Genomic DNA, 228,252 nt, shown 5'->3' on the forward strand with positions numbered 1-228,252 from the left:
CCGACGGCGTAGGAGAGGCGGCGGTTGACGCGGTAGGACCCGGCCGCGACTTCGACCCAGGGGAGGAGTTTGAGGAGCCAGCGGGAGGAGATGCCTTGCATCTGCGGGACGGACTTGGTCGTGGTGGCCAGTGTCCGGGCCGCCGCCCGTCCCAGGCTCGACGGTGCCTGCTCGGATTCCACCGGGTCGGTGACAGTCACAACGAGGACCACCCAATCATTCGCGTTCGGCACGTACGGCGTCCCTGCCGGGCACGCCGGTCATGATCTTTTATTGCTGATATCCGCCTGGTTTTGCGGCTCCGCCGAATCAACATAGCAACGGCGCCCGGTCGCACAATGACACGATCGGGGTCACCGGCGAAAACCACCTGTTCGACCTGGGTGGGTTTCGGATGACGTCCCGCGGAGCGGCGGCCCGGAGGTGGTGACTGCCTGTTTCGGACCGTCACCCGGTCGGGAAGGTCCAGCTCCGCAACGGTCCGCCATGATCGCCGTGCGGAACGGGGAAAGGGGCCCCGGCGCCCGGTAACTGCGCCGAACCGGCGACGAGCGCGGATTTTTTCGGCCACTCGGATGAATTCCGCCGTTGCTGTTGTCGGCCCGTAAATGGGTGACTAACTTGAGCGGTCCCGGCCGTGGAATGCGCCGGGCAGTGCTTCCCGCGCTTCGCGGGCGAAAGGACCCGGATGAACATCTTCGTGGCCGGCAGTCTCTGGGTGGCCGGTGCGGCCTGCGCCGGCGGCCTGATCGCCTACCTGGTCCGCCGGTTCGGCCGGGACGACGAAGGGCGGCCCGGCAACAACGACGCGGCCGGTCAGGTGTTCACCATCGTCGGCGGGCTGCACGCGGTCCTGGTCGCTTTCGTCCTCATCTCGCTGTACGACTCGGTCGGCACCGTGGGCCAGAACGCGCAGACCGAAGCCGACAGCCTGGTCGCCGCCACCTGGGCGGCCGACGCGCTGCCCGAGGCGACGAAGGACCGGGTGCACCAGCTCGCCGCGGCCTACGCGCGCACGGTCGAAGAGCAGGAGTGGCCGCGGCTGGCCGACGGCGGCGAGATACCCGCCACGGGTGCTACACAACTCGACCAGATGCGCCAGGCGGTGGCGGAGGCCCCGGCCGACGACGACTGGCTGCTGGACCGCAAGACCGAGGCGAGCAACCAGCTCTGGTCGGTCTACCAGGCCCGCCAGCAGCGGCTGGCCCACTCCGGCGCGGGCGGGGTCGGTGCGGTCGTCTGGTTCGCGCTGGTCCTCGGCAGCCTGATCACGGCCATCCTGCTGCCCAACCTGTTCGGCGGCACGCGGCTGGCCGCGCACATCGTCATCGTGTCCACCCTGGCCGGTACGATCACGTTGCTGCTGTTCGCGATCTACCAGCTGCAGAACCCGTTCAGCGGCGGCGTCAGCGTGCCCCCCGAGGCGTTCACCTCGGCGCTGGCCAGGCTGGTTTGACCGGCACGCGGCTCCGCTGGGCGGCGGCACTCGGTGCGGCCGCGGCGGTTTCGGCACTGCTGGCGGCGTCGGGCTGGCTCGCGCCCCCGGCGGCCCACCTCGCGGTGGCGCGGGAGCCGGCCGGCTGCACGATCCTGCAGGCGGAGAACGAACGCAGTGGCGCGCCGACGACGCTGCGGCTGCTTTCGCTGCCCGGTGGCGGCACGCGGCGGGTGAGCCAGGCCGGGTACTGGATCAACGCGATGGGTTACTCCGCGACGCAAAAAGTGGTCTACGGCGTCGCCGACGGCACCCGTGCCGGCCGGTACCACGGCGCGCACGCGGTGCGGATCGACGCCGCCGGCGGGGTCACCGACCTGGGGGTGATCGGCCGGGCCGGCGCGCCGAAACCGGTGTGGAGCCCGGTCACCGGGGCCACCGCGGGCGCGATCGACGGCGACCGCTGGTACGTCCGGCAAGGCAGCGATCTGTACACAGTGGACATCAACCCGGCGGGCGCGGACTACGTGCGGGTGGTGCACCGGACGTCGCTGCGACCGGTGTCGCTCGCCGTCGGCGTCGACGACTTCGCCTTCGACCCGGCGGACGGGCTGCTCTACGGCGTCTCGGCGACTTCTCGCGGGGACAGCTCGGTGGTCACCCTCGACCCCTCGAGCGGGAAGGTCGCGGTGGTGCCCGGGCTCCGGTTCCCCGAGGGTGGCGCGTACGGGTCGGTGGTGCTCGCCCCCGGCGCGATCTACGCCACGGCCAACCAGGCCGGCCGGCGCAGCGTCACGTTCCGCCTGCCGCGTGACGGCTCGGGCCAGGCCACGGCGGTCGCGACCGGGCCACCCCTGGTGAGCGGAGACGCGGCCGGCTGCCTCGCCGAGCCGCCGGCACGCCCGCCGACGACGTCACCCCCGCCGACGACACCACCGGGGCAGTCGTCACCACCACCGACGACGCCTCCGGGGCAGTCGTCGGAGCCGCCGCCCCGGACCGAGACGCCGTCACCTGAGCCGTCGCCGGAGCCGCCCCCGCCACCACCACCGGTGGAACAGCCCGTCGTCCTGCCCCCGGCCCCGGTGCCGGCACCCACGCCCCCGGCGGTGGTGGTCACGCCCACGCCCTCCACCCCGGCCCCGCCACCCTCGCCGCCGCCGACGCCGCCTCACGCGCGCACGGAGGAGAAGGCCGCGCCGGTGGTCCAGGACACCGGACGGCGGACCGAGGAGAAACGCCGCTGGGGGCTGACGGCGCTGATCCTCGTGCTCGGCGGAGGCGCGGCGGCCGGGCACGTGCGCCGGCACCGGTGAGCCCGGTCAGTACTTGAACTGGTCGACGTTGTCGGCGGTGATGAGCAGCGGGTCGCCCAGCAGGACGGTCTTCGCCGCGGCGTCGTACTTCACCGCCGGCAGCTCCAGGCTGACCTTGTTCACCGGGCTCAGGGGCTTGCCGTCGGCGACCTGCTTCGCCGTCCACGCCGTCAGGTAGCCCAGCGACTCGACGTTCCACAGCACCGACTGCGAGCACGAGCCCTTGAGCAGGAACGGCTTGATGGCCTGCGGCGTCCCGACGCCGACGGTGAACACGCGGCCGATCTTCTGCTCGTCGTCGACGGCCTTCGCGACGCCGGGCGCGGACGTCGTGCACTCGCCGATCAGCCCGGTCAGGCCGGGGTGGCCGGCCATGAGCTGCTTGGCCATGGCCGTCGCGGCTTCTTCGTCTTCGCCCGCGTACACGGTGTCGACGAGCTCCGCCTTCGGGTAGTGCGTCGCCGCGTAGTCCTTCTGGACGGCGATCCACGAGTTGAGGTTCGCCGCGGCCGGGCCGCACGAGACGATCGCGTACTGGCCGGTGCCGCCGGTCTTCGCCATCAGCGCGTCGACGAGCGCGGTGCCGATGCCCTGCGCGCTGGCCTGGTTGACGAACACCTCACGCTGCGTGCCCGGCGCGTCGGTGTCCGAGGTGAGCACGTGGATGCCCTTCGCCCTGGCCTCGGCGATCACCCCCGCGAGCGCGGCCGGGTCGTTCGGGGCCACGACGATGACGTCGACCTTCTTCGCGATCAGGTCGCGCAGGATCGTCACCTGTGCGGCCGGGTCGACGGTCTCCGGCCCGGTCGAGTGCCACGCGACGCCCAGCTGTTTCGCCGCCTCCAAGCCGCCGTTGTTCATGGCGTCGAAGTACGGGATGCCGCGGACCTTGGGCACGAACTCGATCCGGGTCGGCGTCGGGGCGGGCGCGCTGCCCAGCTGGTCCGAGCAGCCTCCGAGCGCGAGCGCCGCGACCAGCGGCACCGTCGCGACCAGCCGGAAGGTCTTCGTCGGCCCTCGCATCTCCACCCGTTCCTCAGGAAATTCGATCAGTTCGATGGGTCTGCGCATGGTGGAGACCAAGGGCGAACGTAGGGCCCCGGGTAACTGTGGTCAACGGGATGTGCGCAAAGGGTTACGGAAGTGAGTTCTGCTCCGCCGGACATCCCCTGGTCGGCGCGAATCCGCTACGCTGGGCAACAATGGTTCGCCTGTCCGTGTCCGCGCGCTGGCTCCTGCTGGCCGCGCTGGCGTGCGCCGTGGTGGCGATGCACCACGCGCCCGCGGAGCCCGGCCCGGTCGCGATGACATCGATGACGTCGGACGTCCACGCCGGCGCGCCGGCACCCGGCCACGACGGCGGGCACACGCCGCTGCACCTCTGCCTCGCCGTGCTCACGGCGGCGGTGGTCCTCCTGCTCACGGCGGTGCTGCTGCGCCGTCGGGCCGGGGTGGTGGTGGTGCTCCGGCGGCTGCCGGTGCGGTGCCGCCCCGCGCGCCCGCCGCCGCGGCCGCGCTCCGGACGTCACCTGCTCGCCGCTCACTGCGTTCTGCGGATCTGATCGGCGCGGTTCAGCCGTGCCCATCCGCAGGACTCCAGTGAGGAAGAAGAATGACCAGGAAGTTCCTGGCGGGCCTCGTGCTGCCCGCCGTCACCGCGCTCGCGCTCGCCGGCTGCTCGACACCGGTTTCGCACACCGACGCCGACGTCACGTTCGCCCAGGGGATGATCCCGCACCACGAGCAGGCGGTCCGGATGGCGGCGCCGGTGCCCCGGCACACCGCCAACGCGCAGGTGATCGCCCTCGCCGACGGCATCGCCAAGGCCCAGCAGCCGGAGATCGACCAGCTCCGGGCGTGGCTGAAGGAGTGGGGCGCCTCGTCGATGCCGTCGTCGATGTCCGGCATGGACCACGGTGCGATGACGGACACCGGCGACATCGACACCCTGCGTGACGCGGCTTACGACCGGGAGTGGCTGCGGCTGATGGTGGAGCACCACCGCGGCGCGATCGACATGGCCCGCGTCGAGCTGGCGCAGGGCACGAACGCCGACGCCAAGGCGATGGCCCAGCGGATCGCCGACACCCAACAGGCCGAGGTCGACAAGATGACGTCCCTGCTCGGCTGAGCCCCGGCGCCCCGAGGTGGCCTTCGGTGCGTTGGACCGCCGAAGGCCACCTCGGTGTGTGACGCGCGGAACATGCGCTCGGTACCCCCCAGGGGTATAGTCCCGCGTTATGAGCGAACAGCACGGGGCTTCGTGGGCGACAGCGATCCAGGCGACTCTGCACTGCCTGACCGGCTGTGCCATCGGTGAGGTGCTCGGCATGGTGCTGGGCACGGCGTTCGGCCTGCACAACGCGGCGACCGTGGTCCTGTCGATCGTGCTGGCCTTCGTCTTCGGGTACGGCCTGACCATGCGGGGCGTCCTGAAGTCGGGGCTCGGCGCGGCGGCGGCGTTCAAGGTCGCGCTGGCCGCGGACACCGTGTCGATCGCCGTGATGGAGCTGATCGACAACACCGTGGTCGTGGCGATTCCGGGGGCGATGGACGCCGGGCTGGCCAGCTTCCTGTTCTGGCTGTCGCTGGCGCTCTCGCTGGCGATCGCGTTCGTCGTCACGGTGCCGGTCAACAAGTGGATGATCGGGCGCGGCCTCGGCCACGCCAAGGTGCACGCGCACCACCAGCACTGAACAGCGCGTCCGGGGAGGTGGCGGCCTCCCCGAACGCCGCTACACGCTCGAAAGGTCGATCGCGCGGTCCACCTTGCGCCGGTCGAGCACCCGCAGGATGCCTTCCAGCAGGTAGTAGTCGGCGTAGGGCAGCGACACCTCGACGCCGTCCTCGTTCGGCCGGTTGCGGGTGCAGCGCGCGACGCTCGCCTCGGCGCGGGTGGACTTCGTCGTCAGGCACGTCCGCGACACCGCCGTGAGGATCCGCAGCGCGCTTTCGCGGTAGTGCGGGCGGTGCGTGAGTTCCGCGAGGTCCAGCAGGCCGCAGGCCATGATCACGCCGGCGGACGCGTCCTTGACGTCGTCGGGTGCCTGCGGGGCCAGGTAGTCCCACACCGGCACGTGGTCGGGCGTCAGCCGGGACAGCGCGAAGTCCGCGAGCCGCCGGGCCGTGGCCAGGAACTCCGGGTCCCCGGTGCGCCGGTGGATGGTCGTGAACCCGTAGACGCCCCAGGCCTGCCCGCGCGACCAGCACGACGCAGGGCTGTAGCCCTGCACCGTGTTCGGCCCGATCGGCGCGCCGGTGACCGGGTCGAAGTCGAACACGTGCGGCGTCGACCCGTCGGGGCGCGGGAAGTGCCGCTGTGCCGTCTTCGCGTGCGCGGCGGCGATTTCGAGGTACTTCGGGTCCCCGGTCTGCGCGCTGGCGAACGCGAGCAGGTCCAGGTTCATCATCGTGTCCATGATGACCCGGCCGGCGTTGTTCGGATCGGACAGTGCGCCCCAGGCGCGGATGAACCGGCCCGCGGGGTTGTAGCGCTTGATCAGCGACGACGCGGCCTGCACCGCGCCGGCCTTCCACTTCTCGTCACCGGTGAGCCGCCAGGCGGTCACCCATGAGGGGGAGAAGAGGAAGCCCAGGTCGTGCGTGCCCGTGTCGTTCTGGCGCGGCGCGAGTTTCTCGGCGGCAGCCAGCGCGAGGGTTTGGAATTGTTCCTCGCCGCTGTGCAGCCACGCCAGCCACAACTGGCCGGGCCAGAATCCGCCGACCCAGTCGCCGTTCTGCGAATAGGTCCATTTCTCGAACTTCGTACCGACCGGAAACGCGGTGACGCCGGGGGCCACCGCGCGGAGCTTGGCCACCGCGTAATCGGCCGCCTGGCGGAGCGTCCGGGTGGCCGAGGCCAGGTCGGGGTGGTCGGGGGTGGCCGCAGAAGCGGCCGTCGAGGTGCTGGCGCCCACCGCCACCGCGGCGCCGGCCGCGGTGGTCAGCAGGGTTCTCCGGGAAACGCTCACAGGTGCCCGCCATTCCGTGATTCCGTGGGGAGGGGAGTGCCCGGAATTTTTGCACGCCCGGCGGGCGGTTGTACACCCGGCGGAAGTCTGTTCACGCTTGTGAATTGTGTGCCGGTGAGTGGAATAGCGCGGAAATGGGCGAAGGCCCGGTGGGGACACCGGGCCTTCGCCGTTATCGCGGGGTGAGGGCAGTCGACCACGCGATGATCGGGGGTTTCAGCAGTGCGGCGCGACGGGGCTGTCCGAGCCGGTCTGGACGTAGGTGTCCGAGACGTAGTTGTTCGGGCCGATCCGGTCCCAGATGTTGGTGGTGCCGAACTTGCCGGCCACCGTGTCACCCTCGACGTAGCACTCGATGTTCACCTTGGCGTAGTTCGCCGCGAGGCCCTTGACGGCGGCCGAAGTGCTGGCGCTCGCCCGGACGTTCATCGGGTCGCCGGCGGTGCTGACGACGCCGGTCTTGTCGGAGCCGGTCCACAGGTAGGTGACGTTGACGTTGCCGTTGTCCGACATGCCGAGCCCGTCGTAGAAGACGCCGTCGGCGAGGTCGATGCCGGCCGGGTTGCCGACCTTGTAGCCGAGGTCGTCCCGGCCGCCGTTGTAGCCGTTGTGGTAGGCGGCGTACGCCTCCGGCTGGCCCTGGGGGAGGTCCTTGTACTCGGCGCGCACCGAAGCCGGGTTCCAGTAGTCGTCCTTGGTGTTCCACGGGCCGACGTCCCACACGGGCGCGTATTCGCACCGGCTGCCGTCGGTCTTGCAGACGCGCACGGTGTAGGTCCCGCTGCCCTTGCCGGACAGGCCGCGCCCGGAGGGCAGGGCGACGAAGTGGTCGCGGCTGGTGATGACGTGGCCGTTGGCGGTCGTCTGCCCGGTCAGGCCTTCACGGGTGGCGTAGATCTTGTAGGTCAGCGCGGTCGAGGCGGCCAGCGCGCCGGCCTGCGGGACGCTGTCGGCGCTGAGCGCGACGCTCTTGACCGAGGGCCGCACGCCGTCGGTGGTGCTGTGCAGGCTGATCCGCACCTGCACCTCGCTCACGGTGCTCTTCAGCGTGGTGCCGGCGGGAGTCCACTCGGTCCAGTCGTTCACGCCCGTCCGGCCGCGGACGTCGACGTCGACCGAGGTGCCCTTCGGGGTGTCGGCGCTCAGTTCGGCGCTGACGCGGTTCGACGGCGAGCCGAGCTCGTGCTCGGCGGTGGTCAGGCTGCCCTCGCTGCCGGCGAACACCCGGGAGGTTCGGTGCCACGCGGCGTCGGAAAGCGTGAGCGCCCCACCCGCGCCGGTGACGTTGACGTCGTCGTTGTCCACAGTGGACAAGTCGGCGGTCCAGCCGGTGTTGCCCGACGGCGCCGTCGCGGCCTGCGCGGGGGCTCCGGCCAGCGCCGTCACCGCCCCGGCGGCCAGAACCGCCGCGGTCACGCGGCCGGCTTTGATGATCCGGATCATCCCCGGTTCTCCTCTCGCACCTGTTGTTTCGAAGGTGGCGAAAGACTGACGGGAGGACGTACATGATCCGTACAAGCAGATTGTGCACCGGGCGGGACGGCCTACGCGCCGGGCAGCAGCAGCCCCGGTGGCGGTGTCTCCCACTGATCGAACACGGGTGGCCTGGTGTAGCCGTCCGGGCCGGCCTGGGAAAGGTCGACCTCGCCGCCGGTGAACTTCGCGCCGCGGAAGCTCACTTCGCCGCCGGTGAAGGCGGCCCCCTCGAACCGGACGCGGCCGCCGCTGAGCTCGGCGTTGTCGAACGTCACCCGGCCGTCGATGAAATCCGCGCCGCCGAACCAGACTTCGCCGCCGCTGACGTGCATCCCGTCGAACGACGTCCAGCCGCCGGGGAACCGGGCGAGGCTGAACAGGAGCCGGCCGCCGGTCACCTGGATGTCCGCGAAGTCCGCCGAGCGGAGGATGACCCGCAGGAGGTTGAATTCGTGGCCCTGCCAGCTGACCGGCGCGCCCGGGCGGAGGCGATCGCTGATCATGCTCGTGATCGAGAAGCGCACTTCGGTTTCCTCGTCGTGGTACCACGGCGAATCCAGCGCGGGTTCGTACGGGATGCGCAGGTACGCGCACAGCACGTCGATGCACACCTGGCGTTGCTCGGCCCACTCGTCGGCGAGGCCGGCCATGGCGTACATCCCGGCGAGCCGGACGGTCGGCTTTTCGTGGCCGATCTGGGCGCACGCACTGGCGAAGCGCTCGTTCAGGACCTTCACGCGCTCGCGTGCTTCGGCCACCTCGCCGATCCGCTGCTTGCGGTAGGCGACGACCAGCGCCACCACCCCGCCGACGCCCGCCACCACCGACAACGCGATCTTGATGACGTCCAGCCTGGTGTCCGGGCCGGGTGCGGCCGGCGCTCCCAGCGCCACCCACAGGAGCACGGTCGCGACCGCGAACACGCCGAGGCCGATCAGGACCACCGCTACGAGGTGTCTCCGGATCGGCCAAAGCCCGGTGGTCCGGGAACGCGTCGAAGTCACGGCGGGATCCTAGGTCACCCGTGCCCTGCGGCAGGGCGGTTTCGCCGCGGTGGCTCAGGCGGACGCGATGTGCGGCCGCTCCTCGACCACGACCGAAGACTCCTTCGGCCGCGTGGACAACTCGCGCCAGATCGCCAGCGCCCGCTCCGAGTAGTCCCGCGACCGCTCCGGCTGGGAAAGCGCCCGGTGCAGTTCCCCGAGCAACTGCGAAACCTCCGCCTCCGACCGGCGGTCACCGTTGCGGCGGTGCACCGCCAGCGAGTTCACCAGCAGCAGCTGCGCGTGCGCGAAATCGCCGCTGTGCAGGCAGAGCTCCCCGAGGTTCTGGTTCGCGTACCCCACGCAGTGGTCGTCACCGAGGTCGGTGAAGATCGCGATCGCCCGGTCGACGTGCTCGCGGGCCGCCGCCAGGTTGCCCTGGTGCTGGAACAGCAGGCCCAGCCGCTTGAGCGCGTGGGCCTCCCGGTGGCGGTCGCCGATCGAGGCCGACAGCTCCAGAGCGTCGGTGATCCAGCGCTTCGCCGCCGCGTAACACCCCCGGGACATCCACACCGCGCCCGCGCCGAGGCGGGCCACCGCTTCGCCGTTCGGGTCGTCGGCCTCCGCGAACAGCTTCAGCGCCTCGTGGCAGTGGTCGAGGGCCAGATCGTCCTCGCCTTCGATGCGCAGGATGGTCGAAATCCCGGTCAGGGCGACGGCGAGGCCCTGGGCGTCACCGATCGCGTCGAACAGCTTCTTCGACTCCTCGAACGCCACCCGCGCCTCGGCGTACTCGTCCTGGTAGAGCAGGTACTGCCCGAGGTTGCGCTGGACGATCGCCTCGGCCCGCGCCGAGCCCGCCCGGCGGGCCGCCGCGAGGGCGATCAGATGCGTGCTGTGCCAGTCGTCCTGCGGGCCCCGCAGGTCGAAGTACGGCGTCAGCGCCGAGGCCAGCTGCCAGGCCAGGTCGTCGAACCCGTGCTGGACGGCCAGCGAAACCGCCGCGACGGTCGTGTGCCGCTCGGCCGCGAACCACGCGGCCGGGTCTTCGGGCAGCACGCCTTCGGGCACGCCGGGGCGCGGCAGTTCGTCGTCGCAGTACATGCCGAAGAAGTGCAGCGGCATCCGGCGCGCCGCCTCGAGCGCGAGGCCCAGGTACCCCTCCAGCACCCGCCGCAGGCCGGCCCGGGTCTTCGCCGCGTCACTGCGCTCGGCGAGCTCCACCGCGTACACGCGCAGCAGGTCGTGCAACCGGTAGCGCGGCTGCCCGGCCGAATCGGAGCCGACGAGCTCGACGAGGTGGCCGTCGACCAGCACGTCGAGGACTTCGTCGGCATCGCGGCGGCCCAGCACGGCCGCGACCGCCCACGCCGGGAACTGGACCGGCCCGAGCAGGCCCAGCCCGCGGAACGCCGTGGCGGCCGACATCGGCAGCAGGTCGTACGACAGCGTCACGCTCGCGCGGACGGCGAGGTCGCCGACGCGCAGCTCGTCGAGCCGGCGGCGCTCGTCGCCCAGCCGGTCGGCCAGCAGCCGCAGTGTCCAGCCCGGCCGGTGCGTGAGCTTCGCGCCGGCCACCCGGATCGCCAGCGGCAGGTGCCCGCACTGGCGCAGGATCGCCGCGGCGCTCTCCGGCTCGGCGGCCACCCGTTCGGCGCCGACGATGCCCTCCAGCAGCCGCGCGGCGTCGGCCTCGGGCAGCAGATCGACGTCCACCGGCTTCGCGCCGGCCAGCCCGGGCAGCCGGATCCGGCTGGTCACCAGCACCGCGCAGGCCCCGGCCCCGGGCAGCAGCGGCCGCACCTGAGCCTCGCTGCCGGCGTCGTCGAGCACGACGCACATCCGCCGCCCGGCCAGCCGCGACCGCAGCAGCGCCGACCGCTCGGCCAGCTCGCGCGGCAGGCCGGCGTCGGGGATGCCCAGCGTGCGCAGCAGCTCGGCGAGCACGCTCATCGGCGCCCGCGGCGACGACGACGTGCCGGCCAGGTCGACGTGCAGCTGGCCGTCGGGGAACTCGTCGCGGACCGCGTGCGCGACCCGGACGGCGACCGCCGACTTGCCGACACCGGGCGCGCCCGACAGCACGATCACGGCGGGCGTGCCGGAGTCGGCACGCTCCCGCAGCAGGGTGACGACGTCACGGATCAGCGTGTCGCGGCCGGTGAAGTCCGGCAGGTCCAGGGGCAGCTGGCAGACCGGGGCGACGTCGGCGGGACGCGGGGGGAGGACGGTTTCCGGCACCAGCGTCGCGCGCAGCTCGCGCAGCCGGGCGCCCGGTCCGGCGTCGAGCTCCTCGCGCAGGACCCGCTCGGCCGACTCGTACGCCTCGATCGCGTCCCCGGTCCGGCCCGCGGCGCGCAGGGCGACGATCAGCTGTGCCCAGAGCTCCTCGCGCAGCGGGTGCTCGGTGACCAGCCCGCGCAGCTCGGCGATGGCCTCGCCGGAGCGGCCGAGGCCGATCCGCGCCCGGAGCCGCTGTTCCTGCACCGACAGCCGCAGCTCGGCGAGCCGGGCGACGGTCGCGCCCCAGCTGTGGTCGTGCGGCAGGCCTTCGAGGACTTCGCCGCGCCACAGCGCGTCGGCCTTGTCGAGGAGTTTGAGCGCGCTTTCGGCTTCGCCGCCGTCGAGCGCTTCCTGCGCTTCGCCGGCCAGGGCGGCGAACGCGAGGTGGTCCAGTTCGTCCGGTGCGGCGGTCAGCAGGTAGCCGGAGGCCCGGCTGCTGATCCGCTCGCCGAGGGCGGGGTCGATCTCGGCGAACCGTCTTCGGAGTGAGTGCACGTACGTGCGGATGTTCGCCGCGGCCGACCGCGGTGCCGCCTGTGGCCACAGCACTTCCACCAGCACGTCGGTCGAGACGACGACGTTCGGCTGCAGGGCCAGCGCGGCCAGCAGCAGCCGGGGCTTCGGGCCGCCGAGGGCGATCACCCGCCCGGCGGCGGTGACCTCCAGCGGCCCGAGGACGCGGATGGTAAGCGAGGTGGTCTCAACCTGCCCGATGAGTTCCCCCATGGCCGGGACTCTAGGACCCGTCCGGCGCAGCGGCTAGATCCATTCGGAGTGTCTGTGCGCACACGTGCGCCTTTGTACGGATCGTGTACGGCGCGGCGACACGCTGCCGCCATGAAGCGTTCGAAACTCCGGCGTATCGCCGGTTCCGGCCTGGTCATGGCCGCGGTCGGCGCGCTCCTCGCCGGCGGCGCGGCCGAAGCGTCCGCCGCGGCGAGCGGGACCGTGAAGACCGCGGGCGATCCGCTCAACGTCCGCCGGGCACCCACCGCGGGTGCCACGGCCGTCAAGACCGTCGCGAACGGTGCCGTCGTCACCATCGACTGCCAGATCAACGGTTCCTCGGTGACCGGTACCTACGGCACGGGCACGTTGTGGGACTACGTGCCCGCGCTCGGCGGGTACATCTCGGACACCTACGTCTTCACGAACTCCGACACGCGGGTGGCGCCCGACTGCGGCGTCGGCTCGGGCAGCGGCCAGTGCGCCGACGCCTGCGCGGGCGAGGCGCAGTACCGCGCGTCCGACTCGCACTTCCTGGTCTACGACACCGATTCCGACGGCTACTCCGCCGTGGTCGCCTACTGGCTCAAGGGCGGTGCCGGGCCGTTCTACGTCTGGAACTCCGGCGGCGAGGGCACGAAGGTCGACAAGGCCGTCACCGTCCCGCACGGCAGCTGGGTCTTCTACAAGGTGTGCGTCGCGAACTACACGACCGCCAAGCCCGACCTGAAGTCCTGCAGCGACGGCCTCACCGACTTCGCGGCCTGACCGCGCGTCCACCACGAGAAAGGGCTTTCCCATGGGTCAGGTCAACCGGCGCAAGGTGCTCCTCGGCGGGCTCGCCGCGGTCACCGCCACCGCGGCTTCGGCGGCGCTCCCGTCGTGGGCGAACGCCCGCACCACGGCCGCCGCCCCCGCCGTCCACGATCCCTTCCAGCTCGGGGTCGCCTCCGGCGATCCGCTGCCCGACAGTGTCGTGCTGTGGACGCGGCTCGCGCCCGCCCCGCTCAACCCGGACGGCTTCGGCGGCATGCCGGACGCCACCTACGCGGTCGACTGGGAGATCGCGAACGACGAAGCGTTCAGTTCGATCGTGCAGCGCGGCTCGGTGAACGCCGTCAGCGCGTCCGGGCACAGCGTCCACATCGAACCGGCCGGGCTGCAGCCGGCGCGCGAGTACTTCTACCGGTTCAAGAGCTCCGGCTACCTTTCGCCGGTCGGGCGGACGCGCACCGCACCCGCCGCCGGCGCCGCGGTCAACCAGCTCAAGTACTGCTTCAGCTCCTGCCAGCACTGGGAGGAGGGCTACTACCACGCGTACAAGGGCATCGTGGCCGACGACCCGGACCTGGTGCTGTTCCTCGGCGACTACATCTACGAGAAGAAGTCGGGGCGGACCGCGCAGGAGCGCAACCCGCGCAGCCTGGCCTTCACCGAGGACGTCACCACGCTCGCGCAGTACCGCGCCCGCCACGCCCAGCACAAGACCGACGCCGACCTGCAGGCCGCGCACGCGATCGCGCCCTGGATCGTCGTGTTCGACGACCACGAGGTCATGAACAACTGGAACGGCACCACCTCGCCCGCCCCGGCCGCGCGCAAGGCCGCCGGGTTCCAGGCCTTCTACGAGAACACCCCGATCCGGTCGACGGCCAAGCCCAACGGCGCGTCGATCCAGCTGTACCGGCAGCTGATGTGGGGCAACCTGGCCCGGTTCCACATGCTCGACACGCGCCAGTACCGCAGCGCGCAGGTGCCCGACCCCGCCGGCGACGCCGGTCCGGCCTGCGCCGACATGCGCAGCACCTCGCGCAGCATCCTCGGCGCCACCGAGGAGGCGTGGCTGCTCAAGCAGTTCGAGTCGCACCCCGCCACCTGGGACTTCCTCGGCCAGCAGGTCTTCTTCGCCACGCGGGACGCCGACGGCGACAAGGCCACCTGCGAGAGCAACGACTCCTGGCAGGGCTACGAGGCCTCCCGCAACCGGATCCAGCAGGGCTGGGTCGACCGCAAGGTCGCCAACCCGGTCGTGCTCACCGGCGACGTCCACCGGCACTGGGCCGCCGACCTGCGGCTCGACTACTTCGACCACAGTGCCCCCGTCATCGGCTCGGAGCTGGTCACGACGTCGGTGACGAGCAACAGCGACACCGCCGGGGCGCCCAGCGCCGCCTGGTACGCGAACAACCCGCACGTCAAGTACTGCAAGGGCGAGCGCGGCTACGTCCGCGTCACGACCACGCCGTCGCAGATGCGGGCGGACTTCATGACCACCTCGGACACGAGCGTCTACGACCCGGCGTCGGTGGTGATCAAGAACGACGTCAGCTACGTGGTGCAAGCGGGGAAGGCCGGTCTGCAGAAGGCCTGAAGCCACGCTGCGTGACAGCCGATCATGGCGGATTCACGTTGTGGACCATGAAAAAAGCACGGGGCTACCGGGCCCGGTGAAGGTAGACTCCGAGAATCCTGAATGGACATCGGCCCCGCCGACCACGGGGACCCGCGCCCGACTGGGGGTGGCGCGGGTCTCCGGACCCGCGATCTTGACATTCCGTTCGCGCCACTCGTAGTCTGGGTGTTCCGCCGTCATGCCGAATTCTTCGATTCCATGACAAGGCGGTTCCACGGTGAAAAAACTCCTGCTGATCACCTTCGCGGTGGCCGGGCTGGCGGTGGCCGGCGCCGGCGTGTCCGCCGCCGCGCCCGGCGGCGTTTACGACGTGAAGGACTACGGCGCCAAGGGAAACGGGTCGGCCAACGATTCCGCCGCCATCGACAAGGCGATCACCGCGGCCGGCGCGGCGGGCGGCGGCACCGTCCGGTTCACCTCCGGCACCTACAAGTCGGCGAACACCGTCCACCTCAAGAGCAACGTGACGATCCAGCTCGACGCGGGCGCGACGATCACCGGGTCCGGCGCGGACACCTATGACAAGCCCGAATCGAACCAGTGGGACGAGTACCAGGACTACGGGCACAGCCACTTCCACAACGCGATGTTCTACGGCGACAAGCTGACGAACATCGGCTTCACCGGCGCGGGCACGATCGACGGCGGCGGCAACCTCATCACCGGCAACCCGAAGTCCGGCGAGGCCGACAAGATCCTGTCCCTCACCCGGTGTGACGGGCTGACGCTGTCCGGCGTCAAGCTGCGCCGCGGCGGGCACTTCGCGGCGCTGATCAACGGCTGCACGAACGTCGTTTCCGACCACCTGACCATCGACACGGCGAGCGACCGCGACGGCTGGAACATCATCAGCACGACCAACGTCACGATCACGAACGCGAACATCGCGGCGAACGACGACGCGCTGGTGTTCAAGAGCGACTACGCGCTCGGCGCGAAACTGCCGAACGGGAACGTCACGGTGAACAACGCGAAACTTTCGGCGCAGTGCTGCAACGCGCTGATGTTCGGGTCCGAGACGTGCGGTGACTTCACCGGCTACCAGTTCTCGGACATCACGATCACCAGCGCGCACAAATCCGGCATCGGCATCGTCTCCATGGACGGCGCCAAGATTTCCGATGTGCACTACCGCAACATCACGATGTCGGGCACGTATTCGCCGATCATGATGAAGATCGGCACGCGCAAGCGCTGCGGCAACAACCCCGGCGTCGGGTCGATCAGCGGCATCACGTTCGACAACGTCACCGGCACGCACACGGGCACGAACTTCAGCCCGACGATCTGGGGCGCGGACAGCGGCCACCACGTCTCCGACGTCACGTTCACCGGCGTGAAGCTGTCGGTGCCCGGCGGCAACGGCACCATGGGCACGGGCGTGCCGAGCAACAACGCGACGGACTACAACCCGAAGAGCATCGGCACCCGCCCGTCGTACGGCTGGTACCTGCACTACGCCGCCGGCATCCGGTTCGTGAACAGCTCGGTGGAGTTCGCCAAGGACGACGGCCGCCCGGCGAGCATCGTCAACAACAGCTCGGACATCACGTTCGACCACTTCACCGCGGAGAAGGGCTCGAAGAGCCCGTTCGACATCGGCTTCCAGTCGGTGACGGGCTACTGCGTCAAGGACTCGGCGACGACATCGGGCGCCACCCTCCGCATCAACACCACAAGCTCGACCTCGAACTGCTGACACGGTGAGGCCCCTTCCCGCTCACGCGGGAAGGGGCCTCACCGTGATCGAAGGGGCATCACGTGTGATTGGGGAGGCATCACTCGTGATTGGAGGGGCATCACTCGTGATTGGGGAGGCATCACGCTGATGCCCGCTCAATCACGAGTGATGCCCTCCTGATCACGAGTGATGCCTCTTTCCGCACGTGACGAAGGGGCCCCGGCCGGTGAGCCGGGGCCCCTTCTGCGGCGCGCCTCGAGGTCAGTGCGAGTACTGCTCGTTCATGATGAGGAACGCGCCGAGGCCGTGGAAGTCGTTGGTCTTGCGCGCGCGGGCGTAGTAGTAGGACAGGTCGCCGACGTTGGTGCCTTCGCAGATGTCGGTGATGTTCGTCAGGCCGTCCGACCCGAGTGACACCTTCTTCAGCACCCCGGCGTACCCGCGATCCGCCACCGCCTGGTAGGACGCCGGCAGGTAGCCGCGCTGGACGCCGCGGGCCATCGTGAACGTGTACATCGACGACGCCGACGTCTCCAGCCAGTTCTTCGCGTCGCCGCCGCGGTCGACCACCTGGTACCAGCGGCCGGTCGAGGCGTCCTGGTAGCGCTGGTAACCGGCCGCCAGGAACTTGACGACGTCGACCAGCGCGGCCCGCCGCGGGTGGTTCGCCGGCAGCACCTCGAGGATGTCGATGGTGGCCATGCCGAACCAGCCGATCGCACGCGCCCAGTGGTACTTCGAGTGGTGCCCGGACCCGGACGCCCACGACTCGGAGCCGTCCTCGTCGTAGGCGTGGTACAGCAGGCCCTTCGCCGGTTCGCGCAGGTGGCTGAAGTACACGACGATGTTCTTCGCCGCCTCTTCGAAGCAGTAGTCGCCGTCGCCGAAGGCCGCGCCGTACAGCGCGAGGAACGGCTGGGCCATGTAGACGCCGTCGCCCCACAGCTGGCCGACCTTGCCGGTGGCGTGGAACATGCCGCCGTCGGACGTCCGGGGGTAGGACGGGAACCGCTTGCGCAGCTGGTCGGCCGCCGTCTTGTACTTCTTGCGGCCCGTTTCCGCGTACAGCAGCGGCAGCATCTGGCACGAGCGCATCGAGTCGAGGTTGTTGAAGCTGTTCGAGATGCCGCTGTCGGTGATGAACCGGTCGTACCACGCGATGATGTAGTCGAGGTACTTCTTCTCGCCGGTGCGCTTGTAGAAGAGGTACTGGCCGTAGAGGTACAGGCCCAGCGTGTAGCCCCAGCCGCCGATCTTGTCCGGCGTGTAGCGCTTCATCGTCGAATCGATCACCGCGCGCGACCAGTCCGGCGGGGCTGCGCCGCCGATCGGGGGAAGCTGGTCCGCGGCCCGCGCGAGGGGGCCCGTCGCGGCGAGCGCGCCCAGGGCGCCGAGCGTGCCGGCCAGGACCGCGCGCCGGGTCGGGCGAAGGGGATGTTCGGACATCGTCGTCCCTTTCGTACGCTGAGCCCCGCGACGCGGTGGAAGGGTGGCCGGGATGCCGATCCGCCGTCCGTCGGCATCCCGACCAGCTCTGGGGGGCGCGGCGTGCTGCCCGTGTCGCCGGAGCGATGGTCTTGGAAGCGAAAGCGCTTCCGGGGGAAACATCTACTCGCCTCCGGGACGTCGAGTCAAGAGAGATCGGATCTCTTGCGTCATATATCAGATATTTAACCCGAACGGCCGAAGTGGGAATGTACCGGCCAGCGAGACTTCGGGAAAAGGTCGGATCTCAGCCTTGACCGCCCCACGTCGCCAGGAGTACACCACCGAGTGGACCAGACCACTGGAGGTCGCTCATGGCACACAGGTTCCTCCGCCGGGCGCTCGTCGCGTGCGCGTCGATGCTGGCGGTGTCCGGGCTCGTCGCCGCGCCCGCTTCGGCGGACCTGCAGAAGCCCTCGCAGCAGTGGCTGCGCGACAGCCAGGCCGGGCTGTTCCTGCACTGGGGCATGCGCACGTCACCCGGCTACACCAGTTGCAGCGCCTGGGAAAAGGCGATCACCGACGGCGGGTGGGATCCCGCCTACTGGGTCACCGAAGCCGAGAAGCTGCACGCGTCCTACCTCGTGCTCGCCTCGTTCCACAGCCGGCTCGGCTACTCGCGGGCCTGGCCGTCGAAGATCCCCGGCAGCTGTTCCACCAAGCGGGACTTCCTCGGCGAGCTGGTCGCCGCGGCGAAGACCCGGGGCCTCAAGGTCATCCTCTACATGACCAACGACGCCCAGTGGCACGACGAAGGCGGCCACGAGTGGCTCGACTCCGCCGGCTACTCGAAGTACAAGGGCAAGACGGTGAACCTCGACAGCCAGGACGGCTTCGGCCAGTTCAGCTACGACAACTTCTTCGAGGTCATGAAGAACTACCCGGACCTCGCAGGCTTCTGGATCGACAACGACAACGCCTACTGGGAGTCGCACGACCTGTACCAGCAGATCTACCAGCAGCGCCCGGACTACCTGCTCAGCAACAACAACGAAGACACGCCGATCATGGACACGATCAGCAACGAGCAGAAGACCGGCATGTCGCCGTCGTACGACTACCCGCAGGCGACGTACACGGCGATGCCGCGGCTCACCGAGGCGTGCTTCAAGCTCCCCGACACCGGTTCCTGGTGGTACGGCGGGTCGAACCCGCCGGTGAACAAGATGCTCAACCTCGGCCGGCTCATCACGAACTCGGGCTCGTCGATCAAGTCCCTGATGGCCGAGACGGCGATGGTGAACGGGAAGTTCCCCTCGAACCAGGAGGCGTTCAACAACTTCGCGAAGACCTACCTGGACGCGATCTGGGAGTCCCTCGGCGGCACCGAAGGCGCCGGGTACATGTACGGCGGCATGCAGCCGGGCTTCTGGAACGACGGCGCCCACGGCGTCATCACCATCAAGGGCGACAACCAGTACGTGCACGTCCTGACCAAGCCGTCGACGTCGACGCTGAAGGTCCGCGACAACGGCTACCGCGTCCGCCGCGTCACGAACCTCCGTACCGGCGCGGCGATCTCCTTCAGCCAGGGCGGCGGCAGTCTCACCCTGAGCGGCCTGTCCGGCTGGGACGGCTACGACACGGTGTTCAAGGTCGAGACGGCGGGCCGCACCGGGACCTACGACCCGAAGACCGTGACGCTCAAGGCGAGCGCGTCGGCGAGCGGCCACAGTGGACCGGCGGCGAGCGACGGCAGCTACCTGACCTACTTCGACAACAACAAGACGCTGCCGGTCAACCTCGACTACGACCTCGGGGCGGCGAAGAAGGTGCAGTACCTCGGGCTCAACCAGCGGGAGGACTCCGTCAGCTACGCCCGGTCGGACAGCGAGCAGTCGGCGCGGATCAAGGCGTACAAGGTGTTCGTGTCGAGTGACGGCAAGGACTGGGGCAGCGCGGTGAAGTCCGGGACGCTGCCGAGCCACCGCGGCGTCCAGTTCGTCGACGTCTCCGCGGTGACGGCCCGGTACGTGCGGCTCCAGGTGACGAGCACGTACGCGGCGTCGAGCGACAGCTCGCGCTACAAGCGGCTGCGGATCGACGAAACCTGGGTGGGCTCGGACTACGCGACCGCGGCGGGCTGAGCGGGCCGCCCGGCCGTCCCCGACGCGGCCGGGCGGCCCGTCATTTCCCCTCGGACAGCAAGTCCACGGTCAGGGCGGCGGTCCAGCTGAACGACCGGGTGCCGTGACCGGCGCCGGTCAGCGGGTCGACGTACTCGGCGAAGCCGGTCTGCGCGGCCGTCTCGACGAGGTCGTCGCGCAGGCGCGCGGCGAGGGCGTGCTCGCCGTGGCGGAGCAGGCCTTTCCGGACCAGCCAGCCGATGTTGAACCACGAGGGCCCGCGCCAGTAGCGGCCGGGGTCGAAGCCCGGTGCGGTCAGGTCGTAGCTGGGCACGCCGTGCACCCGGCCGAGCCGGAAGCGAGGGCCGGTCGCGGTCGCCAGCAGGGCGGGGGCGACCGCCAGGTCCGGCAGCACCAGCGGCAGCAGGCCCGCGCACGTGTGCTCGCGGATCAGTGCGCCGGTGTGGACGTCGCGGGCGAAGAAGAAGCCGGCGGCGCTGTCCCACAACGTCTCCTGCATCGCCTTCTCGACGCGGGCCGCGGCCTCTCGGTGGCTCGAGGACAGCAGGCCGAGTTCCTCCGCGATCTCGGCGAGTGCCAGCTCGGCGTCGGCCAGCAGGGCGTTGAAGCCGGGGTCTTCCACGGTGAAGTCGCCGATGTCCCGGTAACCGCTGTCCCGGTAGGCGGCGGCGAGCCGGACGTACCGGCCGTAGTCGTCGTCGCTCGGCCGGTCGCCGGCGTCGCCGTGCTGGAGGTCGCGGCGGACGAACCCGGTGGCGAGCGGGACGCGCGTGAGCGGCTCGTCCCAGGCCGGGCTGTTGTCCATGCCGGATTCCCAGGGGTGCACGATCGCCACCAGCCCGCGGCCGCCCGCGTCGCGGCGGGTGCGCAGGTAGTCGTGCCAGGCCACCAGCTTCGGGTACAGCCCGGCGAGGAACTCCCGATCCGGGTCGGCTTCGTGCACCGCCAGCGCGGCGCGGGCGTGTACCGGCGGCTGGACCAGGCCCGACGTCCGGCCGGCCTGCCAGAAGGACGGCCCGGGGAAGTACGCCTCGGGCGGCGTCTCCGGGTCGAACACGATGTGCGGGACGCGGCCGTCGGGCCACTGCGCTTCGAACAGCGTGCGCAGTTCGCGCCGGGCGTGCGCGGTGGACCGGTGGCGCAGGCCGAGCGCGATGAACGCGGAGTCCCAGCTCCACTGGTGCGGGTAGAGCGATCGCGAGGGCACGGTGGACGCGCCGAGCCAGTTGCCCGCCAGGACAGCCGAGGCCCGCTCCCGTGTTACGTTCATATGTCCAATCTATCTCCGACTTGTGTCTTGTCAATGGACAAAAGTAGGCAGGAGGCCGCAGATGACCACCCCGACCAGCGCGGGAGAGCTGCTGCAGCTGGTCCGGACGGGGCAGGCGAGCACGCGGAAGGCCCTCCTGGAGCGCAGCGGGCTGTCGCGCTCGACGCTGACAGCGCGCCTGGAGCAGCTCCAGACCGCGGGCCTGCTCGCCGAGGGTGGCCAGGAGGACTCCACCGGCGGCCGCCCGGCGCGGCAGCTGCGGTTCGACGACCGGCACGCCGTCGTCCTCGCCGCGAGCATCGACACGACGCACGCCGAGGCCGCCGTCACCGACCTGGCGGGACGGGTGCTGGCGCGCCGCGCGGGCGCGGTCCGCGTCGCGGACGGTCCCGAGCCCGTGCTCGACCGGATCGCGGGGTGGTTCGAGGCGCTGCGGGCTTCGGCGGGCCGGCCGGTGTGCGGGGTGGGCGTATCGGTGCCGGGCCCGGTCGAGCCCGGCCGCGCCCGGGTGCGGCAGCCGCCGATCATGCCGGGCTGGGACGGCTACCCCATCGACGCCCACCTCGGCGCGCGCTTCGGCGCCCCGGTGCTGGTCGACAACGACGCGAACCTGATGGCGCTGGGCGAGCACCGCGCCCGCCACCCGGAGTCGGCGGCGCTGGTCGTGGTGAAGGTGTCGACCGGGATCGGTGCCGGCCTGGTCCTCGGCGGGGAGGTGTACCGCGGGATCGACGGCGGCGCGGGCGACATCGGCCACATCCGGCTTCCGGACCACCCGGAGGCCCGCTGCCCGTGCGGCTCGCTCGGCTGCCTCGCGGCCGTCGCCGGCGGCGGTGCGCTGGCGGCGAGGCTGACCGAGCTGGGGCTGCCGACGGAGTCGGGCTCGGGCGTCCGCGACCGGATCACGGCGGGCGACCCGGCCGCGGTGCGGCTCGCCGAAGTGGCCGGCCGCCAGGTGGGGGAGGTGCTGGCGACGCTGGTGTGCGTGGTCAACCCCGGCGTCGTGGTGATCGCCGGTGACCTCGCCGAGCCGCACTTCGTGGCGGGGGTCCGGGAGGTGCTGTACCGCCGGGCGCTGCCGCGGGCGACGCAGAACCTGCGGGTGGAAATCGGCGGCCGCGGCGAGGGAATGGCGGTGGCCGGAGCGGTGGCGATGGTCGTCGACGCGGTGTTCGCGCCCACCGAGGTGGACCGGCGCCTGACCGTCCGCGCGTGACGGCCGAACTGCCGTCACCGCCCCCTGTCTTTCGGGGGTTCGGGTGGCGGAGCCCCCGACCCGGGGCGAAGCCCCGGATGTCACAGACTGTCCGGAGTGGACGGAGCGACCGACTTTAGTAGGTGGCGCAAGCCCCTGCCGCGTGGTCCACCATACCGTCGCAAACCGGACCAATCGTGCAGCAGACCTCATTCCTCGCGTTTTCTCCGCGACAAATCGGATTTCAGTACCACGGTTCACGGCTGGCGAATTCCCGGCCAGATAACGGTTCCGCAAGCACTTCCCCACGAGCGGAACACCGATCTAGTCTCAGCCGGTGTTCCAAGGCCCGTTTTCTGGGGGCCGCTTTCCAAGAGGGAGATTTCTGTGCGAAGAAGCTCCACCCTGCTCCTTTCGCTCGCGGTGGTGGGTGGCCTGACCGGCGCCCTGCCGGCGACGGCGTCCGCGCAGGGGCGTCAGGACATTCCGCAGTCACACCCGTTGTGGGCGAACGCGCAGGCGAAGGTCGCCGACACGGCGCCCGCCGCGAAGCTGAGCTTCCGGGTTTACCTGAACCAGCGCGACAACGCCGGTGCCGAAGCGCTGGCCCAGGCCGTGTCCGACCCGGACAGCAAGACCTACCGCCAGTACCTCAGCCCCGACCAGGTGCGCGACCGCTTCGCGGCCAGTGACGCGACCGTCAGCGCCGTCAAGGCGTGGCTGACCGGCAACGGTTTCAGCATCGGCGAGGTCCCGTCGAACCGCGCGTACGTCGAAGCCACCGGCACCGCGGACCAGACGGAAAAGGCGTTCGCCGTCGACCTCGGCAAGTACCGGGTCAAGGGCCAGACGCTGCGCGCCGCCGACAAGAACCTGTCGGTGCCGGCGAACCTGGCCGGTGACGTGCTCGGCGTCGTCGGCGTCGACCAGGCGACCAACCTGTTCAAGCCGGACCACGCGACCGGCTCCGGCACGCCGTCGGACGTCGCGCCCGGGCCCGGCTTCCGCAACGCGCCGCCGTGCAGCGCCTACTACGGCGAGAAGATCGACACCACCGATCCCGCCTACAACGGCAAGCAGCTGCCGTACGCCCCCTGCGGCTACACCCCGGCGCAGCTGCGCTCGGCCTACGGCATCGACAAGCTCGGCGCCGACGGCAAGGGCACCACGATCGCCATCGTGGACGCCTTCGCCTCGCCGACGATCTATTCGGACGCGAGCACGTACGCGAAGAAGAACGACCCGCAGCACCCGCTGAAGCAGAGCCAGTTCAAGCAGCACGTCTTCCCGGCGAACCCGGTCCTCGAGCCGCCGGACCAGTGCGACGCGGCCGGTTGGTACGGCGAGGAGACCCTCGACGTCGAGGCCGCCCACGGTCTCGCGCCGGGCGCCGACATCCTGTACGTCGGCGGGGAGTCCTGCGAGGACAACGCCCTCGACGTGGCGCTGAACTACGTGATCGCCGGCCACAAGGCCGACATCGTGTCGAACTCCTACGGCGACACCGGCGAGGACATCCCGGCCGACGAGGTCAAGGTGTTCAACCAGATCTCGCTGCAGGCGGTCCTCGAGGGCATCGGCGTGTACTTCTCCTCGGGCGACAACGGTGACGAGGTCGCGCGCCTCGGCACGCCGTCGCCGGACTTCTCCGCCTCGGCGCCGTGGATCACCGCGGTCGGCGGCACGTCCATCGCCATCGGCAAGGACGGCAAGAAGATCTTCGAGACCGGCTGGGAGACCAGCAAGTCGGTCCTGACCAACGGCGTCTACGGCCCGGCCAACTACACCAGCGGTTCCGGTGGCGGCACGAGCCGGCTGTTCGAGCAGCCCTTCTACCAGAAGGGTGTCGTCCCGGACGCGCTGGCGAAGAAGAACCAGACCGGCAACAAGAAGGGCCGCGTCGTCCCGGACATCTCCGCGGTCGGCGACCCGAACACCGGCTTCCTGGTCGGCCAGACGCAGACCTTCCCGGAGGGTGCGCACTACGACCAGTACCGGATCGGCGGCACGAGCCTCGCGTCGCCGGTGTTCGCCGGCATCATGGCGGTGGCCGACAGCTTCGACCACTTCCACCACGGCTTCATCAACCCGGTGATCTACAAGCTGACGTCCCGCACGCCGGCGATCACCGATGTGAAGCACGTGGACGCCGCGGTGGCCCGCGTCGACTACGCGAACTCGGTCGACGCCACGGACGGCCTGCTCCGCTCGGTCCGCACGCTGGACTACCAGGGCCTGACGATCCACACCACCCCCGGCTACGACGACGTGACCGGCCTCGGTGTGCCCAACGGGCTGCTGTTCCTGCTGCTCGTCTAGTCGGCTGCTGCTCGATGAGGGCCCCCTCGCCGGTCTCGGCGAGGGGGCCCTTTTCGGATGGCTGGTTTCTCGCCGTGGGCCACTCGGGCGTGCCGCCGGCACCGCGGTAGATCCGCCGGCCCGGACGCTCGCTTCCGTGCCGGCCGCCGCTGCTTGGCCGCCGCCCCCACCGACCCGCCGTTGGGCAGCCGCTGCCCGCCCACCGGCCGCCGCCGGGCGGGATGCCCGCGCCGCCGAACCATCCAACCGGCCCGAGCGCACCGCAGTGGCCACGGCCGCAGCTGCTCACTCCGCCAGCGGGATGACCGCGGTCACCGCGGTGCCTCCAGAGCCGCTCGCGACCTCGAGCTCCCCGCCCAGTGCCTGCACCCGGTCCCGCAGCCCGGCCAGTCCCGAACCACCCTCCGGATCCGCGCCGCCGACACCCGCGTCCGTCACCTCGACCCGCAGCTCCGCGCCCGCCACCTCGATCCGCACGTCGGCGCGGTCGGTCCGGGCGTGCTTCAGCGCGTTCGTCAGCGCCTCCGACGTCACGAAGTACGCCGTCGCCTCCACCGCCGCGTCCAGGCGCGGCACCGTGCCGACCGTCATGGCCACCGCCATCGGGCTGCGGTCGGCCAGCGAGCGGACCGCCGCCACCAGGCCCGCCTCGGTGAGGATCGCCGGGCGGATGCCGCGGGCCAGCTCGCGCAGCTCGGTGATCGCCGTCTGCAGCTCGTCCACCGCGCCGGTGAGCAGGGCGCGGATCTCCGGCGGCAGCTCCGCGCCGGAGCGGCGGCCGGCCATCCGCAGCAGCAGCACGACGCTGACCAGCCGCTGCTGGGCGCCGTCGTGCAGGTCGCGCTCGACCCGGCGGCGCTCCTCGTCCCCGGCCGCGACCAGGCGGGCCCGCGACGCGCGCACCTCGGCCAGTCGCTGCTCCAGCTCGGCGGTGAGCCGCTGGTTGTCCAGCACCAGCCCGGCGGCCGCGTTGAGCGCGTCGATCGACCGGCTGTCCTTCCACACCTCGTCGTCCTGCACCAGCGCGGCCAGCCCGGTGCCGTCGCGCTCCAGCAGCAGCCGGATCATCTCGGCGTTGCCGACCCGGGCCCGCATCACCCCGGCCAGGAACGCCAGCGGCCACAGGCAGAACAGGATCCGGTACGCCTGCAGCAGCGGGCCGGACAGCGGGTGCGCGTCGCCGAGCGCCGTGCCCGCCCCCGACGTCAGCGCGCCGGCCAGCGCGATGACCACGACCGGTGACAGCAGCCGCCGCTGCGGCAGCCGCCCGGTCAGCCACCGGTAGAGCAGCACGACGACCACGCCCGCGCTGATCGCCGTCGCGGCCAGCTCCAGGGCGCGGTCGGCGAAGGCGCCGCTGCCCGGCCAGAGCGCCAGCAGGTCGCGCGGGTCGTCGTCGACCAGCAACCCGAGCACGCCCGAACCGAGCACCACCAGGTAGGCCGCGGCCACCAGCAGCCGTTCCCACCGCGAGCGGAGCCGGCCGTGCGGGAAGGCGAGCACCAGGTGCGCGATGACCGGGCTGGACGCGGCGCGCAGCGGCACGGCGATCGTGTACAGCACCGGGTCGCGCGTGAACTGCAGGTCCTCGAGGAACAGGGCGACCCCGGCGAGCGCGATGAGCACCCCGATCGGGTTGGCCGGGCGCCGCACGTGCGCGACCGCGCCCGCGAGGAGGAAGAGGAACCCGGTCGTGGTGCTGAGCGCGGTGTCGAGCGCGGAGTGGGAGCCTTCGCCGGCTTTGAGCGCCAGCGCGACCACGCCGAGCACGCACCCGGCGGCGAGCAGCCCGGTCATCACCGACGTCCGCGGGTGCTGCACTTCGCGACCCTCCCGGTGGGTCTTGGCGGTGGTGGGGAGCAGTCCGGCAACGGCTAACCGTGATTCGTCCGTTCGGGCCGTCGCGTTACACCACGCGGCTGCGCTTTAGGGTGATCGGCGACGAGAGGCGGAACATGAGCGGACACGGTCTGGACGCCGAAGTCTTCGGCGGGCGGATGCCCACCGGCGGGCGGGATCTGGCGATCGAAACCCACGGCATCGCCCCGGTGCCGGCGGACAACCGGTTCGGGCGCCCGTGGCGGCTGTTCAGCGTGTGGTTCGCGCCGAACCTGACGATGACGGCGGTGTTCACCGGCACCCTCGCGGCGTCGCTCGGCCTCGGGTTCTGGACCGGCTTGGCCGCGATGCTCGCCGGCACCGTGCTGGGGTCGCTGCCGGTGGCGTACCTGTCGACGTGGGGCCCGCGCACCGGTACCGGCCAGCTGCCGCTCGCCCGGCTGCCGTTCGGCGGCGGTGTCGTGCTGCCCGGCCTGGTGCAGTGGCTCGGCTCGATCGCCTGGGACGCGCTGGTCGGCCTGTTCGGCGGCGAGGCGCTGGCCGAGCTGACCGGGCTGCCGTTCTGGGCGGCGGTGCTGATCGTGCTGGTGCTGCAGTGCGCGCTCGGCGTGTTCGGGTACGCGCTGATCCACCGCGTGCAGGCGGTGATGAGCGTGCTGCTGGTGCTCGCGTTCGCCGCGCTCGCCGTGAAGGTCCTTTCCGGACACCCGATCGCCGGCGCCGACACCGCGTCCGGCGCCGATTTGGTGGGCGGCGTCGTCCTGTTCACGACGATCACGTTGTCGCTGGCGATCTCCTGGGCGCCCTACGCGTCGGACTTCAGCCGCTACCTGCCCGTCTCCAGTTCGTCACGGGCGGTCTTCTGGGCGACGCTGCTCGGCCTCGTCGTCTCGTACGCGATCGGCGAAGGCCTCGGGCTCGCGCTGGGGTCCTCGCTGGGCGACCAGACGGCGGCGGGCGTCGCCCACCTGCTCGGCGGCGGGTTCCTGGGCGCGCTGGCGCTGGCCGTGATCGCACTGGCGGCGGTGTCGTCGAACGCGATGAACGACTACAGCGGCTCGCTCGCGCTGCAGACGGTCGGCGTCCGGCTGCGGCGCCCGGTGTCGGCGGTCGTCGTCACCGTGCTCGCGTTCGCGCTGATCCTCTGGATGCACAGCGGCGACCTCTCGGCGAAGTTCGAAAACGTGCTGCTGTTCGTCAGCTATTGGATCCCGCCCTTCCTCGGCGTGGTCGTCCCGGACTGGCTCGCGCGCACCCGCGGCGGCCGGCGCGTGGACGTCCTGGCGTCGGTTTCCGTGCGTCCCTGGGCGGCGGTGGTGGCGTTCCTGGTGGGGTTCGGCGCCGCGGTGCCGTTCATGAACACGTCCCTCTACACCGGACCGGTCGCCGCGGCGCTGCACGGCGCGGATCTCGCGTACTACGTCGGCCTCGTCGTTTCGCTGACAGCGTATTTCCTGCTGCGCGGCCGGTCTCCGGTTGACCTCAAGTAATGTAGAGGTTTCAGGATGGGGTGGTAGCCCTCGAAGGAGGAACCATGCCCACCGCACTCGTCACCGGCGCTTCCGCCGGGCTGGGCCGCGCGCTCGCGGCCGCCCTGGTCCGTCGCAAGTGGACGGTCATCGGCGACGGCCGCGACGCGGCCGCGCTCGCTTCGGCGGCCGGTGAGGCCGGCTTCACGGCCGTCCCCGGCGACGTCACCGACCCGGCCCACCGCGCCGCGCTCGCCGACGCCTGTCCCGAACTCGACCTGCTCGTCAACAACGCCAGCGCGCTCGGCGTCAGCCCGCTGCCGCCCCTGGCGCGCTACCCGGTGGCGGACCTGGAGGACGCCTACCGCGTCAACGTCTTCGCGCCTCTTGCGCTGACCCAGCTCCTGTTGCCCGCCTTGACCGCGGCGCGCGGCGTCGTGATCGACGTCAGTTCCGATGCCGCCGTCGAGGCTTACGAGGGCTGGGGCGGCTACGGCTCCGCGAAGGCGGCGCTCGATCAGATGACCGCTGTCCTGGGGGTGGAACACCCGGACCTGTCCGTGTACGCCATCGACCCGGGCGACCTGCGCACGGCGATGCACCAGCGCGCGTTCCCCGGCGAGGACATCTCCGACCGGCCGCTGCCGGAGACGGCCGTCCCGGCGTTCCTGAGGGTGCTCGACGAGCGTCCGCCGAGCGGCCGCTACCGCGCGGCCGACCTCCTGGTGACGGCATGAACATCCGGTTCGACCTGCCCGCGGAGCTGTCGGCATCGGCCCCGCCGGAAGCCCGCGGCCTGTCCCGCGACGAGGTCCGCCTGCTGGTCGCGTCCCCGGCGGGCGTCCACCACACGGCGTTCACCGGCTTGGGCGAGCACCTTCGCCCGGGCGACCTGCTGGTGGTCAACACTTCGGGCACCCTCCCGGCAGCGGTCGACGCACGGCGCAACGGCCGCCCGATCACGGTCCACTTCGCCACACCGCTGGACGACGGTTCGTGGGTCGTCGAGCTGCGCGCACCGGCCGGCCCGCTGCTCGACGGCCGCCCGGGCGAGCGCCTTTCCCTGGCCGGCGACGCGTCGCTGACGTTGCTGGCCCCGATGGTCCCGGGCGCAGCGCGGCTGTGGCGGGCGGCGGTGTCGGTGGAGGTGCGGGCGCTGCTCGCGGCGGCGGGCCGGCCGATCCGCTACGGGTACGTCCCGCGTGCGTGGCCGCTGTCGGACTACCAGACGGTGTTCGCCCGCGAACCGGGCAGCGCGGAGATGCCCTCGGCGGCGCGGCCGTTCACGCCGGAGCTGGTGACCCGCTTGGTGACGGACGGGGTGTTGTTCGCCCCGCTGCTGCTGCACACGGGAGTGTCGTCCCCGGAGGCGGCGGAGCCACCCCAGGCGGAGCGGTACCGCGTCCCCCCGACGACGGCGGCGTTGGCCTCGTGGGTCCGGGCGCGCGGAGGCCGGGTGATAGCGGTGGGCACGACGGCGGCCCGGGCGCTGGAATCGGCCTCTTCGGGAGGCGAAATCCGCGCGGCCGAGGGCTGGACGGAGCTGGTACTGGGCCCGGACCGCCCGGCGCGGGTGGTGGACGGGATCGTCACGGGCCTGCACGCGCCGGAGGCATCGCACTTGTCACTGCTGGAGGCGGTGGCGGGCGCGGAGGTGGTCCAGCGCGCGTATGAGGCGGCGGTGGCGGAGCGGTACTTGTGGCACGAGTTCGGCGACGTGTCGCTTCTGCTGCGCCGTTCGAAGGAGTGACCGGCGGGATCGAAACAGCCCCGCGCGGTGGACGACTCCCCGGTGTCGCCGGGCTCGGGTACCTGCGGCAGACCGCGGGAAACGCCGCGGTCGTGCAGCGGCAGCAGGCGTCGTGGCAGGCCCGGGTCGAGGCCGCGACGGACCACGACGACCGCGCCGCACTGTTCCGGGTTGTCCACAGCCCCATCAACCTGTGGACAACCACCTCAAAACCCCTACTGACCAGCCTCAACCCGCCGCCGCGACCGGATCAGACCGGCAACGACCACCACCGCCACCCCCAGCCCCACGCCGCTGACGATCGACGCCACCAAACTCGCCGTCGCCGTCGCCAAGCCGAACGCTCCGCCGAGGTACACCGGGATCGAAATCGCCACCGGCAGCCAGTTGCGCAGCGTGAAGGCCCGGTCCGACGCCACCCACAACACCAGCGTCACCGCCGCGGCCGTGACGACCGGGATCGCCCACACCACCAAGCTGGTCAGCGCGTCCATGCCCAGTGACCTGAGCCACTCGAACGACGCCTGGCCCAGCCCGATGAACAACACGACCAGCGCCACGCGGACGCCGGCGGCTCCCTGGCCCCTGCTCGTCATGTCTTCCTCCCGAATCCGTGGTCCACCCTGTACCACGTCCGGGTGACGCGAGCGGTTGCCCGGTTTGGCGACTTTCTCCGGAGCTGTAAGCGCCGCGGCCGCCGATGTCAAGAAATCTCACCAGGATTCCCGGGATGCGGATGGCTATGCGCCTGAGTGGGTGACCGTGCGAACCTCGCCCCGACACCGACGAAAGGCGATGCTGACGTGCGCACCCCTCGGAGAACCCTGGCCTCGGCGCTGGCCGCCCTGACCGTTGTGGGCGTGCTGGCCGGCTGTTCGCGCGCCGACAGCAGCGCCGCCCCGGCCGCGAACCAGGGAACCGCCGGCGAGGTCCGGGTCGGGTTCTTCCCGAACGTCACGCACGCTCCCGCGCTGATCGGCGTCAAAAAGGACTTCTTCAAGACCGAGCTCGGCTCCACCAAGCTCACCACCCAGACCTTCAACGCCGGCCCCGAAGAGGTCAACGCCCTGCTCGGCGGCTCCCTCGACGTCGCCTTCATCGGCTCCGGCCCGGCGATCAACGCCTTCACGAAGTCCAAGGGCGCCATCCAGCTGGTCTCCGGCGCCGTCTCGGGGGGCGCGCAGCTGGTCGTCAAGCCCGACATCACCAGCGTGGACCAGCTCAAGGGCAAGAACATCGCCACGCCGCAGCTGGCCAACACCCAGGACGTCGCGCTCAAGAAGTTCCTCGCCGGCAAGCAGCTGACCGACCAGGTCAAGATCACCAACCTCGACAACCCGAAGACGCTCGACGCCTTCAAGAAGGGCGAGGTCGACGGCGGCTGGCTGCCCGAGCCGTGGGCGTCCCGGCTGGTCCTCGACGCCGGCGCGAAGGTCCTGGTCGACGAGAAGACGCTGTGGCCGGGTGGCCGCTTCCCGACCACCGTCGTCATCGTGCGCAGCGAGTTCCTGCAGCAGCACCCGGACACCGTCCGCGCACTGCTCAAGGGTGAGCTCGCCGCCATCGACTGGGCCAAAGGCAACCCGGCGGACGCGAAGACGGTGGTCAACGGCGCGCTCAAGGAGCTGGCCGGCAGTACCCTGAGCGCAGCGGTCCTGGACCGCGCCTTCTCCGGCATCGAGCTGACCACCGACCCCGTCGCCGCCGAATTCCCGCAGCTCGCGCAGGACTCGGTGACGGCCGGCGTGGTGAAGTCGGCGGTGGCGCTGAAGGGCTTCGCGGACTTCGGTCCGCTGAACGAGGTGCTGAAGGCCAAGAACCTGCCCGCCGTCGACGCTCCCGAACTGACCAAGTGAAACCGGGGCTTCGCCCCGGGCCGGGGGCTCCGCCACCCGGAACCCCCGAAAAAGAGAGTGATCCGGAGAGGCAGCCAGCGATGACCACCACCCTCCCGACCGGCCGCGGCAGTTTCACCGGCGCGACCGCGGTGCGTCTCGACGGCGTGCGCAAGACGTTCGGCACCGCCGGCCGCGCGGTCGTCGCGCTCGACGGCGTGGACCTGACGGTCGCGCCCGGCGAGTTCGTCTGCCTGCTCGGCGCGTCCGGCTGCGGCAAGAGCACGCTGCTGAACCTGGTCGCCGGGCTGGACGCGCCGTCGGCGGGCGAGATCACGCTGAACACCTCCCGGCCGGCGGTGATGTTCCAGGAAGCCGCGCTGATGCCGTGGCTGACCGCGGCCCGCAACGTCGAGCTGCCACTGCGGCTGGCCGGGTTCGGCCGCGCCGAACGCCGCGAAAAGGCCGCCGAGCTGCTGGACCTGGTGCGGCTGAACGGCGCGGGCGGCAAGCGGCCGCACGAGCTGTCCGGCGGGATGCGGCAGCGCGTCGCGCTGGCCCGCGCGCTGGCCGCGACCCTGCGCGTCGGCGGCGACCCGGAGCAGTCGCTCCTGCTGATGGACGAGCCGTTCGCCGCGCTCGACGCCATCACCCGCGACGTCCTGCAGGGCGAGCTGCTGCGCGTCTACCGCAGCACCGGCACGTCCGTGCTGTTCGTGACGCACGACGTGCGCGAGGCCGTCCGGCTCGGCCAGCGCGTGGTGCTGCTGTCGTCGCGGCCCGGCCGGGTCGTGCGCGAGTGGGCGGACGTGCCGCTGGCCGACGCCGAGGAGCTGACCGAGGAAATCACGGGCCACCTGCGCGAGGTGATCAGCACCCATGCCGCAGCTTGACCGGTCCGCCGAAGCCGACCTGGACGCGGTCGGCGCGGGACTGGATTCGCTCGACGCCCCCGTCGGCGACCGCCGCCCGGGCTTCTGGAAGCGGTTCGCCTGGGGTTTCCTGCCGCCGCTGGGCGCGCTCGTCGTGCTGGTCGTCGTCTGGCAGATCCTGTGGGCAGCGGCCTTCTGGCCGGAGTCGCAGCTGCCGTCTCCGGCCGCGGTGTGGGGCGAGTTCTGGAGCATCGTCGTCGACGGCAAGGTGTTCGGCTTCGTCTGGACGTCGGTGCACCGCGCGGCGCTCGGCTTCCTCGCCGGCGTCCTCATCGGAACGCCGCTCGGCCTGGTGGTGGCGAAGGTCCGCGTGGTGCGCGCGGCGATCGGCCCGCTGCTGACGGGGCTGCAGAGCCTCCCGTCGGTGGCGTGGGTCCCGGCGGCGATCCTGTGGTTCGGGATCAACGACGCGGCGATCTACTTCGTGGTGCTGCTCGGCTCGGTGCCGTCGATCGCGAACGGCCTGGTGTCCGGCATCGACCAGATCCCGCCGATCCTCCCGCGAGTGGGTCAGGTGATGGGCGCGAACCGGCTGTCGTCGGCCCGGTACATCCTGCTGCCCGCCGCGCTCCCGGGCTTTCTCGCCGGGCTCAAGCAGGGCTGGGCGTTCTCGTGGCGCTCGCTGATGGCGGCGGAGCTGATCGCGCTGTCCCCCCAGCTCGGCATCGGCCTCGGCGCGTACCTGAACCAGGGCTCGTCGTTCAACAGCATGGAGACGGTGATCGCGGCGATCTTCCTGATCCTGCTGGTCGGCGTGGGGATCGAGCTGCTGGTGTTCCGCCCGCTGGAGCGCGCGGTGCTGCGGGCCCGCGGGCTCACCTCGTCGCTCTAGAGAGTTTTCCGCTCGGATGTCGAAGCCGGTTCGGTGGTCTCGACGTCCCCTTCGCAAGCGGTTGTGACGAGCGGAGGAGCGGACAATGGTGATCGCCGTGGTGGTGGCGTCGGTGGCGGCGTTCGTGGTGAGTTCGGCCTGGTACATCGGCTTCGGACGGGTCTGGGCCCGCCTCAGCCCGGCGGGCGCCACGGCGCGGCCGTCACCGTGGCGGATGAGCGCGGAGTTCGTCCGGACACTGGTGCTGGTGGCGGCGTTCGCGCTGCTGGCCGGTGCGGCCGGCGTCGAGGGCGTGCCCGGCGCACTCGGCTTGGCGCTGGTGGTCTGGGCGGGGTTCCCGGTGGTGATCTTGGCGGGATCGGTGCTCCACGAGCGCGTCCCGGCCGGCCTGGCGGCGCTGCACGCGGGCGACTGGCTGGTGAAGATCGCGGTGGTGGCGGTTCTGGTGGGGGTGTGGCGATGACGGCGACGTTGCTCGACGGAGTCGCGTTCGGCGAGTCCCCGCGCTGGCACGACGGGCGGCTCTGGTTCGCCGACTGGCTGGCCCACGAGATCGTGGCGGTCTCTCCGGCGGGGGAACGCGAGGTCGTCTTCCGCGCGGACTTCCCGACGATGCCGATGTGTTTCGACTTCCTCGGCGGGCAGCCGGTGATCGTGTCTTCGTCGGACGGACTCCTGCTGCGCCTCTCGGAGTCCGGCCTGACCACACACGCCGACCTGGGCGGCACCGGGTTCAACGAGATAGTGGTGACCGGTGCCGGAGGCTGCTACGTCAACGGGGGCGGCTTCGACCTGATGGCCGGTGAGCCCTACCGGCCGGGGGCGATCCTGTTCGTCTCCCCCGAAGGCGCGGTCCGCGCGGTGGCGGAGGACATCGCGTTCGGCAACGGCATGGCGCTCACCCCGGACGGCTCGACGCTGATCGTGGCGGAGTCGTACGCCAACCGGCTGACGGCGTTCTCGGTCCTCCCGGACGGCGACTTGACTGACCGGCGGGTGTGGGCGGACCTCGGCGACGGCGTCCCGGACGGCATCGCCCTCGACGCCTCAGACGCGGTTTGGGTCTCGGACGTGCCGCACCGGTCGTGCACCCGGGTCCGCGAGGGCGGCGAGGTCCTGGACAAGCTGACGTTCGACCGAGGGTGCTTCGCCTGCGCGCTGAGCGAGGACACGTTGTACGTGGTCGTCCAGGAGTGGCGCGGTCTCGACGGGGTGGGGGAGACCGAGGACCGGACGGGGCGGATCCTGACCCATCCGGTCTCCGTGGGCCGCGCTTAGCCGTTCACCCGGTCAGCGCGGCCGGACGGACGACGCGGCCGGTCGCCGGCCGCGTCCTCCATCCTGAAATCGCTCAGCGAGGGCGGCGGCCGCCGGCCCGGGTGCCGGACGAAAACGCCGCCGCGCCACCACTCCGGCGACCACCGGTCGCCGGGGCTGCCGATCGGCCGGTGCCCGCGGCCTTGGCCGCGCCGCCGGCCCTGCGGTTGCCGCCCGAGCCGCCCCGGCCCGAGGCGGCCGAACGCGGCTGCTGCTCGTCCCGCCGCGGCTGGCCGTTCGTCCGGGACCGCTGTCCGCCGCGGTTCTCCTTCGGCGTGGCAGGGGCGCCCCGGCGTCCGCGGCCACCACCCGGTGCCGCGCCCGTGGCGGACACCTTCTTCGGCCGGTTGTCCACCGCCGGGGCCTGCGAGAACGTGCGCTCGCCCGGGGCCAGCTCCGCCAGCAGCGGGTGACCCGGGCCGAGCTGGGTCGTCGTCGGCTTGATGCCCGCCTTGCGGGTCAGGTCGCGCACGTCGCGGACCTGCGCGTCGGTCATCAGCGTCACCACCGTGCCCGACGCCCCGGCGCGCGCCGTGCGGCCGGACCGGTGCAGGTACGCCTTGTGCTCCACCGGCGGGTCCGCGTGGATGACCAGCCGGACGTCGTCGACGTGGATGCCCCGCGCCGCGATGTCGGTCGCGACCAGCGTCTTCGCCGTGCCCGACGAGAACGCTTCGAGGTTGCGCGTCCGCGCGTTCTGCCCCAGGTTGCCGTGCAGTTCCACGGCCGGGACGCCCGACGCCACCAGCTTGCGGGTCAGTGCCTTCGCGCGGCTCTTCGTCCGGGTGAACACCAGCGTGCGGCCCGGCGCCGCGGTCAGGTCGACCAGCACCGGCAGCCGGTGGGTCTCCTCGAGGTGCAGGACGTGGTGCTCCATCGTTGACACCGGCGACTGCGCCGAGTCGACGCTGTGCGTGATCGGGTCGGTCATGAAGCGCTTGACCAGCACGTCGACGCCGTTGTCGAGGGTCGCGGAGAACAGCATGCGCTGGCCGCGCGAGGGCGTCTGGTCCATGATCCGGCGGACCTCGGGCAGGAAGCCCAGGTCGGCCATGTGGTCGGCCTCGTCGAGGACGGTGATCTCGATGGCGTCGAGCTTCACGTGCCCGGAGCGCATGTGGTCGGCGAGCCGGCCGGGGCAGGCGACGACGATGTCGACACCGTCGCGCAGCCGCGTGATCTGCGGGTTCGCGCTGACGCCGCCGAAGATGGTGGTCGTCTTCAGGCCCAGCGGCTTCGCCAGCGGCAGGATCGACGCCTCGATCTGCGTCGCGAGCTCGCGCGTCGGCGCCAGGATCAGCGCGCGCGGACGGCCCGGCTTGCGCCGCGTCGGGCCCGCGGCGAGGCGGGCCAGCAGGGGCAGGACGAAGCCGTAGGTCTTGCCGGAGCCGGTCCGGCCGCGGCCGAGCACGTCACGCCCGGCGAGGGTGTGCGGCAGGGTCGCCGCCTGGATGGGGAAGGGCTCGGTGACGCCCTGCGTGGCCAGCGCGGCCACGAGCGGGGTGGGCAGGCCGAGTTCAGCGAAAGTGCTCATAGGTGCGTGCGGGCGTACGAGCGCCCTGGTCTCCGTAATCTGAGAAGGGTTGTCCTGCCCGGCGCAGACCGGTCAACGGCCGCGGCGCGTGGTAGTCGACAACAGCAGCGGGCCGAGGCAGAACTGAGCGGCCCGCATGATCAGTATAGCGGGCGAGGGTGACGTAGCCCCAGTGAGATTGCCCGCACCCGCGCGACCTTGCTAAGTTACCGGTCGGTAATCGAGGAGGACCACCATGCTGCTGAACCCGCGCGAGTACGACCCGGCGCACTTCGACGCCGAGACGCGGCGCCTGCTGCGCGCCACCATCGACTGGTTCGAACAGCGCGGCAAGGCGAAGCTGACCGAGGACTACCACAACCGCACCTTCTACGCGGACTTCATCGAGTTCGCGGGTAAGGAAGGCCTGTTCTCGACCTTCCTGACGCCGGCCGCGAACGCCGGCGGCCACCCGGACAAGCGCTGGGACACCAGCCGCGTCGCCGCGCTGTCGGAAATCCTCGGCTTCTACGGCCTCAACTACTGGTACCCGTGGCAGGTCACCATCCTCGGCCTCGGCCCGGTGTGGCAGAGCGGCAACGACGTCGCCCGCCGGCGCGCGGCCGAGGCGCTGGACGCCGGTGGTGTCGGCGCCTTCGGACTGTCCGAAAAGGACCACGGCGCCGACATCTACTCCTCGGACATGGTCCTGACGAAGGACGGCGACGGCTACCGCGCGACCGGCTCGAAGTACTACATCGGCAACGGCAACTGCGCGCGCACCGTGTCGGTGTTCGGCCGTATCGACGGTGTCGAAGGCCCCGACCAGTACGTCTTCTTCTACGCCGACTCAGAGCACCCGAACTACCACGTCGTGAAGAACGTCGTGCCGTCGCAGATGTACGTCGCCGAGTTCCGGCTCGAGGACTACCCGGTGCACGCCGAGGACATCCTGCACGTCGGCGCCGAGGCGTTCAGCGCCGCGCTGAACACCGTCAACATCGGCAAGTTCAACCTCTGCTTCGGCGGCATCGGCATGGCGACGCACTCGCTGTACGAAGCCATCACGCACGCGCACAACCGCGTGCTCTACGGCAAGCCCGTGACGGACTTCCCGCACGTCCGCCGCGAGTTCGTCGAGGCCTACACGCGGCTGACCGCGATGAAGCTGTTCTCCGACCGTGCGGTCGACTACTTCCGCAGCGCGAACCCCGACGACCGCCGCTACCTGCTCTTCAACCCGATCACCAAGATGAAGGTGACCACCGAGGCGCAGAAGGTGATCGGCCTGGTCGCCGACGTCGTGGCGGCCAAGGGCTTCGAGGCCGACACCTACCTGGCGATGTCCAAGAACGACATCGACGGCCTGCCCAAGCTCGAGGGCACGGTGGCCGTGAACCTGGCGCTGATCGCGAAGTTCATGCCGAACTACCTGTTCGCGCCGCAGGAGTACGCGCCGGTGCCGACCCGCACCGACGCCGTGGACGACGAGTTCCTCTTCCGCCAGGGCCCGGCGCGCGGCCTGTCGAAGGTCCGGTTCCACGACTGGAAGACCGCCTACGCCGAGGCCGCGCACATCCCGAACGTCGCGCTGTTCACCGAGCAGGCCGGTTCCCTGGTCAAGCTGCTCACCGAGGCGGCGCCGGACGAGGCGCAGCAGGCCGACCTCGACTTCGGGCTCGCGCTGGCCGAGCTGTTCACGCTGATCGTGTACGGGCAGCTCGTCCTGGAACAGGCCCGCATCACCGGCCTGGACGACGAGGTCACCGACCAGATCTTCGCGGTGCTGGTGCAGGACTTCAGCGTCGCGGCGGTGGACCTCAACGGCAAGGCGAGCTCGACCGGGGCCCAGCAGGCGATCGCCCTCGCCGCGCTGCGCAAGCCGGTGGTCGACGCCGCGCGGTTCGAGAACGTCTGGGCGCGGGTGCGGGAGCTTTCCGGGGTCTACGCTATGCAGCCGTGATGGCGCGGAAGTACCGGCTGGGTGTCATGCGGAAAGCGGCGAACGTCCTGGTGACGGCGAGCCTGGAACGCGGCATCCTGATCGCGGGGAGCACCGGGTGGCTGTTGACGACGCGCGGGCGGCGCTCCGGCGCCGACCGCACCACTCCGGTCAACGTCGTCGAAGTCGGTGGCGACCGCTGGCTGGTGTCGCCGTACGGGCAGGTCGGCTGGGTGCACAACCTCCGCGCCGACGCCACCGCCCGGCTGTGGCGCGGCCGCACCCGTGAGACGTGGGAGGTCGAGGAAGCCGACGCCGCGACCGCCGGCCCGGTGCTGCGCGCGTACGTCCGCAAGCTCCCGGTGACGGCGCCGTTCTTCGACGCCAAGCCGGGCGACCCGGCCGAGACCTTCGCCGCGGAAGCCGATCGACACCCGGTGTTCCGGTTGGCAAGATCGCGGGCGTGAAGCGAGAGCGGGCGGCGGAGCTGATCTGGGACGCGTGGCTGACCGGCAAGCGGCTGGAGGGCCTCCCGGACGACGCCCGCCCGGGCGACCTCGCCGAAGGCATGGCGGCGCAGGCGGCGCTCGCCGAGCTGGCCGGGCCGGTGTCCGGCTGGAAGATCGCCGCGACCACGGTGTACGCCCGGCAGTACCTCGACGTTCCCGGCCCGCTGCCGGGCGCGATGTTCGAGCGGTTCCACCACGTCGAGGGTGCCCCGGTCCCGGCGGACACCATGACCATGGGCGTCGCCGAACCCGAGTTCGCTTTCCGGCTCAAAGCCGATCCGGGATTGTCACCGTCGCTGGCGGCGGTGCTCGACGCGGTGGACACGATGTTCCTGGCGATCGAGCTGCCGGACAGCCGCTACACCGACCACCGCCACGCGGGCGGCCCGCAGCTGCTGGCCGACGCGGCGTGCTCGGGCCGCTTCGTCGAGGGCGGCCCGGTGCCGGGGTGGCGTGACCTCGACCTGCCCCGCCGCCCGGTGGTCCTCCACGCCGACGGCGAGGAGTTCTCCCGGGGCAGCGGCAGCCTGGTCCTGGGCGACCCGCGCCTGGCGCTGCACTGGCTGGCGATGGAGCTGCCCCGCCACGGCCGTGCGCTGCGCCCGGGCGACATCGTGACGACGGGAACGGCGACCCCGCCGTGCCCGATCCGGGCGGGCGGCCACGTGGTGGCGGACTTCGGCGAGCTGGGAAGTGTGGAGGTGCGGTTCACGCCGCTAGAGTGACCGGGTGCTGACGTTCCGTGCCGGTTTCGTCGTGCTGGCGATCGTCGTGGCGGGGCTCGACGCGGGCTTCTGGCTGTTCGCCCGCGGCCCCCACCCGATGCCCCCGCGCATCGGCTTCCTGCTGGCGTTCGTGCTGCTGCTGGCCCTGCTCGCGGCGGCCGCGGGGGTGGTGCGCTGGGAGGTCGCGGTGCCCCTGGCCGCGGCGTCGACGTCGGGCCTGTTCGTCGTCGGCGCGGCTGCGATCTTCAGCGTCGGATTCGGGTTCCTGCTGGCGGCGGTCGTGGAGGCGGCGCTGGTCCGCCACCTGGTCCTGGCCGCGTCACCGACCGGCTGGCGCGGCGGACCGGGCATCATCAGCTCGGCCGCGGCGGTGGTGCCGGCGGTCTTCTTCACGGCCGGCCTGCTCCTCCTTCGCTGACGCGGCGTCCGGTCACTGCTTCCGGGCCGCGCCCGCCAGGACGATGGATTGCCTGGCGTTCGGCCCTGTCGCGCAACAAAGGCGGGCCACCCGACCCGCCGGGTGGCCCGCCTTCACTGGAGGTCTACTTGCCGAACCCGGCCCGCCGGAGCGCGTCGGCCATCGAGCCGCCGGCGTTCCCGCCACTGCTGCTGCCCCCGCCAGTGCCGCGGCCACCGCCACGGCGATCGCCGCCGCCGGTGCCGCCGCGGCGCTGACCGCCGCCACCTTGACCGCCGCCGCCCTGGCCGCGGTCGCGGCGCTCGCCGCCGCGGTTGCCCGAGGCCGCTCCCGGCTCGTCGTCCAGGCGCAGCGTCAGGGAGATCCGCTTGCGCGGCACGTCCACGTCCAGCACCTTCACCTTCACGATGTCCCCGGGCTTGACGACCTCACGCGGGTCCTTCACGAAGTTCTTCGACAGCGCCGAAACGTGGGCCAGGCCGTCCTGGTGCACGCCCACGTCGATGAACGCGCCGAACGCCGCCACGTTCGTCACGACGCCCTCCAGCCGCATGCCCGGCTTGAGGTCGCCGATCTTGTCCACGCCCTCGGCGAACGTCGCCGTCTTGAAGGCCGGGCGGGGGTCGCGGCCCGGCTTGTCCAGCTCCGACAGGATGTCCGTCACCGTCGGGAGACCGAACGTCTCGTCCACGAACTCCGCCGGGCGGAGGGAAGACAGCGTCCGCGTGTTGCCGATCAGCGCGCGGATGTCCGTGCCCGTCTTCGACAGGATCCGCCGGACCACCGGGTACGCCTCCGGGTGCACCGCCGACGAGTCGAGCGGGTCGTCGCCGTCCGGGATGCGGAGGAAGCCCGCGCACTGCTCGAACGCCTTCGGGCCCAGCCGCGCGACCTCCTTCAGCGCCGTCCGGGAGCGGAACGGCCCGTTCGTGTCGCGGTGGGCCACGATGTTCTCCGCCAGGCCCGTCGTGATGCCCGAAACCCGGGTCAGCAGCGGCGCCGACGCGGTGTTGACGTCCACGCCCACCGCGTTCACGCAGTCCTCGACCACCGCGTCCAGCGAGCGCGACAGCGAAACCTCGGACAGGTCGTGCTGGTACTGCCCGACGCCGATCGACTTCGGGTCGATCTTCACCAGCTCGGCCAGCGGGTCCTGCAGCCGGCGGGCGATCGAGACCGCGCCGCGCAGCGAGACGTCCATGTTCGGCAGTTCCGCCGAAGCGAACGCCGACGCCGAGTACACCGACGCGCCCGCCTCGGACACGATCGCCTTGGTCAGCTTCAGCTCCGGGTGCTTCTTGATCAGCTCGATCGCGAGCTTGTCCGTCTCGCGTGACGCCGTGCCGTTGCCGATGGAGATCAGGTCGACCTTGTGCCGCGCGCACAGCGCCGCGAGCTCCGCGATCGACTGGTCCCACTTGTTCGCCGGCTGGTGCGGGTAGATGACGTGGGTGTCGACGACCTTGCCGGTCGCGTCCACGACCGCCACCTTGACCCCGGTCCGGAAGCCCGGGTCGAGGCCCATGGTGGCGCGGGTGCCGGCCGGCGCGGCCAGCAGCAGGTCGCGCAGGTTGGCCGCGAACACGCGGACGGCGTCGTCCTCGGCCGCCTGGCGCAGCCGCATCCGCAGGTCGATGCCCAGGTGGAGGAGGATCTTGGTGCGCCACGCCCAGCGCACGGTGTCGCCGAGCCACTTGTCGCCCGGGCGGCCCTGCTGGGCGATGCCGAACTTCGCGGCGATGCGCTGCTCGTAGTCGGTCGGGCCCACCTGCGGCTCGTCACTCGGCTCGTCCGGCGACATGGTGAGGTCGAGGACCTCTTCCTTCTCGCCGCGCAGCATCGCCAGGATCCGGTGCGACGGGAGCTTGGTGTAGGGCTCGGAGAAGTCGAAGTAGTCGGAGAACTTCGCGCCTTCCTCCTCCTTCCCGGACCGGACCTTGGCGACCAGGTGGCCCTGACCCCACATCTTCTCCCGCAGGTCACCGATGAGGTCGGCGTCCTCGGCGAAGCGCTCGACGAGAATCGCGCGGGCGCCGTCGAGGGCGGCCTGTGCGTCCGCGACGCCCTTGTCCGCGTCGACGAACACCGCGGCCGCGGCCTGCGGGTCCGTCGAGGGGTCGTTCAGCAGGCCGTCGGCCAGCGGCTCGAGCCCCGCTTCACGCGCGATCATGGCCTTCGTGCGGCGCTTCGGCTTGTACGGGAGGTAGATGTCCTCGAGCCGCGACTTCGTGTCCGCGGCGAGGATCGACGCCTCGAGGGCCTCGTCGAGCTTGCCCTGGCTGCGGATGGATTCGAGCACGGCGAGCCGGCGCTCGTCGAGTTCCCGCAGGTAGCGCAGCCGCTCTTCGAGCGTGCGCAGCTGCGCGTCGTCGAGCATGCCGGTGACTTCCTTGCGGTAACGGGCGATGAACGGCACGGTCGAACCGCCGTCGAGCAGCTCGACGGCGGCCTTGACCTGTCCTTCGCGCACGCCCAGTTCTTCGGCGATCTTCTGCTCGACCGACACGCTCACTGCAACACGCTCCTGCTTCGCCTGGTTCCGATCGTCTCATTCTGCCGTTTCCGCCGCCCCGACTTTCGGATGGGGCTGACATCGAGCACCTTGACAACGAGATTGGTCTAGTCCACTTTGTGGTGACCTGCCTCACTCGTGTTCGTGGAGGTCCCCGTGGTCCCCAAGGTCCGCTTCGCTCTGCTTTCCTTACTTTCGGTGGTCGCGCTGTGTCTGGGCGTGACGTTCGTGCTCGCCGGCAGCGCCTCGGCGGCCAACATCCTGGCCAACCCCGGCTTCGAAGCCGGCACCACGGGCTGGGCGTGCACCGGCGCGGCGGCCGCGGTGAGTTCGCCGGTGCACGGCGGCAGCCGTGCCCTGAACGCGACGCCGTCGTCGTCGGACAACGCCCAGTGCTCCCAGACGCTCACCGTCTCGGCGAACACGGCGTACAAGCTGTCCGCCTGGGTCCAGGGCAGCTACGTCTACCTGGGCGTCTCCGGCTCGGCGACGACCAGCACGTGGACGCCCGGCACCAGCGGCTACCAGCAGCTGTCGCTGAGCTTCACGACCGGCTCGAGCACGTCGCTGACGGTGTACCTGCACGGCTGGTACGGCCAGCCGGCGTACTTCGCCGACGACGTCAGCCTCGACGGGCCCGGCACCCCGCCGACGACGACGCCGACCACGCCCACCACCCCGACCACGCCTCCGACGACGACCACCCCGCCGACGACGACCACGACGCCGCCCACGCAGGGTGACCTGCCGAAGCACGTCCTGACGGGCTACTGGCAGAACTTCTACAACGGCGCCAAGGCGCTGAAGCTCGCCGACGTGCCGACGAAGTACACCATCATCGCGGTGTCGTTCGCGGACGCCACCGGCACGCCGGGCGCGGTGAGCTTCACGCTCGACTCCGGCCTGTCCTCGCAGCTCGGCGGCTACACGGACGCCCAGTTCAAGGCCGACATCAGGACGGTGCAGGCGCGCGGCCAGAAGGTGATCATCTCGGTCGGCGGCCAGAACGGCACGATCAGCGTCAGCGACTCTTCGTCGGCGAACAACTTCGCGAACAGCATCAAGTCACTGATCGCCAACTACGGCTTCGACGGCGTCGACATCGACCTCGAGAACGGCATCAACGCCATGTACATGGGCCAGGCGCTGCGGAGCATCTACAACGGCGGCGGCAGGGTCATCACGATGGCGCCGCAGACGATCGACATGCAGTCCACTGGCGCAGGTTATTTTCAGCTGGCGCTGAACATCAAGGACATCCTGACGATCGTCAACATGCAGTACTACAACTCCGGTTCGATGAACGGCTGCAACGGCAACGTCTACTCCCAGGGCACGGTCGACTTCCTGACGGCGCTGGCCTGCATCCAGCTGCAGGGCGGCCTGCGCGCGGACCAGGTCGGCCTCGGCCTCCCGGCCTCCCCACAGGCCGCGGGCGGCGGCTACCAGGCCCCGGCCAACACGGTCTCGGCGCTGAACTGCCTGGCCCGCGGAACGTCCTGCGGCTCGTTCAAGCCGTCGGCGACGTACCCGTCGATCAGGGGCGCGATGACGTGGTCGATCAACTGGGACGCGTCGCAGGGGTACGCGTTCGCCAACACGGTGTCGGCCGGGCTCGCGGGCCTGCCGTGACCGCGCGCTGAGCAGGCCCTCCCGGCGGCGCGGTCCGGGAGGGCCCTCAGCGGGGTGTCAGCGGCAGCCGCAGGGCTCCCGGTGCCTCCGGCGGCACCACCGGACGTCGAGGGGCCACCGCCGCCACCCGCTGATACGGCGCACCCAGCGGCGGCCGCGGGTCGGCTTCCCCGCGGTTCGGCCAGAACGCCATCGCCCGCTCCGCCTGGGCCGTGATCGTCAGCGACGGGTTCACGCCCAGGTTGGCCGAGATCGCCGAGCCGTCCACCACGTGCAGGCCCGGATAGCCGTACAGCCGCTGGTACGGGTCGACCACGCCGGTTTCGGGAGAATCACCGATCGTGCAGCCGCCGATGAAGTGGCCCGTGATCGGGATGTTCGCCAGGTCCGTCCAGGCCCCCTGGGGCAGGCCGCCGATCTTCGCCGCCACCCGGCGCGTCACCTCGTGGCCCGCCGGAATCCACGATGGCGACGGTGCTCCCGAACCCTGCCGAGTCGTCATGCGCCGGCCGAACAGCCCGCGTTTCGTGTACGTCGTCACCGAGTTGTCCAGCGTCTGCATCACCAGCAGCCCGATCATCCGCTCCGACCAGTGCCGCGGGTTGTGGATCCGCAGCAGGTCACGGCGGGACCGCCACAGCTCGCGCAGCCCCAGCACCCAGCGCCGCCGCCCGGGCGAGGCGTCGACCAGCACCGTCGCCAGCAGGCCCATCAGGTTGCTGCCACGCCCGTACCGCACCGGCTCCACGTGCGTCACCGCGTCGGGGTGGATCGACGACGTGATCGCGACGCCTCGCGAGTAGTCCGTGTCCTCGCGCAGTGACCGCGCCGCCAGTACCGCTTCGGAGTTCGTGCGGGCCAGGAGACCGAGCCGAGGGGACACGAGAGGCAGCGTTCCGGTGTCCCGCATCCGGTGCAGCAGGCGCTGGGTTCCCAGGGCGGCCGCGGAGAACACCACCTGCGACGCCGTGAACGTCCGGTGGGAAAGACCGCCGGTGCGCCGGGTGTCCACCGCGTAGCCGCCGGAGATCGGCCGCACCGAAACCGCCGTCGTCAGTGCGTGCACCACGGCACCCGCCCGCTCGGCCAGGTACAGGTAGTTCTTCACGGTCGTGTTCTTCGCCCCGACCCGGCACCCGGTCATGCATTCGCCGCACAGCGTGCAGGACGAACGCCGGGGTCCGGCGCCGCCGAAGAATGGGTCCACCCCGGACTGTCCGAAGTAGACGCCGACCGGCGTGCGGCGGTACGTGTGCCCGATGCCCATGTCGTCGGCCACCGAACGCAGCACCCGGTCCGCGGCCGTCGTCGCCGGGTTCTCGACCACGCCGAGCATCCGCTTCGCCTGGTCGTAGTACGGCGCCAGCTCGGCCTTCCAGTCCGTGATGTGCGCCCACTGCGGGTCGGCGTAGAAGCCGTCCGGTGGCTCGTACAACGTGTTCGCGTACACCAGCGAACCGCCGCCGACGCCGGAGCCGCTCATCACGAACGTGTTCTTCAGCAGCGTGAGCCGCTGGATGCCGAAGCAGCCCAGTGCCGGCGCCCACAGGTACTTCCGCACCCGCCACGACGTCTTCGCGAACTCGTCGTCGGCGAACCGGCGGCCGGTTTCCAGCACGCCGACGCGGTAGCCCTTCTCGGTCAGCCGCAATGCCGTGACGCTGCCGCCGAACCCCGAACCGATCACCAGGACGTCGTAGTCCATCAGCCCGCCACCCGGTAGTCCGCGACGTCGAAGCGCCGGGTCCGGCGGTCGTACTCGGTGACCAGGCCGGGCCAGTTGGTCGTCACCCGGCCGTCGGCCTGCCGGTACCAGCTCGTGCAGGCGGTCCACACGCTGCGGCCCAGCCGCTGCTGCACCTCCCGGTCGTACCGCTCCTCGACCTCCGGTCGCACGTCCAAATAGGACACACCGGGCCGGGCGAGCCGCTCCACCGCCTGGCGGATGTAGCGCGCCTGGCGCTCGATCATGTAGATGATGGACCCGGCGCCGAGGTTCGTATTGGGGCCGTAGACGCAGAACAGGTTGGGGAAGCCGGGCACGGTCATGCCCAGGTACGCCCGCGCGCCGCCGGACCACTCGTCGTCCAGGGACCGCCCGCCGAGGCCGCGCACCGCCATCCGGCCGAGGAACTCCGTCGCGGCGAAGCCGGTGCCGTAGACCAGGACGTCCGCCTCGATCTCCGTCCCGTCCTCGACCCGCACGCCTTTCTCGGTGATTTCGCGGATCCGCCGCGTCTCGACGTCGACGTCCGGCTGGGCGAGGGCGGGCAGGTAGTCGTTGGTGAAGAGGATCCGCTTGCAGCCCAGCGGGTACGCCGGCTTGAGCTTCGCCCGCAGCTCCGGGTCCGTGATGTGGCGGCGCCGTAGCTGCGCGGTCCGCAGCTCGAACATCTTCGCCAGCACCGGGTGGCGCGTCATCGCGTAGGTGGCGTACTCGGCGAGCAGGAAGATCCGCAGCCGGCCGAGCAGCTGGGTCGGCGGCAGGTGTTCGAACAGCCAGTGCTGCCACCGCCGGTAGCGCGGATCGGACTTCGCCATGACGTACGGCGGCGTGCGCTGGAAGACCGTGACGTGCTGCGCGCGTTTCCGCAGCTCGGGCACGAACTGCACGGCGCTGGCGCCGGTCCCGATGACGGCGACGCGCTTGCCGGTCAGGTCGACGTCGTGGTCCCACCGCGCGGAGTGGAAGGCGTCGCCGGCGAAGCTCTCCCGGTTGGGGATGTCCGGCAGCGTCGGGCGCGACAGCTGTCCGACGGCCGGGACGAAGACGTTCGCCTCGAAGGTCTCCCCGCTCCGCGTCTCGACGCGCCAGGTGCCCCGCGCTTCGTCGAACGCGGCTCCGGTGACCTCGGCCCGGTACCGGATGTGCGGCTCGAGCCCGTACTTCGCGATGACGCGCCGCAGGTAGGCGAGGATGTCGGGCTGGTGCGAGAACCGCTTCGGCCACCGCGGGTTGGGCTCGAAGGAGAAGGAGTACAGCGGCGAGGGGATGTCGCACGCGGCGCCGGGGTAGGTGTTGTCCCGCCAGACGCCGCCGGGTTCGGCGGCGCTCTCCAGGATCGTGAACTCGGTGAACCCCGCGCGCTTGAGCTCGATCGCCGTCCCGATGCCGCCGAACCCGGCGCCCACGATCAGCACCGACGGCCCCTTCGCCGAACCAGTCATGCCCGAAAAGCTACGGACTTCGGGCCTGTGACAACAGGCCACGAACGGTCACTCAATCGAGATTTCCGGCCAGCGTAGGCTCCCGATGTACCGCGATACGTGCTGGTCGAAGACAACGGGGAGCGGCGTATCCCGTGCGCGGACGCCGAGGGCGTGTTCACCGGGCCGGACGGGGAGCCGCTCCGGCTGCGACGCTGCACCCTGCCGGCGGAGCTGTCCGAACGGCTGCGGACCGGGCGGAAGATCCAGCCGGCGCTCTTCTTCTTCGAAACCGTCGACCGCTTCGGGATCGAGACCGAACTGAGCGTGGTGCAGCTCGACATCGCCGGCTGGTCGCTGCACGGTGGCAACCAGGCCGACCTCGCGTTGCGGGAGCCCTTGCACGACCCACCGTCGCCGGCCGCGCGACCGATCTGGCAGCTGTGGTCGGCCGGGCGGCCACCGGTGGCGAACCTCTGGGCCGGCCACGACCGCGTCGAATGGCTGCGGGCCGCGCTGGCACACCGGCGCGCCGAGGGGCCCGACCGGCCGCCGGGCCGGGTTTACCGGGTCGACGGTGCGCACGTCACCGACGTCACGAGCTGCTACTGCGCGCTCGGCGAAGCGGTCAACGGCCCGGGTGGGTACTTCGGGTGGAACCTCGACGCGCTCGCCGATTGCCTGCGCGGTGGCTTCGGCGCGACTCCGCCGTTCACCGTCGTGGGACCCGAAGTGCCGCACGTCCGCGAAGTCTTCGAACGGGCCGGCGTCACGCTACGGGCAACACCCTGACTTCGTGCGTCTCCGCGGCCGCCTCGGCCCACTTCACCAGCTCGGCCGCCGACTTCTCCAACGCCGCCACGTCCCGCTTCGCCAGCTTCTCGAACGGCGACAGCTCGATCACCGCCGCCTTGCGCGGCGCCTTGATCTCCCAGAAGCCGCGCACCTCACCGTCGACCAGCAGCGTGCCCTTGACCAGGCCGTTGTGCGAGATCACGCGCTTGCGACAGGCGTCCGAGATCACCCGGGTCCGGTCGGCGTACGACAGGATCATCTGGTCGAACGGTCCGAGCAGCCGCGGCGGGGCCGGGACGTCCTCGCCGGGCAGCGTCAGCTCCGGCAGGTCCAGCAGCTCGCGGCCGTCCGCGTCACGGTACCGGCGCAAGTCCATCGAAGCGGCCACCTCACCGAGGCGCGTGATGCCCGCCCACGTCTGCACGTCCGCCACCGTGGCCGGGCCGAACGCGCGCAAGTACCGCGAAATCAGCGAAGCGGGCGAAGGCGGCGACAGGGGAGCGCCCACCCACTCGTCCAGGCACGCGTACGTCGTCTGCCCGGCTTTGCCCCAGATCGCGCGGGGTGGCGTCTGCACCAGCGGCAGCCGGCCCCGGGCCAGGTGGGTCAGGGAGGCCGCCGGGACGTCCCAGGTTCGCGCCAGCGCGGCGCCCAGTGCGGTGCCCGGCATCGGCCCTGCGAGGAGCAGCTTCCGCGCGGCCTCGCTGACGAGATCGTGGTCGAGCCCGGCCAGTGCGCGGGCGTGCAGGGCGTTCTGCTTCAGATCGCGGTCGTAGATCCCCTGCACCACCGGCCGCCACGCGAGCGCGTCCGCCGCCGTCACCAGGTGGACCGTGCCGCGCATCAGCGCGATCCGCACCACGCGCCGGCTCTCGAGCAGCTCCGCCAGTTCCTCGGGCCGGAACCCGTCCAGCCGCGACCACAGCCCGAAGTACGGCGGGAACGGCGCCTGCGCCTGGAGCCCGGCCAGGTGCGCCACCGCGTCGTAAGCGGACATCTTCGCCCGGCGCAGCAGCAGCTGGCGTTCCAGCGTGGCGCGGTTCACGGCTCGTCGGCTCAAGGTCTCCACGTCGTCACCCTAACGATCATCCAGGACAGTTCCGGTCCTCGATTGGACACCTTCTCCGGTCGTGATCCAGAATTCCGGCCATGGCCGAGCTCGCCGCGCCCGCCGTCGTGGACTGGGACTTCCCGCGCGGCACCGCGAGCATCGAGCTGATGACCCGGTTCGCCGCGGAACGGGGCGTGCCGGCCGAAAAGCTTCTGGCCGCGACGACGCTGACGCCGGAGCTGCTCGCCGATCCGGCCGTCCAGGTCGACGCCCGCCAGGAGCTGGCCGTCGTCCGGGTGCTGGCCGGCCTGGACGGTTCGGACGCGACGGCGCTGGAGCTGGGCCGCCGCTACCGCGTCACCACCTTCGGCATCTTCGGCTTCGCCTGCATCAGCAGCCCGACGTTGCGCGACGCGATGCTCTTCGCCCTCCGCTACTTCGACCTGAGCTTCGCTTTCTGCATCCCGCACGTCGTGCTCGGTGCCGACCGGCTGACGCTGGAACTCGACGACAGCCGCGTGCCCGCCGACGTCGCCCGCTTCCTCGTCCTGCGCGACCTGGCCGCGATCTTCGCCGTCATGCGCGATCTGCTGCCCGAGATCGCGCTGGACGAGCTGACCTTCCGGCACGGAACGTCCACGCCGGAGGGATACCTGGCCGCGTTCGGCGTGCTGCCGCGCTTCGGCGCCGACGGCTGCCGCGCGACCCTCGATCCGGCGCTGCTGGGCCGGCCGCTGCCGCAGGCCAACGACCAGACCGTCGCCCTGTGCGCCGCGCAGTGCGAAGCGCTCGTCGCGCGGCGACGGCAGCGTTCGGGCATTTCCCAGCAGGTGCGGGAACGCCTGGTCCGGCTCGGCGGCGTCGACGCCGGAATGGACGAAATCGCCCGCCAGCTGACGCTCAGCACGCGCACCCTGCGCCGGCGCCTGACCGAAGCCGGCACGAGCTACCGGACGCTGGTCGACGAGGTCCGCCAGACGCTCGCCGAAGAGCTCCTGGACACCGGCGTGCTGTCGGTCGAGGACGTCGCCTACCGGCTCGGGTACGCCGAAGCGTCGAGCTTCATCCACGCGTTCAAGCGCTGGACCGGGATGACACCGGCGGCGTTCGCCCGTCGCTTCCGCGCCGCTCGGCGAGGACCGCCGGGTAGGTGACCTTCAGCAGGTTGAGCAGCGAATCGGTGAGGAAGGTGCGCAGCGCCGCGCGGTCCAGCGTGCCGCGGATCAGCCACTCCCGCGACGCCGCGCGCAGCATCCCGCCGAACGACCGGATCATCGCCCGCAGCTCTTCGCGGCCTTCGGTCACGCCGGTCATCAGCGCGGCCTCCAGCACCCGGTCGGCGGCGATCTCGTCGGCCTCCAGCATGATCCGCTCGATCTCGGGGTCGCGCCCGGCCGCCTCCGGCCCGATCACGGTCAGCCACGCGTCGCGGTTGCGGTCCACGACCTCGATCCACCGTTCGACGCCGATCGCCAGCCGCTGCTCCATCGTGGTGTCCGGCAGCGCTTCGGTGACCGGCGCGGGCACGATCATCAGCTGCCGCACCACTTCCAGGTACAGCTCGCGCTTCCCGCCGAAGTAGTGGTTGATCAGCGGGCGCGCCACCCCGGCGGCCTCGGCGATGTCCGAAGTGGACACCGAGGCGTAGCTGCCCGCGCCGAACAGGTGCCGGGCGGCGGCGAGGATCTCCGCACGCCGTTCGGCCGGTTCGAGCCGGCGGCGCCGGGGCCGGGTCCCACTGGTCATCCGCTCAGCCTCGCGGGGGATCGGCATGCTGTCAACAAGTAGTTGACCCATTGTCAAAAGAGTGACTCCGGTGGCGGGCACGGGGTGTTTCGCGCCAACCTTTGTCGTTACGCAACCGGAACAACCCGCCGGTAACTCCGCGGCGTCCGGATGCGACGAGACGGCTGGGGCCCGCGACCGGGGGTAGGAGCAGATGAACGACGAAGGCGCGCCGATCCGGCCGGCCGGGCGCTGGGTGAGCGTCCGCCTGCAGCATCGCCACGTCAGCTTCGAGGACGGCTTCGAAGCCGACGAGCCGCTGCCGGACGGCGACTGCGCGGACGAAGCGTCCCTGTCGTACTCGGGCATCGTGATCTGTAGCTACGACCAGGGCGAGAAGGTGTCCGAGCGCTGGATCCCGCTGGGCATCGACCCGTCCGAAGCGGACGACGAGCAGCTCATCGGCCAGCTGCGGGAGGCGCTGCTGTGGCAGGCGGGGCGGCCGCCCCAGGCCGCGGAGGAGTGAGCACTGGCCAGGGTGGGGCCATGCTGCCGGGGCGCATCGTCGTGGTCGTGGCGCTGCTGGCTTCGGCCGCCTGCTCGACCGGCAAGGACGCGGTGGGGTCGCCGGACACGTTCGAGTTCGTCTCGCCGGGTGGGCGGACGCAGCTGTTCTACGAGCCCGATCAGCGCAAGCGCGTGGCCGAGCTGGCCGGTCCCGACGTCGCCGACCCGGCCCGGCGGATCGCCCTGAGCGACTACGCCGGGAAGGTCGTCCTGCTCAACCTGTGGGGCGCGTGGTGCCCGCCCTGCCGTTCGGAGGCGCGCCGCCGACTTCGCCCGCGACTTCGAGCTCGGCTACCCGTCGATCCACGACGACTCCGGGCGGATCGCGCTGCGGCTGCGCGGGATCCCGCTCGCCGCGGTGCCGATCTCGCTGATCGTCGACAAGCGGCAGCGGGTCGCCGCCGTCTACATCGGAGAGGTCCTCGAACAGGACCTCCGCCCGGCCTTGGACCGCGTGCGGGCCGAGTAGCGGCTCAGGTGCGCAGGCCCTCGAAAGCCACCTTGCACACCGCGTCCGCGACCTCGGCCGCCGCCGATCCGCGCCGCGGCTTGTACCACTCGATCAGCGAGTTCACCATGCCGAACACCAGCCGCGCGGTCACCGCCGGGTCGACGTCCGGGCGGACGTCGCCCTCCGCTTCGGCCTGCTTCACCAGGTCCGTCACCAACCGGTCGAATTCGCGACGCCGCGCCAGCGCCGCCCGCTCCACCTTCGTGTTGCCGCGCACGCGCAGCAGCAACGTCACGAACGGCAGCCGGTCCGCCAGCACCAGCACGCTGCCGCGCACCAGGTGCTCCAGCCGGTCGATCGCGCGCCCGTCGAGCTGGGCCGTCTCCGACGCGACCTCGAACAGCCCGTCCAGTGCCCGGTCGACCGCCAGCCGCAGCAGCTCCTCCTTGCTGGGCACGTGGTGGTAGATCGCCGACTTCGTGATGCCGAGCTTGCGGGAGAGGTCCTCCATGCTGGTGCCGTCGTAGCCGCGCTCGTTGAACAGCTTCACCGCCACCTGCAGCAGTGATTCGAGGTCGTAGCCGGGCCGTCCGCGCCGTGGGGCCGTCACGGCTTGTCCCGCTGGTCCACGATCCGCCGCATCTTGCCCATGGACCGCTCCAGGGTGTCCGGGTCGACGACGTCCACCGACACCGTCACGCCGACGCCGTCCTTCACGCCGGTGACCAGCTCCGAGGCCGCCCGCGTCCGGTCGTCGCCGGAAGCGTCGTGACGGGCCTCGACCCGCACGGTCAGGTGGTCGAGCCGGCCGCGCGTGGACCGGACGAGCTGGAAGTGCGGGCTCAGCCCGGCCGTCCGCAGCACGATCTCCTCGATCTGCGTCGGGAAGACGTTGACCCCGCGCAGGATGATCAGGTCGTCGGTGCGCCCGGTGACCTTGGCCATCCGCCGGAAGGCCGGCCGCGCGGTGCCCGGGTTCAGCTCGGTCAGGTCGCGGGTGCGGTAGCGGATGATCGGCAGCGCCTGCTTGGTCAGCGACGTGAACACCAGCTCGCCGGTCTCGCCGCCGCCCAGGACGTCCTCGGAGTACGGGTCGATCACCTCGGGGTAGAAGTGGTCCTCCCAGATGTGCAGGCCGTCCTTCGTCTCGACGCACTCCTGCGCGACACCCGGGCCCATCACCTCCGACAGCCCGTAGATGTCGACGGCGTCGAGCGCGAACCGGTCCTCGATCTCGGCTCGCATCTGCTCGGTCCACGGCTCGGCGCCGAAGATGCCCACCTTGAGCGAGCTCGCCCGCGGGTCGACGCCCTGGCGTTCGAACTCGTCGAGCAGCGTCAGCATGTACGACGGCGTGACCATGATGATCTCGGGGCGGAAGTCGGTGATCAGCTGCACCTGCCGCGCGGTCATCCCGCCGGAGGCCGGGATCACCGTGCAGCCCAGCTTCTCCGCGCCGTAGTGCGCCCCGAGGCCGCCGGTGAACAGGCCGTAGCCGTAGGCGACGTGCACCTTGTGCCCGGGCCGGCCACCCGCGGCGTGGATCGAGCGGGCCATCACCGTCGCCCAGGTGTCGATGTCCTGCTCGGTGTACCCGACGACGGTGGCCTTGCCGGTGGTGCCGCTGGAGGCGTGGATGCGCCGCACCTGCTCCTGCGGCACCGCGAACATCCCGAACGGGTAGTTCTCGCGCAGGTCCTGCTTGGTGGTGAACGGGAACTTCGCCAGATCGGCCAGTTCCTTGCAGTCGTCCGGGTGGACGCCGGCTTCGTCGAACTTCCGCGTGTAGGCGGGCACGTTCGCGTAGGCGTGCCGGAGTGTCCACTGCAGACGTTCCAGCTGGAGGGCGGCCAGCTCGTCCGCGCCGATGTCCGTCTCGATCATGGTCGGTCCCGTTTCGCGGAGAGGACGCGGCTGCGGCCGCGGAATTCGGCGACGACCTCGGGCCCCGCGGGGGTCTCCCGGTGCACGGTGACGTCGTAGATGCCGTTGCGGCCGTAGCGGGTGCGCTCGGTGGCCGTGGCGACGAGGTGGTCACCCAGCCGGCCGGCCGCGACGAAGGAGATCTCCGCGCCCGCGGCGACCGTGACCGGGCCGTGGGTGTTGCCGGCGCAGGCGAACGCCGTGTCGGCGAGCAGGAAGACGTACCCGCCGTGGGCGATGTCGTGCCCGTTGACCATCGCGCGCGTGATCGTCATGGTCGCGACGGCCCGGCCTTCGCTCGCTTCGACAAGTTCGATGCCCAGTGCGCGGGACGCCTCGTCGGCGGCGAACATGGTGTGCGCGGCGTTGGTCATGTGCTCTCCGTCCCCACTGACCGAATGGACGGTCACCTCGCGGTGCCGCTCAGTAAAGGCAGTGGTCGGGGCCGTGTCAAGCGTCGAGGTCTTCCGATCTTCGGGTGCGGCGGCTACCATGCGATTAACTGAACGTCCGGTAGGTAATTCGGCGAGAGGGACCTGATGGCACTGCTGCGCAGCTACGTCTCCGGGAGCTGGCACACGGCGGCGGACGAGGGCGTCCCGCTGCACGACGCGGCCACCGGCGAGGAGGTCGCCCGGATCTCGTCGGCGGGGGTCGACTTCGCGGCCGCGCTGGCGTACGGGCGCACTGTCGGCGGCCCGGCGCTGCGCGAGCTGACGTTCCACCAGCGTGCGGCCCTGCTCAAGGCCCTGGCTTCGCACCTGCGCGAGCACCGCGAAGAGCTGTACGCGATCTCGGCGAAGACCGGCGCCACGCTCGGTGACTCGAAGTTCGACATCGACGGCGGCATCGGCGTCCTCTTCAGCTACGGCTCGAAGGGCAAGCGCGAGCTGCCGAACGACACCGTCTACGTCGAGGGCGCGGTGGAGCCGCTCTCGCGCGGGGGCACGTTCGTCGCCCAGCACATCGCGACCCCGCTGCGGGGCGTCGCCGTCCAGATCAACGCGTTCAACTTCCCGGTCTGGGGGCCGCTGGAGAAGCTCGCGCCGGCGTTCCTGGCCGGGGTCCCGAGCCTGGTCAAGCCGGCCAGTTCGACGGCGTACCTGACCGCGCGGCTGGTCGAGCTGATCATCGGATCCGGGATCCTGCCGGAGGGGACGCTGCAGTTCGTCGCCGGCAGTGTCGGCGACCTCCTGGACCACGTCACCGCGCAGGACCTGGTGTCCTTCACCGGCTCGGCGTCGACCGCCCAGAAGCTGCGCGCGCACCCGGCGATCATCCGCAACGCCGTCCGGTTCAACGCCGAGGCCGACTCGCTGAACTGCTCGATCCTCGGCCCGGACGCCGTGAAGGGCACCACCGAGTTCGACCTGTTCGTCAAGCAGCTGACCACCGAGATGACGGTCAAGGCGGGCCAGAAGTGCACCGCGATCCGCCGCGCGTTCGTCCCGGCGGAGCTGCTCGACGACGTCGCCACCGCCGCGTCCGAGCGGCTCGCGAAGGTGACCGTCGGCCACCCCACGGCCGAAGGCGTCCGGATGGGGGCGCTGGCCAGCCTGGAACAGCGCGAGGAGGTCCGGCGGTCGCTGAAGGCGCTGCTGGACGCCGGGAGCGTCGTGTTCGGCGACCCCGAGCGCGTCGACGTCGTCGACGCCGATGCCGAGCGCGGCGCGTTCATCTCGCCGGTGCTGCTCAAAGCCGACCCGGAGCGAACCGAGCCGCACGAGGTCGAGGCGTTCGGCCCGGTCTCGACGCTGATGCCGTACACGTCCACCGAGCAGGTCGTCGACTTCGCCGCGCGCGGTGGCGGCAGCCTCGCCGGCTCGATCGTCTCGGCGGACAAGGAGTTCGTGCGCGAGGTCGTCCTGGGCGCTGCGCCGTTCCACGGCCGGCTGCTGGTGCTCGACGCAGAGGACGCGAAGGAGTCCACCGGGCACGGCTCGCCGATGCCGCAGCTGGTCCACGGCGGCCCGGGCCGGGCGGGCGGCGGCGAGGAGATGGGCGGGATCCGCGGGGTCCTGCACCACATGCAGCGCACCGCCGTGCAGGGATCGCCGGCCGTGCTCAGCGCCGTCACCGGCCGCTGGGTCACCGGCGCGCCGCGCACCGAAGGTGACGTCCACCCGTTCCGGAAGTCCCTGGCGGAGCTGAAGATCGGTGACTCCGTCGTCGCCGGGCCGCGCACGGTCACCCAGGAAGACGTCGACCACTTCGCCGAGTTCACCGGCGACACGTTCTACGCCCACACCGACCCCGAAGCGGCGGCCGCGAACCCGCTGTTCGGCGGGATCGTCGCGCACGGGTACCTGGTCGTTTCGTTTGCGGCCGGGTTGTTCGTCTCGCCCGAGCCGGGCCCGGTGCTGGCCAACTACGGCCTGGAGAACCTCCGCTTCCTCACCCCGGTCAAGGTCGGCGACTCGCTGACGGTGACGCTGACCGCGAAGCAGATCACCCCGCGGATCGACCAGGACTACGGCGAGGTCCGCTGGGACGCCGACGTCACCAACGCCGACGACGAGTCCGTGGCCAAGTACGACGTCCTGACGCTCGTTTCGAAGGAGCAGCCGTGACCGCCACCGTCTCGCTCGAAGAGCACTTCGAGCACACGATCGAACGCGACCAGCGGATCGAGCCGCGCGACTGGGTGCCCGAGGGCTACCGCAAGACGATGATCCGGCAGATCGCGCAGCACGCGCACTCGGAGATCATCGGCATGCAGCCCGAAGGCAACTGGATCACCCGGGCGCCGTCGCTGCGGCGCAAGGCGATCCTGCTGGCCAAGGTGCAGGACGAGGCCGGCCACGGGCTCTACCTGTACTCGGCGGCGGCGACGCTGGGCGCGGACCGGGCCGACCTGACCGACAAGCTGATCACCGGGCGGCAGAAGTACTCGTCGATCTTCAACTACCCGACGCTGACCTTCGCCGACGTCGGCGTGATCGGGTGGCTGGTCGACGGCGCGGCGATCTGCAACCAGGTGCCGCTGTGCCGGTCGTCGTACGGGCCGTACGCGCGGGCGATGATCCGGATCTGCAAGGAGGAGTCCTTCCACCAGCGGCAGGGCTACGAGCTGCTGATGACGATGATGCGCGGGACTTCGCAACAGCGCGAGATGGTCCAGGAGGCCGTCAACCGCTGGTGGTGGCCGTCGCTGATGATGTTCGGCCCGCCGGACGCCGATTCGCCGAACACCGCGCAGTCGATGGCGTGGAAGGTCAAGCGCCACACCAACGACGAGCTGCGGCAGCGGTTCGTGGACATGTCGGTGCCGCAGGCCGAAGCCCTCGGCGTCACCTTCCCGGACCCGGACCTTCGCTGGAATTCCGAGCGCGGGCACTACGACTTCGGCGCGGTGGACTGGGACGAGTTCAAGAACGTGCTGAAGGGCAACGGGCCCTGCAACGCTTCGCGGATCGCGCACCGGCGTCGCGCCCACGAGGACGGCGCGTGGGTGCGGGAAGCCGCCGTCGCCCACGCCTCGAAGAAGAACGAGGAGCGCAAGTGACCGACCTGACGGCCGAAGGCGGCCACGGCGCCGTCCCCCTGGAAGGCGTCCCCGCGGCCCCGGGCCCGATCAGGCACGACTGGCCGCTGTACGAGGTGTTCGTCCGCGGCAAGCGCGGCCTGAACCACGTGCACGTCGGGTCGCTGCACGCGGCCGACGACCAGATGGCGCTGCACCACGCCCGCGACCTCTACACGCGCCGCAACGAAGGCGTGTCGATCTGGGTCGTGCGCGCGGCGGACATCACGGCCTCGTCGCCGGACGAGAAGGACCCCTTCTTCGCGCCCAGCGGCGACAAGGTCTACCGGCACCCGACGTTCTACGACATCCCCGAGGATGTGCCGCACATATGAGTTTCGACAACGTGTACGAGGCCATCACCGAGGAGAACGACGCCCGCTGGGCGTTCGGCACCGGCTTCGAGGACCCGCTGTCCGGAGTGGACACTTCGGTGCCGTCCGGGGTGGACGCCGCGCAACTGGCCGCGTACTGCCTGATGCTGGGCGACGACGCGCTGATCTTCTCCCACCGGCTCCAGGAGTGGTGCACCAACGCACCCGAACTGGAGGACGAGGTCGCGATCGCCAACATCGCCCTGGACCTGCTGGGGCAGGCGCGGCTGCTGCTCGCCCGCGCCGGCAAGGCCGAGGGCTCCGCGCGCACCGAGGACTCGTTCGCGTTCCTCCGTGCGGAGAACGAGTTCCGCAACGTCCGGCTCGCCGAGCTGGGCGGCGGGCACTTCGGGCACCTGATCGCGCGCCTGTTCGTGTTCTCGACGTGGCGGCTGGCGCTGTTCCAGCGGCTCGAGACGTCCGTGGACCCGGTCCTGGCGGCGATCGCGGACAAGGGCGTCAAGGAGCTGGCCTACCACCGCGACTACGCGGCGCAGTGGCTGGTCCGCCTCGGCGACGGGACGCCGTTGTCGCACTCGCGGATGCAGGAGGGACTGGACGAGGTCTGGCCGTACGTGGGCGAGTTGTTCCGCACGCACCAGACGGAGTTCGTGGACGCGGCTTCGCTGCGGCCGGAGTTCGACGCGGTGCTGGACCAGGTTCTCGCGGCTTCGACGCTGTCCCGGCCTTCGTCCGGCGAGCTCGCCGGCGTTTCGGGCCGGACGGGCCGCGACGGCGTCCACACCGAGCAGATGGGGTTCCTGCTGGCGGAGCTGCAGAGCGTGGCCCGGGCGATGCCGGACGCTCGATGGTGACCGCCGCGGCCGTGGCCGCCACGGTCACCGACCCCGAGCTGCCGATGCTGACCCTGGCGGACCTGGGCGTGCTGCGTTCGGTGTCCGAGGCCGAGGGACGCGTGGTCGTCGCGATCACGCCGACGTACACGGGCTGCCCGGCGATGGACACCATGCGCGACGACCTGGAGCACGCGCTGGTTTCGGCGGGCTTCGCGGACGTCGAGATCCGGACGCAGCTGTCGCCGGCCTGGACCTCGGATTGGATTTCGCCGTCGGGGCGGGAGAAGCTGGCCGCGGCCGGGATCGCCCCGCCGGGCGCGGCCCCGCGGCGATCGGGCCCGATCCCGCTGACGCTGTCGGCGCCGGTGTCACGGGTCCACTGCCCGCACTGCGGTTCCCCGGACACCGAAGAGCAGTCCCGGTTCGGCGCGACGGCCTGCAAGGCGCTGCGGCGCTGCCGTGCGTGTCTGGAGCCGTTCGAGCACGTCAAGGAGATCTGAAGTGGCGCGGTTCCACGAGCTGACGGTGGCCGGGGTCGAGCGGCTGTGCGACGACGCGGTCGCGGTGACGTTCGACGTGCCTTCGTCGCTGGCGTCCGAGTACGCCTTCAAGCCGGGCCAGTCGCTGACGTTGCGGCGCTCGATCGACGGGCGCGACGAGCGCCGGTCGTACTCGATCTGCGCCCCGGCGGGCGCGGCACCGCGGGTGGGCGTCCGCCTGGTCCCGGACGGCTGTTTCTCGTCGTGGCTGGTGAACGAAGTCCGCCCGGGCGACACGATCGAGGTGGCCCCGCCTTCCGGTTCGTTCACGCCGGACCTGTCCGCGGGCGGCCACCACGTCCTGATCGCGGCGGGCTCGGGCATCACGCCGGTGCTGTCGATCGTCTCGTCGTTGCTGGCCACCCCGGACGCCACGGTGACGGTCCTGTACGGCAACCGCCGCACGGACACGGTGATGTTCGCGGACGAACTGGCGGACCTGAAGGACCGTGCGCCGTCGCGGCTGGAGCTGATCCACGTGCTGTCGCGCGAACCGCGCGAGGCAGAGCTGTTCACCGGCCGCCTGGACGTCCCGAAGTTGCGCACGCTGTTCTCCACGTTGGTGCCGGTGGCTTCGGTGGACCACTGGTGGCTGTGCGGCCCGTTCGAGATGGTGTCGGGGGCGCAGGAGCTGCTGGCGTCGCAGGGCGTGCCGCGGGAGCGCATCCACCAGGAGCTGTTCTACGTGGACACCCCGCCGGCCCCGGTGGAGCACCTCGACCCGGCGGTGGCGGGGGAGTCGTCCGAGGTGTCCGTGGTCCTGGACGGCCGGGCGACACCGATGACGTTGCCGCGTTCGTCGTCGGTGCTCGACGGGGCGCAGAAGTTCCGCCCGGACCTGCCGTTCGCCTGCAAGGGCGGGGTGTGCGGGACGTGCCGCGCGCGCGTGACGGAGGGAAAGGTGGACCTGCGGCGGAACTTCGCACTGGAGGAAGCCGAGGTGGCGGCGGGGTTCGTGCTGACGTGCCAGTCGTACCCGGTCTCGGAGACACTCACCGTCGACTTCGACGCCTGAGGTCGGACTCGTCGGCTTCCACGAAACCCCAGGCGCGGGCCAGGCGGGCCAGGGCTTTCGCGGACCAGGCCTGCCGCTCGTCGCGGCCGGAACCCGATCGGGGCGACCACAGTCACCGCGCCCTCGGGGCCCGCCTGCCCTTCCGAAGTCCCGAACACCGACAGATCGAGCACGTCGAGCAGGGTGCCGTTCGTCTTGACGTGCAGTTCCACCGTCGGAGGGGCCAGGAGCGGGGCCTTTTCGGGATTGGGGACGAGCGCACCGGGCACCGTGACGGTCGCGGTGCCCCACGCCGCCGTCCACAGGTCCACGATTTCGTTCGCGGTGATCCCCCGGTGCGCTTGGATCTCGACGGAAACCGTGATCGCCGGCGTCAAGACGCTCGGAAGCATGAGGCGTACGGACGCTGGGCCCCCGTCGATCTGGTCGTACCGGGCGTCACGGCCGGTCGGGTGGAAGTCCGGCCGGCTCGCCCGCTCCCACCAGCCCGGTAGCCGCATGCTGATCTCGGCCTGCGGTAGCGCTGCTTCGATCCACTGGCGGGTCCGCCCGGTGATCTCGAGGTCGTCGTCCAGCTGCCACGGCAGGGTCGCGATGGCGCGAACGATCAGGGCAGCGGGTCTGGCCACCGGCAACCGGAAAGCCTCCCGGGCGTCCATGCTCGACCGCGGCCAGGGCTGCCATCGCGCCGAAGGCGTTTCGGTGTCGCGGAACAGGGTGCCCTTGCCCCACGTTCCGCCGTCGAGATCGACCACGCGGGCGGCGGCATCGGGACAGTCCGAGGCCGGCAACCCCGGTCCGTCCGGGAAGCCTGGCAAGACCGCAAGGTCGTCCCACACGGGGCCGGCGACCACCACGGCCGGCTTGCCGGTGACAGCACAGATCACGGGTTCGTCCTCGCCGGTGAAGTGCTGGACGAAGCCCGGTCCCTCCGGAAAGGCCGGCTCGGCCGGCTTGCCCAAGCTGCCCAGGGCTCGCCGGAAGGCGACTTTGAACGCTCTCGCCGTCCGCGGATCGGCGCCCTCGCCGACCTGGGGACCGGGCGGATGAGTCGTCACAGATCCGGCGTTCCCGACCTGGAGCACGAACCCGTGGACGTCCCCGGTGATCTCGTTCCGGATGCCGGCGACCGGCGGTCGTCCCGGCGTCGACGGCGGAGCCGGCCGTGGCGCCAGAGCCGGCTCCGCACCCAGCCGCGGCCGGACGAACTCGGGCTGGTTCGTCAGCATGCGCAGGAGCTTTTCGGCGCCTTCGACGGTGAAGCCCGAGACCGGGTACACCGTCGAAGTGGCCGGGGCCAGGAAGTCCGGCACATCGTCTGCGCTCCGGCCGGGCAGCAGGACGGGAACAAACCGCTTCACCGCGTGCCGGTCGGCGTAGAAGGCGTCGCGGATCAGCCGGGCCTCCCACTGGACGCCGCGTTCCTCGTGCGCACCGCTGCGGCCCTCGGCACCGCGGCGATACGCCGGGGAAGCGATCACAAGGACGTAGGCGGCTTCCCGGATCTGCGCGGCCATCCACAACGCCCAGTCCCGGCGCTCGTGGGTTTCGCCCAGATCGAGCTGGGCGTCGATCCCGCAGGATCGCAGGAACTCCCAGAGCAGGATCACGGACTCCTGGTGGGACGGGTCATCCGGTTCTTTGGCGTACGAGAGGAACACCTGGGTCACGCCGCGCCACCCGTGCCGCTTTCCCGGCGAAGCGCATCGGCTCCGGCCACGCGCACCTCCCACCTCGTCCACGCGAGGGAAGGAGTCTACCGATCCAGGGATCGCCGGTCAGAGTTTGCGACGTCGCCGGCGGCGGGGCCTCGGCTCCGGGATCTCCGTCACCTGGTCCTCCGGCGGCGTGCCGCGTTCCTCCGGCGTCGCCAGCCCCAGCATCTCCGCCGCCAGTTGCTGCGAACTCGCGAACATCCCCGTCGGGGTCTCCTTCGCCCGGCGCAGCGCGGCCGGGCGGAGGCGGTTGTAGCCCCGGACCGTCACCGGCCTGCGGGCGCGCAGCTCGTACGCCTTCTCGTCCGCCAGTTCGGCCGCCAGTTCGCGGTCGACCAGGATCGTGCCCGGGCGGGCCACCGAGGTCAGGCGGGCCGCCAGGTTGACCACCGAGCCGTACACGTCGCCGAACCGCGACAAGATCCGGCCCGAGGCCATGCCCGCGCGGACCGCCGGCAACGTCTCGTCCGCCGAAGTGCGCTCGGTCAGCGTCAAGGCGATCTCCGCCGCGTCGACCGGGGCGTCCGCCACGAACAGGACCTCGTCGCCGATCATCTTCACCACGCGGCCGTGGTGCTCGGCGATCACCTCGGTCGCCAGCGTCTCGAACGCGTCGAGGACGCGGCTGAGCTCGTCCTCGCCGATCTGGCGCGTCAGCCGCGTGTAACCCACCATGTCGACGAACCCGACCACCTCGGTGCGCGTCTCCACGTTGTCGCCCGCGGCCGCGAACGCCCGGCCCGCGTACGCCGCCAGGTGGCGGCGCCAGACGAAGTTCTGCACCCGCTCCAGCTCCGGCAGCAACCGGTCGACCAGGCGGGTCACCTGGCGTTCGCCGCGGCCCGGTTCCGGCTGCTGCCGGATCAGCTCCCAGAGCATGTCGACCTGCCACTCGGCCAGCCGCGACAGGTGCTGGCCGAGCGCGCGCGTCACCGAGACCTCGATGCTCGGGTCGATCAACCCCGACTGGACCAGCTGATCGGCGGTGCGCATCGCCTCGACGTCCGCGTCGGTGAAGACGACCTCGTCGTCGCGCACGGTCGCGAACCCCAGCGCGCGCCAGAGCCGGCGTGACCGCTCGTCGGGCACGCCGGCCTTCTCCGCCACTTCGAGCCGGGTGTACTTCCGCCTGCCGCCGAGCAGGACGCGTTCGAGCCGCTGCTGGAGTTCCTCGCTCGGATCGGTCACGTCAGGTCGTGTGGACGATGAGCACGTCCACGCCGGACTTGCGGGCCACCTCGGACGGCACCGAGCCCAGGATCCGGCCGGCGATCGTGTTCAGCCCGCGGTTGCCGACCACCAGCAGGTCGGCCTCGCGCTCGTGCACGACCTTGCGCAGCGAATCGACCGGGTCGCCCTTCACGGCGATCGTGTCGATCTTCTCCGCACCCGCGCGCGTCGCCCGGTCCCGCGCCGACTGCAGGGTGTCCTCGGCCGGCGCCGAGCCGACGACCTGGTACGCCTCCTCGCCGAGGACGTCCTGGGCCTTGTCGACGTCGGACTTGCTGGCCGGGTAGTACGCACACGCGATGACGAGCGTGGCGCCCGCGTCGCCGGCCACCGCCGCCGCGCGGTCCACCGCCGCGAACGAGGACTCCGAGCCGTCCGTGCCCACCACCACGGTCCGATATGCCGCACCCATGCGCAAAACCTCCAGGTGATCCCGCGTGAGCAGGGACGATAGCCGGTCGGTACCGGCCGTGCAGGGTCGTCCGCGCCCGTGTCGGGTGGAAGGTTACTCGCCAGTCGCTTTCTGCGCTCCGCTTGCCCGCGGAGCCGGCTTCGCCGCCGGTTTGGGGGTGGGTTTCGGGGCCGGTTTGGCCGCGGGCTTGGCCCCGGGCTTCGGCTTCGGCACGTCGGAGACGCGGATGCGGATCGTCTCCTCGGCGTCGGTGACCCGGACCGTCTTCTCGGTCTCGTCCACGGCGTCCGGCTTTTCGTCCGGCACCAGGTCGGCCTTGACGTCGGCGGGCACCTTCACGTCGTCGCCGAGGACGGTGTGCGCCTCGGCCAGCACGGCCCGCGCCGCGCGCACCTGCTCGGCCAGCCCGCCGCGCACCTTCCGCAGCGCGTCGACCCGCTCGTTCGCCTGGGTGATCCGCCGGTTCGATTCCTCCGTGGCCGACGTCACGCGGCGCCGCGCCTCGTCGGCGGCCTCCGCGAGCCGGGCGTTGGCCTCGGTGATCGAGTCCTGGCGGCGCTTGTTCGCCTCCGCGACCGACTCCCGCTGGCGGCGGTCGATGTCCGCCTTCGCGGCCTTCTCCTCTTCGAGGACCTTCGCGCGGATGTCGGCGGCGTCCTGCGTGGCCTCCTGGACGCGCCGCGCGGCCTCGGCCTTGCTCGCCGCCTCCTGCTCGGCCAGCACCCGCATCGCCTCGGTGCGGCGCGAGGCCATCGCGATCTCGAAGTCCTCTTCGACCTTCGTGCGTCGGTCCGAGGACTCGGTGTCGAGCCGCTTGCGCTCCGCCTCGGCCTCGTCGGTGATCTTCTTGGCCTCGGCGCGGGCGTCCTCGAGCACCTTGCGGTGCTCCGCCTCCATCTCCTTGCGCCGCAGGTCGAGCTCGGTGAGGAGCTGCTCGTAGCGGGCCCGCATGGCGCTCGCGTCCGTCTCGGCCTTCGCCCGGATGTGCCCGGCCTCGGCTTCGGCGCGGGCGCGGGTGTCGGCGGATTCGTCCTGCGCCAGGCGCAACATGCGCTGCAGCCGTTCGGACAGGCCTTCGACGCTGGTCGGCGGCTGGGCGAGCCGGTCGACCTGCCCGCGCAGGTCCGCGATCTCGCCGCGCGCGATCTCCAGCTGGCGGGCGAGGTCGCCCGCCTGCGCGATGGCGGCGTCCCGATCCGCGGTGAGCATCTTCAGGTCGGCGTCCAGCCGTTCGAGGTGCTCGTCGACCTGTGCTCGGCTGTACCCGCGCTTCGCCACGTCGAAGCCGGCTCCCAGCGGCACAAGCTCCCGTTCATCGCCAAGGCTCATGGGGCCTACCGTAGCCGCAGCCGGGTCACGGAAGGGTGAGCACCCGGGCGGTGCGCCGAACGCGTCGTCTGCCGCGCCGAAAGGAACCGCCGGAATCGGGCGGTTTTCCGGGGGTTCCCGACGCCGGGAGCGGGACCGCTCCCGGCGTGGCCGTGGCTCAGGCGCCGCGGAACGCGTTGATGCCCTCGAGGTGCTTCGCGCGCTTCTCTTCGTCGCGGACGCCGAGGCCTTCCTGCGGGGCGAGTGCGAGCACGCCGACCTTGCCCTGGTGGGCATTGCGGTGCACGTCCAGCGCGGCCTGCCCGGTTTCCTCGAGCGAGTAGGTCTTCGACAGCGTCGGGTGGATCAGGCCCTTCGCGATCAGCCGGTTCGCTTCCCACGACTCGCGGTAGTTCGCGAAGTGGGAACCGATGATCCGCTTCAGGTTCATCCACAGGTAGCGGTTGTCGTACTGGTGCATGTACCCCGACGTCGAAGCGCACGTGACGATCGTGCCGCCCTTGCGCGCGGCGTAGACGGACGCGCCGAAGGTCTCCCGGCCCGGGTGCTCGAAGACGATGTCCGGGTCCTCGCCGCCGGTCAGCTCGCGGATCCTGGCCCCGAAGCGCTGCCACTCCTTCGGGTCCTGCTCGGTGTCGTTCTTCCAGAACTTGTAGCCCTCGGCGCTGCGGTCGATGATCAGCTCGGCGCCGAGCTTCCGGCAGATCGCCGCCTTCTCGGGGCTGGACACGACGCACACGGGGATGGCGCCGCCGTTCAGCGCGTACTGCGTCGCGTAGGAGCCGAGGCCGCCCGAAGCGCCCCAGATCAGGACGACGTCACCCTGCTTCATGTCCGCGCCGTTGCGCGAGACGAGCTGGCGGTAGGCGGTCGAGTTGACCAGGCCGGGGGAGGCGGCCTCTTCCCAGGTCAGGTGGTCCGGCTTCGGCATCAGCTGGTTGGCCTTGACCAGCGCGATCTCGGCGAGGCCGCCGAAGTTGGTCTCGAAGCCCCAGATCCGCTGCTCGGTGTCGAGCATGGTGTCGTTGTGCCCATCCGGGCTCTCCAGTTCGACGTTCAGGCAGTGCGCGACGACCTGGTCGCCCGGCTTCCAGTTGTGCACGCCGACGCCGGTCCGCAGCACGACGCCGGACAGGTCCGAGCCGACGACGTGGTACGGCAGGTCGTGCCGCTTGGCCAGCGGCGAGAGCTTCCCGTACTTCTTCAGGAACTTGAACGTCGGGATCGGTTCGAAGATCGACGTCCACACGGTGTTGTAGTTGATGGCGCTCGCCATCACCGCGACCAGCGCTTCACCGGGGCCGAGTTCCGGCACCGGGACGTCGTCGACGTGCAGGGACTTGCGGGGGTCCTTGTCCCGGCTCTCGAGGCCCTCGAACATGTCGACCTCGTCGGCGTGCACGGTCACCCCGCGGTAGCTCTCGGGGACGGGCAACGAGCCGACCGCGCCGAACTCGCCGGTCAGGATGGCCTGCTGGATCTCGCCGAGCTGCGTCATCGGTTCCTCCGCGGAGATGGGGGGCGTTGGCGGCAGAAATTACTCGCCGGTAACACGCGACCACAACTGTACGAGACGGACAGCACGATTACACGCCGAACCGTGACGGCCCGGTCTTGACCGGCCGACCAGTCAAGCGGATCATCGACGTGGGGTACACCCACCCACCAGCAGTTTCACCGACGGAGGTGAGCACGAATGAGTGAAGTCTCTACGCGCGCGTGGACCCGGCCCCATGACTGGGCCGAGGTCGTCATCGGGGTGGTCGCCGCTCTTTCACCCCTTTGGCTGAGCACGGACACGACCGCGATGTGGACGATGGTCGTCCTGGGCGCGCTGATCGCACTCGACGGCCTGGTTTCGCTGGCGATGCCGGGCATGGTCTACGGCGAAGGCATCCAGATCGCGCTCGGCGTGCTGCTCTTCATCGCGCCGTGGGTGATGGGGTACACGGAGTTCAACGGCGCGTCCTGGACGTCCTGGATCGCCGGGGTGCTGACGGTCATCGCCGGCGCGGCGGCGATGCCGGTCGCGAACGCCGCACACCGCACGGCCGGGCAGCACTGACAACCCAGGAGGCACGGGAATGACCGAGGATTCGGCGAAGGAGCGCATCCTCTGCGCCGCCGAGGCGCTCTTCGCCGAGTCCGGCTTCGACGCCACCCCGACCTCGCGCATAGCGGAGCAGGCCGGGGTCCCGAAGGGCCTGGTGCACTACTACTTCCGCCACAAGGCCGACCTGCTCACGGCGCTCGTCGCCCGGCTGCCCGACGAGCGCATCGAGCCGGCGGTGGTGGTGGTCCCGGGCGACCTGGCGGGCAGCCTGCGGCGCCTGGTCCGCGAACTGGACCACCGGTTCAGCAGGTCCCTGGGGTTGTCGCACCTGCTGTGGCGCGAGGCCGACACCCACCACGTGGTCCGCGACGCGCTCCACGAGCGCTTCCAGGTCCTGGTCCGCCAGGTCCGAGCGGTGATCGTGGCGGCAACGGGCGGCGGGTTGCCCTCGGCCGACGTGGATCGGGCCTCGGGGCTGCTGGCTCGCGCGGTCAGCCACCGCCACGCCACGGCCCGCCATTCGGAAGACGACCTCCCGGCGGAGTTCGACGGCGAGCTGACCTTCATCGCCGACGCCCTGTCGTCCAAGGCCGCGCCTGCATAGCCGGGTTGGCGTGCTCGGCTGCCTGCCCGGCGCCTCACCGGCGTTTGGCCGCACGCCCGTTTCTTGTCACGGGCGTGCGGTTTTCGTGCCGATCCGTTGCGCGGGAACGAGTCAGTGCGCCGTGGCGTCCTTCGCCGGCTCCACCAGCTCCACCAGCACTCCGCCCGCGTCCTTCGGGTGGACGAAGTTCACCCGGCTGTCGGACGTGCCCCTCTTCGCCTCTTCGTACAGCATGCGCAGGCCCTTTTCGCGCAGGGCCGCGGCCGCGGCGTCCACATCGGACACGCGGTAGGCCAGCTGCTGCAGCCCCGGGCCGCTCTTCGCCAGGAACTTGCCGATCGCCGAGTCCTCGCGGAGCGGGGCCAGCAGCTGGATCTGCGTCTCGGTGCCGGCCGTGCCCGGAGCGCGGAGCATCGCCTCGCGGACCCCCTGCTCCTCGTTCACCTCCTCGTGCGCGACCTCCAAGCCGAAGTGCGCGCGGTGGAACTCGATGGCCGCGTCCAGGTCCGGGACCGCGATGCCGACGTGGTCGATGGCCGTCACGAACGGCCGCAGGGCGTCATTCATGGGGGCAGGATAGGGGGCCCGCGCGCCGCGGCGAGGCGGAATCGTCGCGTGCCCCGCCTCACACTGGCTCCATCAAGAAGCCCTGCTCCCGGGTATGGTCGGCAAAACTGCCCATGCGCCGATGCTTGGAGGACGCCGTGTCCGGTTCCGTGATCCTGGGTGCCGCCCGTACGCCGATCGGGCGCCTGCTGGGCTCCCTCAAGGACTTCACGGGCGCCCAGCTGGGCGGGGTGGCGATCAAGGCGGCCCTCGAACGCGCCGGGGTCTCCCCGGACGCGGTGCAGTACACGATCATGGGCCAGGTGCTGACCGCCGGCGCCGGCCAGATCCCGGCCCGCCAGGCCGCGGTCGCCGCGGGCATCCCGATGAGCGTGCCCGCGCTGACGATCAACAAGGTGTGCCTCTCCGGCCTCGACGCCATCGCGCTCGCCGACCAGCTGATCCGCGCGGGCGAGTTCGACCTCGTCGTCGCCGGCGGCCAGGAGTCGATGACCCAGGCGCCGCACCTGCTGCCCAAGTCGCGCTCCGGCTTCAAGTACGGCGACACCACCCTCGTCGACCACATGGCTTACGACGGGCTCTTCTGCGCCTTCGACCAGGTCGCCATGGGCGCCTCGACGGAGAAGTACAACTCCCGCTACGGCCTCACCCGCGAGCAGCAGGACGAGTTCTCCGCCCGCTCCCACCAGCGCGCCGCCGAGGCGATCAAGAACGGCTACTTCGCCGACGAGATCGCGCCGGTCTCCATCCCGCAGCGCAAGGGCGACCCGGTCGTCTTCGACACCGACGAGGGCGTCCGCGCCGACACCACCGCCGAAGGCCTCGCCAAGCTGCGCCCCGCCTTCGCCTCCGACGGCACCATCACCGCGGGCTCGGCCTCGCAGATCTCCGACGGCGCCGCCGCGGTCATCGTGGCCAGCAAGGCGAAGGCCGAGGAGCTCGGCATCACGCCGCTCGCCGAGATCGGCGCGCACGGTGTCGTCGCCGGGCCCGACGCGAGCCTGCACGAGCAGCCGTCGAACGCCATCCTCGCCGCGCTGGCGAAGGCGAACCTGACCGCCGACGCGCTCGACCTCGTCGAGATCAACGAAGCCTTCGCCGCGGTCGGGCTCGTCTCCACCGAGAAGCTCGGCCTCGACCCGGAGAAGGTCAACGTCAACGGCGGCGCGATCGCCCTCGGCCACCCGATCGGCGCCTCCGGTGCCCGGCTCGCCGTGCACCTGATCCACGAGCTGCGCCGCCGCGGCGGCGGGCTCGGCGCGGCCGCGCTGTGCGGTGGCGGCGGCCAGGGCGACGCCCTGCTGCTGCGGGTGCCGTCCGCGTAAGTGGCCGGCCCACTCGACCTCGACGACCTCGTCGGCCGCGCGCGGGACGGACAGCCCCGTGCCGTCGCGCGGCTGCTGTCGCTCGTCGAGGACGCCCACCCGCGCGTCGCGGAGATCGCGCGGGCCCTGACCCCGCACACCGGGCGGGCCCGGGTCGTCGGGCTCACCGGACCACCCGGCGTCGGCAAGTCGACTTCGACCTCGGCGCTGCTCACCGCGTTGCGCGCGGAGGGCAAGCGGGTCGGCGTCCTCGCCATCGACCCGTCTTCGCCGTTTTCGGGCGGCGCGCTGCTCGGCGACCGGATCCGGATGACCGAACACGCCACCGACCCCGGCGTGTTCATCCGCTCGATGGCCACGCGCGGGCACCTCGGCGGGCTCTCGTGGGCGACCCCGCAGGCGGTGCGCGTGCTGGACGCGGCCGGCTTCGACGTCGTGCTGATCGAGACCGTCGGCGTCGGACAGTCCGAAGTGGACGTCGTGAAGCTGGCCGACACCACGGTGGTGCTGCTCGCCCCGGGCATGGGCGACGGCATCCAGGCCGCGAAGGCCGGCGTGCTCGAGATCGCCGACGTCTTCGTCGTCAACAAGGCGGACCGCGAAGGCGCCGACGCCACGGTGCACGACCTCAAGCAGATGATTTCGCTGGCACGGCGGGAGATCCGGGGAGCGAGCTGGCGTCAGCCGATCGTGCGGACCGTCGCGGCGAAGGGCGAGGGTGTGGACGAGGTCGTGCAAGCACTGGCCGCACACCACGACTGGCTCGTCGAGCACGACGAGCTGGCCCGGCGCCGGGTGGCCAGGGCGCGCGACGAGGTCGAGGCCATCGCGCTCCGGCGGTTGCGGGCCGAGCTCGTGGACCTGCGCGGCGGGGGACGGCTCGCCGGCGTCGCGGAGCGGGTCGTGGCGCGCGAGCTTGATCCGTTCGCCGCCGCCGACGAGCTGATCACGGACTTGCGGAGCTAGTGCCGCCGCCCGGCGGCGCGCTTCGTTCGCCGGCCGAGTAGTAGACGAGGAACATGTCCACGCCACGGCTGATGAGGTCGTGGGTGCGCTCCTCTCCGATCTGTTCGCCGTAGGCGGCGTGGGTGAAGTGGGGGTAGAGGACAAGGGCGTAGAGCTGGATCAACGCCAGCTCGATGTCGGGGATGGCGAGCTCGCCGGCCTCGATGCGCTTGCGGAACTCCGTGGTCAGGATGGCGGACGTCAGGTCGGGGCCGTTGGCTTTCCACGCCTGGCCGAGCTCGGGGAACCGCTGCGCTTCACTCGCGACGAGCGCGCGCAGCGCGAGCACCTGGGGCTGCGCCATCCCGGCCACCCACCCTCGCGCCGTCCGCACGAGGATCTCCCGGATGTCCTCGGATTCGGCCAGGCTCTTTTCGAGAGCCGACGTCGACTGCTGGAGTGCCTCCTTGAGGGCATCGTGGATGACCGCGTGGAACAACTCGTTCTTGCTGCCGAAGTGGTTGTAGATCGTCACCTTCGACACGTCGGCCCGCTGTGCGATGACGTCGATCCCGGCTTCGAAGCCGCGAGCGAGGAAGACCTCGCGGGCAGCCTCCACGATCGCCCGGCGCTTGAGGTCGGCGCGCTCGCCGGTGGGCGGGCGCCGTCGCGTGTCCGTCATGCACGCAGCATACCGACCGCCTGAACTGGGCAGTCCAGTTCACCTGAACTGAACTGTTGAGTTCATATGAACTGAAGCGTACAGTTCAGTGGTGACCGGCCGTGACGATCGGGAGGCGCTCATGCTGTTCGAACCGGAGCTGACCTCCGTGAAACCCGCGGTGGTGCACCACGACCGCCGCGGCGCGCTGCTGGCGTTGCTGGCGTTCGCGATGCTGATCGTTTCCCTCGACCAGTACATCGTCGTGGTCGCGTTGCCCGAGATCGGCCGGGACCTGCGGTACTCCGCCCAGACCCTTCAGACGGTGATCAGCACGTACGCGATCGCCTCCAGCGGGTTCCTGCTGTTCGGCGGGCGGGCCGCGGACCTGCTCGGCCGCCGCCGGATGTTGGTGGCCGGCTTGGCGCTCTACGCGGTCGCTTCGGTGATCGGGGGACTGGCCACTGCGCCGCTGTGGCAGCTCGCCGGCCGCGCGCTTCAAGGCCTGGGCGGCGCGTTGGTCTTTCCCAGCACCCTGGCCATCCTCAACACGACCTTCGCCGAGGGGCGCGACCGCAATCGCGCGCTGAGCGTGTGGGGTGGAGCCGGGGCCGCCGGCCTGGTCATCGGGGTGCTGCTCGGTGGCGTGCTCACGCAGGGTTTCGGGTGGCGGGCGGTGTTCTTCGTCAACGTTCCGCTGGCCGGTTTGGCCATTGTGCCGGCGTTCGCGCTCATCGTCGCCGACCGGCGGCGGGCGGTGAGCCGGCGATTCGACCTGGCCGGCACGCTCAGCGTCACCGGCGCGGTGACCTTGCTGGCGTTCGCGCTGGTCCGTGGGCCGGATGCGGGATGGGGCTCGCCCGGGATCGTGGCCGCCCTGGCCGTGGGAACCTTGCTGCTCGGGGCCTTCGCGGTGATCGAGCGGCGCAGCGCGGACCCCCTGCTGCCCCGTGGCCTGCTGCGCAACCCGAGCCTCGTCCTGGCCTTGGCGGTCGCGTTCATGTTCACGGCCACCTTCGGATCGCTGCTGTACTTCCTGTCCATCTACCTCCAGGACGTGTGGGGGTACGGCGCCCTGACCACCGGGCTCGGGTTCCTGCTGCCGACCGCGGTGGTGGTCACCGGCTCGGTGCTGGCCGGCTCCGTCGTGACCCGGATCGGGGTGCGGCGCACCCTGCTCGGCGCGCTCGCCACCGGCGCCGTGGGCACGTGCTTGCTCGGGCTCGCGCTCACGCCGGACGGCTCGTACGCCTGGCTGGTGCCCGGCCTGATCGCGGTCGGCATCGGCGACGGCATGGTCTTCACGGCCATGTACATCGCCGCGGCGACGGGGGTGCCCGGCCACCGGCAGGGTGTCGCCTCGGGGATCGTCACCACCGGTTCCGGTGTGGGCGCGGCGGCCGGGCTCGCGGTGCTCGTCCTCATCGCCAACACCACCGCCGGCGCTCGCGGGCTGGACGACGAGGCGCTGCGGATCGCGACCGGCGGCGGGATCCGGGTGGCGGTGTTCGCCATCGCCGCGGGAATCGTGCTCACCTTCCTGATCGCGCTGACGTCTTTCCGGCGCGGCTCTTGACCGGCCGCGGCCGGGGCGCTCGCTCGCCGCTTTCCGTTGCCGCGGCTCGATGAACGCGCCGCCCGGCGTCTTCCGGCCGGGCCCCGGTGCGGCGCGCAAGAACCCGAGCAGTGCCTGCACTAGCTGTCGGATGCCTGCTGTGCCAACGATTCTTCTCACGTCTGACCCCTTCGCCGGGCGGCGCTTTGCCGCGTGCTGACCATCGTGCGCCGGGGGCCCGACAATTTCCGGGGTGCGGGCCCCGAGGTTCACCCGATGGGCTGACAGGGGCGACTTTCGCGGGTTCTGGCTGTCGGTGCCGGGCCCTAGACTGCGGGGCGCTCCGGAACCGGGCGATCACTGGGAGGGCGTGCAGGATGAAGAAGACACTTCTCACCGCGCTGGCGGCGGGTGCGTTGTTCGTGGCCGGGAACGGCGTCGCCGCGGCGGCCGACGCGCCACCGCCCAAGACGACCCACGGGCCCTGCCAGTACACCGAAACCCCGGACGAACCGCCCGCGCGGCCGGTGCCGCTGCCGCCCGACCCGCGGCACACGCCGAGCCACGGCAAGGTCGACGTCGCCATCCCGACCAGCCAGGGCGCGTTGCCGCTGCGGCTGGACCGCGCGAAGGCGCCGTGCACGGTGCAGAGCTTCCTGCACCTGGCGCGGCACCGCTTCTACGACTACACGGTGTGCCACCGGCTCACCGCGTACCCGACGTTGAAGGTGCTGCAGTGCGGCGACCCGACCGCGACCGGCGAAGGCGGGCCGGGCTACAGGTACAAGGACGAGCTGCCGGTGGACCTGCCGCCGGCGCCGACCGACCCGACCGGCGCCCGGCGCGTCTACGCGCGCGGCCTGCTCGCGATGGCCAACGCGGGGCCGGACACGAATGGTTCGCAGTTCTTCGTCGTGTACGGGGATTCCGCGCTGCGGCCGAACTACACGGTGTTCGGCACGGTCGGTGCGGAGGGGCTGAGGACGCTCGACAAGGTGGCGGCGGGCGGGATCCAGCCGACCGCGGAGGAGCCGGCGCCGGTCGACGGCACGCCGGTGCTGCGCACGGAACTGCTGCGGGTCCGGCCGGACTGCTGGTTCTGACGGTGGTCGCGGGCCGCTCCGGGTGGGGCGGCCCGTGGGTATCACGTGTGCTTGGCGAGGCATCTCGTGTGAACGGGCGGGCTTCATGCGTGATTACGGGGGCATCTCGTGTGATTGGAGGGGCATCACCCGTGATTGAGAGGTCGACTCGCGTGATTGAAGGGTCGACTCGCGTACTTGGGCGGTCGGTTCGCGTGCCTGGAGGGTCGACTCGTGTACCTGGATGGACGACTCGCGTGCCTGGATGGACGACTCGCGTGATGTAGGCGGGCTGGCGTGATTGAGGGCGGGGGGAGAGGGTGGGTCAGGGGGTGATTTCGGCCAGGGCCTCTACCAGGTTTTGGGTTGCGCCGGTGAAGGCGTGCTTCGGGGCGGCCGCGTAGCCGACGATCAGGCCGCCGGGGGCGTTGGGGGTCATCCAGTGGCCGGCCAGGCCCTCGATGCCGATCGCGCGGCGGCGGCAGGCCGCCAGGGCCGTGGCCTCCGAGGGGCCGTCCGGGGGGAGCATCAGCAGCAGGTGCAGGCCCGCCGCGATGCCGTGTGGGCGCACGGAATCCGGCAGTGCGGCCAACAGGCGGGTGCGGCGGGAGCGGTACTCGGCGCGGCTGCGGCGGATGTGCCGGTCGTAGGCCCCCGAGTCGATCAGCTCGGCCAGCACCAGCTGGTTCAGCACCGCCGGGCGCGAGCCGCTGTCGGCCATCGCCGCGCGGACCGGCTCCACCAGCGAGCGCGGGAGCACCAGCCACGCGAGCCGCAGCGCCGGGGCGAGCGTCTTGCTGGCCGTTCCCGCGTACACGACCCGCTCCGGCGCGAGCGCCTGCAACGCCCCGACCTGCTGGCGGTCGAAGCGGAACTCGCCGTCGTAGTCGTCCTCGAGCACGAACGCCCCCGATTCGCTCGCCCAGCGGGCCAGCGCCGCCCGGCGTGGCGGGGCCAGCGTGACGCCGGTGGGGTACTGGTGCGCCGGGGTCACGACCACCGCCGGACTGTCCAAAGCGGACACGTCGATGCCGTGCCCGTCGACGTCCACGCCGACGATCCGCGGGCCCTGCGCCGCCGCGATCGACCGGTACATCTCCAGCGAAGGGTTCTCGAACGCCATTTCGCCGACACCCAGGCCGGACAGCGCCCGGGACACCACCGCGATGGCGTGCGAAAACCCGTGGCACACCACGATCCGCGCCGGGTCGGCGACCACCCCGCGGGCCCGGGCCAGGTAGCCGGCCAGGGTGTCGCGCAGCTCGGGTGCGCCCAGCTCAGACTCGTAACCGAACGCCGACGCCGGAGTCCGCAGCAGGGCCCGGCGGGTCGCGGTGAGCCACGCCTGCCGCGGGAACGCCGTCAGATCCGGCCGGCCCGGCCGCAGGTCCCAGCGCGGCGCCGGGTCGCGCGGGACCGGCCGCGGCGCGGACTGGGGCAGCGAACCCGCCGTCGCCACCCGGGTCGGCGCGCCTTGAGCCGTGCGCAGGTACCCCTCCGCGGCGAGATCGGCGTACACGCGCGTGACCGTCCCGCGGGCGACGCCGAGGTCGTGGGCCAGCGCGCGGGTCGAGGGCACCGCGGCGCCCGCCTGCCACCGGCCGTCCCGGATGGCCGCGCGGATCGCCGCCGCGAGCCCGCTGCGGCCCGTCGAAGGCTGCCAGCCGAGGTGGACGTCGAGCCCGGAACTGGACCACGATTCCGTCATGTGACTGGACCATACCCGTGGACCAGTTCGCACTAGCGTGGACGGCATGACCAAGCGAATCGGGCTCGGGGGCGCTCCCGAGCTGTACCAGGCGATGGCGAACCTGCAGGCCGAGGTGAACAAGGCCGGCGCCAACGCGGGGCTCGACCCCAAGCTGCTGGAACTGGTGAAGACCCGCGCGTCGCAGATCAACGGCTGCGCGTACTGCCTCGACATGCACTCCCGCGACGCGCTCGAGCTGGGCGAGTCGCCGCGGCGGCTGTTCGTGCTCGACGGCTGGCGCGAGACCGACCTGTTCACCGAGCAGGAGCAGGCCGCCCTCGCCCTCACCGAGGCGATGACCAAGCTGTCCGCGACGCAGGCCGTGCCCGACGACGTCTACGAGCAGGCCGCGAAGGTGTTCACCGAGGACCAGTACAAAGCGGTCGCGTGGGAGATCATCGCCATCAACAGCTGGAACCGGATGACCATCACCAGCCACACGCCGTTGCCGAAGCGGGACGCGTGACCGCCGCCGCGCTCAGGGCGCTGCACGTCCCCGGCAAGCCGCTGGTGCTGCCGAACGCCTGGGACGCCGACACCGCGAAGCTCGTCGAGGCCGCCGGGTTCCCCGCCATCGCGACCAGCTCGGTCGCCGTGGCGGCCGCGCTGGGGTTCGCCGACGGCGAGCAGGCGCCCGCGGCCGAGATGTTCGCCGCCGCCGCGCGGATCGCGAAGGCGGTCGGCGTCCCGGTCACCGTCGACGCCGAGTCGGGCTACGGCCTGTCCGGCGCCGAACTGGCGGGCCGGCTGCTCGACGCCGGGGCCGTCGGCTGCAACTTCGAGGACACCGACCACGCGACCGGCGACGTCCGGCCGGTCGGCGAGCAGGCGGCCCGGATCGCCGCCCTGCGCGAGGCGGCGGGCGACGGCCTGGTGATCAACGCCCGGGTCGACTCCTTCCGCGGCGTGGACCCGGAAGAAGCGCTCGAAGCAGGCGTCGCCCGGGCGAAGGCCTACCTCGAAGCGGGCGCCGACTGCGTCTATCCGATCCACCTCCGGACTCCGGAGCTGATCGCGGAGTTCGTGCGGGAGACCGGCGGGGCGGTCAACGTGCCCGCGTGGCCGGGCAGTCCGGGCCTCGAAGGCCTCGCCGAACTGGGGGTGGCGAGGATTTCGCTGGGCGGCGGGCTGTGGCAGTACCTGCGGAAGCAGTTCGAGACGGTCGTCGCGGGCGTCGCTCAGGGCAAGCTGCCGTACTGAGAATGGCCGAAGGCCGCCGCGAGGGGATCGGGAACACCCTCGCGACGGCCTTCGGGGTCGGTGAAGCTAGTGGGACACGGCCTTCTCGGCGCCCGCACCGGTCAGGGAGCGGACCTCCATTTCGGCGTACTTCTTCGCGTCGTGCTCCTTGGACAGGACCGTGCCCAGCCAGCCCAGGATGAACGCGGCCGGAATCGAGACGAGCCCGGGGTTGCTCAGCGGGAACCAGGCGAAGTCGACGCTCTTGATCATCGACGTGCTCTTGCCGGACACGGCCGGCGAGAAGACGATCAGCACGATCGTGATGGCCAGGCCGCCGTAGATCGACCACAGCGCGCCCTGGGTGTTGAACCGCTTCCAGAACAGCGAGTAGAGGATCGTCGGCAGGTTCGCCGACGCCGCGACCGCGAAGGCCAGCGCCACCAGGAAGGCGACGTTCTGCCCGTTGGCCAGGATGCCGCCGCCGATGGCGAGGGCGCCGATCACCACCGCGGTGATCCGGGCGACCTTGACCTCCGAGTCCGGTGACGTCTTGCCGCGCTTGACGACGTTCGCGTAGACGTCGTGGGCGAAGGACGCCGACGCCGTGATCGTCAGGCCCGCGACCACCGCGAGAATCGTCGCGAAGGCGACCGCGGAGATCAGGCCCAGCAGTACCGGCCCGCCCAGTTCGAGCGCGAGCAGCGGCGCCGCGGAGTTGACCCCGCCCGGCGCCTTCTTGATCGTGTCCGGCCCGACCAGCGCACCGGCGCCGTAGCCCAGGACCAGCGTGAACAGGTAGAACACGCCGATCAGGACGATCGCCCAGACCACCGAACGGCGCGCGTCGCGCGCGGTCGGCACGGTGTAGAAGCGCATCAGGACGTGCGGCAGGCCCGCCGTGCCCAGCACCAGGGCGATGCCGAGGGAGAGGAAGTCCAGCTTCGAGGTCCCGTTGGTGCCGTACTGCTTGCCCGGGCCGAGCAACGTCTGCCCGGCCTTGCCGGCCTTGTCGACCGCGGCCTGCAGCAGCTGGGAGAAGTTGAAGCCGTACTTGCCGAGCACCCAGAGCGTGATCACGAGCGCGCCGACGATCAGCAGCGCGGCCTTGATGATCTGCACCCAGGTGGTGCCCTTCATGCCGCCGATCAGCACGTAGGCGATCATGATCACGCCGACCACGGCGATCACCAGTGCCTGCGCGCCCTTGCCTTCGACGCCGAGCAGCAGCGCGACGAGACCGCCCGCGCCCGCCATCTGCGCCAGCAGGTAGAAGAACGACACGATCAGCGTCGACGTCGCGGCCGCGGCCCGCACCGGGCGCTGCTTCATCCGGAACGCGAGGACGTCGCCCATCGTGAACTTGCCGGTGTTGCGCAGCAGCTCCGCGACCAGCAGCAGCGCGACGAGCCACGCGACCAGGAAGCCGATGGAGTAGAGGAACCCGTCGTAGCCGTTGATGGCGATCGCGCCGGCGATGCCGAGGAACGACGCCGCCGACAGGTAGTCACCCGAAATGGCGATGCCGTTCTGCGGGCCGGTGAACGCGCGGCCGGCGGCGTAGTAGTCCGACGCCGTCTTCGTGTTGCGGCTGGCCCGGAACACGATCACCAGGGTGATGAGCACGAAGGCGGCGAAGATGAGGATGTTGAGGAGCGGGTTGCTGCCTTCCACACCCGCGGCGATGTTCGTCATGCCTGCTCCTTCGCGGATTCGCCTTCGATGTCCTCACGGATCTTCTCGGCGACCGGGTCCAGCTTCCGGTTCGCGTACCGGACGTAGAGCCCGGTGATCACGAACGTCGAGACGAACTGCAGCAGGCCGAAGATCAGGCCGACGTTGATGTTGCCGAACACCTTCGTGCTCATGAAGCCGTGCGCGTAGTCCGCGAGGAGCACGTAGAGCAGGTACCAGAGGAGGAACACCGCCGTCATCGGGAAGACGAACCGGCGCAGGCGGCTGCGCAGCTCGCGGAACTCGGTGCTCTCGTGCGCTCGTTCCCAGATGGTCTCGGACGTGTCCGGGGGCCCGCCGGTGTTCGTCGTGCTCATCGCTGCTGCTCCCTGCGACGCTGCGGAAAGTGACGTGCGACACCGTAGGGACGTGTGAGTCTCGTGTGAAGATTCAGCGGTTCAACAGCCGGGCCAGACGACGAACGGTTGACGAACGGTCGCGCGGTCCCGTCGAACGGGGTTCGTCCAGGTGCAGGCGCAACATGGCCGCCGTCGACCAGCCGGGGGGTCTGCCCCGCAGCGAGACCAGCGCCATTGCGCCGAACGCCAACGGTACCGACCAGGGTGCCGGTTGCTGGACCAGGATCGCCACCCAGCCGTGCAACGGCGGCCCGGCGAGGGCGAACAGGATCGAGCCGGACGACGCCACCAGCCCGGTCAGCACGCCGGCGATCCCGCCGGTCGCGGTCAGCCGCGGCCACCAGATACCGAGCACCAGCAGCGGGCAGAAGGTCGACGCGGCCACCGTGAAGCCCCAGGTGACCAGGACGCCGGCGTCGAGCTCGGCCGAGCGCAGCGCCAGCAGCACCATCACCCCGGCGACGCCGAACACGGCGATCCGCAGCCGCCGCAGCCCGCCGGGGACGAGGTCGTGGGCGAGCGCGCCGGACATCACCAGCAGCAGGCCGAGCGACGTCGCCAGGAACGCGGCGAACGCGCCCGCGGTCAGCAGCGCCGTGAACAGCCCGCCCGCCCAGCCGCTGTCCACTTGGGACGGCAGGGCGACGACCACGGTGTCGGTCGCGCCCGAGAGGTACAGCCCGGGCACGAGCACCCGGCCGAGCACGCCGTAAACGCCGGGGAAGAGGTAGAAGACGCCGAGCAGCGCGACGGTGATCGCGGCGGTGCGGCGCGCGGCGCGGCCGTCCGGGCTGGTGTGGAAGCGCATCAGGACGTGGGGGAGGCCCATCGTGCCCAGCATGGTCGCGATGAGCACGGCCCAGGTGCCGAGCAGCGGGTAGCCCTGGTCGCCGAGGTCGAGCAGCGGGCGCCGCCAGTCGGGACCGCCCAGCTCGGCGCCGCCGCGGACCGCCGGGACGGCCGCGCCCGTGCCGAACACGACCTCGTCCTGGCTGTGCGCGGTGAACTCGCCCGGTGGCAGGACTTCGACGACGCCGTTGCGGCGGACCGGGGTCGGTTCGCGGATTTCCATGGTGACGTCGACTTCGAAGCGCACCGGCGTCTCGCGGGCGAAGTGGGTGAACTCGACGGGGTTGAGCGCGTCGGTCCGGTTGACCGCGCCGGCCTGCAGCACCAGCCAGATGGCCGGGACGAGGAACAGCAACAGCTTCAGGACGAACTGGAACGCCTGCACGTACGTCGCCGCGCGCATGCCGCCCAGCGCCAGGGTGACGCTGACCGCGGCGCCGGCCAGCACCACGCCGACCCAGTACGGGGTGCCGCCGACCGCGGCGAGCACCAGGCCGGCGGTGCGGAACTGCGGGACGACGTAGATCGTGCCGATCACCAGGACGACCACGGCGGCCAGGCGGCGCAGCGCGGGGGAGTTGAGCCGGGCTTCGGCGAAGTCGGGGACGGTCAGCGCCCCCGAGCGCCGCATCGGGGCGGCGACGAGCACGAGCATCGCGATGTAGCCGGCGGTGAAACCGACCGGGTACCAGAGGGCGCCGATGCCGTCCTTGACGACCAGCCCGGCGATGCCGAGGAAGGAGGCCGCGCTCAGGTACTCGCCCGAAACCGCGGCCGAGTTCACCAGCGGCGAGATCCGGCGGGACGCGACGAGGAAGTCCGACGTCGTGCGCATGGCGGCGACCCCGCGGACGCCGATCAGCAGCGTCACGAGCACGACCGGTGCGACGGCGAGCGCGACGCCCACTACTCGTCCTCGAGGCGCTCGGCGCGGCGCAGCTGCCAGCGGGCCAGCAGCGCCATCGCCGGGTAGGGGAAGACCGCGAGCAGCAGCCAGGACAGCGGAATTCCCAGCAGCCGCACGGTGTCCAGGGCCGGGAAGATCGCGAAGACGCCGGGGAGGCCGAGCAGCAGCGCGAACATGAGGACCAGCGCGGGGATGCCGCGACGGCGCTGGGCGGTGTAGAGGGCGGTGGCGCGCTGGGTGTCGCCCGCGGGGAGCCGGGGCTGGCGCCAGCGGCCGCGCGACCGGCGGCGCGCGTGGGCGAGGCGGGTCTGCGGGCTGGTGACGGCGACCCGGCGGATCTTGCTCATCGCGGGCCCGGCCGGAGGCGGTCTCTCATCGCGAATCCGATCCCAGCTGACCGCGCTGCGCCGCTTCCAGCAGCCGGTCGCGCAGGTCTCGCGCGTGGCGGCGGCTGACCGGGACGTCGCCGGCCTCCGTGTGGGCCAGCAACCCGCCCGCCGAGTCGCTGCGCAGCTCCAGCACCGCCCCCACCGCCAGGAGGAAACCCCGGTGGACCCGGCTGAACCCCGTTCCCTCCCAGTACTCCTCCAGCCGCGAGATCGGCATCCGCACCAGGTGGACCCCGCCGCGGGTGTGCAGGCGGACGTAGTCGCCGTGGGCCTCGACGAACAGGACGTCGTCCCGGCGGACGTAGCGCGTCCGCCCGCCCGACTCGACCGGGAGCGCCGCCATCGCGTCCGGGGTCGGCCGGGACGACGGGGTCGCCATGCGCAGCACCTTCGCCAGCGCCGCGGAGAGCCGTTCGGTGCGGACCGGCTTGAGCAGGTAGTCGACCGCGCCGATGCCGTACGCCGCGACCGCGTGCCCGTCGTGCGCGGTGACGAACACGATCACCGGTGGCTCGCTCAGCTTCGCCAGCAGCGACGCCAGCTCCAAGCCGTCGAGGCCCGGCATCGAGATGTCGAGGAACACCGCGTCGAAGCGATCCGCCTGAAGCAGCCTCAACGCCTTCAGCGCGTCAGCCGCGCCGACGACTTCGCCGACTTCGGGCGCTTCGCCCAGCATGCGGCAGAGTTCGTCCAGCGCGGGCGGCAGATCGTCGACGGCCAGCACCCGGAGCCCGCTCACGGCAGCACCCCCGGCTGGAACCGCGGCACCCGCACGATCACCCGGGTGCCCGCGCCGACCTCGGTTTCGACGGTCAGGCCGTACCAGGGGCCGTAGACGTCCCGCAGCCGTCTGTCCACATTGGCCAGTCCCATCCCTGCCGCATCGTCCTCGCCGGTGCGCCCGGCCAGGATGTCCGCCGCCCGTTCCGGGTCCATGCCGACCCCGTCGTCCTCGACGAAGATCACGCAGTCGTTCCCTTCCGCCTGGCCGTGCACCTGGACCTGCCCGGTACCCGACCGCGGCTCGATGCCGTGCCGGATCGCGTTCTCCACCAGCGGCTCCAGCACGAGGTACGGCACGGCGACGGCGAGGATCTCCGGCGCGACCCGCACCTGGACGCGCAGCCGTTCGCCGAGCACCGCCTTCTGCAGCGCGAGGTACGTCTCGATCGCGCGGAACTCCTCGGCGACGACGGTGTACTCGCCGTGGCGAGCCAGGCTGTAGCGCGTGTAGTCGGCGAAGTCGAGCATGAGGTCGCGGGCGCGGTCGGGGTCCGAACGCACCAGCGACGCGATCACCGTCAGGGCGTTGTAGACGAAGTGCGGGGACATCTCCGCCCGCAGCGCCCGCAGTTCGGCCTGCGCCGCCTGTTCCGCCGAGGCCTCGAGCCGCCCGCGTTCCAGTGCCTGCACGACGAGGTCGGCGGCCTGGGCCGCGACCGCGTCCCGGACGTCCCCGACGACCAGCAGCGCCCCGGCCAGCTCGTCGCGGACGTGCAGCGGCAGCACCAGGACCTCCGGTGCCGAGCCGGGTTCTTCGCTGTGGAGGACGCCGTCGAGCACCGTCGCGACGACCGCGTCCGGCCCGGGCCGTCCCGACCACATCAGGGAACCGGACAGGTCGGCGAGGCCGAGCCCCGGGAAGCCGAAGAGCCGGCGCAGGCGGTGCGCGGCGCGGCGGGCTGGCATCCCGGTCAGGCCGTCGCGCAGGTCGTCGGTGACGCGGCGGGCGGCGGCGAGCACCGGCAGCGGGTCGGCGCGGGACGCCGGGCGCAGGTGCACGGTCGGGCCTCCCCTCGGCGGCGGTGTCCAGGGCAAAGATCCTACGGCTAGGGGGGCCCGTCGCGGTCGGCCAGCACCTGGGCGTGGCGGCGGAAGCGGCGCCAGGTCCGGTAGTGGTCGATCGACGTCACGTTGCCCAGCAGGCTCGAGTTCGCCGGGTACGGCCGGTCCGGCAGCGAGATCCACCCGGTCGTGCGGGTTTCCTTGACCGCCACCGGCACCGGCCGGAACGTCGTCGGGTCGAGATCGTCGCTGTGCCGGACGACCTCGTCGAAGAACCATGCCGACGTGATCAGCGCCAGCACGCCGCGGGACGCCTTGAGCGCCTCCTTCAGCGGCCTGGCTTCCAGCAGCCGGAACGTCTGGTTGATCGCCGGCGCGGTGACGCCGTGGTCGTCGTAGGCGACCTCGCCCGCGTGCAGCGCCATCCGGAGCCGGATCCGCGCGCCGGGGTCGTGGGTCCGGTTGTGCCGGTGCAGCGCGACGGCGAGCGCGGCGGGCAGGAACTCGACGAAGGGCCCCTTCGGGATCTCCGGTGGGACGAGGACGAAGACGCCGTCGCCGCAGTCCTCGCGACGGCAGGCCGCCCACGGGACGCCGGCGTCGTCGAACGCGCGGCAGAGCGCGCGGTACAGCCCGTTGCGCAACGCCAGCCGGTGTGGCGTGGTCCGGCGCTGGTCGCCGTAACCCTCGACGTCCACGGCGAAGATCGTCCGGTGCAAAGCCGGCCGCTCGTACTTCATCGCACCCTCCCTGCGAACATGCATCCGGTAGTGCAGATGCATGTGCAGATGAGTGTGACGCGCGACACCCCTTCGGGGAAACGGGTGGTGCGGTGAGCGGTTCTCCCACCGCGATGACCGGCAGGCGGTGTTCACCGCCGGTGAAAACGCTGGTCAGGGCCCTGTGAGCAGTGCGCGCACCACCCACAGGGCTCTGACGGACGGATCAGCAGCTCTGCTTGTAGAAGTACTGCGAGTTGGCGTCCATGTCGTCCTTGGTGATCGAGTGCAGCTGCGCGGTGAGGTTCCGCGTCGCCGGCTTGCCCTCGACGGCCGCGACCGCCTGCTGGACGCCCTGGGTGCCGATCGAGGCCGGGTCCTGGGCGATCAGGGCCTGGTACTGGCCGTTCTTGAGGCCTTCGACCTCGGACGGGCTCGCGTCGAAGCCGATCAGGTTGACCGCGCCGACCTTGCCCGCGTTGCGCAGGCCGGTCGCCGCGCCCTCGCCGGTGTTCAGGTTGGTCGCGAAGACGCCGATGAGGTCCGGGGTCGACGAAAGCGCCGCCGTCACCTTGGCCGCGGCCTGCTCCGGCTCGTTCTGGGTGAACTGGACGCCGATCGACTTCAGGTTCGGCGTGTTCTTCAGCTCGTCCTCGAAGCCCTTGGCGCGCGCGGCGGTCGTGGACGTGCCCGCGATCGTGTCGAGCACCAGGACCGAGCCGCTCTTGCCGGCCGCGAGCTTCGCCATCGTCTGGGCGGCGAGCTTGCCGCCCGCGGAGTTGTCGGAGGAAACGGACGACACGGCGACGCCGGTGTCCTTCAGCGCGGTGTCGACCTCGACGATCTTCGTGCCGCGCGCCTTGACCTGCTGGATCGGCGCCAGCATCGCGGTGTCGTCGGTCGGGGCGATCAGCAGCGCCGCCGGCGGGTTCGCGCCGAGCGCGTTGACCAGCTGGGTCTGGAGGGGAGCGTCGAACTTCTGCGGCGCCTGGGTGGTCAGCTCGTAGCCGAGCTTCTCCGCCTCGGCCTGCGCGCCGCACTGCAGCGAGATGTAGAACGGCTCGGCCTGCACGCCCGGGATCAGCGCCAGCTTCTTGCCGCCGACCGGCTTGGCGGAGTCACCGGACCCGCTCTGCCCGACCGTGCCGGATCCGCACGCGGTGAGCAGGGCGGCGGCGGAGACCACGGCACCCATGGCGGTGAGAGTCTTGGTCAGTTTCATAAGCACCTCTTTGTACTTGGGGGACTCAGCGGGAGTTGCGGCGACGGCGGCGGCGCTGGTCGAACCAGACCGCGGCGACCAGGACCCAGCTGACGATGAACATCTGCCAGAAGTCCTGGACGTGGATGATGTTGAAGCCCTTGCGCAGCACCGCGGGGATGAAGACCCCGATCACCGTGCCGAGGATCGTGCCGACGCCGCCGAACAGGCTCGTCCCGCCCATCACGACCGCGGCGATGGCGTTGAGGTTGTCGGTGGTGTGCCCGGAGATGGTGGTCGAGTTGTAGTAGGCCAGCGAAAGGAACCCGGCGATCCCGGCCAGGAAACCGGTCAGCGTGTACACCTTCAGCAGGTGCGCGGTGACGCCGATGCCCGCGCGCCGCGCGCCCTCGGCGTTGGAGCCGACCGCGAACGTGTACCGCCCGAACTTCGTCGTCCGCAGCAGCCACGCGCCGATCACGGTGATCACGATGGCCACGATCACCAGGTTGGGCACGATGCCGAAGGACGTGCCGTAGCCCAGCGTCTTGGTGAGCTCCGCCGGCACGGTGCGCAGGTCCGAGCCGCCGTTCAGCAGGTACGCGGTGGCGAGTGCGGCACCCATCGTGCCGAGCGTGACGATCAGCGCCGGGATCTTGGCCACGGCGACGAGGACGCCGTTGATCACGCCCCAGATCGTGCCGGTGACCACGGCGACGACCAGCCCGACGAGGATCACGCCCCAGCCGGCCTTCGACGCGTCGCCGCCGGACATCGCCTCCATCACCTTGCCCGCGACCATGCCCGCGAGGATCAGCACCGAACCGACCGAGAGGTCGATGCCCGACGTGATGATCACGAACGTCATGCCGACCGACAGGATCAGCAGGACCGAGGACTCGATGAACAGCGTCTGGAAGGTGAACAGCGTCGGGAAGCTGTCCGGCGCGAGCACGCTGAACAGGATGACCAGCACCAGCAGGACGAGCCCGATCCAGAACGTGTTGGCCTCGATCAGCCGCTTGCCCAGCGGCCGCTTGCCGAAGCCCGCCTCGGGTGACTCCTGGATGTCCTTCGGGGGACTGGACACGCTCACGCGGCCTCCTCTTGGACGAGCGCGCCGGTCATCGCGGCGACGAGGTCTTCGAGCTTCGTGTCCGAGCCGGTGAACCGGGCGACGCGCTTGCCGAGCCGCAGCACCTCGACGCGGTCGGCCACCGACAGCACCTCGGGCATGTTGTGGCTGATCAGCACGACGGCGATGCCCTTGTCGCGCACCTTCTTGATGACGTCGAGGACCCGCTCGCGCTGCACGACCCCCAGCGCGGCCGTCGGCTCGTCCATGAACACGACCTTCGACGCCCACACGACCGAACGCGCCACGGCGACGCTTTGCCGCTGGCCGCCGGACAGCGAACCGATCGGGACGTCGGTGCTCTGCAGCGTCACGCCGAGGCGCTGGAACTCCTCGATCGCTTGGCGCCGCATCTCGTTCTTGTCCAGCATCCCGAGCTTGCCGAGGATGCCCTTGCGGTGGAGCTCGCGGCCGAGGAACAGGTTCGCCGCCGGGTCGAGCTCCGGCGCGACGGCGAGGTCCTGGTAGACGGTCTCGATGCCCATCCGTCGCGCGGTGGTCGGTGAGTCGAAGTGCACCTCGACCCCGTCCAGGACGATCTTCCCCGACGTCGGCTGTTCCGCGCCGGAGAGGCACTTGACCAGCGTCGACTTGCCGGCGCCGTTGTCGCCGATCAGCGCCGTCACCTCGCCCGCGCGGGCCTGGAACGACGCGCCGCGCAGGGCTTCGACCGACCCGTAGTGCTTGGTGAGGTCGATCGCGTCCAGCAGGATTTCGCTCATCCGTGCCTCTCTTCCGGCGCCGGCGGCCGGCAGCGGATCACCGTCGCCGTGCCGGACAGCTCGGTCTGGCCGGCGTCGAACGGGACGACGTAGGTGTCGCCCTTGGCCAGCGGGTGCTCGCCGCCGTGCTCGGTCCGCAGGGTGCCTTCGCCGTCGAGGACGACGAGGACCGCGAACGACGGATCGAGTGACAACGTTGTCAGCTTGTCCGTGCGCAGCTGTTCGGCTCGGAAGAACCGTTCCGAGCCGCCGGCCAGCAGGTCCACGCTGGACGAGCGGTCGCCCGCGGTGCGCTTGATGATCGTGGCCAGCCGTTCGGCGTCCCAGCCCGAGGTGTCCAGTGCCTCGATGGCGGTGTCGAAGCCGAGGCCGAGGTGGCCCTTTTCCGGCGACGCGAGGAAGTCGCGCCACTCGATGGTGAGCGAGAAATCCGTCGGCTGCTGCAGTTCGACGACGAACACGCCCTCGCCGATCGCGTGCGGCAGCCCGGCCGGGATGTAGACCGTGTCGCCGGCGGACACCGGGATGCTGTTCAGCGCGCCCAGCATGGAAGGCACGTCCTGCTCGCGCGTCCACTCGGACACCGTCGCCTTCGGCAGCGTCTCCTTGAAGCCCGGGTAGACGCGCGGGTCGTCGCCGTAGGTGCCGACGACGATCCACGCCTCGGTCTTGCCGAAGTGGGAATCGAAGTGGCGCTTCGCGAAGGTGTCGTCCGGGTGGAAGTGCACGGGCAGCCGCTGGCCCGCGTCGAGCAGCTTGACCAGCAGCCCGGTCGACGTCCCGAGGGCCTCGACGTGCTTCGCGCCGAGCCAGCCGTTCGGGTTCGCCACGACGGCGTCGCGCAGCCAGGCGCCGTCCGGGAGCCGGGTGAGGCCGTTGGCCTCCTGGCCGAACATCGTGGTCGCCGAGGCGACCCAGTCCTCCGGGCCGAACTTCTTGTCCGGCGACGCGCCGCGCAGCGCCGCGATGGCGTCGCCGCCGCGGTAGAACTGCGGCGGCTGGTTGGCGGGGAGCCGGATCGGTTCGAGGGTCACGGGGCGACCTCACCGGAACCACGGGCGACGAGATGCACGGGCAGGACTACCTTTCTCGGCGGGGACTGATCTCCCTGTACTCGGGCGAAAAGCAGTTCGGCCGCGGCGTGGCCCAGTGCGCTGACGTCGTGCGCGACGACGGTCACCGGCGGGTTCAGCAGGTCCGCCAGCTCGAAGTCGTCGAACCCGACCATCGCCGGGCGGTGCTCGGCGTGCGCGAGGGCGCGCAGGACGTGCACGGCGATCCGGTTGTTGCCCGCGATCACCGCCGTGGCCGCGTCCGGGCCGTCGAGCAGCCGCTTGACGGCGTTGCCGACGGCGTCCGGGGTCGGGGTCCCCATCGAAACCAGCGACTCGTCGTAGGAGATCCCGTTGCGCACGCAGCCCTCGCGGAACCCGCGCAGGCGCTCGGCCGCGGTGAAGATGTCCGGGCTGTCGCCGAGGAACGCGATCCGCCGGTGCCCGTGCTGCGCCAGGTGGGTGACGGCTTCGATGGTGCCGCCGAGGTTGTCCACCAGCACGGTGTCGGCCACGATGTCGCCGGCCGGCCGGTCGATGAACACCACCGGCGTGCCCGCCCGCATCTCCGGCACCAGGTAGCCGTGCTGCAGGCCGGCCGGGACGACGAGGATGCCGTCGACCCGCCGCGCGCAGAACTCCAGGACGAGCTCGCGCTCGCGGTCGGAGTTCTCCTCGGACGAGCCGGTGAGCACCTGGCGCCCGAACGACGTCGCGATGCGCTCGACCGCGCGGTTGAGCTCGGAGTAGAAGGGGTTGCCGACGTCCTCGACGATCAGCCCGATGGTGCCGGTCGTCGACCCGCGGCGCAGGTTCCGCGCGCCCAGGTTGCGCCGGAACCCCAGCTGCTCGATGGCCGCCATGACCCGCTCGGCGGTGTCGGGGTGCACCGCCGGTTCGTCGTTGACCACGCGCGAGACGGTCTTGATGCTCACGCCCGCCAGCCGGGCCACGTCGCTCATCGTGGCTCGCCTGCTCGCGGTGCGCGTGCTGCCGTCCCGGTCCCGGCCGAGAGGAGACAACGTTGTCATAGTGACGGGGATTGAACGCCACGCCCCCGGTGCTTGTCAACGCCTGTCGCGTGGATTGTGCCGATTCGGCTACCGACGGCGTAGGACAGACGGCTGATGACGCTGTCCGGAAGCGGACAGGTCTTGACGTGTCCCTTGACTGTCTCGTGAGCCACTGCCCAAGGTGGCCGGGTTCGACCGACTGCGCGACAAGGTTGTCATGGCACCGTTTCTGGGTCGCGCTGATGAGGTGGAGAGGCGATGGCCATGGCGCGAGCGCGCTTAAGAGCCGGTTTAACCTTCCTGACGCTGGCGGTGACGGCGGCGGTAGCTCCCGCTGTGCCCGCCGCGGCGGCTACCAGCACGGATTACGCGAAGTGGGTCAACCCCTTCGTGGGCACCCGGCCCGGCGGGGCCGACCACGGCACCGGGGGCGGTGCCGGCAACACGTTCCCGGGCGCGGTCGCACCGTTCGGGATGGTCCAGTGGAGCCCGGACACGGTGAAATCCCAGCCCGGCGGCTACTTCTACGACGACAACGCCCTGACCGGGTTCAGCCTCACGCACCTTTCCGGGGCGGGCTGTTCGACCTATCAGGACATCCCGTTCATCCCGTATGTCGGTGAAGTGACGACTTCCCCGGCGACCGACCCGGCCCACTACACGTCGAAGTTCTCGCACGCCAACGAACACGCGACCGCGGGCGCCTACGACGTCACCCTGGACAGCGGCGCGAAGGTCGAGCTGGCCGCGACCCAGCGCACCGGCTCGGCGCGGCTGACCTACCCGGCCGGCGCGTCCTCGACGCTGCTGGTGAACACCTCCGGCTCGGTCAACGGCACCGACGACGCGTCCATCACCATCGGCAAGGACACCATCAGCGGCTGGGCCACCAGCGGCCGCTTCTGCGGTGCGCGCAACAGCTACCGCGTCTACTTCTCGGCCAAGTTCGACACGCCGTTCGCCTCGATCGGCACGTGGAAGAACGGCGCCGTGACGCCGAACAAGGCCGCCGAAACCGGCGGGGCCAAGGCGAAGGTCGCGCAGCCCAACGGCGTCGACGCCTCGATCGCGCGCCCGGCCAAGGCCAAGACGCAGGACACGACCGTGTCCGGCCCGGGCAGCGGCGGGTACGTCACCTTCGCCAACCTCAACGGCGCGCAGGTGAACGTCCAGGTCGGACTGTCCTTCGTGTCCGTCGACGGCGCGAAGGCCAACCTCAAGGCGGAGAACACCAAGAAGTCGTTCGACACGGTGGCCGCGAGCGCGCGCAAGGCGTGGAACGACCAGCTCGGCAAGATCGCCGTCACCGGGGGCTCCGACGCCGACCTGACGACGTTCTACACCTCGCTGTACCACTCGCTGATCCAGCCGAACGTGTTCTCCGACGTGGACGGCCAGTACCCCGGCTTCGACGGGCGGATCCACACGGCCGACAAGAGCCACGCGATGTACACCAACTTCTCCGGCTGGGACATCTACCGCTCGGAGGCCCCGCTCCTGGCGACGATCGACCCGAAGGAGACCTCGGACATCGTCCGGTCGATGATGGCCTACGCCGAGCAGGGCGGCTCGTGGGACCGCTGGACGGTCGCCAACGACTACACCGGCGTCATGAACGGCGACCCGTACCACATCATCGTCTCGAGCGCGTATGCGTTCGGCGCCCGGGACTTCGACGCCCAGAAGGCGTTGCTGCTCATGATCAAGGGCGCGACGCAGCCGACCCAGGGCTACACCGAGCGGCCGGGCCTGGACGACTACCAGAAGCTGGGTTACGTGCCGGGCGCCGGCGCGGACACCCTGGAATACACCAGCGCCGACTTCTCCATCGCCCAGTTCGCGAAGCGACTCGGCGACAGCGCGACCTACACGACGTTCATGAAGCGCGCGCAGAACTGGCAAAACCTCTACAACCCCGGCACCGGGCACCTGCAGCCGCGCAACGCGGACGGCTCGTTCGCCGGCACCTACGACCCGGCGAGCTCGCAGGGCTGGGTCGAGGGCAACGGCGCGCAGTACGAGTGGATGGTGCCCTACGACCTGGGCGGCGTCGTGACGGCGTTCGGCGGGAACACCGCGACCCAGTCCCGGCTGGACACCTTCTTCACCCAGCTGAACGCGGGCACGCAGGAGCCGTACGCCTTCATGGGCAACGAGCCGAACTCCAACGCGCCGTACGTCTACTCGTACGCGGGCGCCCCCGCCAAGACCCAGGCGATCGTGCACCGCTCGATGGACGAGCTGTACAACCCGCGTCCCGAAGGCCTGATCGGCAACGACGACCTCGGCCAGATGTCGGCCTGGTACGTCTGGTCGGCGCTCGGCATCTACCCGGAAATCCCGGGCCGCGCCGAGACACTGCTGGTCACCCCGCGCTTCGAGCACGCGGTGCTCACCACCGGCTCGGGCAAGAAGGTCACCATCAACGCGCCGGGCACCGGCGACTACGTGGGCAGCCTGAAGGTCAACGGCGGTGCCGCCGCGAAGGCGTGGCTGCCGGAGGCGCTGATCTCCGGCGGCGGCACGCTCGACTACACCCGCTCCGCCACGGCGACCGCGTGGGGCAGCGCGGCGGCCGACGCCCCGCCGTCGTTCCGCGAGCAGGAGAAGCCGAGCCTGTCCTTCGTGGACCCGGCGCGCGCGGTGACGCCCGCGGGGTCGACGTCGAAGGCGTCCGTGGGTGTCCAGGACCTCTCCGGCACCGCCCGGACCTGGACCTACAGTGCGGGCAGCGTCGACGGGATCACGCTGACCCCGGCGACGGGCAGCATCGCGGTGCCCGCGGCGGGCAAAGCGAGCGCGGAGCTGACGGTTTCGGTCCCGGCGGGGCTGGCCGACGGCGCCCGCCGCATCCCGGTGACGTTCTCCGCGCCCGGCGTGGCTTCCTCGCAGGCCGTCCTGACGGTGCTGGTGGCCCAGCCGAACAGCTGGCTGGCCACGGTGAACAACGCCGGTATCTCGCCGGACGCGAACTCCGGCGCGGCCAACTTCGACGGCGGCGGCTGGAGCTACTCAGCCGACGCCCTCGCCGCGGCCGGGGCGACGCCGGGCGGCACCGTGACCAGTGACGGCATCAAGTTCACCTGGCCGTCGTTCCCGGCGGGCGACCCGGACAACGTCGTCGCCGGCGGCCAGACGGTGAACGTCACGGGCTCCGGGCGGCTCGCGCTGCTCGGCTCGGCGTCCAACGGCAACGCCTCGGGCACGCTGACGATCACCTACACCGACGGCAGCACGTCCACCGCGACCATCGGGTTCTCCGACTGGACCCTCGGCGGTGGCGGCGCGCAGCCGGCGTTCGGCAACCGCATCGTGCTGTCCACGCCGTACCGCAACGCTTCGGGCAGCGACCCGCAGCAGATCCGCACGATGGTGTTCGGCACCAACCCGATCACCTTGGCCGCCGGCAAAACGGTGGCGAGCGTGACGCTGCCGGACAACGTCAGCGGCGGCGCGCTCCACGTGTTCGCCATCGGCATCGGCGCGTGACGATCCATCCGTGAAAGGCCGCCCGCGTTCCGCACGGGCGGCCTTTCCTGTTCTCCGGAGGGCAGTTTTGAAGAACAAGGTCCTGGTGGGCGCACTGGCGCTCGCCGTGGTGGCGACGGGGGTGAGTCCCGCTGTCGCCTCTGCTTCGGGTGGCGACGCTCTCGACGCCGTCAACACGTTCATCGGCACGCAGGACGAGGGCAACACGTTCCCGGGCGCGTCGGCGCCGTTCGGGATGACGCAGGTCAGCCCGATCACCTCGCACTACGCGGGCTACCGCTACACCGACACGGCCATCCGCGGCTTCGGGCACTTCTTCCTGTCCGGCGCGGGCTGCTGGGAGCAGGGCGGCCTCGTCTCGACGCTGCCGACCACCGGCGAAGTGGGTCCGGGCAAGGCGTTCGACACGACCAAGCCGGCCACCTTCGACCAGGCGAAGTACGCGGCGCCGTTCACCCACGACGGCGAGGTGGGCAAGCCGGGCTACTACAAGGTCCACCTGACCGGCTACGGCGGTGTCGACGTCGAGACGACCGCGGCGACCCGGGCCGGTGCGGAGCGGTACACCTTCACGAAACCGGGTGACGCCAACGTCTTCGTCAACGTCGGGCAGGCCAACGACAAGGAACCGGTGACGGGCAGCAGCATCCGGGTCGTCGACGACCGGACCGTCGAGGGCACCGTGGAGTCGCAGGCGTTCTGCGGCGGCAAGGCCTACACGACGTACTTCACGACCAGGTTCGACAGGCCCTTCAAGTCCTCGGGCACGTGGTCGCCGGCCGGTGGCACGCCCGGGTCCCGCGAGTCGAGCGGCGGCGCGGGCCTGCGTGGCGCGTGGCTGACCTTCGGCGGCGGCGGTCAGGTCACCGCGACGACCGCGATCTCCCAGGTGGACGCGCAGGGCGCCCGGATCAACCTGGCCGCGGAGCACATCCGGTCGTTCGACGCGGCCAAGGCCGGCGTCCAGCGCACCTGGCGCCGTGAGTTGTCCACTGTGGACATCAAGGGCGGCACGCCGGACGACCGCACGGTCTTCTACACCTCGCTGTACCACGCGCTGCTGCAGCCGCTGACGGCGAACGACGCCGACGGCCGCTACTACGGCTTCGACAAGAAGGTCCACCGCGCGGCCGGCTGGACGTACTACGACTTCTTCTCGCTGTGGGACACCTACCGCTCCCAGAACCAGCTCCTGGCACTGCTGCGGCCGGACCGGGCGCGCGACATCGCGAAGAGCATCCTGGCCATCCACGACCAGGGCGGCTGGCTGCCGAGGTGGGCGTACGCGAGCCAGGAGACGAACACGATGACCGGCGACCCGGTCACGCCGTTCCTGGTCGACCTCTGGCGCTTCGGCGCGCTATCGGGCGAAGAGCTGCACGCCTACCAGGCCCTGCTGCAGAACTCGCGCGAGATCCCGCCCGCCGCGTCGCCGTTCCAGGGCCGCTCGGGCAAGGCGAGCTACCAGAAGGACGGGTTCGTCCAGTACGACCCGGACTTCCCGAAGAAGGGCCAGGACACCGACCCGAACCACGGCGCTTCGGCCACCCTGGAGTACGCGCTCGGTGACTGTTCGCTCTCGGTCATGGCGGCCGCGCTCGGCAAGAAGGACGACGCGGCGGCGCTGGCCGCGAAGGGCCGGACCTACCGGACGCTGTGGGATGCCAGCCAGTCCGACCGGGGCTTCACCGGCTTCTTCCGGCCGAAGGTCCTCGGCGGCGCGTGGTTTTCGCCCGCCGACAAGCCGTACAGCCCGCAGAGCCAGGACGGCTTCCACGAGGGCACGGCGTGGCAGTACCAGTGGCTCGTGCAGCAGGACGTACCGGGCCTGATGCAGCGGATGGGCGGCCCGGCGGCGACCGGGAAGCGCCTCGACGACTTCTTCGCCTACGACGAACTGGTGAAGAACCCGGCGACGGCGGTGCGCGAGAACTGGGTCGTCGGCCCGTACGACTACTACGACCAGTTCCGCTACAACCCGAACAACGAGCCGGACCTGCACTCGCCGTGGATGTACGCGCTCACGGGGCAGCCGGCGAAGACGTCGACGGTCGTGCGGGCGGCGCACACGTTGTTCACGAACGCGCCCAACGGCGTCACCGGGAACGACGACCTGGGCACCATGTCGGCCTGGTACGTCTTCAGCGCGCTCGGGCTCTATCCCGCCGTCCCAGGTACTGGGAACTTCGTGCTGAACACGCCGCGGTTCGAGAAGTCCGTGCTGCACCTGGAGAACGGGCGTGACGTCACGATCAAGGCGCCCGGTGCGGACGGCTCGAAGCTGCAGTACGTCTCGGGGCTGAAGGTCGGTTCGCAGCCGAGTGACCACGTGTACGTCAACGTGGACCAGCTGAAGCGCGGGACGACGCTCGACTTCGGCCTCACCGGCGACGCGACGGCGAAGTGGGGGACGTCACCTTCGGCCGCCCCGGCTTCGCCCTGCGCGGGGTAATCGCCACCGGCTCGCGGCCGTGGTTCAGACCACAGTGGACCACGGCCGTGAGCACCGTCACGGGCCCCGGTGTTCCGGTGAGCGCCGTCACGCCTCACACTGGGTATCAGCACGTCCGACAGCGCCGTTGACGTCCACAGGCAGTCCGCCTTGGACGGTGTGTCGGGCGTTTTCTCGTGTCATGAACCAACGTGGTGAGACCCCACAGGAGGAAGAAGTGTCCAGCAAGGCCGCTCTAGTTTTCCGCGTGGCCGCAGTCGCCGAAGCCCTCTCCTGGGCGGCGCTGCTTGTCGGGATGTTCCTCAAGTACGTCGTCCACTCCTCTCACGAGGGCGGCGTGCCCGTCCTCGGCATGGTGCACGGCGTGATCTTCGTTCTCTACGTGGTCGTCTCCCTGTCCGTGGCGAAGCCGCTCGGCTGGCGCCCGAAGACGCTGGTCCTGGCGCTGCTCGCGAGCATCCCGCCGCTGTTCACCTGGCTGTTCGAGAAGTGGGCGCTGCGCAACGGCAAGCTCGACGGCCCGCAGCGGCTGTCCCACGGCGGTGTCGGCCTGTTCCAGGTCAAGGAACCCGTCGCCGTCTGATTCCCAAGACGTGAGAAAGGCCCGCACTCTTCCGAGCGCGGGCCTTTCCGCTGTCGAGCGCTTACTCGCTGAAGTCCCCGGCGGCGCGGCGCACCTTGGTCAGCAGGTCCGTCAGCTGCTCGGTCTGCCGCTCGGTCAGCCCGCTCAGCCCGAAGTCGATGGCGGTGACGGCTTCGGTCGCGGCCTCGCGGCGCCGGCGGCCCTCGTCGGTGATCTCCACCAGCGTCGTGCGGCGGTCGGTCGGGTGCGGGACCCGCTTGACGAGCCCGTCGCGCTCCAGGCGGTCCACTATGTTGGTGACACTGGTGGGGTGCAGCTGGAGCCGCTCGCCCATCACCCGCATCGGCAGGCTGGCGCTGCGGGCGAAGGTGAGCAGCACCAGTGCTTCGTACCGGGCGAAGGTCAAGCCGTGCGGCTTGAGCGCGCCGTCCACCGCGGACTGGATGATCTGCTGGACCCGCATCACCCCGGTCACCGCGGCCATGGTCCCGGAGGGCCCGATGCGGTCCTCCCAGATCCGGGCCGCGCGGGCGATCGGGTCGAACGGCAGCGGACGGTTCATGACACGCGAAGTTACCAGCGGGTACCGGCGGGTGTCGCACGACTGGCGGAAATGGCCACCGAAGAAGGGACTTCCGAGCATGATCGTCGCGTTCAGCGTGAGCCCGTCCGGCGGGGACCCCGACGGCGGGGTGAGCGAGGCCGTGGCCCGCGCGGTGAAGGTCGTCCGCGAGTCCGGCCTGCCCAACTCGACCAACGCGATGTTCACGAACATCGAGGGGGAGTGGGACGAGGTGATGGACGTCGTCAAGCGCGCGGTCGAGGCCGCGGGCGAAGGCTCGGCCCGGGTCGGCCTGGTCCTGAAGGCGGACATCCGGCCGGGCTTCGAGGGCCAGCTCGAAGCCAAGGTGGACCGGGTGGAAGCCCACCTCCGCGAGTCCTGACGTACCGGAACGGCCGGCTCGCCGTCCGACCGTCCGGGTACGCGGGCCGGCTGTTCAGGGGAGGGGCGGGGTGAAGGCGACCGTCCAGCGGCCGTCTTCGCTCGTCACGGTCAGCGGGTAGCTGAACGGCTGGCCGTCGCCGAGGGCGCCGGAGACCGTCGCGCGGGTCGGGGCGGCCACGTCCGGGCCCAGGTCCACGCGCACGGCGTGGACCCCGCGGTCGGCCAGCACCGAGACGTAGTCCTTCGCGAAGTCGCCGCCGCCCGAACCGGGGTAGTCGAGGAGGTCGGCGAAGGCGTCGGCGTCGTGGCCGGAGAGCGCCGAGGCGAGCCGGTCGCGCAGCTCGGCCGGGGTGGCCGCACCCGGGTCAGGTTCGTGCACGATGAGCAACGTCACGGCGCCGATCCAGACGAGGGCGGCCGCGACCGAGAGACCCACCTTCACGTCACGCCGGATGTGCACCCGGCCGAGCCTGCCCCAGCGGTGCCGTCCCTGCCAAGCGGACGGCCCGGGCGGGTGCCGAAGCCCACTGGGTGTGGCCCGGGCGTCCGCCGGAGGTCGCCTGCCGAGCCCGCCGAGCTGGAACCCGCCCGCCGAGCGCGGCCGCCGGAGCCGGAACCCGGGCGTGCGCCGAAACCTCCGATGCGGCCGGTTCCCGGCCGCCCACCGCCGGTGACCGGCACCACCGGCCCCCTGCCCGGACCGCCCGCCCCGTGAACACCCAGGCCGCCGCCGGGAACCCCGGGCGCCGCCGCCCGGGACGGGTCGTGGGCACCCGTGAAACTTCTCCGGTGCGCGTGCCAGGATGGAACCGTGACACAACCACGCGGATCTGCAGCGAAGTCAGCGGCCCTGTCCGCCGCCCTCTCCGGCGCGGTCGACCTGTCCGCGCTCAAGGCCCGCGCCGAAGCGGCGCAACGGCAGCCGGCCACGCCCGCCGGCCCGGCCGGTGGCGATGGGCCGCCGCGGCCCGCCTCGGGCGATGCCGTGATCGATGTCACCGAGGCCACCTTCCAGGCCGAGGTCGTGGAGCGGTCCCTGCACCAGCTCGTGGTCGTCGACCTGTGGGCCGAGTGGTGCGGCCCGTGCAAGCAGCTGTCCCCGGTCCTGGAGCGGATGGCCGCCGAGTCCGGTGGCGCGTGGGTCGTGGCGAAGGTCGACGTCGACGCCAACCCGCGGATCGCGCAGCTGTTCGGCGCGCAGTCGATCCCGACGATCGTCGCGATCGCCGGCGGCCAGCCGGTCGACGCCTTCTCCGGCGCGCTGCCCGAGCCCGAGATCCGCAAGTGGATCAACGCGCTCCTGGACGCCCTGCGCGACAAGCTGCCCGGCATCCGTGACGCGGAGGCGGCCGGCGGCGGCCCGGCCGAGGAGCCGGAGGACCCGCGCTTCACCGAGGCGGAAGAGGCCTTCGAGCGGGGCGATTTCGCCGCCGCGCAGGCCGCGTACGAGCGCATCCTCGACGTCGAACCGGCGAACGAGCTGGCGAAGAACGCCCTGGCCCAGGTCAAGTTCACCGCTCGTGCCGAAAGCGCCGACCCGGACGCGCGCGCCAAGGCGGACGCGGACCCGTCCGACCTGGCGGCCCAGCTCGACGCGGCCGACCTGGACATCGCGGAGAACGACGTCGAGGCGGGCTTCAAGCGCCTGATCGACGCGGTCCGCCGCACCGCGGGCGAGGACCGCAACAAGGTCCGCGAGCACCTGGTGGCCCTGTTCGACCTGTTCGACCCGGCCGACGACCGCGTGATGAAGGCCCGCCGCGACCTGGCGAGCGCCCTCTTCTGAGAGAAAAGGGCCCCCACCGCGGTGGGGGCCCTTTTCACGCGGAAATCAGGCGTACTGCTTCGAGCAGACCGACGAGCCTTCGAGGTACCCGCGACGCAGCGCCTCGACCCGGTCGAAACCGCTGTCCGGGCGCTTCCCGTTGACGTCCGCGGACACCAGGCTCTCCGGCTGCAGCAGGTCGGCGATGGCCTCGTCGAGGTCGCCCGCCGAAAGCCGCAGGTCGCCCGGCCGGTTGGTGAACGCCGCCCAGGCACCCACCAGGCAGGCCGTGCGCAGGCCCGCGTTCGCGTTGTCGATCGACGCGCCGACGCCCTTCTGGATGCCCAGCGCGTAGCGGGCCGCGACCTCCGAGAAGGCCGCGAAGTCACCCATGCCGCCCGGGTCCTCGCCCTTCATCTCGGCGTCGCGGTCGATCGGCTGGGCGAGCTGGGCCAGCTTGGCCAGGTCGATGCTGACGGTGTTGTCGCCCGGGCAGTACGACGCCGGCGGCGTGGTCTGGCAGCTGCCGCCGTCGGTGATCTCGGGCGCGGCCACCCCGGCGCCCTTGAAGGCCTCGTCGAGGCTCTTCTTCAGCAGCGCGACGGTCTGCGCGGTGAACTTCGCGTCGCCCTTGCCCTGGTCGCCCTTGTCGAACGGGCGCTCGGTGAGCCGGGGCTTGATGTTCTCGGCCGTCATCCCCGCGCACTCCTTGGGGCCCTTCTCGAACCCGGCCTGGAAGGCGTAGGTGCGGTCGAACGCCGTGCCGTGCGCGCCCTTGTCGGCGGCGCTGGTGCCGGCCTGGTCGCGGATCAGGAACATCGACGCCATCACCTGGTTCAGGCCTTCGGACGTCGAGACGCGGTAGTACTTGCTCTTGTCCTCGGCGACCCAGCGGAAGTAGCCGCCGGCGAAGCAGTCGGCCTGCTGCTCCTTGACCACGGTCGGGGTGTTCTTGGTGACCCCCGCCTTGTCGCCGAGCCGGTACTGGACGGCGTGGCCGAACTCGTGCGCGAGCACCACGACCACCGACATCGGGCCGAACCGCTGGCGCAGCATCGGCAGCAGCACGCCGCGGTCCCACGCCACCGAGTCGTCGACCGGGCAGTAGAACGCGTTCACGAGCTTCTTCACGCTGCCGCAGCCGGTCTTCTCGGTGTCGGTCTGCGCGTCGTAGGACAGCAGGGACTTGACCGGCTCGAACTGCTGTCCGAAGTTGCCCGGCAGCATCTCGCCCCAGTAGGTCTGGACGTCGTCGATCGCGGCGGTGGCGAGCTTGTCGTCCTCGCCGCCTTGGGCGTTGCGGACGTTCAGGCTCGGTGTCGGCGCGTCCGGCTTGAGGCCGCTCTCGAAGTGCGTCACCGGCAGCCCGGAGACCGAGCCCGCACCGGTGTCCTTGGCCGGATCCCCGCTCGCACCGCCCTTGCCGTTGCACCCGCTCACGGCGACCGCCGCGACGGCCAGCAGCGCGACCAGCGCCCGCCGTCCTCCCCCTGGGATCATCTGTCCAACTCGCTCTCGTGCCCACCCGGTACCCGACGCGCAGGACCCTACCCAGGGCATTCGCCGGGTGTGCACGTAATCCCCGAACTCCTCCCTGCGCAGGGGAGCCCGCGGCCCGATATCGTCGCTTCCCATGCGTGCAGTCCGCCGGTTCACCGTCCGCGCCAGCCTCCCGGATTCGCTGTCCGGCCTGGGCGCGCTGGCCACCAACCTGCGCTGGACGTGGCACCCGCCGACGCGCGACCTGTTCGCGTCGATGGACGCCGAGCTCTTCAACGCCGTGCGCGACCCGCTGCGGATGCTCACCGCGCTGCCGCCGGCCCGCCTCGACGAGCTCGCCGTCGACGACGGCTTCCTCGCGCGCGCCCGCGCCGCGGCCGAGGACCTGGAGAAGTACCTCTCGGAGCCGCGCTGGTACCAGCGCCGCGAAGACGACGGCCTGCCGTCCGCGGTCGCCTACTTCTCGATGGAGTTCGGCGTCACCGAAGCGCTGCCGAACTACTCCGGCGGCCTCGGCGTGCTGGCCGGTGACCACCTCAAGGCCGCGTCCGACCTGGGCGTGCCGATGGTCGGCGTCGGGCTGCTCTACCGCAACGGCTACTTCCGGCAGTCGCTGTCGCTGGACGGCTGGCAGGTCGAGCACTACCCGGTGATCGACCCGAACGCCTTCCCGCTGGAACTGCTGACCGTGGGCGGGCGGCCGGTGCTGATCGGTGTCGCGATGCCGGGCGGGCGCGAGCTGTGCGCGCAGATCTGGCAGGCCCGCGTCGGCCGGGTGCCGCTGCTGCTGCTCGACACCGACACCGAGGCCAACGACGAAGACCTGCGCGGCGTCACCGACCGGCTCTACGGCGGCGACGCCGACCACCGGCTGCGGCAGGAGATCCTGGCCGGCATCGGCGGGTTCCGCGCGGTGCGGAAGTACTGCGAGCTGACCGGGCACCCGCAGCCGATGGTGTTTCACACGAACGAGGGACACGCGGGCTTCCTGGGGCTGGAGCGCGCGCGAGAGATCGTGCAGGCCGACGGGCTCGCGTTCGACGAGGCCATGCCCGCCGTCCGCGCCGGGACGCTGTTCACCACGCACACCCCGGTCAGCGCCGGGATCGACCGGTTCCCGGTGGACCTGGTGCAGCGCTACTTCAACGACGGCAGGCTGGTGCCCGACATCGACCCGCGGCGCGTGCTCGCGCTCGGCGCCGAGGACAACCCCGGCCTGTTCAACATGGCGCACATGGGCCTGCGGCTGGCGCAGCGCGCGAACGGCGTCTCGCAGCTGCACGGACGCGTGACGCGCAAGATGTTCTCCCGGCTGTGGCCCGGGTTCGACCACGACGAGGTGCCGATCTCGTCGGTGACGAACGGCGTCCACGGCCCGACGTGGGTGGCGCGTGAGCTGAGCACGCTGCTCGGCCGTGAGTGGGGCCTCGACGTCGGCGAAGGGCCGCTGCGCGACGGCGTCTCCGACGCCCAGCTGTGGGAGCTGCGGCGCGAGCTGCGCGAGAAACTGGTGCACGAGGTGCGGCGCCGGGTGCGCGCCGCGTGGCTGCAGCGTGGCGCTTCCCCGCTGGAACTGGGCTGGGTGGACTCGGTCTTCGACCCGGACGTGCTGACCGTCGGGTTCGCCCGCCGCGTCCCGACGTACAAGCGGCTGACGCTGATGCTGCGCGACCCCGACCGGCTGCGGACGCTGCTGCTGCACGAACAGCGGCCGATCCAGGTCGTCGTCGCGGGCAAGTCCCACCCGGCCGACGAGAACGGCAAGCAGCTGATCCAGCAGATCGTCCGGTTCGTCGACGGCGCGGACGTGCGGCACCGCATCGTCTTCCTGCCCGACTACGACATGTCGATGGCGCGGTACCTCTACCGCGGCTGCGACGTCTGGCTGAACAACCCCGTGCGGCCGCTGGAGGCGTGCGGGACGTCGGGGATGAAGTCGGCGCTGAACGGCGGCTTGAACCTGTCCATCCGCGACGGCTGGTGGGACGAGTGCTACGACGGCAGCAACGGCTGGGCGATCCCGACCGCCGACGGCGTCGCCGACCCGCTGCGCCGCGACGACCTCGAGGCCGCGGCGCTGTACGAGCTGCTCGGCCAGCAGATCGCGCCGCTGTTCTACGACCGCTCGTCCGACGGCGTGCCCACGGGCTGGCTGTCGATGGTCTGGCACACGCTGGAGACGCTCGGCCCGCGGGTGCAGGCGTCCCGGATGGTCCGCGAGTACGTGGACAACGGCTACCTGCCGGCCTCCCGCACGGTCGCGGCGGCCACCGGCGACGGGTACCGCGGCGCGCTGTCGCTGGCGGACTACCGCACGAAGCTCGAGGTGTCGTGGCCGCGGCTGCGGATCTTCGACTCGGAGCTGCTGGTGGAGGCGACCGAGCCCCTGGTGGTGGGCACCGAGGTGACGATCAGGGCCCGCATCGACCTGGCCGGCCTCGACCCGTCCGAAGTGGACATCCAGGCGGTGGTCGGCCGCGTGGCCGACGACGACGAGCTCCGCGACCCGGTCACGGTCCCGATGTCCGGCGACGGGGTGGGGGCGTTCGCGGCCCGCGTGAAGCTGCCGCGGCCGGGCGCGATCGGGTACACGGTCCGGGTGCTGCCGAAGCACGGGCTGCTGGCGACGCCGGCGGAGCTGGCGCGGGTCGTGCTGGCCTGAGTCACCAGTAGGGCGGCGGTACCACCGGGCCTGGGAAGGGCGGCGGGATCCGGTGCGGCGCCGTCGGGGGAAGCACGCCCAGTTCCTGAAGCCGGATCTGGTCCCGCAGGACCGCGACCAGGAAGTCGTGCTGCCGTTGCCGGCGCCGGAGCCAGCAGGTCGTGACCAAGCTGGTCGAGGTCACGCCGAACAGGTACGCGAAGACGAGCGCGGCCAGTTGCATCGGGTTCTCCGGGGTCCGAGGGGCCGCTTGGTTCGCGGCCGACGAATCCACGGTAAACGTGGTGATCCTTTCCCGGCCACTGATCAGCGCTTTCGGACAGAAACACGTCATCGAACGGACGTACGGTTTGTCGTGACCGGAAACCGGCCGGTGTCGGAAACCTGTCCGTTCCCTTGTCCGGCATTTGTCCGAAATCGAGAAAGTGCAGGTCAGGCGGCTTTGTCGGGGCGTTGTCCGGCGAGACAATACGTGGTGTTCTCGGGGCGAAACGGTCGTTTATGATGCTCCCTCCATAGGGTGAGAGGGAGGGCAATGGAGCGGGAAAACCGTCCCGGACGCGAGGTCGATCCCGCGCTCGAGCGCGCGGCGAAGGCCGCGGTCAAGCTGCGGACCAGGAAGGGGGTGCGGCGTACGGCGCTACACCGCGACCTCGGCCCGGACCTGCGCCGCGTATGGCACATCGCCGACGACGCACCGCCGCACCGGGTCCGGGCGATCGTCTTCCTGCGTCTGTCGGACGTGCTTGCCACCCTCGGTGACCCCGAGCTCGAAGCGATCGTCTCAACTGCCTACAACATCCGCCGGGAACCCTGGCGGGGCAGAAGGGCGACCGGCTGGCCGGCCTGTCCGGCTTCTCGGAGAAGACCTACAACCGTCGGCTGGAATCGTTCGACGAACAGCTCGCCGTGAGTCTTCGAGGGCGCCCGCGACTGCTCGAAGAGGACGAGATCCGGCGCGCGGAACGCTGGTTCAGCCGCCCCCCGCTCTCGGCGGACAACGCGGCGACCGCTCTGATCAGAGACTTCCACCGCGAAGCCGACGAGATCGTCCGCGTGTTCCTCGAAGATCCGTGGTGGGCGCCCGCCGACGAAAGAGCGGTCCCGGAAGTCGTTCCGCTCGGATCGCTCGGCTCCTGGCTCTGCGTGTTCCCCGACCAAGCCGCCTTGAACGGCTACCGCACGGTCACCGGTGCGCCGTGGCGGTTCTCGGTACAGCTGTCGGGCCGAGAGTTCGCGAAGTGCGCTTGTGCTCAGCCGGAACCCACCGGAGTGGTCGTCAACCCGAGCCGCACCCGGGGGCGCGGTGCCGAAGCCGCCTTTTCCCTCCCGCACTCCGTCCTCAACGGACTGATCCTCGACCCACCGGGCACGGAGGGCGCGGCCTGGTGAACGGTTTCGAGGTCGACCCCGAAGTTCTGCGCGCCGCCGGCGCCCGGCTCGGTGAAGGGGCCACTACGCCGCCGGCACCGGACTCGGCCGATCCGGCGTCGACCGGCGACGTCCTCCTGGGTCTCGCCCTCCGGAAGCTGCGGAAGGCTTCGGCGGACGCCGTCGGAATCCTCTTCGCCGACGCCGGGGAGCTCGGTGAACGACTGGGGAAGGCCGGGGATCTCTACACGCAGAGCCAAGACGATGCAGTAGACCGGATTCGCCGCATCGCGGAGGCGGTCGAGCGGCCCGGCGCCGGGGACTGAGCGGCGGGACGACGATGACGAACACGGATCCGGCGTGGTCGCCGGGGACGGTCGAGCAGTTGCGGGAAGAAGCGGCCCGGCTGCGTGAACTGTCCGAGTCGCTCGACGAGCTGGCGCTGGAACTGCGGTTGTCGCGCCACTGGGCTGGGAAGGCCGGGCGTGCGAAGCCTACGTCGAGACGCGCGACGCGTTGGCCAAGCAGTGCCGGTTCGCGGCCTGGACGCACGAGCTGGCTGCCCGGGCGCTGGATGACTATGTCGAGGTCGTCCTCGAGCTGGCCGAACGCCGTCGGTATGAGCAGGCCGGCGATGGTCTCGCCCGCCTCGAGCAGCAGCGCGTCGAAGCGGCCCTTCAGCTGGAGAGGGCATGGGAGCACTCGTCCGACGAGCTCGCGACCGTCAAGCCGACGCTGCCGGAGCTCGCGGCCCCGGCTCCGCGCCGGCCCGCGTCCGAGCCGGAACCGCCGAAGACCCGGAAGCCCCGCGGGGCCGGCTCCCTGGACCCGCGGCTCGGCGATCGGGCGGTGTACCGCAGGAACCTGCAGGAGCTGAGCGACGCGCTGCTCGACCACTTCGCCGCGCTTTGACCTGGAGCCGCTCCAGCCGGAAAACGCTGCGCGGCCCGGCTTGGGCGGCGTTAGGTTGGACGCATGCGCTTCGGAATGTTCGTCCCGCAGGGCTGGCGGCTCGACCTGGCCGGCATCGACCCCGCGGACCACTGGAAGACCATGCTCGGCCTCGCGAAACACGCGGAGGCCGGGCCCTTCGAATCGATCTGGGTCTACGACCACTTCCACACCGTGCCCGTCCCCACCGAAGAGGCCACGCACGAGGCGTGGTCGCTGATCTCGGCGTTCGCCGCCGCGACGGAGACCGTCCGGCTCGGGCAGATGTGCACCTGCATGGGCTACCGCAACCCCGCCTACCTGGCGAAGGTCGCCGCCACCGCCGACCTCATCTCCGGCGGCCGGGTCGAGATGGGCATCGGCGCCGGCTGGTACGAGCACGAGTGGCGGGCCTACGGCTACGGCTTCCCGTCCGCCGGCGAGCGGCTCGGCCAGCTCGACGAGGGCGTGCAGATCATGCGTGACCTCTGGACGACCGGAAAGTCCACGCTGGACGGCAAGCATTATCAGACGGACGGCGCGATCCTGCGTCCGCTGCCGGCCCAGGAAGGCGGGCTCCCGCTGTGGATCGCCGGCGGCGGCGAGAAGAAGACGCTCAAGATCGCCGCGAAGTACGCGAAGTACACGAACTTCGCCGCCGACCCGGAAACGTTCACCCGCAAGTCGGAGATCCTCGCGCAGCACTGCAAGGACGTCGGCACCGACTTCGACGCGATCGTGCGCTCGGCCAACCACAACATCGTCCTCGGCGAGACCGAAAAGGACGTCCAGGACAAGCTGGCCTGGCTGAGGTCCCACCTCGGCAAGTACATCGAGGCCGACGCCGTCGAGCGCTGGGCGGGCAACTTCGAGAACAGCCCGGCCACCGGCACGCCGGAGCAGGTCACCGAGAAGCTCGCCGCGATGGGGGAGCGGGGCATGTCGTACGCGATCTTCAACTTCCCGGAAGCCGCGTACGACCGCTCCGGCATCGACCTGTTCACCAAGCACATCGCCCCGGCGCTGGCCGGCTGAAACCGCCGGTCCCCTTCGGTAGCGTGGAAAACGGGGGCTGCTAAGGCACCGCGGGGCTCCCGCCGGCCTGCACGGGCAGGCCGGCGGCGGCCCACGCGCGGAACCCGCCGTCGAGGTCGGTCGCGCCGGGCAGGCCGAGCCGCTGCAGGTCGGCCGCCGCCAGGCTCGACGAATAGCCCTCGTTGCACACCACGACCACCGTCGCCTCGGGAGTCACCGCGGGCAGCCGCCACTCGCTGTCCGGCGCCAGCCGCCACTCCAGGTGGATCCGCTCGACGATCACCGCGCCGGGGATCTCGCCCTCCGCCTCGCGGTTCGCCAGCGGCCGGATGTCGACCAGCAGCGCCCCCGCCTCCTGCAGCTCGCGGGCCCGGGCGGGGGTCACCCGGTCCAAACCGGACCGTGCGGAAGCCAGCAGCGAATCGACAGCGCTCATGACCGGACGATAGCGGGCAGTGGCGGGATTTCCGCCGGAACGTCGGCGAGCGTGGCGTACTCCCGCGTCGCCACCAGCGGCGGCGAATACGCGTGGACGCTCGCCGCGGGCCGGTCGCCGAGGCCGGTGACCTGGTGGGCGCGGCCCGCGCCGAAGCCGAGGCCTTCGCCGGCGACGTGCGTCCGGCGCCGGACCGGGCCGCCCGGGTAGCGGTACTCCTCGCCGAGTTCACCCTGCAGAACGGTGAACGAGCCGGACGCGCCGCCGTGGTCGTGCGGCTTCGTGGACTGGCCGGGCAGCCACGACAGCAGCCACAGCTCGACGCCGTCGGTCAGCGCCAGCCGGGCCCACCAGCGGCGGTCCTCGTCGAACCGCAGGATGCCCCGCAGGCCCGCGGTCAGTTCGGTGGTGACGGTGGCGGTCAGCTCGGCCAGTTCGCGCGGCGTCCAGAGCAGCCGCGCGGGGTGCAGCAGCTCGGGCAGCAGCGGGTCGGTCAGCTGCGGGTGGATTTCGACGGGCGGACGAACCAGGGACGTGGTCAACGCGGGTGCTCCTCGCAACGTGGGGTGATCGGGACGCCGGGGCAGCGCGGCACCGCACGCGTCAGCGGACGCGAGGGATCAGTGGAGCCGCGCCCGCGTACACCCGGCCGAAGCGACGAGGAGCAGGTCGATCGCGCGACGGCGCCAGAACGAGCCCCGGGAGACCGGGGGCACGGGCGCGTCGGCGGACATGGTCCGGATGGTGCCACAACCGGCGTTCCCGCTCGCGGTGTTCCACCTCGTGGAACGGCTCCGACCTGCCCGTTCGCCGTCTCACCCGGGCGGGTGCGCACGCGCGCGCGACGGCAGACAGAATGGGCCTCGTGAGCGAGCCGATCCAGCCCAGCGAACTTGACGACCTCGTGGTCCGGATGGCCGGTGTCGGCGTCCGCCGGGGGACCAACGACCTCCTCGCCGGCCTCGACTGGACCGTGGAACTGGACGAGCGCTGGGTGGTGCTCGGGCCGAACGGCGCGGGCAAGACCACCCTGCTGCGCCTCGCCGCGGCCGAACTGCACCCGACCACCGGCGAGGTCGACCTGCTCGGCGAGCGGATCGGCCGGGTCAACATCTTCGACCTGCGCCCGCGCATCGGCTTCACCTCGGCGGCCATCGCCCAGCGCGTGCCGGGCGACGAGCTGGTCAAGGACGTCGTGGTCAGCGCCGGCTACGCGGTGCTCGGCCGCTGGCGTGAGGAATACGACACCCTCGACACCGCCCGCGCGACCGAGCTGCTGGACGCGATGGGCATCGGGCACCTGGCGGACCGCACCTTCGGCACGCTGTCCGAAGGGGAGCGCAAGCGCGCGCTGATCGCCCGGTCGCTGATGACCGACCCGGAGATGCTGCTGCTCGACGAGCCCGCCGCCGGCCTCGACCTCGGTGGCCGCGAGGACCTGGTCGCCCGGCTGTCCGAGCTGGCGCTGGACCCGGACGCCCCGGCCCTGGTGCTGGTCACCCACCACGTCGAGGAGATCCCGCCGGGGTTCACCCACGCGCTGCTCCTGCGCGACGGCCACGCGGTGGTGTCCGGGCTGGTCGACGACGTCATCACCAGCGAAAACCTCTCCAAGACGTTCGACCAGGACCTCGTGCTGGAGCGTTCCGGCGATCGCTTCTTCGCCCGCCGTCGCTAGGCTGTCCCTACCGACCGGTAGCGTGCTGGCAGATCGTCAACGAGGAGTGATGGGCGTGGGAGAGTTCGTAACCCTGGAGGTCAAGGACGCGGTCGGGACCATCCGGCTCGACCGGCCGCCGGTCAACGCCCTGAACGCCCAGGTCACCGCCGAGCTCGCCGAGCTGGCGAAGGAGGTCTCCGAGCGTGACGACGTCCGCGCGGTCATCCTCTACGGCGGCGAGAAGACCTTCGCCGGCGGCGCGGACATCAAGGAAATGGCCGCCCGCACCTACCCGGGGATCGCGAAGTTCGGCGCCATCCTCACCGGCACCCTCGCGGCCATCGCGAACATCCCGAAGCCGGTCGTCGCGGCCATCACCGGGTATGCCCTCGGCGGCGGCCTGGAGCTGGCGCTGACCGCCGACTGGCGGGTCGCCGGCGACAACGTCAAGGTCGGCCAGCCGGAGATCCAGCTCGGCGTCATCCCCGGCGCGGGCGGCACCCAGCGCCTGGCCCGGCTGATCGGGCCGAGCAAGACCAAGGACATCGTCTACACCGGACGCTTCGTCAAGGCCGAAGAGGCCCTGCGGCTGGGGATCGTGGACCAGGTGGTGGCCCCGGACGACGTCTACGCGGCCGCGCACAAGTGGGCGGCCCAGTTCGCGAGCGGCCCCGCCGTGGCGCTGCGCGCGGCGAAGGCGGCCATCGACGGCGGCCTCGACACCGACCTGGCGAACGGGCTCAAGCTCGAATCGCACCTGTTCGCCGCCCTCTGGGCGACCGAAGACCAGCAGAACGGCATGAAGTCGTTCATCGAAAACGGGCCCGGCAAGGCCACGTTCGAAGGGAAATGACGCCTTGACCGACGTGAACGACCCGGCGCCGAACCCGCACGCCACCGCCGAAGAGGTCCAGGCGGCCTACGCCGACCCCAAGCTGGCGAACGTGCTCTACCACGACTGGGAAGCCGGCACCTACGACGAGAAGTGGTCGATCTCGTACGACGAGCGCTGCATCTCCTACGCCACCGACGTGTTCAACGCCGTCGCGGGCGAGGACGGCCAGCCCTACCAGCACGCGATGGAGCTGGGCAGCGGCACCGGCTTCTTCCTGCTGAACCTGATGCAGGGCGGCGTCGCCAAGAAGGGCTCGGTCACCGACCTCTCGCCCGGCATGGTCCAGGTCGCGCTGCGCAACGCCGAGAAGCTCGGCCTCGACGTCGACGGCCGGGTCGCCGACGCCGAGCGCATCCCCTACGACGACAACACCTTCGACCTGGTGGTCGGGCACGCGGTGCTGCACCACATCCCGGACGTCCAGGCGGCGTTCCGCGAGGTGCTGCGCGTGCTCAAGCCGGGCGGCCGGTTCGTCTTCGCCGGCGAACCTACCAAGATCGGCGACTTCTACGCCCGCAAGCTCGGCCAGTTCACCTGGTTCCTGACGACCCGGGTGACGAAGCTGCCGGTGCTGAGCGGCTGGCGGCGCCCGCAGTCCGAACTGGACGAGTCCTCGCGCGCCGCGGCGCTCGAAGCCGTGGTCGACATCCACACCTTCGACCCCTCGGAGCTGGAGACGTGGGCTCGCGGAGCCGGCGCCCAGGACGTCCGCGCCGTCACCGAGGAGTTCGCCGCCGCGCTGGCCGGGTGGCCGATCCGGACGTTCGAGGCCGCGGTGCCGGCCGAGAAGCTCACCGTGCGCTGGCGGCTGTTCGCCTACCACCTGTGGCTGCGGCTGTCCGCCGTGGACAAGAAGGTCCTGGCCAAGATCCTGCCGCGCGAGCTGTTCTACAACGTCATGATCACCGGGACCAAGCGGCCGTCCTGAATTGGGATATTCGTTCAGCCTCGGCGACGTCGCCTACCTGCGTTCCGGCGCGGGGGTGGCGGCGCTCGCCGAGGTCTCGGCGCTGCCGCTGACCGACCGGATCGCGTCCGTCGCCGCCGTTCGCCGCCTGGTCGGCGAGGAACACGCGAGCGCCGTACTGGAAACCGTGCTGCTGCGTCGCAAAGCCGCGTCCAAAGTGGATTCGGACGGCTGGCTGTTCACCTCGGACGCGCTCCAGCAGGCGAGTGCCACACCGGTCGCGCGGCACCGGGCGGCGCGCGTGGCCGGGCTCGACGTCCACGACGTCACGTGCTCGGTGGGAGCCGACCTCGTCGAGATCGCCCGGGTGGCGCGGCGCGCGCTGGGGTCCGATCTGGACCCGGTACGGCTGGAGATGGCCCGGCACAACGGAACCACCGCGGGGGTCGCGTTCGGGCTCGCGCGGGCCGACGCCCTGCGTCCGGCCAGCCGGTCCGCGGTCGTCGTCGCCGATCCGGCCCGCCGGGATGCGGCCGGGCGCCGGGCGTGGAAACCCGCCGACTTCGCCCCGCCGCTGGACGGGCTGGTCGAGGCCTACCCGGGGCGTCCACTGGCGGTCAAGTGCGCTCCCGGCCTCGACTTCGCGCTCACGCCGTGGGCGGACGAGGTCGAACTCGTCTCCCTGGACGGCCAGGTCCGCGAATCCTGCCTCTGGCGGGGCCTGGGCACCGGCGTCACCCGCCGGGCGACCGTGCTGCGCTCGGACGGAACACAGTGGACGGTCACCGACGCCGAACCGGACGAGCTGCCCGCCCGCGAGCCGGGGGAGTGGATCGTCGACCCCGACGGCGCCGTCGTCCGGGCCGGGCTGGTCCGCCACTACGCGGCGCGCCACGGGTTGTGGCAGCTGGACGAACGCATCGCGTACCTGACCGGCGACACCCCGCCACCGGGGGTGCGGGCGTTCCGCGTCCTGGAGCACGGGCCGTACACCGAGAAGGCGCTGAAGGCCGTCCTCAAGCGACACGACGTCGGACGGCTGGAAATCCTGGTGCGGGGCCTGGACGTCGACCCGGACGCGCTGCGGCGGCGCCTGAAACCCCGTGGCGGCGCGGAGGCGTCGGTGGTGCTCACGCGGATCGGGCGATCACCCGTCGCGTTCCTGTGCCGCGCCGAACGAATCACGTGAACAAAAACTTTCGAGGGGTGGAACTCCCGGTGAACGTGACGTAGGTTCCCCGAGTTGCCGAGTTTCACCGGAGGGTCGCCGTGTCGAAGAAATGGTCAGGTCTCGTCAAGCTCGCCGCCGCCGCGGCGATCGGCGCCACCGTCGCCTCGGGGGCCACCGCGCTCGCCGGCTCGGACGAATCGACGGCCGCGCGGTCGAAGGAGCCGGCCAACATCGGCCAGGTCAAGCTCGACGTCAAGGCGTACTACGGCGACTACGTCGACGCCGTGGGCAAGCACCACTACTCCGACACGAGCCGGTTCGTGAAGGACACCGGCCGGGTCGTCTCCGACGCGAAGCGCTTCCTGCAGCAGCAGCTGGGCCGAGTGAAGAACCCGGCGATCGTGCTGGACGTCGACGACACCTCCGAGGTCACCTACGGCTGGGAGGCCGACAACGACTTCGGCTTCGACCCGGTCAAGCAGCAGCAGGCGATCGACAACGGCACGTTCGTCGCGAACAAGCCGGTGCTGGAGCTGGCCAACTGGGCGGCGCAGCACGGCGTCAAGGTCTACTTCCTGACCGGCCGCAACGAGTTCCAGGGGCCGCAGTCGCTGAAGAACCTGGCCGGCGAGGGCTTCCCGGCCCCGGCCGGCGCGTTCTTCAAGCCGAAGACGACCGCGCCGGACTACCTGCCGTGCGGGCTGACCTGCACCACCGTCCAGTACAAGTCCGGCACGCGGGCGCACATCGAGGCGACGGGCGCGAAGATCGTGCTCAACCTCGGCGACCAGTTCAGCGACCTCGAAGGCGGGCACGCACTGCGCCCGGTCAAGCTGCCGAACCCGATGTACTACCTGCCCTGATCCCACCGGCGTGGAATATCCACCGGGCCCGGCGTGCTGCTCCCTGTACACAGGACTCTTAGGGAGCTGACATGGCGAAGCAGGTTCTGCAGCCGGGCCCGGATCACCCGATCACCGTCGTGCCGACGAAGGCGCGGGTGGTGGTCAAGGCGGGCGGCCGCGTGATCGCGGACAGCCGCAACGCACTCACCCTGCAGGAATCCACGTACCCGGCGGTCCAGTACATCCCGCTGGCGGACGTCGACTCCGGGGTGCTGGAGCGGACCGACCACGAGACGTACTGCCCGTACAAGGGCGAGGCCGGCTACTACTCGCTCAACGCGGGTGACGTGAAGGGCGAGAACGCCGTCTGGACGTACGAGAAGCCGTACGACGCGGTCGCGCCGATCAAGGACCACGTCGCGTTCTACCCGAACGTCGTGGACTCGATCGAGCTGATCGAGGACTGAGCTGGACCTCGACCTGCTGCGCACGTTCCTGGCCGTCCACCGGGCCGGCTCGCTGACCGGCGCGGCACCGTCGCTGGGCCTGTCCCAGCCGACGGTGACCGCGCAGGTCAGGGCCCTGGAGGACCAGCTCGGCCAGCAACTGTTCGTCCGGCGCGCCCGCGGCGTGACCCCGACGTCGGTGGCCGACGAGCTGGCCGCCCGGATCGCCCCGCACATCGACGCGCTCACCGGCGTCGTCGCGGGGCAGCCCGACCCGTTCGCGGCGCCCGTGCACCTGGCCGGGCCCGCCGAGCTGACCACGGCCCGGGTCCTGCCCGCGCTGGCCGGCCTGGTCGCGTGCGGGCTCGAGCTGCGGGTGACGTTCGGCCTGGCCGACGACCTGCTGGCGGGGCTCGCGCAGCGGCGTTTCGACCTGGTCGTCTCGACGATCCGCCCCCGTGGCCGCGCCTTCACGGCCACTCCGCTGACCGACGAGGAGTTCGTCCTGGTCGGCCCCCGCGGCTTCACCGGCGACCCCCGGACGGCGCCGCTGGTGGCCTACGCCGAGGACCTGCCGATCATCCGCCGCTACTGGCGTTCGGTCCTGGGCACGCGCCCGTCCGCGGGGCCGGCGGTCGTGGTCCCGGACCTGCGCGGAGTCCTGGCCGGCGTGCTGGCGGGCTTCGGCGTCAGCGTGCTGCCGCGGTACCTCTGCGCGGCGGAGCTGGCGTCGGGGGAGCTGGTCGCGCTCCTGGAGCCGGAGGAACCACCGATCAACACGCTCTTCGCGGTCACCCGGACCGAGCCGTGCCGGCCGGGGCCCGCGGCGGTGCGGGACGCACTGCTCGCGGACGCCGCCCGGTGGTGACTCAGCCGGTGTAGCCGGCGAAGATCTTCGCGAACTCGTACTTGGACTGCGGCACGTTGGTGCACTTGTAGAGCGCGCCGGTGCACGCGTTGGCGTCGCGGCCGGCCTCCCAGAACGACAGTATGCCCAGGTGGACGGTCTTGGCGAAGGCCACCAGCGCCCGGGCGTCCTTCTGGTAGAAGATCTCGTTCTGCGAGTCGTTGACGCCGATCATCGGGGTGACGCCGACCTTCTTCCACGCCGCCGCGTCGCTCAGCCCGTAGAGCGACTTGAGCTGCGCCTGGGTCGCCTTGGCCGCCGAGATCGCCTTCGCGCCCTGGTCGCCGGCGCCCTGGTAGTAGTCCATCGCCATGATGTTGACCAGATCCAGGTTCACCCCGGCGTCCTTGGCGGCCTTGACGACGTTGAGCCCGTTGGCGTCGAGGCCGGAGGGCAGCACCGGCAGGGTCAGCGAAATCTTCAGCCCCGGGTTGGCGTTCTGCAGCGTCTTCAGGGCCTGGGAGCGGCGCGCGATCGACGCCGGGTCCGCGACCGCCGCGCCTTCGATGTCGAAGTCGGCGTACTTCAGGCCGTAGGCCTTGACGACGGCGTCGTACTCGGCCGCGACCTGCGCGGACGTGCTGCACGCCTGCGCCAGTTCGATGCCGGACGCGCCGCCGAAGGAGATCTTGACGTCGCCGCCCGCGGTGCGGATCTTGGCGATCTCCTCCTTCTGCCAAGCCGTGCGCGGGTCGTAGGCGCCGAACCAGCTGGCCTTGCAGCCGTAGGAGTTGACGAACGCGAGCGTGAAGCCCTTGACGCCGCTCGCGGCCGACATCGCCGACAGGCTGGGCGTCGGCCAGGCACCCATGTCGACATAGGGACCGACCGGGATCGGCGAGCCGGCCGCGGCGCCGGCGACTCCGGTGCTCAGCAGGGTGGCGCCGGCCAGGGCGGCCAGCAGGGAACGGAGACGCATGGGAACCTCCACGACTCGAAGCGCGGCGGCGGAACTGTCCCCATTGGTATAGACCACTTACCGTGGTGTGGACCATCGGCCGAACGGGCTACCCTGGTCACCGTGCGTGGCTCAGGCCGTCGTGCGGCGACGGCTCCGTCCTCGGCCGAGCCAGAATTCGGCGGCCAGCAGCGGGAGCACCCAGCCGGTCCACGTGGTGATCCCGGCGATCGCCTGACCCAGTGCGAGTTCGCTGCCGCCGAACGTCGTGTCCAGCTGCGGCGTCAGCACCATCGCCCACACCACGCCCCAGATCCGGTTGCTGATGATCGACATGCACAGCGCGAAGCTGCGGACCATCCACCGGCGGTGCTCGCCGAACCGGCGCGCCCGCGCCATCCGGTAGCCCTGCACGGTGCAGCCGAACCAGAGCGTCGCGAGCAGGACGTTCGACACGGCCCCGACCGGGCCGAACGGCGCCGCGAGCGCGATGGCGAAACCGGCGACCGACGCCGGGATCGCACCGGCGAAGACGTACACGCGCCCGGTGCGGCGGTGCACCGCCGGGTGCTGCTGCCGCAGCCACGGCCAGATCTGCAGTGCGCAGGTCACCATGGCGAGGGTCGCGAAGCCGATGTGCGTGACGAGCACCGGGTAGTACCAGCCGGCCGGGGCGGGGATCCGCGACCGCGCGGGATCGAGCCCGAGGTAGGGCGGCAGCGAAAAGACCAGGAAGGCGGTGACGAGCAGGCCCAGCGGGAACACCCACGGGCGGCGCACCCACGGCTTCGGGCGGCGGACTTCGGTCGTCGTCATGGTTCCCCCTGTTTCGTACGGTGTATCCGGACCGTATTTACTCGGGGCGTTGACCGGCAATCAATGTTGTCGATGTTGGGGGAGTACCCTGAAACCGTTCTAGGTCTGATCGGTAAGTGTTCTAGTACGGAGTTTCCCCGGTGGCCGAGGCGCCCTACCTGCGGATCGCGGCGGACCTGCGCCGCCGGATCAGCGCGGGCGAGCTGCGGCCGGGCGACCGCGTCCCGTCGACCCGGGCGCTGGTCCGCGAGTGGGGTGTCGCGATGGCGACCGCGGCGAAGGCCCTCTCGGCGCTGGGCGAGCAGGGCTGGGTGCGCGCGGTCCCGGGCAGCGGCACGGTGGTCGCCGACCGGACGCCGGCCAAACCGCCGCTGGGCCGCGCCGCGCTGGTGCGCGCGGCCATCGCGCTGGCCGACGCCGAAGGTATCGCCGCGTTGTCGATGCGGCGGCTGGCGGCCGAGCTCGGCGTCGGTCCGATGGCGCTGTACCGGCACGTGCCGGACAAGGACGAGCTGCTCCGGTTGATGGCCGACGTCGCGCTCGGGGAGGCGGACCTGCCGGAGCCGGGCCCGGCGCGGTGGCGGCCACGCCTCGAACTAGCGGCGCGCGCGCAGTGGCGGGCGTACCGCCGTCACCCGTGGCTGGCGCCGATCCTGCTCAATTCCCTGGTCCGGCCCCCGGTGCTGGCGGCGGGTCTCCGGCTGGTCGACTGGTCGCTGCGAGCGCTGGCCGGCACCGGCTTGAAGCGCCGGGTGAAGCTGCAGGTGATCATGACGCTCAACGGCTGGGTCGGCGGCCTGGCGGTGAGCAACGCGTTCGAGGTCCAGGCGGAGCAGGACACGGGCATCACGGGCGACCAGCGCCTGGAGGCCGACATGGCGCTGCTGACGCATTTTCTCGAATCGGGCCGCTTCCCCGAGCTGACCGAAGTGATGACCGGTATCGAGGACGTCGGCCTCGACGAAGCGTTCGAATTCGGGTTGCGGCGCCAGCTCGACGGGATAGCCGTGCTGCTGGGCGAACACTAGACTGGCAGCGGTGCTGATCACCACGGAAAGGCTCACGCTGCACGCGTGGTCCGAAGCCTGTTTCGACGGCTTGTTCGCGTTGGCCCAGCTGCCCGAGACGGTCCGCTACGTGGGAACGGGCGAGCGGTGGAGCCACGAGTACACGCTGGCCAAGCACCGCGCGACGCTCGCCCACTGGACCGAACACGGCTTCGGCTGGTTCGCGGTATCGGCGGCGCCGGGTTCGTTCGACGGAGTGGTGTCCTTGGTGCGCCGCAATGCCACGGAGTCGGGCCTCGGCCGGCCGGCGGTGGAGATGGGCTGGTGGATAGCCCCCTCGGGCTGGGGCCGCGGCTACGCAACGGAAGCGACGACGGCGGTGCGCGACCGCGCGTTCGCCTCGGGCTGGGCGGATCGGCTGCTGGCGGTGTACGAGCCGGTGAACAAGCCGTCGGCTCGGGTGGTGGAGAAGCTCGGGTTCACCGTGCACAGCAAGTTCGTGCTGGACGGGCGGGTGGAGCAACGGGCGGTCCTGGAACGCCCGCGCGGCTGAGCGCGAAGTCTCTCGTTGTCCACAGCGTGGCCGTGTTGTGGAGAACCCCGGCTGCTCGTCGGCCATTTCGCGGGGTTTGTCGCACCTCGCCGATAGACTGGACCCGGGGGGCGCCCCCGCGGCCTGCTGTGTCGAGTCAAGCCCCGCCGAGGCCGGCCCGGGTGTCGCTGACGGGACCGCGGGAGCATGAAGATCGTGCGGGACGACGGCGGTTTGACCTGGCCTCACCAGTGTCCACTCCGGACTCGAGCGGACTGTCGGGCCGCGGGGTCAGCCAACCCGCGGTGCTGAAGATCCTCTCGCGCTGCGGCGGCCCGGCCGGCATCGCCAAGGCCGGCCGGGCCGTGGTCCCCCACTCCCGGTCAGGCGGACGCCGGGACCGGAACATCGCCGACCCACCGCTGCATCGCCTCCGCCAGCCCGGCCTCACCCGAGTCCGGCGTGCCCACCCAGGCGACGTGCCCGTCCGGCCGCAGCAGCACCGCAGCAAAGTCCGAAGTGGACGAACTCGAAGCGGTCACCACCATCGGCCACGCAGCGAACGACCCCGTCAGGTCCAGCAGCACCGGCCGCCCGGCGTGCAGCAGCGCCGCCAGGTGCGTGTCCGCCCCCGACACTCGCAGCGGCACGTCCGGCGCCAACCGCCCCAGCCACGGGTGTCCGCCCGGCTCGTAACACGCGTCCAGCCCGGTGATGATCTCCGCCAGCGCGCGGTTCCCCGCCGGGTGCGCCGCCACGCGCCGCATCAAGTCGGCCCACGGCTCCGCGCCGGCTTCCTCCAATGCCACCTGTGCCCGCGTGTTCGCCAGGATGCGCGCACCCGCCGCGTGCCGCTCGTCGTGGTAGGTGTCCAGGAGGCCTTCCGGTGCTGTTCCCCGCACCGTCGCCGCCAGTTTCCAGCCCAGGTTGAACGCGTCGTCGAGCGCGACGTTCACGCCGATCGCGCCCGCCGGCGGGTGGATGTGGGCCGCGTCGCCCGCCAGTAGCACCCGGCCTTCGCGGTAGCTCGAGGCCAGGCGGGCCGCGTCGCCGAAGCGGCTCAGCCAGCGGGGCGCGCGCAACTCGACGTGGCGGCCGAGGACCGCGTCCACCTGCGCCTGCAACCGCTCCAGCGTGACCGGCGTGTCCTTGTCCGACGGCGGGTCGTCCTCCCGGACCACGATCCGGACGTACCCGGGCCGCGGGATGACGAACACGCTCCGCCCGTCCGGCCCCGCCGAAGGCCCGTACGGCAGGTCGCATTCGACGTCGCCGAGCAGCGCGTACCAGCGCGCGTCGACGCCGGGGAAGCCGATTCCGGCTTGTTTGCGGACGGTGCTGCGGCCGCCGTCGCAGCCGGCGAGGAAGCGTGCCCGGATCGTCCGGCCGAAACGTCCATTGTGGACCACCGTGGTGACCTCGTCCGCGGACTGGGTGAACGAGCGCAGGTCGTGGCCGCGCAGGATTTCGACGCCGAGTTCGAGCGCCCGCGCCTCCAGGACCTCTTCGACGCGCGTCTGCGGGATCCCCAGCGAGAACGGGTGATCCGTCGCCGTGCCGTCCAGCAGGAGCGGGCCGGGCAGGCCGGTCGCCGGTGCGTGCGGCACGCGGTGCCCCTCGGCCACCAGTCCCTCGGCCAGCCCGCGGCGGGCCAGCAGGTCCAGCGCCCGCGCGTTCAGGTTGAAGCCGCGGCAATACGGCGGACGCTCCGGCAGGCGTTCGACGATCGTGGTGCGGACGCCGGCCAAGGCGAGCTCCGCGGCGAGCAGCAGGCCGGCCGGGCCGGCGCCGGCGACGAGGACGTCGGTTTCGAAGTCGGACATGGTTCCCCTCAGATGTTTTCGGGCCAGTTTTCGGGCCATGGCAGGGACCCGGACCGGATTTCGGCGGCCGTGCGGCGCGCCCAGTCGAGCTCCGCGCGCCACGCGTCCCGGACGAACTCGACCTCGATCATGAACAGCCGCGGCGCCCCCTTGCCGACGGTCTCGGCCAGCGCCTTGTCGGCGCCGTCGATGCGTTCGGCGAGGTGCCGGGCGCGTTCCTCCAGCGCGTCGGCGGCGCGGTCCGGGCCGAGCGCGCCGAGGTAGCTGACCGCGGCGACGAACTTCGGGTACTCGGCGATCGGCTCGCGGACCAGTTCGTCGAGCCAGGCGACGAACTCCTGGCGGCCGAGCTCGGTGTGCGCGTAGACCGTCCGCTCCGGCCGGTTGCCTTCCCGGACCGTCTCGACGGGCTCGATCCAGCGGTGCTTCGCCAGGGACTCCACGGTGTCGTAGAGCGACCCCGGGTTGATCTTGAACGTCGAGCCCTTGTGGCGCTCGCGCAGCGTGGACGCCATTTCGTACGGGTGCATCGGGCGTTCCAGCAGCAGGCCGAGCAAGGCCAGCGCGAGCGTGTTGCGGATCTTGCGTGACGGCACTAGTCGCTCCCTGTTAGTCGGAACCGACTATACGACCGCCGTCAAGCCAGGTTGCCGACGCAGGTGCGCAGGAGATCCGCCAGGTCGCGCCGCTGGCCGGCCGACAACGTGTCGAGCATCTGCACTTCGACCTGCGTGATCAGGTCTTCGGCGGCGGCCAGCCGGGCGCGGCCCGACGGGGTCAGCGTCACCGGGCGCGCCCGGCCGGTGCTCGCCTGCTCGGCGACGGTGACCAGCCCGGCCGACCGCAGGCCGCCCAGGACGTCCCGCAGCGACTGCCGCGTGACGAACGTGATCCGCGCGAGTTCTGCCGACGACGCGCCGGGGTGGTCGTCGAGCGCGCGCAGCACGGCGTACTGCGACATCGACAGCTCCAGGGGGCGCAGCCGGTCGGTGCAGGCCTGGTTCAGTGCCTGCTGGGCACGTTTGATCAGGTAGCCGGGCCGGTCGCCGGTCGGGGCTGGACTCATGACAGGGACCTTACACAGGCTCGCTGCGTTCGGAACCTGACACCGTGAACGGCTAAAAGCGCGTGTTCTCCCGCCAGTGGCGGAACAGGGCCGCGTCGCCGGACACGGTGAGCCGGTGGTCGTCCGCGGCGAGGCGCCCGGTCAGCGCGAGGAGCAGGTCGGCGGCCCGGCCCTCGACGACGACGTCGGCCTCGGCGGATTCTTGGGCCACCTCGACCCCGGCCGGGGTCCGCCGGACGAGCCAGTGGACCTCGGGTTCGGTGGCGTGGAACAGCAGTGTCTCGCCGGTGCCCCGCAACGACGTCCGGTCCAGCGCCGGGTGCTGCCGGCGCGAGAAGGTGACCGCCAGCCCCAGGCCCTCCGAGATCCCGTCCGCGGCGAGGTCGGCGTCGACGTCGTACGGCGTGCCCGTCGCGAAGGCGGCGTCCGCGCGGTGGACGACCGTTTCGTGGGTCAGCCGCCGCGTCCAGAACCCGGCGCGCCGATCGGGGGTCCACGTCGACGTCGGGGTCTCGGGGCCGACCTCGGCCACCGCGGCGACGAGCCGCCGCGCGCCCTCGCGCAGCCAGCCGCCGAGGGCCTCGAACGCGGGCGGGTCGTCGATCGTGACGGCCTCGAACGGCACGTAACCCGCGGGCCGGCTCGCGATGATGACGGCGGACTTGTGGTAGGCGATCCCGACGTGGCAGGTCAGGTCCCGCAGTGTCCACTCCGGACACGTCGGGACCCGCAAGTCCGGGGCGGCGCCCGCGATCGCGGTCCCGAACCGGTCCGCTTCGGTGCCGAGCGCGGCGGCCAGCCGGTCATGGCTCAACGACTTCACCCCACCACCGTAGGCCGTGCGGCGGTGGCCGTGGGGTCGTGATCGGCTGCCCCGAAGCCGGCCTCCGGGGACCTGGACAGGGGCTTCGCGCCGGTCCAAGATCCGTAGGGTGGCGGGGTGACTGGGGAGCTGGAACGCGCTCGGCTCGGGGTTTCCGTCGTGTTCGCGGTGTGCGGCGCCGCGTTCGCGACCTGGCTGGCCCGGGTGCCCGCAGTGCAGGGGCGGCTCGGGCTGAGCACGGGCGAGCTGGCGACCGGGCTGTTCGGCCTCGCCGCCGGATCGGTGTTCGCCCTGCTGGGCGCGGGTGCGCTGCTCACCCGGATCGGCAGCCGGGCGGCCGTCGGGCTCGGCGCGGCCGTGCTGTGCGCGGGACTTCCACTGGTCGCGTTCGCGTGGTCGGCGCCGGTGTTCTTCGCCGCGCTCGTCGTGCTGGGGGTGGGCAACAGCCTGCTCGACGTCGCCATGAACGCCCACGCGGCCCGCGTCGAGGACGGCTACGGGCGCCCGATCTTCGCCGGCTTCCACGCCTTCTGGAACATCGGCGGCCTCGCGGGCTCGGGCGTCGACGCGCTGATGGAAGCCTCGCACGTCCCGGTGACCGTGCACTTCCCGGTCGCCGGCGCGGTGCTGCTCGCACTCGCGTTGTGGGCGGCCCGCACCCGCTTCCTCGGCGGCGCCGACCGCGGTCAGGGCGAAGCGGCCTTCGCGTGGCCGAGCCGGGCGCTGGTGCCGCTGGGCGTGATCGCCTTCTGCGGGTTCGTCGCCGAGGGGGCGGTCAACAGCTGGAGCGCGGTCTACCTTGCGGACGTCACCAGCGCGACACCCGCGCTCGCCTCACTCGGCTACTTCGCCTTCTCGGGAACGATGATCGCGGTCCGGCTGGTCGCCGACCGCGTGGTGGCGCGGACGGGCGCGGTCCGGTTCGTCCGCGTGGCGGCCACGGTCGCGGTGCTGGGCTTCGCCGTGGTCCTCGCCGCGCCGTGGCCGGTCGTGGTGGTGTCCGGCTTCGCGGTCGTCGGGCTCGGCGTGGCCGGGATCGTGCCGATCGCGTGGAGCGTGGCGAGCCGGAAGCAGGCGGACGCGCCGGGCCGGGCGGTCGCCGCCGTCGCGGCCTGCGGGTACCTGGGGTTCCTGGTGGAACCGGTCCTGGTCGGCGCGCTCGCGACCCGCGTCGGGCTGCACTGGGCGCTCTTGTCGGCGGTCGCGGCCACCCTCGGGATCGTCTTCTTGGCGCCGTCGCTGCGGGAATCCGCCCGCACGCGGGCCGGCTCGGCCTGAACTTTCGTGGTGGAAGGCCATTCGGAGCGCCCGGATCCGCAGGCTCGGCGGCTGATGCTCAGCGCGTGCCCTGGACGTCGACGCGGCACGCCTCCAGGAACCGGTCCCCGGCGTCGCTGATCCCGGTCAGCACCTGGTCGAGACTCTCCCGGCGCACCTCCTCGGCCCCGGCGTCGAGCTCGGCGAAGACGGCATTCACCCCGTTGCGGGCCGCCTTCCACAGCTCCTTGCCGCGCTTCCGCGGTTCCTCGGTGCCGAACAGGGCGACTTGGTTGTGCGCCTTGCGCAGCTCGGTGCGCCGTTCGCGCCACCGGGTTTCGATCTGCTCCCGCTCCGCCGGCAGCTTGACGAATTCCGACCGGACCAGCTGGAACGCCTCTTCGCTCGCCGTCGACAGGCCCGCGTAGGCCTTGACGCGCTCGTCACGCAGCCAGTTCGCGTGGTCCGCCGCCCGCTTCTGCGCTTCCGCGCGCTGGGTCGCCTTGAGCTTGCGGCCCTCGACGAACGTGTTGGTCAGCAATGTGAGTACGACCCCGCCGAGCGTGGCGCACACGGTGATCAGCTGCGTGGTGGTCCCCGAGTCCATCACAGGATTATCCCTGCGGCCTTGACCTCCACCTTGGTCGAGTTCCAAGACTGGCGTCATGACGATCTGGATCTGCGGAACCTGCGGGGTCGAACACCCCGACACCGACCGGCCCCCGGCCGGCGACTGCGCGATCTGCGCCGACGACCGGCAGTGGGTGCCCGCCTCGGGGCAGGTGTGGACGACCCTCGACGCGCTCGCGGCCGACAGCCGCGAAGTGGCGCACCGGGAACTCGAACCGGGCCTGCACGCGTTCAACCGCGAACCGCAGTTCGGAATCGGCCAGTGGACGCACCTGGTCCGGACGTCCGGCGGCAACCTGCTGTGGGACCCGCCGAACCACCTCGACCCGGCGCTGGCCGCGAAGATCGAGGAACTCGGCGGGGCCGCGGTGATCGTGGCCAGCCACCCGCACATGTACGGCTCTCAGGTCAGCTGGAGCCGGCGGCTCGGGAACGTTCCGGTCCTCGTCAACTCCGCCGATCGGCGCTGGGTGCGGCGCGAGGACGCCGTGATCCGGGAGTGGTCCGGCACCGAGCGGGTCCTGCCCGGGGTGACCCTCGTCGAAGCTGGCGGGCACTTCCCCGGCGCCGCGGTCGCCCACGTCGAGAACGACACCGGCGGCACCCTGCTGGTCGGCGACACCGTGCTCCCGGTGGCGGCGGACGGGTGGGTGACCTTCATGCGCAGCTACCCCAACCGCATCCCGCTCTCCGCGGGCCTGGTGCAGCGGATCGTGGACCGCCTCGAGCCCTATGAGTTCGACCGCCTGTACAGCCTCCTCGGCGGCAAGGTCCTCGGGGACGCCAAGGGCGCGGTGCGCCGGTCCGCGGAGCGCTACATCGCCTGGGTGAGCGGGGCCAACGACCACCTCGGCTGAGCCGGTGCCCTCATCCGCCGATGATCACGGACCCACCCGGCAACTGGACGCTCGGCGACCGCTCGGTCAACCGCATCGGCTTCGGCGCGATGCGGTTGCCGCAAAACGACCAGGCGTTCGCCGCCGACGCCGTCCCGCGCGATCGCGACCTCGGCCGCGACCACCTGGACCTGGTGAACCTGCGCGTCCAGGGGCCGGCCTCGACCAGCGAGCACTTCGGCGTGCTGGCCGGGTTGCACGAGGCCGGAGCGGGCGGCGACGAGCACGACGAGGTGCTCGCCACCGCCCGGGCGCACGGGGCGAGCCCGCCGCAGGTGCGGCTCGCCTGGGCTCTGCGGCGGGGACCGCACGTGCTGGTCATCCCCACCACCGGCACTCCTGGTCGTTTGGAGGACAACGTCGCGGCCGGAGCCCTCCGGCTCACCCCGGACGAGCCGGCCCGCCTCGACGCCGTCCACCTGGCCTCACCGGAGAGGTGAGCCGAACCAGCGGGCCAGGTGGTCGTCCAGATCCCGTTGGTCATCGCCGATCCAGGCGACGTGACCGTCGGGGCGCAGCAGGACGCCCGGGACGTCGAGGTCCGCGGTGGGGTCCGCGAGGTGGTCGACCCGGTCCGACCAGCCGCCGGTGGTCAGGCGTTCGGTGCGGTCCAGAAGCAAGCCGCGGCCTCGGTGCAGCCGGTCGTAGAGGCGGCCCTGTTTGACGTCGAGGTCGCGCAGGCGGCGGCCGAGGAGATCGGGGCCCGCACCGAAGTCGTAGCGGATGTCGATCGCGGCGATCTTCGCGATCAGGTAGCGGTTCACCTCGTCGAGGTCCATCAGTTCGGTGAGCAGCCGCCGCACGGCTTGCGGTCCCGGTTTCGGGGACATGAGTTCCATCTGGGCGCGGGTGTTGTCCAGCACGGCCTCGGCGACCGGGCGACGTTCGGCCTGGTAGGTGTCCAGCAGCGGTTCCGGCGCCCAGCCGCGGATCCGGGCAGCCAGTTTCCAGCCGAGGTTGAACGCGTCCTGGATGCCCAGGTTCAGCCCCTGGCCGCCGGTGGGTGGGTGGATGTGCGCCGCGTCGCCGGCCAGCAGCACCCGCCCGGTCCGGTACCGCTCGGCCAGCCGGGTCGCGTCACCGAACCGCGACAGCCAGCGCGGGGAGTGCACGCCGAAGTCGGTTCCGGCGATGGCCCGCAGCTGTTGCCGGAAATCGTCCAGGGTGGGTGGCGCCGCGCGATCGGCGACGCCCGCGGCCGGGACGACGACGCTGTAGACGCCTTCACCGAAGGGCCGGAGCCAGAACGGCCGGTGGGTCTCGCTGACCTCGGTCACCTTGGCGGCGATCTCCGTGGGCGGCGCAGTCGCCGCCATTTCGCCCATCAGCGTTTCGGTCCGCGAAGGCTCGCCGGGGAAGCCGATACCGCTCAGCTTGCGCACCGTGCTGCGTCCGCCGTCACAGCCGACGAGGTAGCGCGCACGCAGCCGTTCGCCGCCGGCCAGCTCGACGGTCACGCCCTCGTCGTCCTGCTCGAAACCGGCCACGGCGCCACCGTGCCGGACCTCGGCGCTCAGGTGGACCGCGTGGTCTTCGAGGAGACGAACGATGACCGGCTGCGGAATGCCCAGCAGGTAGGCGTGCGCGGAGTCGAGGTCCCGGGGCGCGGGTTTGGGGATGGCGGCGAAGAACCCGCCGGCGGGACGCTGCCGTCCGTGGGCGAGGAGGCGGTCCAGCAGCCCGCGCATGGCCATCAGTTCGAGGCTGCGGATGTGCAGCCCGACGATGCGGACGAACGACGCGGGTTCGGTGTCCTGTTCCAGGACGAGGACCCGCACGTCGTGCAGCCGCAGTTCGGCGGCCAGCGTGGCGCCGGTCGGCCCGCAGCCGACGATGATCACGTCGAACGGCGACGGTTCCGGAGTGGATGGCGAAGAGTCCATGGTGGTGCCTTTCGGGAGTGCCTTGGGTCGAGGCGCTCCCGGCGACACCTACGTCAATCGCCCGGCCGTGACTGGCGGGGGAGCACCCACGTCGATCCTGCGTTCATGGGGCTCACCTCCTCGGGCGGTGTCACGGTTCCCGGCAAGTTACAAGCCCGGGCCGCACCCCGTCCAGTCCTTTTGTCGCCCGCGCGACTACGGCCGGGCTCAGGCCGTGGGGCGGCCCGCTCCGGCGTAGTCGTCGCCGTCCCTGCGGTACGAATGGACCTGGACCGCCTGTCCGGTCTGCGGCGCGTCGATCATCTGCTGGTTGCCGATGTAGAGGCCGACGTGGTGGATCTTCGTCGCCGGCTCGCCGTAGAAGATCAGGTCGCCCAGCTGCGGATCGGTCACGTGCGGGACGCTGCGGAACTGCGTGTCGGCCGTGCGCATCAGCTTGACCCCCGCGCTGCCGTACGCCGCCGTCGTCAGGCCCGAGCAGTCGAAGCCCGGGTCGCTGCCGCCGGTGCCGTTACCGCCCCAGATGTAGGGGAGGCCGATCTTGTCGATCGCGAAGTTCACCGCGCTCAGCACCGCCGCGTTCGGCGCCGCCGAGCCCTGGCCGACCGTGCCGTAGACGTTGACCGTGGCCAGCGTCCGGTGCAGGAACAGCGGCGCCGGCTGCAGCGTGCCGACCGAGTCCCACCACACCTGGCCCTGGGACAGGTCGTGGCCGTCGGCGCACAGCGCGCGGCCCGTGGTCAGCGCGGCGTCGTCGATGTTTTGGACATCGGGCTTCCCGCCGGACGCGCTGGCCTGGTACTTGCCCCAGACCGCCGGGGACAACTGCATCGGCCCGGCGGCGTTCGCCGTCGAGACGACCTTGTTGTAGAAGTCGCGCACCTCGATCGCGCCGAGCGGCTTGTCCAGGACACCGGTGGTGCCGAACTGCCCGCCCCGCGCGCGGCCGTGGTCCGTGGTCACTTTTCCGACCGCGGCCAGCGTGACCCACGAAAGGTGGCACCCGGGGACGTCCTTGCCCAGCTTGGTCGTCGCTTTCGCGTAGCCGACCATCGCGCGCAGCGGGACATCGAGCCACTGGCTGGTCTTGGACGCCCAGGCGTCGAACTCGCTCGCTTCGGGCACCTTCGGCGGCGTCGAGGTCTGCGGGGGCGTGGTCGCCGGCGGCTTCGGAGGCTTCGGCGACGTCGACGACGCCGGTGTGCCCGTCGCGGCGGCGTTCGTGGTCTCCTGCTGCTTCGGCGCGAGCAGGATGCCGGCCACCAGGGCGCCCGCGACGACGATGACCGCCGCGATCACGACCACGGGCTTCCGGCGGCGGGGTGCGGGCGGTTCGGGCTGCTCGGCCTGTTCAGTCTGTTCAGTCTGTTCAGTCGGGACGACCTCGGGCTCCTCGCTCACCGGGCCGCTCCGGTGAGCCGGTCGAGGACGAAGCCGCGCAGGCCGTCGAGGTCGGTGTCCAGCGCGACCTCGATCGGGCGGCCGGGGCTGAACTGCGGATCGTCCTCGCCGAGCCGCCGCCGGTCGACCAGGGTCTGGCCGCGCGCCGGGCCGAGGCCGCAGTCGACGTCGACCCGGTAGGTCTCGGTGTGCAGGATGCCGGGCGAGATCGCTTCGGCGACCGCCACGGCGTCGTGCATGACCATCCGGTCCTCGCCGAACACGCGCGTGTAGTGCTGCCGGTAGGTCGAGGTCAGTCCTTCGAGGACGGCGCCCACGGGCCCCGACGACGCGAGCTTGGCCAGCCACTCGCCGTCGACGGCGCAGCGGTGCGTGAGGTCCAGCGGCACCAGCACCACCGGAACGTCCTCCTCGACCAGCACCCGCCGGGCCGCCTCGGGGTCGCTCCAGATGTTGAATTCGGCGGCGGTCGTGCTGTTGCCGAACGTCACGCCGCCGCCCATGATCACCAGCCGCGCGATCTTCGCCGCCGCGCCCGGGTGGGCGGCGAGCAGCGCGGCGATGTTCGTCAACGGCCCGATCGGGACGATGGTCACCGGTTCGTCGGACGTCTCGAGCAGGTCGAGCATCAGCCGGACGGCGTCCCGTTCCTCCAGCGGACGGGTCGCCTCGGGCAGGGTGTAGGAGTGGCCCGACAGGCCGTCGCCGCCGTGGACCTCTTTCGCGTCACGCGGCTTGGAGTAGACGAGCGGCCGCGCGGCCCCCGCGGCCACGGGGACGTCGGTGCGGCCGACGAGCTCCAGCAGCCGCCGCGCGTTCGACGTCGTGCGCTCCAGCGGGACGTTGCCGAAAACCGACGTCACCCCGAGGAGGTCGACGTCCGGCGACAGCGCCGCCAGCGCGATCGCCAGCGCGTCGTCGACGCCCGGGTCGGTGTCGATGATCAGCTTCGTGCCCATCCCGCTCCCCTTGCCTGCGAACCCGTCCCGCACACAGGTTACGGTCACGGGCATGACGTCGATGTGGGGTGCGCCCGCGCTGTCGCGGGTGCGGGCCTGGCGCCGTGCCCGGCAGGACCCGCGGCAGGCGAAGTTCCTGACCGCCGACTCGCTGCGCTGGGTGCTACGCAACCGCGCGTACACGCCCTGGTACCTGGTCCGGTACTACCGGCTGCTCAAGTTCCGGCTCGCCAATCCGCACATCATCCTGCGGGGCATGCTCTTCCTCGGGAAGGACGTCGAGATCCACTGCCGCCCCGGCTACGGGCGGCTGGAGATCGGCCGCTGGGTCCACATCGGCGACGGCAACGCGATCCGCTGCCACGAGGGCTCGCTGCGGATCGGCGACAAGTCCGTGTTCGGCCGCCAGAACGTGATCAACTGCTACCTCGACATCGAGCTCGGCGCGGCCACGCTGGTCGCCGACTGGGTGTACATCTGTGACTTCGATCACGTCATTTCGGACATCCACGTGCCGATCAAGGACCAGGGCATCGTGAAGTCCCCGGTCCGGATCGGCCCGGACACCTGGCTCGGCACCAAGGTCAGCGTCCTGAAGGGCACCCGCATCGGCCGCGGCAGCGTGCTCGGCGCGCACGCGGTCGTCCGTGGTGACATTCCGGACTACTCGATCGCGGTCGGCGCGCCGGCGCGAGTGGTCCGCAACCGCAAGGACGACTACGCGGCCGACGCCGCGCGTCGCGAGGCTGTCGCGGACATGGCCCGGAAGGCGAACAAGGCCCTGCAAAAAACCCTCGGCGAGCAGTAGGACTACTCAGGCCGCGTGGTCGTTTTTCGGTGATGGTGGTCGCATGGGGGAGTACCGCGAGGTCGTCGTGTCCACCTTGCTCGCGCTGGTGGCGGTGGGGTGGCTGGTCGTCGTCCCGTTCCTGGTGCTGCAGGGCGCGCTGGGGAACATGCCGGTGTTCGGCACGAGCACGCACGGGGGCGACGGCTACCTGACCTGGGCGGCCTGGCTCGGCGCCTGCCTGCCGCTGGTGGGCGTGGTCGTTTCGGCGACCACGCGGCGGCGAGGGTGGACGTGGTTCTTCGGGATCTGCCTGACGCTGGCCGCGGTCGTCGCGGCCTTGAAGTGGGCGGACGACCTCCGGCACCGGCCGCCGCCCCCGCCGGGACCGCGGCACTGCGTCGAGCGCAGCGGCGGCGGCAACGACTGTCCGGGCGGCTGACCCCGACACCGGTCAGCCGACGTCGTGCGCGGGGCTCCTCGAGTCAGACACGCGCCCGCAGCTGCTCGCGGACCTCCATCAGCGCGAAGCCGAGCAGGTTCAGCCCACGCCAGTAGTCGGGTTTGGTCGCGTACTTCTCCTCGCGCGCGAGGCCGGTGCCCCAGACGAGGTCCTTCTTGGACGCCTCGACGAGCACCGCGTCCCCGGTCCCGAGCAGGAACCGGCGCAGGTCGCGGTGGGCGCGGAACTTGGCCAGGTTGCCGTCGACGACGATGTCGAACCGGTGCCGCTCCCAGGTGGCGGCGTCGAACCCGGCGACCTCGCGGCCGAGCACCTTCGCCGCCTTCGGGTCGGGCGTGGTCCGGATCAGCTCGGCCTTCTCGTGGTCGCCGAACAGCTCGGCCTTGCCGGCCATCATGTAGTGCTCGGCGGTCGGGTAGACGACGCCGTCGGCTTCGAAGGGGTCGACCCACCACTGGCTCAGGCAGCTCGCCGTCACCCGCCCGGACTTCGAGGGCGTGTGCCCGTAGAACAGCAGGTACTCGGGCTCCGCACCCTCGTGGACTTTTTCGCGCAACGCCTCGACACTGCGGACACCGTCGACCTTCACCATCCGCCTAGTGGACCACGCGCTCAGAGCAGGAAGTGGAACAGGGGGCTGCCCGGCTCGATCCGCTCCACCTGCAGGGGGCTCGCGTCCATCCGGGCCAGCAGCCCGGGCAGGTCGGCTGACCGGGCGATTTCGATGCCGACCAGCGCCGGCCCCATCTCGCGGTTGGTGCGCTTGACGTACTCGAAGCGGGTGATGTCGTCCTCGGGCCCGAGCACCTGCTCGAGGAACCGCCGCAGCGCGCCGGGCTCCTGCGGGAAGCCGACCAGGAAGTAGTGCTTCAGCCCTTCGTGCATCAGCGAGCGTTCGAGGATCTCGCTGTAGCGGCTGACGTCGTTGTTGCCGCCGGAGACCAGGCAGACGACGGTCTGGCCGGGCTCGACCCCGACGACCGTGCCGAGCGACGCCGCGGCGAGCGCGCCCGCGGGTTCGGCGATGATCCCGTCGGACTGGTACATCGCGAGCATCTCGGTGCACACCGCGCCCTCGGCGACCGCGGTCAGCTCGGCGCCGCTCTCGCGGATCAGGGGATAGGTGACCGCGCCGGCTTCGCGCACGGCGGCGCCGTCGACGAACGAGTCGAGCTCCGGCAGCCGCACCGGGTGCCCGGCCTCGAGGGCCGCCGCCATGCAGGCCGCGCCCGCGGGCTCGACACCGACGATCCGGACGTCCGGGTGCCGCTCCCGCAGCCAGCTGCCGACCCCGGCGAGCAGCCCGCCGCCGCCGACGGGCACGACCACGACGTCGGGCACGAAGCCGAGCTGCTCGATCACCTCGAGGGCGACCGTGCCTTGGCCGGCGACGGTGCGGACGTCGTCGAACGCGGGCACCAGGGTCGCGCCGGTGCGCTGGGCGTCCTCGTTGGCCGCGGCGAAGGCGTCTTCGTACGTTTCTCCGACAACGACGACCTCGATGTGCGCGCCGCCGAGCGTCGCGATGCGCTCGCGCTTCTGCCGCGGCGTGGTCCCGGGGACGTACACGCGGCCGTTGGCGCCGAGCCGCCGGCACGCGTACGCGACGCCCTGGGCGTGGTTGCCGGCGCTGGCGCAGACGACGCCCCGGGCGCGGACGTCCTCGTCGAGCTGGACGATGAAGTTGTAGGCGCCGCGGATCTTGTACGACCGGACGGTCTGCAGGTCCTCGCGCTTCACCCAGACCTGCGCGTCCACCCGGGACGACAACCGGGCGCTCGGCTCGAGCGGCGTCCGGGTCACCACCCCGGCCAGCCGCTCGGCGGCCTTCTCGATGGTCGCCGCGGTCACCGTGTCGATGTCGTGCACCCCGGTGAATCTACGACTCGCGCGTCCCGGGCAACCGGCCGGGCCTCCGGGCGCATCAAAGGGGTGACGAACGAGATGGGGGGCGCCGATGAACGCCGGATTCACCGAGTACGTGACCACGCGGGCGGCTTGGCTGCGCAAGGTCGCGTACTTGCTCTGCGGCGACTGGCACCGGGCCGACGACCTGGTCCAGTCGGCGATCACCCGGCTTTACGCGAACTGGCCGCGCGCCTCCCGTGCCGACAACCTGGACGGCTACGCGCGCCGCACGCTGGTCAACACGTTCCTGGCTGAACAGCGGACGTCGTGGTGGCGGCGGGTGGATTTGCGCCAAAACGACCAGGACCCGCCGGCACCGGGCACGGACGTCGAACAGGCGCTGGACCTGCGGGCCGCGCTGGAACGGCTGCCGGCCCGGCAGCGCGCGACCGTCGTCCTGCGCTACTTCGGCGATCTGCCGGTCGCCGAGACCGCGCGAGCGCTGGGCTGTTCCGAAGGCACCGTCAAGAGCCAGACCGCGAAGGCCGTGGACGCGCTTCGCGAGCTGCTGCGCGAACCGATCCGGGAGGGACGAGCATGATCGACCACGAGCTGGCCACCAAGCTGAAGGAACTGGCCGAGACGCCTGCCCCGCCGCCCCGGATCGACCTCGACCGCGCGCGCCGGCTCGGGGGACGCCGTCGTCGTGTGCGGACCGCGGCGCTGGTCGTGGGCTGTGCCGCGGTGGTGACGGCCGGGGGGCTGACGGCCGTGTCGGCGATGCGGCCCACGCCGCCCCCGATCGCGCCGGCGGCCGTCCTGCCCAAGCCACCGCCCGTCGCGCCGGCGCCCACCGACAACCCGCTGGTGGCGAAGGCGAGCTTCGGCTGGCTGCCGGAGTCCATCAAGGGCGTCGAGTACGGCGCCGGCGGCCACGGCGACTCCGCGCTGGCCATCGGCCGCGGCGACCTGGCGCCGATGATCTGGCTCGCCGTGTACGACCGGGAACCGCCGTTGGACCGCAAGCACGACATGGGCGGGCGGGCGGTGCGCGTCCCGGTCCGGGTCGGCGACCGCGACGGCTACTGGGTCACGACCGATGCCCGCGACCCGCTGAACCAGGGCAACAGCTACCTGCGTTGGCCGACCGCGGACGGCCGGTGGGCCGAGCTGAACGCGTACTACCTCACCCTGCCCGATCTGCAGCAGGTCCTGCTGCGCGTCGCCGGGGAGGTGACGTTCGCGAACCGCGCGGTGCCGTTGCCGCTGCACATCACCGGTCTGCCGGAGACGTTCCGCGTCGCCGACATCGGCCTGTGGCGTCGCCCCGACCAGGACGGCGTCCCGTGGCGGGCGGTGCTCCAGTACTCGTCGAACGGCGCACTCGTGACGATCACGGTCTCCCCGCCGGGTGGCCACGCGGACGGCCCCGGCAAGCCCGTCTGCACGATGAAGAACGGGCTGCGGGCGTGCGTCGCGATCGACAAGCCCCAGGCCGCGGGCATCACCTCGCAGGAGCTGCTGAGCCGGATCACGCTGCTCGGCCCGGACGAGTCGAAGTGGACGCCGCACGTGATCGGCTGATCAGCCCTTGGGCACCGCCGGGTAGGGGACGAAGGTGCTGGTGTTCTCGTCCACGGTGAGCTGCTTGCCGATCGTCGGGAACGCGCGCTGGGAGCACGCCGGCCGTTCGCAGACTTTGCAGCCCATTCCGATGGGCGTCGCGGCGGCCGGCTCGTCCAGGTCCAGGCCGGTCGAATAGACGAGGCGCCCGGCGTGGCGCAGTTCGCAGCCCAGCCCGACCGTGAACGTCTTGCCCGGGCTGCCGTAGCCGCCGATGTTGCGCGACACCGTGCGCGCGACCCAGAAGTAGCTCTTGCCGTCGGGCAGGGTGGCGATCTGGGTGAGGATCTTGCCCGGCTGGGTGAACGCCTCGTAGATGTTCCACAGCGGACACGCCCCGCCGACGCGGGAGAAGTGGAACCCGGCCGCCGACTGCCGCTTCGACATGTTCCCGGCCCGGTCCACCCGCACGAACGAGAACGGCACGCCGCGCTGCTTCGGCCGTTGCAGCGTGGACAGCCGGTGGCAGACGGTCTCGAAGCCGACGCCGTAGTGGTCGCACAGCCGCTCGATGTCGTACCGGAACCGCTCGGCCGCGGCCAGGAACGGCCCGTAGGGGAGGATAAGCGCCCCGGCGAAGTAGTTCGCCAGGCCGACGCGGGCGAGCGACCGGGCGGCCGGCCCGGAGAACGCCCACGAGTCCGCGAGCTCGGTGATGAGGTCGTCGTACTCGAGCAGCGCGATCTGCGAAGCCATCCGGAACGCCTGCTGCCCGACCCGCAGGCTCGGTGCCAGCCGCAGCACCCGCGTCACCGGCTCGTAGCGGTGCTGCTGGCCGGTGGCCTCGTCGATGCCCTCGCTGGTCACCTCGACGCCGTAGCGCTGGGAAAGGCGTTCCTTCAGCGCGCTCAGCACCTGCCCGCGCTGCAGCGGGATGTCCGCCGCCATCTTCTCGGCGCGTTCGTCCAGTTCCGCGACATAGTTCTCTCGCTCGTAGAAGAAGTCGCGCACCTCCTCGTGCGGCAGCGCCCCGGCGGCGCTGCCGTGCAGGCCCAGGCCGTTTTCCGTGGTCAGCGCGGCGGTGTTCTCGACGGCGTTGCGGTAACTGCGGTGCAGCTTGACCAGCGCCTGCGCGATCGCCGGCAGGTTCGTGGCCAGCTCGTTGAGCTCACCGGTGGTGACGTCGATGCCGAGGGCTTCGTCGAGCAGGGCTTCCTTGACGTCGGCGACCAGCCGGGACGTGTCGTTGTTGGCGAAGAACTCGGTGTCGACGCCGAACGCCTGCGTGATCCGCAGCAGCACGGGCACGGTCAGCGGACGCGAGTTGTGCTCGATCTGGTTGAGGTAGCTGGGTGAGATCTCCAGCACACGAGCGAGGTCGGCCTGGCTCATCGAGCGGCTTTCGCGGAGGTGCCGCAACCGCGCGCCGGCGAAAGTCTTCTCCATTCGTGCCCTCCTTCCCGGAAGGTTTCCGGTCCTGAACGGTTACGTGAACGGTCAAGAACGCGGATTTTCGATCAGTTGCGAATCGGCTGATTCGCAACCTTTGCAAAGAGCGTACGGACCCTTCGCACAAATTGGCAAATTGGACACCTGGACCTCGTTTTCGCTGGCGTGTCAGGGTCAGGCCAAGCAAGGCGAGCAATCGCAAACTTCGCAACACCGGGAGATTCGATGACGGAACAGGCCAAGCAGGCGGCCGCGGAGCTGGCGGCGCAGTGGGCGAACGACCCCCGCTGGGCGGGCGTGCAGCGCTCCTACTCGGCCGAAGACGTGATCAAGCTGCGCGGCAGCGTCGTCGAGGAGCACACCCTGGCCCGCCGCGGCGCGGAGAAGCTGTGGGACCTGCTGCACACCGAGGACTACATTCACGCGCTCGGCGCGCTCACCGGCAACCAGGCCGTCCAGCAGGTCCGCGCGGGCCTGCAGGCGATCTACCTGTCCGGCTGGCAGGTCGCGGCCGACGCCAACCTGTCCGGCCAGACCTACCCGGACCAGAGCCTCTACCCGGCCAACTCGGTGCCGGCCGTGGTCCGCCGCATCAACAACGCGCTGGGCCGCGCCGACCAGATCAACTGGGCCGAGGGCAACACCGACATCGACTGGTTCGCGCCGATCGTGGCCGACGCCGAGGCCGGCTTCGGTGGCCCGCTCAACGCGTTCGAGCTGATGAAGGGCATGATCGCCGCCGGCGCCGCGGGTGTGCACTGGGAAGACCAGCTCGCCTCCGAGAAGAAGTGTGGTCACCTCGGCGGCAAGGTCCTGATCCCGACCAAGCAGCACGAGCGCACGCTGAACGCCGCGCGGCTCGCATCCGACGTGCTGAACGTGCCGACCCTGGTCGTCGCCCGCACCGACGCGCAGGCCGCGACGCTGTTGACCAGCGACGTCGACGAGCGCGACCAGCAGTTCCTCACCGGCGGCCGCACCGCCGAGGGCTTCTACGAGGTTCGCAACGGCATCGAGCCGTGCATCGAGCGCGGCCTGGCCTACGCCCAGTACGCCGACCTGCTCTGGATGGAGACCTCCGAGCCGGACCTCGAGGTGGCGCGCAAGTACGCCGAGGCGATCAAGGCGAAGTTCCCGGACCAGATGCTGGCCTACAACTGCTCGCCGTCGTTCAACTGGAAGAAGCACCTGGACGACGCGACGATCGCGAAGTTCCAGCGCGAGCTCGGCCACATGGGCTACAAGTTCCAGTTCATCACGCTGGCCGGCTTCCACGCGCTGAACTACTCGATGTTCGACCTGGCCCACGGCTACGCCCGCGAGGGCATGACCGCCTACGTCGACCTGCAGGAGCGCGAGTTCGCTTCGGAGAGCCGCGGCTACACCGCGACCAAGCACCAGCGCGAGGTCGGCACCGGTTACTTCGACAACGTCGCGACGGCGCTGAACCCGGAGAGCTCGACCACCGCGCTCAAGGGCTCCACCGAAGAAGCCCAGTTCCACTGATCCCGGCCGCGGCCTGACGACGAAAACCCCCATCGTCGTCAGGCCGCGACCTTCCCTCTTTCCTTCCCTGCCCACAGCTCGCGGAGGCACCCCATGGTTGATCGGCTGAACTACCGCATCGAGGTCACCGGACCGGTCGAGGGCCGGTTCGCGGAGATCCTGACCCCGGCGGCACTCGACTTCCTGGCCAAGCTGGACAACACGTTCGCCGGACGCCGGCGCGAGCTGCTCGACGCCCGCCGCGTGCGGCGCGAAGAACTGCAGTCCGGGGAGAAGCCGCTCGGCTTCCTGCCCGAGACCCGCCGGATCCGCGACGACGAGTCGTGGCACGTCGCCCCGACCGCGCCGGGCCTGGAAGACCGCCGCGTCGAGATCACCGGCCCGACCGACCGCAAGATGACGGTCAACGCGCTGAACTCCGGCGCCAAGGTCTGGCTGGCGGACTTCGAAGACGCGACGTCGCCGACGTGGCACAACGTCATCGACGGCCAGATCAACCTGTACGACGCCATCCGCCGCAACATCGACTTCACCACGGAAGCCGGCAAGCGCTACACGATCGGCGACGACCCGGCGACGATCGTGGCGCGCCCGCGTGGCTGGCACCTGGTGGAGAAGCACATCCGCATCGACGGCCGTCCGGTGTCGGCGAGCCTGGTCGACTTCGGCCTGTTCTTCTTCCACAACGCGCGCCAGCTGCTCGCCCGCGGCGTCGGCCCGTACTTCTACCTGCCGAAGCTGGAGAACCACCTCGAAGCACGCCTGTGGAACGACGTCTTCCTGCTGGCGCAGCGCGAGCTGGGCATCCCGCGCGGCACGATCCGCGCGACCGTGCTGATCGAGACGATCACCGCGGCGTTCGAGATGGACGAAATCCTCTACGAGCTGCGTGAGCACGCGGCCGGCCTCAACGCCGGTCGCTGGGACTACATCTTCAGCATGATCAAGAATTTCGCCGCGCACGGCGCCGACTTCGTCCTCCCGGACCGCGCGCAGGTGACCATGACCGTGCCGTTCATGCGGGCCTACACCGAACTGCTCGTGCGCACCTGCCACCAGCGGCGCGCGCACGCCATCGGCGGCATGGCCGCGTTCATCCCGAGCAAGGACCCGGAGATCAACGCGACCGCGATCGAGAAGGTCTGCGCGGACAAGGAACGCGAGGCCGGCGACGGTTTCGACGGCTCGTGGGTCGCGCACCCCGGCCTGGTCCCGGTCTGCCGCGAGGTCTTCGACGGCGTGCTCGGCGGCTGGCCGAACCAACTCGGCAAGCTGCGCGACGACGTCCACGTCACCGCCGAGGACCTGCTCGACGTGGCCAGCGCCGGCGGCGAGGTCACCGAGGCGGGCGTGCGCGCGAACATCAACGTCGCGCTGCGCTACGTCGACGCGTGGCTGCGCGGCACCGGCGCGGCGGCGATCCACAACCTCATGGAGGACGCGGCCACCGCGGAGATCGCGCGCTGCCAGATCTGGCAGTGGATCCGCAACGGCACGAAACTCGAGGACGGCACGGCGCTGACCCGCGAACTGGCGGTCGAATTCCTGGACGACGAATTCGCGTCGGTGCGCGCCGAACTCGGTACGGGCAACCGCCTCGACGACGCGTACGAGATCTTCACCGAGACCGCGCTGGGCGAGAAGCTGCCGAGCTTCCTCACCACGGGTGCCTACGCGCGGTACCTCACAGACGCCCGGTAGCAGGGCTCTGTTCGTTGCGCTCTCAGCGGTAAAGAGTGCTTCGAGCATCCGGTCGCCCCTACCTGACGAGGGGCGACCGGATTCCACACTGTTGGGATGGTGTGGGTCCGGACCGGTCCCGGTGGCGGCGGCTCCCCGCCCCCGGGACCGGTTCATTTCGTTTCGGGATCAGCGGCTGCCGCGGGTCCCGGGTCCGCAGGACCGGCCGGCCCGCGTCGCGCGGATTTCGATCTCCAGGCAACCCCCGCGCCCGCCCACACCTCGCCGACGACCTGGTGTCGATCACGATCGGCAAGCTGTACCGGCACTGGCCACGGGCCCGGCAGGTGCAGCACCCTCGGCGCCTACGTCCGCCGGATCCTCGTGCGGACGTGGCTGGACGAGAAGGCCAGGGCCTGGCGGCGGGAGGGGGCTCGACTCGCTGCGCGCGCTCGTCGCCGCGAGCCAGAGCTGATGGAGGGAAAATGAGCAGGGAGCAGTTCGACGCGGCAATCGGCGTCGTCCCGCCGTCCACTGTCGACGTCGAGGCGGTGCTGGACCGCGAACGCCGCCGGGCGCGGGTGCGCCGCATGGCGAACCCGTGGACCGCCGCCGGCGCAGGTGTCGCGGCGGTGGCTGCCGGCGCGGTGTTCGTCCTCGCGCCGGGTGATCCCGCGCCGAGCTTCGTGCAACCGGGAGCGGCCGCGCCGCCCCGTCGTCCGACGCGTGCAAGCTCGCCCCGCGGACGACCGGCTGACGACGGTGCTCACCGACGCCGTAAAGCAGCGGGTCGCCCCGGGTACGACGCTCGGCGTCCACCCGCTGGGGCAGTACCCGAAGGGCACCCAGCACGGGCCGCTGGCTTCTGCCACGTCTTTTCCGCGCTGGTGTCGAAGGACAGCACGTGCAGCGGCGGCGAGGACTACTTCATGGCCGCGGCCTCGACGTCGGAAAAGACGCACAAGGGCAACGTCTGGGCCATCGTCACCCGGCCCGGCGGCAATGCCACCCCGCAAACCGAGTGCACCCCGCCGCCGGACCGCACGGCGAGACGATCGTCGAAGTGACCCTCACCATCGAGGACGGCCCGACGGTCAACCGGGTGAACGTCACCAAGCCCGACGGCGCCGGCGTGATCGTCGAGGCACAGAACACCGCCCGGGAAGCGAAGCTGAGTGACGCGCCGGACATGCCGTCACCGCCCCTGAGCCTCGGCCCGCTGGCGGAGGTGGTGCTCGATCCCGGGCTGACGCTCTACCCCTGAACGGCCAGCAGGACCTTCGCGGCTTCGCCGGCCGTGTCCGCTTCGCCCGCGTCTCCGGTGATCGCGGCGAGCACGGTCGCGCCCTCCATGAGCGCGAACAGCTGGTCGGCGAGGCTCGGGTTCGCGACGAGGCCGCGCAAGTAGGCCCGGACCTCGGCTTTGTGCTTGCGGATCGCGGCGGCGATACCGGGGGTGGGCTCGCCGAACTCGCCGAAGGAGTTGACGAACGCGCAGCCGCGGAAGCCCGGCTCGGCGAACCAGTTCTTCAGCCAGGCGAACACCGCCAGGGGGTCGTCGCCGCGGGCGTGGACGAAATCGCGCAACGAGCCGCGCCAGCGTTCGTCGCGGCGGAGCAGGTACGCCTCCACGAGGTCGCTCTTCGCCGGGAAGCACTGGTAGAGCCGCTTAAGCGAGACGCCGGAGCGTTCGCGGACGGCGTCCATCCCGACCGCTTGCACGCCGTGGGCGTAGAAGAGGTCCTCGGCGGCCTCCAACAGCCGGTCGGTCGCCTCCGTGGAATCCATGTCACCTGCCCCTGGCGCTGAGAATGATCGTTCTCTAGTCTAGCGGGAGTAGTGGAGAACGCACGTTCTCCTCGTTCGGAAGGAGCCGTCATGACCCCGCGCCCGCCGTTCCCGCCCTTCGACGAAGAGACCGCCCGCCAGAAGGTCCAGGCCGCCGAAGACGCGTGGAACACCCGCGACCCCGAGCGCGTCTCGCTCGCGTACACGGAGGACTCGGTCTGGCGCAATCGCGACCGGCACGTCGTCGGACGCGCGCGGATCGTCGAGTTCCTCACCGAGAAATGGGCGCGCGAGCTGGACTACGCCCTGCGCAAGGAGCTGTGGGGTTTTCGCGGCAACCGCATCGGCGTCCGGTTCCAGTACGAGTCCCGGACCGCCGAGGGGCAGTGGTTCCGCAGTTACGGCAACGAGCTGTGGGAGTTCAGCGACGAAGGCTTGATGCGCCGCCGCGAAGCGAGCATCAACGACGTCCCGATCGCCGAAGCCGACCGCCGCATCTTCGGTCCGCGACCGGAATCGGAGCACGGCGTCCTGTTGCCGGTCTTCTAGGAGGCCGAGCCGTCCCCGGTCCGGGGAGCGCCGTGGGGGAGGACCTTCACCTGGCCGGGCCGGGGCTTCGCCGCCAGCACCGTGAAGTGCACGGTCAGGGGCTTCCCGGCGCAGTGGACGGAGACCGGATACGTGCCGGGCGCGACGGCGGCGACGACGCTTTCGCCGAAAAGTGCCCACGGCTGGTGTCCCTCGGCGTTGCGGTCCAACGGCGCGGTGATGCGCAGGGCCTTGGTCCTGACCGGGCTCGCTTCGCCTTCGCAGGCGACAGTGAGGGACACCTTCTCGCCGGGATGTCCACTGTAGACGGACAGGTTCAGCCAGGTGGGCAGCGGTGGCGGTGTGGTGGTCTGCGCGGCGGCCGCGGGGGTGAGTACGAGCAGGCCGGCCGTGGTGAGGGAGAGGATCTTCATGGTGACCTCGCGGAGTTCGGTTCGTGTCGTAAGGGCGTTTGTGCAGGCCAGCGGGTTGTCGCTCGAGATCCGACTGTGACGCTCGAGTCCGCCCCCGAACGGAACGGGGCCGCTCGTCGGTGAGGCGGGGCCATCGAGGCCGCTGGGTACGCCGTGAGCTCGACGGTCGTCGAGTACTCAGCGCCGCTGAACGCCGACAAATTGGCCCGTGGCGTTTTTTCGGCCATAGCTGCCCGTCCTGGCCGCGAGGCCGGCGTTCACCGAACGCATCCGGGCGGCGGTCGCCCCGCGCGGCCCGCTGGGGGAACGTGTCCGGGTCCGGCTGCTGACCGGAACCCGGTGAACCGGACGAACCGATCACGGAAGGCGAATACGTACCAGCCCGTGCTGTTCCGCTTATTGTTTCCCCGGGAGGCGGCGCGGATGCTCGCTGCGAGGCGCCGATCGCGCCACCGTTTCCCGAGGAGTCCCCATGACCAGCAGGTTCAGAGCTGCCGCCGCCACCCTCATCGTCCTGTTTTCGCTCGCGTTCGCCGTGGACGGAATCACGACCACGACCGTTTCGGCCGGTCCGGCCTGCGTCCGGCCCTGCCGGTTCTGAGCGGGCGGCTACCTAGACTTCCGGGATCTCGGCCGGCACCGGTTCGAAGGCGTTGCCGGTCGCGATCTTGGGCCGGGGCAGTTCGACCGGTTCACCCGGCTTCGCTCGCCGATAGACGTCGGCGGTCGCTTCGGCGATCCGGCGCCAGTCGAAGTCCGCGGCCAGGCGGGACTGCGCGGCCCGGGCCCGCTCGGCCGCGGCCTCGGCGTCGGAGAGCACCGTTGTCACCGCGGCGGCCAGCGCGGCGACGTCTCCGGGGCTGAACGCCAGCCCGGTCTCCCCGTGGACGACGACTTCGCCGAGCCCGCCGGCCGTCGATGCCACCAGCGGTGCCTTCGCGGCCGCGGCCTCCAGCGCGACGATGCCGAACGGCTCGTACCGGCTCGGCAGCACGACGGCGTCCGCCGCGGCCAGCGCCGCGCGGAGATCGCGGTCGGAGAGGTGCCCGACGAAGTCGACCGCACGCCGCACCCGCAGCTTCCGCGACTGCTCGACCAGCTCGTCGAAGTGTCGTCCTTTTCCGGCCACGACCACGCGGGTGCCCGGGTGGCGGCGCCGGATGCGGGGAAGGGCGGCCAGGAGGTCCTGCACGCCCTTCTCCCACTCGAGTCGTCCGAAATAGAGCAACAGCGGCGCCCCGGCCGGGCTGTAGACCTCGCGGGCGCGCGCGATCTCGTCCGCGGGCACCTGCCAGCCGCGTTCCTCGATGCCGTTGTGGATCACCGTGACGTCGGCCGCCTCGACCTCGAAGAGGTACGCGACCTCGCGACGCATCGCCTGCGAGCAGGTGATCAGCGCGTCGGCGCGGTTCGCGAGCCACCATTCGACCGAGTGGACCTGCTGGTTCAGCGGGTGCGACAGCCAGCCGGAGTGCCGCCCCGCCTCGGTCGCGTGGATCGTGCCGACCAGCGGCACCCGCGCCGCCTCGGCGATCGCGATGGCCGGGTGGGCGACCAGCCAGTCGTGCGCGTGGACGACGTCGGGCTGCCAGGTGCGCAGCAGGTCCTGCGCGGCGCGGATCATGGCGTGTCCCATGGCCAGCGTCCAGGCGACGAGGTCCCGTTCGAACGTCACGTGCATCGGGTCTTCGGCGACCCGGATGACCCGCACGCCCTCGACGACGCGATCGGTGCGCGGGTGCGTCCCGGCGTCGGTGCCCGCGGCGTGCCGGCAGAGCACGACGACCTCGTGGCCTTGGCGGGCGAGGTGGGTAGCGAGCGCGTGGACGTGCCGGGCCAGGCCCCCGATGGCCACGGGCGGGTACTCCCAGGACAGCATCAGCACTCGCATGCGCAGAGGTTACTCGCGAGTCAGTAGGCCTCGACGCGCCCGTGCTGGCGAAGTGTTCACATGTGATCTCGATCACTGGCCAGTGTGTCGATCTCTGCCACCATCGACCGGGATGACTCCCGACAAGGACCCCGGCTGGCGCCGGCTCGACCCGCCCCTGCCGACACCGTGGAGCGCCGACGTCGCTCCGGACAACGCCCTTCCCGAGTACCCGCGGCCCCAGCTGACGCGGCCTCGCTGGCTGAACCTCAACGGCGTCTGGGAGTACGCGGGCTGGCCGTCGTCGCCGGATGAACCACGGCCGTCCGGGTACGCCGAGCGCATCCTGGTCCCGTTCCCGCCGGAATCGGCGTTGTCCGGAATTCGACGACGCGACGAAGTCCTCTGGTACCGGCGTCTTTTCGAAGTCCCCGCCGACTGGCGCGGCTCACGGGTCCTCCTGCACTTCGGCGCGGTCGACCAGACGGCGAAGGTCTGGGTCAACAACCAGCTCGTCGCGACCCACGAAGGCGGGTACACGGCGTTCAGTGCGGACATCACCGACGTCCTGCGTGCCTCGGGACCGCAGGAGCTGACCGTCCGCGCCGAGGACCGCACCGACATCGAGCCCTTCCCGGTCGGCAAGCAGCGCAACGCGCCCGGCGGGATCTGCTACACCCCGTCGTCCGGAATCTGGCAAACGGTGTGGCTGGAGCCGGTCCCCGAGACCAGGATCGAGCGCCTGGACCTGACTCCGGACTTGACCGGAGTGACGGTGTTCCCGCAGGTCACCGGCGGCACTGAGGTCGTTGTCGTTCTTTCGGCAAACGGCGCCGAGGTGGCGAGGGCCTCGGGTGCGGCCGGGACGTCGGTGCGCGTGGACGTTCCTTCGCCGCACCTCTGGACGCCCGACGACCCGCACCTCTACTCGCTGCGCGTCCAGCTGCTCGACGAGCATGGTTCGGTTTCGGACGAGATCGGCAGCTACGCCGGTCTCCGGACGATCGGCCTGGTCCAGGACGCGCAGGGCCGCCCGCGGATCGCGCTCAACGGCCGGGTCACTTTTCTGCACGGACCGCTCGACCAGGGCTACTGGCCGGATGGCATCTCCACCGCGCCCACCGACGACGCCCTGCGGTTCGACCTCGAGAAGACGAAGGAGCTGGGCTTCAACTTCGTCCGCAAACACGTCAAGGTCGAGCCGGCCCGCTGGTACTACTGGGCCGACACGCTGGGCTTGCTCGTCTGGCAGGACATGCCGTCGCTGACCGTTTCGTTCGACGGCCCGCCGGGGATCGCGCCGGACCCGATCCCGCGGGCGCGCGAGCGGTTCGAAGCGGAGCTGGCCGAGATGGTGACGCAGCTGCAAGCCGTCCCGTCGATCGTCGGCTGGGTCCCGTTCAACGAGGGCTGGGGCGAGTTCGACACGGCCCGTGTCACGGAATCGGTCAAAACCCTCGACCCGACGCGGCTGGTGATCGCGAACAGCGGTGTCAACTGCTGTTTTTCGCGGCCGGACAGCGGCGCGGGCGACGTCTACGACGATCACACGTACGTGGGCCCGGGTTCGCCGTCGGTGCGCGACGGCCGCGCGATCGTCGACGGCGAGTACGGCGGCCTTGGTCTGGTTCTGGACGACCACTGCTGGCCCGGCCCGCCGAACGCGTACGAGATGACGCCGACGCGGGAACGGCTGACCGAGCGCTACGCCGAGGTGAGCGCCGCCCTCGAGCGAGTGGTGGCGGAACGCGGCTTGTCCGGGGCCGTCTACACCCAGACGACGGATGTCGAAAACGAGGTCAACGGCCTGCTCACCTACGACCGTCGCGTGGTGAAGGTGGATCCGGCCGTGGTCGCGAAGTGCGTGCGAGCCGTGATCGAAGCGGGCTCGTCCTGATTTCGACCACAGCCGGTCTTCCCCGTGGCATCAAGCCGGCAGCGCCGCCTCGATCGCCTTGACGACCGTCTCGTCCTCGGGCTCGGTGCGCGGCCGGAACCGGGCCAGGACCTCGCCGTCCGCGCCGACGAGGAACTTCTCGAAGTTCCACTGGACGTCGCCCGCCGCGCCCTCGGCGTCGGTGGTCTCGGTCAGCTCGGCGTAAAGCGGGTGGCGGCCTTCGCCGTTGACGTCGATCTTCTCGAACAGCGGGAACGTGACGCCGTAGGTCGTCGAGCAGAACGTCTGGATCTCGTCCGCGCTGCCCGGTTCCTGCCCGGCGAACTGGTTGCACGGGAACCCGACGACGGAGAAGCCCTGCTCGCCGAAGCGTTCCTGCAGCCGCTCGAGACCGGAGTACTGCGGGGTCAGGCCGCACTTGGACGCGACGTTGACCACGAGCAGCGCCTTGCCCGCGAACTCGCCCAGCGAGCTGTCGTGCCCGTCGAGGGTCTTGAGCGGAATTTCGTGGATTCCCATCCGGTGCGTCCCTTTCAGTCGTGCTTCAGCGCCCGGGCGTCGAGGTGCCCGAACGGTCCGTCGTCAGCGCGGTAAGCGGCGGCGAGCTCGACGGCGCGCGCGCGATCGCCGCGGCGCAGCAGCCCGGCCAGCGCGTCGAAGCGCTCGGTGTGGACCGCCGCGCGACGACGTGCGTAGTCCGCGGCCGAGTCCTTGGTAACCATGAACGCCCAGTCGCTTTCCAGCGCCAGCATCGCCTCGGCGACGGCCTGGTCGGCGACGGTGTCCCGGGCCGTCCGGTCCAGCCCGGCAACCAGTTCGAGCAGCCGGTCCTGCAACGCCGCGTTGGCGGCGACCATGTCCTTGACCTGCTCGCCGTCCCAGACCCGCCAGTCCTTGCCCGACCCCCACGACGACGAAGGCAGGTCGATCGGCTCACCGACGTGGCCGGCTTCCATCGCGCCCTTCAGCGTCGTCACCCGCACGCCGGCCTCGGGCAGCGCGCGCAGCACGCCTTCCAGCCACGCCGGTCCTTCGTACCACCAGTGCCCGAACAGCTCCGTGTCGTAAGCGGCGACCACGAGCGCCTCACGCCCGTGTTGCCGCTTCAGCGACCGCAGGCGCGTCACGACGGTCTCGACGAAGTCCTTGACGTGCGTCCGCAGCACGTCGGCGGCGAGCGCCGGGTCGTAGGGCGCCTTGTCCTGCGGCTCGACCGTCTTACCGGTGACCCGCGCCGCCTTGAGGCCGACTTCGTGCTGCCAGGTGTGGAAGTCGCGGTACGCGGCGTGGCCGGGATAGCCGGCCTTCGGCGACCAGACGCGGTAGGTGACCTCGAGGTCGCGGCCGAACGCGAGGACGTCGGTGTCGCCGACCGGCCGGGCGGCCCAGGACTCGCCGCGCAGCGACGGGCCGTCGACCAGGAACCGCCGGACGCCGGCCGCCGCGTAGTCGTTTTCCATACCAGGCGCGTAGCCGCACTCCGGGGCCCAGATCCCCTCCGGCCGCGTCCCGATCCGCAGGGCCGTGTCGGCGAGACCGGCGTTCAGCGCGAACTCGCGCACCCGCGGGTCCAGCAACGGCTGGAACGGGTGGGCGAGCGGGCCGCCGAGCAGCTCGATGGTCGAATTGTCGACCAAGGACCGCAGGACCGGGGAGAACCCGTGCCGCCACCGCGTCCCGAGCTCCTCGGCCGCGCGGACGGCGGTCCGGTGCTCGGCCGCGGCGAGCTCGCGCAGCAGCGGGTCGCCGCGCCACAGCGTCGCCGCGTGCTGGGCGCGCAGCTGCCAGTGGCCGAGCCAGTCGTGAAACGCGCGGATGCTGTACGGGTCGTCGAGCTGCGCGGCGAGCACCGGCGTCACGCCCAGCGTCAGCACGTCGCGGCGGCCTTCGTCGGCGAAGCGCTCCAGGAGCTCGACCAACGGCAGGTAGGAGTGCGCCCACGCCTGGTAGAGCCATTCTTCGCCGACCGGCCAGCTCCCGTGGTGCGGTAGCCACGGCAGGTGGCTGTGCACGACGAGGCAGAAGGTTCCTTCGCTCATCGGCGCACCGCCACGGCGATCAGGTCGAGGCTGGCGTCCAGGTCGTCGCCGTGGATGTCGAACCCGGTGGCCTCGATCGCGGCGACGTCGGCGAGCAGGCCTTCCGGCCACTCGGCCTGGCCCGGCAGCTTGCCCATGACCACGTCGAGCTGGGCGTCGATGATCGAACCGCCGTACCGCTCGTCGAGGGCGCGCACGGCCCGGCCGTGGTGCAGCCCGTGCAGCGATTCGACGGCGAAGCCGGCGTCGGTGAGCAGCCCGGCCAGCTCGGACGGCGCCAGCTCGCGCGTGTGGAACGGGTTCAGCGGCGTGTCGCTGTCCGGGGTGAAGGTCAGCCGGTTCGGCGTCGTGACCAGCAGTTTGCCGTTTTCCGACAACACCCGCCGGCACTCGGCGAGGAACCCGGCCTGGTCCCACAGGTGCTCGATGACCTGGAAGTTGGCGACGACGTCGACCGCGCCGTCCCGGACCGGGAGGAAGGCCAGGTTCGCCCGCGCGACGGCGAGCTCGGGGTAGCGGCGGGCGACGTGCTCGGTGGTCGGGACGTCGTAGTCCAGCGCGAGCACCCGGCGGGCCGTCGTGGCGAGGAGGCTCGCGCCGTAACCCTCGCCGCAGCCGGCTTCGAGGACCATCGCGTCCGCGCAGTGGGGGAGCAGGGCGGCGTACGCGGCTTCGTGGCGCCTGAACCAGTAATTCTCCTCGGCGATGCCGGGGACGGTCCGCTCGCCGGTCAGGTGCAGCGCCTCGGCCCGGGTGGCTGGGGTGGTCACCTCCGCGACCCTAGCGGGTGTCACGTCCGGCGCCGCCGTCTCGTTCCGTGGTCATGCAACGGACCATCACCCGCGTACTGCTCGTCGTCTTCGGCTTGGTCGAGGCCGCGGTCGGAATCTGGCCACTCGGGTCGCCGACCGGCTTCTACCAGGACTTTCCCGGCTTCCGTGCCGGCTGGGTTTCGATGGACGGGCCGTTCAACGAGCACCTCCTGCGCGACTTCGGCGGGCTCAACCTGGCGCTCGCGGCGCTGCTGATCGGGGCCGCCGTGATCGGCACCACAGCGGTGGCGCGGCTCGCGGCCGTCTCGGCGCTGCTGTTCGGCGTCCCGCACTTCCTCTACCACCTCGGCCACCTCGGGCACTTCGAGCGGATCGACCAGGTCCTCATCGTGGGGACGACCGGGCTGGGAGTGCTGCTGCCGCTCGTGATCCTGCTGGTCCCGGCGCGGCGGGTCAGCCCACCGGTGACACCGTGATGCCGAGCGCGCCGGGGCCGAGGTGCGCGCCGATGACCGTGCTCGCTTCGACGACCATGCTCTCGACCATCGCCGGCACCCGGCGTTCGATCTGCCTGCCGATCTCCAGTTCGTGATCGCTGGCACCGAACCGGGTCACGGCGATGTCGGCGCGGAACCCGCCGGACTTCTTCACCGCGAGGTCGACCATCTTCGCCAGGGCGCGCTTCGTGCCGGGGACCCGGGCGAGCGGCGCGACCTCGCCGTCCTTGACCGTAAGCAGCGGTTTGATCGAAAACGCGCTACCGAGCATGGCCTGGGCGGCGCCGATCCGGCCGCCGCGGCGGAGGTACTCGAGGGTGTCGACGTAGATGAACTCGGTGCTCGTGGTGCACCGGCGTTCGGCGGCCTCGATGACCCGGTCGGCGTCCGCGCCGGCCGCGGCGGCCCGCGCGGCCGACACGGCGGCGAAGCCGAGGCTCATGCCGGTGGTCCGGCTGTCGAGGACGTGCACCGGGATGCGGACCTGCTGGGCGGCCTCCCGGGCCGCGCGGACGGTGTCGGACATGCGGCCGGAGATGTGGATGCTGACGATGGCGGTCGCGCCGGCGGTGGCTGCTTCCTGGTAGGCCCAGAAGAACGCCCCCGGGTCCGGGGGCGCCGTGGCGATCACCTGCCCGGCTCTCATGGCGTCGATCACTTCGCCGCGGTCGAAGCGGTTTTCGTCGTCGTAGTGGCTTCCCAGGCTCAGCTGGATCTGGACGACGCCGATGGCCCAGCGAGAAGCGACGAGGTCGGGCAGGCAGGAGCTCGAGTCGGTGATGACGGCGATGCGCGCGGGCATGGTGGAGAAGGTTAATGCCGGACAGCCACCGCGAGTAGGCCGTGGTTGGTCCGATCGGACGAACGGCAGTGCGGGTGGGGTAACCGGTCAACTACCGGGACGATGGTCCCACTAAATTGCCCATCCAGGTGAATGACGTCACCTCGACGGGTCCCGCGCGCCGATTGGTCCTAATCTACCGGCCAGTAGAGCACTGTCCCGTGGTCGTCCGCGGGCCACGAACCGGGAGGTCGAAGCAGACCCATGACCAACATCGTCGTCCTGGTCAAGCAGGTACCGGACACCTACTCGGAGCGGAAGCTCAACGGGTCCGACCACACCCTTGACCGCGAATCCGCCGACGCCGTGCTCGACGAGATCAACGAGAAGGCCGTCGAAGAAGCCCTGAAGATCAAGGAAGCCGGCGAGGGCGAGGTCACCGTGATCTCGGTGGGCCCCGACCGCGCGACCGACGCCATCCGCAAGGCGCTGTCCATGGGCGCCGACAAGGCCATCCACGTCTCCGACGAGGCGCTGCACGGCTCCGACGCGATCGCCACCGCCAAGGTGCTCGCCGCCGCGATCGGCAAGGTCGAGGGCTTCGACCTGGTCATCGCCGGCAACGAGTCGTCCGACGGCCGCGGTGGCGCCATCCCGGCGATCCTCGCCGAGCTGCTGGGCCTGCCGCAGGTCACCTACGTGCGTGAGCTGACCGTCGACGGCTCGGCGATCAAGGCCACCCGCGAGACCGAGGACGGCCTCACCCACCTCGAGGCGAGCCTGCCCGCGATCGTGAGCGTCGGCGAGAAGATCAACGAGCCGCGCTACCCGTCGTTCAAGGGCATCATGGCCGCCAAGAAGAAGCCGGTCGAGACGTTCACCATCGCCGACCTGGGCATCGACGCGGGCGAGGTCGGTCTCGCCAACGCGTGGTCCACGGTGACCGAATCCTCGCCGAAGCCGCCGCGCACCGCCGGCGAGAAGGCCGAGGACGAGGGCGACGGCGGCACCAAGGTCGCCGAGTACCTGGTCGGCCAGAAGCTCATCTGACAACGGCTCTTCGAGGAGGAAGTAGAACCATGGCTGAAGTACTCGTCCTCGTCGACCACGTCGACGGTGAGGTCAAGAAGGTCACGCTCGAGCTGCTGACCGCCGCCCGCGCGCTCGGTGAGCCGTCGGCCGTCGTCGTCGGCCCGACCGGGACCGCCGCCAAGGCGAAGCAGGCGCTGGCGTCGCACGGCGCCGCCAAGGTGTATGTCGCGGAAGGCGACGACGCCGCGAACTATCTGGTCACGCCCAAGGTCGACGTGCTCGCGGCGCTCGCGCAGCAGGCCTCCCCTGCCGCCGTGCTCGTCACCGCCAGCGGTGAGGGCAAGGAGGTCGCCGCCCGCCTGGCCGTGCGCCTGGGCTCCGGGCTGATCTACGACGCCGTGGGCGTCAACGGCGACGGCGTCATCGACCAGTCCATCTTCGGTGGCGCGTTCTCGGTCAAGTCCAAGTCCGCGAAGGGCGCGCCGGTGGTCTCGATCCGCCCGGGCGCGGTCGAGGCCGAGCCCGCCGAGGGCGCGGCGGCCGAGGAGACCGTCGAGCTCCCCGCGGTCGACGCGGCGAAGGCCACCAAGATCACCGGTGTCGAGCCGGTGACCGGTGGTGACCGGCCCGAGCTGACCGAGGCCTCCATCGTGGTGTCCGGTGGCCGTGGTGTCGGCTCGGCGGAGAAGTTCGACGTCGTCGAGAAGCTGGCCGACTCGCTCGGCGCGGCTGTCGGCGCCTCGCGTGCCGCTGTCGACTCGGGCTACTACCCGGCGCAGTTCCAGGTCGGCCAGACCGGCAAGACGGTCTCGCCGCAGCTGTACATCGCGCTCGGCATCTCCGGCGCGATCCAGCACCGAGCGGGCATGCAGACGTCGAAGACGATCATCGCCGTCAACAAGGACCCGGAGGCGCCGATCTTCGAGATCGCCGACTTCGGCATCGTCGGCGACCTGTTCAACGTCGCGCCGCAGCTGACCGAGGCGGTCGAGAAGCGCAAGGGCTGATTTCCAGCTTCGTCGAAGGGCCTCCCGGGGACGTCCCGGGAGGCCCTTCGCGCATTCAGGCACCTGAGAAGAGGCTGAGAACCCGCCATTAACTGAACGTGCACTAATCGGTCATCGGATGGCACTCTCCGCGGCTTCCTCCGCGCGGGTAAACCTTGAGCATGACGACGTCACAGCTCCTCGTCAGCACTGATCAGGCGGGTAACGAGCTCCCCGCCGACGCCCCTCGGTACTCACTTCTCGTCGCGCACGCGAACGACGAAGTGGTTGCGGCGCAGAAACTGCGCCACCTGGTTTTCGCCGAGGAAATGGGCGCGCGCCTCCACTCCCCGCGGCCCGGTCTCGACATCGACGAGTTCGACGAGTTCTGCGACCACCTCGTGGTCCGCGACGACAACACGGGCGAGATCGTCGGCTGCTACCGGATGCTCCCGCCGGACCGCGCCGCCCAGGCCGGAAAGCTCTACGCGGACAGCGAATTCGACCTGACCGCGATCGAGGGCCTGCGACCGTCGCTGGTCGAAACCGGCCGGTCGTGCGTGCACCCGGACCACCGCAGCGGCGCCGTCGTCAGCCTGGTCTGGGCGGGGATCGCCCGCTACATGCTGCTTTCCGGCCACCGTTACCTCGCCGGCTGCGCTTCGGTCCCGCTGGTGGACGATGGCTCCTTCGCCGCCGGGGTGTGGGACGTCCTGCGCGCCAAGCACTACTCCGACGAGGCCACGCGCGTCACACCGTTGATCCCGTGGGACACCTCGGGCATCGAGCTCCCGGCGCGGCCCACGCTGCCGCCGCTGATCAAGGGCTACGTCCGGCTCGGCGCCAAGGTCTGCGGGCCACCGGCGCTCGACGTCGACTTCGGCGTCGCGGATTTCTTCGTCCTCCTGGACCTGCACAACGTCGACGAGCGGTACCTCAAGTTTTTCCTCGGGGTCCAGGGATGAGCCACGCCTGGATGCCGTCGTCGCCGTGTGGCGACGGCTGCCTCACCGCCGACGACCCGGTGGTCGGTCTTCCACGACGGGGCCTGCGCTTCGCGGCGGCGATCTCGGTCGTGCTCGCGGCGCTGGTGTCCGCACCCTTGCTGCTGGTCATCCCGGGCCGGGAGCGTCTGCTCCGGCTGATCTTCCTCGGCGTGCTGCGGGCGTTCGGCGTCCGGTTGGACATCCGGGGCGGCGCCGACTTCCTGACCGCGCCCGCCGGCCGTGGCGCACTGGTGGTCAACAACCACATCTCGTGGCTGGACGTCGTCGCGATCAACGCGCTGCGGCCGATGCGCGCGCTGGCCAAGAAGGAGATCGCGGGCTGGCCGGTGCTCGGCGGCCTCGTCCGCCGCGGCGGCAGCATCTTCCTCGACCGCGAGCGGCTGACGACGTTGCCCGCCACGATGGCATCGCTGGCCGACGCGCTGAGGACGGGCTCGCTGGTAAGCGTCACCCCGGAGGGCACCACGTGGTGCGGCCTGGCGTCGGGCCGCTTCACGACGGCGACGTTCCAGGCGGCCATCGACGGTGGTGTCCCGGTGCGCCCGATCGCGTTGCGGTACCGCGTCGCCGACGGCCGCGAGACCAGCCGCCCGGCGTTCATCGGACCGGAGTCGCTGATCGCGTCGCTGCGCCGGGTCGCGGCCTTGCGCGGCCTGGTGCTCGAGATCCACGTCTGCCCGGAGATCGCTCCGGGCCGCGCGGAAACCCGCCGCGAACTGGCCGCCCTCGCCGAGGCGGCGGTCCATTCCGCGCTGGGAACGGTGCAGATCCCGGCCCAGCAGCGGCGGCGGACCCCGCGCCGCCAGGCGGCCCCACTGGCTTCGCCTCCCGCGAAGTGATCCGGGCCTGTCGCCGCGATCCGGCGACAGGCCCGGATTGGGTCCCTCTTCGTTCAGCCGACGGCGATGGTCAACTTTCCGCCAGGGTGCCCATCTTCGCTTTCGGCCTGCGCCGCGGCCGCCTCGGCCAGCGGATAGCTATTGCCCTGTGCGATGCCGACCCCGCGATCGGTCACCCAGCCGGCGATCCCGGTGAGGACCTCACGGGTCTGCTCGCCCCCGCTGGAGAACGGGATCCCCAGCTCGAACGCGGCCGCATCGGCGATGGTGACGATCCGGTCCTTGGTACCCCGCAGCTCGACGGACCCCGGCAGCACGCCGTGCCCGGCGGCGTCGAAGACGGCGTCCACCGGCCCGGACGTGGCCTCGCGGACCCGCTCCACCCAGCCGTCGCCGTAGCGGACCGGAACGACGCCCAGCGACTTGAGGTCGTCGAGGCTGCGGCTTCCCCCGGTCCCGACGACCGTCACCCCCTGCGCGACGGCCACCTGAGCGGCGAACCGCCCGACCGTGCCGCTGGCGCCGAGGAGCAGTAGCGTCTCACCCTCGCGAACCCCGAGCAGCCCGAGCACGCGAAGCGCGGTTTCGCCGGCGACCGGCAACGCGGCGGCGTCCGCCCACGAAAGGCTCGCGGGCTTCGGCGCGATCGCCTTCGCGAGCGCGTACTCGGCGTAGGCACCGGTCTCCGACCAGCCGAACACCTCGTCGCCGACGGCGAATTCCGCGCCCTCCCCGACGGCGTCGACGACCCCGGCGACCTCGAGACCGGGGATGTGCGGGAACGAGACCTGGAAGTTCTGCTGCATGGCGCCGTTGCGGATCTTCCAGTCGATCGGGTTGACCCCGGCGGCCCGCACGGCCAGCCGCACCTGCCCCGGGCCCGGCTCCGGCGCCGGGACGTCGGACAGCTGCAGGACTTCCGGTCCGCCGTATGCGGAGAAGGCGATCGCTCGCATGGTGTTTTCGCTCCTTGGTTCGTGACCTTCGGTTCGAATGTCCTCCTCCGGAAGTCAACTCGCCCGGCGGAGCCGCCGAACCGCCCGGACGAGCAGTGTTCACTAGCCGGACGAGCAGGTCGCCGGACCCCGGACGCGCCTACCTTGGAGGCCATGGACGCTTCCTGGTCGGATCCACGGCACGTGCTGGACGTCGTCGAGCGGCTCCTGTCGGCACCGCGGCCTCAGTTGCTCAGCCGGTTCACCGCCGAGCTGGCCAAGCTGATCCCGCATCGCGCGGCCGCGATGCAGACGGGCGACTGTCCTCGCAGCCCGCTCAAAGTCATCGGAGACGAAGCGATCACGCACGCCGTGACGAGCGTCGAGCTGCAACGGCTGGTCGACCGCAGCGAGTCAGGTAAGGCCCTGGTGACCGACGGCGTGCTCGGGGGCGTCGAGCGTCGTCTGGTCTTGCTCGCTTCGACACCGGCCGTCGGCCAGGGCGCGGTGATCGCCGTGGTGCCCGAGGCCGCGGAGCCGCCGCCCGCGGAGCTGGAATTGGCGGTCCGGCTGTGGCACATCGTCAGCACCGACGCGGGCCAGCGAGCGACGGACCCGGGCCCGGACGTCCTGGCCGGCAGCCTCGCCGCGGCCTCCGCCCGCGCCCAGGCGATCACCGACCTCGGCCAGACGCACGCGGCAAGCCTGGTCACGCTCCTGTCGGTCCTCCGCTCGAGCCGGCTCCCCGACGCCGTCGCCCGCCGCACCGCGGTCGGCCTCGCCGCCGACGCGCTGCTGGAGCTCAGGGGCGTCGTCGACCGCGACCAGGTCCTGTCCGCGGAGCAGACGGACGCAGCATTCGGGGTCCTCAAGACCCAGCTGGCAGACCTGGTCCGGCACACGGACGTCGACGTGAACCTCGTCGAGCCCGTCGGCGACGCGTCTCTCCCGCAGGACATCGCCCACACCGCACGGACGCTGACCCGCGGCTTGGTACTCGCGGCATTGGATCGTGCTGCGACCACGCGCGTGAGGGCGTCCTGGCGCGTGGACGGCTCGGTGCTGCGGATCGCGGTCCGCGACGATTGCCCCGAAGTCGCCGACGCGGTCCCGGCCCGAGGACTGACCGAGCGCCTCACTGCCCTCGGCGGCCACTGGGAGGTCGACGCCGTGCCGAGCTGGGGCACGACGGTCACGGCGGCGCTCCCACTCGGCGTGGCAGAGCCGCCGGAGCTGCGTCCCCTCGATCGGCTCAACCCACGTGAGCTGGAAGTCCTGTCGGGCATCTCCCAGGGGCTGCGCAACCGGCAGATCGCCGAACAACTGCAGCTCAGCGAGCACACGGTGAAGTTTCACGTCCGGAACATCCTCGACAAGCTCGACGTCAGTTCCCGAGGCGAAGCGGCCGCGCTGGCCCGCGGCCTTCCGCTGGAACCGGTGGCGCACCGCTCCGCCTGAACCACCTTGACCTCCAGCGCGCTGGAGATTGCAAGCTGGTGATCATGGCCTCGACGATCGACTCCGCACCCCGTCGCCGAAGCGTGCTTTGGAGCGCGGAACACCGGCTGACCACGATCGCGCTGCTGCTCGTGGTCACGTTGGTCGCGTTCGAGAGCATGGGCGTAGCGACGGCGATGCCCACGCTGGTCGCCGACCTCCACGGGTTGTCGCTCTACTCGTGGCCTTTCACGATCTTCCTGATCTCCAGCGTGGTCGCGACGGTGCTTTCGGGCCGGATCGGCGACCGCCGCGGCCCGGCGCCGGCACTGCTCGCCGGGCCCATGTTGTTCGCGGCCGGTCTGGTGGTCGCGGGAACGGCGAGCGGGATGCCAACGCTCCTTCTCGGCCGCGCGTTGCAGGGCTTCGGCGCGGGATTACTCCTCGTCTCGGTCTCGCTCCTGATCGCGCTGACGTTCACCGACCACGAACGTCCGGTCATCTACGCCGCGAACGCTGCCGCTTGGGTCCTACCCGCGGTCATCGGGCCTTCGGTGGCCGGGGTCGTGACGGCCAGCGTCGGCTGGCGCTGGGTGTTCCTCGGCTTGGTTCCGCTCGTGGCTGTCGGCGTGCTCATGCTGGTCGTGGTCGTCCGGCGCTTGCCCGCCCACGAGCCCGCCACGGGCGGGCGACGGGCGAGCGTGCCGCAGGCGATCATCGCCGCGCTCGGCGTCGCAGCGTTGACGTGGGCGGCTCAGCACCAGTCACTCGTCGCGCTCGGCTACGGCACGGTCGGACTGATCGCGCTGGGCTACGCGCTCCGGACGCTGCTGCCGTCCGGGACGTTGACTTCCCGCCCCGGCCTACCGACCGTCATCGCCTCCCGCGCCCTGATCGCCGGAGCGTACGCCGGGATGGAGGCATACCTCCCGCTGACGATGAGCGCGGTCCACGGTTACAGCCCCGCCCTCGCCGGCCTGCCACTGACGATCACGGCTTTGGGCTGGTCGGCGGCATCGGCAGCGCAAGGCCGGTACCTCGACTGGTCGCGAGAGGCATCGCTGCGCACCGGCTTCTGGCTGGTCGCGGCCGGACTGGTCGGCTTCGGCCTGGTTTCGCAGCCGTGGTTCCCCGGCTGGGTCGCCTTCGTGGCCTGCGCGGTCGGCGGCGCAGGCATGGGCATCGCGATGCCCGCGATCTCTGTCCTGCTGCTCCGCTACTCGCCCGAAGGTGAGCGCGGATTCAACACCTCGGCGATGCAGCTCGCGGACTGGGTCGGCTCTGCGCTGCTCATCGGCCTGGGTGGTGTCCTGCTCGGCGCGGTCGGCTCGGTTTTCAACCCGTCGCCGGCGATGACCCTGCTCACGGTGGCCTTGGTGGCGCTCGCGGTGGTGGGCATCCGGCTGAGCGGACGGTGGCCGTCAAAGGTGTGACAGCCCACTTCGAGAGCCAGGGTGGGCTTCGTCACGCGCTGGAGCGGACTACCCTGGAACAGCGATGACTTATCTCGACCACGCGGCGACCACTCCGATGTTGCCCGAAGCCATAGCGGCGATGACCGAGGCGCTGCCCACCGTGGGCAACGCCTCGGCGCTGCACTCTTCGGGCCGCCGGGCTCGCCGGATGGTCGAAGAAGCCCGCGAAACCATCGCCGAGGCACTGGGCGCTCGTCCCTCCGAGGTGATCTTCACCGGCGGAGGCACCGAGAGCGACAACCTCGCGATCAAGGGCATCTACTGGGCTCGTCGCGGCGAGCAGAAGCAGCGTCGCCGCATCCTGTGCGGTGCTGCGGAACACCACGCTGTGCTGGATACCGTCGAATGGCTCGAAGCCCACAGCGGCGCCGAGGTCACGCTACTCGACGTGGACAGCCAGGGCCGCGTATCGCCTGACGTCCTCCGGGCAGCCATCGCCGCGGATCCCGAGATCGTGGCGTTGGCCACCGTGATGTGGGCGAACAACGAGGTCGGCACGATCAACCCGATCGCCGAGCTGGCGGCGGTGTGCGCCGAGTTCGACATCCCGTTGCACACCGACGCGGTTCAGGCCGTCGGAGCCGCACCGGTCGACTTCGCCGCCAGCGGCGCCGCAGCGCTCACGCTGACCGGGCACAAACTCGGTGGGCCATTCGGAGTGGGAGCGCTGCTGCTCGGACGTGACGTGCCTTGTGCGCCTCTGCTGCACGGCGGAGGCCAGGAACGCAACGTCCGCTCCGGCACTCTGGATGTCCCGGCGATCGTGGGTTTCGCAACTGCGGTCCGAATCAGTGTCGCGTCCCGAGCCGACTACGCGAAGCGCGTCGAGGAACTTCGGGACGAGCTCGTCGAGGCCGTTCAACGTGAGGTACCCGACGCCGTTCTCAACGGTGGAGATGGCGAGAGGCTGCCCAGCCACGCTCACTTCACCTTCCCCGGATGCGCCGGCGACAGCCTGTTGATGCTGCTCGACGCCAAGGGCATCGAATGCTCGACGGGATCTGCGTGCACTGCAGGCGTCGCCCAGCCGAGCCACGTGCTGCTCGCCATGGGGGCCGACCCGGCAGCGGCTCGCGGTTCCCTTCGTTTCTCCCTCGGCCACACCTCCACCGCCGCGGACGTCGACGCCGTGGCTGCGGAGATCGGTGGCGTCGTCATGCGCGCCCGGCAGGCCGGCCTCGCCGGAATGCGCAAGCAGACTCAGAAGCAAGAGGTGTAAGGCAATGCGGGTTTTGGCCGCGATGAGCGGAGGAGTGGACTCGGCGGTCGCCGCGGCGCGAGCGGTCGACGCCGGGCACGACGTCGTCGGTGTGCACCTGGCCCTGTCGGCCAAACCGGGAACTCTGCGGACCGGCTCGCGCGGGTGTTGCACGATCGAGGACTCGCACGACGCCCGGCGAGCTGCTGACATCCTCGGCATCCCGTTCTACATCTGGGATTTCGCTGAGCGCTTCACCGAAGAGGTCGTTGAAACCTTCGTCGGCGAATACGCTGCCGGACGCACCCCGAATCCTTGTGTCACCTGCAACGAGAAGATCAAGTTCGAAGCGCTTCTCGAAAAGGCGATGGCGCTCGGGTTCGATGCGGTCGCGACAGGTCACTACGCGCGTCTCACCGTGGTAGACGGTGTGCCGGAATTGCGTCGTAGCGCGGACAGCGGCAAGGACCAGTCGTACGTCCTCGCCTCGCTGACACCGGACCAGCTCAGTCACGCCATGTTCCCCCTGGGTGGCTCCTGGAAGACCGACGTGCGGGCCGAGGCGGAGCGACGAGGGCTGTCCGTCGCCAACAAGCCCGACAGCCACGACATCTGCTTCATCCCGGACGGCGACACCAAGAAGTTCCTGGAGAACCGGCTGGGACAGCGTCCCGGCGAGCTCGTGGACGCGGAAACGGGTGCCGTCCTCGGACGGCACACGGGGGTGCACGGGTTCACGGTCGGCCAGCGTAAAGGGCTGGGAATCGATGCTCCGGCGCCGGATGGCCGTCCTCGGTACGTCCTGTCGCTCGAACCGGTGTCGGGCTCCGTCAAGGTCGGCTCCGCGGCCGATCTCGGCGTCAAGGTGATCGAGGCTGACCGGGCGATCTGGCCCAGCGGCCGGCCACTGACCGAACCCACCGAATGCGTGGTCCAGGTCAGGGCCCACGGAGGGATCGCGGAGGCGGTCGCCGACGTGGACAACGACACCATGACGGTGCACTTGCGCGAGCCGCTGCGCGGAGTCGCTCCGGGTCAGGTCGTCGTTCTCTACCGCCCTGATCCCGGCGATGGAGACGTCGTCCTCGGCAGCGCGAAGATTTCCGGCACGCGCTGATCGTCGGTCACTTCCGGGGCTTCTTCCGGAGCCGGTCCGCCTTTCGGCGGCCGGGGTGCATCGACGGTGGTTTCGTCGAATGGACTTGCCCTGTCGGCGTCGCGACGTTGACGGTGCCGTCCGGCGTGACTTCGTAGTCCCAGCCAGGCTGTCCCTCCAGCTTGCTGTGCCGCGAGCAGAAGGTGACAGCCTGGTCCGCAACACCTCCGGACTCGCCCTTCGCGCGAGTCGCTTTGATCCCGCAGCTCTGTGCAGGGCGCGTGCATCCGGGCTGTCGGCACTCTTGGTCGCGAACCTTGATGAACTCGTCCTGCTCGAGCGAGTACCGCGTCGGAGACAGTTCGACCGCGTGACCGGTTCGCGGATCGGTGAGAACTCGGCGCAGCGTCGTGTCGGGCCCGCCGATGATGTGCCGAGCCAGCGCAGACGCGATGGGCCCTCGACCGGCCAACGCCGCTGGGGTCTGATTGAGGCCGAGGTAGGTGGCCAGGTCGATGTGCAGGAAGACCTCGGTGCGTTCGCTCGAGCCACCTGTGCCGCTGAGCAGCAGATCGATGGCCACGTCCGCTCGGAGCTGATCCAGCGTTCGCGGTTCGTCCGGCGTCTTCAACGCACGGGCTGCTTGGTCGACGCGGGCATAGGCGGCGGTTGCCTTCTCCGTCGGTGCGTTGTTGACCGACAGATGGGTCACGCCGGTGTCTTGGTGGTGCAGGGTGAGTCGCCGCTCGACGAGCTTCCTTTCGGTGCGGAGCGCTGCGCCGTCGGGATCGGCTTGCGCGGCGGCGTAGGTGGCGGCCCGGCGGACCTGGGTGGCGTTCCGACCCGGCACCCGATCTTCGAGCGTCGCGTCGACGACACGTACGTGATCTCCCGACAGCCACGCCGTCGCATCGGTGACCTTCATGGCGCGATAGAGGTCGAGCTGGCCGTCGTCCATGAGGTTGAGCATGCGAGGGAGGCGGGCAATCAGCGCGTTGGCCGCGGAAACGATGGCACTGGCGCGGTGTTCCGTTATGGACAAGGCCAACGCGACTTCCGACGACGCGCTGGGCGCCCGTCTCCGTCGCACGCTCAGGTCCGCGATCGCTCTCAGCTGCACTGCTTGCAGTTTCGAGATCTCCGCGTCGGTATCACGGATCAGGTCGACGACCTGGTCGTCTTTCATGTGCTGCAAGGTGTTCGGGTCGGCGCGGACCGATTGCAACACGAACGGAAGTTCGCCGTCGGCGCCCTGTACGGGGGTGGGGAGGAGCTTGCGGACTGGTTGTGAATGCGTCATGAGCTCGACGGTACGACGGCATGCGAGGAAAGTCAGCAAAAGGGCGCGAACGGTCCATTCGCGCCTTCATCTTGACGGATCGCAATTGTTTCGGGATCGTGCGGGTATGCGGATGTCCGCGTGCCGATCATGGGAGGAGTCAGTGTCCGAAATAGACAGTTACTGCTTCGCTGTAAATCGAGGGATTCGCCGCTCAGAGCTTGAGCTTGAAACCCGTGTGGCTGGGCGCGAATCCGAGCCGCTCGTAGAACCGGTGTGCTTCGGTCCGGGAGGTGTCCGACGTGAGTTGCACCAGGGCGCACCCGCGCCGCCGCGACTCGTCGATCGCCCAGCGGACGAGATCGGCGCCCAGTCCGGTGCCTCGATGGCCGGCGTGGATCCGCACGGCCTCGATCTGGCCGCGTAGTGCGCCGCGCCTGGCGAGCCCCGGAATGATCGTCAGCTGCAAGGTGCCGACCGGCTCGTCGCCTGACGCGACGACCACCAGAAGCTGATTCGGATCCGCCTCGATCTCGTCAAAGGCGCGCAGGTATGGCTCGAGGTCGCCGGGATCGTCCCGGGTGGCGCCGAGCTGGTCGTCCGCCAGCATCTGCACGATCGCCTCGATGTCTTCTCGCCGTGCCCTGCGGATGGTGTAGTCGGCCACGACGTCATTATCACAGGACGCGGGTGAATCCTTGGTAGCTGTACTCGAAGCCGAAGCGTGCGTAGAAATCTCGCAGGTCGCCGCGGTTGACGCCCGAATCGAGGTGGACGCGCGCGCAGCCGCGCCGGCGGGCTTCGTCGATGCCCCACGTCAGGAGTGCGCTGGTCACACCGCGCCGTGCGGCGCGGATGCCTTCGAGCAGGCCACGGGGTGCGCCGTCCCAGGCGAGACCTCGAAGCACGGTCAGCTGCGCAGTGCCGGCGACGCCGTTGTCGTCCTCGGCCACGACCAGCGTGACGTGCGGGGTGTTCATGAGATCCCGGAGCGCGGCTGCCAACGGTTCGCCCGATGCGCCGAACAGGCGCACGAGCGCCTCGATGTCCGTTGCCCGCGCGCGTCTGATGACCTCCATCCCACCCAGTATGCAGGAGGCTGGACGACGGACCTAACTGCAACGACGTGGCTACCCGCAGTGTCGGCGGCGTGTGCTCTCAGGTCACCGCGTAACGACGAACCCCGTCGACGGTCTGGGCGCTCAATTTCCCTTGAGATACCAGGAGGTCGAGATGTGCGGCGGTTTCGAGGACCGCAAGCATCTGATTGAAGGAGTCCATTTCGGACAGTTTGCGGTTGCGCCGGGTCCAGCCGATCCGGTGTGCTGCTTCGTACGCGCAAGTGGCGCCGGCCTCGATTTGGGAGGCGATCGTCTCGAGACGTTGACGATGGTGTTCCAGCAGTTCGTCGACCCGGGTGTGCACGCTGTCGGACACCGGGCCGTGCGCGGGAAGCATGCGGCGGTCCGGCATGGCACGCACCAAGCGGAGCGAGTCGATGAAGTCGTTGAGCGGCAGTTCGGCCGGCACCGGCTGGAACCCGATGGAGGGCGTGATGTGCGGCAGCACGTGGTCGCCGGAGAACAACAGGTCGGCGGTGTCGTCGACGAAGACGACGTGACCGGACGTGTGTCCCGGAGTGGCGACGACTTCGAACTGGCGCCCGGGCAGGATCGGCCGCGGGCCCGGTGTCAGCCATTCGTCGGGCGCTTCCCAGAGGTCGGCTTCCGTGTGCCGCCGGCTCGTGCCGAACTGACGGGCCAGCGCTTCCACGACTTCGCCGGCCCCGGCCTGGAACAACAGGTCGACCTGGGCTTCCATCGGCAGGCGGTCGGGATTGCCGGATGCCTTGAGCGATGGCTCTTCGTCCTGGCCGAGAGCGATCTTCGAACCGAAGTCACGACGCAGGACCACCGCCTGTGAATAGTGGTCCCGATGCACGTGGGTCACGAGGAACTCGCTGACGTCGGCGAGTCCGGCACCGATCCCGGTCAGGGCGTCGGCGAGCTGTTGCCGGGCCACGGTCAGCGCCCATCCGGAATCGACCAGGACCAGCTTCGCGCCGTCGGTGACCGCGTAGACGTTGACCGCGCGCAAAGCATCGTTGGGCAGCGGCAACGGGATCCGGTAGACGCCGGCCGAGACCTCGTAGATTCCGGGCTCGGTCCAGTTCCTGTCGCTGCTTTCCGGCAACGGTTCCACGGTGACCTCCGTCCCGGCGAGACTGCGGCGTCCCGGCCTTTCTTCAGGCTGGGCCGTGAAGGGCCGGCTGTCCACCGGGAGGAGATGAGACGCCGGTCACTCGATCAGTCGGTGTCCTGCTTCAGGGCCGTGTCGATCGTCAAGGCCGCGGCGACCACCATGCTGGCGAGCGGATCCGGCAGCGGGTGAGGGATCTCCACGACGTAGTTGTCGGCTGTGGTGAAGGCGGCTTTGAGGAACCCGCCCCAGGTCTTGGTCACCCGCGCGACCTCGGTGTCGGCGTGGTCGCGGATCGAGAAGTTCCAGGCTCGCCAGTTCTCGGCGAAGATCCCACCGACCGGCCGGCCGTCGACGACGAAGCCGAACCGGATCTTGCCGAAGACATTCTCCTGGACGATCTCGCCGATCGGCGTCTCGTCGGCCCTGGTGACGAGGAACCGGGACTTGAACACCTTCGCCGGCCGGGTCACCTTGAGGACGGTGCTGTGGTTGGCGTCGCGGACTTCGAACTTGTGGGTCAGGAACTGGTCGTAGTTGGTCAGGAGCCGGATCGCCTTCTTCAGCGTGCTCTGGCCCACCTCGACGACCCCGCCGAGCCGGTTGCCGTTTTGGTCGAAGACGCCGAACTCGTTGGCCATCTCGATCAGTTTGGCGCGCTGGTTGACCACGAGGACCGGCTCGGTGAACAGGGTCCCGCCCCCGGCGTGTGTTCCGCCTCGGCCACGTGTCGCGCGGTTGACCTGGTTCTGGATCCGGGCCGGGTCGTGGGCGCGTTCGATGTCCAGCTCGATCGGCTCGGAGTCGCTCGGAGGCGGGGATGGGGAGGCCGCGCGGGTGTCGGCGGTCCAGGCCCGGCCGTCCCACCATCGGTGCAGACGGGGGTCCCGCGCGTCCGGGTACCAGCCCGGCTGCGGTGGCGAACTCGTCATGGCCGGTCAGCCTATCGCCGCGGACCCGCTCATGGTGTCACCGAACGGAAATGCGGTGAATGTCCGCATCTTGACGCCCCGGCCGGTACCGGTATCGAGGGGTCGACCAGAATCGGTGGTCGTGAGTGAGCGAATCTGGCCCAGCGGAGCCGCAACGGCGATCGGATCGATGCCGGGCGAAGATCCCGCCGAAGCGGCGGCGGTCGTGTTCGGCGAGCTGCCCGACTTTCCGCACCTGCCCGAGCTGCCGGCCCGCGGCGTCGGGGCGGACATGCTCGGCCGGACCGCCGCACTGCTCGTCGACCTGGCCGTCGAGGTCGTGCCGAGCGGCTACCGCGTCGCGTCACGGCCTGGGCACGAGCATCGCCGGGCCCTCGATCTGCTTCGCTGGGATCTCGACGCCGTGCAGGAGGCGCGGGAGAAGTCCGGGGTCACCCCGCCGGTCTTCAAGGTTCAGCTGGCCGGGCCGTGGACGCTCGGCGCCGGGATCGAACTGGCCCGCGGTCACCGGGTGCTCACCGATCGCGGGGCCTTGCGAGACTTCACGGCGTCCCTGTTGGACGGTCTGGCCGAACACGTCGCGGAAGTGCAGGCCAGGACCGACGCGCCGGTGGTGGTCCAGTTCGACGAACCGTCGTTGCCCGCGGTGCTGGCCGGCGGCCTGTCGACGCCGTCCGGCTACGGGACCGTCCCCGCGGTGCCGGAGCCTGAGGCCCGTCAGCTGCTCACCACCGTGATCGAGGGCGCGCGACGGATCACCGGTCGCCCGGTGATCCTGCATTGCTGCGCCGCCAAACCGCCTCTGGGGTTGCTGCGCGAGGCCGGTGCGGACGCCTTGGCTTTCGACCTCGCCGCACTCGATGGGGCGTCTGCCGCGTTCCTCGACGAGATCGGCGAGGTGTGGGACGGCGGAGCGACGCTGTTCATGGGCGCGGTTCCGGCGACCTCGCCGGCGTCTCCGCTGAGCCTGAAGGATGTCGGAGAGCCGGCGTTCCGGCTGGCCGACCGGCTCGGCTTCAACCGCAGCGTCCTCGCCGAACGGGCGGTACCGACACCCGCCTGCGGCCTCGCCGGTGCGACACCGGAGTGGATGCGGCGGGCCCTGGCGCTGACGCGGGACCTCGGCAAAGCTTTCGTGGAGCCGCCGGAAGGCTGGTGACGGAATCCGGCAACTCGCCGACGTCCGCTCCGGCCGGCAAGTAGCGTGTCGGGTAGCCGACCGAACGAGGATCACCCCTGACCATGCGTCTGTTCCGCCGCAAGAGCGCCGCCGCCGATCCGCCCGACCCGCGCACCGCGTGGCCCGAGCAGCCCGTGCCGGACGATCCGGCGGCCGCCGCGGAGGCGTTCTGGCACGGCTGGTTCGAGCTGCTTCCCGTGGTCAGCGCGGCGCTGGGCGAGGGCGAGCCGCACCGGGTCGAGTACGAGCTCTGCCAGCTGGTCGAGGCGCTGCACCCGCGGCTGCACTTCTCACTCGAGCGCGGTCGCCAGGCGATCTACGCCCTGGTCGTGACCGGCCAGGAAGATCCCGAAGTGCGGCCGTTCACCGACGCGTGGCGCGCGGCCGCGCCGCCGGACGACGCGATCTGGGAGTACCACGATTCGGTCCCGCCGGTGCCCGATCCGACCGAGGTCACGGTGAACCTCGGCGAGCACCGGATCGCACTGGCCGATGTCCGGGTCGTCGCCCAGGTGGACGACGAGGAGCACGTGGTCGATGTCGCCGTCTTCCACCCGCGCTTCGGCGATCTCGACGACGCCACCCGGCGGACCATGACGTTCCTCCCGCTCGATGCGACATTGGGTGAACGGCTCGCCGCCGAACGGTTACGGCGCGTCGAGACCGCGGAGGCCGAGCCGGCCGGGTCCATCACCCTTCTGGAGCTCCGTGAACTGGTCCGCGGACTGGGCGGCGGACCGGACGAAAATGTCGGTACCTCCAGCTAGGGTTACCACCCGTGAGCAGCACCGAACTTCCCCAGGACCAGGTTGCGGCGGTCGACGCCCCGGTGGCCGCGGAGGACGTCGCCGACGTCCCGGCCGACGTCCGCGAACGGCACAGCGCCCTCGCCGAGGAACTGGGCGACCACCAGTTCCGCTACTACGTCCTGGACTCGCCGATCATCTCCGACGGGCAGTTCGACGAGCTGCTGGGCGAACTCCAGCGGCTCGAGGAGGCCCACCCCGCGCTTGTCACGCCCGAGTCGCCGACCCAGCGGGTCGGTGGCACGTTCTCGACCGAGTTCACCGCGCACGACCACCTCGAACGCATGCTCAGCCTGGACAATGTGTTCGCCGAGGACGAGTTCCTGGCCTGGGTCGAACGCGTCGAGAAGGAGGTCGGGCGCACAGAATTCCTCGCCGAGCTGAAGATCGACGGCCTGGCGATCAACCTCCTGTACGAAAACGGCCACCTGACCCGGGCGCTCACGCGGGGCGACGGCCGGACCGGTGAGGACGTCACGCTCAACGTCCGCACACTCGACCAAGTGCCGCCGACGCTGACCGGCACCGAGCAGTTCCCGGTGCCCGCCCTGGTCGAGGTGCGCGGCGAGGTCTACTTCCGCGTCGAGGACTTCCTCGAGCTGAACGCGAAGATGGTCGAAGCCGGCAAGCCGCCATACGCGAACCCGCGCAACACCGCGGCCGGCTCGCTGCGTCAGAAGGACCCCAAGATCACCCGCGAGCGCCGGCTGCGGCTGATCTGCCACGGCCTCGGCAAACGCGCGGGCTTCGAGCCCCAGCGTCAGTCGGAGGCGTACGACGCGCTGGCCGCGTGGGGGCTCCCGGTGTCGCCGCACAGCAAGGTCCTGACTTCGGCTGACGAGCTCACCGCGCACATCGCCTACTGGGGTGAGCACCGGCACGACGCCGAGCACGAGATCGACGGCGTGGTCATCAAGGTCGACCAGGTGGCGCTGCAGCGGCGGCTGGGCACGACGTCGCGCGCCCCGCGGTGGGCGATCGCGTACAAGTACCCCCCGGAAGAGGCGATCACCACGCTCCTGGACATCCAGGTCGGCGTCGGGCGCACCGGGCGGGTCACCCCGTTCGCGGTCACCGAGCCGGTCACTGTCGCGGGGTCGACCGTGGCCAGGGCCACCCTCCACAACCAGGAAGAGGTCAAGCGCAAGGGCGTGCTCATCGGCGACCGGATCGTCATCCGGAAGGCCGGCGACGTCATTCCCGAGGTCCTCGGGCCGGTCGTGGACGCGCGCACCGGCGACGAGCGCGAGTTCGTCATGCCCACTCATTGCCCGGAATGCGGCACGGAGCTCGCCTACCAGAAGGAAGGCGACAAGGACATTCGGTGCCCGAACACCCGGTTCTGTCCCGCGCAGCTGCGGGAACGCCTGTTCCACCTGGCCGGGCGCGGCGCCTTCGACATCGAGGTCCTCGGGTACGAGGCGGCGGTCGCGCTGCTAGAGGCCCGGGTGGTCGCCGATGAGGGCGACGTCTTCGACCTGAACGAGGACAGCCTCGCCGAGGTCGAACTGTTCCGGACCAAGGCAGGGGAGTTGTCGGCGAACGCGCGGAAGCTGCTCGCCAACCTCGACGCGGCCAAGGACCGGCCGTTGTGGAAGGTGCTGGTCGCCCTGTCGATCCGGCACGTCGGGCCGACCGCGGCGCAGGCCCTGGCCCGTGAGTTCGGCTCGATCGAACGGATCGAGCAGGCCACCGAGGAGGAACTTTCGGCAGTCGACGGCGTCGGCCCGACCATCGCCCACGCGACGCAGGAGTGGTTCGACGTCGCCTGGCACCGGGAGATCGTCGAAAAGTGGCGACGCGCCGGCGTGCGGATGGAGGAGGAGCGCGACCAGTCGATCCCGCGCCACCTCGAGGGGCTGTCGATCGTGGTGACAGGCTCGCTCGACGGCTTCTCGCGAGACGAGGCCAAGGAAGTCGTCATGGCCCGCGGTGGCAAGGCCGCCGGGTCGGTCTCGAAGAAGACCGCCTTCGTTGTCGTCGGGGACTCGCCTGGTTCGAAATACGACAAGGCCATTCAGCTCAAGGTGCCGGTGCTCGACGAGGCTGGCTTCCGCGTCTTGCTCGAGCAGGGCCCCGACGCGGCGCGGGAGGTGGCGCTGCCGGGCGGCGACAAGACCGCCGAAGAAGAGAGCGGGGGAACGGATGGGTGACGTCGAGATCAGGCCGCCGCGGCCCGATGAGTACGCCGCGGCGGGCGAGGTCACGGTGCGGGCGTACGAGGCCGATGGCCACTTGGCCGACGACGTCGGCTACGACGCGATGCTGCGTGACGTCGCACGGCGGGTCGAGAAGGCCGAGGTCCTCGTCGCTGTGGACGGGGCGGGGGAGGTGGTCGGGACCGTGACCGTCGTGCATCCGGGGTCCGATTACGCCGAGGTCTCGCGTCCGGGCGAGCTGGAGTTCCGGATGCTGGCGGTGGCGCCGTCGGCGCGTGGCCGCGGTGTCGGCGAAGCCTTGATCAAGGCGGTGTTCGACCGCGCTCGCTCACTGGGCCTCCGCAGAGTGGTGCTCAGCAGCGTCGACCGGATGCACAGCGCGCATCGGCTCTACGAACGCCTCGGGTTCACGCGCCTGGCCGAGCGGGACTGGCGGCCGTTCCCGCACATCTCCCTGATCGCCTATCAGATCGACTTCTGACCTGGGCGTTGTCGAGAAAGGGACGAGCCCACGCGGGCTCGTCCCTTTCGGCGACGTGACGGGCTTCTCGCTAGCCGTCGAGGACGACCGCGACGATGCCGGCGAGGTGGGCGAGCCGGGCGACTTCGGCGGCGCGGAAGTTCGGCCCGCCCGGGCGGGCGACGAGCAGCGCCTTGCCCGGCTTGCCGAGCGGGGTCGCTGCGAGCTCGGTGCCGAGCTCCTTCCATGTCTCCGGGATCCAGGCCTCCTCGCTGTCGAGGACCGTCGCGCGTTCCAGCGGCAGCCACGGCAGGTCGGTGATCGGGGTCTCGGGGGCCGCGCTGGACGACGCCAGCCGGACCGCGCCGGTCTCCGAATGTTCGACGATCATCGCCCAGCCGGCGCGCACGATGCGGGGAACGCCCTCGGCGAGGATGTCGAGGCCGGATTTCGGCTGCGCGGCGATCTCTTCGACGAGCTCGAGCTCGCGATGCGTGTCCAGGACGCCCGCGTAGGGCCGGACCGCATCGACTTCGACGCCCTCGACGCTCTCCGCCGCCGTGATCAGCGCGTCGGGCAGACGACCCGACGGGAGCTCGACCACCAGGTCGTCGACGGCGACTCCGCTGCCGCGTTCGACGACGTCCACGCTGAGGATGTCGGCGCCTACCGTGCCGAGCGCCGTGGCGACCGCGCCGAGGGTCCCCGGGCTGTCCGGAAGGAGGACCCGGATCAGGAACGACACCACGCGCCCCTCTCACCTCTGGCGTCCCAGCCTTGCCGTGGGACGCTCGATGCCGGTCGCCGATTGTGACAGACGCACCCGGCTCGCGGGACCTGCTGTCCGCCGGGCGGGATGTGAGCGTCGCCGGACGGCAGCCGGCTTGCGCCGGGCGTAACCCAGTCGAGTCCGCCCGCGCCGCCACCATAGACTTGCAGCTTCCGAGACAACCCGCACAGCACAACCCGGGAGTCACCCGCGTGCCCAACATTTCCCGAGACGAGGTCGCGCACCTCGCGAAGCTGGCCAGGCTGGCCGTGACCGACGACGAAATCGACGTCTTCGCCGGCCAGCTCGACCAGATCCTGGACTCGGTGGCCAAGGTGAGCGAGGTCGCCGCCGCCGACGTGCCGCCCACGTCGCACGCCGTGCCGCTGACGAACGTCTTCCGACAGGACGTCGTCGTCCCCGGGCTCTCGCAGCAGCAGGCGCTGGCCGGTGCGCCGGCCGCCGAAGATGGCCGTTTCCGGGTGCCGCGGATTCTGGGGGAAGAGCAGTGACCGAGCTCATCAAGCTGACCGCCGCGGAGCTGGCGGGCAAGATCCACTCGCGCGAGGTGTCGGCGGTCGAGGTCACGCAGGCCCACCTGGACCGGATCGCCGAGGTCGACGACCACATCCACGCGTTCCTGCACGTCGACACCGAGGGCGCGCTGGCCGCGGCCAAGGCCGTCGACGAAGGTCTCGCCGACGGCAAGGCGCCCGCATCGCCGCTGGCCGGCGTGCCGCTCGCGCTCAAGGACGTCCTGACGACCGAGGGCGTGCCGACGACCTGTGGTTCGAAAACGCTCGAAGGCTGGCTGCCGCCGTACGACGCGACGGTGACGCGCAAGCTGCGCGAGGCCGGTGTGGTCATCCTCGGCAAGACGAACATGGACGAGTTCGCCATGGGTTCGTCGACCGAGAACTCCGCGTACGGCCCGACGCACAACCCGTGGGACCACGCCCGCATCCCGGGCGGGTCGGGCGGTGGCTCGTCGGCGTCGATCGCGGCGTTCGAGGCCGCCATCGCCATCGGCACCGACACCGGTGGGTCGATCCGGCAGCCCGGGTCCGTCACCGGCACCGTCGGGGTCAAGCCAACCTACGGTGGCGTCTCGCGGTACGGCCTTGTCGCTTTTTCGTCCTCGCTCGACCAGGCCGGGCCCTGCGCGCGGACGGTGCTCGACGCCGCCCTGCTGCACGAGGTCATCGCCGGGTACGACCCGCGGGACTCGACCTCCATCGACACGCCGGTGCCGCCGGTGGTCGCCGCCGCCCGGCAGGGCATGACCGGTGACCTGAAGGGCGTCAAGGTCGGTGTCGTGAAGGAGTTCGGCGGCGACGGCTACCAGCCGGGCGTGCTGCGGTCGTTCCAGGCCGCGGTCGAGCAGTTGCGGGCGCTCGGCGCGGACGTCGTCGAAGTGTCTTGTCCGAATTTCGTCTACGCGCTGCCCGCGTACTACCTGATCGCGCCCAGCGAGTGCTCGTCGAACCTCGCGCGGTTCGACGCCATGCGCTACGGCCTGCGCGTCGCCGACGACGGCACGCACAGCGCCGAAGAGGTCATGTCGCTGACGCGGGAGAAGGGCTTCGGCGCCGAGGTCAAGCGGCGGATCATGCTGGGCACCTACGCGTTGTCGTCCGGCTACTACGACGCCTACTACGGCTCGGCGCAGAAGGTGCGCACGCTCATCACGCGTGACTTCGACGCCGCCTTCGAGCAGGTCGATGTCCTCGTTTCGCCCACGACGCCGACCACGGCGTTCAAGATCGGCGAGCGCGTCGACGACCCGATGGCCATGTACCTCGCCGACCTGTGCACGATCCCGTCGAACCTCGCCGGCAACGCCGCCATGAGCGTGCCGAGCGGGCTCTCCGACGAGGACGGCCTGCCGGTCGGGCTGCAGATCATGGCCCCGGCGCTCGCCGACGACCGGCTCTACCGGGTCGGCGCCGCCTACGAGGCCGCCCGCGACGCCGCCGCCGGCGGGGCGCTCATCCACAAGGTCCCGGAGCTGGGAGGAACGAAGTGACTGCCGTGGCCGAGTTGATGGACTACGCCGACGTCGTCGAGCGGTTCAACCCCGTGCTCGGGCTCGAGGTGCACGTCGAGCTGAACACGAACACGAAGATGTTCTGCGGCTGCCCGAACGAGTTCGGCGGCGAGCCGAACACGAAGGTCTGCCCGACCTGCCTGGGCCTGCCCGGGGCGCTGCCGGCGGTCAACGGCAAGGCCGTCGAGGGGGCCATCCGGATCGGTCTCGCGTTGAACTGCGAGATCGCGGAGTGGTGCCGGTTCGCGCGGAAGAACTACTTCTACCCGGACATGCCGAAGAACTTCCAGACCTCGCAGTACGACGAGCCGATCGCCTTCAACGGCTACCTCGACGTCACGCTCGACGACGGCGAGGTCGTGCGCGTGGAGATCGAGCGCGCGCACATGGAGGAGGACACCGGCAAGTCGCTGCACGTCGGCGGTGCCACCGGGCGGATCCACGGCGCCGAGCACTCGCTGCTCGACTACAACCGGGCCGGTGTGCCGCTGATCGAAATCGTGACGAAGCCGATCGAGGGCACCGGAGAGCGGGCCCCCGAGGTCGCGCGGGCGTACGTGAGCGCGCTGCGGGACCTGCTTCGCGCGCTCGACGTGTCCGATGTCCGGATGGACCAGGGCTCGCTGCGGTGTGACGCGAACGTCTCGCTGATGGCGAAGGACGCGACCGAGTTCGGGACCCGGACCGAGACGAAGAACGTCAACTCGCTGCGCAGCGTCGAGCGCGCCGTCCGCTTCGAGATGACGCGGCAGGCGGCCATCCTCGCCGAGGGCGGTTCGATCAAGCAGGAGACGCGGCACTTCCAGGAGGCCGACGGCACCACGTCGCCGGGCCGGACGAAGGAGACCGCCGAGGACTACCGGTACTTCCCGGAGCCCGACCTGGTCCCGATCGCGCCGTCGCGAGAATGGGTCGAGGAGCTGCGCGGGACGCTGCCCGAGATGCCTTCGGAACGGCGGAAGCGGATCCAGCAGGAATGGTCGCTTTCCGACGAAGCCCTGCGTGACCTGCTGAACGTCGGTGCCGTCGAGCTCGTCGCGGCCACCGTCGAGGCCGGCGCGTCGCCCGATGACGCCCGTGGCTGGTGGGTCAACACTCTCGCCCAGGAGGCCAACGCCCGCGAGGTCGAGCTGGCCGAGCTGGCGATCACGCCGGCTCAGGTGGCCGAGGTGATCGGGCTGGTGACGTCCGGCGAGCTGACGAACAAGCTGGCGAAGGAAGTCGTCCAGGGCGTGCTCGCCGGCGAGGGTGAGCCGCGGGAAGTCGTCGAGAAGCGCGGGCTGAAGGTCGTCTCGGACGACTCGGCGCTGCTCGCGGCGATCGACGAGGCCCTGGCGGCGCAGCCGGACGTCGCGGAAAAGATCCGCGGCGGGAAGGTCGCCGCGGCGGGCGCCATCGTCGGCGCGGTCATGAAGGCGACCAAGGGGCAGGCCGACGCCAAGCGGGTCCGTGAGCTGATCATCGAGCGCGTCGGTTCCTGACCGGTTTCATGACACGACCGGGATTCGTCAAGAGCGTCACCTGGCGCGAGTGGCTCGGCCTGGCGGCCGGGCTGCTCGCGCTTGGCTCGACGTTCCTGCCGTGGACCACGCTGACCGCCACCAGGCCCGATATCGAGAGCATCCTCGCGCAGCTGCCCCACGGTGACGTCGTCCGCGACGCCTGGCACTCGAGCTTCTTCTCCTGGTGCCCGCCGCTGCCGTTGCTGCTGGCCGGGCTGGTCGTGGTTGCTTTCGGGCGAATCCGGACCCTGCGGGTCAGCGGCCTGCCGCAGCTGTGGCTGGTGGTCGCCGCGGCGTCGCTGCTGCTGATGGTGCTGGGCTGGTTCACCCTGGACTGGGAGTTCGACGCCGACCAGCGCGGCATCTTCGAGGCCGCCGGGGTCGCCATCGGACCCGGCCTGGGCCGGTTCCTCGGGCTGTTCGCGGCGCTGGTGTCCGGTGTCGCCGCTTTCCTGGACATGCGGGCGATGCGAGCCGAGAGCCGCCAGCCGCGGAAGACCCGCAGCAAGAGTGGCTGATCTTCGCGGGCGCCCCGCGAACCGCTTGGACGCGAGGTACTTCAGCGTCGCTCGGCCTACTTCGGCAAGAGTCCTACCGCTGGAGAATTTCCGACCGGCTGTGCGAGTCGTCCGACCGGTGGATCGCGGTCGTTGACAACGTTGCCATCGCGGCCGCCCGTTGCATGAGAAAGCGCTTTCTGGAACGGTCGGAGACGCGCAGCCCGGCCGCGGAGATCGCCGTCCCGTGGGTGGCGAGCGGCGCGGATCGGCGCTGCTGGGGCGCCGGAGGCCGTGGAGGGAGACCCGGGTTGGCTGAGGGAAAGCGCTTACGGGTGGCCGTCATCGGAACCGGGGCCATCGCGGAGAGCCACCGGACCGCCTTCGAGGTCCACCACGAAGACGTCGACATCGTGGCCGCCGCCGACGTCGACGAGGCACGGGTGGCCGCCTTCTGCGCCGGGACCGAGCACGCCAAGCCCTACCGCGACCTGGGCACCCTGCTCGCCGAGCAGGAACCGGACCTCGTCTCGATCTGCACGCCGCCGAGCCTGCACGTCGAGCAGACGAAGAGGGCGCTCGAGAGCGGGGCCTGGGTCTGGTGCGAGAAGCCGCCGTGCCGGTCGCTCGCCGAGTACGACGAGATGACCATTGCCGAACGGGACGGCGGCCCGTACGCCGCCTTCGTCTACCAGCAGCGGTCCGGCTCGGCCGCCGCGCACTTCCGGGACCTGCTCGCGGGCGGGGAGCTGGGGCGCCCGCTCGTCGCGCACTGCCAGACCACCTGGTACCGCGATGCCGCCTATTACGCGGTGCCGTGGCGGGGGCGCTGGGAGACCGAGGGCGGCGGGCCGGCCATGGGCCACGGCATCCACCAGATGGATCTGCTGCTCCACCTGCTCGGCGACTGGGCCGAGGTGCGTGCGATGACCGCTCGGCTGGTGCACGACGTCGAGACCGAGGACGTCTCCACCGCGCTGGTCCGGTTCGAGTCGGGCGCGCTCGCGACCGTGGTCAACAGCGTCCTCTCGCCGGACGAGGTGAGCCGGATCCGGATCGACTGCGAGCTCGCCACCGCGGAGCTCACCCACCTCTACGGGTATGGCGTCAAGGATTGGCGCTACACCCCGGCGCCGCACGTCGCCGGGGATGCCGTCGAACGCTGGCACACCCCGGCCGACGACGTCGGCAGCTCGCACGCCGCCGCGTTCACGCCGATCCTCGCCGCCTACCGGGCCGGGCGGCGGCCGCCGTGCAGCGGGGATGACGGGCGGCAGGTGCTGGAGTTCGTCGCCGCGCTGTACAAGTCCGCGTCCACCGGGCTCGGGGTGCGCCGCGGGGAGATCGGGCCGGGTGATGCCTTCTACCGCTCGATGGCCGGTGCCGAGGCAGGAGCCCGCGGATGAGTGCGACGATCACGGTGACCCACCGGCACGGCGAGCGTGTTTCCGTCGAAGCGGGCGGCGTCGAGCTGATGTCCTACGTGTACAAGCCCGACCCGGTGGCCTTCGAGTCGCGCAAGCCCTACGCCCACCCGCTGCGCACCCTGGGCGGCCGGCACGTCAGCGGGTACCGGCCCGCCGACCACCGGTGGCACAAGGGCCTGCAGATGACGTCGAGCCACCTGTCCGGGCAGAACTTCTGGGGCGGCCATACCTACGTCCCCGGCGACTGGTACCAGGAGCTGCCCGACCGCATCGGTTCCATACGGCACGACGGATTCGCCGGCTTCACCGTCGGACGCGACCGGCTGAGCTTCGCCGAGGACCTCACCTGGGTCGCCAACGGCGGGGACGAGTGGGCGCGGGAGCGGCGCGACATCATCGTTCACTCGGTCGAGCCGGACGAAGGCGCCTGGGCGCTCGACTGGGGGATCGAGCTGACCAACCTCCGCGACACCCCGCTCGTGTTCGGCAGCCCGACCACCGCCGGCCGCGAGCGGGCCGGGTACACCGGCCTGCACTGGCGGGGGCCCCGGGACTTCGGTGGCGGCCAGGTCCTGGGCCCCGGCGACCTCGAGGGCGAGGCGATGATGGGCGCGCAGGCGCCGTGGCTCGCATTCGTGGGCGAGCACGACGACGTCGACGCGCATTCGACGCTGGTCTTCGCCCATGCGCCCGAGAACGACAAGGCGATCCACGAGTCGCACTGGTTCGTGCGGGCCGAGGAGGCGCCCATGGTCGCCTTCTCGTGGGCGTTTTTCGACGAATTCGAGCTGCCGCCGGGCGAAAGCTTCACCTACCGGTACCGGATCGTCGTCGCCGACGGGGCCTGGGACCGCGACCGGGTGACCCGCTACCTCGACGGGCACGGGTGGTCATGAACGATTTTCCGCTACCGGGTGGCATCGGCGTCTCGCACCTGCGTGCCTACAACTGGGTCGCCGAGGACGGGGTCTGCGGCGGCAGCCCGCACCTCCACCTCGCCTGCACCGAGGCCTACGTCGTCACCGGGGGCCGGGGCGCCGTCCAGACCCTGAGCGCCGGCGGCTACGCGGAGACGCCTCTGGCGGCCGGGGTCATCGCGTGGTTCGCGCCCGGCACCGTGCACCGGATGGTGCAGGACGACGGCCTGCGCGTCACGGTCCTGATGCAGAACAGCGGGCTGCCGGAAGCCGGGGACGCCGTCTTCACCTTTCCGCCCGAGGTGCTCGCCGACGCGGCTGCCTACACCGAGGCCGCGGCGTTGCCGAAAACTGACGACGCCGCTCGGCAGCGGCGTGACCTGGCCGTTCGTGGGTACCTGCCGCTGCGGGACGCCCTGCGAGACGGCGATCCGGAACCGCTGCGGGCATTCCACCGGGCGGCCGTCGCGCTCGTCGCGCCGAAGGTCGCAGAGTGGGTACCGCGCTGGCAGGCCGCGGCACTGCGGGCCGCCGAACTGACCGGGGCGCACCTCAAGGCGCTCGCCGACGGCGACGGGAGCCACCTCGACCGGTCCGGCCTGCGGGTCGCGACGCCGTCGAACCCGGACGGCTACGGCATGTGCGGCCGCCGGGCCGAATACGACATCCCGCTCGACCAGGAAGGCTTGCAGAGATGAACCAGTCCAGCATCGGAGTGCTCCTCAACGGGGTGACGGGCCGGATGGGCTACCGGCAGCACCTGCTCCGGTCGGTCCTGGCGATCCGCGAACAGGGTGGCGTCGCCCTCCCGGACGGCAGCCGCGTGCAGCTCGAGCCGATCCTCGCCGGGCGCAGTGCCGCGAAGCTCAAGGACCTCGCCGACCGTCACGGCCTGACGGCGTGGACCACCGACCCCGGCTCGGCGCTTCAGGACGTCGAGATCTACTTCGACGCGCAGCTGACGTCGGCGCGCGAGCCGTCGGTGCGGGAAGCCATCGCCGCCGGCAAGCACATCTACGCCGAAAAGCCCCTCGCCGAGACGCTGCCGGCGGCGCTGGAGCTGGCCGGGCTCGCGCGGGACGCCGGGATCTGCCACGGCGTCGTGCACGACAAGCTGTTCCTGCCCGGGCTGCTCAAGCTGCGGCGGCTGATCGACGGCGGGTTCTTCGGGCGGATCCTGTCGGTGCGCGGCGAGTTCGGCTACTGGGTGTTCGAGGGCGACTGGCAGGAGGCGCAGCGCCCCAGCTGGAACTACCGCGCCGAGGACGGCGGCGGGATCGTCCTCGACATGTTCTGCCACTGGAACTACGTGCTCGAGAACCTCTTCGGTCGCGTCTCGGCGGTGACGGCGAAGGCGGTGACGCACATCCCGCGCCGCTGGGACGAGCAGGGCGAGGCGTATGCGGCGACGGCGGACGACGCCGCGTACGGCATCTTCGAACTGGAGTCGGGGGCCATCGCGCAGATCAACTCGTCGTGGTCGACGCGGGTTTTCCGCGACGAGCTGGTCGAGTTCCAGGTCGACGGCACCGAGGGCAGTGCGGTCGCCGGGCTGCGGCGCTGCCGTGTCCAGCACCGCTCGGCGACGCCGAAGCCCGTCTGGAACCCGGACCTGCCGGCGACCGAGCCCTTCCGCGACCAGTGGCAGGAGGTGCCGGACAACGCCGAGTTCGACAACGGCTTCAAGGCGCAGTGGGAGGAGTTCGTGCGGGACGTGGTCGCCGGACGGCAACACCGGTACGACTTCTTCTCGGCCGCCCGCGGTCTGCAGGTGGCGGAGGCCGGGCTGACGTCGTCGGCCGAAGGGCGGCGGGTGGAGCTGAAGCCGTTGAGCTGACGGTCGGCGGACGAGGACGGTTCGGCACCGGCCGTGGCGGCGCGGGGACCGGTCGGGCGGTGGCCGCGCGCGGCTGGTCCTGGAGCCACGCGGCGCGGCTCACGCTGTGGTCGATAGTCGGCGACTGGTGAAACTTGCTGGTCAGTCCATGCGCTGCGCTTGCGCGGAGCAGGCTGTGGTCGATAGTCGGCGACTGGTGAAACTTGCTGGTCAGTCCATGCGCTGCGCTTGCGCGGAGCAGGCTGTGGTCGATAGTCGGCGACCGGCGAAAACCCGCTGGTCAGTCCTTGCCGTTGCCGCCGCCGGAGGTGGCCGGGGTGATCAGGACGACGCGGTCGTCGCTGGAGACCGGGGTGCCGCCGTCCTTGTTGACCGTGCCCGCCACCGCCAGCTGCGGGTTGATCATGCTCATGCCGGCCAGCCGCCCGTACGTCAGCGGTGGCTTGCCGGTCTTGCCGTCGAGGCTGACGGTCGGCTTGCCGCTGATCGCTCCGTCCGGGCTGACCGGCAGGTTCTGCAGGTTGCCGGCCAGTGCGGTGCCGACCGAGAGCGAGCCGTTGGCGTCGACGAAGTCGGCGCAGCCCGCCACACCCGGTTTGTCCGGCCACGTCCACGCCGGCGTCGCCAGCGGCTGGCCGGCCTGGATCCGGTAGAGGGCGTCCTTGTCGGCGAGGCGGTCGGTGACCCAGACGCGGCCCCCGTCGGCCGAGGCGCACACCCCGCCCGGCGCGTGCAGGCCGGCCGCCACCACGAGCGAGCCGTTCGGGTTGCCCGCCGCGGCCTTGCCGGAAGTGTCGATCCGCAGCAGCTTCCCGGCGAGGGTGTTCGGGTCGGCCGCGGCGGCCGGGTTGCCCGCGTCGCCGGTCGCGACCAGCAGCGCGCCCCGGTTGTCGGTGCCGACCGTGCCGCGGTTGCCGGACGCGCCCTTCGGGATGCCGGTGAGCACCGGCTTCGGCGACTGGCCCTTGGCGAACCGCACGACGCGGTTGTCGGTCGCGGTCGTGATGTATGCGAACACCAGCTGGTCTTCGACGTACGACGGCGACAGCGCGAGCCCGGTCAGGCCGCCGTCGCCGGCCGCCTGGACCTCGAGCTTCGCGAAGTCCGTCGCGTCCTTGCCGCTCGTCGCCAGCACGACGCGGCCGCTCTTGCGCTCTCCGGCCAGCGCGCTGGGCGTGGAGCCGTCACCCGGCAGGCCGGCCACCGCGGCGACGGTGTCCAGGCACGTCGCGATCACCGACGGGTCGAAGTCCTTGCAGCCCTGCGGCGGCGGCACCGGCGCGGCCGACTGGCCGGGCCGCGCCTGCTTGGGGTCGCTCCCGGAGTCCGCGCCGGGCCCCTGGACCTCGGGCGGCGACTCCGGGCTCGGCACGGGCGCGGGGCTGAACGTCTGGCCCGCCGCGGTGTCGTCGAACCGCGCGCACCCGGCGGGCAGCAGGACGCCGCAAGCCAAGATCGCCAGCAGGGCCGAGCGGTAGCGGGTGCGCATGATCCCCCAGCCTAAGGGCCGGTGCGTGAACCATGGGTGAGTACTCCTCGATTACGTTGGAGATCATGACGCTGACCGTGCTGGTGCCCGACGACGAGGGCATGACCGTGCTCGCCGAGGTCCCGCGGGTCCTGCCCGTGCGCTACCAGTGGGGCGAACCGGTGCCGCCCGAGGCCGCGAAGGCGCAGGTGCTCATCCCCGGCAAGCACCCGCCGGGGGAGCAGCTGTGGCGCACGCTGCCGAACCTGAAGCTGATCCAGCTGCTGTCCGCCGGCGCCGAGGACTGGGTCGGCAAGGTGCCCGACGGCGTCCTGCTCTCCACCTGCCGGGGTGCGCACGGCGGGAGCACGGCCGAGTGGGTCGTCGCCGCACTGCTGTCGATCTACCGGAAGCTGGACGTCTTCGCCGCGGCGCAGCGCGAAGGCCGGTGGGAGCGGCAATCGGCGGACACGCTGCAGGGCAAGCGCGTGCTCGTCATCGGCGCCGGCGATCTCGGACAGCACCTGCGGCGCCGGCTCGAGCCGTTCGACGCGCGCTGCACGATGGTCGGGATGACCGCGCGGGAGGGCGTGCACGGCGTGCGCGAGCTGCCCTCACTGCTCGAGCTGCACGACGTCGTGGTGCTGATGGTGCCGCTGACCTCCCGCACGCGCGGCATGGCCGACGCGGAGTTCCTGGCTCGGATGCGCGACGGCGCGGTGCTGGTCAACGTCTCGCGCGGCGCCGTCGTGGTCACCGACGCCCTGGTCGCCGAATTGACCACGGGCCGGCTGCGGGCCGCGCTCGACGTCACCGATCCCGAGCCGCCGCCCGCCGGGCACCCGCTGTGGACGGCGCCGGGGCTGCTGCTGACGCCGCACGTCGGCGGGGCCGTGCGCGGGGTTCGTGGTCGTTCGTACGCCGTCGCCGCGGCCGAGATCGCCCGGTACGCCGGCGGGGACCTGCCGGACAACCTGGTGCACGGCGAATACTGAGCTCGCCAGGCCCGCGGCGATCCCCTAACCTGCGCGGGTGAGCAGTGGAGACGACGTTTCGCAGCAGCCCACCAGCCTCCTGTCGGGCGTCGAGGACGATCGGGCGGACGACACCCCGCGCCAGGGCGGGCTCGGCCTCGGCCTGCTGATCCTGCGGCTGGCGCTCGGCGTGACCATGGGCGCGCACGGCCTGCAGCACCTGTTCGGCCTGTTCGGCGGGCCGGGCATCGGCGGGTTCGCGCGGGTGCTGGAGACGTACGGCTACCACAAGCAGACGACGCTGCTGTCGTGGATCACGGGCATCACCGAGGTCGGGGGTGGCGTGCTGGTGATCGTCGGGCTGTTCACGCCGCTGGCCGCGGCCGGGTTGCTCGGGGTGGCGGCCAATGCCGTGTACGCGAAGTTCCACGGCGGGTTCTTCGAGGGTTCGGGGCAGGGGTTCGAGTTCGAGCTGCTGCTGGCGGCCTCGGCGTTGAGCCTGCTGTTCACCGGGTCCGGGCCGATTTCGCTGGAGCGGAACACGCCTTGGCGGAAGCGGCCGTTGCCGTTGGGGCTGGTCTCGCTGCTGCTGGCGGCCGCCGCGGCCGTCGTGGTCATTGTTTTGACACGGTAGCGAGCCGGGGGCCGGCTCGGGGTTGGGGACAACTCGGCGGCTCGGAGCGGGTCTGTGGACAACTGCGGTTCGCGGGTCCGGAATTGTCGGTGGTCGCGAGTAACGTTGAATCCGGGGGTCCCCCAAGCGGCGGGGGCCTGGAATGCCCGAAAAAGGGCGGCCCCGAACCAGGGGACGGCCGTCGTGGAACCGGGGCGCGGCCGTCGTGGAACCAGAGGGTGGCCGTCGCGCCGAACCCCTGAACGCCGGAAGGCCGCCCCGGCGCAGCGGGACGGCCTTCTCTGGTTCGATCCGGGACTACTTGTTCACGTCGCGGACCGCGCCCGTGTCCGCCGACGTCGCCATCCGGGCGTATGCGCGCAAAGCCGCCGTCACCGGGCGCTGGCGGTCCTTCGGCTGCCACGGCCGCTCGGACGCCTCCATCTTCGCCCGGCGCTCCGCCAGCACCGAATCGTCGACCAGCAGATCGAGCCGGCGCTCGTGGATGTCCAGCAGGATGCGGTCGCCGTTCTCCACCAGGCCGATCAGGCCGCCCGCCGCCGCCTCGGGGGAGATGTGGCCCACCGAAATGCCCGAGGACCCGCCGGAAAACCGGCCGTCCGTGATCAGGGCGCACTTCTTGCCCAGGCCCGAGCCCTTGAGGAACGCCGTCGGGTGCAGCATCTCCTGCATGCCGGGGCCGCCCGCCGGGCCCTCGTAGCGGATCACCAGGACCTCGCCCGGCTGGATCTCCTTCTTCAAGATCGCCGACACCGCTTCCTCCTGGCTCTCCAGCACCCGCGCCGGGCCCTCGAAGTGCCACAGGTCCTCGTCGATGCCCGCCGCCTTGATCACCGCGCCGTTCTCCGCGAGGTTGCCGCGCAGGATCGCCAGGCCGCCGTCCTTCGTGTACGCGTGCTCGACGTCGCGGATGCAGCCGCCTGCCGCGTCCGTGTCCAACGACGACCAGCGGTTCGAAGTCGAGAACGCCTGCGTCGTGCGGACCCCGCCCGGCGCCGCGTGGAAGAGCTCGACCGCCGTGGACGAAGGGGAAGCAGCGCGGATGTCCCAGGAGCCGAGCCACGAGTCCAGATCGCGTGAGTGGACCGACCACACGTCGGTGTTGAGCAGCCCGCCGCGGTACAGCTCGCCGAGGATGGCCGGGATGCCGCCCGCCCGGTGGACGTCTTCCATGTGGTAGTCGGAGTTCGGCGCCACCTTCGACAGGCACGGCACGCGGCGGCCGATCGCGTCGATGTCGGCGATCGTGAAGTCGACCTCGCCCTCCTGGGCGGCCGCGAGGATGTGCAGCACCGTGTTCGTCGAACCGCCCATGGCCATGTCCAGCGCCATCGCGTTCTCGAACGCCGCCTTCGACGCGATCGAGCGCGGCAGGACCGAGGCGTCGTCCTCCTCGTACCAGCGGCGGCACAGCTCGACGACGGTCCGGCCGGCCTCCTCGAACAGCGCGCGGCGCGCGGCGTGCGTCGCCAGCGTCGAGCCGTTGCCCGGCAGCGAAAGGCCCAGCGCTTCGGTCAGGCAGTTCATCGAGTTCGCGGTGAACATGCCGGAGCACGAGCCGCAGGTCGGACAGGCCGAGCGCTCGACGATGTCGAGCCCGTCGTCGTCGACCTCGGTGCTCGCCGACGCCGCGATCGCGGTGATCAGGTCGGTCGGGGCCTGCGCGACGCCGCCCACGACGACGGCCTTGCCGGCCTCCATCGGGCCGCCGGAGACGAACACCACCGGGATGTTCAGCCGCATCGCGGCGTTCAGCATGCCCGGGGTGATCTTGTCGCAGTTGGAGATGCACACCAGGGCGTCGGCCTGGTGCGCGTTGACCATGTACTCCACCGAGTCGGCGATGATCTCGCGCGAGGGCAGCGAGTAGAGCATGCCGGAGTGGCCCATGGCGATGCCGTCGTCGACGGCGATGGTGTGGAACTCGCGCGCGACGCCGCCGGCTTCCTTGACCGCGCCCGCGACGATCTCGCCGAGGTCCTTCAAGTGCACGTGGCCGGGCACGAACTGGGTGTAGGAGTTGGCGATCGCCACGATCGGCTTGCCGAAGTCGCTGTCGGTCATGCCGGTGGCGCGCCAGAGCGAGCGCGCGCCCGCCGCGTTGCGGCCGTGGGTGGTGGTCCGGGAACGGAGAGGCGGCACGGGAACTCCCAGGTCAAAGGGTGGCCGGCGAAACTGGTAGGACCAATTTACGCTGCCGGGCGAAGCCGGTCCGCCGAGGGTGGGACCGGGCTACTCCTTGGCCGACGGCTCGGACGTCCCGGGCTTGATGTCGCCGGTCTCCAGCACCCCGCTCGGGTCGGCGACCAGCCCCTCGCTCACCAGCGACAGCACCGGCAGGTGCCGGGTCCGCACGGTCGGCAGCGGCACCTTCGTGTCGTCGTGCAGCACCGCCTGCACCCGCGACTTCTTCGTGATCGCGAGCCCCTTCAACGCCGACCACGGGATGTCGCGGTGGCCGAACATCGTGCGGACCGCCAGTCCCGAGCGCGTCGCGATCGTGCGGTGGCGGACCACGAACACCGCCAGCGCGATCGGGAAGATGTAGAGCCACTGCAGGTACGGGATCTCCCCGAGCGCGATCGGCGTCACGCAGATCGTCAGGAGGGCGATCGCCATGAAGGACGTGCGGGGGACGCGGAAGACGGCCTTCCGGCCTTCGTCCTGCTGTTTTTCGGCCACACGGAAATGGTGCACCGCGCGCACACCCGGCCCGAACCCGGGTGGCGCGCGCGTGACGTGCGCCGCGCAGGCGTCCACCATGCGGACTCTCCATCCCGCAGAGTTGACACCCGCATGGCGTTCGGTCTAGCGTCATCGCCGTGACACCGCTGACCGGCCTCGTACTTCCCAAGCGCGTCGACGCTTAGGGAAGACTTTCCGCTGCGTCGACGCGCGAACCCTCGTGCGACCTTACGGTCGGCGAGGGTTTTTTGTTGCCCAAGGGAAGAGATTCCTGGCCCCACCGCACAAAACCGACCCGAACGAGTGACACCGAGACCCACGAGGCAGATCCGATGACCAGTGCGACGTCGCGCAGCGACGCGAAGCCCGGGCCGACGCCCGGAACGCCCGGAGCACGTCCGAAGCCGGCGCCACCGGCGGGAACGCCGGTGCGCGTCACCGGCGCCCAGTCCCTCGTGCGCTCGCTCGAGGCGGTCGGCGCCGAGGTGGTCTTCGGGATCCCGGGCGGCACCATCCTGCCCGCCTACGACCCGCTCCTCGATTCGACGAAGGTCCGCCACGTCCTGGTCCGCCACGAACAGGGCGCCGGCCACGCGGCCACCGGGTACGCCCAAGCCACCGGCAAGGTCGGCGTCTGCATGGCCACCTCGGGCCCGGGCGCGACCAACCTGGTCACCCCGCTCGCCGACGCGAACATGGACTCGGTCCCGGTCGTGGCCATCACCGGCCAGCAGTCCCGCGCGCTGATCGGCACCGACGCGTTCCAGGAAGCCGACATCTGCGGCATCACCATGCCGATCACCAAGCACAACTTCCTCGTGACGGACCCCGCGGACATCCCGCGGACCATCGCCGAGGCGTTCCACCTGGCGAGCACCGGCCGGCCCGGCCCGGTCCTGGTGGACATCCCCAAGGACGTGCTGCAGGAGATGACCTCGTTCTCCTGGCCGACCGAGCTGCGGCTGCCGGGCTACCGCCCCACGCTGCGCCCGCACGGCAAGCAGGTCCGCGAAGCCGCGAAGCTGATCGCGAAGGCGCGACGCCCGGTGCTCTACGTCGGCGGTGGCGTCATCAAGGCCGAGGCGCACGAGCAGCTGAAGCAGCTCGCCGAGCTGACGAACATCCCCGTCGTCACCACGCTGATGGCGCGCGGCGCGTTCCCCGACTCGCACCCGCAGCACCTCGGCATGCCGGGCATGCACGGCACGGTCGCCGCGGTCGCCGCCATGCAGCGCGCCGACCTGCTGATCGCGCTCGGCGCCCGGTTCGACGACCGGGTCACCGGCCAGCTGTCCTCGTTCGCGCCGGACGCCGCGGTCGTGCACGCCGACATCGACCCGGCCGAGATCTCCAAGAACCGCAAGGCCGACGTCCCGATCGTGGGCGACTGCAAGGAGATCATCGGCGAGCTCATCACCGCCGTGAAGGCGGAGTTCGACCACAGCGGCCAGCCGGACCTGGCCGACTGGTGGACCCAGGCCGACGACTGGCGCGAGAACTACCCGGCCGGCTACGAGTGGCCCGACGACGGTTCGCTGTCGCCGCAGTACGTCATCGAGCGGATCGGGCAGATCGTCGGCCCGGACGCCGTCTACGCCGCGGGTGTCGGCCAGCACCAGATGTGGGCCGCGCAGTTCGTCAAGTACGAGAACCCGCGCACCTGGATCAACTCCGGCGGCCTCGGCACCATGGGCTACGCGGTGCCCGCCGCGATGGGCGCGCAGTTCGGCGTCCCGGACACGCAGGTGTGGGCGATCGACGGCGACGGCTGCTTCCAGATGACCAACCAGGAACTGGCCACCTGCGCCATCGAGGGCGCGCCGATCAAGGTCGCCGTCATCAACAACGGCAACCTGGGCATGGTCCGCCAGTGGCAGAACCTCTTCTACTCGGAGCGGTACTCCAACACCGACCTCGGGACGCACAAGCACCGCATCCCGGACTTCGTCCTGCTGGCCGAGGCGCTGGGGTGCGCCGGCCTGCGGTGCGAGACGAAGGAAGACGTCGACGCCACCATCCGCCGCGCGATGGAAATCAACGACCGCCCCGTCGTGATCGACTTCGTCGTGGGGAAGGATGCGCAGGTGTGGCCGATGGTCGCGGCCGGCACCGGCAACGACGAGATCATGGCGGTCCGGGGCATCCGGCCGCTGTTCGACGACGACGAGGTTTCGGTCGAGACGACCGAGGCCGCCGCGGAAGCCGCTGGAGAAGGTGAGCGCTGAGATGAGCGTCCACACGTTGAGTGTCCTGGTCGAGAACAAGCCCGGTGTGCTCGCGCGCGTCTCGGGCCTGTTCTCCCGGCGCGGTTTCAACATCGAGTCCCTCGCCGTCGGGCCCACGGAAAACCCCGAGGTGTCCCGCATGACGATCGTGGTCGCCGTGGAAGAGCTACCGCTCGAACAGGTGACGAAGCAGCTCAACAAGCTGATCAACGTGATCAAGATCGTCGAGCTGGAACAGTCGACCGCCGTGCAGCGCGAACTGCTGCTGGTGAAGGTTCGCGCCGACAACACCGTGCGCAGCCAGGTCCTCGAAACCGTCCAGCTCTTCCGTGCGAAGGTGGTGGACGTGTCCCCGGAGGCGCTCACCGTCGAGGCGACCGGGACGTCGGACAAGATCGGCGCCCTGCTGCGGATGCTGGAGCCCTATGGCATCCGCGAGCTGGTCCAGTCCGGCATGGTCGCGGTGGGTCGCGGCGCCCGTTCGATCACCGCGACATCGCCGCGTTGAAAACTTTGTAAGTCAGGAAAGGAAGCAGTAACCCCCATGGCAGTGGAAATCTTCTACGACGACGACGCCGACCTCTCGATCATCCAGGGGCGCAAGGTCGCTGTCATCGGCTACGGCAGCCAGGGCCACGCCCACTCGCTGAGCCTGCGCGACTCCGGCGTCGACGTCCGCATCGGCCTGCCCGAGGGGTCCAAGTCGCGGGCGAAGGCCGAGGAGCAGGGCCTGCGCGTGCTCACCCCGGCCGAGGCGTCGGCCGAAGCCGACCTGATCATGATCCTGGCGCCGGACACCAAGCAGCGCCACATCTACGAGCAGGACATCGCGCCGAACCTCAAGGACGGCGACGCGCTGTTCTTCGGGCACGGCTTCAACATCCGCTACGACCTGATCAAGCCGCCGGCGAACGTCGACGTCGCGATGGTCGCCCCGAAGGGCCCGGGCCACCTGGTCCGCCGCCAGTTCGTCGACGGCAAGGGCGTCCCGGCGCTCATCGCCGTGGAGCAGGACGCCTCCGGCAACGCCCAGGCGCTCGCCCTCTCCTACGCGGCCGCCATCGGTGGCGCCCGCGCCGGTGTCATCAAGACGACGTTCACCGAGGAGACCGAGACCGACCTCTTCGGCGAGCAGGCCGTGCTCTGCGGTGGCGCGTCCGCGCTGGTGCAGACCGGGTTCGAGGTGCTCACCGAGGCCGGCTACGCCCCGGAGATCGCCTACTTCGAGGTGCTGCACGAGCTGAAGCTGATCGTCGACCTCATGTACGAGGGCGGCATCGCGCGCCAGCGCTACTCGATCTCCGACACCGCCGAGTACGGCGACCTGACCCGCGGCCCGCGCGTCATCTCGCCGGCGGTCAAGGAAGAGATGAAGAAGATCCTCGGCGAGATCCAGGACGGCACGTTCGCCCGCGAATGGGTCGCCGAGGACGAGGCCGGCCGGCCGAACTTCACCAAGCTCGAGGAGCAGGGCAACCAGCACCCGATCGAGGCGACCGGCAAGAAGCTGCGCGACCTGATGTCGTGGGTGGACCGGCCGATCACCGAGACTGCCTGATCTTTCCGGGTTAGACGCTGAAGGGGACGCCCGGTGCCGGGCGTCCCCTTCAGTGCGTTCGGTGGTCGTTTCGCTACGCTGGAGACATGAGTGATCAGCCGGTCGACGACAAGGCGCACATCCGGCACCACCTCGACTTCACCAAGGCCGAGTGGATCCGGGCCGAGCCCGAAGGCGTCACCCTCGACGACTGCGTCGAGTACGCGTTCATCGAGCACACCGACGGTGTCACCTACACGGCGATGCGCCAGTCGGCGAAGCCGGACGGGGTGATCCTCGTCTTCACGCCGGGGGAGTGGGACGCGTTCGTGAAGGGCGTCCGCGACGGCGAGTTCGACCTGCCCGAGGACCTCGCCGCGGAGGCTTAGACCTTCGCCGCCAGCTCGGGGATCCGCCCGGTGTCGCCCGCGACGCCGAGGTGGTCGCCGTAGTCGCGGGATTCGACGACCAGGCCGTCGCGGACGCGCATGGCGAAGATGTTCGCGATCCGCACCCGTCCGCCACCGAGGTCGCCTTGGTAAGCGAACTCCCCGATCAGCACCTCCGGGTCGGTGCCCTGGTAGGTCACCAGATCCGCGACCTCGAAGTCGACGCCGAGGTCCTCGGCCGCCGCGAAGTGCTTTCGCAGCTCGTCACGCGTCCGCAGCACCGGCGCGCCCGGCAGGAACGGGTGCGTCACGTGGGTTTGCTCGGCGTACAGGTCCGGCAGTTCAGCCCAGCGCTTGCCCGCGACGCCGTGGACGAGCTGTTCGAACACCGTGCCCGAGGTCGGCGAGGCGGCCGGTGACAGCTCACGCGGCGGAGCCTGTTCGTACGCCTTGACGAGCTGGTCGACGCCGTCGCGGATGACCGCGAGCCGCAGGTAGTCGTGGTAGTCGCGGGAATGGACGATCAGGCCGTCGCGGACCCGCAGCACCTGGATGTTGGCCGTGGAGATCGTCCGGCCGGTTTCGGCCGACTCGGCGTCGTAGTCGTATTCGGCGACGATCATCTCGGGGTCCGTCGTCTCGTGGACGACGACGTTCTTGCGCTTGAGCCGCAGGGCCCCGGCGAGGACGCCGGTGAAGCGCTCGTGGACCGCGGCGCGGCCGTGGAGGCGCGTCGGGCGCGGGACCGCTTGGGGATGTTCGACGACGGTGTCTTCGGCGTAGAGCGCGGAAAGCTCGCTGAAGCGGCCTTCGCTGATCCCGTCGGACAACGCGTCGAAGACGTCGCGGGGTGTGGTCATGGATCCTCCCAGAAGGTAAAACGGAGTCTGTAGTCCGCCTGCGACGATACGGACTGCAGACTCCGGTTGTCTACCGGGTTCGGAGGAGGTCCCGGGCGGCCGGGTGCTCGCCGACCTCCGCCCACTTCTCCGGCGTGGCATCCCAGATGGCGTCCCGCGCGCCGAGGTCGGCGCCGTTTTCGACGAGGGCGCGGAGCACGTCGAGGTGCCCGGACTGCGCGGCCAGGTGCAGGGCCGTGACGCCCTCGCCGTGGTTCGGGCCGCCGAACGTGCCGCGGAAGTTCACGTCGGCGCCGAGGTCGAGCAGCGTCCGGACGGCGTCGAGCCTGCCCTGCGCCGCCGCCCAGGCCAGCGCGGTGCCGCGGTAGACGTCGGCGTCCACCTCGGCGCTTCGGGCGACGAGCGTTCTCAGGGCGTCGACGCGGTTGTTGCGGGCCGCCCAGGCGAGGGCTTCGTTCCTGACTTCGGCGGGGTCGTCCGCCGGCTGCCAGCGGGGGAAACCGCTGTGGGGGCGGTAGAAACCGCGGCGGGCGCCGCCGCGGCCCGAGGTCAGGAGTTCGTCGATGGCGTCGATGTCGCCGAGCCCGGCCGCGACGCGCAGGTTGCCCGGTGCGCGGCTGTGCGCGGCCAAGGTCTCCGCGGCTTCGCGGTGGCCCCAGAACAGGGCGACGACCAGGGGTGTGCCGCCGTCGCCGCGGGCCGGGACATCGACGGGCGCGCCGTGCCGCAGGAGCAGGTCGAGCAGGAGCGGCAGGTTGCTGTATGCGGCTTGGTGCAGGGGTGTCCAGCCGTGGACGTTGCCGCGGGCCGGATCGGCGCCGTGGTCGAGGAGGATCCGGCTGAGCCGCTCGTCGTGCGTCGCGCCGGCCATCCCGAGCAGGTCGTTGCCGTTGGTGCCGCGGGCGTCGACGAGGCCGGGGAACTCGCCTAGCAGCGTTTCGAGCCGCTCGGGATCCCGCGCCTCGATCGCCCGGTACGCGCGGGCGAACGGCTCACCACTGTCCACAAGAGACTTTACGTGGTCGCGAAGTGCTTTCCAGGAACCGAAACCGTGCTCGCGAGCGACGACCGTGCGGGCGCCGTCGCGGGTGAGTGGCTGGTTCCAGCGGGCGAACGGCTCCTTCGCGCCGGGCGTGTCGTCCTCGGCCGAGGCGAGCAGACCGAGTGCGCGCTCGGCGTAGTAGCCGACGTCCTGGTGGTACGGGTGCTGCAGGGTGTCCCCGTGCTCGGTGACGCGCCGGACGTAGGCCTGCAGCTTCGGCCAGCTCGGGAACCCGTGGTCCCTCGCGATGCGGAACTGCGCTTCGGCGAGTTTGACGCCTTCGGCGCGCGCGAGGTCCTTCGCGCGCTTGCGCAACTGGTCCAGGCTGGGTTTCGCGGGCAGCGTGCCCATGGTGCCTCCTTCCCTCGTCGCCCGTGGTCCGCCGGCACCGGGCAGGAAGAAGGTGCGGAGCTGGTGGTGCGGTGAAGCGGGGGTGGGCTCGGCCCTTTCCGCGGACGGGGCGCGGCCCGCACCGCGCCCCGCCACCCTACCCCGACGGACGACACGCGTACCCCGATGGACGACACGCGTACCTGGGCGGACGACACGCGTACGCAGCCGGAGGACACGGCGTGCGGGCGCCGGTCTTCGTGTCGTCCATCCGGGTGCGCGTGTGGTCCGTGCCGGTACGCGTGTCGTCCGGCCAGGTCAGGGGCGGAGGTCGGCCAGGAGGCGGTAGGACTTCTCCGTGCGGGCCACGACCTGGACGCAGACGTGGTCGGCACCCGCGTCGAGGTGGGCCTGGATCCGGGCCGCGGCCGCCTGCTCGCCGGTGGCGACGATGGCGTCGACCAGGCGATCGCTGCCGCCGTCGGCGAGGTCGGCGTCGGTGAAGCCGAGCCGGCGCAGGTTCGCCTGGTGGTGCGGTGCCTGCCGGACGTACAGGCCCACGTGCTCGCGCGCCGCTTCGCGGGCGGCCTCCGGCGGGGCGTCGAGGATCACCGCCTGCTCGACCGCCAGGTACTTGCCCGGACCGAGCCGCTCCCGCGCGAGCGCGGTGTGCTCCGGCGGGACGAAGTACGGGTGCGCGCCGTCCGCGCGTTCGGCCGCCAGGTCGAGCGCCCGGGGGCCGAGCGCGGCGATCAGCCGCCGGGGCCGCGGCGACGGCGGTGGCAGGGCGGGCAGCTCGGCCTCGTCCATCCCGGTGAGGTACTCGCGCATCGCCGAAATCGGCCGTGCGCCCGGGAAGTGGCCGCCGAGACCGACGACGAACCGGCCGGGGTGGGCCTCGCCGAGCGCCCGGGTCGCCGCCTCCGCCGTGATCGGGGCGCGGCGGTCGAACCGCGCGATCCCGGTGGCCACGGTGAGCCGGGACGTCGCCGCCAGGAGCAGGGCGGCCTGCGTGAACGCGTCCCGGCCGGCGTACTCGCCGAACCAGAGCGCGTCGAAGCCGAGTTCCTCCACCTCGGCGGCCGTTTCGCGGACCGCGCCGATCGGGGCGCCGTCGAAGAACCGCCAGATCCCGACGCTCATCGGGTCACCTCCGGGGCCAGTTCGACCAGAATGTCCACAACGGACCCGAAATCGGGAGCGGACGGCGTCAGCAGCACGTGGTCCGCGCCCGCGTCGAGCAACTCGTCCAGACGTTTCGCGATGGTCCCGGCGTCGCCCCACAGGACGAGGTCGTCGACGAACCGGTCGCTCGGGCCGTCGATGTCGGCATCGGTGTAGCCGAGGCGTTTCCAGCCCGCGAGATACGCCTTCACGTGGTGCTCCCGGGACATCGCCACGCTGCGCCGAACGCTCGCCCGGGCGTCCTCGCGGCTCCCGAGCAGCACGGTCTGATGGGGGATCAGCAGCTTGTCCGGCCCCAGGATCTTGCGGGCGTAGGGCGTGTGCGAGACCGGCTGGGCGAACGGGTGCGCACCGTCGGCACCTTCGCGCGCCAGCTCCAGCATTTTCGGCCCGACCGCGGCCAGCACGCGCGGGAACGCGACCGGTGCGGGGTTTTCCGCCGCGGCGGCGTCCATGTCCGCCAGGTAGGCGCGCATCCGGTCGATCGGCCGGTACTCCTCGCCGAGCTTCGTGGCCTGGAACGCGTGCCCGATGCCGACGCCGAGCACGAACCGGCCGGGGTGGGCCTGGGCGAGCGTCGCCCCGCCCTTCTCGGCGGTCACGCCGCGGCGCAGCCAGGCGTTCGCGATGCCGGTGCCGAGCACGACGTCCGGCACCGAGGCGAGCAGGTCGCCGAAGTGGGCGAACACCTCTCGGGTGCCGGGTCCTTCGCCGCTCCACACCGAGCGGTAGCCGGCTTCGGCGAGCCGCCGCGTCGCCGTGCGTTCGACGTCCGGGGGTGGGGCCATGGGCGCGCTCGGCAACCAGGCGCCGATCGCGCCGAGCCGGGCCCGCGTGTCTTCGATCAGGGTCATCCTCGATCCCTCCAGTAAGCTGAGGCTGCCTCCGGTTAATATACGGAGGCGGCCTCCGATTGGCTAGCCGGTATGGTCGGGAGTGCGATGACCGACGTGAAACCGATGCGCGCGGACGCCCGCCGCAATTACGAGCGCCTCCTCGAAGAGGCCCAACGCGCCTTCGCCGAACACGGCGTCGAGGCGTCCCTGGAGGACATCGCGCGCCGCGCCGGCGTCGGCATCGGCACGCTCTACCGGCACTTCCCGACCCGGGACGCGCTGCTCGAGACGCTCCTGCGCGCCCGGTTCGACGCCCAGGCCCAGCGGGCCCGCGAACTGCTCACCCACCCCGAGCCGCTGAACGCCCTGCAGTCCTGGCTCACCGGGCTCGGGGACGCCACCGGCACCTTCCGCGGCCTGGTCGAGCTCACCGCGGACGCGCTGAACGACGAAACGTCCCGGTTGTACGAATCGTGCCACGCCATGCGCGAGGTCGGTTCCCAGCTAGTGGAACGCGCGAAGCGCGCGGGCGAACTCCGCGAGGACGTCACGGCGCAGGAGCTGCTTCTGTTGCTGCACGCGGCATCCTGGGCGGGCGGGCACCTGCCGGGCCAAGGGGGCATGCAGCGGCTGCTGGCTCTTGTTTTCGAGGGATTGCGGGCGAGTTAACACCAGACGACGCCACAGGTCCGGCCCGCGCGTTAAACTCCGGCTCGACCGGGGCACAACGACGTGCTTAGACCGTTTGTCGACACCGAGCGTCCTGGAAATGACCAGATAGTGGGAGCCGTATCGTGAGCAAGCCCAGCAAGCCCGTCGTCCTCATCGCGGAAAAGCTCGCCCCCTCCGTGCTGAGTGTCTTCGGTGACGAGGTGGAGGTCCGGCACGTCGACGGCACGGACCGGTCCGCGCTGCTCGAGGCGGTGAAGAGCGCCGACGCGCTCCTGGTCCGCTCCGCCACCCAGGTGAACGCCGAGGTCTTCGCGGCCACCACGCAGCTCAAGGTCGTCGCCCGCGCCGGCGTCGGCCTCGACAACGTCGAGGTGCCCGCCGCGACCGAGCGCGGGGTCCTGGTCGTCAACGCGCCGACGTCGAACATCGTCTCCGCCGCCGAGCACGCCGTCGCCCTGCTGCTGTCGGTCGCGCGCCGCGTCCCGGCCGCCGACCAGAGCCTCCGCGGCGGCGAGTGGAAGCGCAGCTCGTTCTCCGGCGTCGAGCTGCAGGGCAAGACCGTCGGTGTGGTCGGCCTCGGCAAGATCGGGCAGCTGTTCGCGCAGCGCCTCGCCGCCTTCGACACGCACCTCATCGCCTACGACCCCTACGTCTCGGCCGCCCGCGCCGCGCAGCTCGGCATCGAGCTCGTCACCCTCGACGAGCTGCTGACCCGCGCCGACGCCATCTCCATCCACCTGCCGAAGACGCCGGAGACCAAGGGCCTCATCGACGCCGAGGCGCTGAAGAAGACCAAGCCGGGCGTCATCATCGTGAACGCCGCCCGCGGCGGGCTCATCGTCGAAGAAGACCTGGCCGACGCGCTGCGCTCGGGCCACGTGGGCGGCGCCGGTGTCGACGTCTTCGTCAGCGAGCCGACCACGTCCAGCCCGCTGTTCGAGCTGGAGAACGTCGTCGTGACGCCGCACCTGGGCGCCTCCACGGCCGAGGCGCAGGACCGCGCGGGCACCGACGTCGCGAAGTCGGTGCTGCTGGCCCTGCGCGGCGACTTCGTGCCGGACGCGGTGAACGTCTCCGGCGGCGGGGCCGTCGGCGAGCACGTCCGTCCGTACCTTTCGCTGGTCCAGAAGCTCGGCCAGCTGCTGACGGCGCTCAACCCGACGTCGCCGACGTCGGTGACCGTCCAGGTCAAGGGCGAGATCTCCAACGAGGACACCGGCGTGCTGCAGCTGGCGGCGCTGCGCGGGGTGTTCACCGGCGTGGTCGAGGACCAGGTCACGTTCGTCAACGCGCCGCAGCTGGCGGAGAAGCTGGGCGTGCAGGTCGAGCTGGAGACGGAGCCGGAGAGCCCCAAGTTCCGCAGCCTGGTCACCGTCCGCGCGGTGCACGCCGACGGCGCGGTGCTGAGCGTGTCCGGTTCGGTCACCGGCCTGGACGAGGTCGAGAAGCTGGTCGAGGTCAACGGCCGCGGGTTCGACCTGCGGGCCGAGGGCACCGTGCTGCTGGTCGAGTACCCGGACCGCCCGGGCGTGATGGGCCGGGTCGGGACGCTGCTGGGCGAGGCGGGCATCAACATCGAGGCCGCGCAGATCAGCCAGACGACGGACGGCTCGGACGCGGTGATGCTGCTGCGCGTCGACCGCCACATCGACGCACACCTGCTGGAGCCGATCGGGGCTTCGGTCGGGGCGCACACGATCCGTGCGGTGGACTTCAACTGACGTAACCCTTTCGAAGGCCCCCTGTCACCCGGCAGGGGGCCTTCGTGCGCAATCACATTCACGTAACGGAGTCCTTTGCCTACGTAAGTAGGTGTTTTGGGGCATTAGGTTCTCCCCGCGAGGTTGAACCACGCGTCGTCGAGGGCACGGCGCTGTGCCGCGCTTCACCGTCGGGGGTGTCAGGAGCGGCAGGCAGGTTCGGGTCCAGACCTCGAGTAAGGGGCCGACTCATGAGCAGATCCCGCCTCCCCGCGCGCGCCACGACGGCGGCCTTCGCCGTCGTTCTGGCGGCCGCGCTCGGGGCGCCGGTCGCGAGCGCAGCTGATGCTCCACTCGCCGACGGCGTCGCACCCGCCAAGATCGACGACGCGAAGCTGCAGGGGAAGCTGTCGCCGCGCCTGGGGGCCGCGCAGGGCCGGGTCACCGCGTTCGTCGAGCTGGCCAAGAAGCCCGCCGTCGACGCGTTCACCGCCACGCAGCCGCAGGGCAAGGAGCAGGCCAAGCGGGCCGCTCGCGCCGCCAAGGCCGACACCGCGGCCGCCGTGGACTCCGTCCTCGGCCAGCTGCGTGCGGGCAACGCCCAGCCGCAGGTCGTCACCCAGACCGCCAACGCCGTTCCCGGCGTGGTCGTCACCGCCGACGCCGCGAAGCTGCGCGAGGTCGCGAAGCGGGCGGACGTCGTCGCGGTGCGCACGGTCGTGCCGAAGACGCGCACCAACGCCAGCGCCGAGCAGCTGACCAACACCCTCGCCGCCTGGCAGCAGACCGGCAAGTTCGGCGACGGGGTCCGCGTCGGCGTCATCGACGACGGCATCGACTACACCCACGCCGACTTCGGCGGCCCGGGCACGCAGGCCGCTTACAAGGGCGTCGACAGCACCAAGCCGACCCCGCTCTTCCCGAGCGCCAAGGTCGTCGGCGGCACCGACCTCGTCGGCGACGACTACGACGCCGCGACGGCCGGCAAGACCACCCCGAAGCCGGACCCGAACCCGCTCGCCTGCGGTGAGCACGGCACGCACGTCGCCGGCACCATCGGCGGCTTCGGCGTCACCGCCGACGGCAAGACCTTCAAGGGCGACTACAAGAAGCTGGACGCCAAGAAGGTCGACGCGATGCAGATCGGCCCGGGCACGGCACCGAAGTCGCTGCTCTACGCGATCAAGGTGTTCGGCTGCACGGGCTCGACGAACGTCACCTCGCAGGCCCTGGACTGGGCGCTCGACCCGGACGGCGACGGCGACTTCACCGACCACCTCGACATCGTCAACCTCTCGCTCGGCTCCGACTTCGGCGCGCCGGACGACCCGGACTCGCTGTTCGTGCGCAAGCTCGCCGCGAACAACGTGCTGCCGGTGATCTCCGCGGGCAACGGCGGCGACATCAACGACATCGCCGGCTCCCCGGGCAACACCCCCGAGGCGCTCACCGTCGCCAGCACGCGTGACGCGGGCATCCTCCGTGACGCCGCCGAAGTCAAGGCGCCTGCGACCGCGGCGGGCCAGAAGACCGGGCAGTACAGCCAGAACTACACCGGCTACGACACCCTGGACCTGGCCGCGCCGGTCGTCGCGTTGTCCGCCGCGAACAGCGCGGGCTGCGCGCCGTACTCCGCCGAGGACAAGGCGAAGGCGGCCGGCAAGTTCGTCTGGCTGGAGTGGGACGACAACGACTCGACCCGCACCTGCGGTTCGGCTGCCCGCGCCAACAACGCGCAGGCCGCCGGGGCGAAGGGCGCGCTGCTTTCGTCCACTTTGGAGCACTTCAGCGCGGGTATCGCGGGCAACGCGGCGATCCCGATGTTCCAGTTCACCGGGTCCGCGACGAAGACGCTGCGCGCGGCGCTCACCGCGGGCACGCTGCAGGTCCGGCTCTTCGGCGCCGGCCGCGCCTCGATCCAGACCTACGACAAGACGATCGTGGACACCCCGAGCTCGTTCACCTCGCGCGGCACCCGCGGCCCGGCGCTCAAGCCGGACGTCGCCGCGCCGGGTGACACGATCACCTCGGCGTTCCGCGGCAGCGGCAACGGCCGGACCGTGCTCTCGGGCACGTCGATGGCCGCCCCGCACACCGCGGGCATCACCGCGCTCGTCCGCCAGTCGCACCCGGACTGGTCGGTCGAGGAGGTCAAGGCCTCGGTCATCGACACCGCCGGCCACGACGTCGGCGACGGCGCGGGCCACACCTACGCGCCGCAGCGCGTCGGCAGCGGCCGGATCGACGCCAAGGCGGCGCTCGACAACCAGGTGCTCGCCTACGTCGTCGACGACCCGGGCGCGGTGAGCGTCAGCTTCGGCACGGTCGAGGCGTCCGGTCCGGTGACGCTGTCGAAGACGATCAAGCTCGTCAACAAGGGCGTCACGCCCGCCGAGTACTCCGTGGCCTACCAGGCGGTCAACGCGCTGCCGGGTGTGGAGTACACAGTGGACAAGCCGTCGGTGAAGCTGACCCCGCGCGGCACCGCCAAGGTCAAGGTGACGCTGAAGATCGCCGACCCGAAGGCGCTGCGCAAGGTCATGGACCCGACCATGCAGGCCACCCAGGCCGGCCTGGCCCGGCAGTTCGTCGCGGACGCCTCCGGGCGCGTCGCCTTCACGCCCACCAGCGGGGCCACGGTGCCGCTGCGGGTGTCGGTCTACTCCGCACCGAAGCCGGTTTCGACGATTTCGACGCCGCCGTCGGTGAAGTTCGCCCCCGACACGACCCAGGCCGTGCTGAACCTGACCGGCAAGGGCGTCGACCAGGGTGCCGGCGCGCAGAAGTACCGCTCGCTGATCAGCGTGCTCGAGCTGCAGGCGGAGTCCCCGCAGCTGCCCGAGTGCGACGCGGACGTGGTCACCGACTGCACGCTGAACAAGACGGCCAAGGGCGGCGACCTCCGCTACATCGGCGCGGCTTCGACCGCCCCGCTGGCGAAGGCCCAGGGCGAGCCGGAGAACGCGATCCTCGCGTTCGGCCTGTCCACCTGGGGTGACTGGGCGAACATCGGCAGCAACACCTCGCCGTTCGTCGACATCGACACGACCGGGGACGGGCAGCCGGACTTCGAGACCTACGTGACCAAGGCGACGTCGACCGACGTGCTCCTGGCCAACACGGTCGCGCTGACCCCGGGCTTCCCGACCGTCGACGTCCAGGCGGTCAACGGCCAGCTCGGTGACGTCGACACCAACGTGTTCGACACGAACGTGCTCACGCTGCCGGTTTCACTGGCCGCGCTGGGCATCGACGCGAACGCCGACAGCCACCGCATCTCCTACACGGTGGGCGTGAGCGGTTTCTACGTCGCGCCGGGCACGACGAACGGGCTGATCGACTACGTCGGCACGCCGCTTTCGTTCGACGCGCTGGCGCCGGGCTACGCGGTCCAGGGTGGGGGCGACGCCGCGCTGGGCTACGTCGCCAAGCCGGGGACGGCGCTGGTCGTCACGCGGAACGCGGCGTCGGCCGCGGCCGACAACGCTCTCGGGTTGCTGGCCATCGAGCACCACAACGCCGCGGGCAACCGGGCCAACGTGGTCAAGGTGGACGCGACGCAGGGCGCCCGGCCGGGGAACGAGCGTCAGCCGATCGGGGCTGGTCGCCGCTAGGTCCCGGCAAGATCGATTCATGCAGGACCAGGGGCGTCTCCGGGGGATTTCCGCCGGGGACGCCCCTCTGCTGTTCACCCGATTGGGTGTCTCACCCTGCGGGAGGATGCGGCATAAGGGTGGTGCGGCTACGGCAGTTTGTCTACGGCCGGTAACCTTCCGGCTGCTGGCGTTTTGTTGCGGTGGGCCATCGGTGCGGCCGGTGGTCCGGTCGACGGAGGTGTGTGGATGCGGCTCGCGGTGATCCCAGGAGACGGGATCGGGCCCGAGGTGGTCTCCGAGGCGCTGAAGGTGCTCGGCGAGGTAGTACCGACGGCGGAGATCACGAACTACGACCTCGGCGCCGCGCGATGGCACTCGACGGGCGAGCTGCTCCCCGAATCGGTCCTCGGCGAGCTCCGTCAGCACGACGCGATCCTGCTGGGCGCGGTCGGTGACCCGTCGGTGCCGAGCGGAATCCTGGAGCGCGGCCTGCTGCTGCGCCTGCGGTTCGAAATGGACCACCACGTCAACCTGCGCCCGGCGCGGCTGTACCCGGGTGTCCGGGGACCGCTGGCCGACGCGGGCGACGTCGACATGGTCGTCGTGCGCGAAGGCACCGAAGGCCCGTACGCGGGCACCGGCGGCCTGATCCGCAAGGACACCGAGCACGAGATCGCGACGGAGGTCAGCGTCAACACGGCGTTCGGCGTTCGCCGCGTGGTCGCCGACGCGTTCAACCGCGCCGAGGCCCGGCCGCGCAAGCACCTGACGCTCGTGCACAAGACCAACGTGCTCTCGTTCGCCGGGTCGCTCTGGTCGCGGATCGTCGAAGAGGTTTCGCTGGAGCACCCGGAGGTGACGGTCGCGTACTCCCATGTGGACGCGGCGACCATCCACCTGGTGACGGACCCGTCCCGGTTCGACGTGATCGTCACGGACAACCTGTTCGGCGACATCATCACCGACCTCGCGGCCGCGGTGACCGGCGGCATCGGCCTCGCGGCCAGCGGCAACCTGGACATGACCCGCCGCAACCCGAGCATGTTCGAGCCGGTGCACGGTTCGGCGCCGGACATCGCGGGCCAGGGGCTGGCCGACCCGACGGCGGCGGTGCTGTCGGTGGCGCTGCTGCTGGACCACCTCGGGCAGAAGGAATCCGCACGGCGGATCGAGGCTTCGGTGGCGTTCGACCTGGCGACGCGGGACCAGGCTTCGCCGGGGGCCACGCAGGCCATCGGTGACCGGCTGGCGGCGCTGGTTTCGTCGAACGTGCGTACTGCTTGATTATTCGGGGAAGCCCCGCGCCTGTTGCCTGGGTGCGGGGCTTTTTCGTGCCTGCTGCCGGCTTGCCCGCCGGCTCGTCGACCGGCTTGTCCACGGGCTCGTCGGCGGCTTGTCGCCCGGCTTGTCCACAGCGCTTCCGGGATGTGGAGAAGTGGGCGGTCGAGCGGCTTTTCGGGCGGTTCCGTCGGTGGGGGGGCGATAGACTGGACCGGGGTCAGCCCCCAGGGTGCGGTGGGGTATGTCTGGGGCCTGATGGGGGAGTTAAACCGCAGCGGGGGCGAAGTGGCGGCAGTGGCGCCGATGCCGGGCATCGAGGTCAGGAGCCCGGCGAGAGGATGCGCATCGAGCTTCCCGAATGGTGGGAGCTTGGCCCAGGTTCTGGACGTGGCCGCGAACGCTGTGGCATGATGCGACCGTGACCAGCTTCGCGATCATTATCGACGAGCGCGCCGGACGATAGCTCCACAAGAGCACCCGGCGCGCAACCTCTCGCACCCATGCGGGAGGTTTTTTTGTTGCCTTGGAACGCTAGGAGAAGACCGTGACCCGCAAGGAGCCCGCCGATACCCCGCTCGGCGACGCCTTCCACCTCTACGACACCACCCTGCGCGACGGTGCGCAGCGAGAGGGCATCTCCTACTCCGTCCAGGACAAGCTCGCCGTCGCGCGGCTGCTGGACGAACTCGGGGTCGGGTTCATCGAAGGCGGCTGGCCCGGGGCGCTTCCCAAGGACACCGAATTCTTCGCCCGCGCCGCGAAAGGCGAACTGAAGCTCGGCCACGCCGCCCTCGTCGCCTTCGGGGCGACGCGCAAGGCCGGCACCACCGCCGACGCCGATCCGCAGGTCCGGGCCCTGCTCGACAGCGAAGCGCCGGTCATCACCCTCGTCGCCAAGTCCGACCTCCGCCACATCGAACGCGCTCTCCGCGTCGACGTCGACGAGGCCTGCGCGATGGTGAAGGACACCGTCGAGTTCCTCACGAACGAAGGCCGGCGGGTCTTCCTCGACGCCGAGCACTTCTTCGACGGCTACGCGCATTCCCCCGAGACCTCGCTCCGGGTCCTCGACGCCGCCGCCCACGCGGGTGCCGACGTCCTCGTGCTCTGCGACACCAACGGTGGCCAGCTGCCGCTCGGGCTCGCCGAGACCGTGCGGACGATCAAGGAAAAGACCGGATTCCGGCTCGGGATCCACTGTCAGGACGACACTTCCTGCGCCGTGGCGAACTCCGTCGCCGCGGTGCAGGCCGGCGTGACGCACGTCCAGTGCACCGCCAACGGTTACGGGGAGCGGGCCGGCAACGCCGACCTCTTCGCCGTGACGGGAAACCTGGTGACCAAGCTCGGCATGGAGGTCCTCCCGACCGGAGGTGCCGCCGAGCTCACCCGGGTCTCCCATGCCCTTGCCGAAATCGCCAACCTCGCCCCCTACACCCACCAGGCCTACGTAGGGGCGTCGGCTTTCGCTCACAAGGCGGGACTGCACGCGAGCGCGATCAAGGTGGATCCGTTGCTGTACAACCACATCGATCCGTCTTCCGTCGGCAATGACATGCGGGTACTGGTCACCGAGATGGCCGGCAGGGCCAGCCTCGAGCTCAAGGGACGTGAGCTCGGGGTCGACCTTGCCGGCCGGCCCGAGGCGCTGACGAGCGCCATCACGAAGGTCAAGCGCCTCGAGGCGGAGGGCTGGTCCTTCGAGGCCGCCGACGCCTCCCTGGAGCTCCTGCTCCGCCAGGAGGCCGACGTCCCGGCGGAAGCCCCGTTCGCGCTCGAGTCCTACCGGGTGGTCCTCGACCACCGCCCGGACGGCGAGGTCATGGCCGAAGCCACCGTCAAGGTGCACGTCGGCGGACAGCGCGTCATCGCCACCGCCGAGGGGATCGGGCCGGTGCACGCGCTCGACGCCGCCCTGCGGAAGGCGCTGTCGCCGCACCTGTCCTGGTTGGACAGTGTGGAGCTGGCCGACTACAAGGTGCGCATCCTCCAGGGCCACCCCGGCACCGACGCGGTGACGCGCGTGCTGGTCGAGAGCACCGACGGCGAACGCGAGTGGACCACCGTGGGCGTGCACGGCAACATCGTCGAGGCCAGCTGGCTGGCGCTGTGCGACGCCCTCGTCCACAAGAGCACCACCGCGGCCTGAGTCGCCGTGACATCCGGGCCTTCGGCCCGGGCCGGGGGCTCCGCCACCCGGAACCCCCGAAGGCCGGTGGTGGGGCGCACGTAGACTGGCTGCGTGCGCCTAGCCCGAATTGCTCATCCCGGTGGTGTCGCGTTCGCCTCGATCGAAGGCGACGGCGACGACGCCCAGGTCCTCGAAATCGCCGAGCACCCCTTCGGCCAGCCGAACTTCACCGGCAAGCGGTGGCCGCTGGCCGACGTCCGGCTGCTCGCGCCGATCCTGCCGTCGAAGGTGATCGCCGTCGGCCGCAACTACGCCAAGCACGCGGCCGAGTTCGGCAACGACGTGCCCAGCGAGCCGATGCTGTTCATCAAGCCGTCGACGACCATCATCGGGCCCAACGCGGCCATCCGCCGCCCGTCGGGCATCGGCCGCGTCGACTTCGAAGGCGAGCTCGCGATCGTCATCGGGCAGCCGGTGAAGAACGTCCCGGCCGCCCGCGCGGCGAGCGTCATCCTCGGGTACACGGTCGCCAACGACGTCAGCGCCCGCGACCTCCAGAAGTCCGACGGCCAGTGGGGCCGCGCCAAGGGCTTCGACACGTTCTGCCCGATCGGCCCGTGGATCGAGACCTCGATCGACGCCTCCGACCTCTCCCTGCGGGCCGAGGTCGACGGCGAGCTCAAGCAGGACGGCCGCACGTCCGGCCTCGTCCACCGGATCCCCGAGCTGGTCGAGTTCGTCTCCGGCGTGATGACGCTGCTGCCCGGCGACATCATCCTGACCGGCACGCCCGAGGGCGTCGGCCCGATCGAGGGCGGCCAGAGCGTCTCGATCACCATCGAAGGCATCGGCACCCTGACCAACCCGGTCGAGAGCGTCTAGACCCCGAGCCGATCCGCCAGGTGCGTGCGCTCCTGGCGGTGAAGGCCACCCCGGCCGGGGTGGCCTTCGAGTCCTCAGCGCCGCACCGGCTCCATCGCCCGCCGCGCGAAGGCGGGGGCGTGTTCCGGGCGCAGGCCCAGGCCCAGCAGGCGGGCCGGGAAGTACGACAGGCGCGGGAACCGGGCGAACGCTTTGATCATCGGCTCCGGCGGGCCGTTGCGCTTGCCGTTCATCACGCCGCGGACCACCGTCCGGTGCATCAGGCGCTGCAGCCCCTGCACCAGCAGCGTCGGCGCGAGGCGGCGCGAGCGAACCTTCGCCAGCTCGGCCCCCGTCGGACGGCCCCGGCGCAGCGGCTCGGCCAGCAGCGTCGCCGCCGCGACCGCGTCCTGCACCGCCAGGTTGATGCCCACGCCGCCGATCGGCGACATCGCGTGCGCCGCGTCGCCGATGCACAGCAGCCCGTCGACGTGCCACTTGCGCAGCAGGTTGAGCCGCACGTCGAGGAACTTGACGTCGTCCATCGTCTCGAGCTCGTGCACCCGGTCGGTGAACTCGGGGCAGATCTGCGTGACGTTCTCCCGGAACGCCTCGATGCCGTGGGCGCGCAGGTCTTCGCCCTTCGGCGCGAGGTAGGCGATCTGGTAGAAGTCCGGCCGGGGGAGCGGCACCGCGAAGCGGCGGTCCCGCATCTTCGGCAGCAGCATGGTGCCCGCTTCGTCGTCGCCACGCGAGAGCCGGAACCACCAGACGTCGAACGGGCAGTCGTACTCCCGAGGCACCAGGCCGGCCTCACGGCGGGCCAGCGACCAGCGGCCGTCGGCGGCGATCACCAGGTCGGCGCGGATTTCGCCGGTTTCCCCGGCGCTCGTGCGGTAGGTGATGCCGGCGACCCGGCCGTCCTCGCGGACCAGGCCGGTGCACTCGGTCTCCATCCGCTGGACGAACGTCGGCTCCTTGCGCGCGCTTTCGGCGAGCAGGTCGAGGAAGTCCCACTGCGGCACCATCGCGATGTAGGGGTGCGCCACCTTCAGCCGGGTGAAGTCGGCCAGCTTCATGAGCTCGCCGTTCTCCTGGGGGAAGCCCGCCGAGGTCAGCTCGCTGTGCGGCAACGCGTGGAACCGCTCGCCGAGGCCCAGCTCGTCGAGCAGCGTCAGCGTCGACGGGTGCACGGTGTCCCCGCGGAAGTCGCGCAGGAAATCGGCGTGCTTCTCCAGCACCGTCACCTCGACGCCGGCCCGGGCCAGCAGCAGCCCCGTGACCATCCCGGCCGGCCCGCCACCGATGACGACGCAGCTCGTGCGCTCGGTCATCTCGATCATCTCCCTTATTCATCGCTTGTTGAATAACTTGAGGATGCACCCGTGCGACCTCGGCGTCAAGGGGTGTGACCGGAGATACGCTGATCGGGCGACGCCCTCCGCGTCCCTGTCCGGTGGCCGAAAACCGTCCAAACGCGACAGTTGGTCGAAGGTGTTCCGGCTGCGCCCGACTCCGGCGGCGGGATGCGGAAGCGCCCTTGTGGACGGAGCGGATTCCCAAGCGCCGCAAGGGGTTTCACCGAGGAATCGATTGCTTTCCCGGACGGGGCGGCGCCGGGGCCGCGTACGGCCGGATAACCGAACGGGGACGGTCCGCCAACTGGGAGTAGAGAAGGTGCGCCGGAACAGGCGAGCGGCAATCACCTCTTTGGCAGCGTCGCGAACGCGGCGGTTGCCCTAGCCTCACTGGGTGGATTTCGCCCTGGCACCCCGGACCCCGTCGCGAACCGCCTCGCCCGCCGCGGCGGCGTCCGAGCCCTGGGCGCCGCCCGAGCTCCGGCTGGTGTGCCTGGACATCGACGACACGCTCATCGACTGCACCGCCGCGATCCGCCGGAGCCTCCACATCCTCACCGGCCGGGGCGACCTGTGGCCGCTGTGGGACCTCATCACCGAAGAGCACGTCGCCCTCGTCGTCGCGGGCGAACTCGACTACCGGACGATGCACCAGCGGCGCACCGACTGCTTCCTCGCCGAAATCGGCATCCTCGCCGACGCCGAGCAGGTGAGCTCCTTCGAGCGCCGTCGCCGGGAGCTGCTCGACCACTCGTGGCAGCTGTTCGACGACGTCCTCGACTGCCTGGAGTGGCTGCGCGCGGCCGGCCTGATGCTGGCCGCGGTGACGAACGCCTCGGGTGTCCACCAGCGGAAGAAGATCGCCGACCTGGGCCTGGCGCCGTTCTTCGACCACGTCGCCATCGCCGGCGAGCTCGGCGTGGCCAAGCCCGACCCGGTGATGTTCCACACGGTGTGCCTGGGCCTGGGCTGCGCCCCGGCGCAGGCGGTCCACGTCGGCGACAAACTGGACACCGACGCGATCGGCGCCCGCGACGCGGGCCTGGGCGCGGTCTGGCTCGACCGCGACCGCATCGGCGAGCGTGCCCCGGAGGGCGTCCACACGGTGGCCGGCCTCGCCGAGCTGCCTGAGCTGCTGGTTTCGGAGTACGCCACGATCGGGGTCCCGGCCCAGCGGGGCAGTGGCACCCCCGCGTTCACGGTCCGGAACGGCGTGCTCTAGTATTTCTCCTCGTGCGGTGCTGAACCGGCCCAGCCGGAGCAGTACCTCACTGGGGTATGGTGTAATTGGCAGCACGACTGGTTCTGGTCCAGTTAGTCTAGGTTCGAGTCCTGGTACCCCAGCTGCGGAGAGTGACCCCCCTGCCGGGCGGGAAATCGCTTCTGGTAGGTTCTCTCCAGCAAGAAAAACAGAAAAGCCCCTGGGAGACCAGGGAAGATCCTAAGCCCCCGTCGTCTAGCGGCCTAGGACGCCGGCCTCTCACGCCGGTAGCGTGGGTTCGAATCCCATCGGGGGTACCAGCAGTAACCAAACCGCCTGACTCACGTCGGGCGGTTTTTTGGTTTGAGGACCGGAGTTGCTCGCTGCGGTCCCCTTCGGACGAGCTGTCGCGAGGCCGAGCCGGCTACAGCCACCAGCGGTGGGTGTCCCGGATCGCCGATGCCAGCTGCGTGGCCACGTCCGGCCCGGCGAGGCTGCGGAGCGTCCCGGTGCTCGAATCCAGCAACGTGAGGAAGACGTTCCGGTCGACGGTGCGGAATACCGTGCGCAGGAGCGTCACCCATTCACCCGGCTGAGCCGTGTTCAGCTCGTCGCCTGCTCGTTCGAGTTGACGGCGAAGGGGTTCCGTGAACCCGTACGGGACGGCCAGCGCCGCCGAGACCAGGTGCGCCACCGGGAGGTGGGGCGAAATCGCCGCCAGCGCGCGGGCCCGGCGGTCCTCGTCGGTGAAGTTCCTGACGAGGTGCAACGCCTTGACGACCTGGCCGGCGGGAAGGTGCGGCGACAGCTCCGCGAGCGTCTGGCCGACGGTGCTTTCGGTGAAGGCGGACTCCGCCGCGGCCAGTGCCTTGGTCACCCTGGTGATCGGCAGGTGCTCGGCCAGGTGCGCGAAGCTGCGCACGCGCAGCCCCCTGTTGTGGATGGCCTGTGCGGCAGTCAGCGCTGCGTCGAGCGAGATGGCCTTCAGCTCGCACGGCAGGTGGGGCGCCAGCAGCGTCAGGGCCGCGGCGCGCTCAACGTCGGTCGGCGTGGCCAGGGCGTATTCCAACGCCGTGAGCCGCTGCTCCGGCGACAGGTACGGGGCGAGCGCCGCCAGGGACTTCGCCCGCGCGTCTCCGTCCGTCATGGCTTCGACCATGGCCCACCCCTGGGCGATCTGGTCGTCGACCAGGTGGGGAGCCATTGCCGCCAGCGTGTCGGCGCGTGAGTTCTCGTACGGAACGGCTTCCGCCACGGCCAGTGCTTCGGCGAGCAGGGTACGTCGATTCTCGGCCGGCAGATGCCCGGCCAGACCGGCCAGCGCGCGGGCCCGGACACCGGGATAGGGGATGGCCCGCACGGCGGCGAAGGCGGCCTCCAGTTGCGCGGGCTGCAGGTGGGGAGCCAACCCGATCAGGGCGTGCACCCGGGCATTGACGTGCGTGATCGACTTGGCCGCGTCGCAGGCCTCCGCCAGCCGGCTTTCCGGCAGGTGAGGCGCCAGCCCGGCGAAGGCTCGGGCCTTTGCCTTGTCATCGCTGATCAATTCGGCGAAGGTCAGCGCTTCGGTGAGTTGCGTGTCCGACAGGTGGGGTGCCACGGCAGTCAGTGCTTCAGCCTGCGCCGCCTCGTTGCCGATCTCGCCGATCATGGCCAACGCGTCCGCTTGCTGTTCGTCGGGCAGATGCGGTCCCAAGGCGGCCAGCGCCTCGGCCCGGGCGATTTCGTCCGCGACCGTCGGGACCGCGGCCAGGATTTCGTCGCGTAGGCTCGCGGGCAATCCGGGGGACAATTTCGCCAAAGCCCTGACGTACGCGTCGTTGTAAGTGATTTTGGTGACGGTCTCCAGGGCCTCGGTGAGAATTTCGGGTCGTTGGCTGATCGGTGCGTGGCGGACCAGGCGGATAAGGGCATTGATACGTGCGTCCTGGCTTTGAAGCGCCTTCGTGGCTTCAAGGGCTTCGGCGACTGCATGAGTCTGCGCGCTCGAAGTCAAGTGCGGCAGCAATCCGATGAGCGCCTCGACTCGGGGGTCAACCCACTGAATGGCTAGGGCTGCGGTGAGGGCCTCGGTCATCTTGCCGGCGGAAAAGTATCGCGCCAGTGCTGCCAGCTTCCTTCCGAGGGACCATTCCGTGTGTTCCGAAACCTCCGAAAGTTTCAGTGCGGCCATGCCTTGCTCGAGTCTGGTCTGGGTGTCCGGAACGTTCTCTACGAGGTAGGACAGTTCCGCCGGGGGAAGATAGGGACACAACGCTGCCAGCGCTTCACTTGTCACGCCCAGGGGAACGTCATCCCAGGAGTTGTTCAGACGTTTACCGAGCAGTTCGGTCACTTTCTCGGGAGGCAGGTGGGGCGCCAGGAGCGACAGCACCTTCAGGCCGACGGCGATCGATTCCGTGGCGGCACCCGCGGCTTCGAGGGCCTCGGCGATCACCGCGGGCCGCTGGGCCCCGGGCACGTGTGGCACCAGGCGGGCGAGCACCTCGGCGCGCAGGTTGTCTTCGGAGACGCCTCGTGCGGCGGCCAGCGCCTCGTCAAGCCGGCCGGGTGGCAGGTGCGGGGCCAGGCTCGCCAGGATCTGGGCGCGGACGTTCCGCTTGGTGATGATCTCGGCTGCGCCGAAGGCCTGGTGCACCGCATCGGCTCGCTGGTCGCCCGGCAGGAAGCCGATCATGGCGGCGAGCGCTTCCGCGCGGGCACGTGGCGTCGACAGCCGGTGCGCGTGCGTCAGTGCCCGTTCCCAGGACCACACGCCGTGTTCGAGCAGGGAAGCCAGCAAGTTACCCGGCACGCTGTTCGTCAGGCTGGTGATCGAGGCGCTCATCAGCAGGTAGCGCATCTCTTCGGCCAGGCTGGGGGCCGGCCTGCGGGCGGCCAGCGCTTCGTCGGTCCGCCGCTCGCACTCGCCCCTCGCGATCGCCAGGTCGGCGAGATAACCGTCCAGGATCCCGGAGTGGTCGTGTGCGGCGAACCAGACGTTGACCGCCTGGTCTTCCGCGGTCGCCTTCTCGGCCCGCAACAGCCGGTGCAGATCGCTCCAGCCGCCGGCCGCCACCAGGTGGCGGGCCAGGTGGGACAGCGCGTACCCGCGATCGGCGCCGGCGAGACCCCGGTCGTCGGCCAAGGCGGGCAGGCCCTGGTCGAGGCCGCCGAACAGGTCGAGGGAACAGTCCGCGATGCGGCGGTGCGCGGCAAGTGCGGCCGGTGCGAGCACCTCGGACCACGCCCAGGATTCTTCGGACTCGGCGCTGCCGGCGCGGGCGCCGGTCAGCACTTCCCGCAGGCTGGCGTGGTAGATCTCGAAGTTCCGGTGCCCGGTGGAGTCCGAATCCGCCCTCGGCAGTGGCGCCGAAGCCGTCAAGAACGGCCGCAACGTCGCGTGGCACCATTGCCGGACCAAGGATTCGCCGACTCCGGAAAGCCGGGACAGCGTCGCCGTCGGCAGTGGTTCGCCGGCAACGGCCATGGTCGCCAAAAGCGGCAGGAGGCCGTCGCGCCAGTGCGGCTCCCGGCTCCACTGGGTCAGTTGCGCGGTGTAGTACGACGGCAAATCGGCCGGAAGCTTGTCCAGTTCTCCCGGATGGCGCAAACCCAGCCGGATTTCGTCGAGGACGTACCGCAGGTAGACCCAGATCCCGCCGCAGTGTGCGGCGGCGTCCGCGGCGAACGTGGCGGCGGGAATCCCGGCCTCGGCCAGGCGAGCGGACAGTTCTTCTTCGTGCAACGCCCTGTCGAGGTAGGACGCCACGTCGTCCCGGTTCTTCGTGTCGGTGGGACGGATCGAGAGGACGACCCGCGTAGCGTCGCACCGCGGCGGTGGGCTGCCGGTCCGATAGGTGCCCACGACGAACGTCCCCGACGGCAGCAGGCCGGGCAGTCCCCACGGCTGCATTCCCTCCGGGGTTTCCGCCTCGTCGGCGCCGTCGACGAGGAGAACCAGCGGCTTCCCGGCTTGCCGGGCGTGGTGGGCGGCCCGGGCGAGAACCGCTTCGAACCCTTCCGGGGTGAACGTCCACTCGGGCATCACCCCGCCGGGCGCGAAATCCGGCAGTTGGTGGCGCGCGATCAGCTGACCGGCCAGGTTCTGCAGCCCGACGCGGGCGAGGCCGCCATTGTTCAACCGTGCGAAGTGCCCGATCCAGGCCCTTTCCCGGACCAGATGCGCGCACAGTGCGGTCTTGCCCATGCCGGCTTCCGCTTCGACCCACACGTAGCCGGACCGATGGCGCTCGATGAACCGGTCGATCCGGTCGATCAGCCATTCCCGCCCGGAAAACCCGCGCTCCAGCACGCCGTCGAGAATGGGAGTGAGGTCGCGAACGGCCCGGTCGACCGCCACCGCGCCCGCGCCGGTACCGCCGAAATGCACCGACCCGATGCTGTTCGCCTGCACCGCTTGCCCGGATATCGTCGATTTCTCGATCTTGTTGTGCGTCCTGGCATCGGGCTCGCTCACCGCTTCATGGTGCCATCGCGATGGCACCGGAGCTACAGGCTCGGCCGCTGCTGGTAAATCGCCACGCCGATCTGCCTGCTGACCTCGTCGAGTTTGTCGGCCGCCGTTTTGATTGCCGTGGTGTCGGTGCCGGCGAGGGCGGTGCGCAGGACGTCGATCGCCTGGCGGGCCTGGCCCTGCATCTCGAACGGGAACTTGCCGCCGTGTTCGCGGATGAATGCCTCGAGCTGGTAGATGGACGTCTCGGCGCGGTTGCGCAGCTCCGCCTCCGCGCGGCGGCGCTGGTCCTCCTCGGTCCAGCGTTCGGCGTCGCGCACCATGCGGCCGATCTCGTCGCGGGACAGGCCGACGCCGCCGGAGATCTCGAGCGATTGCTCTCGGCCGGTGCCGAGGTCGCGGGCCGACACGTGCATCACGCCGTTGGGGTCGAGGTCGAACGTCACCTCGAACTGGGGCACGCCGCGCGGTGCCGGTGGCAGGCCGGTCAGCTCGAACGTGCCCAGGTGCCGGTTCTCCTTCGCGATCTCCCGCTCGCCCTGGTACACGCTGACCTGGATGGACGGCTGGTTGTCCTCCGCGGTGGTGAAGATCTCCGAACGCTTCGCCGGTATGCCGATGTTGCGGGGGATGACCCTGGTGAACACTCCGCCCTGGGTTTCGATGCCGAGCGAAACGGGGTTCACGTCGAGCAGGAGCGTGTCCTGCACCTCGCCCATCAGCACGCCGGCCTGCAGGGCGGCGCCGGCGGCGACGATCTCGTTGGAACTGAACCGCTGCTTCGGCGCGGCTCCGTGCAGCAGCTCGCGAACGAGCCCGAGGAACGCCGGCATCCGCGCGGCGCCGCCGGCGAACAGGACGTGGTCGATCTGCGCCGCGGTGATGCCGGCTTCGCGGAGGACGTCGGTGACCGGGCCGCGGACGCGGTCCAGCAGGTCCGCCGTGATGCTTTCGAACTCGGCCCGGGTGAGGGCCTCGTCGAGGTGCAACGGCTCCTTCTCCGCGCTCACCGTGATGTAGGGCAGGGTGATCGTCGTGCGCTGCACGCTGGACAAGGCGATCTTGGCCTGCTCCGCGGCTTCCCGGAGCCGCTGCAGCGCCATCCGGTCGGCCCGGAGGTCGATGCCCCGCGCGCGCCGGAACCGGTCCACGACGTGGTCGACGATCCGCTGGTCCCAGTCGTCCCCGCCGAGCCGGTTGTCCCCGCTGGTCGCCTTGACCTCGAAGACGCCCATGCCGCATTCGAGCAGGGAGACGTCGAAGGTGCCGCCGCCCAGGTCGCAGACGAGCACCGTGGCCTCGTCGGGAGCGCCCAGGCCGGAGGCCAGCGCCGCGGCGGTCGGTTCGCTGAGCAGCCGCAGGACGTTCAGCCCGGCGATCTCGGCGGCCTCCTTGGTGGCTTGCCGCTGGTGATCGGTGAAGTAGGCGGGCACGGTGAGCACGACGTCGGTGATCCGGGCGGTCAGCCCCTCCTCGGCGTCGTGCTTGAGCTTCGCCAGGATCCTGGCGGCGATCTCCTGCGCCGTGTAGCGCTGCCCGTCGATCGGCGGCGTTTTCCAGTCGGTCCCGATACGCCGCTTGACCGAGCGGAACGTCCGGTCCGCGTTCGTCACCGCCTGGTTCTTCGCGGACTGCCCGACGAAGACGTCGCCGGACTTCGCGAACGCGACGACGGACGGCGTCGTCAGCGTTCCCTCGGCGTTGGGGACCAGGAACGGGCTGCGGTTTTCGAGCGTGGCCAGTGCGGAGTTGGTGGTGCCGAAGTCGATGCCGACCGCCGTCAGCTGCCGCCGCGGCGGCTCGTCGGCCCGCGGACGCTCCGGTTCCCGAGGCTCGGCCGGCGTCTCGGGGACAGGTGGGACAGCCGGTTCCTCCCGGAGTGCCCGGAGGGCTTCGGCTGCCTTGCTCGCCAGGGACCGGCTGTCGTCGTCGGTGAGCTCGGTCAGCGTTTCGAGCGCCGCCCGGGCCAGCCGCGGCTCGTCGCCCTTGACCAGCGTGACGAGCATGCCGATCGCTTCCGCCCGATCCTGCGGCAAGGGTTCCCGCAGGGCGCGGGCGACCGCGGACGGCAGAACGGTGTGCGGTCCCGCCGTCCAGGCGGCGTTGCGGGCGATCGCCAGGTCGTCGACGGTGCCGCCGCCACGGCGTTGCGGCTTCGGCAGCCCGCGTGCGTGCAGGGCGCGAAGCAGGTGGCGGTAGATCTGCGCGAGCGTGAGCAGTTCGGGGCCGTCGGTCAGGCCGTCGCCGAGGAGCCGGAGGAGTTCGCCGGTGAACGCGGTGTGGGGCGCACCGGCCGGGGCGTTGGCGGTTTCGTTGGCCGCGGAGGAGGTGAGGGTGTAGCGCCCGGGGATGTCGATCTGCCCGGACACCACCGAGCCGGGATCGGCCATCGCCTCGATGGCCCGGCCCGAGAAACAGCAGTCGAGGATCAGGATGTTGTGGATCGCGGGGCTGTCGCGGAAGATCCGGTCGATCGTGGTGAGCGGCATCGCCGTGTAGGCGACGCGCTGGGCCCGGGTGGAGGACAGGCCGAGGTAGAGCGCGCCGTCGGCGTCGACCAAGCCGTGCCCGGCGTAGTAGACGAGGAGGGTGTCCTCCGCCTGCTCGGCGATCTCGGCCATCCGGGAGCCGAGCTGGTTGCTGTTGGCCGGATCGGTGATCACCGTGCAGTGCCGCGACGAGAACCCGCCGAGGTCCTCGCGGGTCAGGTGGTCGGCGAGCCCGCTCACGTTGCCCAGCACCCCGGGCAGATCCGGCAGGGTCTCGTCGTCGGGGTAGCGAGCGGTGCCGACGAGGACGACGCGAGACCGCCCCGGATCGGGCAGGCGCACCGGCTACCTCTCCCGCTCGGCGTCGAGGACGCTCTTGATCACGGCTTCGGCGTCCTCGACGCGCTGAGCGGTGACCTTCACCGAGCGGGCGCCGTCCCCGGCCGTGGTGATTTCGATCGTGGTGTCCGAGCGTTGCTGCCGGAGCCAGACCGACAGCGACCGGGCGAGCACCGCCGCCGCGCCTCCGCTGCCGAGGGCCACGGTGAGCACGTCCGCCACCGCGCCCATCTCGTCCGGTGCGGGGGCGGCGCTGGTCAGTTCGAGCTGCCCGCGCAGTTCGCTCTCGGCTCTCAGCCAGGACAAGAGCGGCCGGAGCCTGTCGCGGGAATCCCCCGCGGTCACCCGAATCCGTGCCTGCATCCGCGCTCCTCCGCCCGACCCCCGCCCACCCAGTCAATCGTAGGACGTGGTGGCTTCGCTACACGGGAGTTGCCGGCGGGAGGTTCGGCGCCTCGCTCAGGACACCGTCCACGGTGGATCAGCGCCCGGTCCGTGGCTACCAGGGCCGCTGAGCCGGCTCGGGAACGTCCTCGTCCGACCGGCGCACCGGGCGTTCCCCGCGCTCGGACAGGGCGGTGAGGACGAAGTCGGCCACCGACTCGGGTGTCTGGGTTCCCGGCAGTCCGGCGACGATCCGCAGTGCCGATCCGCCGGCCTCCGCGGCCAGCTCCCAGCCCTGCCCGGGCGTCCAGCGCAGCAGGTAGTCGCTCGGTTCGCGTTCTGCCGCCCGGCCCGCGAAGCGGATCTGCCCGCCCACGAAGTCGCCGGTGTGCGAGCGCGTGTCTTCCGGCTGCAACCCCAGCTCCGCGGCCACCGCCCGCATGCGCGCGGCCGTGGACGGTTCGTCGTCGGTCATGGGCCGCCCTCCTGTCGCAGGCGGGGACTACCCCTGCGGGCGGGGCGGGAAACGCCGGATCCGCGGAACCGCACGGGGGGACGGTTCCGCGGATCCGGACGCCGGCTACGGCGCCCAGGGGGCGTTGACGGCCCAGCTGACGTCGTCGGCCCAGGAGGCCGTGGCGTCGAAGGTGTCGGGCCCGCCGTTGCTCGCGATGTACACCGTGTTGTTGTAGTGGCGGAGGAAGCGGTCCGGGTAGTTGAACGAGGCGAAGGACGTGCCCTGGCCGTTCTTCCCGGCCTGCGGGCAGAACGTCGCGTCCGCGCGGAAGGCCGCGCTGCCGTCCATGGGCCGGCGCAGCAGCTGGTAGTTGTAGTGGCGCAGGAAGTCACCCGGGTAGTTGCGCGACTCGAACGACACGCACGACGGGTTCGCCAGGCCGCGGCGCACGATCCAGGACGCGTCGTTCTTGTCCAGGGCCGGGCTGCCCGAGCTCACCACCGACGTGACGGCGTCGTCGAACTGGTGCCGGATGTACCGCGTGGTGCAGCACGCCGTCGTGGCGCGCAGCGAGATCGTCGAGCCGGGGTTCAGCGTGCCGCCGGCCACCGGGCTCGGGCCGCCGTAACCCACCGAGACGACGTTGGCCTGCACGGCGTTGTCGGCCGCGTCGGTCGGCAGCCCGCTGGTCATCACGCCCTCGAAGAACGAGCCGGTCGAGCCGTTGCTGTTGTCACCGCCGGTGCCGAGGACGATCGATCCCTCCTGCTGCATCGGCGAATACCCGGGCTGGGCCGGTTCCGGTCCGGCGTAGCGCGTGGCGAGGCCGCCGGACTGGGCGTTGCCGTCCTTCGTGGCGAAGAAGTTCTGCCCGTCGTTCTTCAGTAGCGCGGTGACGAACGGCGCGGCGTTGCCGGTGTAGGAGCTGTTCTTGCTCGGCCCGGCGTCGGACTGGAACAGGCCGTTCTCCAGGTCGGCCTGCACCCACGGGCCTTGGCCGACGCACGGCGAGAACCAGCACTCGGTGCCGAAGTTGATCGCGTCCATGTGGCCGTTGCCGGTGTCGGCGATGGACACCTCGGCGTTGCCGTAGTCGAAGCAGCACCGATTGTTGACGTGGGTTCCGGACGTCACCATGTACATGCCTTCGGCCTGGCCGTTCACGGCGACGCCCGAAGCCGAGGTGTGCCGGTAGCCCATGCGGCCGGAGAACGACGCGCCGTACACCGCGTGGCCGCCCGCGGTCACGGGCAGCGCGTCCGCGGGCACGCCGGAGTTCGCGGGCCCCGCGGCCCCGGCGGGTTCGATGAACAGGTCGTTGTGCCGGGGCGACTGGTCGTAGATGACGGTGATGACGCACGTCGTGCCGGCGCAGAAGGAGTCCTGCGTGGCTGCGTTGGCGTACCCACCGGCGGCCAGCAGCCCGACGTTGGCGACGGCGCCGTCGGACGCCCGCTTCAGCTGGTAGAGCGGGCCGTTGTAGGACGAGTACAGCGCGCGGGTGGTGCTGTGCGCGGCGACGCAGGCGGTGCCCGCGGCGCCGTAGATGTCGCACGGCAGGGACGTGGCCGCCTCGGCGGCTTGACCGGCGTTCAGGACGGTGGCGGCGAGCGCCAGTGCCCCGCCGGCCAGGAGAGAAGCAGTTCTCCGAGCGAACATGAAAAGCTCTCCGTTTCGAGGGGTGGGGACCGGGAAAAACGCAGGGCGAAACGATTCCGTGACGTCGGCGTGCAGAATCGTCCGGGCGTCCGGAATGCGGGGGAAAGACGAGGGTGGATCGGTCGGCCGGGCCTGTGATCAGGAGCGGAGCGAGGGCTCAGGGCGAACCGGCGACGATGGGCAGCATGAAAACCTCCCTGCGGCGCTGCAAGGTGTTAGCGCTAACATTTGTGCTGGAGAGAGCTTAGACGGTGAGTTCCGCGTTTGGCAACCGAAGTCGTCGAATCGTCGATCGGCCTTCCGTGGCCGAAGCCGAGCGCATTCGGAAATCCGCGGCGAATCGGGCAAGTGTGTCCACTGTGGACGTCGAACGGGGCTTGACACCCGCCGGTGGTCATTCATACATTCGGTGTCTCTTTGTATGAATGACGGGAGTTGATCCGCATGCGGCTCGGCAAGACCGCCGTCGTCCTCGGAGGCAGTGCCGCCGGTCTCTGCGCGGCCGGCGCGCTCGCCCCGCACTTCGACCGCGTACTGGTGCTGGAACGCGACGAACTGCCCGACGGGGCCGAGCACCGCCGCGGCGTACCGCAGAGCAAGCACCCCCACTTCCTGCTCAACTCGGGCCGGCGGGCGATCGGCGCGCTGTTCCCCGGCTTCGAAGACGACCTCATCGCGGCGGGCGGGCTGCTGCTGATGCCGTCCATGGACGCCGCCTACCTCGACGGGCCGGGCTGGTCGGCGCGCAAGCGCAGTGCCATGACGATGGTCTACGGCTCGCGGATCCTCATCGAGCGCGTGCTGCGGGACAAGGTGCGGGAGCTGGCCAACGTCGTCGTCCGCGAAGGGGTCGCGGTGCGCGGCCTGACGACCGCGGACGGGGAGATCACCGGCGTCGGCTTCACCGCGGCCGACGGCGAGGAGCACGTCGACGCCGACTTCGTCGTGGACGCCATGGGCCGCGGGTCCCCGGTCGCCGGCTGGCTGGCGGCGGCCGGCTGGCCCGAGCCGGACGTGCAGACGCTGGACGCCAAGGTCACCTACACCTCGCGCTGGTACGACCTGCCCGCCGAACGCCCCGCGTCCTGGTGGTGGCGGCACCTGGTGATCATGCCGACGCCGGACAAGGGCGAGCACCCCGCCGAGCACGAGTTCCTGGTCAACTTCTTCCCGATCGAAGGCAACCGCGTCATCGCCTGCATGGGTTCGTGGGGACTGGAGATGCCCAGCACCACCGACGCGTTCGTCGAGACCGCGCGCCGGGTGCGGACGCCGTTGTTCGCCGACGCCATGGACCGGTGCGCCCCCGCCTCACCGGTCCACCTCACCCGCTCGACCGGCAACAAGTGGCGGCGCTACGACCGCCTGCGCACCCCGCCGCGGCGGCTGGCCTTCGTCGGCGACTCGATCTGCGCGTTCAACCCCTTCTACGCCCAGGGCATCAGTTCCGCGTCGGCTTCGGCCCTGCTGCTGCGCGAGCACCTGTCCCGCGCCGGACGGCTCGACGCGAGGTTCACCGCCCGCTTCCTTGCCGCGCAACGCGGATTGCTGCGCGTGCCGTGGCGCCTGGCGATGGCCAGGGACCAGGGCTACGCGTGCGCGGTGGGCACCGAACAGCTGCCGGAGTGGCGGCGGCGCATCGTCGCGGCCATGTCGGCCCCGGCGTTCAGCCTCGTCGTCGGAGCGGCCCGCGAGGACGAAGTGGTCGACGAGCACTTCGCCAAGGTGTTCAACCTGGACGAGTCGCTGGGGCAGATGCTGCGCAACCCGCGGGTGCTCGCGGGCCTGGTGCGCTACCGCGTCCGCGCGGCGCTGGGCCGGCACCGCGTCCCGTTCGGGTTCGACCCCCAGACCGAACCACCGGCCACGGACTACTCGGCGGCGACGGCGACCGCGCGATGAGCACGGCGTGCGGGCCGGACGCCGAAGCCGTCACGCGCGGTCTCGGCTTCGACTGCCACGCCGTGTCGCCGGTGGTTTCGGTCCGGCCGCCGTGGGCGCTTGCCCACTGGACGATGCCGCTACTGGAACTGCTCATCGTCGGCGGCGCGGTGTTCGCCCTGGTGCACGCGCTGCGCCGGCGCCGCGAGGGTGATCCGGTGAACCTGGCGCTGTGGTGTGCTTCGCTGGTCTACCTCTTCGTCACCGAGCCGCCGCTGTACTTCCCGGAGTGGTTTGGGCTCGACCGGCTGTACGGCTTCATCTTCGCCCACAACCGGTTCACCGTGCAGTTCATGGCGGACCGGTTGCCGCTCTACATCGTGGCGTTCTACCCGGCGTTCAGTCAGCTCGCCTACGAGGTCGTGCGCTCGCTGGGGCTCTTCCGGCGCGGTGCGCTGCGGGGATCGGTGGCCGTGGCCTTCGTCTGCCAGGTGTTCTACGAAGTCTTCGACCACCTCGGCCCGCAGCTGAAGTGGTGGGCCTGGAACCCGGCCAACGCGATCGTCAACCGGCCGGCGCTGGCGTCGGTGCCGTTGAACAGCATGCTGCTGTTCGCTTCCGTTTCGATGGCCGCCATGACCTACCTCGTCGTGCGCCTGACCGGCGGTCCGCCGCGGCGCAGGCTGGTGTGGCGGACGCTGCTGGCCGGCGTCCTGACCCCGCCGACCATGGCGATCGCCGGGATCCCGTCGAGCTTCGCCGGCGAGAACGCAGACGCGCGGGCGTGGATCCTCGGCGTCGAGCTGGGCCTGCTGTGGGTGGTGGGCGGGTGGATCGTCGTGGCGCACCTGCGTTCCGGGGAACCGCGCGAGCCCCTGTCGGCCTTCACGCGGTGCTATCCGGCTCTTTACCTGGGCGGGATGGCGGTGTTCTGGCTGGGGACCCTGCCGGCTCACCTGGCCGCGAAGGACGGCGTCACCGCGGACGGCACCCCGATCGGCAGCGGGTGGTACGCGCTCGCCTGCTTCGCCGGAGCCGGGCTCCTGCTGCTCGCGCTGTACCGGCGGCGGGACCGCGCCCCTGCCCCCGCCTGAGCGACCGTTCTCGGGGAAGATGGCGGCATGGGGCACCACGGATGGCAGGGCAACCCGCCCGGCACCGAAGACGAGGCACGCCGCCGGATCGTCGAAGCGGCGACGGCGTGCCTCGACCGGGCCGGGCTGGCCAAGACGAGCCTCTCCGACGTCGCCGCCGAGGCGGGCGTCACCCGGCAGACCGTGTACCGCTACTTCCCGGGCCTCAAGGACATCCTGCGGGCCGTCGCGCTGGCCGGGGTCGAGGAGTTCGCCGGGCGGATGGAGCGGCACCTGGCCACGTTCGGCACCGCGGCCGAAGCCGCGGTGGAATCCGTGGTGTTCGCCGTCCGGACGCTCCCCGGGGAGCCGCACATGGGCCTGCTCCTGCAGGCGGGCGAAGCGGACTTCTTCACCGACGGCGTCATTTCGCCGCTGGCGTTTTCGTACGGCGCGCGGATCCTCCGCAACCTGCCGGTCGACTGGGCGGCCGCCGGTATCGCGACCGACGAGGACCTCCGGGGCCTCGCCGAAGTCCTGATGCGGCTGTTCCTGTCGTTCCTGCAGTACCCCTCGACACCGCCGCTCGCCGACGACGAGCTGCGTGCCCTGGTCCGCCGCTGGATCGGACCCGCGCTGCGCGGGTGAGGGCCCGGCGGGTTTCCGGAAACCGTGCGCTGAATGCGCTGACAATTCATGACAACGCGGGCAGTGTGATGCCTCCCACGCCCGCCGGGAATGCCGACGGCGGTGGCCAGGGTGTTCAGCCCTCGCCACCGCCGCTGCGGTGATCTCTCCCCAGTGATCTCCCGGCCACCTCGTTTACTTCTTGGCGGCGGCGACCTTCTTGCGCGGCGCCCGCTTGCGCGGCGCCGCGACGGGCGCCTCGGCCTCTTCGACCTGGGCCTGCTCGTAGGCGGCGATCACCTCGGAGGACAGCCGGCCCCGCTCGGAGACCTCGTAGCCGTTCGCGTTGGCCCAGGCGCGGATCTGCTGGTTGCGCTCGCGGTCGGTGGTGCTGGTCGTGGTCGACTGCCCGGTGGCGACGCGGACCTTGCGGCCGCCGATGCGCCGGCCGGCCGCGATGAAGCGGGCCAGTTCGTCGCGCAGGGCGCCGGCGTTCTCGTCCGAAAGGTCGATTTCGTAGGTGACGCCGTCGAGGCCGAACTGAACGGTCTGGGCAGCGGTGCTGCCGTCGATGTCGTCCAGGATCTCGACGAGGACTTTCTGGGCCACGGGAATGCTCCTCAGCTGGATGTGCGTCCGGGGGAACGCGACGTGTGACAAGTTGCACAATGGTCGGCGTTCTTCGGTCGAGTGTATCCACCCGAGGAGACCTACGGCAATTTCCTCCCCGATACCCGGAACGGCGGCGGCCCGGGGTGGTCCTGATAGGACCGGCCACCGCCGTTCCGGACGGGTCGCGGCTTTCGCCCGGCGACGGCGGCGCGGCGGCAATACCGGCGGAAATGCCGCCGGGAATCTACGTTCCGGACGGCGTGGAGCCCTGCTCGCCGTGGTGGTAGGGCGGATCCGTCTCGAGCGCCTCGTCGGCGGCCCCTTCGGCGGGATCGGCCAGGTGGGCCTCCGCGGCGGCTTCTTTCGCCTCTTTGATGAGCTCCCGGCTGTGGGCGAGGTCCGCTTCGGGCCGGTTTTCGTTCTCCGTCATCGCGGCTCCTTGCCGTCGGATTGCGTTCTCTGCCGGACGGCTACCCGCGAAGGCCCGAACGCAACCGTCGGGGGCCGGGGGTGGAAAGGGCCGCGGGCGTTCACCCCAACGAGTGGCCGGGGTGAATTGTTCGGCGGCCGGCGGGGGATCGGGTGAGTGGTGACCGGGACCGGTTCCGTGGTGCGGGAGGGCGGGGAATTGCGGCGGCGGTTCCGTGGCCGATGTCCTGTGTGGTGGCGTTGGCGGCCGCTTGGGCGAGATCCGCGTCCGGGGCGTGGGCGATGGACGACGTTCAAGCCGCCGGAGAGTGGGCGAGGCGGATCGACAGTGGGGGAAGGCCGAGCCCCGCGCGGCAAGCTGTGAGCGGCGATCTCAGCCTGGTTTGCGCGCGAACGGCCGGCTCCGGCCCGTGAGGATCGCCGGGCGTCCTCGGTGCGAGGGGACATCCCGCCCCGACCTGGAACCGCCCGGCGTGCCCTTCACTCGCCCCCGGAACGCCGGAAGGGCCCCGCACCAGGCAGGTGCGGGGCCCTTCCGATCGTCGCCAGGGGTGTTACTTCTTCTTGGCGGCGGAGGTGCGCTTGGCCGGTGCCTTGGCAGCGGCCGGCTTCTTGGCCGCGGCGGTCTTGGTCGCGGCCGGCTTGGCGGCGGCGGTCTTGGCCCGCGTGGTGGTCGCCTTCGCCGTGGTGGCCTTGGCCGCCGTGGTCTTGGCGGCGGTCTTCGGGGCCGCCTTGGTGGCGGTGGTGGTGGCCTTGGCGGCCGGCTTCGCCGCGGTGGCGCGGGTCCGCGTGGTGGTCGAGCGCGTGGTGGCCGGCTTGGCCGCCGCCGCACGGGTGGTGCGGGTCGTCGTCGCCTTGGCCGGCGCGGCGGCCGCGGCGGTCTTGGTGGCCGTCGCCCGCGTGCTGGTGGTGGCGGCGGTGGCGCGCTTGACCGGGGTCGCCTTCGGGAGCTTCTTCGAGCCGGAGATGACGTCCTTGAAGGTCGTGCCGGCGCGGAACGCGGGCACGTTGGTCTTCTTGACGCGGACGGCCTCACCGGTGCGCGGGTTGCGGGCGGTGCGAGCGGCGCGAGCGCGCTTCTCGAACACCCCGAAGCCGGTGATGTTGACCTTTTCGCCCTTGTTGACCGTCCGGATGATGATGTCCACCAGACCGTCAACGGCCTGCGAAGCCACCTTCTTGTCGCCCAGGCGCTCCGACAGCGCCTCGATCAGCTGGGCCTTGTTCGTCATTCCAGTCCTCCATAGTGGAACTACTAGTCACGGCCCATCTCGGCCGACACTGCACACGGTATTACCAATACCGCACAAAATCCAACCGGGGGTCGAAATATTTCCTTGTACGGGGGCGGGTTCCGCCTCCGGAGAGCCCTGGTCCGGAGGCTGCCCGGTGCGCGGCCCGGACTCCCGCCATGCCCCTGAACAGGCAAAACCCGGTGGGGGAGCCGTCCACAGTGGTCGTCCATATAGGACCCGAGGCCCTTCCGGAGAACTTTTTCCGCGACACGCCGGTGCGGGGTGTCGCGGCGTGTGTCCGAGCCCACCCGGGCCCGATCCCGCGCAACGGCGGGGGATCGAGGGCCTCCCGCCGGGCCCTCCGGCGCCGCTTCGCCGTGGAGCCAGGCGGAAGCGGCGCCCGTAACGCCGCGGCCGTCCGGCGCGACCCCCGGGCACGGCGGTGCGCCGCAACCGGGTACGCCCCCGGGAATGCCTGTGGCGGGGACGAAAGGCACTCCCCGGAGGGTGAGCTCACTCGTTCGGCGCAGTCGTGGCCTGCGGCGACGCCGGTGGCGGCAACGCCGTGTTGGGCGGGGGACTGTCGGTCCGGCGGGCTAGTCTGCCGCGGGAGGAAGCGCCGGGTGAGACAGGGAGAACCGTGGACCAGGAGACGCTCACCACCGTGGTCGGCCGGGTGGCCGGCACCGAGGACTCGACGCCGCTGCAGTTCTGCGTGGCCATCGATCCGGACGCCTATCTGCAGCTCGACGACGTCGTCGTGACCCGGCGGGAACTCCCGGGGCTCGGCGAAGTCACCTCTTACGGCGTCGTGACGCAGGTGAGCGCGCGGCACGAGGGCGCCAGCTTCGGCAGCGACGTCTTCCTGATCTCCGACGGGGTCCTGCCCGCCCAGGTGCAGGAGATCGCCGAGATCGCCACCACCCGCGTCGAGCCCGAATGCTACGTGCCGCCGCGGCCGGGGGCGGTCGTGTCCCGTGCCGTGGGAGAGGATCGCGCACAGGCGCTGTACTTCGACAACATGACCCGCCAGGTGGCGGTCGGCCTGGGCCGGGACGGCGAACCCGTCTACCTCAACATGGACTTCCTCGACGGCACCCGCGGCGCGCACGTCAGCATCAGCGGGGTCTCCGGCGTGGCCACCAAGACGTCGTTCGCGTTGTTCCTGCTGCACTCGATCTTCCGCGGCGGCGCCCTGCCCAACGCCCACAACGCCAAGGCCCTCGTCTTCTCGGTCAAGGGCGAGGACCTGCTGTTCCTCGACACCCCGAACGTCCACCTCGACGAGAAGCTCAAGGCCGAGTACGCCAAGCTCGGCCTGCCCGCCGAGCCCTTCGCGTCGACCGGGTTCTACGCACCGCCGACGCCGTCGGACACCACGGGCAAGCCGCACGTGACCGGGCGGACCTCGGGCGTCGGCGCGTTCTGGTGGACCATCGCGGAGTTCTGCGCCAAGGACTTGCTGCCCTACGTCTTCGCCGACGCCGAGGACGAGCGCAACCAGTACACGATGGTCATCCACCAGGTCGCGAACCGCCTGCGGCTGGACAGCACCCCGGCGGGCAAGGACGGCGCCGCGAACGTCGACGGCGTCCTGTGCCGCACCTACGCCGAGCTCGTCGACGTCGTCTGCGACCGCGTCACCGACGAGGAAACCCGCGCGAGCTGGGCGGGTGCGGTCACCGGCGCGGGCACGGTCAACGCCTTCATCCGCCGCCTGCGCTCGAGCCAGCGCGCGCTGTCCGGCCTCGTCCGCGGCGACCTCGCCGACCACCCCGCGCGCCAGTTGTCCACGGAGAACCAGCAGGTGACCGTGGTGGACATCCACAACCTCGTCGAGCGCGCGCAGCGGTTCGTCGTCGGCGTGACGCTCGCCGCGGAGACCGCGCGCAAGGAGGCGGCCGGTCCGGGCGGGCTGTTGTTCACCATGCTGGACGAGCTGAACAAGTACGCGCCGCGGGAAGGCAGCAGCCCGATCAAGGAGGTGCTGCTGGACATCGCCGAACGCGGCCGCTCCCTCGGCGTCATCCTGATCGGCGCGCAGCAGACCGCCAGCGAGGTCGAGCGCCGGATCGTCAGCAACAGCTCGGTCCGCATCGTCGGCCGCCTCGACGCCGCCGAGGCTTCGCGGCCCGAGTACGGCTTCCTCCCGGCCAGCCAGCGGGTCCGGGCGACGCTCGCCACGCCGGGCACGATGTTCGTGAGCCAGCCGGAGATCCCGGTGCCGATCGCCGTCGGCTTCCCGTTCCCCGCCTGGGCCACGCGGCTTTCCGAAGCCGGGACGATCCCCACGACCACAGCCACCTCGAAGAAGAGCGATCCCTTCGCCGGGCTGCCCACGCGCGGCAGCGACCCCTTCGGCGACGACCCGCCGCCGTTCTGAGCCGGCTGCCCACCACCCGAACGGAAGGATGAAGGGTGAAGTTCCTGCACACCTCCGACTGGCACATCGGCAAGACGCTCAAGGGGCGCAACCGCCTCGACGAGCAGCGGGCCGTGCTCGGCGAGATCGTCCGGATCGCGCGGGACGGGCAGTTCGACGCGATCCTCGTCGCGGGTGACCTCTACGAGACGTCGGCGCCGTCGGCGGCCGCGCAGGAACTCGTGGTGCGGGCGCTGATGGCGCTGCGCGAAACCGGTGCCGAGGTGCTGGCCATCGCCGGGAACCACGACCACGCCGCGACGTTCGAGGCGTACCGCCCGTTGCTCAAGGCCGCGGGCATCCAGCTCACCGGCGATCCCCGCCCGGTCCACGACGGCGGCGTCGTCTCGTTCGACGCGCGTTCGACGGGCGAGCGCGTCAACGTCGCCGTGCTGCCCTTCCTTTCCCAGCGCTACGCGGTCCGCGCCGCCGAACTGCTCGCGGGGACCCCGGCGGACAACGCCGGCGAGTACGACCAGCGCGTGCGCGACATCCTGGAGCACCTCAAGTCCGGGTTCACCCCCGGCGCGGTGAACCTCGTCATGGCGCACCTGACGGTGACCGGCGGGACGATGGGCGGCGGGGAACGCGCGGCGCAGTCCATCTTCGAGTACCACGTGCCCGCCACGGCGTTCGGCGCCGACCCGCACTACGTGGCGCTGGGCCACCTGCACCGCCGCCAGTCGCTGCCCGCCGCGTGCCCGGTGCACTACAGCGGTTCGCCGTTCGCGGTCGACTTCGGCGAGCAGGACAACACCAGCGTCGTGCTGTCGGTGGAGGTGAGTCCGGCCACGCCGGCGAAGATCACCGACATCCCGTTGACGGCCGGGCGGAAGCTGCGGACGGTCCACGGCACGGTGGCGGAACTGATCGCCCGCGCGGGGGAGTTCGGCGAGGACTACCTCCGCGTCTACCTCCGCGAAGCGACCAGGGCCGGGCTGCGGGAGGAGATCCAGGAAGCCCTGCCGAACGCCCTGGAAATCCGCATCGACCCGGAGTTCGCCGCGCCGGTGACGACCTCGGGCGGCGACCGCGCGATCGCGGACCGTTCGCCCGGCGAGCTGTTCGCGAGCTACTGCGCGGAGCGAACCGTCGAGGACAAGCGCGTGCAGGCGCTCTTCGCGCGGCTGCACGACGAAGAGACGAGCGGGGTGTGACATGCGGCCAGTGCTGCTGGAGATGACCGGCTTCGCGTCCTTCCGCGAGAAGACCGAAGTCAGCTTCGAAGACACCGATTACTTCGCGCTCGTCGGGCCGACCGGCGCGGGCAAGAGCACGGTCATCGACGCGCTCACCTTCGCGTTGTACGGCTCGGTCGCCCGGTGGGACCACGAAGGCCTCGTCGCGCCCGCGCTGGCCCCGACGGTGAACCGCGCCACCGTGCGGCTGGTCTTCGACGCCGGTGGCGCGCGCTACCACGTCGTGCGGGAAGTCCGGCGCAGCGGCGGCAAGAAACCCACGGTCAGCGTCAAGAACGTCCGCCTGGAACGGCTGATCGACCCGGCCGCGACGGGCGGGCCGGAGGACGACGCCGACGCCGTTGCCGCGGACTCCGAAGTGACCCCGGCGGTCGAACGCCTGCTCGGGTTGACGTTCAAGCACTTCTGCACCTGTGTGGCGCTGCCCCAGGGCGACTTCGCGGAGTTCCTGCACGCGAAGGCCGCCGACCGGCAGAAGATCCTCATCAAGCTGCTGGGCCTGGAGGTCTACGAGCGGATCGGCCGCCGGGCCGGGGTGACGGCGGAGCAGCAGAAGCAGCGTGCCGCCGTCCTCACCGAACAGCTCGGCAGCTACGCCGACGCCACCGAAGAAGCCGTCGCGGAGCTGGCGGCGCGGACGACGGCGCTCGCGGAGCTGGACGCGCGGGTGACCGCGGCCCTGCCGGGGTTGAACGACGCCACCCGGGCGCACGACGAGGCCCGGCAACGCGTCGGCACGCTCACGGCGGAGCTGAAAGTCCTCGACGCCGTGGAACGCCCGGACGGCGTCGAAGACCTCGAAACCCGGCGTCGCGACGCGGCGGACGCGGTCACGACCGCCCGGGGCGCGTTGGAGACGGCGGAAACGGCCGACGAAGCCGCCCGTGCCGCCCTCGCCGCGGCGCCCGCGCGCGGTGAACTGGAACGGATCCGCGCCGACCGCACCGAGCTCGAGGCGACCGAGACGGCCCTCCCGCGGCTCGAAGAAGCGGCGAAAACGGCGTTGCGGACCAAGGACGCCGCCGCCGTCGCGGTCACCGAAGCCCTCACCGTCGTCGAGAAGGCCCGGCAGAACCGGGACTCGACGGCCCGCGCCGCGGAGGACGCCGCCGCCGAAGCCGGGCGGGCCCGTCAGGACCGCGACCGGCTGGCCGGGCTGCGGCCGCCCGCGGATCTCGGGGACCTGTCGGCGGATTCGGCGCGCGTGGCGAAGCGCACGGAGGCCGCGGCCGCCCGCCTGAGCACGGCCGAGGCCGCCGACGCCGAAGCGCGGGCGGCGCTGGCCGCCCAGCCGGACGTCGCGCCACTCGCCTCGGCCCGCTCCGATGCCCGCACGCTGTATGCGGTGTGCGAGGCGCAGCGGAAGGCCGCCCCCGAACAGGCCGCACGCCGGACGGAACTCGAAGCGGTGCGAAGCACCTTCGCCCGCACGGACGCCGAAGTGACGGCGGCGAAGACCGCGGTGACCGAGGCGGAACGGGCCGGGCAGGCGCTGAGCTTGCGGGCCGGCCTCGCCGTCGGGCACCCGTGCCCGGTGTGCGAGCAGGAAGTCACGGCGCTGCCCGACGCCGGTGGGCACGCCCACCTGGCCGAGGCCCGGGACCGCCTCGAGCGCGCCGAGCGCGAGCGCGCCGCCGCCGAAGCCGCCGTGCGCAAGCTGGAACGGACCGTCGACCGCGACGCCGACTCGGCCGCGTCGGCGGCCGCCCAGGCGGAGGAACTGCGCGTGGTGCTGGCCGAGGTGGCCGGGCCGCCGGAATCGGCCGTGCTGCTGCGGCCGGTCGAGGCTGCTTTCTCCGAGCGGGATTACGCGGACCTCGTCGCCGCCGTGCGCGAGCGGGGCGAGTGGCTGTCGAAGACGATCGACGGCCGCGCCCGCCTCGCCGAGACCGCGAACGCCGCCGACAGGGAACTGGCCGCGGCTCGCGCCGAACGCGCGGCGGCGCAGCACGAGGCCGACGCCGTCGAGAAGTCCTTCGCGGCGGCCAGGGAAGCGCTGCGGGCCGCGCGTGACCCCCTGGTGGAGCTGGGCGCGCCGGCCATCGACGGCGACGACGTCCCGGCGGGCTGGCAGCGGCTGACCGCGTGGGCGGCTTCGGCCCTGGCGGACCGGCGGACGGCACTGGCCGCGCTCGAAGCGGCCGCCGAAGCCAGGGGCAAGGAAGCCGTCGTCGCGGCGGACGACCTCGCCGCCGCCGAGCGGAACGCCGAGGAGCGGCGGAAGCGGGCCGTCGACGCGGGCTTGGCCGAACAGTCGGCGGCCACCGAATTCGCCATCGCCCGGCGGCGCCGCGGTGAACTGGCCACGGCGCTCGACGGCGCGCCGTCCGCTGCCGTCGTCACCGAGGAACTGGCGAAGGTCGCTTCTCTGGAAAAAGCCGCGAAGCAAGCGGACGCGGATCTGCGCACCGCCCGGGTGGCCGCGAAACGCGCTACGGATGCCCAAGCGGGCATCGGCGCCCAAGTCGACGCCGAGCGGCAGCGGTTGTCGCGCGCACGGGACCCGCTGGTCGGCCTGGGTGCTCCGCCGATCGACGGCTTTTCGGGGGTCCGGGTGGCGGAGCCCCCGGCCCGGGGCGAAGCCCCGGTTGTCACAGACGGCGAGAGCCTCCTCGAAGCCTGGACCACGCTCACGGATTGGGCCGCCGGCCAGGCGAAAGCCCACCGCGAGCTGCTGGCCGTCGCGAAGACCGCCGAAGGCGAAGCCGCCGAAGCGTTGCAAGCGGCCGAACGCGCGGTCGCCGGCGACGTCGCCGCGCTCGGGGTGGCCGTGCCGGAGGGACCGGTGCGCGACCGCGTCCCGGTCGCCGTCGCGGCCGCCCGGGCGCGCGCCGAAGCCGACCACACCGACATGAAACGGCGCGTGGCGCGGGTGGCCGGGCTGCACGAAGACATCGCGGCGGCGGAGTCCGACGCCCAGGTCGCCCGGCTGCTCGCGGATCTGCTGCGCTCGGACAAGTTCCCGCGCTGGCTGATCGCCGGGGCGCTCGACACGCTGGTCGCGGAGGCGTCGGCGTCGCTGCTGGAACTGTCCGGCGGCCAGTTCGAGCTGACCCACGACAAGGGCGACTTCCTGGTGGTGGACCACAACGAGGCCGACGCCCGGCGCCCGGTGAAGACACTGTCGGGCGGCGAGACGTTCCAGGCGTCGCTCGCCCTGGCGCTGGCGCTGTCCTCGCAGCTGGGCGCGATGGCCGCGGAAGGTGCGACGCGGCTGGAGTCGATCTTCCTCGACGAGGGCTTCGGGACGCTGGACGAGGCCACCCTCGACGTCGTGGCGTCCACTTTGGAGAACCTCGCCGCGTCCGGCTCCCGGATGGTCGGGGTGATCACGCACGTGCCGGCGCTCGCCGAGCGCGTCCCGGTGCGGTTCCTGGTCACCCGGGACGGCACCGGCTCGCACATCGCCAGGGAGGGCGCATGACCGCGGTGGCCGGGATGAACTTCAGCATCGACGCCTGGGACCCGGGCTACGGCAGCTCGATGGAGGCCGAGGACCTCGGCCGCTCGCAGGCCGAGGTCGAGCTCGACGTCGAGGTCCCGGAGGCCGAGTGGGCGCCGATCGACCCTTCGCCGGTTTCGCCGCCCGAGGCCGTGCTGTTCGTCGACGGCGTCCGGCGGATCGACGCGCGCGTCTGGATCGACGACCCGGCCGGCACGAACTCGGCGTCCATCGGGATCTGCGCGTCCTACGCGGCCGGGGTCGTGTGCTGCTGCGAGGGCCAGGCGCACGTCGTCGGCACCGACGTCCGGCGGGGGCTGTTCACCGTCGCCCCGCGGGCGGACGACATCGCCACCCCGGCCGGGACGTACACGGCGTACCGCGCGGCGGCCAAGGAGGACAAGCCGCTGCCGGTGGTGCTGTCGTCGGCGTTGCAGGAGCAGCTGGCCGAAACCGAGCTGGAGACGGCGATCCGGGCGCGCACGGCGATCGACGGCCACGTGCGCGGCGACCTGCTGGTCGTGGACGGCCCGCTGCGCGGCCGGGCGCACCTCGACCGGGCCGTCGGGTTCATCAAGAGCCACCAGACGACGTACCTGCCCGGTGAGCTCAACGCGATGGTCGGCCGGCTCGGCCCGCACCAGCGCACGCCGGTGTTCCTGATGGGCACGACGTGGGTCCGGCACTCGTGGTACCTGCGGCTGCCCTCGGCCGGCGGGCCGCCGTGGTCCGGGGTCGTGCGGGTGGAGGCGGCGCCGCACCTCGGGCGCGAGCAGGTCGCCGAGCTGGCGAACGTCACCCAGTCGGTACTGGGGCGGTTCGCGTCGGTTCCCTACAAGGACTCGCGGGCGCCGCAGAACCTCTACCCGATCGCGGGGCTGGAGCGCGACCTGCGGCACCGGCTCGGCGACCAGCAGTTCGTGTACCGGGCGCTGCGCCTGGCCGCGGCCCGCTGACGCCGGTCCCCGGGACGCCCTCGAGAGTCCTCTGTGGAGGGTCAGGCGACGACCGGCCCCAGGGCTGCGCTCCCGCCGGGCCGGCAGCGCGAGCGTCGTCAGGTTCGTGGCCATTAGGCCGATCAGGGTCTCTTGACCATGGTCGACCCCCTCTCGCCGGTGGTCCTTCCGCGCTTGAGCCGGGGAAATGGCCAGGTTCAGGGTAGGTTCAAGGATGTGAACGACAATCGAGTCTATGTTTACTAGTCACATATGAGTTAGCTTGTTCGCCGTTGGTCCCGTCAGCGGCGAGGGAGACTCGATGCGCACCGGCCCGTTCGTTCTTGTTGCGGTTCTGGGGTTGTCACTGGTGGCCCCGGCGGCCGCCGAGGCACAGCCCTGGCGAGACGTCCGCCAGTCACCCGACCGCCGGGCCGCCGCACTCGTCGCGGCGATGACCCTCGACGAGAAGATCTCGCAGCTGCACCTGCAGCCCGACGCCGAGCACCAGCGGTTCGTGCCACCGATCCCCCGGCTGGGCGTGCCGGGGTTCCGCATCGCCAACGGTCCGGCGGGCATGGGCCCGGCCGACGACAAACCGCAGAAGCCGGCGACCGCGCTCCCGGCCACGATGGCGCTGGCGTCGACCTTCGACACCGACGCCGCCCGCCGGTACGGCCGGCTGATCGGCAGTGAAACCCGGGCGCTCGCGCACAACGTGTCCGAAGGGCCCGACATCAACATGGCCCGCGTCCCGCGCAACGGCCGGACGTTCGAGGGCATGGGGGAGGACCCGGTGCTCGCCGGCGCGCTGGCCGCCGCCGACATCCGCGGGATCCAGGAGAACGGCACCATCGCCGAGGTCAAGCACTACGCGGCGAACAACCAGGAGACCGACCGGCACGGGGTCGACGAGCACATCGACGAGCGGACGCTCAACGAGATCTACCTGCCGCACTTCGAGCAGGCGGTGACCGAAGGGCACGCGGGCTCGGTGATGTGCGCGTACCCGAAGATCAACGGCGTGTTCACGTGCGAGAACCCGGCGCTGCTGCAGGACAAGCTGCGCGGCGACTGGGGGTTCAAGGGGTTCGTCCAGTCGGACTGGGGTGCCGCGCACAGCACCGTGGGGTCGGCGAACGCGGGTATGAACCTCGAAATGATCGACGGCACCTGGTACGGCGAGAAGATGAAGCAGGCCGTGCTGGCCGGGCAGGTGAGCGAGCAGCGCGTCGACGAGCTGCTGCTGCCGCGGTTCCGCACGATGTTCGCCTTCGGCCAGTTCGACCACCTGCCGGTGCTCACCCCGCTCCCGGCCGCGCGGCACGACGCCGCCGCGAAGGAGTTCGCCGAACGCGGCATGGTGCTGCTGCGCAACGAGCACGCCCAGCTCCCGCTCGATCCCGCGGTGAAGTCGATCGCCCTCATCGGGCCGTTCGCCACCAAGGCCAAGACCGGCGGCGGGGGCAGCTCGGCCGTCATCCCGACGTCCACAGTGGACCCGCTGCCGGGCCTGCGGCAGCGCGTCCCGGGGGCCGCGGTCACCCTGGACGACGGCAGTGACGTGGCGCGCGCGGCCGCGCTGGCCCGGACCGCCGACGTCAGCGTGGTGATGGTCGGGGACAACGAGGCCGAAGGCAAGGACCGGCCGAGCCTGGCCCTGGACGGCACCCAGGACGCCCTGGTGGCCGCCGTCGCCGAGGCCAACCCGCACACCGTGGTCGTGGTGAAGAGCGGTGGCCCGGTGCTCATGCCGTGGGCGTCGCGCGTGCCCGCGATCCTCCAGGCGTGGTACCCCGGCCAGCAGGACGGCGCGGCGGTGGCGGCCGTGCTCTTCGGCGACGTCAACCCGTCCGCGAAGCTGCCGATCACGTTCCCCGCGGCGGACGCCGACACGCCGGCGAACACCCCGGCGCAGTTCCCCGGCGTCAACGGCGTCGCGACGTACTCGGAGGGCCTGCAGATCGGCTACCGGTGGTTCGACGCGCAGGGGCGTGCGCCGCTGTTCCCGTTCGGCCACGGCCTGTCGTACACGACGTTCGCCTACTCCGGCCTGTCGGTGCGCAACACCGGCGACGGCGCCACGGCGACGTTCACGCTGCGGAACACCGGGAACCGGGCGGGCGCCGAGGTCGCCCAGCTGTACGTGGGCTTCCCGTCGGCCGCGGGCGAGCCGCCGCGCCAGCTCAAGGGCTTCGAGCGGGTGTCACTGGCGCCGGGGCAGGCCCAGCGCGTGACGATCCGGCTGGACGCGCGCGACTTCTCGGTCTGGGACACGGCGACCCACGCGTGGCAGCCGGCGCGCGGCGCGTTCACCGTGTCCGTCGGCGGCTCGTCGCGGTCCCTGCCGCTGCAGGTTCCGCTCGTGCGGCGGTGAGGTCTCAGGCCTTGCAGCCGGGTGCGGTGGCGGCGGCGAGCATCAGCTCCGGGGACGCCGCCATCGCGCCGACCGGGTCGTAGGTGCCGTCGACGTCCTGCTGAGCCTGGAAAAGGGCTTGGCCGGCCCGGTCCTGGGCCGCCGTGTTGTCCGGCTTCGCGCGGTCGAGCTCGTCCTTCGCCCCGGCGGCGCGGTCGCGGGCCTTCGTGAACTTCGTGACGAAGGCCTGGCGGACGGTGTCGCCGAGCGGCACGGGCGCGGGCGGCAGCGCGGCGAGCTTGTCGGCCGTCTCGCCGGTGCGGGCCGCGATGCCGCCCAGTGTCGCGCTGAGCGCCTTCTTCGACTCGGCGATCGACGTGGGCGTCGGCTGCTGGGGGTCGGCTTCCCGGTTGGTGCGCTCCCGGTAGCCGTGGACGGCGGAGCAGAAGCCGTCCGTCCAGCGCACGGCGGCCGGATCCGCGGCCGGCGCGGACGTGACGGACTCGACCGGCCTGAGGTTCTGGGACGCCGGGGCCCCGGCCGGCGTGGTCCCGCACGCGGACAACAGCAGGCCGGCGCCGAGCAGAACAGCAGTCACCTTCATGGATGCCCTCTCGCGTTTGCCGGGTACACGCGCGAGCGGGCCGGAAGGTTGAGTCAGGCGGCGGCGAGGGTGTCGCCCACCGCCCGGAGGCCTTCGGCGGTGAGCTCGGCCCGCGTCCACTGCCCGACGGCGACGACCCGCACGGGCCGGATCAGGCCGGCCCGGGCCAGCTGGTGCGCGGTCGCCTGGTCGCAACACGGCAGGCCGTCGACCCGCAGGTCGGGTTCACAGCTGCAGGTGAGTTCGGCCCGCCCGGCCCCGACGGCCCGCAGCATCGCCATCGCCCGGCGATTCAGTTCGGCGTTCATGGTGGTCATCCCCCTCTGGTGGTGCTGACAGAGAGGAGACGTGGCCGCCGTCACCGAATACGCCACTTCGCCCACGGTCACCCGAACGGCGCTACGGGCGCTTACCCCAACGCTGGTCGTCCGGTTCCTCGCCGCGTTGCAGCGCTTCGAGGTAGGCCCGGTCGACGGCGAAGCGGTCCGCGATCTCCGGCCCCTTGGCCACGGCACCGTGCCCGGGGATCAGGACGTCGACGTGCTGGACGGCTTTTTCCAGCCGGTCGAGCGCGGCCGGGTAGGCGGTCTGCTGGCCCGGGCGGCGAGGATCGAGCAGCGGGATCAGGACGTCGGAGAGCATGTCGCCGGCGATCAGGACGCCCCGGTCGGCGAGCAGGAGAGCGGCGTGCCCGAGGGCGTGCGCGTCGTGCTCGATGATTTCGCCGGGGATCG

Annotated in this window: 205 protein-coding genes, 2 tRNA genes and 5 pseudogenes (1 of these 212 only partly in view); 120 read left to right on the plus strand and 92 right to left on the minus strand. The window is 71.0% G+C overall.

Translation table 11 applies throughout. The annotated features are described in order from the left end of the window. Positions 1-200: pseudogene (locus AB0F52_RS11930) on the minus strand (Crp/Fnr family transcriptional regulator); the annotation flags it as partial. A gap of 488 nt (positions 201-688) precedes the next feature. Between AB0F52_RS11930 and AB0F52_RS11935 the strand changes: the two are divergent. Then, positions 689-1,456: a hypothetical protein gene (locus AB0F52_RS11935; protein WP_360168331.1), complete on the plus strand. Its 768-nt coding sequence runs from the start codon at positions 689-691 to the stop codon at positions 1,454-1,456. Further along, positions 1,453-2,751 carry a hypothetical protein gene (locus tag AB0F52_RS11940; protein WP_360168333.1) on the plus strand — a complete coding sequence of 433 codons (1,299 nt, stop codon included), beginning with the start codon at positions 1,453-1,455 and terminating at the stop codon, positions 2,749-2,751. Before AB0F52_RS11935 ends, AB0F52_RS11940 begins: the two co-directional genes overlap by 4 nt. A gap of 6 nt (positions 2,752-2,757) precedes the next feature. On the opposite strand, the gene AB0F52_RS11945 is transcribed toward AB0F52_RS11940, so the two are convergent. Continuing rightward, entirely contained in the window at positions 2,758-3,774 is a 1,017-nt protein-coding gene (locus tag AB0F52_RS11945; protein WP_360168336.1) for an autoinducer 2 ABC transporter substrate-binding protein, read from the minus strand. 179 nt (positions 3,775-3,953) lie between these two features. On the opposite strand from AB0F52_RS11945, the gene AB0F52_RS11950 reads away from it, so the two are divergent. From AB0F52_RS11950 to AB0F52_RS11960, 3 genes are all read left to right on the plus strand, one after another. Further along, positions 3,954-4,313 (plus strand): hypothetical protein, encoded by a 360-nt coding sequence (locus tag AB0F52_RS11950; protein WP_360168339.1) that lies wholly within the window; start codon positions 3,954-3,956, stop codon positions 4,311-4,313. Positions 4,314-4,363: 50 nt separating this feature from the next. After that, complete coding sequence (locus AB0F52_RS11955) at positions 4,364-4,882, plus strand: DUF305 domain-containing protein (RefSeq protein WP_360168342.1); 519 nt, start codon at positions 4,364-4,366, stop codon at positions 4,880-4,882. Between the two features lie 109 nt (positions 4,883-4,991). Further along, entirely contained in the window at positions 4,992-5,447 is a 456-nt protein-coding gene (locus tag AB0F52_RS11960; RefSeq protein WP_003072070.1) for a DUF4396 domain-containing protein, read from the plus strand. A gap of 39 nt (positions 5,448-5,486) precedes the next feature. Here the strand turns inward: AB0F52_RS11960 and AB0F52_RS11965 are convergent, their stop codons facing one another. The 4 genes from AB0F52_RS11965 to AB0F52_RS11980 all read right to left on the minus strand — a co-directional run bounded on the left by AB0F52_RS11965 (position 5,487) and on the right by AB0F52_RS11980 (position 12,190). Next, positions 5,487-6,722, minus strand: coding sequence for a glucuronyl hydrolase (locus tag AB0F52_RS11965; protein ID WP_360168345.1), 1,236 nt, complete (start codon positions 6,720-6,722; stop codon positions 5,487-5,489). 216 nt (positions 6,723-6,938) lie between these two features. Beyond that, positions 6,939-8,165: a hypothetical protein gene (locus AB0F52_RS11970; RefSeq protein WP_360168348.1), complete on the minus strand. Its 1,227-nt coding sequence runs from the start codon at positions 8,163-8,165 to the stop codon at positions 6,939-6,941. 101 nt (positions 8,166-8,266) lie between these two features. Next, on the minus strand, positions 8,267-9,202 hold the full coding sequence (locus tag AB0F52_RS11975) for a pentapeptide repeat-containing protein (RefSeq protein ID WP_360168351.1): 936 nt from the start codon (positions 9,200-9,202) through the stop codon (positions 8,267-8,269). Between the two features lie 54 nt (positions 9,203-9,256). Continuing rightward, positions 9,257-12,190, minus strand: a complete 2,934-nt coding sequence (locus AB0F52_RS11980) for a BTAD domain-containing putative transcriptional regulator (RefSeq protein WP_360168354.1) — start codon at positions 12,188-12,190, stop codon at positions 9,257-9,259. Between the two features lie 111 nt (positions 12,191-12,301). Here AB0F52_RS11980 and AB0F52_RS11985 point away from each other — a divergent pair, with 111 nt between their 5' ends. The 3 genes from AB0F52_RS11985 (at position 12,302) to AB0F52_RS11995 (ending at position 16,302) form a co-directional block, all read left to right on the plus strand. After that, complete coding sequence (locus AB0F52_RS11985) at positions 12,302-12,958, plus strand: hypothetical protein (protein WP_360168356.1); 657 nt, start codon at positions 12,302-12,304, stop codon at positions 12,956-12,958. A gap of 31 nt (positions 12,959-12,989) precedes the next feature. Continuing rightward, a complete protein-coding gene (locus tag AB0F52_RS11990) occupies positions 12,990-14,561 on the plus strand; it encodes an alkaline phosphatase D family protein (protein ID WP_360168359.1) in 1,572 nt (523 codons plus the stop codon). 259 nt (positions 14,562-14,820) lie between these two features. After that, positions 14,821-16,302: a glycosyl hydrolase family 28 protein gene (locus tag AB0F52_RS11995; RefSeq protein ID WP_360168362.1), complete on the plus strand. Its 1,482-nt coding sequence runs from the start codon at positions 14,821-14,823 to the stop codon at positions 16,300-16,302. A 243-nt stretch (positions 16,303-16,545) separates the two neighbouring features. Here AB0F52_RS11995 and AB0F52_RS12000 read toward each other — a convergent pair whose 3' ends face one another. Next, positions 16,546-17,730: a glycoside hydrolase family 88 protein gene (locus tag AB0F52_RS12000; RefSeq protein ID WP_360168365.1), complete on the minus strand. Its 1,185-nt coding sequence runs from the start codon at positions 17,728-17,730 to the stop codon at positions 16,546-16,548. Positions 17,731-18,083: 353 nt separating this feature from the next. On the opposite strand from AB0F52_RS12000, the gene AB0F52_RS12005 reads away from it, so the two are divergent. Beyond that, positions 18,084-19,856, plus strand: coding sequence for an alpha-L-fucosidase (locus AB0F52_RS12005; protein ID WP_360168368.1), 1,773 nt, complete (start codon positions 18,084-18,086; stop codon positions 19,854-19,856). Between the two features lie 40 nt (positions 19,857-19,896). Here AB0F52_RS12005 and AB0F52_RS12010 read toward each other — a convergent pair whose 3' ends face one another. Beyond that, a complete protein-coding gene (locus tag AB0F52_RS12010) occupies positions 19,897-21,126 on the minus strand; it encodes a trehalase family glycosidase (RefSeq protein ID WP_360168371.1) in 1,230 nt (409 codons plus the stop codon). A 61-nt stretch (positions 21,127-21,187) separates the two neighbouring features. On the opposite strand from AB0F52_RS12010, the gene AB0F52_RS12015 reads away from it, so the two are divergent. Both AB0F52_RS12015 and AB0F52_RS12020 read left to right on the plus strand, forming a co-directional pair. Further along, positions 21,188-22,342 carry an ROK family protein gene (locus AB0F52_RS12015; RefSeq protein WP_360168374.1) on the plus strand — a complete coding sequence of 385 codons (1,155 nt, stop codon included), beginning with the start codon at positions 21,188-21,190 and terminating at the stop codon, positions 22,340-22,342. A gap of 366 nt (positions 22,343-22,708) precedes the next feature. After that, positions 22,709-24,640, plus strand: coding sequence for a S53 family peptidase (locus tag AB0F52_RS12020; RefSeq protein WP_360168377.1), 1,932 nt, complete (start codon positions 22,709-22,711; stop codon positions 24,638-24,640). Positions 24,641-24,925: 285 nt separating this feature from the next. Here the strand turns inward: AB0F52_RS12020 and AB0F52_RS12025 are convergent, their stop codons facing one another. Beyond that, positions 24,926-26,461, minus strand: a complete 1,536-nt coding sequence (locus AB0F52_RS12025) for a sensor histidine kinase (protein WP_360168380.1) — start codon at positions 26,459-26,461, stop codon at positions 24,926-24,928. 134 nt (positions 26,462-26,595) lie between these two features. Here AB0F52_RS12025 and AB0F52_RS12030 point away from each other — a divergent pair, with 134 nt between their 5' ends. From AB0F52_RS12030 to AB0F52_RS12040, 3 genes are read left to right on the plus strand one after another with little or no spacing between them, the layout of a single operon-like run. Beyond that, a complete protein-coding gene (locus AB0F52_RS12030; protein ID WP_360168383.1) occupies positions 26,596-27,969 on the plus strand; it encodes a cytosine permease in 1,374 nt (457 codons plus the stop codon). 44 nt (positions 27,970-28,013) lie between these two features. Beyond that, entirely contained in the window at positions 28,014-28,685 is a 672-nt protein-coding gene (locus AB0F52_RS12035; RefSeq protein WP_360168386.1) for an SDR family NAD(P)-dependent oxidoreductase, read from the plus strand. After that, positions 28,682-29,698 carry an S-adenosylmethionine:tRNA ribosyltransferase-isomerase gene (locus AB0F52_RS12040; protein ID WP_360168389.1) on the plus strand — a complete coding sequence of 339 codons (1,017 nt, stop codon included), beginning with the start codon at positions 28,682-28,684 and terminating at the stop codon, positions 29,696-29,698. The genes AB0F52_RS12035 and AB0F52_RS12040 overlap by 4 nt, the downstream gene beginning before the upstream one ends. A 215-nt stretch (positions 29,699-29,913) precedes the next feature. Here the strand turns inward: AB0F52_RS12040 and AB0F52_RS12045 are convergent, their stop codons facing one another. Next, a complete protein-coding gene (locus AB0F52_RS12045) occupies positions 29,914-30,294 on the minus strand; it encodes a hypothetical protein (protein WP_360168391.1) in 381 nt (126 codons plus the stop codon). A gap of 207 nt (positions 30,295-30,501) precedes the next feature. Here AB0F52_RS12045 and AB0F52_RS12050 point away from each other — a divergent pair, with 207 nt between their 5' ends. The 5 genes from AB0F52_RS12050 to AB0F52_RS12070 all read left to right on the plus strand — a co-directional run bounded on the left by AB0F52_RS12050 (position 30,502) and on the right by AB0F52_RS12070 (position 34,575). Further along, positions 30,502-31,554 (plus strand): ABC transporter substrate-binding protein, encoded by a 1,053-nt coding sequence (locus AB0F52_RS12050; RefSeq protein WP_360168394.1) that lies wholly within the window; start codon positions 30,502-30,504, stop codon positions 31,552-31,554. A gap of 80 nt (positions 31,555-31,634) precedes the next feature. Continuing rightward, on the plus strand, positions 31,635-32,426 hold the full coding sequence (locus AB0F52_RS12055; protein ID WP_360168397.1) for an ABC transporter ATP-binding protein: 792 nt from the start codon (positions 31,635-31,637) through the stop codon (positions 32,424-32,426). Then, a complete protein-coding gene (locus AB0F52_RS12060; protein ID WP_360168400.1) occupies positions 32,413-33,297 on the plus strand; it encodes an ABC transporter permease in 885 nt (294 codons plus the stop codon). Before AB0F52_RS12055 ends, AB0F52_RS12060 begins: the two co-directional genes overlap by 14 nt. A gap of 85 nt (positions 33,298-33,382) precedes the next feature. Continuing rightward, the gene (locus AB0F52_RS12065) at positions 33,383-33,760 is read left to right on the plus strand and encodes a DUF1761 domain-containing protein (RefSeq protein WP_360168403.1); all 378 of its coding nucleotides are present in this window, start codon (positions 33,383-33,385) and stop codon (positions 33,758-33,760) included. Continuing rightward, positions 33,757-34,575, plus strand: coding sequence for an SMP-30/gluconolactonase/LRE family protein (locus AB0F52_RS12070; RefSeq protein WP_360168406.1), 819 nt, complete (start codon positions 33,757-33,759; stop codon positions 34,573-34,575). The genes AB0F52_RS12065 and AB0F52_RS12070 overlap by 4 nt, the downstream gene beginning before the upstream one ends. A 73-nt stretch (positions 34,576-34,648) precedes the next feature. Here AB0F52_RS12070 and AB0F52_RS12075 read toward each other — a convergent pair whose 3' ends face one another. After that, on the minus strand, positions 34,649-36,148 hold the full coding sequence (locus AB0F52_RS12075) for a DEAD/DEAH box helicase (protein ID WP_360168409.1): 1,500 nt from the start codon (positions 36,146-36,148) through the stop codon (positions 34,649-34,651). A 235-nt stretch (positions 36,149-36,383) separates the two neighbouring features. Here AB0F52_RS12075 and AB0F52_RS12080 point away from each other — a divergent pair, with 235 nt between their 5' ends. The 4 genes from AB0F52_RS12080 to AB0F52_RS12095 are packed head-to-tail and all read left to right on the plus strand — an operon-like array spanning position 36,384 to position 39,721. Beyond that, positions 36,384-38,090, plus strand: a complete 1,707-nt coding sequence (locus AB0F52_RS12080) for an acyl-CoA dehydrogenase (RefSeq protein ID WP_360168412.1) — start codon at positions 36,384-36,386, stop codon at positions 38,088-38,090. Next, a complete protein-coding gene (locus AB0F52_RS12085; RefSeq protein WP_360168415.1) occupies positions 38,090-38,536 on the plus strand; it encodes a nitroreductase family deazaflavin-dependent oxidoreductase in 447 nt (148 codons plus the stop codon). Before AB0F52_RS12080 ends, AB0F52_RS12085 begins: the two co-directional genes overlap by 1 nt. Further along, the gene (locus AB0F52_RS12090; RefSeq protein ID WP_360168418.1) at positions 38,533-39,303 is read left to right on the plus strand and encodes a fumarylacetoacetate hydrolase family protein; all 771 of its coding nucleotides are present in this window, start codon (positions 38,533-38,535) and stop codon (positions 39,301-39,303) included. The genes AB0F52_RS12085 and AB0F52_RS12090 overlap by 4 nt, the downstream gene beginning before the upstream one ends. Before the next feature lie 4 nt (positions 39,304-39,307). Then, positions 39,308-39,721 carry a hypothetical protein gene (locus tag AB0F52_RS12095; protein WP_360168421.1) on the plus strand — a complete coding sequence of 138 codons (414 nt, stop codon included), beginning with the start codon at positions 39,308-39,310 and terminating at the stop codon, positions 39,719-39,721. A gap of 124 nt (positions 39,722-39,845) precedes the next feature. Here the strand turns inward: AB0F52_RS12095 and AB0F52_RS12100 are convergent, their stop codons facing one another. Then, positions 39,846-42,233 carry a Tex family protein gene (locus AB0F52_RS12100; RefSeq protein WP_360168424.1) on the minus strand — a complete coding sequence of 796 codons (2,388 nt, stop codon included), beginning with the start codon at positions 42,231-42,233 and terminating at the stop codon, positions 39,846-39,848. Positions 42,234-42,389: 156 nt separating this feature from the next. On the opposite strand from AB0F52_RS12100, the gene AB0F52_RS12105 reads away from it, so the two are divergent. Beyond that, the gene (locus tag AB0F52_RS12105; RefSeq protein ID WP_360169549.1) at positions 42,390-43,865 is read left to right on the plus strand and encodes a glycosyl hydrolase family 18 protein; all 1,476 of its coding nucleotides are present in this window, start codon (positions 42,390-42,392) and stop codon (positions 43,863-43,865) included. Positions 43,866-43,911: 46 nt separating this feature from the next. Here AB0F52_RS12105 and AB0F52_RS12110 read toward each other — a convergent pair whose 3' ends face one another. Both AB0F52_RS12110 and AB0F52_RS12115 read right to left on the minus strand, forming a co-directional pair. Beyond that, on the minus strand, positions 43,912-45,570 hold the full coding sequence (locus AB0F52_RS12110) for a GMC family oxidoreductase (protein WP_360168427.1): 1,659 nt from the start codon (positions 45,568-45,570) through the stop codon (positions 43,912-43,914). Next, a complete protein-coding gene (locus AB0F52_RS12115) occupies positions 45,570-47,033 on the minus strand; it encodes an NAD(P)/FAD-dependent oxidoreductase (RefSeq protein ID WP_360168430.1) in 1,464 nt (487 codons plus the stop codon). The genes AB0F52_RS12110 and AB0F52_RS12115 overlap by 1 nt, the downstream gene beginning before the upstream one ends. Positions 47,034-47,132: 99 nt before the next feature. Between AB0F52_RS12115 and AB0F52_RS12120 the strand changes: the two genes are divergently transcribed. Next, complete coding sequence (locus AB0F52_RS12120) at positions 47,133-47,804, plus strand: barstar family protein (protein WP_360168433.1); 672 nt, start codon at positions 47,133-47,135, stop codon at positions 47,802-47,804. Here AB0F52_RS12120 and AB0F52_RS12125 read toward each other — a convergent pair. Beyond that, positions 47,782-48,876: a winged helix DNA-binding domain-containing protein gene (locus tag AB0F52_RS12125; RefSeq protein WP_360168436.1), complete on the minus strand. Its 1,095-nt coding sequence runs from the start codon at positions 48,874-48,876 to the stop codon at positions 47,782-47,784. The two genes, AB0F52_RS12120 and AB0F52_RS12125, sit on opposite strands and share 23 nt — an antisense overlap. Before the next feature lie 80 nt (positions 48,877-48,956). On the opposite strand from AB0F52_RS12125, the gene AB0F52_RS12130 reads away from it, so the two are divergent. Continuing rightward, complete coding sequence (locus tag AB0F52_RS12130) at positions 48,957-50,012, plus strand: AraC family transcriptional regulator (RefSeq protein ID WP_360168439.1); 1,056 nt, start codon at positions 48,957-48,959, stop codon at positions 50,010-50,012. Here the strand turns inward: AB0F52_RS12130 and AB0F52_RS12135 are convergent. Further along, on the minus strand, positions 49,933-50,604 hold the full coding sequence (locus AB0F52_RS12135; protein WP_360168442.1) for a helix-turn-helix domain-containing protein: 672 nt from the start codon (positions 50,602-50,604) through the stop codon (positions 49,933-49,935). The genes AB0F52_RS12130 and AB0F52_RS12135 overlap by 80 nt on opposite strands. Before the next feature lie 193 nt (positions 50,605-50,797). Here AB0F52_RS12135 and AB0F52_RS12140 point away from each other — a divergent pair, with 193 nt between their 5' ends. Together AB0F52_RS12140 and AB0F52_RS12145 are read left to right on the plus strand one after the other, a co-directional pair. Beyond that, positions 50,798-51,109, plus strand: a complete 312-nt coding sequence (locus AB0F52_RS12140; RefSeq protein WP_360168445.1) for a hypothetical protein — start codon at positions 50,798-50,800, stop codon at positions 51,107-51,109. Between the two features lie 20 nt (positions 51,110-51,129). Then, positions 51,130-51,369: pseudogene (locus AB0F52_RS12145) on the plus strand (TlpA family protein disulfide reductase); the annotation flags it as partial. A gap of 254 nt (positions 51,370-51,623) precedes the next feature. On the opposite strand, the gene AB0F52_RS12150 reads toward AB0F52_RS12145, so the two are convergent. From AB0F52_RS12150 to paaI, 3 genes are read right to left on the minus strand one after another with little or no spacing between them, the layout of a single operon-like run. Then, complete coding sequence (locus AB0F52_RS12150; RefSeq protein WP_360168448.1) at positions 51,624-52,211, minus strand: TetR/AcrR family transcriptional regulator; 588 nt, start codon at positions 52,209-52,211, stop codon at positions 51,624-51,626. Continuing rightward, positions 52,208-53,485 (minus strand): phenylacetate--CoA ligase PaaK, encoded by a 1,278-nt coding sequence (gene paaK / locus AB0F52_RS12155; RefSeq protein ID WP_360168451.1) that lies wholly within the window; start codon positions 53,483-53,485, stop codon positions 52,208-52,210. The genes AB0F52_RS12150 and paaK overlap by 4 nt, the downstream gene beginning before the upstream one ends. After that, on the minus strand, positions 53,482-53,898 hold the full coding sequence (paaI, locus tag AB0F52_RS12160; RefSeq protein ID WP_360168454.1) for a hydroxyphenylacetyl-CoA thioesterase PaaI: 417 nt from the start codon (positions 53,896-53,898) through the stop codon (positions 53,482-53,484). The genes paaK and paaI overlap by 4 nt, the downstream gene beginning before the upstream one ends. Before the next feature lie 165 nt (positions 53,899-54,063). On the opposite strand from paaI, the gene paaZ reads away from it, so the two are divergent. The 6 genes from paaZ to paaE all read left to right on the plus strand — a co-directional run bounded on the left by paaZ (position 54,064) and on the right by paaE (position 59,772). Beyond that, positions 54,064-56,094 (plus strand): phenylacetic acid degradation bifunctional protein PaaZ, encoded by a 2,031-nt coding sequence (gene paaZ, locus AB0F52_RS12165; RefSeq protein ID WP_360168457.1) that lies wholly within the window; start codon positions 54,064-54,066, stop codon positions 56,092-56,094. Further along, positions 56,091-57,029, plus strand: a complete 939-nt coding sequence (gene paaA / locus AB0F52_RS12170) for a 1,2-phenylacetyl-CoA epoxidase subunit PaaA (RefSeq protein WP_360168460.1) — start codon at positions 56,091-56,093, stop codon at positions 57,027-57,029. Before paaZ ends, paaA begins: the two co-directional genes overlap by 4 nt. 68 nt (positions 57,030-57,097) lie before the next feature. After that, on the plus strand, positions 57,098-57,382 hold the full coding sequence (gene paaB / locus AB0F52_RS12175; protein WP_360169552.1) for a 1,2-phenylacetyl-CoA epoxidase subunit PaaB: 285 nt from the start codon (positions 57,098-57,100) through the stop codon (positions 57,380-57,382). Further along, entirely contained in the window at positions 57,379-58,236 is an 858-nt protein-coding gene (paaC, locus tag AB0F52_RS12180; protein ID WP_360168464.1) for a 1,2-phenylacetyl-CoA epoxidase subunit PaaC, read from the plus strand. The genes paaB and paaC overlap by 4 nt, the downstream gene beginning before the upstream one ends. Beyond that, positions 58,230-58,718, plus strand: a complete 489-nt coding sequence (gene paaD / locus AB0F52_RS12185; RefSeq protein ID WP_360168467.1) for a 1,2-phenylacetyl-CoA epoxidase subunit PaaD — start codon at positions 58,230-58,232, stop codon at positions 58,716-58,718. The genes paaC and paaD overlap by 7 nt, the downstream gene beginning before the upstream one ends. Position 58,719: 1 nt before the next feature. Continuing rightward, positions 58,720-59,772, plus strand: a complete 1,053-nt coding sequence (paaE, locus tag AB0F52_RS12190) for a 1,2-phenylacetyl-CoA epoxidase subunit PaaE (RefSeq protein WP_360168470.1) — start codon at positions 58,720-58,722, stop codon at positions 59,770-59,772. Positions 59,773-61,067: 1,295 nt separating this feature from the next. On the opposite strand, the pseudogene AB0F52_RS12195 reads toward paaE, so the two are convergent. From AB0F52_RS12195 to ccrA, 5 genes and pseudogenes are all read right to left on the minus strand, one after another. Beyond that, positions 61,068-61,514: pseudogene (locus tag AB0F52_RS12195) on the minus strand (toll/interleukin-1 receptor domain-containing protein); the annotation flags it as partial. A 36-nt stretch (positions 61,515-61,550) separates the two neighbouring features. After that, the gene (locus AB0F52_RS12200) at positions 61,551-62,675 is read right to left on the minus strand and encodes an adenylate/guanylate cyclase domain-containing protein (protein ID WP_360168473.1); all 1,125 of its coding nucleotides are present in this window, start codon (positions 62,673-62,675) and stop codon (positions 61,551-61,553) included. Between the two features lies 1 nt (position 62,676). Next, positions 62,677-63,129, minus strand: coding sequence for a universal stress protein (locus tag AB0F52_RS12205; protein WP_103335282.1), 453 nt, complete (start codon positions 63,127-63,129; stop codon positions 62,677-62,679). A 93-nt stretch (positions 63,130-63,222) separates the two neighbouring features. Then, complete coding sequence (locus tag AB0F52_RS12210; RefSeq protein WP_360169555.1) at positions 63,223-64,431, minus strand: chromosome segregation protein; 1,209 nt, start codon at positions 64,429-64,431, stop codon at positions 63,223-63,225. 184 nt (positions 64,432-64,615) lie between these two features. Then, positions 64,616-65,956, minus strand: coding sequence for a crotonyl-CoA carboxylase/reductase (gene ccrA, locus AB0F52_RS12215; RefSeq protein ID WP_360168476.1), 1,341 nt, complete (start codon positions 65,954-65,956; stop codon positions 64,616-64,618). 198 nt (positions 65,957-66,154) lie between these two features. On the opposite strand from ccrA, the gene AB0F52_RS12220 reads away from it, so the two are divergent. Both AB0F52_RS12220 and AB0F52_RS12225 read left to right on the plus strand, forming a co-directional pair. After that, a complete protein-coding gene (locus tag AB0F52_RS12220; RefSeq protein ID WP_071831581.1) occupies positions 66,155-66,523 on the plus strand; it encodes an SPW repeat protein in 369 nt (122 codons plus the stop codon). Positions 66,524-66,542: 19 nt separating this feature from the next. After that, positions 66,543-67,115 carry a TetR/AcrR family transcriptional regulator gene (locus AB0F52_RS12225; RefSeq protein WP_360168479.1) on the plus strand — a complete coding sequence of 191 codons (573 nt, stop codon included), beginning with the start codon at positions 66,543-66,545 and terminating at the stop codon, positions 67,113-67,115. 111 nt (positions 67,116-67,226) lie between these two features. On the opposite strand, the gene mce is transcribed toward AB0F52_RS12225, so the two are convergent. After that, the gene (gene mce, locus AB0F52_RS12230; RefSeq protein ID WP_103335290.1) at positions 67,227-67,682 is read right to left on the minus strand and encodes a methylmalonyl-CoA epimerase; all 456 of its coding nucleotides are present in this window, start codon (positions 67,680-67,682) and stop codon (positions 67,227-67,229) included. 137 nt (positions 67,683-67,819) lie between these two features. Between mce and AB0F52_RS12235 the strand changes: the two genes are divergently transcribed. Both AB0F52_RS12235 and meaB read left to right on the plus strand, forming a co-directional pair. Then, positions 67,820-69,007, plus strand: a complete 1,188-nt coding sequence (locus AB0F52_RS12235) for an acetyl-CoA C-acetyltransferase (protein WP_360168482.1) — start codon at positions 67,820-67,822, stop codon at positions 69,005-69,007. Beyond that, a complete protein-coding gene (gene meaB / locus AB0F52_RS12240) occupies positions 69,008-69,973 on the plus strand; it encodes a methylmalonyl Co-A mutase-associated GTPase MeaB (protein ID WP_360168485.1) in 966 nt (321 codons plus the stop codon). Here the strand turns inward: meaB and AB0F52_RS12245 are convergent. Then, positions 69,954-70,634, minus strand: coding sequence for a TetR/AcrR family transcriptional regulator (locus tag AB0F52_RS12245; RefSeq protein ID WP_360168488.1), 681 nt, complete (start codon positions 70,632-70,634; stop codon positions 69,954-69,956). The genes meaB and AB0F52_RS12245 overlap by 20 nt on opposite strands. Positions 70,635-70,725: 91 nt before the next feature. On the opposite strand from AB0F52_RS12245, the gene AB0F52_RS12250 reads away from it, so the two are divergent. Both AB0F52_RS12250 and AB0F52_RS12255 read left to right on the plus strand, forming a co-directional pair. Beyond that, positions 70,726-72,189 carry an MFS transporter gene (locus AB0F52_RS12250; protein ID WP_360168491.1) on the plus strand — a complete coding sequence of 488 codons (1,464 nt, stop codon included), beginning with the start codon at positions 70,726-70,728 and terminating at the stop codon, positions 72,187-72,189. 356 nt (positions 72,190-72,545) lie between these two features. Next, entirely contained in the window at positions 72,546-73,271 is a 726-nt protein-coding gene (locus tag AB0F52_RS12255; RefSeq protein ID WP_360168494.1) for a peptidylprolyl isomerase, read from the plus strand. A 304-nt stretch (positions 73,272-73,575) separates the two neighbouring features. Here the strand turns inward: AB0F52_RS12255 and AB0F52_RS12260 are convergent, their stop codons facing one another. Next, complete coding sequence (locus AB0F52_RS12260) at positions 73,576-74,958, minus strand: PLP-dependent aminotransferase family protein (protein ID WP_360168497.1); 1,383 nt, start codon at positions 74,956-74,958, stop codon at positions 73,576-73,578. A gap of 46 nt (positions 74,959-75,004) precedes the next feature. Here AB0F52_RS12260 and AB0F52_RS12265 point away from each other — a divergent pair, with 46 nt between their 5' ends. After that, positions 75,005-75,466 (plus strand): carboxymuconolactone decarboxylase family protein, encoded by a 462-nt coding sequence (locus tag AB0F52_RS12265; RefSeq protein WP_285988904.1) that lies wholly within the window; start codon positions 75,005-75,007, stop codon positions 75,464-75,466. Further along, positions 75,463-76,200 carry an isocitrate lyase/phosphoenolpyruvate mutase family protein gene (locus AB0F52_RS12270; protein ID WP_360168500.1) on the plus strand — a complete coding sequence of 246 codons (738 nt, stop codon included), beginning with the start codon at positions 75,463-75,465 and terminating at the stop codon, positions 76,198-76,200. Before AB0F52_RS12265 ends, AB0F52_RS12270 begins: the two co-directional genes overlap by 4 nt. 66 nt (positions 76,201-76,266) lie before the next feature. On the opposite strand, the gene AB0F52_RS12275 is transcribed toward AB0F52_RS12270, so the two are convergent. From AB0F52_RS12275 to AB0F52_RS12330, 12 genes are all read right to left on the minus strand, one after another. Further along, positions 76,267-77,874: a cation acetate symporter gene (locus AB0F52_RS12275; protein ID WP_360168503.1), complete on the minus strand. Its 1,608-nt coding sequence runs from the start codon at positions 77,872-77,874 to the stop codon at positions 76,267-76,269. Further along, positions 77,871-78,230: a DUF485 domain-containing protein gene (locus AB0F52_RS12280; RefSeq protein WP_285988907.1), complete on the minus strand. Its 360-nt coding sequence runs from the start codon at positions 78,228-78,230 to the stop codon at positions 77,871-77,873. Before AB0F52_RS12280 ends, AB0F52_RS12275 begins: the two co-directional genes overlap by 4 nt. A gap of 73 nt (positions 78,231-78,303) precedes the next feature. Further along, on the minus strand, positions 78,304-80,028 hold the full coding sequence (locus AB0F52_RS12285) for a cation acetate symporter (protein ID WP_360168506.1): 1,725 nt from the start codon (positions 80,026-80,028) through the stop codon (positions 78,304-78,306). Then, positions 80,028-80,375: a hypothetical protein gene (locus tag AB0F52_RS12290; protein WP_360168509.1), complete on the minus strand. Its 348-nt coding sequence runs from the start codon at positions 80,373-80,375 to the stop codon at positions 80,028-80,030. The genes AB0F52_RS12285 and AB0F52_RS12290 overlap by 1 nt, the downstream gene beginning before the upstream one ends. A gap of 25 nt (positions 80,376-80,400) precedes the next feature. Further along, on the minus strand, positions 80,401-81,156 hold the full coding sequence (locus AB0F52_RS12295) for a LytTR family DNA-binding domain-containing protein (protein ID WP_360168512.1): 756 nt from the start codon (positions 81,154-81,156) through the stop codon (positions 80,401-80,403). Beyond that, a complete protein-coding gene (locus AB0F52_RS12300) occupies positions 81,153-82,199 on the minus strand; it encodes a histidine kinase (RefSeq protein ID WP_360168515.1) in 1,047 nt (348 codons plus the stop codon). Before AB0F52_RS12300 ends, AB0F52_RS12295 begins: the two co-directional genes overlap by 4 nt. Before the next feature lie 47 nt (positions 82,200-82,246). Next, positions 82,247-82,942 (minus strand): hypothetical protein, encoded by a 696-nt coding sequence (locus tag AB0F52_RS12305; RefSeq protein ID WP_360168518.1) that lies wholly within the window; start codon positions 82,940-82,942, stop codon positions 82,247-82,249. A 205-nt stretch (positions 82,943-83,147) separates the two neighbouring features. Then, positions 83,148-84,143, minus strand: coding sequence for an ABC transporter substrate-binding protein (locus AB0F52_RS12310; RefSeq protein WP_360168521.1), 996 nt, complete (start codon positions 84,141-84,143; stop codon positions 83,148-83,150). 25 nt (positions 84,144-84,168) lie between these two features. Then, positions 84,169-85,218 (minus strand): ABC transporter permease, encoded by a 1,050-nt coding sequence (locus AB0F52_RS12315; protein WP_360168524.1) that lies wholly within the window; start codon positions 85,216-85,218, stop codon positions 84,169-84,171. Beyond that, the gene (locus AB0F52_RS12320; RefSeq protein WP_360168527.1) at positions 85,215-85,979 is read right to left on the minus strand and encodes an ATP-binding cassette domain-containing protein; all 765 of its coding nucleotides are present in this window, start codon (positions 85,977-85,979) and stop codon (positions 85,215-85,217) included. Before AB0F52_RS12320 ends, AB0F52_RS12315 begins: the two co-directional genes overlap by 4 nt. Next, positions 85,976-87,013, minus strand: a complete 1,038-nt coding sequence (locus AB0F52_RS12325) for a class I mannose-6-phosphate isomerase (RefSeq protein WP_360168530.1) — start codon at positions 87,011-87,013, stop codon at positions 85,976-85,978. Before AB0F52_RS12325 ends, AB0F52_RS12320 begins: the two co-directional genes overlap by 4 nt. Then, positions 87,010-87,993 (minus strand): LacI family DNA-binding transcriptional regulator, encoded by a 984-nt coding sequence (locus AB0F52_RS12330; protein ID WP_360168533.1) that lies wholly within the window; start codon positions 87,991-87,993, stop codon positions 87,010-87,012. The genes AB0F52_RS12325 and AB0F52_RS12330 overlap by 4 nt, the downstream gene beginning before the upstream one ends. 315 nt (positions 87,994-88,308) lie before the next feature. Between AB0F52_RS12330 and AB0F52_RS12335 the strand changes: the two genes are divergently transcribed. From AB0F52_RS12335 to AB0F52_RS12345, 3 genes are all read left to right on the plus strand, one after another. After that, the gene (locus AB0F52_RS12335) at positions 88,309-91,533 is read left to right on the plus strand and encodes a GH92 family glycosyl hydrolase (RefSeq protein ID WP_360169558.1); all 3,225 of its coding nucleotides are present in this window, start codon (positions 88,309-88,311) and stop codon (positions 91,531-91,533) included. A 67-nt stretch (positions 91,534-91,600) separates the two neighbouring features. Continuing rightward, positions 91,601-93,985, plus strand: coding sequence for a GH92 family glycosyl hydrolase (locus tag AB0F52_RS12340; RefSeq protein ID WP_360168536.1), 2,385 nt, complete (start codon positions 91,601-91,603; stop codon positions 93,983-93,985). A gap of 217 nt (positions 93,986-94,202) precedes the next feature. Next, entirely contained in the window at positions 94,203-94,568 is a 366-nt protein-coding gene (locus AB0F52_RS12345) for a DUF3817 domain-containing protein (RefSeq protein WP_360168538.1), read from the plus strand. Positions 94,569-94,629: 61 nt separating this feature from the next. On the opposite strand, the gene AB0F52_RS12350 is transcribed toward AB0F52_RS12345, so the two are convergent. Beyond that, positions 94,630-95,130, minus strand: coding sequence for a MarR family transcriptional regulator (locus AB0F52_RS12350; RefSeq protein ID WP_103335330.1), 501 nt, complete (start codon positions 95,128-95,130; stop codon positions 94,630-94,632). Positions 95,131-95,209: 79 nt separating this feature from the next. Between AB0F52_RS12350 and AB0F52_RS12355 the strand changes: the two genes are divergently transcribed. Then, positions 95,210-95,512: a thiamine-binding protein gene (locus tag AB0F52_RS12355; RefSeq protein ID WP_360169561.1), complete on the plus strand. Its 303-nt coding sequence runs from the start codon at positions 95,210-95,212 to the stop codon at positions 95,510-95,512. Between the two features lie 54 nt (positions 95,513-95,566). Here AB0F52_RS12355 and AB0F52_RS12360 read toward each other — a convergent pair whose 3' ends face one another. Then, positions 95,567-95,974, minus strand: a complete 408-nt coding sequence (locus AB0F52_RS12360; RefSeq protein WP_360168542.1) for a hypothetical protein — start codon at positions 95,972-95,974, stop codon at positions 95,567-95,569. Between the two features lie 351 nt (positions 95,975-96,325). Here AB0F52_RS12360 and AB0F52_RS12365 point away from each other — a divergent pair, with 351 nt between their 5' ends. Further along, positions 96,326-97,300 (plus strand): tetratricopeptide repeat protein, encoded by a 975-nt coding sequence (locus AB0F52_RS12365; protein WP_360168545.1) that lies wholly within the window; start codon positions 96,326-96,328, stop codon positions 97,298-97,300. 45 nt (positions 97,301-97,345) lie between these two features. On the opposite strand, the gene AB0F52_RS12370 is transcribed toward AB0F52_RS12365, so the two are convergent. Beyond that, on the minus strand, positions 97,346-98,779 hold the full coding sequence (locus AB0F52_RS12370; protein ID WP_360168548.1) for a neutral zinc metallopeptidase: 1,434 nt from the start codon (positions 98,777-98,779) through the stop codon (positions 97,346-97,348). 133 nt (positions 98,780-98,912) lie between these two features. Between AB0F52_RS12370 and glgP the strand changes: the two genes are divergently transcribed. After that, complete coding sequence (glgP, locus tag AB0F52_RS12375) at positions 98,913-101,441, plus strand: alpha-glucan family phosphorylase (RefSeq protein WP_360168551.1); 2,529 nt, start codon at positions 98,913-98,915, stop codon at positions 101,439-101,441. 1 nt (position 101,442) lies between these two features. Here glgP and AB0F52_RS12380 read toward each other — a convergent pair whose 3' ends face one another. After that, on the minus strand, positions 101,443-101,664 hold the full coding sequence (locus tag AB0F52_RS12380; RefSeq protein WP_360168554.1) for a hypothetical protein: 222 nt from the start codon (positions 101,662-101,664) through the stop codon (positions 101,443-101,445). Positions 101,665-101,976: 312 nt separating this feature from the next. Between AB0F52_RS12380 and AB0F52_RS12385 the strand changes: the two genes are divergently transcribed. The 5 genes from AB0F52_RS12385 (at position 101,977) to AB0F52_RS12405 (ending at position 104,777) form a co-directional block, all read left to right on the plus strand. Then, positions 101,977-102,354, plus strand: a complete 378-nt coding sequence (locus AB0F52_RS12385) for a hypothetical protein (RefSeq protein WP_360168557.1) — start codon at positions 101,977-101,979, stop codon at positions 102,352-102,354. Continuing rightward, positions 102,351-102,833, plus strand: coding sequence for a hypothetical protein (locus tag AB0F52_RS12390; RefSeq protein WP_360168560.1), 483 nt, complete (start codon positions 102,351-102,353; stop codon positions 102,831-102,833). The genes AB0F52_RS12385 and AB0F52_RS12390 overlap by 4 nt, the downstream gene beginning before the upstream one ends. Continuing rightward, positions 102,830-103,138: a hypothetical protein gene (locus AB0F52_RS12395; protein ID WP_360168563.1), complete on the plus strand. Its 309-nt coding sequence runs from the start codon at positions 102,830-102,832 to the stop codon at positions 103,136-103,138. Before AB0F52_RS12390 ends, AB0F52_RS12395 begins: the two co-directional genes overlap by 4 nt. 190 nt (positions 103,139-103,328) lie before the next feature. Then, positions 103,329-103,724 (plus strand): hypothetical protein, encoded by a 396-nt coding sequence (locus AB0F52_RS12400; protein ID WP_360168566.1) that lies wholly within the window; start codon positions 103,329-103,331, stop codon positions 103,722-103,724. Between the two features lie 63 nt (positions 103,725-103,787). After that, positions 103,788-104,777, plus strand: a complete 990-nt coding sequence (locus tag AB0F52_RS12405; RefSeq protein WP_360168569.1) for an LLM class F420-dependent oxidoreductase — start codon at positions 103,788-103,790, stop codon at positions 104,775-104,777. Between the two features lie 40 nt (positions 104,778-104,817). Here AB0F52_RS12405 and AB0F52_RS12410 read toward each other — a convergent pair whose 3' ends face one another. Both AB0F52_RS12410 and AB0F52_RS12415 read right to left on the minus strand, forming a co-directional pair. Further along, entirely contained in the window at positions 104,818-105,213 is a 396-nt protein-coding gene (locus AB0F52_RS12410; protein ID WP_360168572.1) for a rhodanese-like domain-containing protein, read from the minus strand. After that, a complete protein-coding gene (locus tag AB0F52_RS12415; protein WP_360168575.1) occupies positions 105,210-105,755 on the minus strand; it encodes a cysteine dioxygenase family protein in 546 nt (181 codons plus the stop codon). The genes AB0F52_RS12410 and AB0F52_RS12415 overlap by 4 nt, the downstream gene beginning before the upstream one ends. Before the next feature lie 314 nt (positions 105,756-106,069). On the opposite strand from AB0F52_RS12415, the gene AB0F52_RS12420 reads away from it, so the two are divergent. From AB0F52_RS12420 to AB0F52_RS12450, 7 genes are all read left to right on the plus strand, one after another. After that, positions 106,070-106,891 (plus strand): ABC transporter ATP-binding protein, encoded by an 822-nt coding sequence (locus tag AB0F52_RS12420; RefSeq protein WP_034284427.1) that lies wholly within the window; start codon positions 106,070-106,072, stop codon positions 106,889-106,891. A 55-nt stretch (positions 106,892-106,946) separates the two neighbouring features. Continuing rightward, positions 106,947-107,726: an enoyl-CoA hydratase-related protein gene (locus AB0F52_RS12425; protein ID WP_360168578.1), complete on the plus strand. Its 780-nt coding sequence runs from the start codon at positions 106,947-106,949 to the stop codon at positions 107,724-107,726. A 4-nt stretch (positions 107,727-107,730) separates the two neighbouring features. Next, complete coding sequence (locus tag AB0F52_RS12430) at positions 107,731-108,696, plus strand: class I SAM-dependent methyltransferase (RefSeq protein ID WP_103335345.1); 966 nt, start codon at positions 107,731-107,733, stop codon at positions 108,694-108,696. 1 nt (position 108,697) lies between these two features. Then, positions 108,698-109,864, plus strand: a complete 1,167-nt coding sequence (locus AB0F52_RS12435; protein ID WP_360168582.1) for a class I SAM-dependent methyltransferase — start codon at positions 108,698-108,700, stop codon at positions 109,862-109,864. Between the two features lie 80 nt (positions 109,865-109,944). Then, positions 109,945-110,709 (plus strand): HAD family acid phosphatase, encoded by a 765-nt coding sequence (locus tag AB0F52_RS12440; protein WP_360168585.1) that lies wholly within the window; start codon positions 109,945-109,947, stop codon positions 110,707-110,709. A gap of 71 nt (positions 110,710-110,780) precedes the next feature. Further along, complete coding sequence (locus AB0F52_RS12445; RefSeq protein WP_360168588.1) at positions 110,781-111,158, plus strand: DUF427 domain-containing protein; 378 nt, start codon at positions 110,781-110,783, stop codon at positions 111,156-111,158. Positions 111,159-111,174: 16 nt separating this feature from the next. After that, positions 111,175-112,005 carry a LysR family transcriptional regulator gene (locus AB0F52_RS12450; RefSeq protein ID WP_360169564.1) on the plus strand — a complete coding sequence of 277 codons (831 nt, stop codon included), beginning with the start codon at positions 111,175-111,177 and terminating at the stop codon, positions 112,003-112,005. 1 nt (position 112,006) lies between these two features. Here AB0F52_RS12450 and AB0F52_RS12455 read toward each other — a convergent pair whose 3' ends face one another. After that, positions 112,007-112,963 carry a chitinase gene (locus AB0F52_RS12455; protein WP_360168591.1) on the minus strand — a complete coding sequence of 319 codons (957 nt, stop codon included), beginning with the start codon at positions 112,961-112,963 and terminating at the stop codon, positions 112,007-112,009. 111 nt (positions 112,964-113,074) lie between these two features. Further along, positions 113,075-113,758 carry a DUF2306 domain-containing protein gene (locus tag AB0F52_RS12460; protein ID WP_360168594.1) on the minus strand — a complete coding sequence of 228 codons (684 nt, stop codon included), beginning with the start codon at positions 113,756-113,758 and terminating at the stop codon, positions 113,075-113,077. Between the two features lie 140 nt (positions 113,759-113,898). On the opposite strand from AB0F52_RS12460, the gene AB0F52_RS12465 reads away from it, so the two are divergent. Together AB0F52_RS12465 and AB0F52_RS12470 are read left to right on the plus strand one after the other, a co-directional pair. Next, positions 113,899-114,786: a TetR/AcrR family transcriptional regulator C-terminal domain-containing protein gene (locus AB0F52_RS12465; RefSeq protein ID WP_360168597.1), complete on the plus strand. Its 888-nt coding sequence runs from the start codon at positions 113,899-113,901 to the stop codon at positions 114,784-114,786. A 10-nt stretch (positions 114,787-114,796) separates the two neighbouring features. Further along, positions 114,797-115,318: a GNAT family N-acetyltransferase gene (locus AB0F52_RS12470; protein WP_360168600.1), complete on the plus strand. Its 522-nt coding sequence runs from the start codon at positions 114,797-114,799 to the stop codon at positions 115,316-115,318. Between the two features lie 362 nt (positions 115,319-115,680). Here AB0F52_RS12470 and AB0F52_RS12475 read toward each other — a convergent pair whose 3' ends face one another. The 4 genes from AB0F52_RS12475 to AB0F52_RS12490 are packed head-to-tail and all read right to left on the minus strand — an operon-like array spanning position 115,681 to position 119,009. Continuing rightward, on the minus strand, positions 115,681-117,120 hold the full coding sequence (locus tag AB0F52_RS12475; RefSeq protein WP_360168603.1) for an FAD-dependent monooxygenase: 1,440 nt from the start codon (positions 117,118-117,120) through the stop codon (positions 115,681-115,683). 8 nt (positions 117,121-117,128) lie between these two features. Beyond that, entirely contained in the window at positions 117,129-117,716 is a 588-nt protein-coding gene (locus AB0F52_RS12480) for a PadR family transcriptional regulator (protein ID WP_360168606.1), read from the minus strand. A 41-nt stretch (positions 117,717-117,757) separates the two neighbouring features. Beyond that, the gene (locus AB0F52_RS12485; RefSeq protein WP_360168609.1) at positions 117,758-118,186 is read right to left on the minus strand and encodes a MarR family transcriptional regulator; all 429 of its coding nucleotides are present in this window, start codon (positions 118,184-118,186) and stop codon (positions 117,758-117,760) included. 52 nt (positions 118,187-118,238) lie between these two features. Then, complete coding sequence (locus AB0F52_RS12490) at positions 118,239-119,009, minus strand: maleylpyruvate isomerase family mycothiol-dependent enzyme (RefSeq protein ID WP_360168612.1); 771 nt, start codon at positions 119,007-119,009, stop codon at positions 118,239-118,241. Positions 119,010-119,126: 117 nt separating this feature from the next. Here AB0F52_RS12490 and AB0F52_RS12495 point away from each other — a divergent pair, with 117 nt between their 5' ends. Continuing rightward, complete coding sequence (locus AB0F52_RS12495) at positions 119,127-120,287, plus strand: MFS transporter (RefSeq protein WP_360168615.1); 1,161 nt, start codon at positions 119,127-119,129, stop codon at positions 120,285-120,287. Positions 120,288-120,345: 58 nt separating this feature from the next. On the opposite strand, the gene AB0F52_RS12500 is transcribed toward AB0F52_RS12495, so the two are convergent. Then, positions 120,346-120,873 (minus strand): hypothetical protein, encoded by a 528-nt coding sequence (locus AB0F52_RS12500; RefSeq protein ID WP_360168618.1) that lies wholly within the window; start codon positions 120,871-120,873, stop codon positions 120,346-120,348. A gap of 58 nt (positions 120,874-120,931) precedes the next feature. On the opposite strand from AB0F52_RS12500, the gene AB0F52_RS12505 reads away from it, so the two are divergent. Continuing rightward, positions 120,932-121,753 carry an MBL fold metallo-hydrolase gene (locus AB0F52_RS12505; protein WP_360168621.1) on the plus strand — a complete coding sequence of 274 codons (822 nt, stop codon included), beginning with the start codon at positions 120,932-120,934 and terminating at the stop codon, positions 121,751-121,753. 20 nt (positions 121,754-121,773) lie between these two features. Next, complete coding sequence (locus AB0F52_RS12510) at positions 121,774-122,232, plus strand: aldo/keto reductase (protein ID WP_360168624.1); 459 nt, start codon at positions 121,774-121,776, stop codon at positions 122,230-122,232. Here the strand turns inward: AB0F52_RS12510 and rox are convergent. The 3 genes from rox to AB0F52_RS12525 form a co-directional block, all read right to left on the minus strand. After that, complete coding sequence (gene rox, locus AB0F52_RS12515; protein ID WP_360168627.1) at positions 122,218-123,675, minus strand: rifampin monooxygenase; 1,458 nt, start codon at positions 123,673-123,675, stop codon at positions 122,218-122,220. The genes AB0F52_RS12510 and rox overlap by 15 nt on opposite strands. Positions 123,676-123,882: 207 nt before the next feature. Then, on the minus strand, positions 123,883-124,980 hold the full coding sequence (locus AB0F52_RS12520; protein ID WP_360169567.1) for a C40 family peptidase: 1,098 nt from the start codon (positions 124,978-124,980) through the stop codon (positions 123,883-123,885). Between the two features lie 92 nt (positions 124,981-125,072). Beyond that, entirely contained in the window at positions 125,073-126,035 is a 963-nt protein-coding gene (locus AB0F52_RS12525) for a nucleoside hydrolase (protein ID WP_360168630.1), read from the minus strand. A gap of 52 nt (positions 126,036-126,087) precedes the next feature. On the opposite strand from AB0F52_RS12525, the gene AB0F52_RS12530 reads away from it, so the two are divergent. Both AB0F52_RS12530 and AB0F52_RS12535 read left to right on the plus strand, forming a co-directional pair. Next, positions 126,088-126,843 (plus strand): acyltransferase, encoded by a 756-nt coding sequence (locus AB0F52_RS12530; protein WP_360168633.1) that lies wholly within the window; start codon positions 126,088-126,090, stop codon positions 126,841-126,843. 43 nt (positions 126,844-126,886) lie between these two features. After that, positions 126,887-127,264, plus strand: a complete 378-nt coding sequence (locus AB0F52_RS12535; RefSeq protein ID WP_360168636.1) for a hypothetical protein — start codon at positions 126,887-126,889, stop codon at positions 127,262-127,264. Positions 127,265-127,307: 43 nt separating this feature from the next. Here the strand turns inward: AB0F52_RS12535 and AB0F52_RS12540 are convergent, their stop codons facing one another. Both AB0F52_RS12540 and ilvA read right to left on the minus strand, forming a co-directional pair. Continuing rightward, positions 127,308-127,877, minus strand: coding sequence for an NADAR family protein (locus AB0F52_RS12540; protein ID WP_360168639.1), 570 nt, complete (start codon positions 127,875-127,877; stop codon positions 127,308-127,310). Positions 127,878-127,897: 20 nt separating this feature from the next. Then, a complete protein-coding gene (ilvA, locus tag AB0F52_RS12545; RefSeq protein ID WP_360168642.1) occupies positions 127,898-129,154 on the minus strand; it encodes a threonine ammonia-lyase IlvA in 1,257 nt (418 codons plus the stop codon). An 88-nt stretch (positions 129,155-129,242) separates the two neighbouring features. Between ilvA and AB0F52_RS12550 the strand changes: the two genes are divergently transcribed. Together AB0F52_RS12550 and AB0F52_RS12555 are read left to right on the plus strand one after the other, a co-directional pair. Further along, the gene (locus AB0F52_RS12550) at positions 129,243-129,734 is read left to right on the plus strand and encodes a SigE family RNA polymerase sigma factor (protein WP_360168645.1); all 492 of its coding nucleotides are present in this window, start codon (positions 129,243-129,245) and stop codon (positions 129,732-129,734) included. Beyond that, a complete protein-coding gene (locus AB0F52_RS12555; protein WP_360168648.1) occupies positions 129,731-130,717 on the plus strand; it encodes a hypothetical protein in 987 nt (328 codons plus the stop codon). The genes AB0F52_RS12550 and AB0F52_RS12555 overlap by 4 nt, the downstream gene beginning before the upstream one ends. Here AB0F52_RS12555 and AB0F52_RS12560 read toward each other — a convergent pair whose 3' ends face one another. Continuing rightward, the gene (locus AB0F52_RS12560; RefSeq protein WP_360168651.1) at positions 130,718-132,142 is read right to left on the minus strand and encodes a short-chain fatty acyl-CoA regulator family protein; all 1,425 of its coding nucleotides are present in this window, start codon (positions 132,140-132,142) and stop codon (positions 130,718-130,720) included. A gap of 228 nt (positions 132,143-132,370) precedes the next feature. On the opposite strand from AB0F52_RS12560, the gene aceA reads away from it, so the two are divergent. The 4 genes from aceA to AB0F52_RS12580 all read left to right on the plus strand — a co-directional run bounded on the left by aceA (position 132,371) and on the right by AB0F52_RS12580 (position 136,595). Next, entirely contained in the window at positions 132,371-133,651 is a 1,281-nt protein-coding gene (gene aceA, locus AB0F52_RS12565) for an isocitrate lyase (RefSeq protein ID WP_103335385.1), read from the plus strand. A 93-nt stretch (positions 133,652-133,744) separates the two neighbouring features. After that, entirely contained in the window at positions 133,745-135,352 is a 1,608-nt protein-coding gene (gene aceB, locus AB0F52_RS12570) for a malate synthase A (protein WP_360168654.1), read from the plus strand. Positions 135,353-135,816: 464 nt separating this feature from the next. Beyond that, the gene (locus tag AB0F52_RS12575) at positions 135,817-136,398 is read left to right on the plus strand and encodes a hypothetical protein (RefSeq protein ID WP_360168657.1); all 582 of its coding nucleotides are present in this window, start codon (positions 135,817-135,819) and stop codon (positions 136,396-136,398) included. Next, positions 136,395-136,595, plus strand: a complete 201-nt coding sequence (locus AB0F52_RS12580; RefSeq protein WP_360168660.1) for a hypothetical protein — start codon at positions 136,395-136,397, stop codon at positions 136,593-136,595. The genes AB0F52_RS12575 and AB0F52_RS12580 overlap by 4 nt, the downstream gene beginning before the upstream one ends. On the opposite strand, the gene AB0F52_RS12585 is transcribed toward AB0F52_RS12580, so the two are convergent. Further along, positions 136,586-137,119: a helix-turn-helix domain-containing protein gene (locus AB0F52_RS12585; RefSeq protein ID WP_360168663.1), complete on the minus strand. Its 534-nt coding sequence runs from the start codon at positions 137,117-137,119 to the stop codon at positions 136,586-136,588. The genes AB0F52_RS12580 and AB0F52_RS12585 overlap by 10 nt on opposite strands. 90 nt (positions 137,120-137,209) lie before the next feature. Between AB0F52_RS12585 and AB0F52_RS12590 the strand changes: the two genes are divergently transcribed. Further along, positions 137,210-137,668, plus strand: a complete 459-nt coding sequence (locus AB0F52_RS12590) for a nuclear transport factor 2 family protein (RefSeq protein WP_360168666.1) — start codon at positions 137,210-137,212, stop codon at positions 137,666-137,668. Here AB0F52_RS12590 and AB0F52_RS12595 read toward each other — a convergent pair. Further along, complete coding sequence (locus AB0F52_RS12595; protein WP_360168669.1) at positions 137,665-138,081, minus strand: hypothetical protein; 417 nt, start codon at positions 138,079-138,081, stop codon at positions 137,665-137,667. The genes AB0F52_RS12590 and AB0F52_RS12595 overlap by 4 nt on opposite strands. A 472-nt stretch (positions 138,082-138,553) precedes the next feature. On the opposite strand from AB0F52_RS12595, the gene AB0F52_RS12600 reads away from it, so the two are divergent. Next, positions 138,554-138,682, plus strand: coding sequence for a hypothetical protein (locus AB0F52_RS12600; RefSeq protein ID WP_360168672.1), 129 nt, complete (start codon positions 138,554-138,556; stop codon positions 138,680-138,682). Between the two features lie 12 nt (positions 138,683-138,694). On the opposite strand, the gene AB0F52_RS12605 is transcribed toward AB0F52_RS12600, so the two are convergent. Further along, on the minus strand, positions 138,695-139,972 hold the full coding sequence (locus AB0F52_RS12605; RefSeq protein ID WP_360168675.1) for a glycosyltransferase family 4 protein: 1,278 nt from the start codon (positions 139,970-139,972) through the stop codon (positions 138,695-138,697). Between the two features lie 112 nt (positions 139,973-140,084). On the opposite strand from AB0F52_RS12605, the gene AB0F52_RS12610 reads away from it, so the two are divergent. Next, positions 140,085-141,848 carry a sugar-binding domain-containing protein gene (locus AB0F52_RS12610; RefSeq protein WP_360168678.1) on the plus strand — a complete coding sequence of 588 codons (1,764 nt, stop codon included), beginning with the start codon at positions 140,085-140,087 and terminating at the stop codon, positions 141,846-141,848. A 30-nt stretch (positions 141,849-141,878) separates the two neighbouring features. Here the strand turns inward: AB0F52_RS12610 and AB0F52_RS12615 are convergent, their stop codons facing one another. Genes AB0F52_RS12615 through AB0F52_RS12625 form a run of 3 tightly spaced genes read right to left on the minus strand, consistent with a single transcriptional unit; the run spans position 141,879 to position 144,657 of the window. Further along, positions 141,879-142,367: a glutathione peroxidase gene (locus AB0F52_RS12615; protein WP_360168681.1), complete on the minus strand. Its 489-nt coding sequence runs from the start codon at positions 142,365-142,367 to the stop codon at positions 141,879-141,881. Positions 142,368-142,381: 14 nt separating this feature from the next. Next, positions 142,382-143,887 (minus strand): glycoside hydrolase family 57 protein, encoded by a 1,506-nt coding sequence (locus AB0F52_RS12620; RefSeq protein ID WP_360168684.1) that lies wholly within the window; start codon positions 143,885-143,887, stop codon positions 142,382-142,384. Continuing rightward, positions 143,884-144,657: a class I SAM-dependent methyltransferase gene (locus tag AB0F52_RS12625; RefSeq protein WP_360168687.1), complete on the minus strand. Its 774-nt coding sequence runs from the start codon at positions 144,655-144,657 to the stop codon at positions 143,884-143,886. The genes AB0F52_RS12620 and AB0F52_RS12625 overlap by 4 nt, the downstream gene beginning before the upstream one ends. Positions 144,658-144,710: 53 nt before the next feature. Between AB0F52_RS12625 and AB0F52_RS12630 the strand changes: the two genes are divergently transcribed. After that, positions 144,711-145,136: a hypothetical protein gene (locus AB0F52_RS12630; protein ID WP_360168690.1), complete on the plus strand. Its 426-nt coding sequence runs from the start codon at positions 144,711-144,713 to the stop codon at positions 145,134-145,136. Here the strand turns inward: AB0F52_RS12630 and AB0F52_RS12635 are convergent. Further along, positions 145,114-145,959 (minus strand): DegV family protein, encoded by an 846-nt coding sequence (locus tag AB0F52_RS12635; RefSeq protein ID WP_285988972.1) that lies wholly within the window; start codon positions 145,957-145,959, stop codon positions 145,114-145,116. The genes AB0F52_RS12630 and AB0F52_RS12635 overlap by 23 nt on opposite strands. Before the next feature lie 243 nt (positions 145,960-146,202). Here AB0F52_RS12635 and AB0F52_RS12640 point away from each other — a divergent pair, with 243 nt between their 5' ends. The 4 genes from AB0F52_RS12640 to AB0F52_RS12655 all read left to right on the plus strand — a co-directional run bounded on the left by AB0F52_RS12640 (position 146,203) and on the right by AB0F52_RS12655 (position 149,802). Then, positions 146,203-146,988, plus strand: a complete 786-nt coding sequence (locus AB0F52_RS12640; protein WP_360168694.1) for an electron transfer flavoprotein subunit beta/FixA family protein — start codon at positions 146,203-146,205, stop codon at positions 146,986-146,988. 29 nt (positions 146,989-147,017) lie between these two features. Beyond that, on the plus strand, positions 147,018-147,977 hold the full coding sequence (locus AB0F52_RS12645) for an electron transfer flavoprotein subunit alpha/FixB family protein (protein WP_043780820.1): 960 nt from the start codon (positions 147,018-147,020) through the stop codon (positions 147,975-147,977). Between the two features lie 161 nt (positions 147,978-148,138). Beyond that, on the plus strand, positions 148,139-148,921 hold the full coding sequence (locus tag AB0F52_RS12650) for a GNAT family N-acyltransferase (protein WP_360168698.1): 783 nt from the start codon (positions 148,139-148,141) through the stop codon (positions 148,919-148,921). Further along, positions 148,918-149,802 (plus strand): lysophospholipid acyltransferase family protein, encoded by an 885-nt coding sequence (locus tag AB0F52_RS12655; RefSeq protein ID WP_360168701.1) that lies wholly within the window; start codon positions 148,918-148,920, stop codon positions 149,800-149,802. Before AB0F52_RS12650 ends, AB0F52_RS12655 begins: the two co-directional genes overlap by 4 nt. A 53-nt stretch (positions 149,803-149,855) precedes the next feature. Here AB0F52_RS12655 and AB0F52_RS12660 read toward each other — a convergent pair whose 3' ends face one another. Beyond that, complete coding sequence (locus AB0F52_RS12660; protein WP_360168704.1) at positions 149,856-150,758, minus strand: NADP-dependent oxidoreductase; 903 nt, start codon at positions 150,756-150,758, stop codon at positions 149,856-149,858. Between the two features lie 153 nt (positions 150,759-150,911). On the opposite strand from AB0F52_RS12660, the gene AB0F52_RS12665 reads away from it, so the two are divergent. The 4 genes from AB0F52_RS12665 (at position 150,912) to mnmA (ending at position 155,964) form a co-directional block, all read left to right on the plus strand. Next, positions 150,912-152,195: a LuxR C-terminal-related transcriptional regulator gene (locus AB0F52_RS12665; protein ID WP_360168707.1), complete on the plus strand. Its 1,284-nt coding sequence runs from the start codon at positions 150,912-150,914 to the stop codon at positions 152,193-152,195. Positions 152,196-152,239: 44 nt separating this feature from the next. Beyond that, on the plus strand, positions 152,240-153,607 hold the full coding sequence (locus tag AB0F52_RS12670; protein WP_360168710.1) for an MFS transporter: 1,368 nt from the start codon (positions 152,240-152,242) through the stop codon (positions 153,605-153,607). A gap of 64 nt (positions 153,608-153,671) precedes the next feature. Further along, on the plus strand, positions 153,672-154,868 hold the full coding sequence (locus AB0F52_RS12675; RefSeq protein ID WP_360168713.1) for a cysteine desulfurase family protein: 1,197 nt from the start codon (positions 153,672-153,674) through the stop codon (positions 154,866-154,868). Positions 154,869-154,872: 4 nt separating this feature from the next. After that, positions 154,873-155,964, plus strand: a complete 1,092-nt coding sequence (gene mnmA, locus AB0F52_RS12680) for a tRNA 2-thiouridine(34) synthase MnmA (RefSeq protein ID WP_360168716.1) — start codon at positions 154,873-154,875, stop codon at positions 155,962-155,964. 7 nt (positions 155,965-155,971) lie between these two features. Here mnmA and AB0F52_RS12685 read toward each other — a convergent pair whose 3' ends face one another. The 5 genes from AB0F52_RS12685 to AB0F52_RS12705 all read right to left on the minus strand — a co-directional run bounded on the left by AB0F52_RS12685 (position 155,972) and on the right by AB0F52_RS12705 (position 160,353). Next, complete coding sequence (locus AB0F52_RS12685; RefSeq protein WP_360168719.1) at positions 155,972-157,243, minus strand: DUF222 domain-containing protein; 1,272 nt, start codon at positions 157,241-157,243, stop codon at positions 155,972-155,974. A 193-nt stretch (positions 157,244-157,436) separates the two neighbouring features. Then, positions 157,437-157,889 carry a GNAT family N-acetyltransferase gene (locus AB0F52_RS12690; protein WP_360168722.1) on the minus strand — a complete coding sequence of 151 codons (453 nt, stop codon included), beginning with the start codon at positions 157,887-157,889 and terminating at the stop codon, positions 157,437-157,439. Between the two features lie 10 nt (positions 157,890-157,899). Continuing rightward, a complete protein-coding gene (locus AB0F52_RS12695; protein WP_360168725.1) occupies positions 157,900-158,301 on the minus strand; it encodes a GNAT family N-acetyltransferase in 402 nt (133 codons plus the stop codon). 79 nt (positions 158,302-158,380) lie between these two features. After that, positions 158,381-159,424, minus strand: coding sequence for an MBL fold metallo-hydrolase (locus AB0F52_RS12700; protein ID WP_360168728.1), 1,044 nt, complete (start codon positions 159,422-159,424; stop codon positions 158,381-158,383). Positions 159,425-159,528: 104 nt separating this feature from the next. Next, a complete protein-coding gene (locus AB0F52_RS12705; RefSeq protein ID WP_360168731.1) occupies positions 159,529-160,353 on the minus strand; it encodes a phospholipid scramblase-related protein in 825 nt (274 codons plus the stop codon). Positions 160,354-160,474: 121 nt separating this feature from the next. On the opposite strand from AB0F52_RS12705, the gene AB0F52_RS12710 reads away from it, so the two are divergent. From AB0F52_RS12710 to AB0F52_RS12725, 4 genes are all read left to right on the plus strand, one after another. After that, positions 160,475-161,512, plus strand: coding sequence for a methionine synthase (locus tag AB0F52_RS12710; protein ID WP_360168734.1), 1,038 nt, complete (start codon positions 160,475-160,477; stop codon positions 161,510-161,512). An 83-nt stretch (positions 161,513-161,595) separates the two neighbouring features. Further along, a complete protein-coding gene (locus AB0F52_RS12715) occupies positions 161,596-162,300 on the plus strand; it encodes a hypothetical protein (RefSeq protein ID WP_360168737.1) in 705 nt (234 codons plus the stop codon). 11 nt (positions 162,301-162,311) lie between these two features. Next, positions 162,312-164,492, plus strand: a complete 2,181-nt coding sequence (gene ligA / locus AB0F52_RS12720) for an NAD-dependent DNA ligase LigA (protein WP_360168740.1) — start codon at positions 162,312-162,314, stop codon at positions 164,490-164,492. Continuing rightward, a complete protein-coding gene (locus AB0F52_RS12725; RefSeq protein ID WP_360168743.1) occupies positions 164,485-164,979 on the plus strand; it encodes a GNAT family N-acetyltransferase in 495 nt (164 codons plus the stop codon). Before ligA ends, AB0F52_RS12725 begins: the two co-directional genes overlap by 8 nt. Positions 164,980-165,049: 70 nt before the next feature. Here the strand turns inward: AB0F52_RS12725 and AB0F52_RS12730 are convergent, their stop codons facing one another. Then, the gene (locus AB0F52_RS12730) at positions 165,050-165,703 is read right to left on the minus strand and encodes an amino acid-binding protein (RefSeq protein ID WP_043781008.1); all 654 of its coding nucleotides are present in this window, start codon (positions 165,701-165,703) and stop codon (positions 165,050-165,052) included. Positions 165,704-165,939: 236 nt separating this feature from the next. On the opposite strand from AB0F52_RS12730, the gene gatC reads away from it, so the two are divergent. The 8 genes from gatC to AB0F52_RS12770 all read left to right on the plus strand — a co-directional run bounded on the left by gatC (position 165,940) and on the right by AB0F52_RS12770 (position 173,954). Beyond that, positions 165,940-166,239, plus strand: a complete 300-nt coding sequence (gatC, locus tag AB0F52_RS12735; protein WP_013223569.1) for an Asp-tRNA(Asn)/Glu-tRNA(Gln) amidotransferase subunit GatC — start codon at positions 165,940-165,942, stop codon at positions 166,237-166,239. Further along, a complete protein-coding gene (gene gatA / locus AB0F52_RS12740; protein ID WP_013223570.1) occupies positions 166,236-167,753 on the plus strand; it encodes an Asp-tRNA(Asn)/Glu-tRNA(Gln) amidotransferase subunit GatA in 1,518 nt (505 codons plus the stop codon). The genes gatC and gatA overlap by 4 nt, the downstream gene beginning before the upstream one ends. Next, the gene (gene gatB / locus AB0F52_RS12745; RefSeq protein WP_360168748.1) at positions 167,750-169,255 is read left to right on the plus strand and encodes an Asp-tRNA(Asn)/Glu-tRNA(Gln) amidotransferase subunit GatB; all 1,506 of its coding nucleotides are present in this window, start codon (positions 167,750-167,752) and stop codon (positions 169,253-169,255) included. Before gatA ends, gatB begins: the two co-directional genes overlap by 4 nt. 8 nt (positions 169,256-169,263) lie before the next feature. Beyond that, positions 169,264-169,794, plus strand: a complete 531-nt coding sequence (locus AB0F52_RS12750; RefSeq protein ID WP_360168751.1) for a hypothetical protein — start codon at positions 169,264-169,266, stop codon at positions 169,792-169,794. Positions 169,795-170,108: 314 nt separating this feature from the next. Continuing rightward, positions 170,109-171,179 carry a Gfo/Idh/MocA family oxidoreductase gene (locus AB0F52_RS12755; RefSeq protein WP_360168754.1) on the plus strand — a complete coding sequence of 357 codons (1,071 nt, stop codon included), beginning with the start codon at positions 170,109-170,111 and terminating at the stop codon, positions 171,177-171,179. Then, complete coding sequence (locus AB0F52_RS12760; RefSeq protein WP_360168757.1) at positions 171,176-172,096, plus strand: PmoA family protein; 921 nt, start codon at positions 171,176-171,178, stop codon at positions 172,094-172,096. The genes AB0F52_RS12755 and AB0F52_RS12760 overlap by 4 nt, the downstream gene beginning before the upstream one ends. After that, positions 172,093-172,815 carry a cupin gene (locus AB0F52_RS12765; protein WP_360168760.1) on the plus strand — a complete coding sequence of 241 codons (723 nt, stop codon included), beginning with the start codon at positions 172,093-172,095 and terminating at the stop codon, positions 172,813-172,815. Before AB0F52_RS12760 ends, AB0F52_RS12765 begins: the two co-directional genes overlap by 4 nt. After that, positions 172,812-173,954 (plus strand): Gfo/Idh/MocA family oxidoreductase, encoded by a 1,143-nt coding sequence (locus AB0F52_RS12770; RefSeq protein ID WP_360168763.1) that lies wholly within the window; start codon positions 172,812-172,814, stop codon positions 173,952-173,954. The genes AB0F52_RS12765 and AB0F52_RS12770 overlap by 4 nt, the downstream gene beginning before the upstream one ends. A gap of 280 nt (positions 173,955-174,234) precedes the next feature. Here AB0F52_RS12770 and AB0F52_RS12775 read toward each other — a convergent pair whose 3' ends face one another. Continuing rightward, positions 174,235-175,443, minus strand: a complete 1,209-nt coding sequence (locus AB0F52_RS12775) for a PQQ-dependent sugar dehydrogenase (RefSeq protein ID WP_360168766.1) — start codon at positions 175,441-175,443, stop codon at positions 174,235-174,237. Between the two features lie 65 nt (positions 175,444-175,508). Here AB0F52_RS12775 and AB0F52_RS12780 point away from each other — a divergent pair, with 65 nt between their 5' ends. Together AB0F52_RS12780 and AB0F52_RS12785 are read left to right on the plus strand one after the other, a co-directional pair. Next, positions 175,509-176,417, plus strand: coding sequence for a 2-hydroxyacid dehydrogenase (locus AB0F52_RS12780; RefSeq protein WP_360168769.1), 909 nt, complete (start codon positions 175,509-175,511; stop codon positions 176,415-176,417). A gap of 37 nt (positions 176,418-176,454) precedes the next feature. After that, positions 176,455-177,030 carry a DoxX family membrane protein gene (locus tag AB0F52_RS12785; protein ID WP_360168772.1) on the plus strand — a complete coding sequence of 192 codons (576 nt, stop codon included), beginning with the start codon at positions 176,455-176,457 and terminating at the stop codon, positions 177,028-177,030. A gap of 297 nt (positions 177,031-177,327) precedes the next feature. On the opposite strand, the gene ilvD is transcribed toward AB0F52_RS12785, so the two are convergent. After that, on the minus strand, positions 177,328-179,172 hold the full coding sequence (gene ilvD / locus AB0F52_RS12790; protein ID WP_360168775.1) for a dihydroxy-acid dehydratase: 1,845 nt from the start codon (positions 179,170-179,172) through the stop codon (positions 177,328-177,330). A 90-nt stretch (positions 179,173-179,262) separates the two neighbouring features. Beyond that, a complete protein-coding gene (locus tag AB0F52_RS12795) occupies positions 179,263-179,712 on the minus strand; it encodes a PH domain-containing protein (RefSeq protein ID WP_360168778.1) in 450 nt (149 codons plus the stop codon). 335 nt (positions 179,713-180,047) lie between these two features. Here AB0F52_RS12795 and AB0F52_RS12800 point away from each other — a divergent pair, with 335 nt between their 5' ends. The 4 genes from AB0F52_RS12800 (at position 180,048) to AB0F52_RS12815 (ending at position 183,866) form a co-directional block, all read left to right on the plus strand. Further along, the gene (locus tag AB0F52_RS12800; RefSeq protein WP_360168781.1) at positions 180,048-181,940 is read left to right on the plus strand and encodes an acetolactate synthase large subunit; all 1,893 of its coding nucleotides are present in this window, start codon (positions 180,048-180,050) and stop codon (positions 181,938-181,940) included. Between the two features lies 1 nt (position 181,941). Further along, positions 181,942-182,448 (plus strand): acetolactate synthase small subunit, encoded by a 507-nt coding sequence (gene ilvN, locus AB0F52_RS12805; protein ID WP_360168784.1) that lies wholly within the window; start codon positions 181,942-181,944, stop codon positions 182,446-182,448. A 36-nt stretch (positions 182,449-182,484) separates the two neighbouring features. Next, the gene (ilvC, locus tag AB0F52_RS12810) at positions 182,485-183,498 is read left to right on the plus strand and encodes a ketol-acid reductoisomerase (RefSeq protein ID WP_026469083.1); all 1,014 of its coding nucleotides are present in this window, start codon (positions 182,485-182,487) and stop codon (positions 183,496-183,498) included. An 86-nt stretch (positions 183,499-183,584) separates the two neighbouring features. Then, on the plus strand, positions 183,585-183,866 hold the full coding sequence (locus AB0F52_RS12815; RefSeq protein ID WP_013223584.1) for a DUF397 domain-containing protein: 282 nt from the start codon (positions 183,585-183,587) through the stop codon (positions 183,864-183,866). On the opposite strand, the gene AB0F52_RS12820 is transcribed toward AB0F52_RS12815, so the two are convergent. The 4 genes from AB0F52_RS12820 to AB0F52_RS12835 all read right to left on the minus strand — a co-directional run bounded on the left by AB0F52_RS12820 (position 183,863) and on the right by AB0F52_RS12835 (position 188,137). After that, a complete protein-coding gene (locus tag AB0F52_RS12820; RefSeq protein ID WP_360168789.1) occupies positions 183,863-184,726 on the minus strand; it encodes a nuclear transport factor 2 family protein in 864 nt (287 codons plus the stop codon). The two genes, AB0F52_RS12815 and AB0F52_RS12820, sit on opposite strands and share 4 nt — an antisense overlap. Before the next feature lie 70 nt (positions 184,727-184,796). Then, positions 184,797-186,119, minus strand: coding sequence for an ankyrin repeat domain-containing protein (locus AB0F52_RS12825; RefSeq protein ID WP_360168792.1), 1,323 nt, complete (start codon positions 186,117-186,119; stop codon positions 184,797-184,799). A 297-nt stretch (positions 186,120-186,416) separates the two neighbouring features. Further along, a complete protein-coding gene (locus AB0F52_RS12830) occupies positions 186,417-187,241 on the minus strand; it encodes a TIGR03620 family F420-dependent LLM class oxidoreductase (RefSeq protein WP_360168795.1) in 825 nt (274 codons plus the stop codon). Then, on the minus strand, positions 187,238-188,137 hold the full coding sequence (locus AB0F52_RS12835; RefSeq protein ID WP_360168798.1) for a TIGR03620 family F420-dependent LLM class oxidoreductase: 900 nt from the start codon (positions 188,135-188,137) through the stop codon (positions 187,238-187,240). The genes AB0F52_RS12830 and AB0F52_RS12835 overlap by 4 nt, the downstream gene beginning before the upstream one ends. An 87-nt stretch (positions 188,138-188,224) precedes the next feature. On the opposite strand from AB0F52_RS12835, the gene AB0F52_RS12840 reads away from it, so the two are divergent. The 6 genes from AB0F52_RS12840 (at position 188,225) to AB0F52_RS12865 (ending at position 198,381) form a co-directional block, all read left to right on the plus strand. Beyond that, the gene (locus AB0F52_RS12840) at positions 188,225-188,788 is read left to right on the plus strand and encodes a helix-turn-helix domain-containing protein (RefSeq protein WP_360168802.1); all 564 of its coding nucleotides are present in this window, start codon (positions 188,225-188,227) and stop codon (positions 188,786-188,788) included. A 125-nt stretch (positions 188,789-188,913) separates the two neighbouring features. Continuing rightward, on the plus strand, positions 188,914-190,512 hold the full coding sequence (gene serA / locus AB0F52_RS12845) for a phosphoglycerate dehydrogenase (protein ID WP_360168805.1): 1,599 nt from the start codon (positions 188,914-188,916) through the stop codon (positions 190,510-190,512). A 230-nt stretch (positions 190,513-190,742) separates the two neighbouring features. Beyond that, positions 190,743-194,105, plus strand: coding sequence for a S8 family serine peptidase (locus tag AB0F52_RS12850; protein ID WP_360168808.1), 3,363 nt, complete (start codon positions 190,743-190,745; stop codon positions 194,103-194,105). Positions 194,106-194,333: 228 nt separating this feature from the next. Beyond that, positions 194,334-195,371, plus strand: a complete 1,038-nt coding sequence (locus AB0F52_RS12855; protein ID WP_103335456.1) for a 3-isopropylmalate dehydrogenase — start codon at positions 194,334-194,336, stop codon at positions 195,369-195,371. A gap of 541 nt (positions 195,372-195,912) precedes the next feature. Next, on the plus strand, positions 195,913-197,517 hold the full coding sequence (gene cimA, locus AB0F52_RS12860) for a citramalate synthase (protein WP_360168811.1): 1,605 nt from the start codon (positions 195,913-195,915) through the stop codon (positions 197,515-197,517). Positions 197,518-197,610: 93 nt separating this feature from the next. After that, positions 197,611-198,381 carry a fumarylacetoacetate hydrolase family protein gene (locus AB0F52_RS12865; RefSeq protein WP_360168814.1) on the plus strand — a complete coding sequence of 257 codons (771 nt, stop codon included), beginning with the start codon at positions 197,611-197,613 and terminating at the stop codon, positions 198,379-198,381. Positions 198,382-198,455: 74 nt separating this feature from the next. On the opposite strand, the gene AB0F52_RS12870 is transcribed toward AB0F52_RS12865, so the two are convergent. Continuing rightward, the gene (locus AB0F52_RS12870; RefSeq protein ID WP_360168817.1) at positions 198,456-199,703 is read right to left on the minus strand and encodes an FAD-dependent oxidoreductase; all 1,248 of its coding nucleotides are present in this window, start codon (positions 199,701-199,703) and stop codon (positions 198,456-198,458) included. A 409-nt stretch (positions 199,704-200,112) separates the two neighbouring features. Between AB0F52_RS12870 and AB0F52_RS12875 the strand changes: the two genes are divergently transcribed. The 3 genes from AB0F52_RS12875 to AB0F52_RS12885 all read left to right on the plus strand — a co-directional run bounded on the left by AB0F52_RS12875 (position 200,113) and on the right by AB0F52_RS12885 (position 201,239). After that, positions 200,113-200,940, plus strand: coding sequence for an HAD family hydrolase (locus AB0F52_RS12875; RefSeq protein ID WP_360168820.1), 828 nt, complete (start codon positions 200,113-200,115; stop codon positions 200,938-200,940). Between the two features lie 50 nt (positions 200,941-200,990). Beyond that, positions 200,991-201,062, plus strand: a tRNA-Gln gene (locus tag AB0F52_RS12880). 101 nt (positions 201,063-201,163) lie between these two features. Continuing rightward, positions 201,164-201,239, plus strand: a tRNA-Glu gene (locus AB0F52_RS12885). 104 nt (positions 201,240-201,343) lie between these two features. Here the strand turns inward: AB0F52_RS12885 and AB0F52_RS12890 are convergent. The 6 genes and pseudogenes from AB0F52_RS12890 to AB0F52_RS12915 form a co-directional block, all read right to left on the minus strand. Further along, a complete protein-coding gene (locus AB0F52_RS12890; protein WP_360168823.1) occupies positions 201,344-205,378 on the minus strand; it encodes a hypothetical protein in 4,035 nt (1,344 codons plus the stop codon). A gap of 53 nt (positions 205,379-205,431) precedes the next feature. Continuing rightward, positions 205,432-207,159, minus strand: a pseudogene (gene dnaK / locus AB0F52_RS12895) (molecular chaperone DnaK); the annotation flags it as partial. 414 nt (positions 207,160-207,573) lie between these two features. Next, positions 207,574-208,206, minus strand: a pseudogene (locus tag AB0F52_RS12900) (caspase family protein); the annotation flags it as partial. A gap of 3 nt (positions 208,207-208,209) precedes the next feature. After that, positions 208,210-208,566 carry a hypothetical protein gene (locus AB0F52_RS12905; protein WP_360168826.1) on the minus strand — a complete coding sequence of 119 codons (357 nt, stop codon included), beginning with the start codon at positions 208,564-208,566 and terminating at the stop codon, positions 208,210-208,212. Positions 208,567-208,702: 136 nt separating this feature from the next. Next, on the minus strand, positions 208,703-209,062 hold the full coding sequence (locus AB0F52_RS12910; RefSeq protein WP_360168829.1) for a DUF6292 family protein: 360 nt from the start codon (positions 209,060-209,062) through the stop codon (positions 208,703-208,705). Positions 209,063-209,167: 105 nt separating this feature from the next. Further along, positions 209,168-210,703: an alpha-L-arabinofuranosidase B gene (locus AB0F52_RS12915; protein WP_360168832.1), complete on the minus strand. Its 1,536-nt coding sequence runs from the start codon at positions 210,701-210,703 to the stop codon at positions 209,168-209,170. A 444-nt stretch (positions 210,704-211,147) separates the two neighbouring features. On the opposite strand from AB0F52_RS12915, the gene AB0F52_RS12920 reads away from it, so the two are divergent. From AB0F52_RS12920 to AB0F52_RS12930, 3 genes are read left to right on the plus strand one after another with little or no spacing between them, the layout of a single operon-like run. Next, entirely contained in the window at positions 211,148-212,605 is a 1,458-nt protein-coding gene (locus AB0F52_RS12920) for an FAD-dependent monooxygenase (RefSeq protein WP_360169570.1), read from the plus strand. Further along, positions 212,602-213,678, plus strand: coding sequence for a hypothetical protein (locus AB0F52_RS12925; RefSeq protein WP_360168835.1), 1,077 nt, complete (start codon positions 212,602-212,604; stop codon positions 213,676-213,678). Before AB0F52_RS12920 ends, AB0F52_RS12925 begins: the two co-directional genes overlap by 4 nt. 27 nt (positions 213,679-213,705) lie before the next feature. Next, the gene (locus tag AB0F52_RS12930) at positions 213,706-214,305 is read left to right on the plus strand and encodes a TetR/AcrR family transcriptional regulator (RefSeq protein WP_360168838.1); all 600 of its coding nucleotides are present in this window, start codon (positions 213,706-213,708) and stop codon (positions 214,303-214,305) included. A gap of 174 nt (positions 214,306-214,479) precedes the next feature. On the opposite strand, the gene AB0F52_RS12935 is transcribed toward AB0F52_RS12930, so the two are convergent. The 3 genes from AB0F52_RS12935 to AB0F52_RS12945 form a co-directional block, all read right to left on the minus strand. Next, positions 214,480-214,893, minus strand: a complete 414-nt coding sequence (locus AB0F52_RS12935) for an Lsr2 family protein (RefSeq protein ID WP_360168841.1) — start codon at positions 214,891-214,893, stop codon at positions 214,480-214,482. Positions 214,894-215,140: 247 nt separating this feature from the next. Then, positions 215,141-215,326: a hypothetical protein gene (locus tag AB0F52_RS12940; protein WP_103335481.1), complete on the minus strand. Its 186-nt coding sequence runs from the start codon at positions 215,324-215,326 to the stop codon at positions 215,141-215,143. Positions 215,327-215,879: 553 nt separating this feature from the next. Next, positions 215,880-216,557, minus strand: coding sequence for an HU family DNA-binding protein (locus AB0F52_RS12945; RefSeq protein ID WP_360168844.1), 678 nt, complete (start codon positions 216,555-216,557; stop codon positions 215,880-215,882). A gap of 643 nt (positions 216,558-217,200) precedes the next feature. On the opposite strand from AB0F52_RS12945, the gene AB0F52_RS12950 reads away from it, so the two are divergent. The 5 genes from AB0F52_RS12950 (at position 217,201) to AB0F52_RS12970 (ending at position 226,935) form a co-directional block, all read left to right on the plus strand. Next, positions 217,201-218,943 carry an ATP-binding protein gene (locus AB0F52_RS12950; protein ID WP_360168847.1) on the plus strand — a complete coding sequence of 581 codons (1,743 nt, stop codon included), beginning with the start codon at positions 217,201-217,203 and terminating at the stop codon, positions 218,941-218,943. A gap of 35 nt (positions 218,944-218,978) precedes the next feature. Next, positions 218,979-220,139 (plus strand): exonuclease SbcCD subunit D, encoded by a 1,161-nt coding sequence (locus AB0F52_RS12955; RefSeq protein ID WP_360168850.1) that lies wholly within the window; start codon positions 218,979-218,981, stop codon positions 220,137-220,139. 1 nt (position 220,140) lies between these two features. Further along, positions 220,141-223,605, plus strand: coding sequence for an SMC family ATPase (locus AB0F52_RS12960; RefSeq protein ID WP_360168853.1), 3,465 nt, complete (start codon positions 220,141-220,143; stop codon positions 223,603-223,605). Continuing rightward, positions 223,602-224,579 (plus strand): hypothetical protein, encoded by a 978-nt coding sequence (locus AB0F52_RS12965; protein WP_360168856.1) that lies wholly within the window; start codon positions 223,602-223,604, stop codon positions 224,577-224,579. The genes AB0F52_RS12960 and AB0F52_RS12965 overlap by 4 nt, the downstream gene beginning before the upstream one ends. Before the next feature lie 301 nt (positions 224,580-224,880). Then, the gene (locus AB0F52_RS12970; protein ID WP_360168859.1) at positions 224,881-226,935 is read left to right on the plus strand and encodes a glycoside hydrolase family 3 C-terminal domain-containing protein; all 2,055 of its coding nucleotides are present in this window, start codon (positions 224,881-224,883) and stop codon (positions 226,933-226,935) included. A 4-nt stretch (positions 226,936-226,939) separates the two neighbouring features. Here AB0F52_RS12970 and AB0F52_RS12975 read toward each other — a convergent pair whose 3' ends face one another. The 3 genes from AB0F52_RS12975 to AB0F52_RS12985 form a co-directional block, all read right to left on the minus strand. After that, positions 226,940-227,518 (minus strand): hypothetical protein, encoded by a 579-nt coding sequence (locus AB0F52_RS12975; RefSeq protein ID WP_360168862.1) that lies wholly within the window; start codon positions 227,516-227,518, stop codon positions 226,940-226,942. Positions 227,519-227,571: 53 nt separating this feature from the next. Further along, on the minus strand, positions 227,572-227,826 hold the full coding sequence (locus AB0F52_RS12980; protein WP_360168865.1) for a hypothetical protein: 255 nt from the start codon (positions 227,824-227,826) through the stop codon (positions 227,572-227,574). Between the two features lie 91 nt (positions 227,827-227,917). Further along, positions 227,918-228,252, minus strand: the end of a protein-coding gene (locus AB0F52_RS12985; protein ID WP_360168868.1) for an MBL fold metallo-hydrolase. It continues 373 nt past the right edge of the window; the window shows 335 of its 708 coding nt (coding positions 374-708); its start codon lies beyond the right edge, outside the window; it ends in the stop codon at positions 227,918-227,920.

The sequence above is a fragment of the Amycolatopsis sp. NPDC024027 genome (assembly GCF_040638975.1).
GTDB lineage: Bacteria > Actinomycetota > Actinomycetes > Mycobacteriales > Pseudonocardiaceae > Amycolatopsis.

Coding starts and splice junctions, on each gene's coding strand:
- AB0F52_RS12085 (WP_360168415.1), top strand. CDS start 38,090: ATGGCGCGGAAGTACCGGCTGGGTGTCATGCGGAAAGCGGCGAACGTC.
- AB0F52_RS12310 (WP_360168521.1), bottom strand. CDS start 84,143: ATGAAACTGACCAAGACTCTCACCGCCATGGGTGCCGTGGTCTCCGCC.
- AB0F52_RS12070 (WP_360168406.1), top strand. CDS start 33,757: ATGACGGCGACGTTGCTCGACGGAGTCGCGTTCGGCGAGTCCCCGCGC.
- aceB (WP_360168654.1), top strand. CDS start 133,745: ATGGTTGATCGGCTGAACTACCGCATCGAGGTCACCGGACCGGTCGAG.
- AB0F52_RS12550 (WP_360168645.1), top strand. CDS start 129,243: ATGAACGCCGGATTCACCGAGTACGTGACCACGCGGGCGGCTTGGCTG.
- AB0F52_RS12610 (WP_360168678.1), top strand. CDS start 140,085: ATGACTCCCGACAAGGACCCCGGCTGGCGCCGGCTCGACCCGCCCCTG.
- AB0F52_RS12140 (WP_360168445.1), top strand. CDS start 50,798: ATGAACGACGAAGGCGCGCCGATCCGGCCGGCCGGGCGCTGGGTGAGC.
- AB0F52_RS12500 (WP_360168618.1), bottom strand. CDS start 120,873: ATGGACTCGGGGACCACCACGCAGCTGATCACCGTGTGCGCCACGCTC.
- AB0F52_RS12205 (WP_103335282.1), bottom strand. CDS start 63,129: ATGGGTGCGGCATATCGGACCGTGGTGGTGGGCACGGACGGCTCGGAG.
- AB0F52_RS12665 (WP_360168707.1), top strand. CDS start 150,912: ATGGACGCTTCCTGGTCGGATCCACGGCACGTGCTGGACGTCGTCGAG.
- AB0F52_RS12645 (WP_043780820.1), top strand. CDS start 147,018: ATGGCTGAAGTACTCGTCCTCGTCGACCACGTCGACGGTGAGGTCAAG.
- AB0F52_RS12670 (WP_360168710.1), top strand. CDS start 152,240: ATGGCCTCGACGATCGACTCCGCACCCCGTCGCCGAAGCGTGCTTTGG.
- AB0F52_RS12910 (WP_360168829.1), bottom strand. CDS start 209,062: ATGACCGACGACGAACCGTCCACGGCCGCGCGCATGCGGGCGGTGGCC.
- AB0F52_RS12355 (WP_360169561.1), top strand. CDS start 95,210: ATGATCGTCGCGTTCAGCGTGAGCCCGTCCGGCGGGGACCCCGACGGC.
- paaI (WP_360168454.1), bottom strand. CDS start 53,898: ATGACCAACGCCGCGCACACCATGTTCGCCGCCGACGAGGCGTCCCGC.
- AB0F52_RS11935 (WP_360168331.1), top strand. CDS start 689: ATGAACATCTTCGTGGCCGGCAGTCTCTGGGTGGCCGGTGCGGCCTGC.
- AB0F52_RS12965 (WP_360168856.1), top strand. CDS start 223,602: ATGACCGCGGTGGCCGGGATGAACTTCAGCATCGACGCCTGGGACCCG.
- AB0F52_RS12725 (WP_360168743.1), top strand. CDS start 164,485: ATGGGTGACGTCGAGATCAGGCCGCCGCGGCCCGATGAGTACGCCGCG.
- AB0F52_RS12650 (WP_360168698.1), top strand. CDS start 148,139: ATGACGACGTCACAGCTCCTCGTCAGCACTGATCAGGCGGGTAACGAG.
- aceA (WP_103335385.1), top strand. CDS start 132,371: ATGACGGAACAGGCCAAGCAGGCGGCCGCGGAGCTGGCGGCGCAGTGG.
- AB0F52_RS12040 (WP_360168389.1), top strand. CDS start 28,682: ATGAACATCCGGTTCGACCTGCCCGCGGAGCTGTCGGCATCGGCCCCG.
- AB0F52_RS12675 (WP_360168713.1), top strand. CDS start 153,672: ATGACTTATCTCGACCACGCGGCGACCACTCCGATGTTGCCCGAAGCC.
- ilvN (WP_360168784.1), top strand. CDS start 181,942: ATGAGCGTCCACACGTTGAGTGTCCTGGTCGAGAACAAGCCCGGTGTG.
- AB0F52_RS12225 (WP_360168479.1), top strand. CDS start 66,543: ATGACCGAGGATTCGGCGAAGGAGCGCATCCTCTGCGCCGCCGAGGCG.
- AB0F52_RS12600 (WP_360168672.1), top strand. CDS start 138,554: ATGACCAGCAGGTTCAGAGCTGCCGCCGCCACCCTCATCGTCCTGTTT.
- AB0F52_RS12960 (WP_360168853.1), top strand. CDS start 220,141: ATGCGGCCAGTGCTGCTGGAGATGACCGGCTTCGCGTCCTTCCGCGAG.
- AB0F52_RS12080 (WP_360168412.1), top strand. CDS start 36,384: ATGCTGCTGAACCCGCGCGAGTACGACCCGGCGCACTTCGACGCCGAG.
- AB0F52_RS12525 (WP_360168630.1), bottom strand. CDS start 126,035: ATGGGCACGAAGCTGATCATCGACACCGACCCGGGCGTCGACGACGCG.
- AB0F52_RS12290 (WP_360168509.1), bottom strand. CDS start 80,375: ATGAGCAAGATCCGCCGGGTCGCCGTCACCAGCCCGCAGACCCGCCTC.
- paaK (WP_360168451.1), bottom strand. CDS start 53,485: ATGATCGAGACGGACATCGGCGCGGACGAGCTGGCCGCCCTCCAGCTG.
- AB0F52_RS12840 (WP_360168802.1), top strand. CDS start 188,225: ATGACCGACGTGAAACCGATGCGCGCGGACGCCCGCCGCAATTACGAG.
- AB0F52_RS12445 (WP_360168588.1), top strand. CDS start 110,781: ATGGCGAAGCAGGTTCTGCAGCCGGGCCCGGATCACCCGATCACCGTC.
- AB0F52_RS12775 (WP_360168766.1), bottom strand. CDS start 175,443: ATGCGCACCCGCTACCGCTCGGCCCTGCTGGCGATCTTGGCTTGCGGC.
- AB0F52_RS12510 (WP_360168624.1), top strand. CDS start 121,774: ATGATCACGGACCCACCCGGCAACTGGACGCTCGGCGACCGCTCGGTC.
- AB0F52_RS12870 (WP_360168817.1), bottom strand. CDS start 199,703: ATGATCGAGATGACCGAGCGCACGAGCTGCGTCGTCATCGGTGGCGGG.
- AB0F52_RS11985 (WP_360168356.1), top strand. CDS start 12,302: ATGAAGCGTTCGAAACTCCGGCGTATCGCCGGTTCCGGCCTGGTCATG.
- AB0F52_RS12905 (WP_360168826.1), bottom strand. CDS start 208,566: ATGCAGGCACGGATTCGGGTGACCGCGGGGGATTCCCGCGACAGGCTC.
- AB0F52_RS12825 (WP_360168792.1), bottom strand. CDS start 186,119: ATGGGCACGCTGCCCGCGAAACCCAGCCTGGACCAGTTGCGCAAGCGC.
- AB0F52_RS11955 (WP_360168342.1), top strand. CDS start 4,364: ATGACCAGGAAGTTCCTGGCGGGCCTCGTGCTGCCCGCCGTCACCGCG.
- ccrA (WP_360168476.1), bottom strand. CDS start 65,956: ATGACGCAGCTCGGCGAGATCCAGCAGGCCATCCTGACCGGCGAGTTC.
- AB0F52_RS12420 (WP_034284427.1), top strand. CDS start 106,070: ATGGGCCTCGTGAGCGAGCCGATCCAGCCCAGCGAACTTGACGACCTC.
- AB0F52_RS12485 (WP_360168609.1), bottom strand. CDS start 118,186: ATGAGTCCAGCCCCGACCGGCGACCGGCCCGGCTACCTGATCAAACGT.
- mce (WP_103335290.1), bottom strand. CDS start 67,682: ATGAATGACGCCCTGCGGCCGTTCGTGACGGCCATCGACCACGTCGGC.
- AB0F52_RS12685 (WP_360168719.1), bottom strand. CDS start 157,243: ATGACGCATTCACAACCAGTCCGCAAGCTCCTCCCCACCCCCGTACAG.
- AB0F52_RS12595 (WP_360168669.1), bottom strand. CDS start 138,081: ATGAAGATCCTCTCCCTCACCACGGCCGGCCTGCTCGTACTCACCCCC.
- AB0F52_RS12475 (WP_360168603.1), bottom strand. CDS start 117,120: ATGTCCGACTTCGAAACCGACGTCCTCGTCGCCGGCGCCGGCCCGGCC.
- AB0F52_RS12460 (WP_360168594.1), bottom strand. CDS start 113,758: ATGACGACGACCGAAGTCCGCCGCCCGAAGCCGTGGGTGCGCCGCCCG.
- AB0F52_RS12330 (WP_360168533.1), bottom strand. CDS start 87,993: ATGAGCGACGTGGCCCGGCTGGCGGGCGTGAGCATCAAGACCGTCTCG.
- AB0F52_RS11980 (WP_360168354.1), bottom strand. CDS start 12,190: ATGGGGGAACTCATCGGGCAGGTTGAGACCACCTCGCTTACCATCCGC.
- AB0F52_RS12555 (WP_360168648.1), top strand. CDS start 129,731: ATGATCGACCACGAGCTGGCCACCAAGCTGAAGGAACTGGCCGAGACG.
- AB0F52_RS12640 (WP_360168694.1), top strand. CDS start 146,203: ATGACCAACATCGTCGTCCTGGTCAAGCAGGTACCGGACACCTACTCG.
- AB0F52_RS12280 (WP_285988907.1), bottom strand. CDS start 78,230: ATGAGCACGACGAACACCGGCGGGCCCCCGGACACGTCCGAGACCATC.
- AB0F52_RS12815 (WP_013223584.1), top strand. CDS start 183,585: ATGAGTGATCAGCCGGTCGACGACAAGGCGCACATCCGGCACCACCTC.
- AB0F52_RS12750 (WP_360168751.1), top strand. CDS start 169,264: ATGACACGACCGGGATTCGTCAAGAGCGTCACCTGGCGCGAGTGGCTC.
- AB0F52_RS12575 (WP_360168657.1), top strand. CDS start 135,817: ATGAGCAGGGAGCAGTTCGACGCGGCAATCGGCGTCGTCCCGCCGTCC.
- AB0F52_RS12410 (WP_360168572.1), bottom strand. CDS start 105,213: ATGAGCGCTGTCGATTCGCTGCTGGCTTCCGCACGGTCCGGTTTGGAC.
- AB0F52_RS12615 (WP_360168681.1), bottom strand. CDS start 142,367: ATGGGAATCCACGAAATTCCGCTCAAGACCCTCGACGGGCACGACAGC.
- AB0F52_RS12980 (WP_360168865.1), bottom strand. CDS start 227,826: ATGAACGCCGAACTGAATCGCCGGGCGATGGCGATGCTGCGGGCCGTC.
- AB0F52_RS12245 (WP_360168488.1), bottom strand. CDS start 70,634: ATGACGGACACGCGACGGCGCCCGCCCACCGGCGAGCGCGCCGACCTC.
- AB0F52_RS12380 (WP_360168554.1), bottom strand. CDS start 101,664: ATGCAACTGGCCGCGCTCGTCTTCGCGTACCTGTTCGGCGTGACCTCG.
- AB0F52_RS12075 (WP_360168409.1), bottom strand. CDS start 36,148: ATGAGCACTTTCGCTGAACTCGGCCTGCCCACCCCGCTCGTGGCCGCG.
- AB0F52_RS12535 (WP_360168636.1), top strand. CDS start 126,887: ATGGGGGAGTACCGCGAGGTCGTCGTGTCCACCTTGCTCGCGCTGGTG.
- AB0F52_RS11960 (WP_003072070.1), top strand. CDS start 4,992: ATGAGCGAACAGCACGGGGCTTCGTGGGCGACAGCGATCCAGGCGACT.
- AB0F52_RS12030 (WP_360168383.1), top strand. CDS start 26,596: ATGAGCGGACACGGTCTGGACGCCGAAGTCTTCGGCGGGCGGATGCCC.
- AB0F52_RS12065 (WP_360168403.1), top strand. CDS start 33,383: ATGGTGATCGCCGTGGTGGTGGCGTCGGTGGCGGCGTTCGTGGTGAGT.
- AB0F52_RS12265 (WP_285988904.1), top strand. CDS start 75,005: ATGACCAAGCGAATCGGGCTCGGGGGCGCTCCCGAGCTGTACCAGGCG.
- AB0F52_RS12715 (WP_360168737.1), top strand. CDS start 161,596: ATGCGTCTGTTCCGCCGCAAGAGCGCCGCCGCCGATCCGCCCGACCCG.
- AB0F52_RS12970 (WP_360168859.1), top strand. CDS start 224,881: ATGCGCACCGGCCCGTTCGTTCTTGTTGCGGTTCTGGGGTTGTCACTG.
- AB0F52_RS12405 (WP_360168569.1), top strand. CDS start 103,788: ATGCGCTTCGGAATGTTCGTCCCGCAGGGCTGGCGGCTCGACCTGGCC.
- paaD (WP_360168467.1), top strand. CDS start 58,230: ATGGTGACCGCCGCGGCCGTGGCCGCCACGGTCACCGACCCCGAGCTG.
- AB0F52_RS12505 (WP_360168621.1), top strand. CDS start 120,932: ATGACGATCTGGATCTGCGGAACCTGCGGGGTCGAACACCCCGACACC.
- AB0F52_RS12370 (WP_360168548.1), bottom strand. CDS start 98,779: ATGATCCCAGGGGGAGGACGGCGGGCGCTGGTCGCGCTGCTGGCCGTC.
- AB0F52_RS12695 (WP_360168725.1), bottom strand. CDS start 158,301: ATGGAGGTCATCAGACGCGCGCGGGCAACGGACATCGAGGCGCTCGTG.
- AB0F52_RS12115 (WP_360168430.1), bottom strand. CDS start 47,033: ATGACTGGTTCGGCGAAGGGGCCGTCGGTGCTGATCGTGGGCGCCGGG.
- AB0F52_RS12605 (WP_360168675.1), bottom strand. CDS start 139,972: ATGCGAGTGCTGATGCTGTCCTGGGAGTACCCGCCCGTGGCCATCGGG.
- AB0F52_RS12850 (WP_360168808.1), top strand. CDS start 190,743: ATGAGCAGATCCCGCCTCCCCGCGCGCGCCACGACGGCGGCCTTCGCC.
- AB0F52_RS12660 (WP_360168704.1), bottom strand. CDS start 150,758: ATGCGAGCGATCGCCTTCTCCGCATACGGCGGACCGGAAGTCCTGCAG.
- AB0F52_RS12220 (WP_071831581.1), top strand. CDS start 66,155: ATGAGTGAAGTCTCTACGCGCGCGTGGACCCGGCCCCATGACTGGGCC.
- AB0F52_RS12060 (WP_360168400.1), top strand. CDS start 32,413: ATGCCGCAGCTTGACCGGTCCGCCGAAGCCGACCTGGACGCGGTCGGC.
- AB0F52_RS12035 (WP_360168386.1), top strand. CDS start 28,014: ATGCCCACCGCACTCGTCACCGGCGCTTCCGCCGGGCTGGGCCGCGCG.
- AB0F52_RS12635 (WP_285988972.1), bottom strand. CDS start 145,959: ATGCCCGCGCGCATCGCCGTCATCACCGACTCGAGCTCCTGCCTGCCC.
- ilvC (WP_026469083.1), top strand. CDS start 182,485: ATGGCAGTGGAAATCTTCTACGACGACGACGCCGACCTCTCGATCATC.
- AB0F52_RS12015 (WP_360168374.1), top strand. CDS start 21,188: ATGACCACCCCGACCAGCGCGGGAGAGCTGCTGCAGCTGGTCCGGACG.
- AB0F52_RS12275 (WP_360168503.1), bottom strand. CDS start 77,874: ATGACGAACATCGCCGCGGGTGTGGAAGGCAGCAACCCGCTCCTCAAC.
- AB0F52_RS12820 (WP_360168789.1), bottom strand. CDS start 184,726: ATGACCACACCCCGCGACGTCTTCGACGCGTTGTCCGACGGGATCAGC.
- AB0F52_RS12925 (WP_360168835.1), top strand. CDS start 212,602: ATGAGCACGGCGTGCGGGCCGGACGCCGAAGCCGTCACGCGCGGTCTC.
- AB0F52_RS12320 (WP_360168527.1), bottom strand. CDS start 85,979: ATGAGCGAAATCCTGCTGGACGCGATCGACCTCACCAAGCACTACGGG.
- glgP (WP_360168551.1), top strand. CDS start 98,913: ATGCGTGCAGTCCGCCGGTTCACCGTCCGCGCCAGCCTCCCGGATTCG.
- AB0F52_RS12830 (WP_360168795.1), bottom strand. CDS start 187,241: ATGAGCGTCGGGATCTGGCGGTTCTTCGACGGCGCCCCGATCGGCGCG.
- AB0F52_RS12130 (WP_360168439.1), top strand. CDS start 48,957: ATGGCCGAGCTCGCCGCGCCCGCCGTCGTGGACTGGGACTTCCCGCGC.
- AB0F52_RS12940 (WP_103335481.1), bottom strand. CDS start 215,326: ATGACGGAGAACGAAAACCGGCCCGAAGCGGACCTCGCCCACAGCCGG.
- AB0F52_RS12135 (WP_360168442.1), bottom strand. CDS start 50,604: ATGACCAGTGGGACCCGGCCCCGGCGCCGCCGGCTCGAACCGGCCGAA.
- AB0F52_RS12945 (WP_360168844.1), bottom strand. CDS start 216,557: ATGACGAACAAGGCCCAGCTGATCGAGGCGCTGTCGGAGCGCCTGGGC.
- AB0F52_RS12655 (WP_360168701.1), top strand. CDS start 148,918: ATGAGCCACGCCTGGATGCCGTCGTCGCCGTGTGGCGACGGCTGCCTC.
- paaZ (WP_360168457.1), top strand. CDS start 54,064: ATGGCACTGCTGCGCAGCTACGTCTCCGGGAGCTGGCACACGGCGGCG.
- AB0F52_RS12385 (WP_360168557.1), top strand. CDS start 101,977: ATGGAGCGGGAAAACCGTCCCGGACGCGAGGTCGATCCCGCGCTCGAG.
- rox (WP_360168627.1), bottom strand. CDS start 123,675: ATGGACTCTTCGCCATCCACTCCGGAACCGTCGCCGTTCGACGTGATC.
- AB0F52_RS12045 (WP_360168391.1), bottom strand. CDS start 30,294: ATGACGAGCAGGGGCCAGGGAGCCGCCGGCGTCCGCGTGGCGCTGGTC.
- AB0F52_RS12930 (WP_360168838.1), top strand. CDS start 213,706: ATGGGGCACCACGGATGGCAGGGCAACCCGCCCGGCACCGAAGACGAG.
- AB0F52_RS12005 (WP_360168368.1), top strand. CDS start 18,084: ATGGCACACAGGTTCCTCCGCCGGGCGCTCGTCGCGTGCGCGTCGATG.
- AB0F52_RS11970 (WP_360168348.1), bottom strand. CDS start 8,165: ATGATCCGGATCATCAAAGCCGGCCGCGTGACCGCGGCGGTTCTGGCC.
- AB0F52_RS12585 (WP_360168663.1), bottom strand. CDS start 137,119: ATGGATTCCACGGAGGCGACCGACCGGCTGTTGGAGGCCGCCGAGGAC.
- AB0F52_RS12110 (WP_360168427.1), bottom strand. CDS start 45,570: ATGGACTACGACGTCCTGGTGATCGGTTCGGGGTTCGGCGGCAGCGTC.
- AB0F52_RS12335 (WP_360169558.1), top strand. CDS start 88,309: ATGGCGCGAGCGCGCTTAAGAGCCGGTTTAACCTTCCTGACGCTGGCG.
- AB0F52_RS12260 (WP_360168497.1), bottom strand. CDS start 74,958: ATGACGGAATCGTGGTCCAGTTCCGGGCTCGACGTCCACCTCGGCTGG.
- AB0F52_RS12915 (WP_360168832.1), bottom strand. CDS start 210,703: ATGTTCGCTCGGAGAACTGCTTCTCTCCTGGCCGGCGGGGCACTGGCG.
- AB0F52_RS12055 (WP_360168397.1), top strand. CDS start 31,635: ATGACCACCACCCTCCCGACCGGCCGCGGCAGTTTCACCGGCGCGACC.
- AB0F52_RS12765 (WP_360168760.1), top strand. CDS start 172,093: ATGAACGATTTTCCGCTACCGGGTGGCATCGGCGTCTCGCACCTGCGT.
- AB0F52_RS12560 (WP_360168651.1), bottom strand. CDS start 132,142: ATGGAGAAGACTTTCGCCGGCGCGCGGTTGCGGCACCTCCGCGAAAGC.
- AB0F52_RS11950 (WP_360168339.1), top strand. CDS start 3,954: ATGGTTCGCCTGTCCGTGTCCGCGCGCTGGCTCCTGCTGGCCGCGCTG.
- AB0F52_RS12835 (WP_360168798.1), bottom strand. CDS start 188,137: ATGACCCTGATCGAAGACACGCGGGCCCGGCTCGGCGCGATCGGCGCC.
- AB0F52_RS12455 (WP_360168591.1), bottom strand. CDS start 112,963: ATGCGTCTCCGTTCCCTGCTGGCCGCCCTGGCCGGCGCCACCCTGCTG.
- AB0F52_RS12350 (WP_103335330.1), bottom strand. CDS start 95,130: ATGAACCGTCCGCTGCCGTTCGACCCGATCGCCCGCGCGGCCCGGATC.
- AB0F52_RS12760 (WP_360168757.1), top strand. CDS start 171,176: ATGAGTGCGACGATCACGGTGACCCACCGGCACGGCGAGCGTGTTTCC.
- AB0F52_RS11990 (WP_360168359.1), top strand. CDS start 12,990: ATGGGTCAGGTCAACCGGCGCAAGGTGCTCCTCGGCGGGCTCGCCGCG.
- AB0F52_RS12855 (WP_103335456.1), top strand. CDS start 194,334: ATGCGGCTCGCGGTGATCCCAGGAGACGGGATCGGGCCCGAGGTGGTC.
- AB0F52_RS12705 (WP_360168731.1), bottom strand. CDS start 160,353: ATGACGAGTTCGCCACCGCAGCCGGGCTGGTACCCGGACGCGCGGGAC.
- AB0F52_RS12255 (WP_360168494.1), top strand. CDS start 72,546: ATGAAGAAGACACTTCTCACCGCGCTGGCGGCGGGTGCGTTGTTCGTG.
- AB0F52_RS12590 (WP_360168666.1), top strand. CDS start 137,210: ATGACCCCGCGCCCGCCGTTCCCGCCCTTCGACGAAGAGACCGCCCGC.
- mnmA (WP_360168716.1), top strand. CDS start 154,873: ATGCGGGTTTTGGCCGCGATGAGCGGAGGAGTGGACTCGGCGGTCGCC.
- AB0F52_RS12920 (WP_360169570.1), top strand. CDS start 211,148: ATGCGGCTCGGCAAGACCGCCGTCGTCCTCGGAGGCAGTGCCGCCGGT.
- AB0F52_RS12800 (WP_360168781.1), top strand. CDS start 180,048: ATGACCAGTGCGACGTCGCGCAGCGACGCGAAGCCCGGGCCGACGCCC.
- paaC (WP_360168464.1), top strand. CDS start 57,379: ATGAGTTTCGACAACGTGTACGAGGCCATCACCGAGGAGAACGACGCC.
- AB0F52_RS12620 (WP_360168684.1), bottom strand. CDS start 143,887: ATGAGCGAAGGAACCTTCTGCCTCGTCGTGCACAGCCACCTGCCGTGG.
- AB0F52_RS11945 (WP_360168336.1), bottom strand. CDS start 3,774: ATGCGAGGGCCGACGAAGACCTTCCGGCTGGTCGCGACGGTGCCGCTG.
- AB0F52_RS12975 (WP_360168862.1), bottom strand. CDS start 227,518: ATGAAGGTGACTGCTGTTCTGCTCGGCGCCGGCCTGCTGTTGTCCGCG.
- AB0F52_RS12780 (WP_360168769.1), top strand. CDS start 175,509: ATGACGCTGACCGTGCTGGTGCCCGACGACGAGGGCATGACCGTGCTC.
- AB0F52_RS12630 (WP_360168690.1), top strand. CDS start 144,711: ATGCAACGGACCATCACCCGCGTACTGCTCGTCGTCTTCGGCTTGGTC.
- AB0F52_RS12000 (WP_360168365.1), bottom strand. CDS start 17,730: ATGTCCGAACATCCCCTTCGCCCGACCCGGCGCGCGGTCCTGGCCGGC.
- AB0F52_RS12305 (WP_360168518.1), bottom strand. CDS start 82,942: ATGAAGTACGAGCGGCCGGCTTTGCACCGGACGATCTTCGCCGTGGAC.
- AB0F52_RS12530 (WP_360168633.1), top strand. CDS start 126,088: ATGACGTCGATGTGGGGTGCGCCCGCGCTGTCGCGGGTGCGGGCCTGG.
- AB0F52_RS12010 (WP_360168371.1), bottom strand. CDS start 21,126: ATGAACGTAACACGGGAGCGGGCCTCGGCTGTCCTGGCGGGCAACTGG.
- AB0F52_RS12540 (WP_360168639.1), bottom strand. CDS start 127,877: ATGGTGAAGGTCGACGGTGTCCGCAGTGTCGAGGCGTTGCGCGAAAAA.
- AB0F52_RS12770 (WP_360168763.1), top strand. CDS start 172,812: ATGAACCAGTCCAGCATCGGAGTGCTCCTCAACGGGGTGACGGGCCGG.